Here is a 230686-nt window from a genome sequence, read left to right on the forward strand (position 1 = left end):
AGCCTGCCGCAACCTTTACCATGGCATCAGGCATAGCGTAGCCGATGCCCAACGACATATCGTCGATACGGTTTATGAAAAATTTGCGATTCAGTTAGCGCGTGAGCCAGTTTGGGTAAATACTGACGGCTCTATTGGGTATGATGAGCATGTGGTCTAAGCGGCTATTATCTAAGCGACTATGGCGTTATTACCTGCGTTCAGCTGAGCGTATGATAAAGCTATTTCGCATTATTAATATTACCTTTTTACTTGGTTCAACGACTGTTATTTTAGTACTCATCAGCCTATTCACGCCGCTGTTCTCCCAAGCGATTGTTTATCTATTTACGCTTTTGCCATTGCCCAGTTTACCCTCTGCTGCCTTGAGTTCACCGCCTACCGCTTATGTGGTGTTAGGCGGCGGACTAACCAACGATCATGACAATCAGATTATTCTTAATAGCTACAGCCTCAACCGTGCCCGTACCGCTGCCAGCGCTTATCACGACTTACCCCTACCTATTGTACTAAGCGGTGCTGAAGCGCCGTGGCTTGGTCAATGGCTCATTGAGCATGGTATTGATGGGCTGATAAGTGAAAATGCCAGTATGAATACCTGCGAAAATGCGCGTTTTACCGCCAAACGTATTCCACTGCATCATGTGTATCTCATTACTGACAGCTACCATATGGCACGTGCTCGTAGACAGTTTGCCTTAAACGGTATCAATAGCACACCACTTAGCGCCCCTTTACCAGTGAGCCGTGACTGGATGAAACCTGCGCAAAACTTAAGTCATTCTCGACGCGCTGTTTATGAGGTTGCTGCTTATTTACGCGATGTGATACGTCCTCAAATGAATTGTCGTCATGCCAACGACGTGACCTCACAGCAGCTGTTAACCCCTAGAGGTAACGCAGCAAAAAAACCTGACGAATAAAGTTCAATACCAGCAGGTAGCCAGTTCAATATCTTTTGAGAACTTACCCTAATCACTACCGGTCATCCACTATACTTGTGATGAGTGTATAATAATAAAAGAAAATGCTATTTAAGAGAGTTACCATGCTCAGTATATTTTTGTTAATTCCATTAAGTCTCATGCTGTTTGTGGTTGCCATTTGGGCGGTACGCTATGCGGTCAAATCATACCAGTTTGAAGATTTGGACAATGCATCACAGCGCATCATATTGGATGATCGCCAAGAGCGACGGCAGACCATACAGGCTCATGATTACTCAGCGCCTATTTCGCAGAATGACGATACCACAGTGACTGATATAGTCGCTGATGATAAGGTGAGCCATATTGATATAGAGTCAATTGATCATGCTGACCTTGATAAACAGCCAAAAAGCTAGCATTGAGCCACCTTATCTATAGTAGAAGCTATTTAAAGTGTAATATATGGCAACCGAGCGCAAATAGTACGACTTAGTACATTGAACGAGGTGGATGCCGTAACCACTTATCAAGGCTTGGACTATCTGCGCAGCCTACTGTTAAGTGTTGGTTAAATGCCGATTGTATGCGTAGGTTTGCTTTTCATTTTTTAGGAGAATCGCCCCATGACCACCGCTTTACTTGTTGCGGCACTACTGATGGGATTTTTTGGTTCACCGCATTGCTTAGGCATGTGTGGCGGTCTGGTGACAGCATTTGGGCTATCGATGAAAGACGTCAGCCCTACCAAGCGCCGTGCTCTTGTGGCAACTTACCATTTAGGTCGTTTAACCAGTTACGCATTTTTGGGTTTGATGGCAGGCCTGATTGGCACCACTGTGCTAGAACCCTTAATGAAAGGTAATAGTACGCCACGTATCTTGCTAGGCTTGGTGTTAGTGTTCGTCGGCGTGACCATGCTTGGCGCACCATTTTTAAAAAATCTTGAGCGTTTTGGTATGCGATTTTGGCAATATCTCAGCCCACTTCGTCAAAAAGTATTTCCACTCAATACCTTTCCGCGAGCATTAACGGCTGGACTGCTTTGGGGATTTTTGCCTTGCGGATTGGTTTATGGTGCATTATTACTTGCAGTGGTCGCTCACAATCCACTAAGCGGTGCAGCACTCATGTTTGTGTTTGGCTTAGGAACCGTACCGATGCTAGTCGCCACGCACGAAACCGTTGGCTGGTTACGTGACAAGATTGGACGTTTTCGCTTGAGACAGCTTAATGGTGCTGTCACGGTATTATCTGGCTTAGCCGTTGTGTTTGTCCCTATAGCAATGTCTAGCATGCATGGTGGGCATGATATGTCCACCATGCAAGGCGATCATATGCAAATGAGCGATTCACAAATGATGGATATGCCGATGGATACAAATATGGATCACAGCAGCCATCATATGATGCCAACTGATAACAGCACAACTCCCCAAGGTATGGATCATAGTATGCATGATATGAGTGATGGCGCGATCAACATGAACCACGATGAACATTCTGAAATGATGGAACAGGCTCAATAGAATCATCGATAATAGATATTATTAAAATCTAAAATCATTTAAAATCAAAATCTGCCATATAAAAAAGCCCTTAACATCAATCATGACGTTGAGGGCTTTTATGATTCCGACAGCTTTACACTATAGTAGAACTGACGGCTTATAAATCACTATTCTTGCCACTGCTCAAGGGTAAACTTAGTATCTAAGTGCTTCTCTAGCGCGGGAATATTAAAAGCATCATCTTCACTCACAAAACTAATGCTGATGCCTGTCTGTCCAGCACGACCCGTACGACCAATACGATGCACGTAATCATCTGGCTGATCAGGCAAAGTATAATTAACCACGTGGCTAACATCATCGACATGGATACCGCGTCCTGCGACATCAGTTGCCACCAAGATAGAAGCATGACCATCTTTAAAACGCTGTAAATACTTTTCGCGTTTTTGTTGAATGACATCGCCTGACAACATCACAATTTTATGCGCTTGACGCAGCTTATGATAGAGACGCTTGACTTGGTCTTTACGATTGGCAAAGACAATTACTTTATCCACTGCCGTATCACTGATGATACGCTGCAACGCTTCTAATTTTTGATCTTCTGTCAGTAAGTAAAAGTGCTGATCGACTAACTCACTGGTTTCATGTTCTGGCTCGATTTCAACAAACTGCGGCTCATGCAACCAGCGATAGGCTAGATTCATCACATCTTGGTTAAAGGTGGCAGAAAACAGTAAGCTTTGACGGTCTGTATTGGCTGGCATCCGACCGACCAAACGCTTGATGTCAGGGATAAAACCCATATCCAGCATGCGATCTGCTTCATCTAACACCAGTACTTCCACTCGATCTAAATAGACCATGCCTTTATTGGCAAGATCAATTAGACGACCAGGTGTCGCGACCAAAATATCAACGTATTGACGCTCAAGCTCATGCTGCTGAGTCTCATAATTGGTGCCACCCATGATACAAACACTGTGTAGCGAAGTATATTTGGTCAAAGCGATACAATCATCAAATATCTGCTGAGCAAGCTCGCGAGTGGGCGCCATAACAACGGCACGTGGCTCACCCAAATAACGCTCTTCATCATTAGTAAAAGGACGCTTGAGTAATGCCTCCATAATAGTCAATAGAAAGGTTGCCGTCTTACCAGTACCCGTCTGCGCCTGTCCAATAGCATCTTGATTTGCCAACGTATGCGGTAATATTTGTGCTTGAATGGGCGTTAATGCCGTAAAACCTAGATCGCTTACGGCACGTAAGGTCGGTGCTGAAAGTGGCAAATCAGTAAACGTGGTAAAATTACTCAAAAAAATATCCTTTTAAATTAATCACTTGTTCATTACTAATAATAAGTAGACTCATGATAAATAGGCTCATGATAACCCGTTATATTGCTATCTAAATTAAGCAGCAACAATATGAAATCTATATATAGCTGACTGAGATACGGGCATAAAAAAAGCCAAGCCTAACGCCTAATCCCACCAAACATGCTGATTTTGACTCAACATGGGTAAGATAAAACGGGCTTGACTCAGTAGTATATCAGTAGTGTCTACAGACATTATAGCTAAACCGCTCTAATGACTGGATAGATTACTCTTCTACTTTTCTGACTTCTTCAGCTTGAAGGCCTTTATCACCTTCTACCACGCTGAATTCGACCTTTTCGCCATCTTTTAGAGAACGATAGCCATCACCTTGAATCGCGCGGAAATGGACAAAAATATCTTCTCCGCTGTCACGTTGAATGAAGCCAAAGCCTTTTGAGTCATTAAACCACTTAACGATACCTTGCTCACGAGCTGACATAATATTGCTTCCTAAAAAAGTCCGCTTAGCCCCAAATTCCTTTGCAACATTGCATATAAACGGGATCTAAGATGATGAAATCAAAGACTTAAGAGTACTATCCTCACTACTATCACCTACATACCGCATCTATAGCAAATAATGGTATGTAGCAACACAGTGAGTATTTACAAACATAACGACTGCCTTACTGATTGCTCTACTTCGGCAGTAGCAACAAAATTGCAATAATTATTGCATAAAAAATATCATAGCACGGGTTTTTAGCAACATAAAGACTTTTAACATGATTTTTTGGCTTTAGCTTTATTTTTCATGTAATTTTTTTATAACCTCGTCATCAAGCTGTTATCATAAAGAGAAAGGTTTGATTAAACTGTGCAATTTTACGCTTATGCCATTTCATGCTTATACAGTATCTAAACCTTATAACAAATAATAAATCCTCAACCTCGTTTCATCGTTATAGAGACCATTATGACCTCTCCTTCTCAGTCTATACCAACCGTCACGCCTTCAAAGAAAAATGCCGATAAAACACTCACTCATAAGTTATTGCTCGTCAATGGGGTCAATTTGAATTTATTGGGTAAGCGCGAACCTGAAATTTATGGTCATACGACACTAGCAGATATCGAGGAACGTCTGATCGCACGCGCAGCTCAGCACGGTATTGAATTGATATGTATACAATCCAATCATGAAGGTAAACTGATAGATGACATTCAATATCATGGACTTTTGGCGGATACCGCCCTCCAAGTAGATGCCATTATCATTAACCCCGCCGCCTTTACTCATACCTCGGTTGCATTACGTGATGCGCTCTTGGCCACACAAAAACCGTTTATCGAGGTGCACTTATCCAATGTGCACGCGCGCGAACCTTTTCGCCATCATTCTTATATAAGCGATGTCGCCGTCGGTGTTATTTGTGGTTTGGGGCATCTGGGTTATCAAATGGCATTGTCCTACTGGCTTGATAGCCTCTACTCTGTCACAATCAGCGACTAATGGTTAATCCTGATAACCGAAAATCATGAATTGTATAACTATGCTTTATCAATAGCACACGAGTTAAACAGCAATTGTTTGACTAAAATACTAAAATTATGGCTGAGCAAACAACCCACTATATGGTGATATGAATGGCAAAATCGTCTGGAAAGCGCTTTATGAAATTGGCTGGCATGACAGCAAGCATTGCCGGCAAAGCAGCTAAAAACTCATTTAAGCACCTCTCAAGTGACGAAGAAAAACGTTTGCAAGCACGCTCAGAGCTGATGCAAGATGTGGGCATTCAGATAGCCGAAACGTTGGGTGAAATGAAAGGCGCGGTGATGAAAGTCGGGCAAATTGCCTCGCAATATAAAGACGTGTTCCCACCAGAAGTGGCGACAGCATTAGAAAAGCTGCAAAAAGATGCGCCGCCCATGCCGTATGCACAGATACGTGCACAAATTGAGCGCGAGCTTAAAGCGCCTGTTACAGAATTATTTAGCGAATTTGAAGAAACACCGTTTGCGGCGGCTTCCATCGGTCAAGTGCATAAAGCCGTTTTGCCATCTGGTCAAAAAGTGGTGGTTAAAGTTCAATATCCTGATGTCGATGAAAACTGTGATAGTGATCTCAAACAAGTACGCATGGCACTGAAAATCGCGGGTGTGCTCAATATGAGCAAACAGTTGCAAGAGCAACTGTTCAACGAGATTCGCCAAAGTTTACATGATGAATTGGACTATATTAAAGAAGCGCATAACTTGCGAGTGTTTGGCGCATTTCATGCAGAAGACAAAGGTCTTATTATTCCTAAAGTCATTAGCAGCCACTCTTCTAAACGGATTTTAACCTTAACAGAAGAGATGGGAGAAACCCTAACCGTCGCGGCGACTTGGGACAATGACATCAAACAACACATAGCCAAGCGCCTGTTCCACTTTACCGCAGGACAACTATTTGGCTTATACCGTATGCACTGTGACCCACATCCCGGCAACTTTGCCTTTCGCAAAGATGGCAGTGTGGTGGCTTATGATTTTGGCGGCATTCGTAGCTATAGTGACAGCGAAGTTCAATTGTTCCGCCGTTTTGCCAAGCATGCCATTAAAGGAGATGTGACTGCCCTTGAGCAGGACCTCATCGCTCTTGATATTCGCCGTGATGACGATAAAAATATCCCTGGAGAGTTTTATGAAAAATGGCTATCCATTGGGCTAAAGCCTCTGTCTATTCAACCTTATCAACAAGGCGCTTTTGATTTTGGTCAAAGTCAGGTTCATCACGAAGTCATTGCTCAAATGCGGACGTCGTTGAAGTACTTTGGTCAATTCCAACCTTCTGCAACCACCATGATGCTAGATCGCACAGTGTCAGGACAATACTGGAACTTGGTCAACCTCGGTGTTGAGATTGACTTATCACCACTCGTTAGTGAATACATTGATATATAACGATATAAAATATAAACATTTACGAAAGCAGACAACGCACAAACACGGCTAAATATGCAAAGCGTGTCCACAACGATCACAGAATTCTGCTGCAATGGCATGACCGAACTTGCCACAATTAGGACAGGTGACGGGATTGAGTTGCGGACGCATATTACGTGCCAGCTCAGAAGTAAAAATCCCCGTTGGCACTGCAATTATCGAATAACCCGTAATCATGACCATGCTCGCAATCGCTTGACCTAGCGGTGTTTTGGGTGACATATCACCGTAACCGACCGTGGTCATGGTGACGACTGCCCAGTAGATAGACAGTGGAATACTGGTAAAGCCATTTTCAGGACCTTCTACCACGTAAATAATCGAGCCGAAAATCGTGACCAATAATACCAGCGACAAAAAGAATACCGTGATTTTTTGCTGACTGGTTTTAAGCGCCGAGGCCAAAAATCCCGCTTGTTGCATATAGGCTTCGAGCTTGAGAACGCGAAACACACGTAAAATACGCAAAACCCGTATCACTAATAGATACTGTACCCCCACAAACATAAGGCTTAGGTAACTTGGTAGCACAGACAATAAATCAACTACCCCAAAAAAACTAAAGACGTAACGCACGCGGTTGGGTGCTGAAAACAACCTGAGCGCATACTCTATCGTGAATAAAATGGTAAAAAACCATTCAGCATAAAAGAATATAGTGCCATATTGCAGGCGCATGTATAGCACACTGTCAAGCATGACCACAGCCACACTGGTCAAAATCGCAATCAATAATACAATATCAAAAAGTTTACCCAAACGGGTATCTGTGCCTTCAATAATAATATGAATGCGGTTGCGCAGGTGGGTAATGGCTTCAGCCGTCGGTTGCTTCATATAGTCAGTAGTATCGAGTCAGTAGCGATATAAAATCAATGGCTTGATGGCAACCAATGATTTAAAATACGCTGGATAAGGCCAAGTTAGTCAAAATAGATAAAATTGGTTTATAATATTGCTCACAGGTCACATGTGAATACAATCACTAAGTTGCCACAGTGTAGCAAAAAAGCACTCTCAACAAAATACAAATCGTTAACGTGTCGGTAGCTCTGTTACTTCAAAGAGATAGTGCAAGCTATATCATAGAAACAGGTGATCTGAGGTGTGTCATCATGCAGATTGAAAAATCTTAAAATGTATAAATACGCTCATTCATGACACACTCATAGTAAAAGATTGTTACTAAACATTTGTTTTAAGCACAATAAATAATACGCAAAACTTAAGGATGTTATATGGCAGGCCATTCAAAATGGGCAAATATTAAACACCGTAAAGCCCGTCAGGATGCGGTAAAAGGTAAAGTATTCACTAAAATTATTCGTGAAATTGTCTCTGCTGCCAAGCAAGGTGATCCTGACCCTAACAAGAATCCGCGCCTACGTGCTGTCATTGAAAAAGCCCTATCTGTCAATATGACGCGAGACACCATCAACCGTGCAGTAGCTCGTGGTACAGGCGGTGATGACAATGACAATATGGACGAAGTAAGCTATGAAGGCTATGGCATCGGCGGCGTTGCAGTACTTGTCGAAACCTTGACTGACGATCTTAACCGAACAGTCAGTGAAGTACGCCACGCCTTTACCAAAAATGAAGGCAATCTAGGTACTACTGGCTCGGTCGCTTATCTATTTAATAAGCGCGGTGAAATCATCTTTAATGATACAAGCCTAGAAGATGAAGTCATGCTAGTGGCATTAGATGCAGGCGCGCTTGATATCGAGAATGATGGTGAAAGCTTGCTCGTCATCACTGAATGGGAAAATTTCGGTCACGTCAAAGATGCGCTTAATGCTGCAGGTTTGGTCTCTGACAATGCTGAAGTGACCATGGCACCGTCTACCAGTGCTGAAATAGACAATGTCGATGATGCGCTAAAAGTCATGAAGATGATTGATATGTTAGAAGATATCGATGATGTGCAAGAAGTTTATAGCAATGTAAACTTCTCAGATGCGGTAATGACCCAACTTGAGCAATAGTTTTATCCCGCAACCCTTTATGTCTCACACATCAAAAAGCCAAACGTTTAAAACGTTTGGCCTTTTTTTGTTTAGCAATATGTGACGAATGCTTCGCTCCTACTAGGTTTTGCAAGTGACACCTTCAAGCGCTAGCAAGTATGTTTTCTTATCTAGTCCGCCTGTATAACCACCAAGCTTGCCATCGCTAGCAATGACACGATGACACGGAACGATAATGCTAAAAGGGTTTTTACTATTAGCATTAGCAACCGCGCGAAACCCCTTGGGACTAGCGACATTTTGTGCTAGTGTCGCATAGCTTATTGTTTCGCCATAGCCAATATCTTGTAACGCTTGCCAAACTCGTTGCTGAAACTTGGTTCCTAAGCTTATATCTAATGGCAAATCGAATGCCTGACGATCACCTTTAAAATACGATTTTAATTGCGCTATAGTCTCTATGAGTAGCGCTTGGGCAGGCTTATTTTCGCTTAGGCTGTCCTCATTGATAAACGTAAAGCTCTGATCGTCAATACCATAATGCTTTTTAAGTTTAGGAATAGATTTTGAGCTGCGCCAAGAGTCACCCGCTTGCAGCCAGTTGACTTCAACCAGCTGAGGACGACTATGCTCATTGACACTCGCAATTAACGTTAGCTGGTGTGCTCCAAAAGCGGCTGTGGTGACTATCATGATGCTTCCTTTCAAATGATGATATTTTCAAAAATCGTTCATCGACTAAGACAACCTATCGAGCGCTACTCTTTATCATCGGTCTCAAATAAGGCGGCGACAAATTGTTTTGGACTAAAGGCACGCAAATCATCAATCGACTCACCAACACCAATATAGCGAATCGGCACATCCGTCGTTTCGGCAATATTGAACACCACACCACCTTTTGCAGTGCCATCTAGTTTGGTAATGGTAATACCGGTTAATGGTACAACTTTGTTAAAGAGTTCTACTTGATTAATCGCATTTTGACCAGTACCTGCATCGAGTACAATCATGCCTTCGTGCGGTGCACTTGGATCCGCTTTACGCATGACGCGTACCACTTTTTCAAGCTCAGCCATCAGATGGGTTTTATTCTGCAAGCGTCCAGCAGTATCAGCGATTAATACATCGATATTTTTTGCTTTGGCAGACTGCATGGCATCAAAGATAACAGAGGCGCTGTCAGAGCCATGACCTTGAGCGACGACTGGAATGTTATTACGCTCACCCCAAATTTGCAGCTGTTCAGTGGCAGCAGCGCGGAAGGTATCGCCAGCCGCCAACATGACGGATTTGCCTTCGCTTTGTAAGCGCTTGGCAAGTTTACCAATTGTCGTGGTTTTACCGACACCGTTGACACCCACAACTAAAATCACAAAAGGTTGTTTACTCGTATCAATAATGAGTGGTGCAACTTTTGGCGTTAAAATATCAACCAGTTCAGTTTGCAACGCTTTATATAATGAATGCGCATAAATCAAATCGCCACGGTCTGTCTGCTCGGTCAGACTTTTGATAATACGATTGGTCGCATTGACACCGATATCGGCAACCAATAACTGATCTTCAACTTCTTCTAATAGCTCATCATCAATCTCTTTGCCACCGATCAAAATACTGACCATACCTTCGGCAAGATTTTTACGCGACTTACTTAGCCCCGTTTTCATGCGGTTAAACCAGCTGCCTTTTTTCTTGTTTTCTTGCAGCTCTGTAGATTCGATTTCTGGTTGAGTGGTCGCTTTTACCGCACTACTCGCAGGACTGACATTTGGGCTATCCCCAAGCTGCTCTTGTAATGGCATGGTTGGGGCAGTAGAAATAGTGCTAAGCTTAGTATCAATATTTTTATTATTATCGTTATCAGCTGAAGAAGCGCTTATAAAGCTTTCAGAGACGTTTTTAGACGTGCTTTGCTCTTCTGTCCTCACAATTGGCGCACCCAAAGCAATGTTTTGTGCCGCATCAGCACTTGAGACATCTTTGTTTATTGTGCTGTCTTTTGCTGATCTTCGATGCTTTTATCGTTGGGCGCTTGGATAGAGCCTGCATCTTCTTTCTCATCGATAATGGGCACAGATTGCGAAGGCAGACTGGGTAAGGTAATATCATCGTCATCTAGGTCATCAAGATTGCCATCGAGATTAATGATTACACGACTGCTATTATTGGAGTTATTCATAAGCTTGCCCTAAAAGTTATCACGGTCAGTTATTTGATTATTTTAAATGGGTCGGTATATCGTCATGTTTTTGCCATGGGTCATGACCCACGACAGTCAATTTTTAGCCTAGTTTATCATAATTCGAGTTGTGCTCAGACCTTACCATCATAGCCTATCGTCAATTTTTGCAAATCTGGCAAGTCACACCATCCCTTTAGAAAGTTTCGCTTAAGATTTGGCAACAAAAATCTGACCTTGCACATGCTAAACTTCGCCTACTCTACCAGAGTTTATTGTAGAGCAAGCCTTATTCCAAAGCTTACCAATTACTTCACTATCGATTACTCAACCCTCATTTTTAGGAATTATCTATGCCTTTACTATCTAATACTGACAAAACGTACGGTAAAAAAGCAATCAGCATCAGCGCAGCTTTATTAGTAGCGACACTGGTGCTATCTGCGACAGGATGCAATACCACCCAAGAATTTAAGCCAACAGCCAGTGTGATGGTTGGGGCACATAAATCTTTATAAAACCTGCTATCTATCGCTAGTATTGAGAGTGATCTAACCACTGATCAATTTACAAGTTGCCATTTTATATAAGTAGAATATACCATGCCACTGCCTTTATCACCGTTGCCCTTACCTACCGCCTCTCTACGTCTTGCCTGTGCCTTAGCAATAGCAACGACTCTTGCTGCTTGCCAAACCAGTACTATCAGCGCCAACACCTTGTCGGCTGCTCAGAAGCCCGTCATTCAAAATACCTTGGGTAAAGATGGGCTAAATACCGCGAAATCAGGTCAAGACTTTCAGCCCTCATCAGCATTGACCATGGACATGTCAGGTCGACACGAATATCAATTAGAAAACGGTCTAAAGGTAGTGGTAAAAGAAGACCATCGCGCACCTGTGGTAATGACTCAAATCTGGTATCGAGTTGGGTCAGCAGATGAGCCACTGGATAAAGGGGGCATCTCGCATTTGCTTGAGCATATGATGTTTAAAGGCACTACTAACGTTTCGAGCGACGACTATGAGCGCTTGATTGCTAAATTTGGCGGCGTCAATAATGCGTTTACCAGCTACGACTATACGGGCTATTACGAGCTATTCCCTGCCAACCGTTTTCCTTTGGCATTAGAGCTAGAAGCGGATCGTATGAAAAACCTACTGTTCAATGAGCAGGAATTTACCAAAGAGCACCAAGTGGTCATGGAAGAGCGCCGCCAACGCACTGATGATAATCCACTTGCCAAGGCTTATGAGTCATTTCGCTTATTGGCGCTCCCGAATAGTCCAAAAGGCGAATCCGTCATTGGTCCGATGGATGAGCTTGAATCCATTACCCTTACAGATTTAAAAGACTGGTATAAAACATGGTACGCACCAAACAATGCAACGTTAGTCGTCGTTGGCGACGTTAAACCGCAAGAAGTGTTGGCTCAAGTCAAACGTTACTTTGGTGAGCTAACACCAAGCGATCTACCTAAACGTCCTGCCGTCAGTCAAAAAGGCTTCCGTGGCTATCAGAAAGTCGACTCCGAGCAAGCCGTACAAGTACCAGTATTATTAATGGGTTATAACGTACCCAGTCTCGTCACCGCCGGCGCAGCTAATGAAAAACAAGCTTATGCGCTCTCACTTGCTCAAGATGTATTAGACGGTGGTCTCTCTGCCCGCCTTGAAAGTCGATTGATACGCGAGCAAGGTCTACTGACCACGGTGGGCACTTCATATGACTTGCTAGATCGTGGCGATGGACTGTTTTTAATACAAGCGACTCCACGTGAAGGTGTCAGCTTAGAGCAAGCACAACAAGCCATTATGGCTGAAATAGAAAAGCTCAAAACCGATCCCATCGCCGCCGATGAAATCGAGCGTGCCAAAACCAATACGGTCACAGGGCTCGTCTATGCGCAAGACAGTATGGAAGGTCAGGCGCAGATGATTGGCTCATTACAGTCTATCGGTCTTGACGATACGCTGCTTGCTGAATTGCCCACCAAACTCGATAGCGTGACGATTACTGACATACAAGCTGCTAGCAAAAAGTATTTGGTAAAGGATAATTTAACAGTGATGCATGTCATCCCACCTAAAAGCCAAGCAGCGACAGAGAAATAATCGTGTCGTGTTAGCTCTTTATTCGATACAAGTGCCAATCATAAAGACCTTATTTATAAGAAGAAAACCATGACTCAAAATAGTGATTTGTTGCAAAATAGAAAAAAATCTTACAGCTCAATACCATCAGCAACCGCCACCATGCAAAAACTGTCGCATCTTAGTGTTGGCATCTTGCTAGGTCTAACAACGTTGACGATGACAGCACAAGCAAACACAACAGGTGCTGAAGAATATCGTGGCTCTGCGACAGTGGATACCAGCGCACCGATTGCCGCATTATCAAAGCTAACCAGCCTTGACGATGATAAACCGTTAACCGTTACCATCCCAACGATTCAGCAGTTCAAAACCAAGGTAGGCGTTCCCGTACGTTTTGTACAAACAACAGCCTTACCGATTGTCGATATCGACTTGCGTTTTAACGCTGGTAGCGCCCGTGATGGCAGTATTAGTAATACAGGCTTTGGTATTGCTAATATGACTGCCACTATGTTGACACAAGGCTCTAAACGCTTAGACGAAAATGAATTTACTCGCGCTGTTGAAACCTTGGGCATCAATCTAAATAGTAGTGCTTATAAAGACATGTTTATTGTGTCGCTACGTAGCTTATCTGATGATAAGCATCTACTTCCAGCCGTTGATTTAATGACTCAGATGCTCAGCGAACCCGCTTTTGACGACAGCATCCTAGCACGTAATAAAGCACGATTATTGGTTGGCTTGCAGCAGCAAAAACAAGATCCCAACAGCCTTGCTAGCATCGCATTTAGCGAAGCATTGTATGGCGAGCATCCTTACGCCCATCCATCAGCGGGTACGCTTGAAAGCGTTCCTACTATCGAAAAGCAACAGCTGATAGATTTCAAAAACCGCTACTTAGTCGCAGCTAATGCCTCTGTTGCCATCACTGGTAATCTAACCTTAGGACAGGCAAAAAAACTTGCGGAAGATATCACTAGCAAATTACCGAAGGGTCAGCCTGCAACTGAGCTGCCTGAACCAAAACCACTGAGCCAAGCCAAGCACATTCATATCCCCTTTCCAAGTACTCAAACCACCGTACTCATGGGACAATTGGGAGATAAGCGCGCCACCGATCCCCAGTCTCAGCAGAAGCAAACCAACTTTGCGGTTGGTAATGAGGTACTTGCAGGCGGTGATTTTAATGCGCGACTCATGACTGAGATTAGACAAAACTTGGGCTACACTTATGGCATATCAGGCTCTATGAATCCCATGCTGGCACGAGGACCGTACCAAATCGGTTTTTCAACGCGTAATGACAAGGCGCGCGCGGCCATTGATGCCAGCTTAGCCGTTATCAATGACACTTTAGAAAAAGGTATTACCAGCACTGAGATGCGCTTAACGACGGACAATCTTAAAAATAGCTTTCCGATGGGTTTTGCGAGCAATGCGGGAATTAATGGCCTACTTGGGATGATGAATTTTTATCAATTACCAAACAGCTATCTGACTGATTATGTCAAACGTGTTGATCAAGTAAAGCTATCAGAAGTCAATCAAACCATGCAAGATACCCTTAAGCCTGATGATTTCCTGATTGTCACCGTTGGACAAGAGGATCCTTGGAAAGATAAAAAGACCAATAAATAGCCGCACAAAGAAATGCTGGGCAACACTATTTAGTATTGCCCAGCATTTCTTTATAGGTTGGCACTCTTTATGAGTCTTAATAAATTATGAGTAGCACTGTTTATGAGTGGTACTAAAAGTCGATAATGGGTTATCCATACAAAAAATAATGCTCTTAACCAGAAATAGTCACTGCCACGTCATACATGAAATTTTCAGGCTTATAAGTTGCACCATTATAGGTCAATCGAATCACGTGCTTGTCATAAGAGTCTACTTTATAATCACCATTGGCGAAATCATGCAGGGCTGGCACTATCAGTAGCGCTTCAATTTGACTGTCGTTAATGCTAACCGAGATCTGCTGACCACTCCGTGGGTATAAGAAATAATCACAATGATTATTCACCATCACTTCTGCAGTACGCTCAACGACCTGACTACCTACTTCTTCTTGTATGAGTTTTGGACAGATATCTGAGCGCTTTGAAGCCAGACGAGCATAAGAGTTCTTAATATTATCTTCAATATCTTCAACGTCCTGTAAGTTTCTGTCAGGATCAGTAGCAGAATCTTCGGCTGTTAGAGAGCCTTGTTCAGAAAACGTTTCTGGGCTACAAGCACTGACCAATAAAAGAGATAGCAAGACTGAACCAAACAAAGCCATATATGTGTTATTTGATTGCAAAAACGCTTTTTTTTGGCTTATCAGACTTATGTGTTTTCACCATCGTTGAATACCGCTTCTTCATAAATCCTACTTACAATAGACGCTATGTGATTTCATAAACTAAATGATCATTAGCCATAGTTTTTTAATGCTAAACTATTTATCATTTAGCGCTGCCTTTCATCAGTATTATTATAGCGCTTTTACTCTAACTTAATTACCTCTGGCTCATATTTATTTGATTTTTTAATAGATCATAAATGACTTAATAACGGCACGAAGATGAGCTACTGGCATGATTAAAGCCCCATTTACGATAACCATCCGTGTCTAGATGTATCGCACCCGTAGCATATAGCCCTAAACCGAAATTATGAGATTGACCCTGATATTGCCAGAACTGGCATAGGCCATCTTGCATCGTACTGAGCCGCCATAAGTTATCTTCATACTCTGGTACCCAGATGTCGATAGCACTGGCATTCATATGCTTGCTACTATCGGCGCCACCTGCACAGCCATTAAGACCAGGACTACGATATACCGAGCGTATCTCACTACTGATAGGTAGAATTCCTTGATGCTTCAATTCGCCGTACAAGCGTAATGTTGGGACGATATTTGCCCATAACTCTTGCGGTGGTAACTGATAAGGCTCATAACCACATTTGCTCCAGCTTCGCGCTGTTGTGAGCAACTGCGACATAGGCGGTACATTTTGTGCGCCTACCCGCGAATTTAGGTAGCGTTGAAAATCTGCTACTTGCCTAGCACGGTAGCTATTGCTATTCAACCACGCGTTAAAATCCATACTAATAGAATCAGTATAAGTACTATTGTAAGTATTATTCGCAGTGCTGTAGCTGTTATTACTGTAAGTTGTATTATAAGCAGGCGCGCGCCGATTGACATTCATGCGCTTATTTTCTCCAATAGACAGACTGTCATCGAAATCAAAATCACGCTGCTTTTGAGCAATCAATCCTTGCATGCTATCGCCACTCAGCATGGTAACGCCAGAATTATAGCTTGTAGTATTCGTTGAAGGTCTGATGTGAGCGTTACTGCTACTACCCTGACGTACTTGGATACGGCGTTCACTATTGTCGCTGATAATAGCGGCATGAATAGAGATGCTACTGGCACACATGAGTAGTGCAAGCATAGGCTTGTGAATCTGCCTATAAGGATATTTTTTTGTATTGGTCATTGCAACAAGCTACCGCTAAAAACGTTTTATCGATACTATCAAATTTTCAGCAAGCAAGCTAAACTATCGCCTCTAATCAGAGGCGTGTTATTGGTAATTAACACTTATCCTTATAATTTTTATAATTATGTGACTTTATTTCTTATGTGTTACTTTATCTACGATATTTTACTTGCATAGATATAGATATGGTGCGATTACCTTTAAATGTTGATTTGATTTGAAACTTCCCTCTTACCTCAATTGCCAGACACACTTTGCCTATGTCTTCTAATCCGCAATACCGTTTTTCACGTCAGAGCCATCATTTAGGCCAAGGCCATGCACCATCGTTATGGCAGCGTATACATATCGATCCATGGTTGACCCTTCTCTTATTGACGGTTTGCTGCATTGGTTTGACAATTTTATATAGTGCTGCCGGTCAAGATGTCGGTATGGTATTACGTCAAATGGTCAGCTATGGTGTGGCCTTTACGGTTATGTTTATCATGGCACAGATACCGCCTAGCCTTTATCGCACTTTTACACCTATCTTTTATGTAATGGGATTAATTTTATTGGTATTGGTCGATATCATCGGTGAAGTACGTATGGGTGCTCAGCGCTGGATTAATTTACCAGGGTTTGGCAGCGTGCAACCCTCAGAATTTATGAAACTTGGGATGCCAATGATGTGTGCTTGGTTTTTATCCAAGCGTGATCTACCGCCCTCTCTATCTAGCATTGTCATTACCTTAGCCTTAATCATCGTCCCTGTATTATTAATTGCAAAAGAACCTGATCTTGGGACGTCGCTATTGGTGGCAGCCAGTGGTATTTTTGTGCTTTTTTTGGCAGGGTTGTCTTGGCGATTGATTTCAGCTGCCGCCATATTAGCGATACCGCTTATTGCGATTGCTTGGAATTTTCTATTACATGATTATCAGCGTACACGTGTCTTAACACTGCTCAATCCTGAAGCCGATGTACAAGGGGCTGGGTGGAATATCATTCAGTCAAAAACCGCCATCGGTGCGGGTGGACTCACTGGTAAGGGCTATTTAGAAGGCACGCAGTCGCATTTGCATTTTTTACCAGAAGGTCATACTGATTTTATTATCGCGGCTTTTTCAGAAGAGTTTGGCTTGTTGGGCGTGATTTTATTAATGTTCATTTATTCCTGTTTGCTCCTGCGCGCCTTATACATCGCTTTCACCCACCCTGATGTATACAGTAGATTACTAGCGGGTGCAATTGCCATGTCTTTCTTTGTTTATGTGTTCGTTAATGTGGGTATGGTTGGTGGTATTTTACCCGTCGTCGGCGTTCCTCCGCCCTTCATTAGCTATGGCGGTACTGCGATCGTTACTTTGATGGCAGGATTTGGACTACTTATGTCGATTCACACTCACAAGCCCAATTGATGCAAAGTTACTAGTGATTCTCTAATGAACACTCAAACTTTACTTAATGCTATTCATATTAAAAATCAAAAAAACATACGCTATATAAAAGTCATAAGGCGGATAAATCAGCCAATTAAAGCCTTCATTTAGAATGTTGTTACATGCAAAATGGTTGAAAATAAATGTAAATCAACAACAAATTAAGGGTTTCTAACAAATTTTATTGTTTCATCATTTTATGGCAAGTCCTATAACTTGCCATAAAAACCCTCCTATCTACTTTTGATAATAAATACAAGCCATTGATTTAATTGAAATAATTAAAAACACCCTTATATTTCCTCTCATTAAAACACTTCGTTGCCAATTGGTACTGATAGATTTTAATCCTTGTTTTTTACAAATAATTGCGTTAACCTCGTTTAACTGTACTTTGATACATAACCCGTACATAGCTACTAATAAACTTTGCATTTAATTATATTTTGGTTGTAGCTCGTACGTATAGTTAGCGAATTGTAGATTCCAAGCTTTCAAATACACTACTTAATTAACGGTTTAATAACAAAGACACACGCAATGCCTTCTAAAACCTTTATTAATTTAGCAATGTTAGAAAGTTTGTAAATAGCACATATAGCGGACTCTATACTCAACCTTTGTATTCGGATTGGGTATTCTACTAATATCGTTAGCTGTCATTTGAGCGTTTCATAAGTATCTTTGGTCGTATTATCCTGACCCGCTTATGATAATAAAATGAAAAATTACCATACCTTAAAATCTATAAAAGCCCCGTTTAGTATCAATAATTATATGAAAAAAATATTGATGATGCGGCTTTAGAGTTTGTGACGCTGTTAGATTGGTCTAACATTGCCACGCTCAGTCTAGAACTATTAGAGTTAGATTTTAAAGTATAAGTTATAGAGGTATCTATGAATAAGCGTTTATCTGGTTTACTTACCATGTCAGCAGTATTGTTTGCGGGCTCCGCAGTTGCTACTAATGCAAATGCTGTAGAAGCCAAAACCTCTCTTGCGATGATTTCACAAGATAACGCCTCCCATATCGATCGTGTACTTGGTGAGCTTAGCCGTCAGCATGATGGCGCATCAAGTTTGGTGAAGTCAGCACGCCAACCAACCTCGTTGGCACTTAGCAGCTCGCTGTTAGCCAGTGACACCTCTCAACTGACCAATGATGAAGATGTATTAGAGCGTCTGACAGCTGTAGCGTCTAATTCGGTCAGTAAATTTAAGCAAACAGGCCTAGCCTCTTGGTATGGTCGTAAATTCCATGGTCGTAAAACAGCCAGTGGTGAAACATTCGATATGAATGGTTTGACAGCGGCGCATCGTTCACTGCCATTGAATTGCTATGTTAGAGTCACGAATAAGACCAATGGTAAAAGCGTCGTGGTAAAAGTGAATGATCGTGGTCCATTCCATGGTAACCGTGTGTTAGATTTGTCTTATGGTGCTGCCAAAAAACTCGGTATTACGGGTAAAGGTGTGGGTAATGTTGCTATTGAGCGCGTTTCAGGACCATAATTCTAAAAAAACAGTCTATTTGTATTAGAGCATAAAAAGCGCCTAACACATCAGTGTTAGGCGCTTTTTTATAGTTTCAGTTTATTGTATCCATTAGGCTACAAATAAAGCTGTAGCGCTTAGCAATAACTTATAAAACAAGGTGTAATCAAAATGATTAACCCTTACACCTTACAGTTCAAATGCACTTTCAATAGCATCATCGAGACGTTCAACGGCAATCACATTGATGCCTTTAAATTGAGGAGCATCCTTAGCAGGCGCATTGGCTTTTGGAATAATGGCGTGCTTAAATCCATGTTTCATCGCTTCCTTTAAACGTTCTTGACCGTTCGGTACAGGACGGATTTCACCCGACAATCCCACTTCACCAAATACAGCCAATGACGATGGCAACGCTTTTTCTTTAATGCTTGAAGCACAAGCCAACAATACTGCTAAGTCAGATCCCGTCTCTATAACCTTGACACCACCGACGACGTTGACATACACATCTTGTCCGCTGGTATGAATGCCGCCATGACGATGCATGACGGCCAGCAGCATGGACAGACGCTGAAAATCCAATCCTAATGCCATTCGTCTAGGTGAGCCTTGCGAATCATCGACTAACGCTTGTACCTCCACCAACAAGGGTCGTGTGCCTTCGCGGCTGACCATGACGACAGATCCAGCAACGGGTTTGTCATAGCGGCTCAAAAATATCGCTGACGGATTGGCGACCTCTTTCAGCCCCATATCTGTCATACCGAAAATACCTAATTCATTGACGGCACCAAAGCGGTTTTTAACGGCACGAATCATCCGAAAACGTGAGTCTGATTGACCTTCAAAATATAAGACCGTATCAACCATGTGTTCAAGAACGCGCGGCCCTGCGAGCGTGCCTTCCTTGGTCACGTGACCCACTAAGAATAGCGCGGTGCCAGTCTGTTTGGCGTAGCGAGTCAAGATCGCCGCAGACTCTCGAATTTGACTGACGCCGCCAGGTGCAGAATTGATTGCATCCGTATAAATGGTTTGAATAGAGTCAATAATAGCGATGGCGGGCTGCTCTTGAGTCAAGGCGGCACAAATAGTTTCTACATTGGTTTCGGCCAGTACGCGTAATCTATCAGCCGGTAAATCTAAGCGCCTAGCGCGCATAGCAACCTGTGCCAATGATTCTTCACCAGTCACATACAAGGCGCTACCTGCCAACGAGTCGGCACGTGCCATATTAGTCGCAGTTTGCAGCAAAATCGTCGATTTACCGATACCAGGATCACCGCCGATTAAAACGACTGAACCAGCAACCAATCCTCCACCAAGTACACGATCAAACTCACTAATACCAGTTGGTAAGCGTGTGTCTAGCGTTACGCTCACAGCATTAAGCGGCATGACCGCACTATGCGTACCCGAATAATTTCCTGATGGTGCACCACCTAATTCACGAGAGGCTGATCGATTTGCTGCTGGTTTAGAAACGTTTTTATTGTGATGCGGCATGCTCACATTTGGTGCTTCGACCAAGCTATTCCATTCACCGCAATCGGTACATTGCCCTGCCCACTTGCCAAAATGCGCGCCGCAATGCTGACAGACATAACTGCTCTTATTTTTTGCCATAACGTATGAACCTTATTCAAGTGTCCAATCAAGATTAATTGATAAAATATCGTGACGCTCTGATAAGCGTTAATTTGAGAATAATTTTTGAGATAAATTAGCCATCAGTATGATGGACTAGATCTTATAGAAGAGGTGATGCTAAATGTGATGAATAGCTAGATATAGGAAAATTAGCAAGCGCTGTCTTGAGCACTTAATGGAAATTATAAATCTAACAGACAGCGTAAATAGTAGCGCAAAAAACACGTTGAGATATTAAGTGTGTATTGAACATTTAAAAATACGCAGAGCTAATCGATGCGCATTTAGCAAAAATGTATTCGAGACAAGTCCAATGTTCAACACATCCTCATTTATACGTGAAAGTCTTTACCCAGATAAACGGCTTTCACCAATTCATTTTCTAACACTTCACTAGAAGTACCCTCAGCGATAATAGCACCTTCTGAAACGATATAAGCTTTCTCACAAATAGCCAAGGTATCGCGAACATTATGATCGGTAATCAAAACACCAATACCACGATTTTTGAGGGTCAAAATAACGTCTTTGATATCACCAACAGAGATAGGATCCACGCCTGCAAATGGCTCATCTAATAAAATGAACTTTGGGTCAGCCGCCAATGCACGGGCAATTTCACAGCGACGACGCTCACCACCTGATACGCTCATGCCTAATGATTTTCGTACATGCTCTAGATGGAATTCACCGATTAGTTTTTCCAGCTCTTGCTTTTGCTCGCTTTTATTTAATTCTTTACGAGTTTCTAAAATAGCTAAGGTGTTGTCTTCGATAGACAATTTTCGAAAAATAGACGCCTCTTGTGGTAAGTAACCAATACCCGCACGCGCACGCTCATGCATGGCATATTTAGACAGATCCATTTTTCCTAAAGTGACACGGCCTTTATCCATATTGACCAACCCAACTACCATATAAAAGCTGGTTGTCTTCCCTGCACCATTTGGACCTAATAAACCAACGACTTGCCCTTGTTCTACGGAGAAAGAGACATCTTTCACAACCCAGCGCTTACCATAGCGTTTGCCTAAATTCTGCATTGATAGTCGCGTCGCAGGTGCTGCGTTATTGTTGGTTGCCAAAGGGTTTGTATTCTTATTATCACTCATAACTTACTCATACGGTTGCAGAATTCAAGCACTGATACACTAAGGGGTGTTGATACAGTTACATTAACCATTCAGCTTTTTAGCGGATGCTACTTTGGCTACCATTACTACTGGGAGGAAACACCAACTCTACGCGCTGATTACCGCCAGCAGTTGCTTCAACATCACCAGCTTTTAGGCTATAACGAATGACATTACCCGCAAAGCTTGCGCCATTTTGAACCAACTTGGCATTACCCGTCAAAGTAACAATACCCGTGACCGCATTATAATCAATCTTATTGGCTTGACCTTTTGCCAGCCCTTTTTCTTGTGTGACCACCTGTTGCATGGTTGCAGGGCGTCCGGTCGCTACTGCCGAGTTGATACTGCGACCCTGTGATAGATTAACCGTAACGTTATCAGCGGTCATTTTAAACGTACCTTGAGTGATAATGACACTACCCGAATAGCTGGTAACGCCTGTACGCTCACTATAGGTCGCTTTATCAGCCAATAGTTTGATTTCTTGATTAGCATCTGATGGCAGCGCATGACTGTAAAGTGGCAGTGCCAGCAGTATAACCGTTGGCAGCACATGTAATTGACGCAAGCGGCACGATGTTAGATTGAAGCGTGCTAATGATGAGCGCAAAGTAGGCAAAAATTTAGATGTCATAAAAATCACTCGTTTTATAATGGGTAGTAGGATTTGCAAACTTTATGCTAGCTGCTATTTTTATTACATAGTCAATAAGAGTTATTGCGATCAAAACAATGCTTTATCTTGGCGTTCAGCTGGAGTAAAAGCGACGGCAACTTGACCAAACTCATATTCACCGGTCTCAAGGTTGGCAGTCATGCTAGAAGCTTCAAACCGATTCATGCCTTGTTCAATCTTAACAGGCGCGTCACTATATACTTGCCCTGATTTAGTATTGCCTTTAAGGATACTACCTGTCACCTTTATCGGTTCAATATCTGGCGTGTCTTTATTGCCTTCACTGACCAGTGAAAAGCCCCCTGACAAGCTGAGTTCACCCGTCTGCTGACTGATAGCAGCACTACCCGCTTCAATACGATAACGCTGCTCTGCCGATGGCTCCCAATTCATAGTGATGCCTGACATCTCGTCTAAATTGGTCTCTGGATTGTGCGTCAATGTTTTGGCAGTCAGCTCATACTCAGTTTCGCCTTTCTCATTAGTTTGTACCGCTTTGATATCTGTTGCTTCATAATCAACATCGGTCGCTTCCATACTAACTGGCGGCGCTATCTCTCCTTGCTGTTGAAAAAACCAACCTGCAATACCAGCAATAATCAAGGCAAGAACTATTAAAACACGAGTATTCACGACAAATTATCCTGAGTTTTTGCTGCATCAAGCGTATAGTGCGCGATGAAGTCTTGATAGTGTCCATGACCTTTCAAAATGAGGTCACATACTTCACGTACAGCGCCAGTGCCACCTGCTCGGGTGGTGACCATGTCACTGCGATTGATGACTTCAGCATGCGCATTGGGTACTGTTGCAGCAAATCCAACGGTCTGCATTGCTTTAATGTCTGGTAAATCATCGCCCATATAAGCGCAATCAGCAGCCGTGATATTGAGCGCTGGATCAAGTATGGTTAGCAGCTCATTTAAAGCAACCAGCTTATCATCACGACCTTGCACCACATAATTAACGCCCATTTCCGCGGCGCGCTTATCTACCATGGCACTGCTACGACCTGTAATAATAGCCGTCAAAATGCCATAACGTGCTAACGACTTAACGCCTACGCCATCATGGACAGAAAAGGCCTTGGTCTCGATACCATTGGCATCATAGATAATTTGACCGTTTGATAAAATACCATCGACATCCATTATCAACAGCTTTACTTGTCCGGCTTTTTTGATTAAGTCTTGCATCATATCCCTCTTTCTTAAGGCTATTTTTTACATTTTATTGTTATAAATCTATACTGTACAAACCGATATCTTTATTAATGCTATTTATTTTACACCAGCTTGTAGCAAATCATGTACCGTAATAATTGCTTCTAAACGATCTTGGTCGTCAATAATTAGCAACTGGCTAATACCATTTTCATTCATCACACTGAGCGCGTCTGATGCGCGCATGGTCTTGCTAATGCGCCGTGGATTACTAACCATTACTTCACTCATCGGCGTTTGCAAATCGATGCCTTTTTCTAGACCACGGCGTAGGTCACCATCTGTGAATACCCCAACCACCTTATCATTATCATCGGTCACCACCGTCATTCCTAAGCGCCCAGCAGACATAGTAAAAAGCGCTTCTTGCAGTGGCGCTTGCTGATGAATGAGCGGCAAATCTTCTGACTTAGTATGCATTAAATCTTCAACTCGCGTTAGCAGCTGACGACCTAATGCGCCTGCTGGATGCGATAATGCGAAATCCTCTGAGGTAAAGTTGCGCGCATGGACTAAGGCAACGGCCAATGCATCGCCAAGCGCTAAGGTCGCCGTGGTACTGGAAGTAGGAGCAAGATTAAGTGGACAAGCCTCTTGCGATTTACCGAGCGTCAATACAATGTTCGCGGCACGAGGCAACATACCGCGCTTATCACGGCTAATACTAATCAGTGGAATATTTAGGTATTTGACCACTGGCAGCAGCATCTTAATCTCATCGGACTCACCAGAATTAGAGATAGCAAGCAATACATCACCTTTTACCAACATGCCTAAATCGCCATGCCCAGCTTCACCAGGATGCATAAAAAAGGCTGGCGTGCCAGTAGAGGCAAACGTCGCCGCTATTTTACGCCCAATCAATCCTGACTTACCCATACCAGTGACCACGACTCGACCCTTACAAGCCAAAATAATATCGCATGCTTGTGCAAACCTATCGTCTATCTGCTCTGTTAGTAAAGCCAATGCCGATATCTCAGTGTTAATCGCTTCGATAGCCTTACTAATAAACTGCTCATGGGTTAGATTGATTTGGGTATTACTCATGGATTCGCTCTATTTTATAATGAATCAATACTGTATTTTACTATACTATGCCCAATATTAATAATAATCTACGAAACCAATCGCTAACAATTCGGCACGTCATTTTAGACCATTATTATACGTTTATTTATACAAAAAAACCCACTATAAAAAGCAGGTTTTGATCGGATAAATCACGTATTAGTAATGCGCCTTCGATAATGAATCTTGCTCTCTAACCATTGTTATCATTAGATCCATCATTTGGTTTTTCCTCAAAACCCGTATTTTCTGCTGGGTTTTCGAAACCACGGTCTTGACCAAAACCGCCACGCTCAAAGCCACGCTCCTGATTCTGACCAAAGCTACCACGCTCAAAACCACGATCTTGACCTTGGCTAAAGCCGCCACGATTAAAACCACTGCGATTAGACGCAAAACCGCGCTCTTCAAAGCCACCTGTGCTAGCAGGATTACTACCGCGTTCAAATCCGCCGCCTTGATAACCTGCTGGAGCAGCGCTTTGCGATTGAGTACTCGTACCTGTCGTTGTCGTACTGCTACGTGGATTACGTGCCGGCACGACGGTTGAGATAGCGTGTTTGTATACCATTTGACTGACAGTGTTTTTGAGCAATACCACGTACTGATCAAATGATTCAATCTGACCTTGCAGCTTGATACCATTGACCAAAAAAATAGAGACAGGAATGCGATCTTTGCGCAGCGAGTTCAAAAACGGATCTTGTAAAGTTTGTCCTTTTGACATGAGAGCTCTCCTAAATATTATTAATTATGTTTTAGTGCCAATTATTTTAAGTGTTAATTTAATTATAATGGCTAACGGCAGATACAATAATAAATTTTCTTTATAAAACGTATCTAAATAAACGCTACTTGTTCTTAAGTGATTCCACTTTATCGCGAATACATTATTATTGTAAATAATTAAGTAACTAGTTGTTTCATTAGTTATTTTTATCAACAAACGTCAATTAATATTGATTAAAAAAACAGTTAGGCTAATACTACACCTACTATTTTGATGAATTTAAATTATAACAGCTATCTACGATATATTTTGATACTAATTGTCATTACTTTCTAATAGTTGCATAGAGCTTTTTGCAATACTATATTTTTAGTATAGTCAGTTCAAAATAAAAATGTTATGCCTTGGACAAATATCATAAAACAATTTGGATAAGTCATTTTGCATCCAACCTTGGCGTAGAAACTTCACTTGAGCCCATTTCTTTTCGATAGGGTTTAGGTCTGGGCTGTACGGCGGCAACCAAAGAATACGATGCCCGTGCCTGTTTAGTAGCTTTTGAATGCGTTTGCTCTTATGAAATCTGGCGTTATCCATCACAATCACGCATTTGGTTTTAAGACTTGGGATTAGCTTGTGTTTGCACCAGTGATAGAAGACGATGCTGTTGATGTTTGTCTCAAAGTAATCAAGCGCAAACAGCATCTTTTCATACAGAGCACCAATAACGTTGGTTCGCTTTTTACCTTGCCAGTTGTAGCTATCGATACAAGGCTTACCGATCAGCGCATAGCCATGAGAGCGGATGGTCTCGTGCTCAAAGCCGCTTTCATCCATATAGACAATGGGATAGCCTTGCTGCGTAAAGCTATCAAGCTTTCCCTGATACGCCGCTCTTTTTATTGGGCAAGCTTTTGGATGCTCTAAGGTCTTTTTTTTGACTGATACCTAGGCGCTTTAGGGCATGATAAATGCCTGTTTTACTACAGTTTAGACGACGAGCTCGCTCATACTGGTAATCATCGGGATGTTCTTGAACATCATTAAGTAGCACGTCATCTGGTATTTTATAGGGTTTGGTTTGCCTGGTTGTTTTACTATGAACACGTCTCTTCCAGTTCTGTATAGTGGTTGGGCTCAGATTGTAAAACTCAGCTGCCTCGGCAAAGGTCATACCCTCGTCTAAGCTTTTAAGAACTTGCATACGAAAATCTAGTGAGTAAGTCATGGTCTTTATAATAACAATTGGGTTTGATAATTAGTTTATAACATTTTTATGTGGGCTTGACTATACACCATATTGTATTTATAAGGTATTAACTCATACCATATTTTGGGGCGATAGTGGTTTTGCTATAACTGATGGCTTTAGTATCATTGATAGATTTAATATAAATAGTCTCTTGCCTGCGCCATCGTCGTGAATGCTTTTACCACCATATTGCGGTCTATAGAATAGCCTTCCTCGCTAAAGGTATCGGCTGCTATCGCCCCATTCATGGAAGTACTAGGCAATTGCATAACTTTGCGTAACCATGTGTACTGACGTTTTGCCAATTGTCTTGTCGCATATAATGCCTTATTTTGCATTTGCTGACAAGCAAGTGCCTCGGTCGCACCATCAGACAAGCTTGATTGAGCTGAAGACTGGAGCACTTCAAAAGTACTGTAAAATTGCGCTTTGTCTAGATGAGGCTGTTCAAATACTGGGTGATCGATATGTACTAGGTATTCTAGTACTTGTCGATAACCAACGCAGCGCATAGATGGTAGATTTGGTGTTAAAGGATAGCGCTCCAGCAGACCAATGACCTCAGTCACCAACCCGTCATTCCACATGATATCTAAACGTTGCTCGATACGTGTATGCAACCATGGACGATCAGGCATGACTGTCAATGCATGCCATTGCTGATTGGGATTATTTGCCAATGCCTGCTTGGGCTTTCGCTGCCATTCACTTATAGGGATATCAGTTTGCAGATAAACTTCAACTGCTCGGGTGATACGCTGAGTATCCGTCGCATTAAGACGCTCATGGCTAATCGGATCTATCTCACCCAAATAGTCATATAGTGCACTAATGCCTTCATCTTGCCGCCACTGCTCCACACGTGCGCGAACACTATCATCACTGTCAGGTACTGGAGATAGCCCGTCTAGCAGTGCCATGTAATACATCATAGTACCGCCAACCAGCAACGGTATTTTGCCATTCTCGTGACAGCTATCAATCAAACCGGCAACGTCATTCACAAATTCGGCGACGCTATAGCTCTGCATAGGATCGATAATATCAACCAAATGATGTGGATAACGCGCCAACTCAATAGCGGTTGGTTTTGCCGTACCGATATTCATATCACGATAAATCAGCGCTGAATCTACTGAAATTAGCTCATAACGCCCTGTATCATATAACTCATAAGCCAGTGCAGTCTTGCCACTTGCTGTCGGCGCCATCAAACACACCACGCTATTATCTGCTAAATTGGCGTTTAGGCGATAAGATGAGCTGTCAGATGAAAGTTGCATAGGCTTGCCTTTATTAATGATATTAGTAGCAATAAACTTGAGCGTTGTCATTGCTAAAATTTGCTTATTATATTTTTTTGTCGTTATAGCTATCTTGACTCAGGCGCAGATAATAGCATCAATGTTGCTAGTTGATTACCATCTATCGCTTTAATCGCATGCTGAGTCAGTAACGCGTCGATATCCGCCAAGAACACCATCAAATCTTGCTTTGACATCTGCATGCTCACGGTGGCAAGTTGTTGATTAATGTCATTTGCACTGTGCAACCATTGATCTTTTTTATATTCCCTATTGCTAAGTAAACTTGACTCAAATAATGAACGCATCTTTGATTGCCAATTCTCTGCACCGATCAATACACATTGGCTTTGATGATAAAACAATAGCCAAGGCAGTGCTTTATTCTCACTATATGTTGTGCCAACAGATTCGGTTAATGCTTCATTTAAATGAGTAACAACGTCTAGGCAATAAGGCAAAGATATCGAATGTATTGCGACATCGTTAGCGATACCTCTGGTGTTTTGACTTATTTTCTCAGAAACACTTGGTACGTTTAAGGTTTGAGGCGAATACCTATCTTCTGACAACTGATAGGATTGTTTGGGCGCTTTTACCTGATGGCTTTTGCTTGAATGAATGGTCGTTGATGTGTTTGGCATTATGGTCGTTGATGTGTTTGGCATTACAGTAGCGAATGCATTATCGATAGACAGATTACTATCTACTATCTGACTATTACCTAGTATTTGAATAGCATCATTAGCATTAGTAGAACTGATCGTCTCTGTAGTCACTACTGTCTTAAGTTTTGTCCGAATCGCATGGCTTACATGCGCCATAATATTATTGAGCGGACTTATTTTGATACGCTGTTTAGAGGGATGCACATTGATATTGAGCCACTGAGTGGGCAAATCAAAATAAAGCGCATAGCCAATTCCTACCAACTGAGCAGTTTGGGCAAGTTGGCGTAGCTGATTGCTTATCAATGCTTCTTTTACCAGTCTGCCATTCACATAGATTAACTTTGGTAAGGTATCCTGCGAATCAGTGATAGGCCATAACCAACCCTTAATGCTTGCTTGATCGGCAAAACCATTATTAGCATACTCTCTAGATGGCTGTATTAAACTGGTGAGGTCTATCGCTATTTCTAACGCCTTTTTGGTTAACGACAACCCAGTCGCTTGCTCAAGACGTGCCAATGGCAAAGGATTGACATTATTATTGCCATTAGCATTTGTAGAAACGGCACTTAAAGACTTTGAATTTGAAAGCCTTGTAGTTGAAGACATCGCACTTGAAGAAAGTGACAACCGTTTTTTATGGTCATGAAAGAGCGCCAATGCCACATCTGCTCGCGCCAAAGCTACTTCGCGCACAATCGTTTCGATATAACCGAACTCCGTCGCAATAGATTTCAAATTGCCACGGCGTGCTGGTACATTAAAATATAAATCCTTAACCGTAATGGTCGTACCACGATGATGCACAACTGGCATAAGCTTTGGCGCATCATCTAACACACCCGCGACTTGCAACTGGCGACCGATGCCACTGTCATCATGGCTACTGGTTAAAGTCAGCCGAGATACTGCCGCCGTCGCCGCCAACGCCTCCCCGCGAAAACCCAACGTCGTAATACCTTGTAAGTTAGCGACATCCGCGACTTTACTGGTTGCATGACGGGTAATTGCCATGACCATATCATCGGGATGAATACCCACGCCATTGTCGACCACTTCAATCATACCCATGCCGCCTTGAGTAATATGTATCTCAATATTAGTCGCACCAGCGTCAATGGCATTTTCTAGCAGCTCTTTAACTACGGCTGCTGGGCGTGTCACTACCTCACCCGCTGCCAATTGATTGATGAGCAGCGGCGATAGTTTTTTGATGCGAGTATAAGAATGATTGTCTGGCATTTGCGGCATTAAGAGGTATCGTTGTTTTACGTGATGATAAGTAGTACTGGCAGATATTGATGATTTATATTAGGGTCTATTGAACATTCAAATGTATAATTAAACCTTAATAAAGGATAAATCCAAGCCTTGCGCTTGTCCAGCCTTCGATAGCCGCAGCTCAACTTGACGAGACTCATTATCCTTATCAGTGCTAGTAGCTTGCGTCATATTAATAAACAAGGTGGGCGGCGGTAAATAGCTGTCCGCACGGCTTGCCCATTCGATGACAACCAACGCATTGGGCTCATCCAGATATTCATCAAAACCGATAAAAGACAGCTCTTCTGGGTCTTGCAGACGATACAAATCCGCGTGGTAAACTGGCTTGATCGAGCCGTCTGTTTGCTCGATGCTATAAGGCTCAACCAAGGTATAAGTCGGGCTTGTAACGGCACCTGCATGCCCGAGCGCCTGCAACCAATGGCGAGTCAGAGTCTTTTTACCTGCCCCGAAATCACCTGCCAACCAGACACTACCTGTCAAAGGTAAAGCTGCCAATTGTGCAGCCAAACGCTGAGTATCGGCTTCTGTATACAGTGTCAGCGTCTTAGCATTTTTGTCCTCTGTTGTACTATTAGGCATCGGGCTTACCTGCCTGCACTTGCGTCTGTACCTGCATAGTCACCGTTGGGTTGATAAAGCTTTCACCGCGGATCAATTTGGCATATAGCTCAGGGTCGTGCCACTCGGCACTGACTTGATCGCTAAACTCAAACGCTTCTAGATGAAGCTTACCCATTTGCTCGTTCGCCACATCATCAGCAAAGCACTGCGCGTAACCAGTAGCGGTTTCGTGTGCAATCACCGAGTAAACGCTGACATCAGATTCACCGTTTTGCATTTGGGTTTGTTTTAGAATTTCTTGCGCCCAAAAGAATATCACGCGTGAAAACTGCTCTGCCGATGGCGATACTGGCAAGCTTATCCAGCGCGCACTGAATTTTTTACAGGCAGCGACATATTCAGGGTCGTCTTTATTCCAAAAACAAATCGCGTGATCAAAGCTATCGATAATGTCCTTGATAGACGATTTTAATAAGCCAAAATCATAGACCATTTGCCCATGATCTAAGCGCTTAGCCTCAAGAATCAGCTCAATCTGATAACTATGACCATGGATAGAGTGTTTGCAGCGCTCAGAGCTACAATTACGCACAATATGTGCATTTTCAAATTTAAAAAGTTTACGGATACGCATAACAATCAACCAAAACAGTAAGCATTTTTATGCTAAATATGAATATTATAAAAGTTTGCCGCGACGACTTATCGGCTTGTGGCTTATTATAGCAAATCATGATGACTCCGTAAGTAAGCACTTATTAATAGCAGTATTGACTAAATAAATTCATGGCATCGAAAATCTACTTATAAAATTTATTTATCAGACAAATTTTTGAAAAGTAGTATTAAACAAGGGATGGATACAGGATTGACTCAAATCGTAGGTGAATTGTGCTAGCGCTATCTATTGCGACCCCTTAAGCATATACTCATTGCAGTACGCACTATTTGCGTCATCAGCGTTAATCTAACCTTTCAGCTATTTACATTGGCTTAAAAGGTATTACGGCTTATCTCAAGAGGAAAAAACCATGAGTAAAGGTCAAGACAGTAAAAAGAACGTAAAAAAGAAACCGCTATTAACGGCAAAAGAGAAAAAAGCCGCCAAACAATCTAAGAAAGACGACAACGGCAGTATCTTAGGTAAACATTAATATTTAGTGTATCATTGTGCCATTTAAAAAATGCCAATCGAACCTCACGGTTTGATTGGCATTTTTTATGCTAGGTGCGGTCTTTATGCTAAGCACCGCGCGGCGCAAACATAATAATTGCCATGCCTAATAACGCAACCGCAGAACCTACTATATCCCACGTGGTCGGCCTGATACCGTTCACCGCCCACAACCATAAAATAGCCATCGAAATATACACGCCGCCATAAGCCGCGTAGACTCTACCAGCTGCGGTAGGATGTAAAGACAACAGCCAAACGAAAGCGACCAGACTTAGTACGCCAGGGACAAGCAGCCAAATAGATTTACCTTCTCGCAGCCAAAGATAAGGCAAATAGCAGCCCGCAATCTCTGCTAATGCGGTCAGTGCGAACAATCCAACGGTTTTTAATTCAGTCAAAACCATCTACTCCTAAACGGTGATAAATCCTGTCATATACTGTACGGCATGACCAGAGATAATGACTCTATCGCCAGCGACCACACAGTCTAGAACCCCGCCGCGACGTGATGCTTGATAAGCGACCAAGTTATTTTTAGCCAAACGCTCAGCCCATAAAGGTGCAAGCCCTGTATGAGCTGAACCCGTCACTGGGTCTTCATCGCCACCATTGGCTGGCCAAAAATAACGTGAAATAAAATCATAGTTTTCGTAGTCAGCAGACTTAGCCTGACAAGTCACCACCACATCTAAAGGCGCAAGCTGTTTTAGCTGCTCGTTATCACGTGCTACTGTTAAGACGTCGGACTCAGCATTATAAATCACAAAATAGGCTTGAGTATTTTTATAGACTTCAACGGGTGCAATAGATAGTCCTGCAAGCAAGCTATCAGGGATATTGTCAACTTTCTCAGGCTTAGTATTAGGAAAGTCCATTTGTATCTTGCCATCGTCTGTTTGCACAATGGTCAAAACACCAACCGCTTTGGCTGAAAATTTAATGTTTTCTACATTGGGGTTTTTGTTAAATAACACAAAGGCTGACGCTAGCGTTGCATGTCCACAAAATGCAATCTCAGTGAATGGTGAAAACCAGCGGATATGACAAATGTCTTTGTCATCAACCACAATAAAAGCTGTCTCAGATAAATTATTCTCAAAAGCGATAGACTGCATCAAATCATCACTTAACCAATTATCTGTAATGATAACCGCCGCTGAATTGCCTTTAAAAACGGTATCCGTAAAAGCATCAACGACATTTATTTCTAGTTGCATTTTATGTTCTCGCTTTATTTTTATAGATCTATGGTTTTATAGCTTTATGAATTTTATGGTGTTACTGGCAATATCAATCAACAATAAATAGCTTAGCGCCTATCTTCGTTGACGAACGATGGGCAATCGTATTGTCCGCCACTTGATAAGTCATGCCCGCTGTTAAGGTGAAAGTGCGCCCATCTTTTAGTTCGGTGTTCAGCTCGCCCTCAACACAGAATAAAATATGTCCTTTATCGCACCAGTGATCGGCAAGGTAGCCTGCGGAGTACTCAACCATATGCACATTGATATTGTTAAATTCGCAAGTCTTCCAATACCCCGTGCCCGTTTCACCTCTGTTTTCTACCGCTTCTACTGTCGTCCAATCGGTAATAGCAAAAGGTATATTTTTCATTTCCATAACGTCATCTCCCTGATTTTATTGTTCATTCATTTATCATAAAATCTTTACTTACTATACCTCAAATCCAGCGCCGCACTTTATTGAGATAATCCTGATAAGTTTTGCCAAATTTCTGTGCCATCATTCGCTCTTCTGGCTGGATTTGAAAGCGCGTTATATAAAGTATAAAAATGGGCAACAGTACAAACGCCAGAAAGTGAGAAAGATAGAACGCCCAGCCTAATAATATAAGCACCAAACCCACATACATCGGATTGCGGCTATACTGATATACGCCGCTGGTCACTAAACTAGAGACCTGCTCTAACGCTTGCGGATTGGGCGTGGTCTGAGCGATTCTAAATTGAGTCACACCCATGATACCTAAGCTCAGACCCATCACACCCAAACCCACTGCCAGTGCAGTTGAGCCGTTGAGTGAGAACGTCAAAGCAGGAACCATTTTAGAGACACCATACATAGCAGCGGCGGTAATAATCACTTGGGCGACTGGAGGGACTTTAAGTGCTAGAGCGTTCATGATTAGACCTCATAGAGCGTCAAATCATGAACCTCAACAGTGAGTGCTCATGATACCTGCTCACTATTTTCGTTTTAATTTTTACTTTTAGCCCTTGACTATTTAAACCATCAAAAAATAATTATTTTTACCTTTTAGATGTCGCTATCCTTTATTTTTATTCTTTGCTCGCTAACCATATCACTGTATTTATACGGTTAACTGGGATTGTTATTTATCAAAATAACGCCATTTATGTAAAGTAAAAACATATATAAAAATATAATACCTCATAGAGTATTATGTCTTAAAGTTCTATTTAAATTTAAATGAGGAAACTGGCATCATGATGCGTATCGGATTGTTCTTATTAACCAACTTAGCGGTGATCGTGGTATTTAGCATCGTGTTTGGTATTTTATCCAGATTTTTTGGAATTGGCGGCGTACATGGTGCGGGCGGGTTAAATTACACCAGTCTTGCCATTATGTGCGGCGTATACGGCATGGTTGGTTCGATGGTATCACTATTTATCTCGAAGTGGATGGCCAAAAGATCAACGGGAACGGTGGTTATTGAAACGCCAAGCAATGCCACTGAAAAATGGCTTGTAGATACGGTCGCTAGACAAGCGCGAGCGGTAAATATTGGCATGCCAGAAGTAGGAATTTTTAATAATTCTCAGCCAAATGCGTTTGCCACAGGCTGGAATAAAAACAAAGCGTTGGTCGCTGTTTCATCTGGCTTATTGCAAAGCATGACGCCTGATGAAGTAGAAGCGGTATTGGCGCATGAAATTGGTCACGTGGCAAACGGTGATATGGTCACGCTGGCGCTCATCCAAGGGGTGGTAAACGCCTTTGTGATGTTCTTTGCGCGTATCATTGGTAGCTTCGTCGATCGGACGGTGTTTAAAAACACCAGTGATAGCCCAGGTATTGGTTACTTCATCACGAGTATTGTGATGGATATTTTGCTTGGATTTTTGGCTTCTGCCATCGTTATGTGGTTCTCGCGTCTACGCGAATTCCGTGCCGATCAGATGGGAGCAAAACTTGCTAGCAAAGACAAAATGATTAGTGCGCTTGATGCCTTGCGTCCTTCTGAGCAGCGTCCAGATCAAATGCCTGAGAGTATGAAGGCATTTGCTATCTCATCAGGACAATCTACGGGCTTTAGTATCGCGAACCTCTTCCGCTCACATCCAACGCTGGATGACCGTATTGCGGCGTTGAGAAATTATAATCCTAGTGAGGAGTAATGACAGGATCAGCTCCCCTACCTGCTCGTAAAATTAACGTAAAAACCCAGACATAAAAAAAGCCTATCTATAAAAGATAGGCTTTTCTAAATCAAACTCGTTATTTAAATATCAAACGCTAATGCTCTGTCGCCTTCGCTATCTTTGATACGCGTTGGCAAACCAATCTTATTCAATAGATTGATAAATGGCTTGGCATCCAACTCTTCGACGTTGACCATCTTGCCAGCATCCCACTCACCAGTTGCGACCAGTATGGCAGCAGCGACGGGTGGCACGCCTGCGGTATAAGAAATACCTTGGCTACCAACTTCGTTATAAGCGTCTTTATGATCTGAGATATTGTAAATAAATACCTCGCTATCAACGCCGTTGATTTTGCCTTTGACTTTGTCACCGATGCAGGTCTTGCCCGTATAGTTCGGTGCAAGAGAGCTTGGGTCTGGCAGTACCGCTTTGACCACTTTTAACGGAATTACTTCTTGCCCTTCAGCAGTCATCACCGGCTGCTCAGAGAGTAGACCCAAACTTTGTAGCACAGTGAATACATTAATATAATGCTCACCAAAGCCCATCCAAAAACGAATATTTGGTACGTCTAAATTGGCGGATAACGAATGCACTTCATCATGGCCACTTAAGTAACTGTTTTGCACGCCAACCACTGGTAAATCGTCAGTACGCTTCACTTCGAACATTTTATTAGACTGCCACTTGCTGTCCTGCCAAGAGTAGACCGTACCAGTAAATTCACGGAAGTTAATCTCAGGATCGAAGTTAGTAGCGAAGTATTTGCCGTGGCTGCCAGCATTGATATCAATGATATCAATATCCGTCACCGAACCTGCATCCATCATGTCATAGCCAAGACGCGCATAGGCGTTGACCATACCGGGGTCAAATCCTGCCCCTAAAATCGCCGTGACATTATTGTCCGCACAGCGCTGTTTGCGCTGCCATTCATAGTTGTCATACCATGGCGGCGTCTCGCAAATCTTGCGTGGATCTTCGTGAATGGCAGTATCGATATAAGCAACACCTGTCTCGATACAAGCTTCCAATACCGTCATATTGATAAATGCCGAACCGACATTGATGACGATTTGGATACCCGACTCTTGAATCAGCTGTATCAGCGCCTGAGTATCCATAGCATCCACTTGATGCGTATGCAATACTGCAGGCTGCTTGAAGCTATTCTTATCTTTCACGCTTTGGGCGATAGCATCACATTTATCTTTCGTGCGCGAGGCAATATGAATCTCGCCAAGGATATCGTTATGCATCGCACATTTATGCGCGACCACTTGAGCGACACCGCCGGCTCCGATGATGAGTACGTCTTTTTTGCTAGATTTGGCTTGTTGGTTTGTGTTCAATGAACAATCCTCCTTTGTGTCTCTGTCGATACCATCGATAGTGGCGAGTCAAAACAGAAACGAGTGAATGATATGCGTGAATTAAAAAGGAAGACCGAGGAAAACCCACGCACCCGTCGGGCAAAGCACCATTTGATTGTTGGCTTTTGCCCGTGGCGATTATAACAATTTTTATGAAGACATCGGTAAAAATAATGTATAAAAAACAGACGAATTGAAGCCATCTAAAAACGAACTCAAGTCTTTGTTTTGTAAAATTTAAATTAATTTATCGACACAACTAAACTAAGACAAGCTGACTTTGTAATCTTGATAATCAAATTCGCGCTGCACATCTATACTGCCATCTAGACGACGAATCACAATCGCGGGCATATTAACACCATTGAACCAGTTCTTTTTCACCATGGTATAACCTGCGGCATTACCAAAGGTTACGGTATCACCTATTTTTAGGTTATTTGGCAAGGCATACTCACCAAAGATATCGCCCGCCAAACAAGAACGACCATAAATAATGGTATTATCAGCTGACTTAACGTTCTGGCTGATGGGTGCGATATTGGTAGGGTCGATATCAAGAGAGGCAATATTCATTAAATCACTATTAACAGCCGCTATCGGCGCTGACTCACGGTAAATTAACAAATCAAGCATGTGCGCTTCAATGGATGAATCTACTACAGCGAGATTTTTTTCATTGTGCATAGTATCTAAGACGGTCGTGACCAATGACCCAGCACCATGGATACTTGCCTCACCCGGTTCAAGATAAACTTGCACCCCATATTTTTCACTAAAGCCTTTTAACCTGTCTGCCAGTTTTTCTAGTGGATAATCAGGCGCGATAAAATGAATGCCACCGCCCAAACTCACCCACTCAAGCTGCGCTAAAACATCACCAAATCTGTCTTCGATATCTGCCAAGCTGGCACTAAAGGTTTCAAAGCTGTCATTTTCACAGTTGTTATGAATCATTACCCCAGTAATGTCATCAAGTACCGCTGTAATCTTGTTTTTATCATGTTCACCCAAACGACTAAAAGGACGCGCAGGATCAGCGATGATAAACGATGAATTACTGGTCTTAGGGTTCAATCGTAGACCAACAGGGATGTTTTTCGAACGCGCTTGTGACCCAAATGCATTGAGTTGCGAGATAGAGTTAAAGATAATCTTGTCAGCGTATTTTAGTACTTCAGGAATCTCATCTGCACTATAGGCAACGCTGTAAGCATGAGTTTCTTTTTTATTATCACTGTCTTTACCTTTACCAAAAGTCTCGTAGCCAAGTCTAACTTCATTGAGTGACGATGACGTTGTGCCGTGCAAATAAGGCTGCATCACATCAAACACGCCCCAAGTGGCAAAGCATTTGAGCGCCAATAATGCTTTAGCGCCTGATAGCTCACACAGCCGTGAGATAATCTGCATATTGGCAACGATTGCCGCTTCATCGAGCAAATAATAAGGCGTGGGCGGTAGAGATGATTGGGTAATGTTTAGCGAAGTTTTTGCATTCATAAGAGGTTACCTAATAGCTGCTGTTGGCATCATGACAGACATAAATATTTGCCCTATAGTAGACTAAATTCATCATAATTAGAATATCTTATGTCACTATCAACCGATTATTCCACTGCTACTAGCCAAGCTTATTCATCGCAGCTCGACCCAAAAAATATTCATTTAGAACATCTTGATGCTAATGCGCGTGCAGTACTGGAGTTTTGGTTCGACAAAGACAATGAGCAATATTGGTTTGCGCAAAATGATACTTTTGATAAGCAAATAAAAGATAAATTCGGTGACATCTGGCAAGCTGCCAAGCAAGGTGAATGCGTGACATGGCGTATCGCAAACGCGCCAACCGATAGCAACAGCTCTATCACGGCGTTGGCAGGCAGACTAGCAGAAATTATTGTCTTAGATCAGTTTTCGCGTAATTTATGTCGCGGGCAAGCAGATGCTTTTGCACAAGATAGTATGGCTATCGCATTGGCACAAGAGGCTATTGGACAACCACACTTTGATACATTACCGACAGAATGGCGCAAGTTTACCATCATGCCATTTATGCATGCTGAATCATTGATGATCCATAAGCGCTACTTACCATTGTTTGAGAAATTACATGATGACAATACGCTGGATTTCGAAAGTCGTCACAAAGATATTATTGAGCAACTCGGTCGCTATCCGCATCGCAATGACATCTTAGATCGCGAGTCAACGGATGAAGAAGAAGCCTTCTTGCAACAACCGAACTCGTCGTTTTAGCGCTTATATATTTATATGATTGATTGCAATATGATTTATTCCAATATAGTTACTTCAACTCAAAAGAAGTGCGAAGTACAAGGCAACCAAGTATAGGCATATATATATATTTCAAGCGAGATGAACGCCGAACTTTTTATAGTGCAATGGATTGACTATGATAATAAAGCAAGGGCTGAATCAGATAACTGGTTCAGCCCTTGCTTTATTCTACTTACTTTTTAGGTACATTCGTTCAGATTGGTGTTTTTATTCAGATTAAGAACACGTCTTAGTTCACCTAATTATTAGTTCACTATCCCTGTCGTAAAGGTAAAGCTTTCACGCTCGATAGTTTTATTATCCACTAAAATATCAAAGCTGACACGGTAGTCACTGTTGCCATGTAAACCGCAGTTTTTGCCTTTTTTACTGGCAATCTGGCAGCTTTTTAAATTATCAGTGATTGGTAATATAAAAGCTTCGTTTGCTGGTAATGCATTTGCCGTATTTTTATGGGGATCTTGGCGATAGTCTAGCAGCTCAATCGGTACATTGATATTTCGCTGGATATCATGGAATGTCACATTGCTGATATCAATCGTTTGAGCAGATGGCATATTGATATAAATAGGTTGTCCGATAGGATCCACTCGCAAGTCACGCCCTGTATGCTTGACAGGATCTGGCGTCTCATTATATAGCGCGGTTACTGTATCCGTTACGCCTTCACATGGATAAGTAAATACGCCTTTAACCGTATTATCTTTAGTCGCTTGGGTCGCTGCTGCATGGTTGACCAAGACATAACCTTGGTTATTCGCCGCCTCTTTATTGTATGGCTTATAGATAACCACTCCAGTACCTGTCACGCTTGCACTAGGCATCATTAATGAACGCAAATGGTAAGGTGCTGCCAGCAAGGACTTTGCCATCGAGCCTGCCACAACATCTGAGCGAATAAGATTGCTTGCTGAACTATAGTGAATAGATTGGGCGATATTCTCAGTCACACCATATCGTACATTTGGGTAATTTGCATTTGATAAGCGATCGGTAAAACTGAGCCCACCAAAAAATGGATTATTGTTACTGGTAACGCCCGAAATATCTGCAATATTATTTTCGTAATGCGCGCTGAATGCGGTCGGTGAGCTATTGGCAAAGACGTATTTAATATAATTTGCATGTTTAATGGCAACATCATCAAGCGCGGTATCAACAGATAAGCCGCTCAGACCACAGCTAGCACGCGCCAAACTGAACTTATTGTTGGCAATTAATGCAGCCTTTACCTCATTAGTAGCAGTAGTGCTATCAGGTTGATCGTCAACATTATCGCTTGAATTGTCACTTGTATTATCATTGGGCTGAGCATTTGGCTCGATAGCAGGTGGGTTCGGACTTGGCGCATTGGTATTAGAGCTGCTATCAGAGCCACCACCGCCCCCACCACAAGCCGTTAGAAACACTGTCAAAAAAAGCACTGCAGCAAGATTTTTCTGTGGCGTACTGATGGGTAGTGTACTGAGCGTCATTTTTTATCCTATAGAATAGTAGCGCGTATATAAGTCAATAAATGCCAGCGTTAAGTATGGGTACATAAGCTAAGTAGACTTAAGCTGCTAGGGCGTGTTGAACATTCACAAATAGGCACTGCTGATGGTTAAAATTGTTCCAGACAAGGCGCAAGTCGATGATGATGTTAATACCTTAGCTAGAATTGCAATGCCCTGCTTGTAAATAGCTGGGGGCAATTTTAGTATCAGCCCCAATATTAATAGAAGGGGACAGAACTCTTTTTTGCCGCTTCATTGTTAAAAATATACGCTTAGAATGACTAAACTTACTATTTTTAACGTCGAATCGCCTGCAAAATAGTCCCTGTCAGTGCCATAGTCGAATGTTCAACACGCCCTAACATCACAGTATTGAATTTATTTGTAATGGCATTGTAATACAGTCCAAAAATTTTTACTTGGTGTTTGTTGAAGACTGATACGTTCATTATAGACTGTCTTATTTTTAGCCATGACTATTTTTGCTTAGGCTATTTTAAAACAGCACGCTCAGCTTAACGTGTATTGTTAAGTGGCTTTCTCTAATGACTTTCTGACTGGTGCAAAACTACGTCTATGCGCAGATAATACGCCGTATTTTTCGATTGCCTCTACGTGTGCGCGTGTTGGATAGCCTTTATGTTTGGCGATACCGTATTCTGGATGCTCAGCATCAAGCGCATACATGGCTTTGTCACGGCTGACTTTTGCCAATATACTGGCGGCAGCAATGCTGGTATGACGCGCATCGCCCTTTACCCATGCTTGACAATCGATAATCGATTTTTCTATACCCAGTTCAGCGAGCATTGACTCATTTAATTCAGGGCAGCGATTACCATCGAATAAAACTTCAACCTGCCTCATAGAGTTGACAAGATGATGAGCAATGTCTTTTAACAATACTTCGGTACATAAGCGCATACCGAGCATCGTCGCTTGCAAGATATTGACTTGATCGATGACCGCTGCTGGGATCTCGGCGACAACATAACCAATAGCATGCTGCTGAACCAATGGATAAAGGCGGTCACGCTTCTTTTCACTCAGCTGCTTGGAGTCGGTCAAGATAGATAATGGCGTGTCCTTTAATGGCTGCATCTCAATCAATCCTGACCAAGTTTTAGGCAATATCGCAGCAGCCACATTGACGCTACCGAGCAACGGCCCACGTCCTGCCTCATCAACGCCCATTTGTAGCGTTGACTGCTGTAAGCCTTGATCCACCTTGATCGGATACTGAGCAAGTAGCGCATCAATATCTACCTGACCCGATAAACGGATAGGCTCAACCAGCTGTAGATATTGACCTTTGATATCAATTTGCTCAATACTTATTTCAATTGGGGTGACAGAGTTGTCGGTTTGGTACTGGTTACTCATAGGGGCGCGGTATCTTTATTATTAGGTATCATTGTGATTAATAGAAGAAGAAATGATCGCAATCAATAATGGCTTAAATCCGATGTTTCGCTTGGATAAACCATTGCTCAATCACACTATTAGCAGGATCATGATTACTCTGCTGTTGTAATAAATGCTTGGTGGCGATGAGATCTTTTAATTGCTCAGCATAGGCACGCGGTTGCAGTAGCCTCATGACCGTACGACAGATATTGTCACCACTCGCCTGCTCTTGAATCAGCTCAGGAACGATTGCAGTATCAGCCAAAATGTTGGGCAGCGCCACATAAGGCACTTTGACCAAGCGTTTGGCAATCTGATAGGTGAGCTTATTTAATTGATAAACCACCACCATCGGTCGCTCTAACAGCATCGCCTCTAGGGTTGCAGTGCCAGATGCTAGCATTACAATATCTGAGGCTGCCATCGCTTGTTGACTAAAGGCTGGCTGGCTAACATCATAAACCACCACAATCGCAGCACGCAGTTGCTCTGAGCGCTGATCAATAACATCTTGGACGATGTATTGGTGATTCTGGTCGACGGTCGGAATGATAAAGCACAGCTTGGGGTCGAGCAATATCAACTTTTGAATACCATCCAGCATCAATGGCAAAATAGCCGTGATTTCACCGCGCCGAGAGCCTGGCATTACACAAATAAGCTGGCTGACATCGTCAAATCGTTCAATAAAAAACTGCTGCAAGCCATCGTTGTGCCAAACCAGCTCACTACGGCGCTGATTGATCGGTGCCTCTAATAATGTTTGATCGATCGTACGCAACAGCGGATGACCAACGCATATTGCTGGATGATTATGACGCTCATAAACGGATAGCTCAAAGGGGAACAAACACAACACAAGGTCGGTCGCCTCTTTAATATTATGAATACGTGACTCACGCCATGCCCAAATAGAAGGGCTCACATACTGCACGCAGAATACGCCTTGCGGTTTTAACTTTTTAGCCACTCTAAGATTAAAATCAGGCGCATCAATGCCAATAAACCAATCAATATCAGCGGCTTTAAATGCGCTCAGTAATTCACGGCGAGCTTTAAGCAGGTCAGGCAATTGCGCCATAACTTCTACCAAACCCATCACCGCCAAACGCTCTAACGGAAAAATGCTGTGTAGCCCTTGCGCTTGCATTTTTGTACCACCGACGCCGACCCACACAATATCACCACGTAGATTATTCATCTGCTGCATGAAGTCTGCGCCCAAGCTATCCCCTGACACTTCACCTGCGACGATACCGATGACCAATGGCACAGTCTGTAATTCAGCACTTCGAATTTCAGTCTCTGTTTGGTCTATAAAGTTATGATATTGATCAGGCGTAGCAGAATCTGTCATGACAAGCTCTCGATATTAAAAAATACAATAAATGCATATAAAATAAATGAATGATTATTATAAAATACGACGCATAAAATCTGCGCGAAAGCTCTGTGATACCTAAGCATTCGCCATACTCACTATTTTATCGTCATACCTTTTATATTGTCATCATACGTGACGATGATACAAATAGCTAAATTAGCTGATAAAAGCTAGAAATGACCACTTAACGGGTTAATTCGTTTTTCTATACGGATAGATAAATGGAGTAACAATCTTGCTTGTTGAAGCGCTCATATACGATTGGCGCTGAACAAGTATAACTAAGTTTTGGTTTCCTCATTCCAGTTATCAGTCAATTAACTGCGCGACTGCCCTTGTCAACCAACACTTTTGTCCGCATAATGAAACTCCCTATAAATCAGCTAGACGATATATAACCATGACAACATCAGTTACCCATAATGCAGATATTGACGACGTGAATATTGAAAAGTTCATTCCTTTGATCACTCCCGCTGAGCTAAAAACTGAGCTACCTTTATCAGATGCAGCCTATAAAACCGTATTAAACGGTCGTAATACTATCCAAAACATCTTGGACGGTAAAGACAAGCGCCTCTTTGTAGTCATCGGCCCCTGCTCTATTCATGATATCAAAGCCGCTCACGAATATGCCGATCGGTTGGCCATATTAGCAAAAGAAATCGAAGATAGCGTGTTCGTTGTGATGCGCGTATATTTTGAAAAGCCGCGCACAACCGTTGGCTGGAAAGGCATGATTAATGACCCTGATATGAACGACAGCTTCGATATTGAAAAAGGTCTGCGTACTGCCCGTAAGCTACTGCTCGATTTGAATGAAAAAGGTCAGCCTTGCGCCACCGAAGCATTAGACCCGAATACCCCGCAGTACATGCAGGATTTGATCAGCTGGTCAGCGATTGGCGCACGTACCACTGAGAGCCAAACGCATCGTGAAATGAGTTCAGGCTTATCGTGCCCTGTAGGCTTCAAGAATGGAACAGACGGCGGCATGACGGTCGCTGTTAACGCAATGCAAGCCGTAAAAGAAGGTCATAGCTTCTTGGGTTTATCAGCAGATGGCAAAGTCTCAATCATCAAGTCTAAAGGCAACCCTTACGCGCACGTGGTACTTCGCGGTGGTAACGGCAAGCCCAACTATGACGAGACTGCGGTTGCACAAGTGGAAAACGAGCTGGCAAAAGGCAAAACCAATAGTAAGATTATGATTGACTCAAGCCATGCCAACTCAGGTAAAGACCCATATCTACAGCCGATGGTTATCCAAAACGTTGCGGAACAAATTCAAAACGGCAATAAATCGATCATCGGTATGATGATTGAGAGTCATCTAAAGGGCGGCAATCAGAAACTGACCGCTGACTTAAGTCAGCTCGAATATGGCAAGTCTATCACTGACGGTTGCTTAGATTGGGATAGTACAGTCACTGCCCTGTATAATCTACGTGATATGGTCAAAGACGTTTTGCCGAATCGTTAATCTTTAATAACGATTGCCCATAAGCACAGGTTATTAAGTTTTTTAAGCATTATTAAGCGTTTCATAAAAAAGCCCGTCCGATATTATTATCGGACGGGCTTTTTCTTATAAAATAATTTAGTTTATTGTTATAGAGTCATTTAATTTACCCTACTCGCTCGCTGATCCTAAAACACTGTTTAGACTTTCAAGTACATGCTTAGAAGAAGCCCGCTTTTGCAACTCAATCAACCCCTCATGCGCCATTTGACGACGTGGCTCAGCCAAGGTATTCCAACGCGCTAGCACTTGTAATAAGCGCGACGCCAAAACAGGATTAGCATCATCCAACTTTTTAATCACACCAATATAAAGCTCTAACCCTTCTGCCGTCCATAAAGCCGTTGGCTGCGAGGTGAAGGCGCTGACCACTGAGCGTACACGATTGGGTGTATTCCAGTCAAAATCTGCGTGAGCGATCAAGGATTGGATAGTATCAGCGGTGACAGTATCAGCAGACGCTTGCACACTAAACCATAAATCAATGACCAAATCATTATTTTGGAAGCGATTATAAAAGTCTGCTAAATACTTATCAGCATTTAGCAGTTGATGATTGACCATCGCTTTCAACGCACCGAAACGCTCCGTCATACAGCTTGCATCATCATACTGCTGCTGCGCCCATTCATCTGCGCCATCGACATTCGCGGTCAGCGCCATATCGAGCACCACATTACGCAAGGCACGGATGCCACGAGCCTCGGCACTATCTTCATAAGACTGCATAGGTAACTGCTCATAAAGCTCAGCCCATTGATCTTTTAGCGCCTCTGCAAGCTGCTGATACAAGTCGTCGCGCTGCGCTTTCACCAATGCTGGATCGTAATCTTTATGAATAGCAGACGCCAGCTCTTGCGCTGATGGAATATCAAGCAAGCGGGCAGCCAACATCGCATCCTCAGCCGCGAGCACAGGCAATGTCTGCGCTAGTGCTTGCAGATAGATATCAGGACTGCTCTTCTCGCCTTGGCCTTGTAGCAAGATGCGATTGACCAGCATCTGCGTCACTTGCCAGCGGTTAAAACCATTGATTTCATGTTTGAGCAAAAATGCCAAATCTGCATCTTGATAATCATAATTGAGCTGTACTGGCGCACTAAAATCACGTAGCAAGGATACAACAGGCTCACGCGCTATATTTTTGAAGGTAAAGGTTTGCGTGGCTTGATCGAGTAGCAGCATACGCTCAGCCACAATGTCACCAGTGTCTTTATCAAATAGCGCAGTCGCGACCGGAATAGGCAAAGGTTTTGGCGCAGCAAAGCCACTGACATGACGGGTTTGCTGATTTAACGTAATCGTCAGTGTCTGCGCTGCATGGTCATAATATTGATGACCAGACACCATTGGTGTGCCCGGCTGACGATACCAGTCGATAAAGCTTTCAATCTTACTATCAGTGATGCTAAGCGCAGATAAAAAGTCCTCAACCGTGACTGCTTGCCCATCATAACGACGGAAATACTCATCCGTGCCTTTACGAAAATTCTCGGCTCCTAACGTATTAGCAATCATGCGCACGATTTCAGCGCCTTTCTCATAAACAGTCGTCGTATAAAAATTATTAATCTCGACAAAACTCTCAGGGCGTACCGGGTGTGCCAGTGGGCCTGCATCCTCCGCAAACTGATGAGCACGCAAGGTCGCCACATCATCGATACGCTGTACGGCACTCGACTGCTGATCCGCTGAGAATGATTGATCGCGGTAAACAGTAAAACCTTCTTTTAAGCACAATTGAAACCAATCACGGCAAGTGATGCGATTGCCTGTCCAGTTATGAAAATACTCATGGGCAATGATGGCTTTCACACTAAAGCTACGTGCATCCGTTGTCGTCTCAGGACTGGATAACACACAAGCGGTATTAAAAATATTCAGACCTTTGTTTTCCATTGCGCCCATATTAAATTGACTCACGGCAACAATCATATAGCGATCTAAATCGTAGGCGCGACCATAATTGACCTCATCCCATTTCATCGAATCCTTCAACGCTTGCATACCGACATCACATTTATCAATGTCAGCAGACTTTGCGTATATTTCTAGCAACACCTCACGACCTTCGCTGGTGGTATAAGAATCCGTCAATACGTCTAAATCAGCGACAACACAGGCAAATAGATAGCTTGGCTTATTGGTTGGATCATGCCATATCGCATAGTGACGGTCTGGGGCATCTGCCACCTCACCCGCTTCAACTAAGTTACCATTAGCCAATAGTCTTGGATAACGCTTATCTGCCTCAAGACGCGTGGTAAATATCGCCAATACATCGGGGCGGTCTGGATAAAAGGTGATTTTACGAAAACCTTCAGGCTCGCACTGGGTTACAAACATCGTCTCATCACCACTTCCCGCCATATAGAACCCTTCAAGTGCGGTATTGGTCTGCGGACAGATGCGTACTTGAATCTCTAAAACAACCTCATCAGGTGCATTAGCAATCGTCAACGTGCCTGCTTGTTGTTGATAATCCTCAGCCGTCAATGGCTTACCATTCATCGTAATGGCGATCAGCTCCAACTCTTCACCGAACAATACGAGATCTCCTGCTGTTTGACGTACCATCTTCAGAGTGCTGTCTACCTGTGCATGATTTTCGAACAGTTTAATATCTAAATCAACCGTTTCCACATCAAAGCTAGGTTTCTGGTAATCTTTTAAATTAATTTTACTTGGTGCATGCAGTGGCACATCTGGCATATCAGGATTAATGATTTGAGCATCAGTTTCAGCAATAGACATGGGTATTCCTATTATTATTTATGGCAAAAAATATATACGGTAAAAAGCGGGATAATTTAGGTTAAGGCAGGTCATCAGTTAGCATAATTTTATGATCATTAACATGATAATGTTATCTTGCTACATTGACCTAAACTGCCAAATTTCAAGAGCAGGTCGCAATTTTATTATGTCCATCGTCCATGACACTTATCAAAATGCGATGGCAATGAGAGAGTCGGTATATCAAAAGAATGAGAGAGTCGATATATTAAAAGAGTGGCATAATCAGCATCAATCACCCATTGGATAATCACGATTAAAATGATTTAATAGGGTCACTGATGACCAACACTCGATAAACGGCCTATTATATGATAAAGCAAACTGACAGTCGCTCAGACATTACGTTACCATTAATGATAGATTACGTTGAGGCTCTTTTGCCCTCACTAACCATACAAGCGAACGCATCCACAACGACTGAATCTACTGATAATGACACTGAGTTGCTATGGGTCGTCCCAGACCAAAATGCGCGGTTAGCATTAAAGACACTGCTAAAAAATACCCGCTCACCACAAATATCGACATTATTAGAGCTCAATCAACGACAATTGCCTGAACGTTATGAGCTCGCCTGTTTTTGGTTGCCCACACTCTCACCAGAGTTGCTGCAGCAGTATATTCCGCTGCTCATGCGCTATCGAGATCTTTATGCGGCACACCTGCTCATCGCCCTTGATGACACCTTAGATCTAAAAGCTTATGGCTTTACCCCATTTGATATCTTGAATGAGCCATCTTTAGAGATGAATAACACTGACCAAACAGAGCAGCCTTCATCTGTAAAGTCATCAGCGTCCGCCAGACTTTGGCAGTTCAATTTATATGATTATAAACAGCTGCCAAATTGGTTAAATGCGGATTATTGGGCCAATCCTGAAAATTGGGGCAAGCACCGCTGGTAGTGGATCTCATATCTATCTGGAAATTCTAGCATTATTTACAGTAATACTACTTACATAAAGTAACATTTAGTATATGATAGATAGCAATTGCCTAAGTTTTATCGTAAGCAGTTCAAAAAAAACAATTTTAATTAATTAAAATTTTAGGAGCTCATTATGTCAACCAGTTTTTCTAAGATCGCAGCCCTCGCTGTATTATCAAGCGCTGTGGCACTAACCACAGGTTGTGCGACCAAACGTGCTACTTCTGAAGTCGTGGTTGCCCCACTAGGTATCCCAGGTGGTCAAGTTGGATACACTGGCGCAGTCATCGTAGATAACTCAAGCGCGGTTATTATGGGCGCAGAAAACCTACAGGCGGTTGTTTACTTTGCTTTTGATAGCAGTGAAATTACTTCACAAGCAGCGAGCATTCTTAATCAACATGCCAGCTTGCTCAACTCAAATCCAGCAGCCAGCGTTGTTATCGCAGGTAATACTGATGATCGCGGTAGCCGTGAATACAACATGGCACTAGGTGAGCGCCGTGCTGCAGCAGCACGTGATTACCTTGCTACTCAAGGCGTCGCAGTAAACAATATCCGCGTCATCAGCTATGGTGAAGAGCGCCCTGCTGCCGCTGGTAATACTGAAGAAGCTTACGCACTAAATCGCCGTGCTGAACTGTCTTACTAGAACCAGTCACAGTCGATAAAGCACAACGTATTTTATAATTGAAAGCCCAGCAATAATATATCGCTGGGCTTTTTGCATGTTACTAAGCGAACGAATCCAATAGATGTAATCAATGATGCCAAGCTCTATCTTAAACCTGACCCATGTCCAATATACCCAGCTCGATCCTGCAACGTGGTGCGCCACGGCACAAGTGAGCGAACGTTCATCCCTCAACCTTAAAAGACTGTGGGATGAATTACTGTGGTCATCCGCGAACAATATATCACAGGTAGATTTTCAGAAACTTTACAAGCTTAATTGGCATTACTGCCTGTCACCAGTAAGTTTATCAATGCGTGAAATGGCGCAGCATCAACGTCAGCTACAACGTAAAGGCGTTCGATTATTGCTACAACAATTACTGGATCAGCTAAAGTTGCGCGATACTCTGGATGAGTCAAACTTCCCATATCGGCTTAGCAGTAGTGAATATTACGTATGCTTTAGTCATACAGGCAGCAAGAATCATCATGATATTAGTCAAAATACTGTTCAGACAATCGATACATCATTAAACAGTAAAGTAACAGTGGTCATTAGTCGTCACCGTCCCATTGGTATTGATATTGAAACCAATCATGTAGCATGGCGAGTGGCACAGCGGTTTTATTCTGAACATGAAATGGCTGCTTTACAAGCATTATCCCCACTTCAGCCTAGGATTATCGCTAAATTACTGTGGCAAATAAAAGAAAGTTTTATCAAAATTCATCAATACAAACTGGCACAAGGGTTAGGAGTAGATTATTCCTACCTGATTGCTGATTTGATTCATGCTATTAGAGAACCGTCATCTTTAATGGTCATAGCAGACATTAAGTCCGATTACCATATCGCGGTATTGTCAGCGCAACAAACCATTGTTATTTTCTAGATTATTTGTACATATGATTTATTCTAACAACTACCCTTTCACAGACAAAAAAAACGACCCTAAAAAGGGTCGTTTTTTCTTGCTCTTCTTCTAATAACAGTACTTAAACTGTGATTAGATTAGAAACGGTAAGTTGCACCAAGCTTAACAATTGGCATCCACTCAAGATAGTCTTTACGTTCTAATTCTTTTTGTGCTGCAGCGGCAACTTCCTCACGTGTGGTAGTACCTGTAACAGTACCATTTTCAGCTGTAAAATCAACGGAGTTATCAACATCTGAGCCAACTGCGCGTACTGTTGCATTTGTTTTACCCATGTAAGCTGCACCAATCTCACCAAACAAACCGAAGTTGTTAGTGATGTTAGGACGGAAACCAATAGTACCATAAGGAGCTATCTTGTTACGATGCTCAATAGTACCTGATAAGGTACCCGTTTGAGCTGCATTATAACTGATATCATTAATCTCGAAAAAATTACCTTTTGCATTAGCGGTTACGTCGATATCGTTGTCAGGTACGATGATACCAGCACCCATCGTGAACCAGTTACCAGTAGGGCGCAATTGTACACCTAGATACGGGTTACTGAAGTCTGCATCTTTAATATCATATTCAATATCGTTTACATCAATGTCGCCGAATAGATCAGAAACATCACCACCAGCCCAACCAGCTTGTAATTCAGTTTTCTCATTTAGTGACCAACCGATGTTAGCACCGTAACCTAGTGTACCAACTTCAGCGCTAACAGAAGCTGGGTTGATAGCAGTTTGGAAGAAAGTCTTAGTACCACCAACAACAGCACCAGTAGTATTGCGAACGATACCAGCATCAGCATTGTATGCATAAGCAACAGGCTCAGCTTCATATGCAACAGCAACAGGCTCAGCTTCATATACAACTGCATCGTTACCATCAACAACGATAACAGGTTCAGCAGCTAGTGCAGCAGTTGACGCTAAAACGGCAGCAGAAATTGCTGTTAATTTAATAAGTCTCATAAATACTCTCCTAAAGTGTGGAATAAGTCGCCCATAAAAAATGACAATTTAGCTTTTTTTAAATCGATCATTTTGTTGAGCAGATTAAAACAATTTTGGCCGGAAAAGTCACCCCTCTAGGAGCGCTTTTTATTTGCCGTTATGTAAAGATTGCATAGATATTGTAATAATTACTACACCAATCCGCAAAACTTCGACTTTCTGTTACACAATGCTCTTAAAGTAACTCAGCAGCGCAAACATGAATATTGGTTAGCTTAATCTTCATGTAAGGATATTACAAAATATGTCATTATAATGACCTACCTCTTTATTTAACTCAATGACAGTTATATAGCTTATTACTACAGTTTGTTGTATTTTGTGAGATGGTGTAGTAATTATTGCTTTTAGAAAACTTTTCAGAAAAATAAAGCATTAGTATAAATTTCAATGTCGTATGACTGTGTGACGTTAGTATTGATGCATTTAGTATTGGCATATAAAGTAACTAGATCTTGTCTAAGCTTGATATTATGCTAAATTAGAGAATAGGAAAATTTGTCGCAAGGCTGCGTATTTACTTTTATCTGTTAATGCCTTGTTGTATTTCCTACTATATTCTTTTTATTCTTATTGAGCCACTCATATGCCTAAAGTATCGTCGATTACCCGTGTGTTAGAGATTATCGAGGCGGTGTCTTATGCCTCAAAACCGCTCTCGCCACTTGAGCTATCGCAAGAGCTTGATATTCCAAAGCCGACCATTCATCGATTGATTCAAAATTTGCTCGATGAAGGATTCGTGACTGTGGATATTGGCGGCGATATTATAACGGGCAAGCGGGTACGCAAATTGGGTGTTGAGATTTGGCAGCAGCGATTGTTCTTTAATGAGCGACAAATGATTTTGCAAAAGCTGGTTGATGAGCTAAAAGAGACTGCGGGATCGGTGTGCCTTATCAGATGAACATGATCTACACCAACCGTGCAAATACGACCTTGCCGATACAGATTTATTTGCCAGTGGGCGCAAAATCACCAATGTGGTGTACTGCGACTGGCAAGCTGTATTTAAGCCAGTTACCGCGCACAAGCCGCGAAAAAATACTACAAAACCTGTCATTGGATAAGTTTACCAAAAATACGATCACCGATATCGATGCGCTAAACGCTGAGCTTGATCGTATCGCTGAAACAGGTATCGGTATCGATAATGAAGAGTTTATCTCTGAGATGGTGGCAATCGCCGTACCGATACGGGATAGAAAGTCGCGCTACCTTGCTTCGCTATATCTGCATGCACCGACCATACGAGTGTCTTTAGATGATCTCTTAACCCATGTCCCACGACTGCAAAAAGCAGCGAAAGATATTCAGTCTCTCGTCTATGACCTACCCAGCTAGATGATGCAATATAAGCAAAAAAAAGGTCTGCATTAAGATACTAATGCAGACCTTTTTCATAGGTACTTTGATAATTTAAGTCAATACAGAGCTGTCGTGTCGCGCCATAATGCTTGAGAAATCTCTATCACCATTCTCGACAGTATGTGCAGCATAAAGCTCAGTCGCTTTAGCGCCCATTGGCGTCTCTACATTGGTATCTTCAGCGGTCTGCATGGCAAGGTTAAGATCCTTTTGCATGAGCTTACTCATAAACCCGCCTTGATAGCCATTGCTCGATGGGACATTCTCCATCACTTGCGGATAAGGGTTGTATACCTCTAGCGTCCAGTTACGACCTGAGCTTTGCAGCATAATATCTGATAGTACTTTAGGGTCCAGACCGTTTTTGACGCCTAAGTTAATCGCCTCTGCTGTTCCTGCCATCAGAATACCTAACAGCATATTATTACAAATTTTTGCCACTTGTCCTGCGCCATGCTCGCCTGCATGAAAGATATTTTTGCCCATCACAGCCAGTATCGGCTCAGCTTTGGCAAAGGCATCAGTGCTGCCACCGACGATAAAGGTTAACGTACCAGCGATAGCACCGCCCGTACCACCAGAGACTGGGGCATCTAAGAAGTCTATACCAAGCTTACTTGCAGCCTCTGCGACCTTCCTTGCATCAGCGGCTGCAATGGTACTGCTATCAATGACTAAAGTACCTTTCGGTAACTCTGCAAGTAGGCCGTCAGCGCCATTATCTCCTAAATAGACAGAATGGACGTGCTTGCCAGCAGGCAACATACTGATAACGACCTGTGCATGACGTGCAGCATCTTTAGGACTGTCTGCTACACTGGCACCTGCTTGCTGCAAGCGCGTGGTCGCCTCTGCGGATAAATCATAAACCGATAACGTATAACCTGCTTTTAACAAGTTCTCTGCCATCGGTGCGCCCATATTACCAAGCCCAATAAAAGCAATATTTGGCTTAGTAGTATCGTTATCGGTGGCATTTACATCCTTTGTATTCATCTCATCATTCCTTGATGGTTAGTATTAATCATGCGCGCAGGCGTTGCTACACATATAGCTGTAAACTATTTAATTGAGTGTAATTTTAATTTGATGTCTATATTGAATTGATAAATTCAATTTTTAACGCACAGACTGACTGCCTAAAGCCTCATCACCCAACCAATCGCCTAACGGATGCTCACCTTTAGCATAAGGATTCACAAAGTGCTGCTGTATGTACGCCTGCCCTTCGCTACTTAGGCAGTCTGCTAGTGAACGCGACCATTGTGGATTACGATCTTTATCAATGAGCAGCGCACGTACCCCTTCTTTAAAGTCAGGATTGGCGGCACAATGTACGGCTACATTGGCTTCTAAATACAGAACTTGCTCTAGTGATAAGTCAGTGACTTTATAATAAAGCGCATAAGTTAAAGCAGCGGTAACTGGACAGCCATGGCGATAAGTATCTACTGCTCGCTGCGTCCAGCTATCATTGGCAAACTCTGTATCTATTTTTGCGAGTGCCGCATCACTTTGTAATAAAGCATCGATATCACCCAGTCCGCCGCTGTTCATCAACTGCTGAATAGATTGCCAATGGATTGCCAATTTACTAGCAGGCAACTCGGCAATTGGTTGCGCTGCAAGCACACGGCTAACGATACTATGAGCACTATTGTTATCGCATTTATCGGTACGACTAGCGGCAACCTGCCAATCACTCTGTTTTAAACTTTGTATGACGGCATCATAGTCACTACTGGCGACGGGATACTCTGCAAGATTGGCTAATAGCGCATCATTGCCATTACACATCGCACCCGTTAATCCTAAGAATAAACCAGTTTTGGCCGGCATACGCTGCAAGAACCAACTGCCGGAAGCATCGGGGAATAAGCCAATGGTAATTTCAGGCATGGCAAAACGGGTACGCTCAGTGACTAGACGATGGCTACAGCCTGCCATCAAACCCATACCGCCGCCCATAATGATGCCGTCACCCCATAAGATTAATGGCTTAGGGTAAAAATGCATTTGGCGATAAAGACTATATTCATGACCAAAAAAATCTGTCGCATAAGGATTTGGCATAGGCGCTGTTGCTGACATACTGTCATATAACCTACGAATATCACCGCCTGCACAAAACGCTTTGTCGCCTGCGCCTTTTAATAGCAATGCCACCACTTGCTCATCACCTTCCCACTGCTCTAGTTGTTGCGATAACAACTGACACATCTCAACGCTCAAGGCATTAAGAGACTTTGGCATATTTAACGTCATTATCCCAATAAGGTGACCACAATCTGTCGGTTCAGTGCGGAATAATACCGATGCGTCTGCTGTGCTTTTTTCTACTGCGCCTTCTATAGCTGTTGTCATAAAAGTGACCTACAAAATGAAAAAGTGAAATAATATTATTATATTTACGCTAAGGTTATTTATTTTGCCAAACGGGCTTACGCTTCTCTAAAAATGCTTGTACACCTTCGCGCTGATCTTCAGTATCGAACAATTTAACAAAGGCTTCACGCTCATGGATAAGGTTTTGCGCAGGTGGCGTCTCTCTTGCCGCTTGAATAAGCGTTTTAGAGTAACTGACCGCAACCGGTGATTGTTTAGCAACTTTTTGCGCTAGTGCTTGTGCTGCTAATAAACCGTCACCTTTTGCAGTGACTTCTTCGACTAAGCCAATGCGTAGTGCAGTCTGGGCATCGACGCGCTCGCCGCACAATATCATGCGCTTTGCCCAACCCTCGCCTACCAAAGCCGTTAGATTTTGCGTACCACCGGCACACGGCAACAATCCCACACCCGTCTCGGGTAATGCCATCTGCGCATGTGCTTCTGCGATACGGATATCACAAGCAAGTGCGCACTCAAGACCACCGCCCATCGCATAGCCATTGATAACCGCGATGCTCACGCCGCGATAGGCTGACAACGCTTCAAATGCTTCACCAAAGGCTATCGCCATACTAATCGCACGACCTTTATCGCCATCTGCAAAATTATTTAAATCGGCGCCTGCTGAAAAGAACTTCTCGCCATCACCATGAACGATTAACGCATACACCTCATCATTGGTATTGAGATCAGAGACCAATTGCTTAAGCGCATTGAGACTGTCCATCGTCCACGTATGAGCAGGTGGGTTATTTAAGGTTAGCGTTGCAGTATGACCATCAATCGATAGTTTTAAGTTGGTATAATCCGTCATGATCAAACATCCTTATCATAAAATCATTTTATTCATATAAATAGGTTAGCGCAGTTGGCTCAATGCATCGTCTTGTAAGAGCTGACGCGAGACAATCACGCGCATAATCTCATTGGTGCCTTCCAAAATCTGATGTACGCGCAAATCTCGCACATGACGCTCAAGCGGATACTCATTGAGATAGCCATAGCCACCATGTAATTGTAGAGCTTCGTTGGCGACATCAAAACAAAGATCAGTCGATAAACGCTTTGCCATTGCGCAATAAGTAGAGGCCTGCGCATCGTTATTATCGACTTTATTCGCCGCTAAATAGAGCATTTGCCGTGCGGTAATGGTTTGAGTCAACATATCAGCAAGCTTAAACTGTACTGACTGTAAGCTGGCAATCGGGCTACCAAACTGACTACGCTCTTGCACGTAATTGGTCGCTGTCTCAAGCGCCGCTTGCGCTGTCCCTACTGCACAGATACCAATATTAATCCGGCCACCATCAAGCCCCTTCATCGCGATACGAAAGCCTTGACCTTCCTCGCCAATGAGATTCTCTACTGGAACTTTGACATCTTTAAAGCTAATCGTCCGTGTTGGCTGTGCTTTCCAGCCCATTTTATGCTCGTTTTTGCCGTATTCAATACCAGCACTATCGGCATCGACAACGAATGCTGAGATACCTTTGGGTCCTGCAGCGCCCGTACGAGCCATAACCACTAACACATCGGTTGAGCCTGCGCCTGAAATAAAGGTTTTTTCGCCGGTCAGTATATAATACTCACCTTGCTTATCGGCTTTGGTACGCAGTGATGCGGCATCAGAACCGGCATTAGGTTCCGTTAGACAATAGCTGCCCAGCCATTCACCACTAACCATATTTGGCAAATATTTTTTGCACAGCGCATCGCTACCAAATTCGCCAATCATCCAGCCTGCCATATTATGAATACTCATATAAGCCGCCACAGAGGTATCACCCCATGCTAGCTCTTCAAAAACCATGGCAGAATCTAAACGCGGTAGGCCTAAGCCATCATATTCTGGATTGGTATATAACCCTAAAAACCCAAGCTCGCCTGATTTTTTAATCACATCGACTGGGAAGTGCGAGGTGCGATCCCATTCAGCGGCATTAGGCTTTAGCTCTTTTTGGGCAAACTGTCTGGCAGTTTGGCGAAAGGCAATTTGGTCATCGGTCAATGAAAAATCCATGGGGTCATCCTTGTGCTGAATAGGGTGTATTAAAGCGTCAATGCAAATATAGGTGATTCAGCGTTAAATTGAAATAGTCGTATTGACGCCGCGACTTGCTTCATCATCAAACCAGCGCGCCGTAACCGTCTTGGTTTGGGTATAAAATTGCACCGCCTGCTTACCATAAGGACCCAAATCACCAAGCTTACTAGCGCGTGAGCCTGAAAACGAGAACATTGGTAGTGGCACAGGAATCGGCAAGTTAATACCAATTTGACCGACTTGGATATCTTGTTGGAATTTATGCGCCGCAGCCCCTGATTGAGTAAAGATAGCCGTACCATTACCATGCGGATTGGCATTGAGTAGCTCAATCGCTTCATCTAAGCTGTTGGCACGCATGATACACAGGACTGGTCCAAAGATTTCTTCTTTATAGATTTGCATATCCGCAGTAACATTATCAAAGATAGTCGGTCCTACGAAGTTACCCTTTTCATAACCTTCGACCATAATGCCACGACCATCAAGTATCAAGCTCGCCCCTTCTTCTACCCCTGTGCCAATCAAATGCTCAACACGCGCTTTTGCGGCAGGAGAAATCAGCGGACCTAAATCTTTATCATGCTTACCAGCTGAGACGATTAAACCCTCAGCTTTGGCTTTGATATCATCAATCCACTCACCGGCAGCACCGACAAGGACAACGACAGACAGCGCCATACAACGTTGACCAGCAGCACCAAAGGCAGCACCTGCTAGCTGATTAAGCGTCTGCTCTTTATTAGCATCCGGCAAGATAACGCCATGGTTTTTCGCGCCCATCATACACTGTGCGCGTTTGCCTGATTGACTGGCACGCTCATAAACGTGTTTGCCGACGTTGGTCGAACCCACAAAAGAAACTGCTTTGATATCAGGATGATCACAAATAGCATCGACAGTAGCTTTGCCGCCATGTACGACATTTAGCACGCCTTCAGGTACGCCCGCTTCAACAGCAAGCTCTACCAGACGCATCGTGACCATTGGGTCTTGTTCAGATGGTTTTAGGATAAAAGTGTTGCCCGTGGCAATCGCCATTGGGAACATCCACAGAGGAATCATCGCTGGGAAGTTAAATGGCGTGATACCCGCACAGACGCCTAATGGCTGCCAAATACTATAAGTATCCACGCCTGATGCAACGTTTTCAACAAAGTCACCAATTTGCAAATTGGCAATGCCTGCCGCATGCTCAACCACTTCTAAACCACGGAATACATCACCACGTGCGTCAGCAATAGTCTTGCCCTGCTCTGCCGTCAGTATTTCTGCTAGCTCATCCATGTGGTCGCGTATCAATGCTTGATACTTTAAAAAGATACGGGCACGTGTGGTAATGGGCGTTTTTCGCCACGTTTGAAACGCTGCTTGAGCAGCAGCGACCGCTTGATCTATTTCATCGTCAGTAGTTTGCGGTACTTTAGCGATGACTTCTTGCGTGGCAGGATCGGTGATATCAATCCATTCACTGGTATTAGAATCAACAAATTGACCATTGATGAGCTGCTTGACGTGGTGCATAAGATATCCTTATCTTGTTTGCGAGACTACCCTTTAACGGTGTCTTAATATTCAAAAATAGAGAAAAAATGATGAGCTTTTATCGATCAAACGTAATTTATAAAATGATTTATTTCGTATCGTTATTGACTATACCAATAAACCATTTTTAGGGTCAAGCGCTTTGTCAAAATTTTATCTGAGTTTATGTTAACGAGAAAAACTTTATGTAAGGTATGTTTTCAGTTTGAGCGAAAGCGACTAAGTAGTGCTAAAAATGAGGAGACGCCTTAAATTAAAAACAAAAAAGCCCATGATTGTGCATGAGCTTTTTTCAATATTAACGTCAGATGGCTTTTTTCAATTAATACGCCATCGTATTAGTAGTCTTTCATAGATTGCTTAATCGCGTCAATCGCTGTTGGATTATCAAGCGTTGACATATCTCCTGTTTCGTTGCCTTCTGCTAAAGCACGAATGGCTCGACGTAAGATTTTGCCAGAGCGCGTCTTTGGCAATGCTTGCGGGAAATAAATTGCCGCTGGCCTTGCGATACCGCCAAGGGATTTGACCACAGCACCGATAACCTGCTGCTCAATACGGAAACGATTTTCGGTGGTCGTGACTTGTTCATGATCTCTCAGCACACAAAGGCTATTGGCAACTCCCCTTTTAATTCATCATGAATACCCACAACCGCACATTCTGCCATCTCTGGATGCGTACTAATCGCTTCTTCAATTTCTTGCGTGCCAATACGATGACCGGCGACATTAATCACATCGTCAGTGCGTCCTAAGATATAAAAATAACCCTCCTCATCAGTCACGGCATAGTCTGAGGTTGAGTATTGCTTACCATCAAACATACCAAAATAGCTACTGACAAAGCGTTCGTCATTTCGCCATACCGTGGTCAGACAACCGGGCGGCAATGGTGCACGAATCGCGAGCAGTCCTTTTTCGCCAGCCTTACAAGGTTCGCCTGTTTCTTCATTAATGACATGTGCATCATAACCATACATGGGATAACCGGGTGAGCCTTGCTTGTGCGGCTTATGATTAAATTTGGGCGTGTTACTTAGAATGGGCCAGCCAGACTCTGTTTGCCAATAATGATCTAAAATTGGCACACCTAAATGCTTAGTCAGCCAATTGGCTGCCGATTCATCCAGTGGTTCACCTGCCAAAAAGAAGGATTTGACGCTGGAGACATCGTCGCGTGTCATCCATGTCTCATCTTGTTTTTTCAGCATACGGACACCCGTCGGTGCCGTGAATAAGATATTGACCTTGTTTGCTTCGACAATTCGCCACCAAATACCGGGATTTGGGCGATGCGGCAGACCTTCATACATCACACTCGTCATGCCCGCCAGCAATGGCGCATAAATGGTGTAAGAATGCCCAACCGCCCAGCCGATATCTGATATCGCCCAAAATGTCTCGCCCGCCTTGCCATCGTAGATATAGTCCATCGACGTCGTTAACGCAACCGCGTGACCACCGGTATCACGTTGCACGCCTTTTGGCGTACCCGTCGTACCAGAAGTATAAAGCAGATACGATGGCGTATTTGACTCAAGCCAAACTGGCTCGACAATCGCATTGGCTTCACAGCTGATACGGCGCTGGGTTGCATAATCAACATCAATATTTTTTGGCTCAAATGGTAAAATGCCACGATTGATAACCAATACATGTTCGGGCTTAACTGTTGCTTGCTCGACCCCTTGATTGACAAGGTTTTTATAATTAATAACTTTACCACCGCGCAAACCTGCATCCACCGTGATGACCATTTTTGCTTCGGCATCATCCATACGAATGGCTAAGTTATGAGCCGCAAAACCACCAAATACCACCGAATGTACCGCACCGATACGAGCGCAAGCCAACATGGCATAAGCGGCTTCTAGAATCATCGGCATGTAAATGACAACGCGATCGCCCTTGCCAATACCATGACGCTGTAGCACATCAGCAAAATAATTGACTTCTTTATATAGGTCATTATAGGTCAGACGACGTTTGGTATAGTCCGTATAAAGCTCAACGTTATTACCCAAATCTTTAAACGCATCGACGACTGCAGGAAAGGTTTCGATTAACTCTTGGTTAATCTCAGAGGATAACCAGATAAAAGCATCCTGCTCTGCGCGCTCTGCAAGATGGCGATCCACACAGTTATAGCAAAGATTGGTCTCGCCACCGACATACCACTGCGCAAATGGCAGATTGCTGTCATCAAGGATTTGTTCAGGCTCTTTATGCCAATAGATACGCTTTGCTTGCTCTGCCCAAAACTGCTCTTTATTTTCAATAGAAGAGTGATAAATTTCAGCAAAAGTTTGAGTGGTATTAGATAACGCTTGAGAAGTCTGAGCTTGGTCTGACGATTGGTTGGTCACTGAAGTGGCGGTTTGCTCGCTCATAATAGCTGTCCTTAGCATAAATGATGGGTAATACGATGTAATAATGTCATAGTAAAGATTGGCTATCCCTGCCAGCTATCTCTAATAGAACAAAAAATCGATACACTACGTATCGATTTAGTAGGTATCGGTTTAAAATGTAGCAGAGCTAACAATAAAGGTCAACTATTAAGCCAGTTATCTGCTCAATAGTTAAGCCACTTTAAGCCTATACCTCAGTTTGATCAGCATACATCTCACGCATCACTTTTTTGTCATGTTTACCAACAGAAGTCTTTGGTAGCTCATTGACGAACTTAAACTGACTTGGCACACCATATTTCGGGATAATACCCCGCTCTACGGCTTTCTCGGCAATGGCTTTGATATCATCAACGCTCGTGTCTTGAGCATTAGGTTTTAACACAATCAAGGCCAATGGACGCTCGCCCCACTGTTTGTCACGTATTCCAATCACAGATACGTCAGCGACCGCTGGATGTAACGACAAAATCGTCTCAATCTCTAATGACGATATCCACTCGCCGCCTGACTTAATGACATCTTTTAAGCGATCAGTAATTCTAATATAACCATCAGGACGTATATAAGCAATGTCTTGGGTGTGCATATAGCCGTTTTCCCACAGCTCTTTGCCCGCATCGTCATTTTTTAGATAGCTTTGCGTTAGCCAAGGTGCGCGTAATACCAGCTCGCCAGTATTGTCTTGACCGGTACCAACCGACTCATTATTGGTACTCCATATTTGAGCGTCCACCATCAGTACGGGCTTACCAGTCATACAACGGCGAGTGATATCTTCATCTTCACTCATTTCAGGCTCGTCGAGACTAAATTCTGTCAAGCTAATAGGGGCGCTGTCTCTGACATACCATAACCAGTATATACTTCGATGCCTTGTGCCATGGCGGTTTTTGCCAGACCTTCAGTCAATCTTGAACCACCGATGATCATTTTTAAACCATTAAAGCTAGCACCGCGATCTTGCGCTTCTTTGAGCACCATTTGCAAAATCGTTGGGACACAATGGGTAATACTGACTTTTTCATTAATAATCAAATCCATTAACACATCTGGTGCATAGCGTCCTGGATACACTTGCTTCAGACCAGCCATGGTCGCGGTAAATGGAAAGCCCCATGCATGAACGTGGAACATCGGCGTCATCGGCATATAGACATCACCGTAACTGACGCCTTGCTTGTCGGGCAGCATACCTAGTGTCGCAGCTTCGGTGAGGGTATGCAATACTAACTGGCGGTGGCTAAAGAATACGCCTTTTGGATCGCCCGTCGTGCCTGAGGTATAAAACGTCGTGGCAATGGTGTTTTCATCAAAATCTGGGAAGTCAAACTCACTATCGGCAGCTTGTAATAACGCTTCATATTCACCTACTACGCGGTTTTGATTACCACCGAAGACTCCTTCAGATGTCACACCATCATCATCTAGCCAAATAATGTGCTCAATACTAGAGTTTTCAAACTGATAGCTTTTGACCAATGGCGCAAACTCAGAGTTGAGCAGCAGCACTTTTGGCTTAGCGTGATTGATGGTATAAAGAATTTTTTCTGGCGATAGGCGGATATTAACGGTTTGTAAAATATACTCTGACATCGGTACCGCGAAATACGACTCAAGATAACGATGGCTGTCCCAATCCATCACCGCCACTATATCACCTGCATCTAGATTTAAACCTGCTAAGACATTGGCCAAGCGATTGATACGATTGAATAAATCTTTATAAGTGAGGCGTTTTTTGTCAGCATAAACGATTTCTTGCTCAAGCGACACCGTTTTGGCACGGTTCAATAGTTGCTTAACTAATAAAGGATAATCGTAAGCAGAAGGGGCGCTGTGGTAAATATTTGACATAGATGTGACGTCCTTGTTGGTCATGCGGATAAGTTATTATGCGGGTGAATCATGGATAATTGATGGCGTATTGAGCAGGCTATATCGATAGTAAGAAAAAATAGGTGCTATGTAAAGCGACCTTACGTAAACATCCTAAGCTGCAATAGCTTGATGAAAATTGCTCAAAAACAGCCATCAAGCCGCGCGTGATTTTGTTTTTATCATGCCAAAACTGGCAACCAGTAATGCCAAAATCTGTACAAATAAGAGCAGCCATACTGTGAGCGACCACTGCCCGCGCGCATAAGCCATGCCGCCTAACCACGCACCCATCGTACCGCCAGCATAATACCCCATGTAATATAAACCAGACGCCAATGAGCGCCCTTTTTTAACATTGACGGCGATATAACTGATGGTAGCAGCTTGGGTGATAAAGACACCTGAGGACATAATAGCAAGACCAATAATAATGCCCCATAACGGCGTCACTAGTGTTAACAGCACCCCAATCATAGAAACGAAAACAGCCACACGTACTGTGCGCGCTGAACCAAAGCGACGTAGCAAGGTCGTCGACAATGGCGTGATGACAACGCCTATTAAATAAACGGCAAAAATATTGGCAAGCGCACCCGTACTCAACTCATATGGCGTCTTAGCAAGATGTAGATTGATAAAGGTAAAACAACCCACGAGTGAAAATAAAACACACGCCCCTAACAGACAAGCCGTCACCACATAACGATTGGTTAAATGCTCACCGAGCGTCTGCATCGCGGAACGAAAATTCGGATTGGCCACAAACTGCTGTGACGATGGTAGCATCTTGCCGACCCACAGCGCACCGATAAGGGTCATCGCTGCCATCACATAATAGCCTGCACGCCAGCCGATAAGCTCGTGCAAGTGCCCAAGTAAAAATCGCCCCATGAAGCCGCCAAGTACCGAGCCTGAGACATAGAACGACATCAGTTCTGTGACAGCGCGTCCCTCAAACTCTTCACCGATATAAGCAATCGTCACCACTGTAATGCCGGGTACAGACAACCCTTGCATAAACCGCCACATGCCCATCCAACCAATACTCGGACTTTGGGCAATTAAAGCAGTTGGTATCGCTAAAAATAATAACGCGCCAACGATAAAGGATTTACGCCCGACAGCGTCAGATAGCATGCCCAAGAATGGCGACATAATAGCAATCGCCATCACCGTTGCACCGACGATCATGCCAGCTTGCACCTCAGTTGCAGACAGGTCTACCATTAATACGGGCAAAATGGCCTGAATAGAATACACTTGCAAAAAAGCAAACATCCCAATCAAGCCAATGGTGAGTTTTAAGACCCACGATGTTGCATGATTGATTGGCGCAGATAGAGATTTTGGCATATTATTTTGGGGTTTACTGATGGTATTTTTCACAGGGATACAGGCTATGTTGGACGCGGATGATCTGGCGTGAGTAATAGAAATAGGACGATAATAGCTGAAATAATGACAAAAACAATAATGAAAATAATGGCTGATGCTAGGGATAGCCGTCATGCATGATTTTAGCACACCAAATACCAGACTCTGGTTTCGGTGTGTTATCGGTATTGCTTTATTTATGCTTAGGGTCTGTTGAACACTAAAAACTGCTGCTTTATATACTGGGTAGGTGACGTATATTTTTGACAGCAAGCAGATTACTGTCTACTATTATTTTGACCTATTATATATAAATGCGATTCACAAAAACTTATATCCACAAAATATAACCTGCGACAAAATCCAACTCACCTATAACAGACTCTCTATCATGCCCAAATACCCTTTTTATTCGCAATGGATTGTCGCTATAGGTGCACTGATTTTTTCTATAAATGCATCGGCAGTTACGTTAGACGAAGTAGCCGCAACGAACAAGCTCACAATTAAAGAGCAATCGACCAAAATAGTATCAACCCCAATAGCGTCAGCGGTTGCAATAACATCGCCTGTATCAACACCAGCCGTGCCGTCAAACTGTATCGCCGACAGTGTTATTACAGCGGCTAATCTGTCAGATACGCGTGATAAGGGGCCTTTTTCGGTGGCTAAGAAAGCTGTTCCTCGTCAGTTAGCCAACGGCTTTGGTGGCGGAACCATTTATTATCCAACCAACGCAGGCGGCTGTGGTCTGTTAGGCGGAATCGCAGTGATACCCGGTTATGTGTCCTACGAATCTTCTATTAAATGGTGGGGGCCACGTTTGGCATCTTGGGGATTTGTGGTTATTACCATCGATACCAACTCCATTTATGATGACCCAGATAGCCGTGCGGCGCAGTTAAGTGCGGCGCTTGATCATATGCTTCGTGACAATACGGTAGGCGCTCAGATAGATAGTACGCGCTTGGGCGCTATTGGCTGGTCAATGGGCGGCGGCGGCGCTCTCCAGCTAGCGACAAAACGTCAGACGGTTCGAGCGATTATTCCGCAAACGCCCTATCATGATAAAGAGTATGGCGAAATGAACACGCCTGCTTTATTTATTACTTGCCAAAATGACCGTATTGCCTCAAATAAAAAATACAGCAGCCCTTTTTATGATAATGCTACAGGCGCAAAAATGAAGATTGAGATAAAGAACGGTAGCCATTTTTGTCCAAGTTATCGTTTTAATGAGATATTGCTGAGCAAGCCAGGTATTGCTTGGATGCATCGCTATATTAATGGCGATACCCGCTTCGATCAGTTTTTATGTCGTAACGACAATTATGGTAACAATCCTCGTATATCCGCTTACTACTATAAAAACTGCTAATAAACAAAGCACTCATGAGAAAAACACTTATAAACTATGTACTGATAAACTAGACACTTATAAACGATCCGCTGGTCAACGTCTGACTTAGGAGCGCTGAGCATAGAAAAAGGCTACCGAAATGGCAGCCTTTTTTGTAAAGTCATTAACACAATTATTCACAGCTCGCTTTGCCAGTGCGATGATTCACAGCACCATTGACGGCTAATAGCTTTTGCATATCAACCAAATCTCGCGAACACGCATATGAATAGGCACCTTGATTATACGAGCCCATTTTCTTGTCTTTGGTCGTTGCCACTAGATTTGGATTAGCGCCTTGCGCCAATAAATATTTGACAGTTTCAAGGCGATTATTACTAGCTGCAACCATAATCAAGGTTTCACCATCACTTTCTACCGTCTGATCATTTAAGTCCACAGGCGCTTTTTCATTCAATAACGTATGTACTTTTTTGACAATATTGGTATTTTTTCCCAGTACAGCAGATTTCATGACGTTATACACATCACCGTCATCTTTAGCATAGATATCAGCGCCTTTACTGACTAAGTAATCGACCATATCTTCATAGCCGATAAAGGCAGCCCAGCCTAACGCCGTTTGGTTAAGGCTACCTGTGTCCTTAACTTCTAAGTCTTGACCATTGTTAACCATGTATTTGACCGTGGCTAGATCACCATGTTTTACGGCGTCAAACCAAGTAGCATCTGCACCTATAGAGGGTTTGTCATAAAACACACGCCAAGAAAGTTTGTTTTGATTGGCAAGATCAACATTCTCAGTAGTGCTGAAACGAAAACCCACTTGTGGGACTGGTGCGGTTTGAGCAGCTTGGATAGTGTCAATTTTAGTGACGCTGTTATCATTGTTTAGGCTTGAGCAACCTGCTAATAACATCGTTACCATAACCGCTGATGCGCTCATTTTTCCAAAAAATCTCATGACTCAACCTTCAAATACAAATTAAATAGTGAGAGATATTATACAGATTCATTAAATAATAAGGGGCTGTCCTAGATAACTAGTTCAGTTCCTGTTTAACCCATTGTTTTAGCTGGTGTAATTGACGTTTTGGATCACTGTAGTTAAAACGCCACTCACATTCCTTCAAAAACAGATGGAAATGCTCTTTTGGGATGCCATTATATTTGCGCATATGACGCTTGGCTTGGCTCCAAAAGTTCTCTATTCCGTTGATATGGTTTCTGTCTTGTGCAAACTCTTTTGAATGATTGATACGGTAATGGGTAAACTCACTGACATCAAGGGCATTGTAACTTCTGAATGAGTCAGTATAAACGATGCTATCAGGCTTTACTTTTTCTCTTATAATAGGGATTAAGGTATCGGCTCTGGCATTAGGGATGAGACAAGCATAGACGCTGCCATTGCGCTTAAGCAGTCCAAACACAGGCACTTTATTACCAGCACCGCGACCACGTTTGCCTTTGCGTCTACCGCCAAAGTAGCTCTCATCAACTTCTATTTCGCCTTCTAGAAGACCAGGTTCCTGACTATTTTCATAAATCAGTAGTCTTAGCCTGTGAAAGTAATAGCTAGCTGTTGTTTTATTAACACCCACTAAGCTTGCTGCTGTTCTTGCGGTAGAACCGGCAATAAATAGTTCAATGAGTCTGGTTTGTTTGTACCAACTTAATCTGCTCTTTCTCATATGACTATCCTAGATTATTTTACTTATCTAGGACAGCCCCAATAATAATCTATAAATTATAAGCTATGAATTATAAGCTATGAATGACAATGATCCTCGGTTAATATAGGCTTATATCCGACTTTAACGCTATACACTGAACCTAACAATCAACATCTTTTTTATAACAGACTTTAGATACATGACTCACCATAATAAGAGGTCATTTATAATAAATTGTCATCTATTGATAAGAAATATTCATTATTAAGATTGCTAAGACATCAAGAAACTCGAATAAAAACACTAAGGAATAATTTCAATGACCGATAAAATTCATGATTTAGGGGCAGGATTTTGGAATATACGCGGATCTTTTCGCATTGGCGGTGTTCTAAACATTGGCACTCAGTGCTCACTTATACAGTTAAACTCAGGAAAGTTTATATTTTTGGATAGCTATTCATTGACTGGTGACGTACGCGATGAGGTGATGGCATTAACCAATAATGGTCAAGATGTCGAAGCAGTACTGAACGTCCACCCATTCCATACGGTGCACTGTGCACAAATGGCAAAAGACTTCCCGCAGGCGACCTTTTATGGCAGTAGCCGCCACCATAAAAAAATACATGAAGTGCAATGGGCAGATGACTTGGTTGAAAGCGATGCGGTCGCCAAGCGTTACCCTGAGCTTAAGTTCTCTATGTCACAAGGTATTCACTATATCTCACCCAATGAGATGATTCACGCAGGCTCACTATTAGCCTATCATCCTGCCAGTCAAAGCTTGCACGTCGATGATACCTTTATGAGTCCACCGATGAAGGTATTAGAGGCGATATTACCTGAGGTCATACTGCACCCAACGACCAAAAAAGCGCTAAAAAACGAACCCGATGCTGGCAAGCGATATTGCGATTGGGCAAGCAATCTGGCACATGAATGGCGCGATGTGCGTAATTTCTGCGCCGCACATTCTTATTTAGTGACATTTAATGACGGTGAGTTTGAAGTGGCGCTATTAAAAGCCATTGATAAAGCCCGTCCAAAATTAGAAAAAGCTTAATTGACCGTATAATCTCACATTAGAAGCATAACAAAGGGAGTGACCAAGATGGTCGCTCCCTTTCTTGCAATGACTCCATCAACATTAAAAATCACTAACGGAACAATAAAGACGCTAGCTCATCTTGGTTATTGATAATATCTGCCAAGGTATAGCGCTCAAGGACGTTAATAAATGCCGTCAGCGCTTCAAAGAACACACTTTTTAGTTGGCATGCTGGGCTAATGACACAGCCTCTAGCGTTATTTGTCGTTTCATCAATAAGCGTAATAGGCAAACCAGTCGAACCAGTCTGGCGACCATCACTACTCTTATCATTCGCGGGGGTCGCAAAGCATTCGACCAAATCAAAGTCTGGCTCTATTTGTTTAATTAATACACCCAAATTGATGTCTTTTGGCGCACGAGCCAAACGTATACCGCCATTTTTACCACGCACACTTTCTATATAACCAAGCTGACCCAACTGATGAATAATCTTGGTCAAATGACTTTTAGAAATGCCATAACTGTCGGCAATACCACTGATATTTGCGAGCAATGGCGGCTCTGGTCTCACCGCCAAGTAAATCAATGAGCGCAGTGCATAATCGCTATAATTGGTCAATCGCATTTATTTGCGCTCCTATTTTATATAAATCTCTCAAGTATGTATCAGCTTAAATTTTAGTAATGTAACTATATGAGTTTGAAAATGAGGGTCTTGAAAAATCAGTGTCTCAGATAAACGGTATTTCGGATAAACGGTATTTTGAACAAACTGTATTTTAAACAAACAGTGTCTGGAAAACAAAGGTCTCAAAACCTTATAACATTTGCAAAATAACCTACTTAAAAACGTCAACAATCAGTCGATAGACTTGGATAAATCCCCTATTCTTTTGGCGATAGTATTATAACGGCTCTACAGACTCTAACCAAACAGACCATCAGGTCTATGACGTGCCAGCATCGGCAAATAACTGATACAAAATAGCACGAAGCAAGCAATCCACGCCCCTTGGGCAATCATGATCCATAGTAGATAGTGACTCATATCGGCAAGCGGCAACAGCACGCGACTGACAAATGCCAATACCATCAGACCATACATGATATTCACCGTCTTGGGCGGCTGATGAATGCTGCGTCCCGTATGGCCAAGCGATACCCGCGTCATCATCGCCACGGTCATCATACCAATGCCTGCAATGGCAAGCCCATGCATCGCAATACTATGAGTATAGCCCAACCATGGTTGCAGCACATACAGCAGAAAACTCAAACACATGCCCAAAAATGCAACATATAATGACCAAAGCAATGGTTTTTGCCAGATACCGCGATGATACCAACCTACCAAACGGACGATATTAACCACTGCTACGCCAAGTGCTGTAATAGTCAGCAGATACTTATTAGGATAAAACAAGTCACTGATAAAAAACGCTAAGAAAAACAATAAACTCGCAATATCCTGTACTTTACTATTGCGCAACTTGATGACTTCCGTCGTTCCAACACTCAGACCACGTTCAATAAAGAATGGCACCACGCGGCGACCAATGGTCAGCACCAAACCGATAATCAAATAAAACCCTAGATAAATACCTATTTTAGTCATACTCATATCGGCATTGATAATACCCCAGTAGCAGATTCCATTGCCAACGGTCAATAAGGCCAATTTCGCTAAAATACCCATCTGCTTATACTGTTTGACCTGCAATACCGCTCGACATATCACAAATGCCATCGAGGCGATAAACAATAAGTCAAATACTGCGGCGACATATAACAACGATATACTGCTACCCACAACCGTCATACCAAGTCCAAAACCTGCCCAGCTCAAACGTGCCAGCAGCCAACAACCAAATATAGCCAGCAGCTTATAACCATGCGGCATCATTACCCCTGTCCACGTCTTCACTGCCGTGAGGAGAAATCCTGCAATGACCGCCAAGGCATAACCATAGACCATCTCATGACCGTGCCAATACAATGGGTTCAGTGCTTGTGCGTCAATATCTGTATGACCAGTAAATACAAAAGACCATAGCAGCATCGTTATCACGGCAAATAGCGCGGCAGCACTAAAAAATATTCGAAAGCTCAAATTCAAAATGGGATGCGGAGAGCTGGGTGGCTTGCTGGGTAAGTTGATCGATTGCATGGCACTCTTCTTAGAAGCATGTGAATAGAGTTTAATATAAAGATTCATTTTAAATGAATGTTATAAGTTATACAATAGTGATAATTTTATAACTCATTATAACGGTTTGCTATTAGCATAAAAAACAACCGCTAATAAGACTATTAAGCGGTTTAGCACGTGCTATTTAGTATTTGTGCTCTAAAATCCATAAACCGCTTTAACTTACATGACCGCCTTGCCATTTATCAATGAACTCACCATTGGGATCGTATTGCTGGGTTTGCTTGCGAAGATTAAATTGCCGACATCCTCTTGGATCAGCGCCTACGCCCGCTAGATATTGCCAATTCCCCCAATTACTCGCGACATCATAATCGATAAGATGCTGCTCAAAATAGGTTGCACCGTAACGCCAGTCTAAACCCAGCTCATGAATAAAGCAGCTAGCAACGATTTGTCTGCCTCGATTGGACATATACCCTGTTTGCTTTAGCTGATTCATGCAGGCATTGACGATAGGATATGGCGTGCTGCCATTCTGCCATTGCTGCAAACGCCGATCGTCAAAACGAGTGTCTGGTAATTGATGACCAATGCCCTTAAACAAAAATAGATTGCTACCATGCTCAATCGCATACCAATAAAAATACTCGCGCCACAGCAGCTCAAACCATATCCAATACGTTGACTCATTGGCGATAATCTCACGCTCATAATGACGTAAGCGATTCAACAGTATTTTCACAGACAAGCAACCATTTGCCAGCCAAGGCGAGAATTTAGTGGAATGCGTCCAGTCATCCAGTGCATTACGTGTGGTTTTATAAGTGCGCGGCGCAGCAGAATCAAAATAGTGAGTTAAATGAAGCATTGCATTTGTTTCACCACCTTTAAAGCTAAGCGCTTGCTGTGCTTGCTCATCAGATGGTTTTGTTTTAAAAAGATATTTACTATGAGCTATCAACGCATCAGGCATTGGCGGCAGCGACTTTGGTGTAGGAGAAACAGCCACCTCATCGTCAGCATTCAATAAATCATGGCTTGCTTCAACCTTTTTACGAAACTGGGTAAAGCTTTTGGGCAGGTCTTGTGTCGTTAAATCAGCGAATAGCGTATGGGTTGATTGCCTGTGCCATATTATCTGCGGATATTTGCTCTGCAAGGCAGCATAGCCTTTATTTTGATTATAATCTGCCGTGTGGCTGACACAGATATCGGTGACTTGTTGCTGCTCAATGAGCTGGCATAACTGAGTAAAGGTGTTTAAGGCAGACTCCACCTTATCTGGTGACAACTGACTCTTTGATAAATAGCTTGGCGACAGATACAGCAATCGATTACCAAGGCGCTGAAGCGATCGATCCAAATCAGCCAAGCTCTCAGACAAGAACTGCTGACGAGCAGCGCCCCTCTCATTAAAGTGGTAAGCTTGACGGCTCTCTTTCGGTTCAATGCAATCAGCCAAAAAATCAGCATAGATGAGCATCAGGTTGCCTTGATTACTTTTAGCCAATGTCGCCGCTTTGACTAACGTTTCATTGTCCTTTATGCGCAAATCGTTATGAAATAAGACCAATACCGCTTTGTTGACTGACTTATTTGATGCGTTGTCTGATTGGTGATTTGACATACTCTCGATTCCCAAGTAGTTAAACGTGCTCACTTGAAGCTGAGTCTAAACTTTGACTTCCTCCCCGCCCTCAAAGGAAGGGGATTCCTACTAAAGACGGCCAAGCCCGACCGCAAGAATGTTTTTTGCTCCATTAACGTCTCTGTTATGGGTCGTTTTACAAGAACGACAAAACTATACTCTTATACCAAGCGCTGATCTACCTTTCGGACTGTCTTGACGAGAGCCGCAACACGAGCAGGTTTGGGTGGTGTACGCTTCATTCACTTCGATATAGTGGCAACCTGCGTTCGCGCATTTATAATCCAGTTGCCGCTTAATTTCAAACCAACCTGCGTCATAGACGGATTTGGCAAGTTTGCCCTTAGTGAATGATGTTGATTTTATTTTACCAACAACAATTAGGCTGTTGGCTTTGACAAGCTTTGATGTGAATTTATGAATGAGGTCTTGACGAGTATTTTTAATCTTGGCATGAATGGCCTTGACCCGCTTTTTATTCTTAGCTCTTTGAGCAATGGCCAGTTTTTCAGCGTATTGATGAGTGATTTTGGTTTGTAGTTTGTCGCCATCACTATTGACTGCTGAATCTTTGCAGCCTAAATCAATACCGACCTGACCAGTGCCACACGCTGTTTTTGAAATTCTTTAACCGTCACACAGACGTACCAGTGACCGCGATTGTCCTGTACCAATTCGCAAGTATTGATGGTGTAGAGCGCTAAGTTATAGCTGTCCCATAGGTCAATAGTGAGTTTTTTACCTTTAGCTAAGCTGAATTGCAGGGTGCTTTTTAGACACTTTTTACCACTTTGGCGGGTGCTGATATGCTTAATAGCGGTCTTTTTAAACGGAATCCAACCAAGAGAACTACGTTTGGCTTTAGGATTATTGGTGCGCCAGTTGAGTTTGGTTTTTTAAACTGTTTACGAGCCTTGGCATGGGTTTCGGTCACTGCTTGTAAGGTTTGGCTGTGTAGGTTTAGATATTCACCCGCACCTTTGGTGTAAGTAGCCAAATCATAAGCCGAAAAGAATTGACCAGTACGCTTGAGGTGTTTAAAACTTAGCTCATTGACGTAATTCCAGACAAAGTTAACCGACCCCGCTAAGATATTTAGCTGAGTGGCATGTTTGTCTTTGATGCGTAGTTTGAGCGTTTTCATGGGGTAATTATGATCTCAATGTATTTGGTTATCAAGGTATGTTCAATCTTAGGTGACAACGGTTGACGCCTGATATCCACGCCCTAGAAGGACGTGGTTTTACGGCGCTAGATGATAATATTTTAGAATGTGACACACAGTATAGAGCGTGTTACCCGTTCAACTTAAGTCGCTATCCTCGTTGTTATCTGCGTTATACTAGCCATAAGCATTGACTATCACTGAGCTGACTGCTTAGATGGTTTATAACTAGGAGAATGTCATGACTCAAGAACACGCTTCCCATGAAAAGCGCAAAATCATCGATAAGTTTTTGATGAAACTCACCAAAGAGGAGCCGCAAATGTATTATGCTAGCACCTCTGAGGTCGCTCGTAGTATCCATACTATGATAAAAGAACACACCAATCGCCTGTCGGTAGAAGATCAGGCGCTCGTTAGACATATGACCGTCGAGGAGATACAAGACTTGCTAGGCTTTCACCTTAAATAATCACACTTTCAACGTTCCCATAAAAAAAGCCCGCTTATTTGCAGGCTTTTTTATTATTGAAACTTTAATTTAGAGCATTGAAAATATACATCGCTTAAAACGGATACTCACGTGGCTCATGCTGCATAGATATCCAGTGAGTTCTAGTGAACTCTTCTAGCACCCACTCACCGTTAAAACGACCAATACCTGAGTTTTTCTCGCCACCGAATGGTAAGTTACTTTCATCATTGACTGAAATATCATTAATATGGGTCATGCCCGCTCTGATACCGCGAGCAAAGCGCATGCCTTTTGCCATATCTTTTGTAAATACCGCACTCGACAAACCAAACATTGAGTCATTGGCGATCGATAATGCATCATCTTCATCTTTGGCACGGATGATACCGACCAATGGTCCAAACACCTCATTACGTGACAAATCCATCTCGCGCGTCACTTCAGTAAAGATGTGCGGCGGTACGATTTGCCCTTTAATCTCACCACTTAATATCATTTTTGCACCTTCTTGCTGCGCGTTGGCGATTTTCTCTTTCAACGATTCGACTTGTTTTTTGTTAATAATCGGACCAACCGCCGTGTCTTGTTTGCTCGGATCGCCGACATTTAACGTTTTAACGTGTGCCAAGAAACGCTCAACAAAGTCATCATAAATCTCGTCTTCAACGATAATACGATTGATAGCAATACAGATTTGACCTTGATGTAAGAACTTCCCAAAGGCGGCTGCTTTGACCGCTTGCTCAATATCAGCGTCTTTTAGTACCACAAATGGACTGTTACCACCCAACTCAAGCGCTACTTGTTTAATGTAGTCGCCGCCATTAGCCAACTCGCCAATGCGCTTACCGACTGAAGTAGAGCCAGTAAATGATACAAAGCTTGGGGTTTTGTGCTCAACGATCGCATCTCCTATCTCTTTGCCTGAGCCAACAACCACATTGAGCAAGCCTTTTGGTAAACCTGCTTCTTCAAATACTTTTGCTAGCAGCAAACCACCAGTCACTGGAGTATCACTCGCAGGCTTGATTACCACAGCGTTACCAAGTGCTAAGGCTGGTGCAATAGAACGTTGGGTCAAATGTAATGGAAAATTCCACGGACTAATGACAGCAACGACACCGATGGGCTCACGGTAAACAAAGTTTTCTTTGCCAGGGGTGTTAGATGGACGAATCTCGCCATGTACACGACTGGGGAATGTCGCAGCCTCAAGGGTAATGGCGCGGGTAGCAGCAAACTCAACCATGGCTTTAACACGGGTACTGCCCGACTCTTTAATGAGCCAATCGACGATTTCATCTTGGCGCTGATCTAAAATCTCAACCACTTTATATAGTACACCTGCTCGTGTCGCTGGCGTCTGCTGTGCCCACTCTTTTTGTGCCGCACTTGCTGCTTGATACGCTTCATTAAGCTGTGCTTCTGTCGCCTGCTGAATCTTTACAAGTGTATCGCCATTGTAGGGGTTGGTATTGGTATTGACGCTATCATCTTGACCGCTTTGCCATTCCCCTGCAATGTACTGAAGATGGAAATCATTATAGGCATTGGCTTTTGTATTATCGGTATCAGTTGACATAATTTTTCTCATTTATTTTATGGATGTTATGTTGGTTGTCAATAAAACAGTATGGCTAGCAAATTGAGGCAGATAAAAAATAACCCTTAACACAGTTATTTATATTAAATAGCCTGCGCTCGCTGCATTTGATTAAGCACATCAAAACGAAACTTGCTAGACGACTGGTCTAATGCTACCATAGACCTCATACAAATAAGCGTATTTTGTCAGCAAGTATTGTTGAAAAAACGTAACGTGACCATAATCAGCCCTTACAATAAGCACTCATTATAAGCAACAATTATAAACAACGATAAAAATCTGCATCGACCCATAGAAAGTATCATGAATAATTGTTAATAGCGCGCTAAGTAGCATTATTCGCCATACCTTATCTCTGAAATACATTCATAAAAAATATAGGAGGACATTACCATTATGTCTGCGGCCTCAACCACAATCCCACCAGATACCAAAACGCATCTGTTAGAAACAGGCTATCAACTGATTTCTAAAAAAGGTTTTACTGCCGTCGGTATCAAACAAATACTAGACACAGCCGGTATTCCTAAAGGCTCTTTTTACCATTATTTTGCCTCAAAGGAAGCGTTCGGTGAAGCTATCATCAGTCATTATTTCACTGATTATAAGATACGCTTAGACACCATTGGTCGTCAAAAAGTTAATGCTCAGCAAAAGATTTATGATTACTTTCAAAGCTGGTATGACACCCAGCAAAATGGCTGTGATCATGAAAAGTGCTTGGTGGTTAAGCTCAGCGCTGAGGTTGCAGATCTGTCTGAACCTATGCGCATCGCACTGAATGCTGGTTATCAGCAGACCATCAGCTGGCTTGCCGAACAAATCAAAGCAGGCTGGGCGGATGACTCTGTACCACAACCTGACAATATCGCGGCCGAGAGCATGGCAAAACGCTGGTATTTTGCTTGGCTTGGTGCCAGTTTAATCGCCAAGATTAGCCAAACCAATACACCGCTTGCAGAAGTATGGCAGATGACTACTTCTCAATTGGGACGCTAATTTCGTGTGTTAAACGCTTTTTAGCTATTTATACTTCCCTATATCTAAAGCAAAAAATTGAGTTATAAGAGAGTTTTGTAAAAATTACTAGACGACTGGTCTATTTAATGTACAATGCCCACAGTTGCAAAAACGAATGGCTAATTTGCCACTGAGATTTTTGCACCCCATACGCCCAACACAAATATTTAATAATTTTAGGAATACTATGAATAACTTCCAATATTACAATCCAGTACGTATCGTCTTTGGTGAAGGTCAAATCAAACAACTATCGGAATTGGTCCCGACTGATGCCCGTGTGCTTATCACTTATGGTGGCGGTTCGGCACAGCGCACAGGTACGCTAGACGAAGTAAAAGAAGCCTTGGCTGCAAGCGGTAAACGTACCGTATTCGAATTTGGTGGTATTGAAGCCAATCCAGAATTCACGACTCTTTTAAAAGCAGCAGACATGGTCAATGAACACAATATTGACTTTTTGCTAGCGGTCGGTGGTGGCTCAGTCATTGATGGTAGTAAATTTGTGGCATTGGTATCGTCCCTCACTGAAGAAGATGGCACGACTGTCTCACGCGAACAAGCATGGAATGCACTAACCAGCTATTGCAGAGACATTGATTCTGCCATCGATTTGGGTGCTGTTTTGACCATTCCAGCCACTGGCTCTGAGATGAACTCAGGCGGCGTCATCAATTATAGTGAACGTCAAGCTAAGCTCCCATTTGGCAACGCACTTGCCTTCCCTAAGTTCTCAATATTAGATCCAATCAAAACACTGACATTACCTGAGCGTCAAGTGATGAATGGTGTGGCTGATGCCTTTGTCCATGTCATGGAACAGTATCTAACGTATCCAGTCAATGCAAAAGTGCAAGATGCCTTTGCTGAGAGCTTGCTGAAAATCCTCATTGATGAAGGTCGTATCGTTAAACAAGATCCAGAGAACTTAGAAACTCGTAAGAATATCATGTGGACAGCGACAATGGCACTCAATGGTCTAATCGGTGCAGGCGTACCGCAAGACTGGACGACACATATGATCGGTCATGAGCTAACCTCGTTACACAGCATCGATCATGCTCGCACCCTAACCATTTTATTACCCTCAGTAATGCGCGAGTTGAAAGACAGCAAAAAAGAGAAATTACTTCAATATGCACATAATGTCTGGAATATTACGCTCGATGATACTCATCAAGACGAAGACGCTGTCATTGAAGCCGCTATTGTCCGTACAGAAAACTTCTTCCGCGACCTTGGCTTGCCCGTCAGCTTAGAAGATGCAGAACTTGATGCGTCAGCTATTGACCCGATTATCAAGCAGCTTGAAGCGCACAACATGGTTCAGTTAGGCGAGCACAGTAACAATGATTTAGAAGTGTCACGCCGTATTCTACAACGTGCTATTAGTAGTAAAGCTGCTTAATAAAAACACCACCGTAATAAGAAACACATATTGTTATGCTATTTATAGTAGTTGCTCAGCACTGAGTAACTACTCCATTCACTATTAAATATCAAAACCAGTAAATATTAAAATCAATAGAATCTTAAAATCAATAAATAGAAAAGGAATCTGATAATGAGCTTTGATAAACAACAAAATCAAAAAACAAACCGTCAAATCAATTTGGCAAGCCGTCCAACAGGTGAGCCAAAGGCTGAAAACTTTGATATGGTAACCAGCGATACCCCATCGCCAAATAACAATGAAATGCTGCTGCGTACCGTTTACTTATCCTTAGATCCATACATGCGTGGACGTATGAGCGATGCGAAAAGCTATGCTGATCCGCTAGAAGTGGGTGACGTCATGATGGGTGGCACGGTTGCCCAAGTCGTGAATCCAATATCGACAAATTTGCTGTGGGTGACTTGGTGGTCTCAAACTCAGGCTGGCAAGACTATAGCGTCAGTGATGGCGAAGGCGTCTTAAAGCTTGACAAAAACATGTCAAATCCCTCTTATGGTTTAGGCGTACTAGGTATGCCAGGCTTTACCGGTTACATGGGTTTGACCGACATCGGTAAGCCGCAAAAAGGGGAAACTTTGGTCGTCGCTGCTGCAACGGGTCCCGTTGGTGCAACAGTAGGTCAAGTTGGCAACCAATATGGCTTACGTACCGTTGGTGTGGCTGGTGGCAAAGAAAAATGTGACTTTGCTGTCAATGAGCTAGGCTTTGATGTCTGTATTGACCATAAAGCTGATGACTTTGCCGAGCAATTAGAAGCGGCGTGTCCAGATGGCATCGATATCTATTACGAAAACGTCGGTGGCAAAGTATTTGATGCCGTTATGCCATTATTAAATGCGCATGCACGTATCCCAGTCTGTGGTCTGGTCTCGCAATACAACGCTACCGAGCTGCCTGATGGTAAAGATCGTCTAGGCGTATTAATGGGCAACATTCTAAGCCGTCGTCTCACCATCAAAGGTTTTATTATTTTTGAAGAATATGGCGATCACTTCCCAGAATTCTTAAAAACCATGAGTAAATGGGTCGAGTCAGGCGATGTTAAAACCAAAGAATATATCACTGAAGGCTTAGACGATGCACCAAATGCCTTTGTTCGCATGCTAAATGGCGATAACTTCGGTAAAACAGTGGTTAAAGTTTCTGAGGTTGAATAACAGAACCAATGGTTATCAGTTGGTTGAATCGCAAATAACGACTTAACAACATAACTTGCTAAGACAACCACTGAAAATGACCTCTCAACCATGAATACTGTTCTATGAATACCGCTAGCAGTCATTGCAAATACTCATATTGATTACAGATGATTAATTAAGCATGACTGCTAACAACCCATGATTTAAGAACAACATCAATAATAAATAAGGAAGACTATGAATATTTTAATGGTACTAACCTCACATGATGAGTTGGGCGATACTGGCAAAAAAACGGGCTTTTGGCTAGAAGAATTTGCCGCGCCTTATTATGCTTTTATCGATGCGGGCGTCAATGTGACACTTGCTTCTCCTGCTGGCGGGCAGCCACCGCTTGATCCGAGCAGTGACACTGAAGACACGCAAACGAAAGATACCAAGCGTTTTAAAGAAGACAGCGACGCTCAAAAGCATCTTGCCAATACTGAAAAACTCGCTGATATGAACGCTGAAGATTTTGATTCAGTCTTTTATCCAGGCGGTCATGGTCCACTATGGGACTTGGCAGTTGATAAAAATTCGATCAATTTGATTGAGACGTTTGTCAAACAAGACAAACCTGTCGCCTTTGTTTGTCATTCTCCAGCCGCTCTTAAAAATGTCAAAATTGACGGTGAGTATTTAGTCAAAGGCAAAACAGTGACTGGCTTTACCAATTCAGAAGAAGACGCTGTTGGTCTAACAGATGTCGTGCCATTCTTAGTAGAAGATGCACTAAAAGCCAATGGTGGTAACTATGAAAAAGCCGCTGATTGGGAATCATTTGTGGTCGAAGATGGCTTGCTGATTACTGGACAAAACCCAGCGTCATCAGAGGAAGCTGCCAAGCGCTTAATCACTAAGCTGAAAGGTTAATATCTTTTTAACGTTAATACAATAGACCATGCAAAAAGGCCACTATCATGATTCGCTTACATCATCTCAACCAGTCTCGCTCATTACGTATTTTATGGCTTTTAGAAGAGCTGGGCGTGCCTTATGAGATCATTAGTCATCAACGCGATCCTAATACTCATTTGGCACCAGATAGTTTAAAGGCGGTACATCCACTCGGTAAATCTCCGGTTATCGAGATGGATGGTCAACTTTATGCCGAGTCGGGTGCAATCACTGAGTTCTTGATTGAGCGATTTGCGCCAGAGCGCTTACGTCCTACGACTGATAGCGTAGACTATGGACATTATCTGCAATGGATTAACTTTGCTGAAAGCTCGCTCATGTTGCCGTTATTACTGGAGCTATTTACCAAAAAAGCCGGTATCATCGATAACGAGTTTTTAGATGGTTATATCAGTCAAGAAAAACACAGACTGTTGAGCTATCTAAACGAGGAAGTTGCAGATAAGTCATTTATCGTTGGTCATAAGCTAAGCGGCGCTGACTTTATGCTGTCTTTTGACTTAATCATGCTGGCTAAGCGCGAAGCGTTAGATGATTATCCGCATATCAAGCAGTATGCTTTACAACTCGCCAGTCTTGATAGCTATCAGCGCAGCATGCGTTTAGAGGCGAATTATGATCACTCTATTTAGTACCATGGTCTAACTGTTTATCGACTATTTAATGTATAAAAAAACAGCTCTTTATAGAGCTGTTTTTTATGGGCAAAAATGATCTGAGTCGTAGCTATGTGACATGACATATAGTCAAGGAATTTTAGAATCGCTACAAGGCGACCGACCGCAGATAGTACACTGAGTACATCTAGGGCGGGTAACACCGTAGCGGTTTAAAAGTGCTCTAACTATAGCACTGTGTTTCTTATCGTCTATCATTGACAGACAGCTGCATCTATCTTTTAACTTGATTTTCAATGTGTTAGTTATGCGTGATAAATGCTCAACAAAAATTATGATAAAATATTCAAAACAGGGTTTAGAATACTTTTTTGGTTTTATCAGCCTACTAAATGACTTTCTGTTAAATGGCTTTTTATTAAATGACTTTTTATTAAATGACTTTGAACGTCTTGATCTTCATGACTATCCGACGAGCGTGATGCTTGTTTAACAACGGCTATATACCATTTTATCCCTCTACGCAGATTATCCACCCATGAGTACTGAATACCAGTTTAAGCCCCATGAACGACCATTCATGCTTGGCTCGCCTGCCACCCCTGATCACCCTGTGCGCCGTAAAGTATTTTATTTACTGATTGGTATTTTTATCGGCTTAACTGCCAGCTTTCAGAACGGTCTATTGGTCGCGAATCTCACTCAAATCCAAGGCGAAATGGGTTTAACGCCCGTAGAAGGTGGCTGGATATCAGTCGCCTACAATATGACCAATGCTTGTGTCACGGTGCTGCTGTACAAAATTCGCCAGCAATTTGGCATGTCGTTATTTAGCAAAATCACTTTGTTCTTTTTATTGGCAGCCACCAGTATGCAGTGGTTGGTCAGTAGCAATCTACTCAGTACGACGATTGGGGTTAGCATTGAGCCTTATTATTTAGAACTGCTCGCCCGTGGCTTTAGTGGTGTGGTGGCTAGTGCGATGACGGTATTGTCTATTTTTTATTGTCTACAAGGCATGCCAACTGCTCGGCGTATCAGCGGACTGATATTAGGGTTCGGCTTGGTGCAGTTTGGCATTCCACTGTCACGGATTATCTCGCCTTATTTAGCCGTTGATGGTCAGCTTGAAGGTTTATTTTTATTCCAAGTGGGATTATCGCTGATTTGCTTTGGGCTTATTAACATTCTTGAGCTACCACCGGGCAACACGGAAAAGGTCTTTGAAAAACTTGATTTGGTGAGTTTTGGCTTTTTTGCCAGTGGTCTTGCCGCCCTATCGGTATTTTTAGTACAAGGTAGAATTCAATGGTGGACAATGCCTTGGCTTAGCTATCCATTGATCATTGCCGTCGTGACTATCTCGATTGCTTTATGGATTGAGACGCACCGCAAAAACCCTATGTTACAAGTGCGCTGGATGCGTAGCCGCACCATTATTGCCTTTATGATTACTGGTGCCGTTATGCGTATTTTGCTGTCTGAGCAAAGTGTGGGCGCCGCAGGATTATTAGCAAACCTTGGTTATGGTAATGACCAGCTGATTGTTTTTTATGCCATCATCTTGGTGGCTAGTATACTGGCATTAGTGATTAGCATTTTTACCACCAAAGCGACGGATCTGCGCCGACCCGTGATTTTTGCGGTTGCCTCGATTGCGATTGGTGCATGGATAGATACGGGCGTGTCGCTAAACTCTGCCCCTTATATGTTCTATTTCAGTCAGTTTATAATCGCTTTTGCTGCCGTTTACTTTATGGGACCAATGGTATTTGAAGGTATGTTTCGCGCCATTGCTAACGGACCTGCCTATATTATTAGCTTTTCGGTGATTTTTGGTATCTCACAAACGATCGGCGGTTTAGCAGGCGCGGCAGGTATTCAAGCTTTTACCACCATTCGTACTCAGATGCATTATGCCGATATGGTCAGTTCAATGAATACCACTGATCCTGCTACGATGACCCAAATGCTACAGAGTGTGCAACGTCAAGCAACGGTCGCCGCTTATGACGATTTATTCTTTTTGATGGCCGTGAGCGCCACCATCACCGCGCTATATTTATTGATGGTTTATTTTTATTACCTTTATCATAAACGCAATCCACTTGGTAAAGAACTTGCCGCATTGGCAGAAATGATGGGCAAAAAATAACAGGTGACAATCATATCGATTTTTTGCTGTTACCTTTTCTTCTTATGCTAATTACTATATTTTAAAAAGTTATCCACTATGTTTACTAATCTCATTAGGAGCGCATCATGAGCGAAGACAAATTAAATGATCTTGATGACCATAATCAAGACACTGCTCAAGATGCCACCCAAAATACTGCTGAAAACAATCAGACATCATCCAATGCAGCAGCAATAGAGATGCCTCTAAGCCAATCGAAAAATGATGATACTGTGACTATACCGAAAACAGAGGACTCAATAATAACGTCCGTTGCTGATGCTGATGAAACGCCAATGCCGCCAAAAGAGCCTATTCCTGACGCTACGGGTTGGTCGCCTAAAAAGAAATCTTACTTTAACTTAGGCTTATTAATTGCACTAATCATTATTGGCGTCCTTTTGATTCTTTATGCGTGGAAGCTACCGCCCTTTACGCCTACGGTTCAGCAGACTAATAATGCCTTTGTAAAAGGTCAAACAACGATTATCAGCCCGCAAGTTTCTGGCTATGTCACAGAAGTGGCAGTGCAAGATTTTGAAAATGTACAAGCAGGTGATTTATTGGTCAAGATAGACGACCGTGCCTTTTTGCAGCAGCTCGAACAAGCACAAGCCAATATCGAAGTCGCTATGACCGACCGCTCAAGCAATGCGCAAGATACGGGCACCAGTCAGGCGCAAATCGAAGCACGTAAAGCGGACTTATATAGTGCCAAAGTTAGCGTTGATAGTGCACGCGAAGATGTAAAGCGCTATCAAGGGCTTGATGCGATTGGCGCAGTATCCAAAGCAGAAGTTGCTCATGCCCAAGCTCAGCTCGCTCAAGCACAAGCTGGCGTTCAGCAAGCAGAAGCCAATTTACAAGTCGCCCTTGAAGCCAGCAAAAAAACCAATGGTAGCCGCTCATCACTCGATGCCAATATTAAAAATGCAGAAGCAGTTGCTAAGCAAGCACAGCTTAATTTAGATAATACTATTATCAGAGCACCGGGATCAGGACAACTGAGTCAAGTCAGCGTCAAAGCGGGGCAATATGTCAGCGCGGGCACACAGCTCATGTATGTGGTGCCGAAAGGCGTGTGGATTATCGCCAACTTTAAAGAAACCCAAGTGGCAAATATGGCTGTCGGTGAGCCTGCAACTATTCATGTGGATGCGCTAGGCGGCGCTACGTTTCGAGGTCATGTCAGCAATATCTCGCCAGCGACTGGCAGTGAATTTAGCGCAGGCGCGGCAAACCCTGCGACTGGCAACTATATTAAAATCGCTCAGCGCATTCCAGTACGAATAGATTTAGAGCAAGGACAACCTGAGCTTGCGCAATTGCGCCCCGGTATGTCGGTGTCGGTCGATGTCGATACTCAAAGAAACGAAAGGTAAAAGGATATTTGCTTGCTACTATTCATCATTTTTGATGCTGCGTATGTTTATAGTCAGTTTATGATAAATTGACTATATGAAAGGAATGATAATGCGGAATAAGATAATAGGGTTAAGTGCTTTACTCATTTTGTCAGGGTGCATAAAAAATCATAAAAATACGGAAGTTCAATTGGTCGAGTTTAAACGGACATCATCATATTATGAAATAACTTTTTTATCAGAAGCTAATTTTTCAATACGTGAATCAACTAGAAATACAGGGAGTTATATACATTGTATCAACGATAAACGAATCTATGATGATAAATACATTCCTGACTACTCTTCGAATAATTATTTGAGCGGCAATATTCCTAAAAACACCAAACCTACTGCTGACACACTTTCAGATCAATACATCTATAGCATCAAACTTGATTCTTCAACATACTTAGAGAACGACAAAACTTTATATTGCCGTATATTTACAGGAAACTTCCCAGGAAAGCTAAAAAAGTCGCAAGTACTCGAGCTTATACCATAAAGCTTTTAATAAAATTAGGTGCTGTTGCTGCTCTAAACAGCAACAGCACCTAAGAAATCACTCTCTGCTTATATCTAAATAATAAATAGCAAATATGCTTAAGGCAAAAGGCGCTTGGTAGTCCAGCTTTCACCATTGTCTTTAGTATAGACAATACGGTCATGCATACGATTGGCACGACCTTGCCAAAACTCAATCTCATGAATGCTAATCTCGTAACCACCCCAAAACGCTGGTGTTGGCACTTGGCTACCTTCTGGATACTGGTTTTGCAGCTCATCAAACTTGGCTTGCATCACTTCACGATCAGCAACCTCGCCACTTTGCGGTTGACTGACCCATGCACCCACTTGACTGTCGTGAGGGCGCTTTTGAAAGTAAGCAGCTGACTTATTAGCATCGATTTTAGTAATGCTGCCACTAATACGTACTTGACGCTCCAGCTCGTGCCAAAAGAATAGCGCTTCGACATTCGGGTTTTCGGCAATATCTTGACCTTTAGCGCTTTCATAGTTGGTATAAAACACCACACCACTTTCAGTAATCTCACGCATAAGTACGATGCGCACGCTGGGTTTATTATCAGCACCGCACGTCGCCAGACTCATCGCATAAGGCTCTTGCACCTTTTGTGCTATTGCCTCATTCATCCATTCTTTTAGTAGCTCAAATGGAGAGTCTGGGACGGACTGTTGATCAAGCTCACCTTTTTCGTATGACAAACGCTGATCGGTAAAATCCATGCTCATAAAATATTCCTTATTTTAATATAACTATATTATGACTTTAACCCAATACTGCTTTGATATGATCAGCTAAATCATTTGCCAATACATCACATTCTATTTCATCATCCGACTCAACCATCACACGTATCATAGGTTCTGTACCTGATTGGCGAATGAGCAGACGACCGCGACCCTCTAAAGTGGCCTGTGCTTTTGCAAAAGCAGCAACCAGCTCTTCATGTTCAAACGGATCTTGCATTTTACTTAAGCGCACATTCACCAGTTTTTGTGGCAATTTTTCAAAGCCTTCGGTCAAATCACTGAGCGCTTTACCACGTGCTTCCATCACCGCAAGCACTTGCAAGCCGGCGATAATGGCATCGCCCGTACGACTCTTATCTAAACATAGAATATGACCCGATGGTTCGCCGCCCAGTATCCAGCCATTTGCTTCAAGCTCATGCATCACATAACGATCGCCTACTTTCGCACGCGTAAACTTAATATCTGCTGCTTTGAGTGCCAGCTCTAAGCCCATGTTACTCATCAGCGTACCAACCACACCTTTCGCCTTAGTCTGACCTTGGGTAGCAAGTACGTATAAAATGCCATCGCCGTCGACCAGATTACCAGCCTCATCAACCATCACAATACGATCGCCATCACCGTCTAGTGCGATACCAACATCTGCCTCGTGCTCAATCACTGCTTTCTGTAAGCCTTCAGGATGGGTAGAGCCGCAGTCGGCATTGATATTGACGCCATCAGGCGTATTGTTAATAGCAATCACATTGGCACCCAACTCACGCATGACTCTCGGTGCCACGCTATAGCCTGCACCATTGGCACAATCTACAACGACAGTAAGATGACTCAAGTCGTACTGATAGGGAAAACTGCCTTTACAGAATTCGATATAGCGACCTTTGGCATCATTGATTCGATTATTTTTCCCCAATTGTGCTGGATCAAGAATAGGCATGATCACATTATTGTCCGCCTCAGAGGCACTCATAATCGCTTTTAGCTTGTCATTAATAGAGTTTTGCATCTCATCAGTCAGCTTTTTGCCATCTCCTGAAAACAGCTTGATACCGTTATCATAGTAAGGGTTGTGCGACGCTGAAATAACTACCCCAGCATCTGCATTGAAACTACGGGTCAAATGCGCAATCGCTGGTGTGGGTAATGGTCCAAGCATATGCACATCAACACCAGCGGCATTAAACCCCGCTTGCAATGCGCCTTCAATCACATAACCTGACAGCCGTGTATCCTTACCGATGACCACGCTTGGCTTGCGCGCAGGATTGTCATTATTCTCTATCAGCACACGTCCCGTCACATAGCCCAATTTTAAAATAAAGTCTGGTGTGATCGGCGACTCACCGAATTTTCCGCGAATACCATCGGTGCCAAAGTAGCTCATTATGTATGCTCCCAAATCTAAGAGTGAAAACCAGACGAATACGCAAACAATAACGTATAAACAGTCTAAGTAGTTATTATTATAATCCGCTTGTGTATTTTACAAAAAAAACAGCCAACAATAACAAGGCATTGTTGGCTGTTTGTATCTTAAGGTCACTGCAGCCCTGCAAAATAGCTATCGTTGACATAATGCAGGATTATAAAACAGCTTTTAATTCACACGATAGTTCGGTGCTTCTTTGGTGATTTGTACATCATGGACATGCGACTCTTTCATGCCCGCCGATGTCACCTTAATGAATTGCGGATTAGTACGCATATCTTCGATGGTCGCAGAGCCAGTATAACCCATTGATGAGCGCAAACCGCCAACCAACTGATTAACAATACCAGCAACTGGACCTTTATAAGGAACTCGGCCTTCGATACCTTCTGGGACTAATTTTTCTACGCCATCTTTAGCATCTTGGAAGTAACGATCTGATGAGCCATTTGAGCCTGACATCGCACCAAGGCTACCCATACCGCGGTAAGCTTTGTAGTAACGACCTTGGAATAGCTCAACTTCACCCGGCGCTTCTTCTGTACCCGCCATCAATGAGCCTACCATAATGCAAGAAGCACCAGCGGCAATGGCTTTTGCCATATCACCTGAATAGCGAATACCACCATCAGCAATCAGTGGAATACTGTCTTTCAATGCGCTAGCGACGTTATCGATAGCTGAGATTTGCGGCACACCGATACCAGCGATGATACGCGTAGTACAGATAGAACCAGGGCCAATACCGACTTTTACCGCATCAGCGCCTGCATCACGTAGTGCAAGTGCAGCATCCCCTGTTGCGATATTGCCACCGATGACTTGTACGTGTGGATAGTGCTTTTTAATCCAAGATACCTTATCAATCACGCCTTTTGAATGACCATGTGCGGTATCAACCACAATGATATCGACGTCAGCAGCGATTAACGCTTCAACACGCGCTTGGGTATCTGCACCAGTACCAACAGCAGCACCAACACGCAGACGACCTTGCTCATCTTTACAAGCATTTGGATTGTTTTCAGCTTTTGCAAAATCATTAACCGTAATCAAACCACGTAAACGGAAATGATCGTCGATAACGATGACTTTTTCAATACGGTGTTCATGTAGCAGACGCTTGATGTTTTCGTTGCTTTCACCTTCATGTACTGTCACCAACTGATCTTTTGGCGTCATGATTTTACTAACTGGCAAAGACAGATTGGTTTCAAAGCGCCAATCTCTGTGAGTCACAATACCCACGACATTATCAGTGCCTCTTTCTACCACAGGTACGCCTGAGATATTATTGTCTTGCGTCAGCTGTAGCAGATCGCCAATCGTCATCTCTGGATGCACAGTAATCGGATCTACAACCGTACCTGCTTCAAATTTTTTGACGCGGCGTACTTGTGTGGCTTGCTTGGCGATATCCATGCTCTTGTGCAAGATACCCATACCGCCTAGCTGTGCCATCGTAATGGCCATTTCAGATTCGGTCACGGTATCCATCGCGGCAGAAATCAGCGGTAGATTCAGCGTGATATTTTTGGTTAAACGGGTAGTCAGATCGGCAGTTTTTGGCAAGACTTCAGAATAAGCTGGCAACAATAAAACGTCATCAAAGGTTAAGGCTTCATCGACAATTCGCAACATACAGACCCCTAGTGGTGGTTATTTTGATGGGTGGGATATTTTTGGCATTAAGACAATCAACCAAAATCACCGATATGACTTTATGAAGCTAAAGTCTTAAAATTAAAGACCTCGTATCACAAAGTTTTAGATAATCAGCAATGAGCCAGCCGGTGTTTGTGATTAAACAAACAGAGACACTCGAAAATTGCAATTGATTGATACTAATAAGTTTGCACAAATATAGTGCGCCCCTACTCTTAATCGCTCATTTATCCCTTAAAAATAACGCCATATTATAACAAATAATCAGACAAATCGCATGCTATATTTGTCAGCTTATTTTGCTAGCGCTTATCTATCGATATCGACGTCTGTAGAGCCCAGCTATTTAAAAACATAGAAAACATACTCAATCGTCGGTTACTGGTTTTGACCCTTCAATATTAAACGTTCAGCAGGCAGATAAGCTTTTTGTTTGCTATATAAATAATTCAGCATCTGCTCACGTATCTCACAGGCCAGTGTCCATGCTTCTATGGGACCTACCCCTGAAACAGCGCCGCGCAGGTGAATAATGTTGGCAGTCACCTCAACGACAAACATTTCAGGCTCAGTTTTATTGTCCCAAAGCTTATTGTCTTTAACCGCCGATATAAATTGCTGGCGAATGGTGTCAATATCTGCGCCATAATCGACATATAAAAACACAGGGCAAGTCTGATGTACTTCGGTATGTGACCAGTTTTCTACCATTTCGGTGATCAGTTCGCGCATCGGCACGATCAATCGACGTTCATCCCATGTTTTGAGTACCGCATACGTATAACGCAGGTCTTCAACGGTACTAAAGTTGCCATCCATTATCACACTATCGCCAATCCGTACCGGCTGGGTCACGGCCACCTGTACCCCAGCAATGATGTTACCCAGTATCGGCTGCGCGGCAATTCCAATGACCACGCCTGCAATACCAGCCGAGGTCAATAGCGTCTTACCAAGGCCTTCCATGTTGGCAAATTCACTGAGACCAATCCAAATACTGCCCAAAATCATGACAAAAATAAAGACGCGGCGAAATATCGATACATAAGTACGGCGACGGCGCTCTTTATCAAAGTGCTCTTCAGCCAGATTTTCAATTTGTAGGCTTTGATAGCGATTAGCAAAAAAGTTAATAATGCGAATGCCAAGCCATAAGGTACTAAATACTAGCCCAATCCAGATAAGCGGACGAGTCGATGAAGCTACCGCATCCAAATAAGGAAAGCCCCCTGACACCAAAGTAAAGACGAGCAAAAAACTGATGGTAAAAGTCAACGGCACGGTCAGCTTATTAACCAAATCTGCCACGCCATTAGTACTACCAACATAATTGCTGTATTTTTCATCGTCGATATAACGACTGATGATTTTTTCCGTGCCTTTACTGAGTAACCATCCTACTCCCATGGTCACTAAGAAAAACAGTGCTAATGCCAAAAACTCCCATAGTGCGATACTAAAAATCTTAAGTTTTAACCACCCAGGTAAATAACGCTCAAATTCCGCTGGATGATATTGCTCATAGAGATTGTCAATATTATCAACGGTCTGTGCAGAAAACACCCAAATAGGCGCAGCTTCACCAACCCGTACTCGTTGCAAATAGATGGGAACACGGCGCTCACGATAGTCGATATAGCCTAGCTGAATCGAACGTCTAGGGATACCCATGATACTACTGGTATTGCCAAGTGGCGGCTCGATTAAACCATCTGGGCGATCTGGCAGATCATCAAAGACGTAAAGCTCTTTTTCCGTTAACAAAAATCCAACCGTTTTGATAACTCAAGCGCGTGGTTACGCTGAATTTTCTGATCGATTAAATTCATGTTGAGTGCATAAGCAGCCAAGTCGTATTGTTGCTTCATGACCGCTGACTGAAAAAACTCTAAAGTCGCTAGTGGCGTGGTTAAATTTGGCAGTTCAGACAATGGCGGCAAGCCTACATTGAGCTTGTCTAGCAAATAATAACTTTCATTGTATTCACCCGTCAGTCCAGAATCGCCCTGCAAATTACCCGCTTGCTCTACTGCATTACGCTCGGTAGGATCAAATATTTCTTCTGCAACGCCAGAGATACTGAGGCTTTCGTCTTTAATTGTATTGATTTTCTGAGTGGCATATTCAGCCAGATTATCGGGCTTGCTGACTGAAGTCGATGACGAGCTGGACTGCTCATCATCAACTTGTTCGCTATCGCTTTGCATATCACTAGTGCTTGCGGCATTAGCGGATGCAAACACAGCACTCATGCTGACTATAAAAAAAACTAATAGTAATGACAAAGTACTGGCGCGCACATTCCAACGTTGGCCGTTAGGATAGTAGTCACCGTCGGTATCAGTTGCTATACAATGACCGCCAACAATGCTCTTTTTGAGAATATTCATATTTTAAAAGCCATTAATTCACTTGATGTTTGCATCTCTTAAAGTTTGCCTACAAAGCTTATTCTTACATATATTGCATAGCCAATTTAGCTTCATCTTTCTTGTTTGACAGCAATTTGTCTTGTTCTTAGCACCATTTTTAGAATGATGATATACCCTAGTTTAGCCTATAAAAAAAGCCAGCTCAAAGCTGACTTAGTTTATGACTATCTATATAGGTGTTCTGTAACGTGATTGCCTTAAGCGCGGCGCCATGTCGTGCCAGCACGGCTGTCTTCAAGCTCAATACCAGCATCTTTTAGCTGCTCACGTATCTCATCAGCACGCGCAAAGTTTTTATTGGTTTTGGCATCCGCACGCTCAATGATTAAACCATCGATAGTGTCATCGGTTAAACCATCATCTGCCTTGTCACCAATCACTGCTTGCAAAAACTGTTGAACTGGCTGCTGTAAAATATTGAGTACCTGTGCCAACGCTTTGAGCTGCTCTGCTAATTGCCATGCAGTGTCTACATCTTCGGCTTTAATGGCTTTATTAATATCACGCGCCAGCCCAAACAGTACACTGATCGCCGTTGAACTATTAAAATCATCGTTCATGGCTTTGATGAAATCTTGTCCAGCACTGCTGCTATAAGCATCATTTATCAGCGTATCACTGACGACGAGCACCTGCCCTTTTTGTTGTTCGGCCAATTTTAACGCATTATATAATCTGCTTAGGCTATTATGTGCTTCGTCCAATGCGTTATCAGAAAAATTGACTTGGCTGCGATAATGGCTTGATAATAAGAAAAAGCGCACCGTCTCAGGCAGATATTTTGCCATCACGTCACGAATGGTAAAAAAGTTACCCAACGACTTGGACATTTTTTCGCCATCGACATTAATGAAACCGACATGCATCCAGTTACGCGCGTATTCACAGCCAGTCGCGGCTTCAGACTGCGCTATCTCGTTTTCGTGATGCGGAAATTGCAAGTCATGACCACCGCCATGAATATCAAAGGTATTACCTAAGCACTTAGTCGACATCGCTGAGCATTCGATATGCCAACCTGGACGCCCTTGTCCCCATGGTGATGCCCATTGCGGCTCATTAGGTTTCGCGGCTTTCCACAGCACAAAGTCAAACGGATTGCGTTTGTCATTTTCGACATCGACACGTGAACCTGCTTGCATCTCATCGAGATTACGCTTAGATAATTTACCATAATCTGCAAAATTATCGACGGCATAGTAGACATCACCATTGTCGCCTGCGTACGCATAATTACCTGTGACCAAGGTCTCAATCATTTGCTGCATATCATCGATATGATCAGTCGCGCGCGGCTCAGCGTCTGGCATCTCGCAGCCAAGAGCGGTTGCATCCTCGTGCATGGCTTCAATAAAACGCTGCGTTAACGTACCAATCTCTTCGCCGTTTTCGGTGGCACGAGCGATGATCTTGTCATCAATATCGGTGATATTGCGCACATAATTAACGTCATAGCCTAACTGAGCCAACCAGCGCACTACCATGTCAAAACCAACCATCACCCGCGCATGCCCAATATGACAATAATCATAAACGGTCATACCGCACACATACATGCCTACTTGCCCTGATTTGAGTGGTACAAACTGACGTTTTCCGCCAGTCAGTGAGTCATGAATAGCAAGCTGAGACATCGCATCGGCAAGTGGTGTGGTCATGGTTAAAAAGCCTTTTAATATAAATAAAATAGATAAAATAAAAACAAAAATATAATCAATGTTTGGATATTAAACAGCACTGACTATGGTCGTTATAACTGTAAAAACAACGGCAACATAAAACCTAACCCATTATCTTAGCGAAAACAGCCATAAAATACTACAATGAGCCCGCAACTAACATCATTCAATCATAAAAACTGTTAAGGATTTAGATATGGGCAATCGTTTAAGCAAAATATATACGCGTACTGGAGATGACGGTAGCACTGGCATGGCAGACGGCAGCCGCGTCAGCAAAGCAGACAATCTATTTAGCGTAATGGGTGATATCGACGAGCTTAACTCACACATTGGTCTGGTACGTGCTCAGTTACAGCATAATAAAGGGCAATCTATAGAAAAAGAATTTTCTCAAGCGTTAGTCATCATTCAGCATTTATTGTTTAATATCGGTGGTGAGCTGGCTATGCCAGAATATGAAGGCGTCAATGCCACTCACATTACATGGTTAGAACAGCAAATTGATGCGATGAATACCACCTTGCCGCCGCTAAAAGATTTTATCTTGCCCACAGGTTCGGTATTGGTCAGCCAACTGCACGTTGCGCGTACGGTCTGTCGCCGTGCTGAGCGCCAAGCAGTGCTATTACAGCAAGAGCGACCACAAGCGATTCGCAGTACGGCCGTGAGCTTTATCAATCGCTTATCGGATTGGTTGTTTGTCGCTGCTCGCTTTTGTACAGATCCAAACAAAGTCTCTGAAGTCTTATGGGACAGTCAGGTATTACAAAAATTCGCTGATAAAAAATAATTGCGCATGACTACTTCAGTGGACTAAAACGCTAGAATCAAGCCCTAGAATCAAGCCCTAGAATAAAATATAAAAAAGCCCGCAACCTTAACACTGCGGGCTTTTTATTGACTAATCGATACTATTCAATCACGACAATATTATTCGAAAACAGCTTAAATATTACTAATTAGTAAGTAGCGCTGTCATCTTCAATAATGACCATATCGATACTTTCATCTTTAGGTACTGATTTCGGTACAGCGGGTGTGGCTGGGGTTTTAACCTCAGGAGTGGCTGACGCGCTGCTATCCGTATTACTACTGCTTGGATTGTTAATAGTCGGCGGCGTGGCAGGCTGAGTAGGACGAATCGGCTCAACTGGCTTGACTACTTGAGGCTGACGAACAGGTGCTGACTGACTGTCATCGTTTTGTGCTGCACGGCGCTCAGTGCTGCGCTGGGCGCGCTGCTCATCCATCGCTGATTTAAATACAGAACCTGCCATCACATCGGCGACCACAGTAATCAATGCTGGCTGCCCAGCAATACGTGTGCGTACTTGACCGCCTTGAGTACCAACGACATAGGTAAAGGCATCATCAACCAACATGTTATTATTGATACGAATGTTATTTTGCGCTAAACGTGATTGTAGGCTCGGCAGATTGTTGGCTGCTTGTACTTGACTGGCTTGATACAAATCTTCGCTTGGCAACGTCATGCTCACACTTGCCTGACAAGTCGTCATACCATTGTCATTGGCTGCTTGTAAAACTGCAGCATTTTGTACATCAATCACAATGCCGTTGGTTTTATTAGTGATAGCGCCGCTAGCGAGACTGATCTCTGCATCATTTGCGTAGTTGGCAGCCAGCGTTTGTGCTTGTTGATTGAGCGTGTTTTTTAGAGCCGTTTTGAGACGATCTTGTACCATTGGGTCATCACAGCTCACCGCAGTAGCTGCGGTGTTTTCAGTAGACGCAGACTCTTGCTCTGTGAGCTCTGCCGTCTCTGTGGTATCTTCCTTCTCTGAGCGATCACAGCCAGCAAGCGCTAAACCACATACCATGCCAATACCAGCCACTTTATACCACTTGCTCACGTTTTTATTTGCTACGCTCATATTTCTTTTGCTCCCAATTTACTAATACGTACCGCCACTGATGGACAGTGATTGATGTTCAAACCGCAACCCTAGCTGCCCTAGGTTTGAAAACCAGATTATTATACGGTGTTTAAATAAAATGTTCATTAGTGTAGCCCATGGATATACAAATAACGCCCCTCATTATAGGTAAAACCTGTATTTAGTTGCAAAAACATAACAAATACATACTTATGAATTCGCTATAAATACGCTTTTAGACTACCGCGATCAACTAGGGTCTGTTGAATGTTTGACAGACAGTAAACCTATCCTAAGATTTCGCTCAGCTCATCTCTATAAAGTTTTTGGATAAAAAGAACCACATAGTAATATTGCTTTATCGAGCAAATTTTATTAGACGCTGTTGTTTTAGCACTATATGATTGCGCGTATCACTAACCAACCATATAAATTATGATAAATTTCGAAAACACGCTTTTATTGGGTCATCGCGGTGCGCGCGGCGAAGCATTAGAAAATACCTTTTCAGGCTTTGAGTACGCTCAACGTCTCAACACTCAGGGTCTAGTAGGGGTTGAGTTTGATGTACAACTGAGTGCGGATGGTCATTTAATCGTGTTTCATGATGACACGCTGCAACGCATGTGTGGTCAGCAAGCACGTGTTGATCAGTTAAATCTTACTGAAATTCAACGCCATTCGCAGTTTGGTCATCAGATTATGACATTAGGGCAGGTATCGCCGTTGCTAAAGGGCTTTACTGATATTGAACTGGAGATTAAAACGCATGACCGTACTGATTATGCTAAATTGGTACAAGCATTGGCACGCAACCTCATCGATAGCCCACTTGCCAAACTACCCATTGTGCTGACCAGCTTTGATGTAGAGCTACATGTTCGCTTGCAACGTCATCCATTACTAAAGCATATCTCTCGTGGCTTGCTCATTCGCACACCTGAAGTCTTAATGACTGCGCCGAATACCGCCTTGCAACTTGGCTGTATTCAGCTAGGTATCCACTATCCGCTGATTAGTCGAGAAGTCATTGAACATAGCCACCGTTATGGCTTGCCAGTGAGTGCGTGGACGGTCAATGATATTGACACGATTAAACAGCTGATCGCGTGGCAAGCTGACGTCATCATCACTGATTATCCAAGTCATTTACTGCTGGGTTAATAAGCATCGCCTTTATTTGATTTATTTAAAATCATCTACATATCTACGGTGTTATAGTCAAGCCCACATAAAAATGTTATAAACTAATTATCAAACCCAATTGTTATTATAAAGACCATGACTTACTCACTAGATTTTCGTATGCAAGTTCTTAAAAGCTTAGACGAGGGTATGACCTTTGCCGAGGCAGCTGAGTTTTACAATCTGAGCCCAACCACTATACAGAACTGGAAGAGACGTGTTCATAGTAAAACAACCAGGCAAACCAAACCCTATAAAATACCAGATGACGTGCTACTTAATGATGTTCAAGAACATCCCGATGATTACCAGTATGAGCGAGCTCGTCGTCTAAACTGTAGTAAAACAGGCATTTATCATGCCCTAAAGCGCCTAGGTATCAGTCAAAAAAGACCTTAGAGCATCCAAAAGCTTGCCCAATAAAAAGAGCGGCGTATCAGGGAAAGCTTGATAGCTTTACGCAGCAAGGCTATCCCATTGTCTATATGGATGAAAGCGGCTTTGAGCACGAGACCATCCGCTCTCATGGCTATGCGCTGATCGGTAAGCCTTGTATCGATAGCTACAACTGGCAAGGTAAAAAGCGAACCAACGTTATTGGTGCTCTGTATGAAAAGATGCTGTTTGCGCTTGATTACTTTGAGACAAACATCAACAGCATCGTCTTCTATCACTGGTGCAAACACAAGCTAATCCCAAGTCTTAAAACCAAATGCGTGATTGTGATGGATAACGCCAGATTTCATAAGAGCAAACGCATTCAAAAGCTACTAAACAGGCACGGGCATCGTATTCTTTGGTTGCCGCCGTACAGCCCAGACCTAAACCCTATCGAAAAGAAATGGGCTCAAGTGAAGTTTCTACGCCAAGGTTGGATGCAAAATGACTTATCCAAATTGTTTTATGATATTTGTCCAAGGCATAACATTTTTATTTTGAACTGACTATACTTACACTTCTCCTCAATGCCTGATAAGTCATCCATTATTTTCGTTAATACATTCCATAATCAATACAAGTTATTGTTATTTAGCAATATTTCTACAGTGTATAACTGTTCACTTTATTGATTTTTTAAGGTATCATATAGGCTTAAATTAATACCGTTAGGGATATTATATGATTGCAAAAAAAGCACTTGGCTTACCGCTTAAAGGCTTACGTTTCGCTATCAAATCTGGTGATACGCTTATCAAAGCCGCCAGCACTCAAGCCACACGTTTTAAGACACGTTTTGACGAGAGTAAAACTGCAAGCTCGCTTAATGAGCAGCCTGTTGCCAAACGCAACTACGCTCATGCTGCGGGAGAGCAAGATGTCTCTACTAAAGAAGACAGCATTGATATGCGTGAGTTCGAGTTTACAAAAGCGCCGATCAACTGGATTCCAGCGACTATCTTGGTAGCCACACCTATTGCTGCTGCGATCATTACACCATGGTATTTGTTTACTCATGATGTTAGCGCGCCAGTTTGGGGCGTATTTGGTGCCTTTATGGTATGGACAGGTATCAGTATTACCGCTGGTTATCATCGCCTGCTATCGCATCGTGCTTATAAAGCGCACCCGATCGTCAAAAACTTTTTATTGCTAGGTTCCACCTTTGCCGTACAAGGTTCAGCGTTTGATTGGGTTTCTGGTCACCGTACGCATCATCGTCATGTCGATGACCGCTTAGAAGACCCGTACTCAGCAAAGCGTGGCTTTTTCTTTAGTCACATGGGCTGGATGCTACGCAATTATCCTAGTGGTAAATTTGACTATAAAAATATCCCTGACCTAACCAAAGAAGGAACGCTGCAAATTCAGCATAAATATTATGGTCTCTGGGTTGCGGCATTGAATATCGGTGTGGTCGCTGCGATCGGTTGGTTATTGGGTGATGTTTGGGGTACTTTGGTCATCGTAGGCTTACTACGTCTAGTACTGACGCACCACTTTACCTTCTTTATTAATTCGCTATGTCATATGTTTGGCACGCGTCCTTATACGGATACCAATACTGCCCGTGATAACTTCTTCTTAGCTATCTTTACATGGGGTGAGGGTTATCATAACTACCATCACTTCTTCCAATACGACTATCGTAACGGGGTAAAATGGTGGCAGTATGATCCCACTAAATGGCTGATTGCTGGCCTATCGAAGCTGGGCTTAACCAGTGAGCTACGTACCGTTGATGACACCACTATCAAGCATGCAGAAGTACAAATGCAATTTAAAGCGGCTCAGCAGCAAATCGATACAGCAGCAGTGGGCGGTCTTGATCTTCCTCATGCCATGAGAAGCTTCCAAGATCGTATTAAGTTTGAATATGATGCCTTTATGCAGACTGTTGAAGAATGGCAAGCACTCAAAGCCAAAACGATTGAGCTGAAAAAGACAGAATATGCCGATCGCTTGCATGAAGTGGAAGATGAGCTAAAGCATGACTATGCCAAAATTGAACAAAAAATTCTTGAGCATAATAGCAATTTAAAAACCGCGTTTCGCTCGATTGGTATCAGTAAAAAGGCAGCATAATCGCTGATTATTAAACTGTATTTTATTACTTTTGTGATGAACGATAATTGTAAAGCTTCTCCTTCCCTCTATCTGCTACAGATAGAGGGTTTTTTTTGCTCATCCTTTATAGATCGTGTCGAACATTGATTTATAAAAATAAAAAGGACAAGTGGAAGCAATATCTTTGTTTGATAGGCTAAATGCATTCAATATTACTCATGGTTTTTGGGTGCGCTATTACAAGAGATGGACAGAGTGAAACGATGTAATATCAAGGCTATGCTATAGTGCTTTTATCGCCCCTACACTTTACTTATACTTCAAAAGCAGGAACGGCTTGTATGCGCTATCAAAATACCTATATCAATCTAGACACACGCCTTTATCATGAGCAACCGCCAACGCCGCTGGACAATCCACGTGCTGGACACTTCAATATGAAAGTTGCGCAGCAGTTAGGCTGGACAGATGATGAAAATCTGATGACCAACTGGGTTGAGATATTGGGCGGTCAATACATGCCAGCGGATTTTAAGCCATTGGCCATGGTTTATGCGGGTCACCAATTTGGGCAATGGGCAGGTCAATTGGGTGATGGGCGCGGCTTGCTGATGGCACAAGTGCTCGATAACAATAATCAATTGCAAGACTTGCACCTTAAGGGTATTGGTCTGACGCCTTATTCGCGGATGGGTGATGGGCGTGCTGTCTTGCGCAGCACTATTCGCGAGTATTTATGTGGTCATGCTCTTACACAATTAGGTGTTCCTTCCTCTAATGCTTTGGGATTTGTTGTCTCCGATACCAGAGTGCGCCGTGAGCGCATGGAAGCAGGTGCGGCATTGATGCGCGTGGCTGATAGTCACGTTCGCTTAGGTCATATCGAGTGGATTGCCAGCTTTGCTCCTGATCTACTCACTGAGTTCACCGATTATATGATCGACACTTATTATCCAGAGTGCCGTGATAGTGACGCTCCCATACTGACATTTTTAACCACGGTGGTTGAGCGAACCGCACGAATGATTGCTGACTGGCAACTGATTGGCTTTGCTCATGGCGTGATGAATACTGACAACCTCTCTATCACTGGTAGCACCTTAGACTTTGGTCCATTTGGTTTTATGGAGCGTTTTAATCCTGCTTGGATCAACAACCACTCTGATCATACTGGTCGCTACGCTTATCAGAATCAACCTGCTATTGGTCACTGGAATCTCAATGCTTGGCTGCCACATTTTATGCGCTTAGAGGGCGTAACGCGTGAGGCGTTAGCAGACTGTCTAGCGCCTTATGAGGCTACCTTTATGCAGCACTATCAGCAAGGGCTTTGTCGTAAGCTTGGGCTGCCGCATGCAAAAGAGAGTCTAACCTTAGCTTTCGAATGGCTAACCTTACTAGAAGACAACTTGCTGGACTATACCAATAGCTTCCGTGCGCTACTCGGTTTAGTCGCGCCGAATGAGCACCATTATGAAGAGCAGCTATTGTCAACCATGACGAATGAGCTTAGCGATCATGCCCAACAAGTCTGGCAAGATTGGTCGACTCGTTATATGGCTCAAATACAGCAGCTGCCACTTGAGCAAGTTATCGATGATATGCAGCACAATAATCCTGTTTATGTACTGCGTAATAGTATGGCGCAGCGTGCCATTACGGCAGCAGAACAAGGACAGTTCGAAGAAGTGAGTCGAGTATTCGATTTACTGGCTAACCCTTATCAGGTACAAGCAATCGCTACCCTTCTCGATACGATGCCGCCTACCCCACATGCGCCGCAAATGCCGATTAGTTGCTCGTCTTAATGATATGTTATTAAACTACTATTCTGTAATATTTTGAAACATTATAAGATTAAGGTTGATATTTGACCCTAATTTTTGGCATTATTAATTGGCTAAATAATGAATATCATTTTACTATATTATTCTTGCCGTTCACGGCAGCTGACTAGGCAGTGAATTGGCAATAGTGCTAGAATAACTATTCCACTAGATTACTTTTTTGGCTCAATGCTTAATCGCTAATCCTGACACTTTGAATTATTAACTGTTTAGCGTCACGTTACCCTTAGATTATTATTCCATGATTTTTTGAGGGTAAAACGTTATTTTTATCTCCATTTACCTTATTCCAATTTATTCTAACCATGGCAATTATTATGAATGACGATACCACTTTGAATACGGATAACCTTAGTACAGACAAAGAGCAGTTTGAACAAGCTGCCTTACATTATCATGAGTTCCCACGTCCAGGCAAAATCTCTGTCACCCCTATTAAGCAGTTGGCAAACCAACGTGACTTAGCACTTGCCTATTCACCAGGTGTGGCAGTTCCTTGTCTTGAGATTCAAAGAGATCCGACGTTAGCGGCTAAATATACCGCCCGTAGCAACTTGGTTGGTGTTATCACCAACGGTACAGCGGTACTGGGTCTAGGTAATATCGGGCCATTGGCATCGAAGCCTGTAATGGAAGGTAAAGGGGTTTTATTCAAAAAATTCGCAGGTATCGATGTTTTTGATATTGAAATTGCACAAAATGATCCAGACAAATTCATCGAAGCTGTTGCCTCTCTTGAGCCTACTTTCGGTGGCATCAATCTAGAAGACATCAAAGCACCAGAATGTTTCAAAATTGAGCGTGAATTACGTAAGCGCATGAACATTCCAGTATTTCATGATGACCAACATGGTACGTCAATCATCGTTGCTGCAGCAATGCTTAACGCGCTATTGATTACTGGCAAAAAAATCGAAGAGATTAAAATCGTCTGTTCAGGTGCTGGTGCTGCTGCCATTTCTTGTTTAGATATTATTTGCGCACTTGGTGTAAACAAAAACAATATCTTTGTTTCAGATTCACGCGGTATCATTACGACTATCCGTGAAAATCTTGACGAAACCAAACAGCGCTATGCGCGTGAGACGACTGCGACCACTATCGACGAAGTGATGGATGATGTCGATATGTTCCTTGGTCTATCGATGCCTGGTACGTTATCTGAAGATATGGTTCGCCGTATGGCAAAAGACCCTATCGTCTTTGCACTTGCTAACCCAACGCCTGAGATCATGCCAGAATTGGCGCACGCCGTACGTCCAGATGTCATCATGGCAACGGGTCGCTCAGACTATCCAAACCAAGTAAACAACGCTTTATGCTTCCCTTATATCTTCCGCGGCGCATTAGATGTTGGTGCCACGACTGTTAACGAAGAGATGAAAGTTGCTTGTGTAAGAGCTATCGCTGCGATGGCACACGTTGAAGCAACGCCGACCACCAGCGCTAGAAACATTGAAAAAATGCAAAGTTTCGGTCGTGATTACTTGATTCCAGGACCTTTAGAGCCAAACCTAATCATCGAGATCGCGTCTGCGGTCGCTCAAGCTGCGATGGACTCAGGCGTTGCAACCTTACCTATCGCTGATATGCAAGCTTATCGTCAGCGTCTGTCTGAGTTTGTCTATAACTCTGCATTCGTGATGAAACCAATCTTTGCTCGCGCTAAAGCCGATCCAAAACGTATCGTTTACTGTGAAGGTGAAGACAATAATATCTTACTTGCTGTGCAAGTGGTCGTTGATGAAAAGCTAGCACAACCTATTTTAATTGGTCGTCCTTCAGTCATCGAAGCCAATATCGAAAAACTAGGGTTACGTCTAAAAGATGGTGTGAACATCTCTATCGTCAATATCGATGACGATCCTCGTTATAAAGACTACTGGCAGGGTTACTACGAGAAGAACAAACGTCTTGGTGTGAGTATTGAACTTGCTCGTCGTGATGTTCGTCGTAAGACCACATTGATCGGCTCACTATTGGTCGAAAATGGCGCTGCAGATGGTATGGTATGTGGTACGTTTAGCCATTATCAGTTGCACTTAAAATATGTACAAAGCGTTATTGGCAAAAAAGAAGGTGTGAACGACTTCTATGCTATGAATGCGGTACTCATGCAAGATCGTAATATTTTCATCGCCGATACTTATATCCACGAAGATCCAACGGCTGAACAATTGGCTGAAATGACTGTCTTAGCGGTTGATCAATTACGTCGCTTTGGTATTACACCACGTGTCGCACTAGTTTCTCATTCTAACTTTGGCGCTTCAAATCGCACCAGTGCTGTCAAGATGCGCAAGGTCTATGAACTGCTAACAGACATGAATGTAGACTTTGAATTCGACGGCGAGATGCAAGGTGACGCCGCGTTGAATGAACATATTCGTTTAAACAATATGCCATCAAGTCCATTAAAAGGTGCTGCAAATCTGCTCATCTTGCCAACACTTGACGCCTCAAATATTGCCTTTAACCTACTCAAGACAGCAACTGGTAGCGCCTCTATTGGTCCTATTTTATTAGGTACTAGCAAACCGGTACATATTCTCACACCATCAGCAACTGCACGTGGTATCGTCAATATGACTGCTCTTTCCGTTACTGAAGCTCAAGATTGGCGAGCGAAAATCAGTAATTCATCCTGCGCTACCTAGTAGTATGTGTTATCAAGATGGTCTCTATTATTCATTTATAGAGACCGTCTGCTATACTAAAACCAGTCAATGCTATTAAATAGCGTTGGCTGGTTTTTTTTGCTTGTTATACATTGGCTAAGACGCAACGTAGCCTTATTCAATATCAGTCATCACTTGCTCAATAAAAATAAAAAATAGAGGAATTCATGCAAATTTACCTTGTCGGCGGCGCGGTACGCGATCAACTGTTAGCACGTCCTATTAAAGATAAAGATTTTGTCGTCGTTGGTGCAACTGTTGCAGAAATGCTTGATGCAGGGTTCCAACAAGTGGGTGCAGATTTCCCTGTATTTTTGCATCCTAGTAGCCATGAAGAATACGCACTGGCACGCACTGAACGCAAAGAAGGCTTGGGGTATAAAGGCTTTAGCGTACATGCCAGTCCTAACGTCAGCTTAAAAGAGGATCTACAACGTCGAGACTTGACGATTAATGCCATGGCGATAGAAGTCACCAGCTTAACTGATGATACGCCTATCAACGGTGACGTCATTGACTATTATGGTGGCATGGCTGATATAGAAAGCAAGACCTTGCGTCATGTATCAGGTGCATTTAGCGAAGACCCTCTACGAGTGCTTCGAACCGCTCGCTTCTATAGCCGTTATTATGACCTAGGTTTTGTCATTGCTGATGAAACTTTGACGTTGATGCGCCAATTGGTTGACTCTGGAGAGCTTGCGCATTTAAGTGCAGAGCGCATTTGGCAAGAATCTAGCCGTGCAACCATGCAGCTATCGCCGCAGGTATACTGGCAACAACTGTTTGAGATTGGTGCGCTGACAGAGTACTTTGCACCACTGCATCACGCTTGGGCTAATACTCAAATACGAGAGACCGTACAGACGGCGCTATATTTCGCAGGGCAAATGCAATTGAGTCTATCACAGCGCTGGGCGCTATTAATGGTAAGTCTTAACGCATATTTATTTACCTCAGAACATACAAATGAAAACGTGAATAAAGCAGCCAATATAAAGGGTATCAATGATATAGGCAACGACGCTAAGGTACCAAAGGCACACACTCAATTTTCGACTCTCTTCGCTCAGCAAGCCACAAAGCTAAGCACAATAAATCATTTAAGCGTGGCTGAAAAAATTGACCTCATACAAACTTGCGGCGCTCATAAAGAGCCTGATAAGTTATCGCAGCTATTAGTGACCAGCCACGTGTTGCAATTGGCAACACAGCACCGTCAGATGATGCTAGCGCTGAATAGCTTTCATGCCATTCGTATGCAGGATATTGACTCAGCGCTAACAGGCCCTGCGATTGGCGTAGCACTCAGACAAGCCAGAATTGAGCACCTGCAAGTACGAAACCAATGTTAAGAAAATTCAACAAGATGCAGCAGCGCGATATCATTGACTCAATTCCTATGCAGCGTATAGGTCGACCTGACGAGATTGTCCATAGTGTGTTGTACCTAGTACAGGTCAATTATGTTACTGCGGAGATTATTACTGTTGATGGTGGTCGCAGCCTGACATTGGCTGATGGTCATATTTGATAGAAAAGCAGAGCATCATAAAAAATATCTTGATTACTACCTATCTTTTACTTGAAAAATTAAAAAATTCAGGTATCATTGTCCGTCTAGCGTTAGGGCCCATAGCTCAGTTGGTTAGAGCAGAGGACTCATAATCCTTTGGTCGTAGGTTCAAGTCCTACTGGGCCCACCAAATTCAAACCCTTACAGTCACTGCTGACTTGTAAGGGTTTTTTATTGTCTAGAATTTAATAGAAAACAATCATTGAACTGTGCTGAAGAATCGGTAAAAATAAACTTGGTAAACTAATGGATTGGATAGCAGTAAAAAAGGTTGCCAATACTATATGTAATATAGCGTTAGCAACCTTTTTTCATTTAATATTTTACTTAGATAATGTGCCTAATATTAGAATTTGTTATATCTAATTTCTAACATTAGAAAGAAGTACGGCGATAATTACGATATTCAGGTAACCAAAAATTCGCTTTTAATCGACGTTGTAAATTCTCCGCTGTGATAGGTAGTGCTAGCTTATCTTGAGCCGCTTGCAATGCCACTGCATACGCTATTTTTTCACTGATCTCTCTGATAACTTTAATCGGCGGTAGGATGGCACCAGGTGCTTTTTCGTATTCCATTGATATATCTGCAAGGGCTTGGCTTGCCGCCATGAGCATATTATCGCTGATACCCGTCGCCCGTGCTGCTAAAACACCCAGACCAATACCGGGGAAAATATAGCTGTTATTACACTGAGAAACCTCGAAAGACTGACCTTCAAAAGTGGTATGAGGAAAAGGGCTACCCGTTGCAACAATTGCCTTACCCTTGCTCCAATTAGTCACTTCTTGCGGTGTTGCTTCCACACGAGACGTGGGGTTTGAAAGTGGTAATACAATAGGATGTTCAGTATTAACACACAAGGATTCGATCACCTCTTGGGTGAACAGACCTTTTTGTCCACTGACACCAAACAATACAGTTATTTTTGCTTGTTTAACCACTTGCGCTAAACCGAGCTTTTTACTTTTATCCCAGCTTTCAATAGCAGATTCTTTTTGTACTAATGGTTCTTGGAATTTTTGTAGCTCTGTCATGTTATCCGTAAGCAGACCATAACGGTCAACCATAAAGACTTGGCGGCGAGCCTGCGCCTCTGTTAACCCTTCACGCTGCATTTGGCGAATAATATGCTCGGCAATACCGCAACCAGCAGACCCTGCGCCTAAAAATGCTATTTTTTGTTGGCTAAGCTTCTGACCTTTATTTAAGCACGCGGCAATCAAGGTACCGACTGAAACAGCAGCAGTACCCTGAATGTCATCATTGAAGCAGCATAATTGGTCACGATATTTATTCAATAATGGTGTCGCATTGTCTTGGGCAAAATCTTCAAACTGTAATAATGCTTCAGGCCAACGACGTTTAACGGCTTGAATAAATAAGTCGACAAACTCATTATACTCATCACCAGAAATGCGTGGGTTTCTCCAGCCCATGTACATAGGGTCATCAAGTAGCTGTTGATTATTGGTACCAACATCCAACAAAATTGGTAGGCAATAAGCTGGGCTAATACCACCACAAGCGGTGTACAAAGCCAATTTACCAATAGGAATACCCATACCACCAATGCCTTGATCCCCTAAGCCTAATATACGTTCGCCGTCAGTGACAACGATCACTTTAACGTTTTGCTTGGTGGCATTTTGCAGCATGTCATCAATTTTATGGCGCTCAGGATATGAGATAAACAAACCGCGTTTACGGCGATAAATTTGCGAGAATTTTTCACATGCTTGCCCCACGGTTGGGGTATAAATGAGCGGCATGACTTCCTCAATGTGCTGCTCAATTAGATGGTGAAATAAGGTTTCATTGGTATCTTGTATGTTACGCAAGTAAATATGCTTATCCATATCATTAGTGAATGAGCGTAGTTGATGATAAGCGCGTAGTGATTGCTCTTCAATTGTCTCAATGTTATGAGGTAATAGCCCAGTTAAATTAAAGCTATCACGCTCTTCTGATGAAAAAGCACTGCCTTTATTGAGTAAAGGAGTCTCTAAAAGAGCGGGGCCTGCCACGGGAATATATAAAGGACGCTTGTTTGACATAATGTAATCTTCTTATTAAAGGCATATGAGTGAAAGCCATACTGAGTGAAAGCTATGCTAGTGCTGCATTATACATAGCATCTACTGGTATTTAACAATAGATAACAAAATCATTTTGAATGAACATGGCTCTAAAGGTGATGGCACGGATACATTGACCTAGAAATATAGAGGTATTTAGCTTTTACCTTAAATTTTTATAAAAAAGGGTTTGTGATTATCGGTTGTTTTACATGAGATTTCATAAAATCAAAGCCGCTACCTTTATTGATGTCAGTATTGACGGTGGGATTTATAGGAATCCTTGTTAAGCAGATAAGTAATCTGCCAATATGACTTTTATTATCACTACGATATTTTTCAATTATTCAACGTATCACTATCAATACGACCATCAACCAAATTAATCGTTCGATCGCAAGATGCTGACAAGCGTGGATCATGGGTAACCAACAATACCGCGCAATCACGTTCCTGATTCACTTTGCGGAACAGCTCAAACACTTCTCCAGCCGTCACGGTATCCAGATTACCTGTAGGTTCATCAGCCAATAGCAATGCCGGTTCGGTTATCAAGGCACGTGCAATGGCGACACGCTGTTGCTGACCACCTGATAGCTCGTTAGGTTTACTGTCAGCAAAGCGCTCTAACCCAACCGCTGCCAGTCGCTCGCGCGCTTTTTGAATAGCAAGCTTATTTGGACGACCCCTTGTCAATGTTAGCGGCATTAAGATATTGTCTAATGCGCTAAACGCTTGAATCAGATGATGAAATTGAAAGACAAAGCCAATACTACTGCCCCGTAAAGCGGTGCGACCAGCATCATTCATAGCACTGGTCGCTTGACCCAATAGATATAGCTCACCGCTTGTTGGCTGATCTAGTAACCCTAGTACATTTAGCAAAGTGCTTTTACCTGAACCAGAAGGACCAATCAGGGCGGCAAAGTCGTTAGTGCTGATGGTTAAGTCAATACCGTGCAGCACCTCAATCTCATTAGGTTGACCGATGTTATAAGACTTTTTTAGTGCCTCTAAACGCAGAACTTCGTGAGATTGATTGGACATAGGAGTTGACGTCTTATTAAAAGGATTGGCAGAAACATTGTTAAAGTCACTGTTAAAGTCATTATTAAAAGTGTCGCTAGAATCATGATTAGACATAACGAATAGCCACCACTGGATCAAGTGCTGCTGCGCGCCGCGCCGGAATAGCGGCTGCTATAACACCAGTTAGCGTGGCTAACGACATAGTCACTAAGATCAGGTTTATCGATATGGGAATTGTAAATATGTCGGGCCCAAAAGTATTAAAAGACCAGACCAATATATAGCTGACACCACTACCGACAATAGAGCCTAACAAGCCAAATATAGCCCCTTGAATTAAAAATATTCGTAGGATTTGCTGACGAGTTGCACCCATGGCTCGTAAGATACCAATCTCGCGCGTACGCTGAACCACACTGACCGATAGTACACTGGCAATACCAAAAGCCACCGAGATCGCCACAAAAACAACAATCATATTGCTAGATAAACTTTGAGCGGTGAGACCACTCAGCAGTTGGGCATTGGTTTCAATCCAGCTTTCTGCTTGCAATGAGGTCAAACGACCCACTTGTGCAGCGATTTCCTCCGCCTCAAAGATATCTTCAACCGTCAAATCAATGACTGTGATACCGCCCGGTAGGTTGAGTAATGACTGCGCTTGTTTTAGGTCTAGATAGACGTAGCGTGCATCAAGCTCTCGTACGCCGAGCTCGAATATACCAGCGATATTGACTACAGCACTGTTGTTACTAAGGTTGCTACCAAGGTTGTTGCTCAGATTATTATTGCTGCTACTGTCTTGACCCGTATCCAAACGTAATTTGCTGCCGACCTCAACACCCAAATCTTTAGCCAGTTCACTACCAATCAATACATTATCTGCGCCCACTCGCAGCTCACCACTGATTAAGTATTCATCAAGTGGGATTATATTCTGATAGCGCGCCAAGTCAGTACCTACTAGTATCACCGACTCTAATGCCTCACCACGCCGGACAAACCCAGGCCCAGACACGTTTGGCGATACGGCAGTTAACAAGGGCAGTTGATCCAGCGTATCAGTGATTTGCTGCCAATTATTAATAGAACGCAGACGTTGTGGACGCTTGTCTTCTTGTATCAGTTGCAGCGTATCATCAGCATACGGCGCTATTAGGTTGACTTCATCTGGCGCTACTAAGCGAATATGTGCCTGACTGCCAAGGGTGCTTTCAATAAGGTTAGTCTGTAATCCTTGGATGAGTGCGGTGATAAATATAATAACGGCAACACCTATCGCTACTCCCAGAGTAATCATCAACGACTGTATGCGTCCCTCGCGTAAAAAACTGATGGCAATAGTGGCATCAATCCATAGTCTACCGAAAAAAGCCGTCAATTGACTGTCTCCGCTGCTTGGCTCTTATCACTTACCGTCGTTATTTTGTCAGCATCAGCATCAGCATCAGCATCAGCATCAGCATCAGCATCAGGAGCGGCAAAAGGTGCTGCTTGAAGCGCGGTTCTCACTCTTTTTCCATCAGCCAGTGAGACTGTCGCATCAACCAATATCTCATCACCTGCGCTCAGTCCTGAGAGCACCTCTGAAGCTGATAGCCCCCGCAATCCCAATCTTACTCGCTGGCGCTGGACTTGACCATCACGCAATAATAATACTTCGGCGCTGTCTTCTTTAACATTGGCTAGTGCATCATTAGGAATGACTAAGGCTTTTGCGCGTTGATCCGTTTCGATATTCACTGATACTGTCATGTCTTGACGCAAAAAATCAGGTACAGGATCGACGGACAATCTCACTTCTACCGTACCGCGTTGCGGATCTATACTTGGTGCAATGAAACTAATACGTACGGGGAACGGTTTATCTGGATAGGCATCGGCAATAGCGACAGCTGGTTGCTGCAAAGCCAACCGAGATAAATTACGTTCATCAAGCGGTACTCTTATTTCAGTCTTACCATCGAGGGCAATAGTAAACAAGCTCTGACCTGGTTGCACCAAATCGCCTATTTCTACATTACGGGTCAGAATAGTACCTGATACTTTGCTACGTACTTGCGCTTTATTGAGCTGAGCCTGCAATGCGGCAATACGAGCACGTAATAAATCTTCTTCAACACCACCAGAGGAGAGTGCATTCGCTCTCAGTCGTGCATTTTCAAGGTTATTGCGTGCTTGAGCTTGGGATTGAATCGCCTGCTCCATTTCCTCATCAGAGATGGCCGAGATAGCAGCCAATTCGCGCCTACGCTCGACATTACGATCAGCTTGCGCCAACGCTACTTCGGCATTTGCCAAATCTACTGCTGCCTGTGGACGAGTGCTACTAATCAATTCCGCCAACTCGGCTTCTGCTTGCCGCACTTGGGCTGCAACGTCATCGGAGCTTAGTACCAATAATAAATCTCCTGCAGCGACTTGTTCGCCTTCTGCTACCCGTCGCTCTAATACGACACCTGATATCTCGCTACCAATGTCAGTATTTGATACGGCAACGACCCGTCCAGTCGCTATGACCGTCTGCACCAAAGGCATCGAAGATATTCTATAGCTTGGTAATAGTGGTCCTTGCCACCAGCGAAAGGCAAAAAAGCCCGCAATAATGATGAGCAGTAGTGCGCTAACGATCAGTTTATAAGGAATAGCGCGCAATGAGTTTCTCCCGTTCAGAACAAGTACCTAGTAGTTTACAGTTTCTACTAAATCCGATCGTTATGCGAGTTTACTGCAAAATTTTTTAGGTTTAAAATCATTTATTAACTGAAAATCATCCTGTTGGTATGGTTATATTTTGCATGGTTATATTAAGAGTATTTGATTCACTACAATAGTTAAGATGTAAAAAAACCCTTCAGGCTATTATTTATATAGCATGAAGGGGTTTTTACTGCCGAATAAATCAGTGCGATATATACAGATTAAAAAGCCAAGTTGATCATCAAATGCCTATCGTAAAGTCAGAATAATGGCTCAAGTGCTCAGAATCATATAAACACCAAACCATCTTCAGTTTGATGCACCTTAATATCGACATCATAAACATCGCTTAATTGCGAGCGTGTCATCACTTCACTAGGCGTTCCTTGTGCAACAACTTGTCCACCGCTTAATAGCACCACTTCATCAGTATAGCGATGCGCATGGGTCAAATCATGCAACACAACCAAGATACTTTTGCGTTGCTGTCGCACCAAATTATGTAAATAATGAAGTAAAAAACGCTGATGGCGAATATCGAGATGATTGGTCGGCTCATCAAACATCATGATTTTAGTGTCTTGCATTAGCGCCCTTACGATAGCCAAGCGCTGCTTTTCACCGCCTGATAAGGTTTGCACGCGGGCACTGACCAAACTTGATAACTCAAAGTCTTGGAGTAAACGTTGCGCGCGCTCAACATGATGGCTATTTGGGCGCTGATACCATGCAAGATTTGGCGAGACTCCTAACAGCGCATAATCCAATACCGTTAACGGCAGCTCAAAACGCTCATGTTGTCCAACCCAAGCGATATGACCATCATTCATGACCTCGTTGATCGGCTGACCGTAAATCGTAATGTGACCATCCGTTTTAAGCGCGGTTCCTGTGTGTTGACCTAAAACCGTGTGCAGCAACGTACTTTTACCCGCGCCATTTGGTCCGATAAAGGCGACCAGCTTTTGGCTTGGCACGGTTAGTTTATCTATCTTTAACAATGTTTTATGGCCATGCGAGATATGAATATCTTGCATCGACAACAACTCGCCTGCATCACTACTCTTGATATTACTACTATCTATATTGCTTTCTCGATTTGCTAGCGATGTCTTTGATGTAGCCGTAAAATACGAATGAAACATAAATACTCTCTCCAATTAACGGCGGCTACTACGCACAAACAGCCAAATAAAGAATGGACCGCCAAGCAACGCTAAAACGATGCCAACGGGCACATCCACTGGATAAGCAACATGCCGCGCCGCGCCATCAATGACGAGTAATAATATCGCCCCAAGCCAACCAGACCAAATCATGAGACGCATACGTCTGCCACCAAACAGAATAGCTAATAGGTTGGGCACCATCATGCCAATAAAACCAATGACGCCTGCTAAAGACACCGCTGCCCCTGTCAGTAATGCCGAGGCAATCACAACCAAACAACGAACCACACCCACTTTGATGCCCAAGGACTTAGCGGCTGCCTCACCAAGCATCAGTCCATCCAACTGACGACCTAACGGTAATAAAATCGCTAAGCCTAAAACCATAGAAATAATTGAATATCGCAGCGGCACAAAACCCGCTTCCGCCATACTGCCTGACAGCCAATTGGTCGCGGAGCGCAGCACCATATCATCAGACATGAATAAAATCAGGCTGACCACCGCAGCACAAAAAGCACTGATGACAAATCCCAATATCAGCAAGCCCATCTGCCCACCACCCAAAAACCGATGACAAGCGAGAATAAACAAGCACACCAATACGCTTCCAGTAAACGCCGCAAGCGGTATCCCAATGCCGCCAAACCCCAATGCCAGAACCAAAACAACACCAAGCGCTGCGCCACCTGATGTACCGATTAAGCTAGGGTCCGCTAAAGGATTTTCAAATAAAGCCTGTAATGCTGCACCACTAACTGACAACGCCATACCAACCAGTAATGCCGTCACCACACGCGGATAACGCAGCTGCCAAATAGTATCGTCAAGATGGCTAGGGCTTGACCATTCGCCAAAGCCAATACCAAGCGCCAACCAAATTAGTAGCACAGATATGACAGCGGCAGTAATATAGTAGAGGCTAGGTTTATGTTTTCCAGTTTGTGTAGAGATAGAAGCAGAAATCGTATTTGCCATGTGAGATGTCATTTTGTTGAATATGAGATAAAGGATTTTTGCTTAGGCTATTTTGCTACAGCGTTCAGCTTTTTTAAGACGTCAGGCGAATGCAAGCCATAACGCAGAAAGTCATCTGCTGGCCAAAAATGTACGCCGCCCTTCTTGCCTGCGGCACTTGCTGCAACCTCAGGACGTTTACTAAATTTACTGACCCCGCCAACCACTGCCTGATTATGATCGGCAATAATAATCACATCGGGCTTGGCGGCCAGCCAGCCTTCACGGGACATAGGTTTTAGCCCTGATACGTTTGCAGCGTTAATCCCACCAGCTCGGCGAATCAACTCATCCCCTACCGTGCCTTTACCTGCAACGATACGACCATCGTAACTTAATAAATAACGCTTACCCGTCTTTGCCATTGGACTCATCCCTGTATTCCAACGCTTCGCAAGCTGCGATCCTTCGGATTTTTTATCAACATAACTGCCGATAGATTTAATACTATTGGCAAAGGTGCTTACCTCTTCTTTGGGCGCGACATTGACTGCTTTAACTTTTAGACCATTTAAGCGCTGATAAATACTCGCAGGTTGCACCATATAACTACCGAGCACCAAATCAGGCTTGACCGCCAATACTGACTCGGCAGTGATATTACGGTGCATACCCACGGCTGGTACATTCTTTAACGCTGGATTATGATTGGTTGCATCTTTACCAACCAACTTATTGGTCGCTCCTAGTGCCACCACGACGTCTGCAACATCGGGGCTCATCGCGACAATACGCTCATAAGCTTGGGCAGAAAGTGAGGGCACGGCAAATGCGCCAATAATGGCAGCAGTGCTGATAGCCCGACTCATCAATTTTTTATTTATCACTGCGTGAGTGATTACTGTTTTTGATAATGCAGAAGACATAAGCATTCCTAATTTGCTAACGTAAAAAATGACACTATTAACAGAAACATTAACGTGTATGAAGCATCCCAAATAACTCACACAACAGCTATGACTTATCCGTTATGTGAGTGTCAATATCGCAAAATTTGCTGATTTTTATGACGGGTTTACACGCTCTCTTCTTCAGCCATAACCACTGGTGCTAAGGCTTCTGCATATGAATGCGCTTCGATGACCGTCGAGACAATTTGCTGCCATGCTTCAAGCTCAGGCGTGCCTTCAATACGCTGACCGAACACACTAAAGATACTGACGCCGTGATCATCAAAACCTTCGATACAAGTCACGATACCGTCTTTGGTTGGACGCTTAACGCTCCATACTTGCGCCAATGCTTTGTCTTTTAAATGCAGCGTAAAGTCATTATGGTCTTTATCTAAAATATTGAACCAATCGCCCATGCGTTTGAGTGTCTGCACGGTGCCAGTCTGAATCTGCACCAGACCACTATTACCGACAAATATCATAATCGGACATTTGGCATCACGCGCTTGCTCGAAAACCGCTTCGACCGCGCTAATATCAAGCTGCTGCGTCATCTGCTCTGGTGCTTGACAGTAGCTACTAGCACGATCTATATCGAGGTTTTTTAATAATGAATGAAACTGATGCACGTCTGTCATTGCTTGCCAGCCTTGTTGTAACTGCGCGCGCGCATCTTCACTTAATGCCTTGTAACGCCAGTCATTTAGCGGTTCTTGTGCTTCTAACGTCAGCGTCTCATTATTCACCGTTTGCTGCTGCTCCTGAATCATCGCTTGCCAGCGTGCAATAGTCTCAGCGCTTAACTCTCGTAGATACACTTTGTCGATAGCAGCACCTTGGGCGTTATAGAACTGAATACTATAAGAGGGCTTATCCGCGCGGCTAGTATCCGCTACCGCCAGCATATGCTGCCATTGCCACATAAAGAATCGCAAATCTAGACCACCCACATTGAGTGCCAATCCCATCTTTTCGCCAAGCTTAAGATTATGATATGGCGCTGTTTTTTCATGCACGGCCAGCTCGTTTCTGACAATGCTTTCCATTTCACCAAATTTTTCAAATTGCTTTAATACAGCTTTGCACTGATCACCCATATACTGGCTATAAGGGGAGGCTAACATCAGCTCAAATTCGCTGACACCTAGCGCAGCCGCTCCTTCTGTAGGAAATAACATCGGTGTCTTTGCTTTTAATGCTTGGTACTGTTGCCACAGCTCAGTATTTTTTTTGGTTAACGATAACGGTTGACTCATGATGGTCTCCATAAAATGAATAGCAGTAAAAAAGCCAATGATCTTGGCTATGTAGTATTGAGATATGAATATCTTCAGAAAATAGCAGCGACGATGCCTATGATTGATATTTGATAAAACCAATGCCTGCTGTACTACAGGTCTTGCAATGATGCAGCAAGGGTGTATTTATCAAGCAGACTTTTATCAATTATCGCTGCTAGTTCATCATTTATAATTTTGTCTCTAAGCTTCGGACGAAATCATTATGGCAACATTTTTTCACTTTGTAAATAATAATAATTATCATTTACATCTTGATAATTATTATCGTTTCAAATACTATGTCTGGGCTTTGTTACTTAATCTAGTGAATCAAGTAACCAAACCTTTAATAATTAATACTATGAAAAGGTCGCTTTAGATCGCTCTTTTTGTAGCAAAAGGTCTTTAAGCAACGCGACTTTCTTACTTTCTCTTTTTACGATGGCTGTTTTATTTATGTCAATTTTAGCGTTTGATTTATCGTTGATTCATACGGGACTAAACACCCATCCCTCACTGCTGCGTCGTAGCCCATTAGCCATAAGTGTGGCATTAGCATTGTTTGCATTTACGTCAGTTTCAGCCCAAGCAGCGCCAATTTTCGCAGAGACGAATGGTGATATGACCGACGATGCAGCCATGCCGAGCACGCGTTTAGACCCTATCGTGGTAACGGCGACTCGCTCTGAGCGCGCTTTAAGTGATGCGCCAGTTGCCCTGCAAGTACTCAGTCGCCAGCAGCTCGATGACAACCATGCGCATACTTTAAAAGAAGCGCTGGCCTTGTTGCCCAATGTCTACTTACGTGAAGTCCACGGCAAGACAGGTTACGAAGTCAGCATGCAAGGCTTCACGGGTGATCAAGTATTGGTATTGATTGACGGTTTACCGATTACGGCAAGCACTGGCTCGACAGTAAACTTGAATCAATATATGAATATGGATATCGAACAGATAGAGGTGGTGCAAGGAGCGGCATCAGCGCAGTTTGGTAGCGCGGCGATGGGCGGCGTCATTAATATCATCACCAAACCCATTGGCGCGGCAACAGGACATATCACCACCGAGATTGCCAGCAATGGGCAGCAAAATCCATCTGGTAAAAAGCTAGATGCCAATAAGCGCTATGTAGAAGCCAGCGTGGAAGGGGCATTGGATAAAAACCAGCGCTTTCACGCGCGTCTATCAGGCTCGTATCTGGATAATGATGGCTTAAGCTTAGACCATGAAGCATGGCCCAGATTAAAAGATGCCAGCGAGCAATCACAAGTCAGTGCTCGCCTCAGCTACCGCCCTGACGGTAACGACACATCAGGTAATAACAATGACCGCAACGATAGCCGACTGGTCAAAAATTCTCAATATTGGCTAGAAGCCAGCCACTATAAAGAAGATGATATTAGTCGCTTTAATTATTATGTCGCGCCGCGCTATTTGGCACAGCAAAGAGATGAGCACATCACCAAGCAGCGCTTTAGTGTCGGTGCACGCGCTGATATCGCGCCGCATGTCGATGATCGCAGCAAGACTTATCGATTGTCCGCTCAAGCGCTGCATGAGGAATATCAAAGCGAATCCAATACTAAAACACAGCAAGCCATCACTAGTGCCCGTGATACAGAAATTAGTACGACGTTGGCGCAAGCCCAGCTCGATCTACCTGAGCTATTGCTATCCGATAAGCACCTTCATCTTATCCAAGTCGGCGGTCAGGTTCAGCAAGACAAGTTAAGCCAAACGAAAAACCAAGTCAGCGAGCTTATCAGCGATGACGTCAGCCGTGATGTCGGTGAGCTATATCTACAAGATGATTGGCTGATTGGCGATAACTGGGAAGTGTTGAGCGGTGTTCGCTATCAAAACGATGAAGACTTTGGTGGTCATACAGCGCCGAAAGTATCACTCAAATACAACCATTTGGATGCCAGCGGTCGTGACCATGTCTTTCGTAGCAGTATTGGCGGTGGTTATCGCGTGCCCAACCTGAAAGAACGCTACTACGTCTTTGACCATAGCAATTTGGGTTATAAAGTCATGGGCAACCCCGACTTGCAGCCTGAAACCTCAACCAGTTACCAGATCGGCTATCAAGGTCAACTGAGCGACACCATGAATTTGACGGTCAATGGTTTTTATAACGAGATAGATGACCTGATTCAGACCGACGAGGACAACGCTACCTTCGACGGTAACATCGCCATTTATAAATATATGAACGTCGATAGCGCCAAAACCTATGGCGGCGATATTGGCCTTGACTGGCAAGTGGACGAGCGCGCCAAACTGCAAGCCAGCTATGCTTATTTAAAAACGCATAACAATGTGACGGATACCGAGCTGACTTATAAGCCCAATCACAAAGCGATGCTAGCACTAGATTATCAGCTTAATGACAAATTACAGCTGATCCCGCGCCTCAATTATGAATCCAAACAGCTAATTAGTACCAGCGAGCAAGCGTATTCACCGTCTTGGTGGACGCTCGATAGCAAGCTCAATTATGACGCAACTGCAAACTTGAGCTTGTATGCAGCGATTAATAATATCTTTGATGTGCAGCGTGATATCACCGATACCAGTGACTACCGTCCCATTGATAATCGCGAGTGGTTACTTGGCGCCAGCTACCATTGGTAAGCCTTTGATTCACAATCATTCTAAAGCAAGTGTATTTGTACCGCTATTTTTACCCTTATTTTGTACCCTCTATCTGAAACCACAACCTTCAAGGAAGCTGATATGACCCCCATTCTCCCAGCAGTTCACACCAAGCCGACCAAATTGGCATTACTGTTTAGTGGCAGTATTTTAGCACTCAGCATGACTGCTGCGGTGGCGGCAGTGATGGCTCGAATAGTGGCAATACCGAAAATGTCGGCACTACCCCGCCTGTGAGCAGTGCCAGCTTTAGCGAAACGGCTACTTGGCAAGTCACCAATCTAGCGCCTGATACTGCTACCTGTTATGACTTTGATGCCAAAGCTGAAAGCTCGTGTGCTGAGGATAAGTGGGATATCAAGTTAGATAACCAAGCGCGTTCGGTCAAGCTTTGGTCAAATAGCGGTGATTCTGGCGCGGGTTTGGGCGGCGTTTTTGGTTTAATCGATTGGTCAGATCTGAGTCGTTATAGCAATGCAACTCAAGATCCTGATACCAGTCGTGATATTACCATGCACTACAATGAAGACCGTAGTGGCGGTATTTTTGATGCACAGCCTTGGTTTGAATACAGTTTAAAAGACAACCATCAGCTCTACCCGAACAATCGTGTCTATCTTGTCACCACAGATAATAGCAGCGCCATGACAGACAGCAGCGTCCAGCAGCCTATTTATGCCATGCAGATTACCAACTATTATAATAATGCTGGAACCTCGGGCTACCCTACTCTGCGCTGGATTGATACGGCGCTACCGAACAAGGTACAGACGAAAACTATCGATGCCTCAAACAATGATAACTGGGTCTATTTTGATCTAACCACAGGACAAAGTAGCGCCGATAAAAACAGCTCTTGGCAGATTGGCTTTAAGCGTAATAGCGTCATTTTAAATGGTGGCGATTCTGCGATTGGCACTAATAAAGGCATAGTTGGTGGCTTCTTATCAAAAACACCAATAGGGTATTATGATGATAAAGGTGAGCCCATTGTCAGCAAGTTTATGACCGATGGTAGTGCGGCGACTTTAACCGACCTTACCAACACCGCTGTGTACGATAAACCGATGAGTGCCAGAAGCTGGGTCATTGATAGTAAAGGCTCGGATCTCAATCCTGCTTATACAGGTAATTTCCCGAACCTAGACTTTGGCTGGTATACCTACAATGGCATGACCCATCAACTAAATGCCAAAGCGGTTGACAGCGCTCAAGGCGCGCTCATTAGATCCGCTGAAGGCAATAGCTATGCCCGCGTGCGTTTGGATAAAATCAATTACCCTGATAGCTCAGCGACGACTGCGACCTCATGGGAATTTAAAATAGACATTCAGCCTGCTCCTTAACACTCTACTGTTCGACTTTAGCTCGCCCAACCCATTTTTGTAAGCTATCAAACCTTACAAAAATAGGTTGGGCGATAACGTTTATACACAGTCTAAGAGTCACCACTGCCAATTATTACAAGAAAAATATTAATCACTCGATAACACCAGTCCTTTTATGATTGTAAATAAATTAACCTATGGTATATTATCGTAATAAAAATCTAGGTGATATTAATAATCATTAACATTTGCATTTTTTATGCTTATTAATTATTACATTTCCATCTTGCCCTTAATCAGCAGCCAATCATTTATTAATAAAAATTTTGCTGAACAATTATTTGAATTTTGGCTTGGATGACATTTTATGGCTCAACCACTTACTCAGTACGATTTCGATAAAACACCGCTCGACATGGCTGACAAAGCCCAGTTTATGAGTCATGTCAATGAAGAGCATCAAGATGAACTCGCGATGTTTATCAATGCCTTTACTACCACGGCAGTGAATGAGCACGAGATCGCCTCGATAACAGAGCTGTATACTGATGGGATACTAATGGATGTCACAACCGCCCATCATGACAACGATACCTTGACAAACAGCAGCAAGCTCAGCCGTCAATATTTTATCGATTTTATAGTTCCTATTAGTGACTCTATGACGCTACAAGAGCAATATATAACGCTATTGCAAACCTCTGCCAATAAGCTTGGCAAGCGCACGATCAAGCTTCAAGAACAGCGTTTTACGGTCATTAATGGCTATTACGCCAGCCCCAATATGTATCGACTGCTAGTAACCGCACCCGATAGTACGCCACTCTCTCATCCGGGCTACGCGTATTTGTTTGAGCTGGATGCGGACGGTCTATCTGCTACAAAACACCAGCCCAAAGATAGCGACAAACCTTTGCAGCGCTACTATACCTTGCGAAAAGCATGGCGAGATTCGAGCAGCTCGTCTGTCCAAGCGTGGATAGACGTTTATACTCATGGCGACACGGCAGGAGGCAATTGGGCGCGTGCACTTGACTGTGGCAGTCAAATCAAAACAGTACGTGAATATCCAGAGAAAATAGAACATCTCAGCACTGGTCAGTGCTTACTCATCTGTGATGAAACCTCCTTACCTACGGTGGCCAATCTATTGGAAAACTGGCAGAATCCATTGCCGCCCCTCGTCATTGCCATCACTAATGATCCAGACGATATCCGTTACTTACACACCCTCACACTCAGTAATCAACTACGCCATAATGCGCATTTTTTGCAAGATAATGTGTGCCAGCTGGTTAATACCCCAACAACTGATATTACTGAACAAATAATGGCATTGTTAAATACACAATTTGCGCGACTGCCTGTCAATATTGACAAAGTATGGGGCGCGCTGGAAGCAGCGAATATCAAATCATTACGACAGCAACTAAAAGCAACCCTTGGGCTATCACGTCAGGATATGGTCATTAAAGTCTATTGGCGTGCGCAATAATCATTACATTTTTTGTAAATGGTATTTTCTACAAACAGCAAGCATTTAATAAGTAGCAAACATTTAGTCATAAACAGAAAGCATTTAGCCACTTACCAACCACTTGTGCTGACTGCTAAATTGAGCGATTAGCAATCGTTGCTGCTGGTATAACGCGACTAATCAACATAGTGTAATTAATCAACTTTATACGACTTACTACTTTGCCTAACGAAAACGTACACTTAATACGATAAAAATATATTGAGATTTAATCCAGTAATATATTGTAATGAAAATGATTATCATTATAATAAGCATTTAATCTATGTGCTGGAAATATTCATGCAACTGTCTCGCTTATACTCTGCTTTATTTCGCCCTACTCTATTGAATATGTCTCGCCATCCCTTGTCATTAAAATCACTGTGCTCATCTTGTCTGTCCACATCGGTAATACTACTGGGTGCAAGCCAAGCCGCATGGGCACAAACAGATTTAAGTGCTGACACTCAAACCGATACCCCAAGCGTGGTACTCGATGAGATTGTCGTGACCAGTAGTGCTGATGCATCAGCCAATGGGTTGCCAAATGCCTATGCAGGCGGTCAAGTAGCGACAGGAAGCCGTGTCGGAATCTTGGGCAATCAAGACATCATGGACACGCCGTTCTCCACTACCTCATATACCAATGAGTATATCGGCAATCAACAAGCCCAAAGTGTGGGCGACCTGCTCAAAAAAGACCCGACTGTTCGTGTCGCTAGAGGCTTTGGCAACTTTCAAGAAGCGTACTTTATGCGCGGCTTTGTCACAACCTCTGATGACACCATGTATAACGGTCTATATGGCATATTGCCAAGGCAGTATATCGCAACGGAATTGTTCGAGCGTGTTGAGGTTCAGCGCGGGGCATCCGCCATGCTTAATGGCGCAGCACCCAGTGGTGGTAACGCCGGTGGTACGATTAACCTGCTGCCCAAACGAGCTGGCAATGACCCGCTACGTAAGGTGACACTCGGTTATGGTCAGGGCGATCAAGGCAAAGTTGCCGTAGACGTCAGTGATCGCTTTGGTACTGATGATGCGTTTGGCATTCGCTTTAATGCCGCTTATCAAGATGGTGACAGCGCGATTGATGATGAATCTTCAACACTGGGTCTGGCAGCGTTAGGATTAGATTATAGAGGCGATCAGTATCGACTATCAGCTGATTTGGGCTGGCAAGACAATAAGCTTAAAGAGACCCGTCCTAGTGTCACACTTGCTGGTGTTTCTAGAGTACCAAAAGCACCAGACGGCTCAAAAAATTGGGCGCAGCCTTGGACGTATTCAGATGAAGAAGATGTCTTTGGTACCATTCGAGGAGAATATGATTTTACTGATAATATTACCGCTTATGGTGCTTACGGTGTGCGAAGTGGTGAGGAAGAAAACTCACTGGCCAATCTAACCGTCAACAACGTCGATGGTGCGGGTACGTTTTATCGCTTTGATAATTCTAGAAAAGATTTGGTACAAAGTGCCGAGCTCGGTCTGCGTGGTAAATGGCAAACAGGTGACGTGGCTCATAATTGGGTACTAGCAGCGGATCTCTATGACCAAGAAGAAAAAGGGGCGTTCGCCTATGATTTTGGTAATCAACCCGCAACCAATTTATATCGCCCTATTGACTACGCTGAGGTACCTTTCACAAGCACAGCAATCTTCGGTAGTAACTTAGATGATCCAAAACTAACCAACGAGAAGCAATTCCAAAGCTTTGCGCTAGCCGATACCATATCATTGTTCGATGACAAACTAAAAACCACTTTAGGCGTGCGTCATCAGAATTTAAAAACCACCAGCTATGATCCTAACACTCAGGCTAAAACGGCTGGTTACGATGAAAGCGAGTGGACACCAAGCGTTGGAATTGTCTATCAACCGAGCATGGACTGGTCTGTTTATGGCAACTATATCGAAAGCCTAGCGCCAGGCGCAAGAGCACCTCTGACTAATAATAGTGGTGCTGTCACCAATGGTGGTCAAAATTTAGATCCTTATGTGAGTGAGCAGACTGAGGTTGGCGTTAAGTATGACAATGGTTTGATTGGCAGTAGTTTGGCGATATTCCGCACTAATGAGCCACGTGCTTATGTCAATGACGCCAACACCTTTGTGGCTGCAGGCGAAAACCGTCACCAAGGGGTGGAATTGACTGTATTTGGTAGCCCAAGCGAAAACATGCGCTTCAATGCTGGTGTTACTTACTTAAATGCTGAGCAAAAAGATACGGGCGATGTGACGTTTGACGGCAACCGAGTCATCGGACTGCCCACGCTACAAAGCAACGTCAACCTAGAATATGATTTAGCAGCAGTTGAAGGATTGACGGTGACCGGCGATATCATTCACACAGGCGCACGTTATGCCGATGCCGCCAACAGCTTAAAAGTTGACGGTTATACCACATTAGATCTAGGTGCTCGCTATCGCACTGTGTTAGCAGGACAAGACGTGACGCTAAAAGGAGTAGTTACTAATATTACTGGTGAAGACTATTGGCAATCAGTGGGTGGTTATGCGGGTGCTGGATACTTAAATGCCAGTGAGCCTACTGCCCTAAAAGTGTCAGCGACTTTCGACTTTTAAGACATGCAGATTAAACCACGTTTATAAGACTTAGATAAAAGGGATTAGGCACCACCTACTCCCTTTTATGCCATCAAAAATACGCAAAAAACCATTCTATTATTGAGCCATTATGTCCTCTCACGCCACCGTTTCTTTATATCAGATGATTTGGGCACACTATCGCCTGCCCTTTCTTAAAGTTATTTTCCTTAATTTGGTGAATGCGGCGGTCAGTGTGGGCATCATTGCCTATATCAATCACACCTTTATCAGTCAGCCTGTTTTTAATACCTTATCGTGGGCGAGCTTGGGTCTATTTTCAGCTTTGGTTGTCCTACTATTGGTCACTACTTTTTTATCACAATATGCACTGACTCGTTTGGGGCATCAGTTCGTCTACGAGCTTAGAACCAAGCTGGTCAAACAAATCATCGACACCAAAGTTCCACAAATAGACCATTTGGGTAGCGCACGGTTACTCGCCAGCTTATCCTCAGATATTCAATCAATTACCGTCGCCTTTGTGCGTATGCCAGAGCTTGTGCAAGGCGTTATTTTATCGGTTGGTGTCGCCCTTTATTTAGGCTGGTTGTCGCTGCCATTATTATTGATTGTCATGTTTTGGATTGCGATGACGATTTGGATAAGCACCATTTTAGTAAAGCATGTCTATACTCATTTAAGGGAGCTCAGAGTGATCAATGATCTTTTATATGAGGACTATCAATCCATTATAGATGGTCGCAAAGAGCTGGCGCTTAATCAACACCGCGCTGAAAAACTCTATAAAAATGATTTCTTAAATCATGCCAAGTCTTATCAAAATCGAGTGATTAAATCGGATACATATCATTTATCCGCCGTGAATTGGTCGAATATTATGATGTTCGCAGCCATTGGTGTGGTGTTTGCCGTGTCAAATTATCTTGCTATTCCAATGGGTATTGCCACCACTTTCTCTTTAACCATTCTATTCATGCAATCACCCATCCTCCATGCCGTCGGCGCGTATCCGACCTTACAAACGGCACAAGTGGCGCTGGATAAAATACAATCGTTGGAATTGGCGGAGTACCAATCAACCTTTACGACGGATATTGTGGTCAACAACTGGCAGTCCATATCATTCAATGATATTGGCTATCGTTATGCAAGCATTGATATTGATACCGATGCAAACGAGGTAGTGGTCAAAGAAAATGAAAATTCTACCGATATCCTAAAATCGGTTAATCTGACTTTGAAACGTGGCGATGTGGTGTTTTTAATCGGGGCAAATGGTAGCGGCAAGTCTACGCTTGCCAAGATTATTACAGGCATTTTCACCCCTAGCATCGGTGCTGTAAAAATAGACAGTCAGCTCGTTGATTCACAGAATAATGCTGATTATCGACAGCTTTTTTCTGCTATTTTTAGCGATCAGCATCTTTTTAAACAGCTGATTGGTAGAGAGGGACAGCAACCCGATGAAGCGCTCGTAAATACATGGCTGCATAAATTGAACTTACAAGATAAAGTCAGCGTGACTGACAACCAATTATCGACAGACAAGCTATCACAAGGACAACGCAAGCGCTTGGCCATGCTCATTGCCGTGGCTGAACAAAAAGACATACTGCTACTCGATGAATGGGCGGCTGACCAAGATCCTGCCTTTCGCCGCGTGTTTTATCAAACACTGATACCTGAACTCAAAGCCTTGGGTAAAACGCTGTTTATCATCAGTCATGATGACGGCTATTTTGAACATGCAGATCGATTATTACTGATGAAAGAAGGAAGACTCATTGAGTTAAATGCTGAAGAACGGCAACGTGCTAGTGCCGATGCCATTGCTATGTTGGCGTAAATACTGGCTTAGTAAAAAGTTAATGGCGAACAATAAAAAATCGGGGCATCTTTTAGAAAGCTGCCCCGATTTTATTTAGATAAGAATAACTTTTTGAATGGCTCTTTTATTTAATTTTAAAATAATAGTTTCTGTAAAAATCCAACCCGTGAAATGACTAAGAAATCTAGTAATCCGATAGCGACAATCGCGATGATGGCGGTTGGGAATATAATCGCCACTACTAACAAAGGAATGGCAAACGGCCACCAGATAGAAAAACTGAGACCACGCGCTGGTGGATTCAGTCCAAGCTTTTCACTGGCATGACGTGGACGGCGCTGCCACCACATGATGTAACCGCTCACACAAATAGCAATAACCGATAAGCAAAATAGGACATTGACCAATACGCTCCACCATCCAAGCGTCCCCATATGAATAGCAATGCCTGCCGCCATGAATTTACCAAAAGCATTGTAATCATCAAAGCGGATATCTGCCAAAATATTGCCCGAATAACGATCGATATGTACCGTACGATCAGCCATTGGATTTTTCATATCATAGCTCATTGAGTCTTGGCTAATCGTCCAGACGCCCGTACTACCCTGTGGCAGATTTAATTGGTAACGTCCGACAATACCAATCTCACGGGCAAATCGATCTACAGTATCAATCATAATCGGTATATTGGACGCGATACCATCCTTGCCAGCGACAGTGCCAGATGCTGGCATTGGTGTCAACTCAAGCACCCAAGGCACATCTTTGGTACTACCCGTATTTAGTGCATCACCATGCGTGGGTGCTGTGACTGGTGTTGCTCCATGAACGTGCGGCGTGGCTTCAGCGTTATTCATATCCATACCAGCATGATGTTGACTCTGATCAATGGAAAGCGGCATTGGCGCAACGCCCCATTTGCCCGCAGGAAACTGACTCCATGCCTGTACCATACGCTCGCCCCAGATGCCTGCCCATGCCATTCCTGAAATACAGAAAAACAGTAGCAACACAGATACCCAACTGCCCAATGTCGCATGAATAATACGAATGAATGAGCGTTTTTTCTTATTATTTACAGCATCAATGGGTATAAGCATGGCTTTGAGTGATTTGCGTTTTTGCCACCACAGATACCAACCCGTTAGAATCATTAAGATGGTTAATGACGCAGTGGTTTCTTGGATATAGTCACCGACTTTGCCCAATAGTAAATCAGCATGAATATCATTAAAGGTATAGTACAGACCACTATTAGTCGGCGTGCTTTTAACGATATCAGCCGTATAAGGATTCACCGCCACCATATTCTCATGATTGGCTGACTTAACTTGAAACAAGGCAACGGTGTCCGTATCACGAGGCGCGATATATTTCACCAGCGTGCTGTTAGGTAAAGTGTTCAACGCGTTTTTAGCTTGCGTAGAAATAGGTTCGGTAATTAGTGCTGTCATCGCTGAATCTGGGGTGGTAATGGTGAGACGATCATCATCACGACCTGCTATGTTAGACATCAACAGCATGCCAAGTGCGCTGCAAGCTAGGATAATTAAAAAAGGTGCTATAAACATTCCTGCATAAAAATGCCAACGCCATACCGTAAAATAGCGTTGAGTATTGGTTGATTGACTTGTATGTCTGTTCATAAATATGACCTTTAACAATCTTTGGTTGCTCAATGAACGACCTAGACCTATTAATAGTAGTAATAAATCCTGTCTGCCGGTTGATCTAAAAGTTGATTCCAAATAGACGGCTGCATCATACGAGGAAACCGATTTAAACACCATCGTTTATAGCCAAAAATTATCGTCATATTAGGGTGTTTCTTCAATTTTCATGTTTGCATCATAGTCATCTTAATGGCTAAAAATGAGGCTACTTCACTCGACATCTTACTAAGAACGCTTTGTTTGTAAATTTTTAATGATAACGATAATCATTAATGTTATTATTCCTTTTCTTTCGCTTTCGGCATTTGATAACTTACAAGGAAATATGATGCGTTTTATCTCAACGTCTACATCCATTCGTCAAAAACGTTTAACTCTTGCTGTGCAACTGGGATTGGTAATGGGTTTGAGCCATGCAGCTTATGCTGAGACAATGCCGAATAACATCGAAAACAGTGTTGAGAACGACTTCGATAATGATGTTAATAATGATGAGACTGTGACACCATCGACCACCTTGGATACCATTACTGTCTATGCCGACAACTACCGTAGTACGGGCACCAAAACAGCATTAGATCCCAATGACGCGCCCATGAGCTATACGAGAATCGATCAAGCACTATTGCAAAAACGTCAAGCAGACAGTGTCAATGCAGCGTTACGTTATGAGCCAGGGGTGAGTACTGAGAGTCGCGGTACCGTGTCCATCTTTGATGAATACAATATTCGCGGTTTTAAAACTTACTCCAATTTTTACGATGGATTAAGACTGCCCTACGATGGGGCTTGGAATCTGACGCCGCAAGTCGATATCTACGCAACAGAAGCAGTCGAAGTGGTCAAAGGGCCCGCATCCTCACTCTATGGCTATGCATCTCCAGGTGGCATGGTTAATCAAGTCGCCAAAACCCCAAAAAGCACTCAAGCATCTGAGGTACAGTTGCGAGTGGGTAATCAAAACCTAAAAGAAGTGGCGGTCGATACGACAGGACCTATCTCAGACACGCTCAATTATCGTTTGGTGGCGTTAAAACGACAAAAAGACGGGCAGATGCAGATCACAGAAGAAGAGCGCACCCTGATCAATCCATCACTGGAATGGCAACCGACAGAAGATGTGTCCGTTCTTGCCAATCTGTTTTATCAAGATGATCCAGAAATGGTGCCTTCCACCCCACTGCCTGCCGTTGGCACTGTCTACCATGCCAGCTATGGCAAATTGGGCAGTGATGCCTATGCAGGCGATGAATGGAATCACTTCAGCAAAGAAGTATTTATGCCAAGTGTTACCATAAACTGGGACATCAATGATACGCTCACCTTTAAACATATCACGCGCTATACCGACGCCGACGCGCAGCAGCGTAATATGTACAACAGCGGGTTTGTAAGCGGTAGTGATAAGATACTAAATCGGGTGGCCTACACCACCGATGAGAGCATGAGCAACTGGACCACGGACAACCAGCTTTCTTATCAGCTAGATACTACCAATACCTCGCACAATTTATTATTTGGTATTGAGTATCAAGAGACAGACAGTACCGCCACTTATTATGATGCTGGCGCAAATGGCACGCCAAATCTTGACTTATCCAATCCAGATTTTTCGCAAATCAATGCCGATACCTTGCCTTTAGAGGCTTATCGTCAAAATGAAAATATCGAGCAAAGCCAGCTTGGTTTTTATGTACAAGATGAGATGAAATGGCAAGATTTGATAGTAGTAGCAGGCTTACGTCATGATAACTTTGATAGTATCACTAAGCAGACAAAGGCTTCTGAAGGTGCCATCTATAGTGATCAAACCATTGACAATGATGCCTCAAAAACCAGTAGTCGTCTCGCAGCCATTTATGACTTTGATAATGGGCTATCTCCTTATGCAAGCTACTCGCAGTCGTTTCAGCCAGTGGTCGGTAGTAACTTTATTACCAATGCGCCATTTAAGCCAACGACTGCCGATCAGCTAGAGGCTGGTGTCAAATATCTCTCTGCCAATCGCGCCACACAAGGAACATTAGCAGTATTTGATATCACTCAAAAAAATGTCATAGTGACGAACCCATCTAATTATCAACAAAAAGTTCAAACTGGTGAAATTGAATCAAAAGGCTTTGAGATATCAGGCAGTCATATGCTCAACGACTGGGTAGATGTCGCAGCAAGCTACAGCTATACCGATGCTGAGATTACAGAAGATGAATTCAACCCTGATGTTGTCGGCAATACCCCTGCGCAAACGGCTAAGCACAAGGCAACATTGTGGGCAGATTATTATGCTACTGACAAGCTCAGTCTCAATGCTGGCGTGCGCTATGAAGGCGGTATGCAACTTGATAAGCAAAACTCAGACGAATTACCAAGCGTGACTTTGGTAGACATTGGCGGCAATTATCAAATCAATCCGATGCTCACTGTCGGCGCGAGTGTCAACAATCTCTTTGATAAAACCTACGCCGGCGCTTGCTATGATATTAACAATTGCTGGATGGGACCTGAGCGCCAAATGTCCGTCAGCCTAAAAGCCAATTTTTAGGCAATGTAGAACTTACCATTACTAGAAAATATCAATCTTATAGAGTGGTCTCATCTCAAATGATGACCTAAACTATCAAATAGTTAAATGAAGGAAAGTATTAATATGGCAAAACCTACCCCAAGAATGCTAGATGTGATTGGCAGTAAATACCTCACGCCACATATGTGCCGTGTCACGCTTGGCGGTGCTGGACTGACTAATTTTCCGGCAGATCAAGAAAGCGCGTACATTAAGCTGATATTCCCTCAAGGCGATGAGGCTCGACCATTGATGCGCACCTATACCGTCAGCATTCGACGAGATGACGAAATAGATGTCGATTTTGCGTTGCATGAGACAGAAGGCCCTGCTTCAGCATGGGCACGTAACGCCCAAGTGGGAGAGCAAATATTGGTAGGCGGCCCTGGACCAAAGAAGCTGATTAACAATGAGGCTGATTGGTTTTTATTGATCGGTGATATGACAGCGCTGCCGGCGATTACCGTCAATCTTGCCCAGCTACCTGCTGACGCACACGGCTATGCAGTCCTTGAGATTACCACTGAAGCAGATAAGCAACTACTCGAAAAGCCAGACAACGTTGACATTCATTGGGTGATAAATGCACATCCAAATGCAGAAAGCAGCCCGTTACTTGACTGCGTCAAATCATTGACTTGGCTTGAGGAACAACCTGCTGTTTGGGTAGCTTGCGAGTTCCATAGTATGCGCGCCCTACGCCATTATTTTAAGGTAGATCGCCCAATACCCAAAACGCATTTGTACATATCTAGCTATTGGAAAGTCGATAGTACAGAAGACCAGCATAAAATTGTCAAACGAGAGGATGCGCAAAGTATAGAATGATAAGCAATGACGGTTTGTATTTTTGAACTGTTTTAAAAGCGGTTTGAGTAATGATTGATAAATTTTGCGTTACTAATCATTACCCCACTGCTTATATACTTTTGTTGGCTAATAAAAGTATAGTGACAAAATATAGTGACATTGTAGAATATGAGCAGCTGGTGAGCTGCTCATAAAATGTGATCACTACCCTTACAACCCTATCACTTGCATTAAATGCCCTGTCTTGAGATACACTGTAGCTCCCTCAGATCCTGCCTGTATTTGCGCATGCTCACCTGCTGGCAGACGTATCCAACCGCCGCGCTGATAAACTTGACCCTCATCTATCAACTCACCTGCTAATACCAGTATTTCTGCACCGCCACAGACTGCCTCATTAAACAGTAACTCGCCTGCCTTGATACGCTGCAAACTCACTTGCTCATTATCACCTGAGAATAGAGGACAAACATCACGGCTGCCCTGCTGTTGCCAATGAGCCTTATCTTTAGTATCGATAGCCACATAATGAGGTTCATCAGCTGGCATTTGACGTAGCTTGACGAAAATCACTGCGCCTTCATCACTATAGGGCTTGTGTCCTGAGGTCGGTGGATTGCGCAAATACCAACCTGCTGGGTAATGTTTGTCATCTGCAGAAAAAGTACCTGACAATACTAAAATCTCTTCACCACCCGGATGTAGATGATGCGGAAAATAAGAATTGGGCGCATAGCGTACAAGGCTAGTGGCACGCGCTTTTTCTGCACCCACACGGTCAAGCATCACGCGCTCTACCCCATTTTGTGGTGACTTAATCCACTGGTGTTGTTCAGGTGTAAGAGCAGCGCGGCGAGTAAAGTCTACATGAATAAGCATAAACCATGTCCAAAAATAGTATGATGAGATGATCCTTTAGCAAACGTCAGATATGCTCATTGAACGTTATCGACAGCTGAAGGCGCAATGATTGCACCTCGCTAATATAAACCTTACCGAGTTTTCAACGTACTAAAATCACAGGAGATAGCGTGCTGGCGATAATTTCTGTCGTGGTACTACCAAGGAATAATTGTTGCAATTTCGAATGCCCGTAAGCACCCACCACCATCATATCAATGTGGTTGTCTACCTGAAACCTTAACAAGCCATCAACGGCATCGGAGGCAGATAAATGATGTGCCGCGACGCTAAAACCTGCGTCCTCCAATTGTGCCGCTGCGGCGCTTAAGCTTTGTTTTGACGCGTCGTTATGATTGCCTATCATGACGATATGACCTTGCAATCCTTTTAGCACAGGACTCCTCGCAACCATCCATGCTGCTTTAATAGCCGTTTTGCTACCATCAAAAGCTATCATATATGAGTTGGGTTCTTTGAACGTCTCTGAGCAAATCAATATAGGAACGTCAGATGCGCGGGCAACGGTTTCGATTTGGCTACCGATATTAATACGGCTGCTTTTGTGATCTTCACCTCGGCGTCCCATGACGATGGCACGATTTTCTGCTTTAAAATGCTCAATGGCAGGTAACAGCTTGCCGCGACGTTGATAGATACGAATATCGACTTGAGTAAAGTTACCTTGGATATGGCTTTTTGCGTCTTGTACCAAAGCATTGCTATAACTGTTCACCACCTTCGCTCTTTGCTCGTCTAACTGTGTCAATTCCTCCAATAAAAACTGGCGGCTATTGACTCCTATTGCGCCTGACAAATCGCGTCTGGTCGAGGCTGGAACCTCACTCACATGCAACAACGCTACGGGTAAATTTAACTTACTGGCATACCATGCTGCATAGTCACAAACCGATTCAGTCACTGCCGAGCCGTCTATACAGGCTAAAATGTGCTGTGATGTTGTCATATTCCATCCTTAAATTTAACGATTTAATCCTATACAGCTTTCTATAACCACTATAAATATGATCACCGAAAAACAAATTTACCAAAGTACATGGTTACCAAAAAATATAACGGCAAAAAAAGCATATCCACTGCCTTGATAATAACCAATTTAAATGGCTTCAGCCAGCGATGTGTGCCCACTTCTGCCATAATTAAAAAAAGTCTTGTCATCGTCTAACAACATGCCGTAGCGAATTTTGCTACAATGGTTTTTTAGCATTTATGATTTAAGTATCCTTATCTAGGTGATGGAATTATGGCAAAAAATGCCCTACAGGCTCAGTTATTAAAAGCGGGATTGGTGGATAGCAAAAAAGCCAAGAAAATCAGCAAGCAGACTCAGCATGCCAAGCGTACTGGTGACTCAGAAAGCATGGAAGCGAAAAAAGCGTTGGCAGAAGCCCAAGCGAAAAAATTAGAGAAAGATCAAAAGCTCAATCAAGAAAAGCAACGTATTTTAGAAGAGAAGATGCTCAAGGCTAATATCGTACAGATGATTAAGCAGCATCAGATTGCCGATACCAATGGCGATGTCAATTATCAATTTGTCGATAATGCTAAGGTTAAAAAAATCTTTGTCACTCAAAAACTATATGACCAAATCGTCGCCGGTCATGTGGTGATTGCACGCTTAGAAGAAGGCTATGCACTCCTTCCTCGCCCGTTGGCAGATCGCATCGATGCAAAAATGGAAGGCTTCATGGTCGTGTCTAACGATACATCAGAAGAAGTACTGGCAGAAGATGATCCTTATGCCGCCTATGTGATTCCAGATGATTTGATGTGGTAACCGCTTAATTTCATCATAATTATGATGTCAGCCAAAAGCCTTTCATGGACCATATCAGTCTATGAAGGGCTTTTTATTGTACGAAAATCGACCACCTTTAACCAAGCATTGCTGCTTTGGTTGAAAAACGTAACGATGCTCTGGAACAGTAGCATGCTTGAGGCTACGAACTTGAACAACCATTCAATAACAACTACAATGCGTTTTATTGACCTACTGAGCGTTAGTATTTTGTCTAATTTTGAGTAATCACTCAAAATAAACACTTTATTAACGCTTACTGCCTGACAATAGTAGTCATTGCCATATATTTTATTGATTAGACTTACCAAGCTCTTTTGCACTCACTTTTAACGCTTATTAAGAAGAAATAACTTATGCCAAAACATCTTCCTCTTTCACTGTTATTGCTTCGACTGGGTATTTTTATTGTTTTTTTAGTCTGGACTTTAGATAAGCTTATTAATCCTGATCATGCCGCCGGCGTCTTTTCTAGTTTTTATGGTTTTGAAAGTATAGGCGACACTGTTTTCTATGTCATTGGCGCGGCTCAATTCATCCTCATTCTGTTGTTTGTCACAGGATTATTCAAAACTTGGACTTACGGCATTATCTTGCTACTTCATGCGATTTCGACGTTCTCAACCTTCGGCTTATACCTCAAGCCTTTTGATAACTTGTTGTTCTTTGCAGCATGGCCGATGTTGGCTGCGTGTTTGGCGCTTTTCTTAATGAGAGACTGGGATACCTTAACCTTGGGCAAAAAAGTTTCTTTAGCCTAAACATCAGTCATATTTATCGTTAGATTGGGCCGGGTTGAACATGCAAAAATATAAATACTAGCCTCCGAAACTCAAGCCCTATACTATGAAGACTACTAATTTAGCTGTTTTATTGTATATAAATGCAAAAACCATGCAAAAAACTTAACGCAATTATCTTACCACTAACTTGTTATTACCACTAACATGGTCAAGGTTCTTAATCATAAAAGAATGACGATGACTTTAGCCTTCGCTCTACTACTTAGCCGGATATTTTATGATTAAAAGAATATTGTTAATACTGTTAATATTAATATTAGCAGCAAGCTTTTTCTACTTTGACCTCAATCAATTACTGACGCTTGACGGCTTAAAAGGGTCGATGGCACAATTTAACGACTATAAAACGCAATCACCACTATTGATTATCGGTGGATTCTTTTTACTTTATATCGTTGTCACCGCCCTATCCTTACCTGGCGCTGCTATTTTAACCTTGGCAGCTGGCGCATTATTTGGTTTATGGCAAGGCTTATTGGTCGCCTCATTTGCCTCCAGTATTGGTGCGACACTCGCCTTTTTAACCTCACGTTATTTACTACGTGATACGATTAAACAGCGCTTTCCTGAGCGCTTAGCAGCCATTGATGCTGGCGTTGAAAAAGAAGGCGGATTTTACTTATTTACCCTACGCTTAGTGCCGATATTTCCTTTCTCTTTGATCAACCTATTGATGGGTGTCACCGCGATTAAAGCGAGGACATTCTATAGGGTAAGCCAAATCGGTATGCTCGCTGGCACCTTCGTATATGTCAATGCTGGTACGCAATTGGCGCAAATTGACAGCTTGTCAGGGATTTTATCGTTTAATTTAATTGTCTCATTTGCGTTGTTAGGTTTTTTCCCATTAATAGCAAAAGGCATATTAAATATGCTAAAAAAACGCCGCGTCTATAAAAACTATAGCAAACCTAAAAAATTCGACCGAAACATGCTCGTGATTGGCGCAGGTGCTGGCGGGCTAGTCACTAGCTATATCGCGGCGACCGTCCGAGCAAAAGTGACCTTAATCGAAGCGGGTGAGATGGGCGGTGACTGCTTAAACTATGGCTGTGTACCCAGTAAAGCCCTCATTAAAAGCGCGAAAGTCGCCGAACAGATGTGCAATGCTGAGCGTTACGGCTTAGAAAATACACCACCAGAGTTCTCATTCAAAAATGTCATGAGCCGTATCCATAAAGTCATCGCTGATATCGCGCCAAACGATAGCGTCGAGCGTTACACGGACTTGGGTGTTGAAGTATTAAAAGGCTATGCCAAATTCATCGACCCGTGGACGGTAGAAATTGCACTAAACGATGGCGGCACACAAAGACTAACCGCACGTTCCATCGTTATCGCTACTGGCGCGCGCCCATTTATTCCAGATTTGCCAGGCTTGGAAGAAACGGGCTACGTGACCAGCGATACTATATGGAATAAATTTGCCGAATTAGAAGCAGCACCGAAAAAGCTGGTCGTCCTTGGCGGCGGACCGATCGGCTCTGAGCTGGCGCAAGCCTTTGCCCGCTTAGGCTCCGATGTGACCCAGATCGAAAGAGGCGCGCGTCTTATGAAAAAAGAAGACGTGGAAGTCTCTGAATTTGCACAGAAAGTCCTCGTTGAGAGCAGCGTAAACGTTTTAACCTCGCATCAAGCGATTCGCTGTGAAGCTCGCGATGGTAAAAAGTTCATTATCGTTGAAGCGCAAGGCGGCAGCACCGTTAAGCAAGACCGTCAAAACAAGCAAGAAATCGCGATTGAATATGACGAATTGCTTTGTGCCGTTGGACGTAGTGCTCGCTTAGAAGGTTATGGTCTTGAAGATTTGGGCATCGAAACGGAACGTACCATCGAGACGGATGACTATTTAGAAACTCTCTACCCCAATATATACGCCGCAGGTGATGTCGTCGGCCCTTATCAATTTACTCATGTGGCTTCCCATCAGGCATGGTACGCTGCCGTAAACGGTTTATTTGGACATCTAAAGAAGTTTAAAGTAGATTATCGCGTGATTCCTTGGACAACCTTTATCGATCCAGAAGTCGCACGCGTGGGCTTAAATGAGCAAGAAGCTATTGAAAAAGGTATCGATTTTGAGATTACCCGCTACGACTTTAAAGATTTAGATCGCGCGGTGACGGAAAGTGCCAATCATGGTTTTATCAAAGTCATTACCCCTAAAGGCAAAGATAAAATACTTGGCGTGACCATCGTCGCTGAGCATGCTGGGGATTTAATGCCAGAATTTATACTGGCGATGAAGCATGGCTTAGGGCTGAATAAAATACTTGGCACTATCCATATGTATCCAACATGGGCAGAGGCTAATAAATACGCGGCTGGTGAATGGAAACGTAATCATGCGCCCGAAACGGTATTAAGCTGGCTTGAGAAATACCATACATGGCGTCGAGGTTAGCTGGTTTTTTATTCACTGCGCTAAAAATATATCATAATAACGGAAACTTAAATGTACGTTATTAAATCTCTACCCGCTTTGACCACGTTAAAAAATCTAAGCCGCTATAGCACCTATGCTATGGTGCTTAGCATTTGTGTTGGTATATCAGCAAGCACTGCCTCACCCACTACTGGTAACCTTAATCAAAATTTATCATCTTGGCAACAAATAGAGGCGCAAGGGGAAAACCAAGACGTCTACTTTTATGCATGGGGCGGTGATCCACAGATCAACGCCTATCTACAGTGGGCTGCCAAGCAAGTCGATGACAAATTTAATATTAATTTAGTCCATGTTAAATTGAGCGACACCAGTGAAGCCGTCAGTCGTGTACTTGCAGAAAAGTCCGCCAACAACAATGATAAAGGCAGCGTGGATCTCATCTGGATAAATGGTGCCAACTTTGCCACCATGAGTGAGAACTCATTATTACTGAAACAATGGGCGAACAAGCTCCCTAACTTTGCCTTGACCGATCCAGAGAACAATCCTGCGGTTAACTTTGATTTTGGTGTGCCGACCAACGGCATGGAAGCGCCATGGGGTCAAGCCTCACTAACCTTTTATTACGACATTTTATCAACTGACAAGCCACCAACCACCTTAAATGAGCTGATTAATTGGACCACGCAAAACCCTGGACGTTTTAGCTATCCAAAGCCGCCTGACTTTTTAGGCATGAGCTTTTTAAAATACGCCTTAGTCATGCTGCACGAAAATCAGGATGCGAAAACAGGCGAAAACACCAAAGCACAGCTCAACCTGCCAGCCACTAAGCAAAATACAGATATGGTATTAGCCCCTTTATGGGCATTTTTAGATGACTTACATCCCACTCTATGGCGTAAGGGTGAGCAATTTGTGCAAACGGGCGCGCACATGCGGCGTTTGGTCGACGATACCGAACTGAGCTTGGCCTTTACTTTTTCTGCACCTGAAGTACCCGCGGCCGTGCAACGTTATGATTTACCCGAGAGCATTCGTAGCTATGCAATGAGTGATGGCAGCTTAAGTAACACCCATTTTGTGGCCATTCCTTATAACGCCAGCCATCCGCAAGCCGCACAGCTGGTCGCCAACTTTTTGCTGAGCCCAGAAGCACAGGCCAAAAAGCAAACCCCAGATATATGGGGTGATAAAACCGTACTTGTTCTCTCTACGCTCAGCCCTGAGCAACAAGCGCTATTTAAAGACAATAAACCACACACTAGCGCCCTGCCCTTTGATAGCATCAAACGTACCGTGAGTGAACCACATCCAAGCTGGGTTGATGCCATTATGCAAGGCTGGCAGACACGTTATGGGGTCAGCCCATGAGTAAAAATACTAATAATAAAACGGCAAAAGAAAAAGTTCATTCTGCAACAATTACTGGCATAAACGCGCCTTATAAAACAGACCTATTTACGCGTATAGTCTCCTTGAGTCCGACATTTTTACTGCTGCTACTGATATTACCGGTACTCGGAGGTTGGGTTTGCGTGCTGTTGCCTGCCTTTAGCTGGGTGCCTGCACTTGAGAAAACGACTGTTAGTCTACAAGGTTTCCATGATCTCTGGCAGACGCCCGGTCTTATCCAAATGATCGCTTTAAGCATCGCTACTGGATTAATCAGCACGCTATTCGCTTTTTTCATGACCTTGATGATATTGGCAGCATTTTTTAATAGCGTTTGGCTGACCCGTATTGAGCATTTACTTAGTCCAATCTTGGTCATTCCTCATGCAGCAGCAGCCATTGCGGTTGGTTTTTTAATTGCGCCTTCTGGTATGTTTTCACGCCTTATATCACCATGGCTAAGTGGCTGGGAATTGGCTCCAGACGGTATATTTCCACATGACCCCTACGGCATCAGCATTATCTTGGGTTTGACGTTGAAAGAGCTGCCATTTTTATTACTCATGGCACTAGGCGCTTTGGCGCAACCAGAGCTTGGTAAAAAGCTACGTCAGCAGTATAAAGTCGCGCTAAATCTCGGCTATTACCCCATCACGGCCTTTTTTAAAGCGGTACTTCCTGTCCTCTATCCTTTTTTACGTCTGCCTATCTTAGCCGTGCTTGCCTATGCCAGTGCCAGCGTAGAGATGCCATTGATATTGGGTCCAAACACGCCGCCAACGCTGGCGGTTACTATTATGCAATGGTTTAACGATGTGGATTTAAACTTACGTATAAAAGCCTCGGCAGGCGCGTTGTTACAGCTGGCGTTGACGGGTAGTTTAATCGCCTTGTGGCTTGGTAGCGAGAGAGCGATAAAAAATTGCTTTAATCGCACGTTGGTCAATGGCAAGCGCCACTATGCCGATGCATTATGGCAAAAAATTACCGCAGCATTGACCACTGTGGTGATTGGCTTTATTTTGCTGGCGCTCATTGGTCTGGTCATGTGGTCAGTAGCTGGTTTTTGGCGCTTTCCCGCCGTATTGCCAGAACAGTTGGTGTTATTACATTTTCAAAGTGCCTTTACGCAAATGAGCACGCCATTATTTAATACCATTACGATTGGTATCGTGAGTACCGTATTTGCCATTGTGCTGACATTATTATGTTTGGAAGCTGAGCAATTAAGTCAAAAACCACTTTCAACATTTACCAGTTTAATTATCTATTTGCCGCTGTTAGTGCCGAGCATTGCTTTTTTATTTGGCTTAGTATGGCTACAGCAACTGGTGAATAACCAAACAGCGTTTTTTAATGTGGCATTTACCCATCTGCTCTTTGTGCTGCCCTATGTGTTTTTATCGCTTGCCAGCAGTTATCGACGTCTAGACCCTCGTTTTGCTCATGTAGCGGCAAGCCTTGGTGCGACGCCAGCCAAAGTATTTTTGCAGGTGAAATTACCACAACTGTTTGCGCCATTATTAATAGCCATTGCTCTTGGTTTAGCGATTAGCTTTGGTCAATACTTACCGACATTATTGGCAGGTGGCGGACGAATCGCCACCATCACCACAGAAGCCGTAACCCTCGCTAATGGTGCCAGTAGACGCACCAGTGCAGTGTATGCCATCATCCAAATGGCGCTACCCTTAGTTGGTTTTATATTGGCTTGGATATTGCCAAAGTACTTCTTTAAAAGTGATAAAAATAGCAGCCGTTAAAACGTTTTTTAAAATATATTCGTTTTGAAGAGCACTGATTCTAAATAGCACTGATTTTGAAAAACAACTCACTATAAAAACGCAGATAAAGGGCTCTTGATGCAATCCTCTTTACAGATAAAAAACTTGCAGTTATATCGACAAGGCGAGCTATTACTGAGCTTAGATGAGCAGATTGCTGGTGGTGAAATACTAACCGTCATGGGCCCATCTGGCAGTGGTAAATCTAGTTTATTGAATTGGCTCACAGGTATATTGCCAAATGGTTTCACCGCTACTGGTGACGTCTGGTTAAATGATAAAAATGTAAGTCATTTGCCGACGCACTTGCGTCATATTGGGGTACTGTATCAAGATGCTCTGCTATTTTCGCATTTATCGGTCGCAGGTAATATTGCGTTTGCGATGCCTAAAAGTAATAAAAACAGCAATAAAAAACAGCGCTTTGAAAAAATAGAGCAGGCGCTTGAACAAGTTGGTTTAGCAGGCATGGGAAATCGCCATCCTGACAATTTATCAGGCGGACAACAAGCACGCGTGGCGCTACTGCGAACTTTGCTCAGCGCACCAAAAGCGATACTACTCGATGAGCCTTTTAGCAAGCTTGATACCCAACTTCGAGTAGATACGCGGCAACTGGTGTTTGAGCAAATCCTCACTCATAAACTTCCCGCCATCATGGTCACGCACGATTATAGCGATGCCGAGGCCGCAAACGGTAAAGTTATTCATTTAGACCTGTAGTTTTAAAGTTATCGTTTTATACATAAAGTCTTAAACGTCAAAGCGAAATACAAAAGGCAAGCGCATGCTAGATAAATTTCTTACGCCCATGATTAAACCGATACTAAGCCCTGTCGTCGTTGTATTGCATAAACGCGGAATTACGGCTGATCAACTCACGGTGGCAGGCTTTTTAATCGGTATGTTAGCCTTGCCGTTACTCGCATTTGAGCTTTGGTATGGCGCACTGGCAGTCATTGCATTGAATCGTATTTTTGATGGTCTTGATGGCGCTTTAGCCCGCCATGCGCAGCAAAGCTCTAGCGCAGGCGGCTATTTAGATATTACGCTCGACTTTTTATTTTATGCCGCCATCCCGCTGGGTTTTATATTGGCAAATCCTGAACAGAATGCCATTGCTGGCGCTTTATTACTCGCGACCTTTATTGGCACAGGCTCTAGCTTCTTAGCGTTTGCCATTGCTGCGGAAAAGTTTACACTGAATAAACCGCAGTTTAAATATAAGAGTTTTTATTATTTAAACGGTTTGACTGAGGGCACCGAAACTATAGCACTGTTTGTCGCTTTTTGCCTGTGGCCACAGCACTTTGTATTACTCGCCAGCATTTTTGCCACTGCTTGCGCAATTACGATTTTTACCCGTATCCATGGCGGCTATCATACCCTTAAACAGCTAGAAATAGATAAAAACAGTATATAAATAGGATAAGTTAAGAGGCAGCTAATGACTAACGAAGTATGGTGGCGGCTTGGGTCCTTTTTAAGCATTTTAGTGATTATGATGCTGATAGAATGGCTCATGCCTGCACGTCAAGCACCGATCAAAAGCGGCAAACGCTGGTTCGCTAACTTTGGCTTGGTTTTTATCTCGTCAGTTATTGCTCGTCTAGCGGTGCCTGTCGGTCTAACGGCTGTGGCGCTGTATAATCAGCAGCATGGGATTGGTCTATTTAATATTATCGATTTGCCAAGTATTGTCGTCGTCATACTAAGCTTGATATTGCTCGACATCATCATTTACTGGCAGCATCGATTATTTCACCGCGTACCTATGCTATGGCGTTTGCATAAAGTCCATCACGCTGATGCACATGTCGACGCCAGTACAGGGCTTAGATTTCATCCCATTGAAATCGTTTTAAGCATTCTAGTGAAGCTCATTGCCGTCAGCTTATTGGGTATTCCTGCCATCGCCGTATTGATATTTGAGATTGCGTTAAATGGCCTAGCAATATTTAACCATGCCAATATTCGCCTGCCACCTGCGCTTGAAAAACCGCTGCGCTTAATATTGATGACGCAGATTTTGCACCGTATTCATCACAGCCAACGCGTTAGTGAGACCAACTCAAACTATGGCTTTAGTGTCATCTGGTGGGATTGGATTTTTGGTAGTTATAAGGGTAAAGCAAAGCAGTCTGATAATGAGCTAGATATTGGGCTAAAAGAATACCCAGCAGCCAAACAAAATGCCTCGCTATGGGGATTGTTAACCATGCCATTTAGCAATAATTTGGTTAAGAAAAACAAATAACTGTCGTGATGCCGCCTAGCTTTGAATGTAAGTCAAAGTTACAAACAACTTGAGCATTCACTCAAATATAATTTGAACGATTGCTCAAAATGAATTATAGTAGCTGCAGTTGTTGAGCGACTGACAAAAATCTCACTTATTAAATTGAGCAATCACTCAACTATATAATAGGTTCTCAAGTCGCTTCTACACACTTACTTTTACAACCATTCACTAATAATGATTAAAAGGTTTTAATATGACTGAATTTACCCTACACGACAAAAATACAGCCCCAGCAGAAAGTAAAGATTTGCTTGATGTATCTATCAAAGCATTTGGCAGAGTCCCAGGTCTACATGCCGTCATGGCTGAAGCACCTGGGCTATTAGAAGGCTATCAACGCCTGCATCAGTTATTTTTAGACAGCAGTTTCGATGATGAGGAAGTCACGGTCGTATGGCAAACCATCAACGTCGAACATGAGTGTCATTACTGTGTACCCGCTCACACTGGTATCGCAAAAAGCATGAAAGTGGATGACGCAATCACTGATGCATTACGTAATGAGACACCTCTGCCAACTGAAAAACTAGAAGCATTACGCGACTTTACGCTATCGGTCGTTCGTGATCGTGGTAATGTAAATGATGACGCAGTGCAAGCGTTCTTAGATGCAGGCTTTACTAAACGTCAGATTTTGGAAGTGGTTCTTGCAGCGGCTCAAAAAGTGATGAGTAACTACACCAACCATTTGGCCAACACGCCAATCGACAAGCCTTTCCAAAAGTTTGAATGGCATAAAGCTGTCTAATTATATAAGAACCAAATAAGGAGCCACTATGAGTGATTTAAAAAAGCCATTACGAATAGATATCGTGTCGGACGTGGTCTGCCCTTGGTGCGCTATCGGCTATAGTCAACTAGCCGAGGCATTAAAACAAACCAACACTCCGCACGAGATTCACTGGCATCCATTTGAGTTAAATCCTAATACGCCGCACGAAGGACGAAACTATCGTGAGCATATTATGGAGAAGTACGGTACGACTGCTGAAGACATTCAAGAGAACCGAGCTAGAATGACAGAAGTAGGTGCTGAAGCTGGATTTGATTTTCAGTTTACCGATGACTTTCGTACTTACAATACTTTTAATGCGCATCAGTTGCTGCATTGGGCTGATCAGAAAGGACGTATACACGACCTAAAACAAGCATTGTTCGTCGCACATTTCGTCGATAATAAAAGTGTGGCTGACAGTGCTGTACTTGCAGATGTTGCGGCCGATGTTGGACTGGATCGTAGCGAAGCACTAGCGGTCTTAAAAGATCAGCGATTTGCTGCAGCGGTAGAAAAAGAAAAGCAGCATTGGCAGCAACAAGGCATTCAAAGTGTGCCATCTATGGTTTTCAATGAGCGTCATTTAATTAGCGGCGCACAAGGTATTGAAAATTATAAAAGCATTTTGCAGCAGTTAGCTGACATGCCAGACTAAACCATGAAGTCATGGTTTAGTCTTCAAAACTAAGAGTTTTAGAAAAGCTAAGGGTTTTAGAGCTACTGTATAGTCTCGGGCTATACAGTAGCTCTAAAACCCTTTTTTCATACCAAAAATATCTTAGCAATCAGCCTTACTTAATCGGCAATAACCCTTTAGCAGTGCTTATTTGCAAATAGTCAACATGAACTACACGCCAACAGGCTTATCAATACGCAGCGCTTCTATAGAGAGCGCCATATCTTCAGCCAACGCTTGCACCGCTGCACTCTCGACATCACGCTGCGCAAAAGCACGTAGCCCCATGATTTCCGCCTGTAGTCGTCGTCCAAGTCTAGTCGGATTCAACTTACTATCCAATTCACCCAGCCGCTGTGCTTCGGTAAAGTAATTTATAAAGCGCAGCTCCATACCTGCCAGCAGCATTTCAACTTTTTGTAGCGCTGTCTGCTCACGAGCACCAAGCTCCAGTAAGCTTTTGACCAGCATGCAAGCCTGACTCGGCAGCCCTTTATCACGAATACCGCCCAGCTGACGCACGAAAGCGGCTAACCCCAACAGCGGCGATTGATAAGCGCTCATTACCCGCTCAAGCTCACTCAAACCTAGGCGAGCATAGTAGTCTAACGCTTCTTGAAATAATCCATCTTTACTGCCAAACGCAGCATAAATGCTTCCTGGACGCATATCGAGCGCCTCTTCTATGTCTTTTAACGAAGTAGCATGAAAGCCTTTTTGCCAAAAAAGCTGTAACGCGCGTTCTAAGGCATCCTGACGGTTATAAAGTGCGGTACGTGACATAGTTTTTCCATCTCAAAAGCTGTAATCTCATATAAAAACAAGCACAGCGATAAAATTTGAATGATTGCTCAATTTTATATCGAATGGCATTCTTAGTCCAGTAAAGTTAATTTACAAAGCAAATATCTTATTTAGCCATTGGTAGCAATTTCAATGGCTAAATAAGATATGAAAGCGCCCAACGTTTAATGACTCAATAGCACATGCTTGCTTTTTTGATACGCAGACAAGCCATCTACGCCCAGCTCTCGACCGATACCGCTTTGCTTAAAGCCGCCCCACCCTGACTCTGGCAGTACAATTTGTTGCTCATTGATCCAGATATGACCTGCTTGAATCTGTAGCGCCATCTCTACGGCCGCCGTTTCATCAGCGCTGACAATGCTCGCGGCCAAAGCAAACTGGCTATCATTGGCTAAAGCAATCGCCTCGGCATGGTCGGTAAACGTTTGACTCACTAGTACTGGCCCAAAAACCTCCTCTGTCCATAATCGACTGGTCACTGGAACATTGGTATAAATGGTCGGCATCGCAAAATACCCTTGCCGATTTAAGATCTCACCACCTGTGAGACAAATCAGGTTTTCGGCAGTAGCAAGGTCGAAATATTTTTTTACTTGGTTGAGTTGCTGCACGCTCACCAGTGGACCCATTTGCGTGTCAGTGTCAAAGCCATCACCAATTTGCAAACTTTCTGCCTTAACTTTTAATGTATCGAACAACGACTGAGCAATGCTTTCATGAACGAGCAGTCTTGAGGTGGCTGAACAGATCTGACCGGCATTGGTAAATATGCCACCGATGATTAAATCACAAGCGTGGTCGATATCAGCATCTGCACATACGACGATGGCTGACTTACCGCCCAGCTCTAGACTGATATCCTTGATACCTTTTGCCGCTTGGCTCATTACCTTTTCACCAACGGCGTTGCTACCAGTAAAAGAAATTTTGTCGATTAATGGATGGCAGGTCATGCCAGCGCCCACTTCAGCTGCACCCGGTAAAATATTAACGACTCCTTTCGGTAGTTTAATATAAGACAATATATTGCCCAGCATCAACTCTGGCAATAATGTCACCTCGGAAGGCTTTAATAGCACCGTACAGCCTGCAGCCAATGCAGGGGCTAACTTCCAAGCAGTAGTGACCATTGGAAAATTCCACGGGACAATAAGGGCGCAAATACCAACAGGCGCATACGTTTTTAGCAAGCGTATGCCTGACTCGCTGGTGGATACCTCCGACCAAGTCGCTTGTTCTGTGATGAGATTGGCATAATAGCGATAGCAGGCAATGGCATCGCTCACGTCTATTTTTGCCTCTTCAATGGGCTTACCATTATTTAATACAGACAATCCCACCAATTTGTCAAACTGCTGCTCCATCTTCTCGGCAATGGCATTGAGATACGATGCGCGCTCGCTTACGGTGGTTTGCGACCAAGATGGATACGCCGCAGAAGCCGCATTGACTGCCATTTCTACCTGTACCTTGGTACACAATCGAGTGGTAGCGATGATTGTTCCCGAATTTGAATCATATAAGTCATAATTGGAATCATAGCCATCAGCGTCAGCAGTATCGGTAGCAGGCGCTTCAATAGTCATCCATTTGCCATCTATATAAGCTGCATTTAACATCACTTCATCTTGAACCGTTTGTATGGCGCTTTCTCTCGTTAAGCTGTTAGCATTCGTCATTTCCATGATGGTCAATCACCTTTTATGGTTTGATATAATTGTTGTTATACCTATTGTTGTTATACCTATTGTCTTTAATTGCATTTATAAGTGTCTCTGTCAATCATTGGCTAAATAATCAGTTTATTCTTTAGTTAGATAAACCGATTATTTAGCACATTATCGTTATGCTAGAGGCTGGGTTGATATTGGCTACATGGCTAATAAAGTAAATGCGCCACTGAAGTAATCACCACCAAACTGATCAGAGTACGAAGAATAAAAATCATGAACAGCTCTAACACATTAAGCTTAATGTTTGATTTCAAAATCAGCGCGCCCACTTCAGACATATAAATAATCTGAGTAATAGAACATGCACCAACGATGAATCTTGTCATCTCACTCTCAATACTTTTGCCGACCAAGGCTGGCAAATACATATCCGCAAAGCCCATAATCATCGCTGGAGCCGCCTCTGCTGCCTCTGGAATCTGTAACAAATCAAGCAGCGGTACCAACGGTGTAGACAACCATTTAAACACAGGCGTATATTCGGCTAAGCCCAGACCAATCGTACCAATTGCGAAAATCACGGGGATTAGCCCAAAATAGATATCGAATAGATTTTTTACACTACGTTTGAACACTTGACCCAGACTTGGCATTGAGTGCGCGCGCGTCACAGCACGATTGACCGCCCATTGGTAAGTGGTGTACTGAGCAGGAATCCCTTCATCAAGCATACTTTTGCCAGAATGATAGGTGTCAGGCTTTAAGGAAAGTGGCGGTATACGCGGCATAATAATCGCAGCGATAAAGCCTGTTAAAGCAATGGTCAGATAAAAATAAACAAAGTTATCGTCCACGCCGATGGTTTTGGCGACGACATAAGTAAAAGCGATCGAAGTCACCGAAAAAGTCGTCGCGATAATCGCCGCTTCACGCTGGCTATAGTAGCTTTTATCATACTCCTGCATGGTGACTAGCAAGCCGATAGAAGCCGCGCCAAACCAAGAGGACATGGCATCTACCGCTGAGCGTCCTGGCAACTTAAACAGCTTGACAAATATTTTGCTCGCCAGTGTACCCAAAAACTCCATCAAACCAAAATCCGTCAAAAACGGTAACGATAAAATGGCGAAGAAAAACAAAGGAATCAAAATTGGAATCAAATCTTCGAAAATGACGCCGCCGGTATTACGATTAATAATAAACTCAGGGCCGACTTGCAGATAAATCATCCAGACAAACACCATCCCTAGCAATCGGGCAGTGAGCCAAAACCAATCAACATCGAAGAGTTTTTTGACCATAGCGTCTTCATGCAGGTTGGGTTTTAACACCTTCACAGCCAACGCCCCAAGAAAGGATGTCGTCACGATTGCCATTGCCACATAAACGACAGAACCGCCCAGCAAAGCTTGCAAAGCGTCCGTTAACACACCCAATAAAATCGTAACCTTTCCGTCCCATTGAAACGGAATAATAAATAGTGCAATGCCCAATGCTGAAAACAATAAAAACTTCCACATTGACGCACGCCACTGCTCTCCTTGCGGCGTTTCTGAATCGACAACATCGTTTCCTAATATTGGTTGCTGCGACTTATCGAGATAATTCGTCATTTAATTCCTCCTTGATGGGCGACGATCGCCAATTTTTCCATTTTGCTGTCTGACCAATGCCTGGGTTCAGTGAATTGGTCGGATCTAGTTTTTTATAAAAAGTATGTAGTGCAGGCTTTGCGGTATAGACATGACCCACATTGTGTTCAGCAGGATACTCGATACGACGGCGATCATAAAACGCCAATAGCTCATCCTTGAATTTTTTTGCATCCACCTCGGGGTGTAGCAGATAATCTTGATGCATGACATGACAGAAAAAATGCCCTAAATAAAAGGTTTTACTGACCCGCTTTTGTAAGTTAATAGGTAGCACTTCATCCCAATCTACGGCATTCCTTGGTAAGGCAATGTCGGTAGATAATAGCTCGCCAAACCTTGTGTGGTTAAGATTGTGATAACGAAACATGGCAGCGGTTGCTGCACTACGAAACACCAATAATGCTTGGGATTCTGCTGCTGTACAGAGATGCATGACGCCTTGATGCTGCTGTACATGGGACTGTAGAAATGCTTGGGCGGCGGCAATATGACCATGACTGTCGTTATCATCGCTATTATCATCGTCCGTATTATTGCCATCCGCGACTTTAATGATTAAATGATAACGATAGGAGCACGCCTGCTCAGCCAAAGAATTGGGTAATGACGGCGGCATGAAAACACCAGTCATTTGTAGCAGCCGATCTGGTAAAGTCTGAGGCAGTCGCCATTTATCCAAATAGTAGCCAATCTTGGCTTGTAACCGATACAACGCTCCTATCTTACTGGCTGGCAGTTTTCGCATAATCAAACAAGTATCGCGACCATAGCGCATGGTAATATCGTTGTAATTTTTGTGCATATATTCTGCCAAAATAGGCAGGTTTAGCTCGCTTTTTAACCACTGTTGCCTGAGTGTGGTCAAAGTATTGGCGTCATTGGTCGAGATATAAAACGTTTGCTCTTGCGTCGGTTTGGCAAATGTCGCGACTCGAACTGCGAAGACGATGACTTTGCCTGCTGAACCAGAGGCTTCATATAATCCGTTAGGGTCATTATTAAATCTAGCAGGCGTGTCTGCCTCGCAATCGCGCACTTTGTGTTGATAATGATGGTTTGTACAGGACTTGCTGTTGGCACTCTCTGGATTTTTATTGAACGTGCCAGCTTGTAGGTTTCCAAGCATCTCTTCTGGATCGACACCTAAATCAATGCCCAAGTGATTGATTAATTCAAACTCTCCCATGGCATTACGTTTGGCAAATAGCGACATCTCGGTATACGCCGGACCACGCTGCACCAACATACCGCCAGAGCTGTTGCAAATACCGCCAATCACCGAAGCACCAACACAACTAGAGCCCAGCACTGAATGCGGCTCACGCCCTAACGGCGCAAGCTGAGACTCCAACTGCTGGAGGCTAGCCGCTGGCAAAGCAACCAGCTCTGCTGCATCATTGAGCAGATGAACACCGCCCAATCGTTGCATAGAAATCACGACGACTGCTCGATCGTACTCTCCGTACGGTGTCGAGCCTCCGGTCAATCCTGTGTTAGCAGCCTGAGCAACAATAATCACATCAGCCGCCGCACAGAGATTAATGACGCGCCATAGTGCCACAAGAGAGTCTGGTATCACAACTGCCGCGACAGCATCGGTGATAGAAGCAATCGCCCCTTGTGTATACGACTGCTGCTGGCTGGGTTTGGTTAATACATTGGTCGCGCCAACAACGGCGGATAAATCCGTTAATAAGCTTGCCAGCAAGGTGCTCAAGCGACCAGACGAGCGGTTAGCATGTGGCATCATAGACGTTCTTCCTTGAGCGACCAGCCTTTATTATGCTTAGTGTTGGTATAGTTGGTTCAATATAATTTAGATACAAGGAAGGCGAGTGAAAGTACTACAAATAGTAGACTAAGCGAGCCTGACACCGTATCTGATTTATATAGAATTAACTATATTGTTAGCTAAAGCAGGTAAACGTCATACCCATTTCAATCAAAAAGTCGTCGGCTTCATCAACTTCATAAATGATGGGTTGCTTACCCTTGATGTCTTCTTTTAAAGCGTCGAGCAATTGCTGTTTGGCTGTGATTCTGCGATAACCTGCACCAAGTCCTGCTGCCAGCGGCTCAAAGTTCGGCGTCTTAATATTAACCCCGATTAGTGGCAATCCACCCTCTTCCATATAACGACGAATCTCGCCATAGCCTTGGTTGTTCCACAGCAGCACAATCAATGGCAGCTCAAGCTCGGCGGCACAGATGAGTTCTGCAATCGTAAACTGAATACCGCCGTCGCCAATCAAGCTGACCACTGGACTGTTGGAACCAATCATGGCGCCAATAGCAGCAGGCAAACCATAACCTAACGTGCCAAACCCTGTTGACGAGTTAAACCATCGACGCGTCGCCAATGCCTCAAAACCAAGATTGCCGCTATAAACAGGCTGCGTTGAATCACCAACGAAGATGACGTCTTTCACTTCATCTCGAATCAATTGAAGTAGCGCATTTTGCCCAGCAAAGTCTGGTGTCATTCCTGCTAATAGTGCTTGTTTTGCCTCGTTTACTCGTGATGCCGCTTGATGATTTAACGTCTGACCCTTTAAACGACTACATAGACCACTTACCGCCATTTGCGCATCGGACAATACTGCGATATCGGCTCTAAAAGGACGCTGTAATTGCTGGGCATCGCAATCGATACGAATCAACATACCGTTGATTTTGAATCCACCATTAAAGAACACATCATAATCAGTCTCACCCAGCTCAGTACCAATCGCCAACACCCAATCAGCCTCAGCAATAACGGCGCGACCTGCCTCTAATGACTGATTGCTACCCAAACTTAATGGGTGGCTAGGTGGCAGCAAACCTTTGGCATTGATGGTTAAAAACGTCGGTGCATCGATAAGCTCTGCTAGGGTTTGCGCGTCATGATCGACATCGACGCAGCCACCACCATAAAGTATCACTGGATTTTTTGCCGCTTTTAGAGATTCAACGATAAAATCTAATTGCGTAGGATTGGGCAGCGGTCTCATTACTTGAGGTAACGTTAAACCATGTGCATCAGTTGAATTTTTTACAAAGTTATTTAAATAAGGAGTTAAATCAGAAGGCTTTGCGACATGGCTGGCATCGGCGGTAATCACATCAATGGGCAACTGGATATGTACTGGCCCCGGACGTGCGCCATTAAATAATGCAAACGCTTCAGCGATGACCTTGGGTAACGATTCAGGATGCCAAATAGTTTTGCTCATGAGTGTAACCTTACTGACCATACCTTGCTGATCGTGCAATTCATGCAAGTGCCCTTCACCGCTGCCCGTATCTGCCACTTTATTAACACTAGAAATCACTAGCATCGGTATAGAGTCTGCCAACGCCTGCGCCATGGCTGTCATGATATTGGTCATACCGGGGCCTGTGATAATAAAGCATACCCCGACTTTGCCAGACGCGCGGTAATAGCCATCAGCCATAAACCCCGCGCCTTGTTCATGACGCGGCGTCACGTGGCGGATGTTCGTGTTTGGTAGACCACGATATAGCTCGACCGTATGCACACCCGGAATACCAAATACGGTCTCTACCCCATAATACTCTAGCCACTGTACAAGCAACTCACCACATGTCAGAGACGGCTTGGCGGGCGCTGAAGAAGATGTTTGAAGCGTTTGCGTCATGAGTTAATCATCCTAAAAAGTTCAATCGCGTTTAAATAAGTTGTTCAGTGTTAAACCCAAACTGCCCTTTAATCCCTTATAAAAAGCAGATTGATAAAAAGCAGTTTGCGATTATAAATTATTCTTAATACACCGCCTTTACCTTATCGTCATAGCGCACACCCGGTAAGATACATAGCATCTCAAACAGTAAGTTTGCCGCCAATACAGAGGTGTTACCAAAGGGGTCGTAAGGAGGAGACACTTCTACTAAATCGCCACCCACCACATCAAGTCCGCGCATACCGCGAATGATTTCTATTGCTTGCGTTGAGGTCAAGCCACCGATTTCAGCAGTGCCCGTACCCGGTGCAAACGCAGGATCAATACCATCGATATCGAAACTTAAATAGACGGGGCCATCACCGAGCTTTTCGCGTACTTCTGCCATCAATGGTGTCAGCGACTTGTACCAGCATTCCTCGGCAGGCACCACACGAAAGCCTTGCTGGGTTGACCAATCAAACTCTTCGGCGCTATAGCCTGTACCACGTAAGCCAATCTGTACCACACGGTTGCCATCGATTAAGTTCTCTTCGACAGCACGGCGGAACGGTGTACCATGAGCGATTTTTTCGCCAAACATCTCATCGTTGATATCTGCATGCGCATCGATATGCACCATGCCGACAGGGCCGTGTTTTTTAGCAAGCGCACGCAAGATAGGCAAGGCAATGGTATGATCGCCGCCCAAAGTCAATGGGATAGCCCCATAATTCACGATTTTATCAGTATAGAATTTTTCGATGATATCAATGCTTTTTAGCAAGTTGAAAGTATTGATAGGCACGTCGCCGATATCAGCAACTTGTAAAGATTCAAAAGGCGCTGCACGAGTGGCGACATTATAGGGACGAATCATGCGTGATTCATCACGAATTTGTCGTGGACCCAATCGCGCACCGCTACGGTTTGACGCACCGATATCTAAAGGCACACCCACAAACGCCACATCTAACCCTTCTGCATCAGCTTGAGTTGGCAAGCGCATCATAGAAGCAAAGCCGCCAAATCTTGGCATATCGTTGCCGCTTAATGGTTGATTGAATTTCATAAAATCACATCCTTGTTTCAGTTTGTTTAAAATAGGCAATTTTTTATATGCTTTGACAATACCTAAATATTTGAAGTCAGACCATGGTAAAATTTAGAAGTAAACTTCTGGTTTTTCGTAGTAATTTAGATTTAACCGTTATTATCAGAAGTTTGGTATAAATTTGATGTTAGAAAAGTGATAAATAGAAGATTTATTTTGATAGACATCGTAGCTACTGAGGAATAATGACCGATGCTAGATGAATTGATAAAAATAGACATCAAAACCTTGCGTAGCTTTATGGCGATTGTAGAGTGTCAGGGCGTGACAGCCGCACAGTCTCGATTAAATGTGACGACCTCTGTCATTAGTGGTCATTTGACCCATTTAGAAGATCGCTTAGGCATGACGCTTTGTCATCGTGGGCGCGCAGGTTTTAAGCTGACAGAAGATGGCGCAGCGGTTTATGAAGCCTGTTTGAGTTTTACCGAAGCGGTTGCCAGCTTTCAACATCAACTGCACTATATTCGCCAATTGGATTCGGTGCTCGGCGGTCATATCCGACTGTGTCTCATTGACCAGATGCCGACATTTTTTTATGATGCCTTGCGCCAATGCTTGGCTGCTAGCTATCGTGACAACCCCCTTATTCACTTTTCTATTGATGTGCAAAGCCCTGAAAGCATGCTAGAGAAGCTGCTAAGCAACGAGAGTGATATTGGTGTGGGATATTTTGGCAGTTTTCCACCACTACTCACTTTTCAGCCAGCATTTATTGAAAAGCAGGTGGTCTGCTGTGGACGCGAGCATCGATTGTTTTATGAATCAGAAGGGTTAACTTTTGAGGATTTGGAACAAGACTATCCATGGATAAAACGAGGCTATATTACCGATTTGAGTATCAATCATGTCCGCCCACAAACCTTGAGTGCCACCACTTATCATATGGAGGCAACTGCGCAGCTCATTCTGGCGGGTCATCATATTGGTTACTTGCCTAATGATTTAGCCAAGCGTTATGAAGAAATGGGGCTGATGAAAGTACTACTGCCCAATGAGGCCAGTTACGAGGTCAAGCATCATTGGGCTTATCGAGAAAACTTACACAAACAAGTCGCCGAGTTTTTAAGTCAAATGAAGCGTCTTTTATGAATAATGACGGCAAATAGCTACATAGCTACCCTGCTTTTAATCGCTCTATATGCTTTAAACCAATGGTTCTAAGCTTCCCTTTATCATCCACTTCTTTTATGACCAACGACCATTCGTCATTGATGTCGACCGTATCACCCGATACTGGCTTTATCTCTAAGCTATCATTGATATATTCAGCGACCGTTTGATCCCACATGTTTTTGGCGCTGTCCTCAGATTTGGATTTGAGTTTATCGACAAGCGACTCAGACGCCATAATACTGGTAAAAAACGGCAAATCTCCAAGCTTCACACTTGGGGATAGCAGCCAATCGCCATAGAAGTCATCCATGGCTTTATGATCAAGGGTCGTATCATTGAAAATCTTAGCAATTTGGGTGGCGTGGTTCCCTGTCATCGCATACCACACCCTATCACCGCATTTGAGCTTGGTGTTTTCATCAACAATGATAATATGCTGCCTGCGTACCAAGGCAAAGACACTGATTTCATCAGGGCTTATGCGCTTAGAGATGGCCATTGGATGACGATCAATCGCAAATGCCCCTGACTTTACTTCAAACTCCTATAAAGTAATGCTTGCTTTGTCAGATACCCAGACCTCATGCTCTTCTTCTGGATCTTTATTACTAGGAATACGCACTTTGAATAAATTTGCCATAAAAGGAATGGTTGTGCCTTGTAAAATCAAAGACAAAACCACCACGCCAAAAGCAATATCAAACAACATAAAAGCGCCATCTATCCCTGCCATCACCGGTAATATGGCAAGTGTAATAGGAACCGCGCCGCGCAGACCTACCCAAGAAATAAAGCCGATTTCTCTGTCTTTAAATTTAAAGGGTTTCACACTGGTATAGACCGCAATAGGACGGGCAATAAAGATCATAAAAGCAGCAATCGCGACGGAGTAATACCAAACATCGATCACATGCGATGGCGTCACCAATAACCCTAGTACCACAAACAATACCGCTTGTGACAACCACGCAAAGCTATCCATCACCCGCATCACATGCTCAGTTGAGCGCACTTTATGGTTGCCAATTAGCACACCAGTGAGATAAATTGCCAGAAATCCACTGCCGCCAATCAGATTAGTCGCGGCAAAGACTGCCAAGCCCGCAGACATGATCAAAATGGCAGACATACCCTCTGCCAAGTGTATTTTTGGTAATAGCCTCGCCAATAAATAACCGAACAGTAATCCCATGCCCAAACCAAAGCCTAGCTGCTGTAATAACAGCCCTAAAAAGCCCAGTACCGTCTGTCCAGCGGGATCAACATTTAAAGCGATTAATCCTGTCACCAGCAAAATAGCCAAAGGATCGTTCGCGCCCGATTCTAGCTCCAGTGTGGCTTGCACACGATCGTTGAGTTTGACGCCACCATTACGCAATAGCGAAAACACCGCTGCTGCATCGGTTGAACCAACAATGGCCGCCATCAATAAACCAAGACGCCAATCGACATCGAGTAGCCAAGTGACGAATATACCCAGTATCATTACCGTCGCAAGTACGCCCCAAGTGGCTAAGGTAATAGCAGGCTTTAGACCCACTCGAAATGACTTAAAAGACGTGCGTAGCCCACCATCCAACAAGATACAAGCAAGAGCCGCCTGCCCAACGAAATTAGCAAGCCCGTATTGGGCGAACTCGATACCTAAAATACCATCTTCGCCTGCCAACATCCCTACGATCAAAAACAACAGCAATAGCGGAACGCCTAAGCGCGCCGATAACGTACTTGCCATAATACTGGCGAAAATTAACAATGCCCCTACGAGATAGATGATATTTAAGGTATCCATCTTTTTTTAAGCCCTATTTTTATAAATTGTAATGAATGGAGTTATCGCGATAATTTTAGTTTTAGTTTGCTACAGGTCACACCATAAAATCGCTCTTAAGAATAACATCTACGACCGAATCTATAAAAATTATCTGTAGAAATATGTACCGAATTTTATATATACCTTTGATATATTGCCCTTTGACAGAGTTTACGTTTTTTTCTAACCACAACTAAGCCTGAATGTACTGCCATGTAAGGACCAAAATCGCTGCGGCTATTGTCCAAGCGACAACGCCGAACAGTAATGCTTTATATAAGCTGACGTAACCGATGCTAAAAAACACCACAAAGGTATAAATAAGGTGCGGTATGACACCGAGCATACTAAATATTAATGCGACTTTTAAATCAGCGGGGCTACGCTCAGTACCCACAATAAAGTGACTGATTAACGTAAATGTGGGGAACAGTGGCACGAGTGCTGCCAAATAAAAAAATCTGGTTTGCGCGAATAATTGAATCGCCAATACCATTAGAGCACCAATAAGCATTTTTAACCAAATCACGACGGGGTCATCTCCTATGGAATGATAAGGGCTGGAAATAGCCCAATCCACCATGATACTAAAGTCTGCAAACCGACATAAGAGCAATAGCTGATTAATTAATCTATATGATAAAAAAGTGCAAAAAGCCCCATCTAGCAATGGTGCTAAATGGGGCTATTCATTTTTATGAAGCGAGTTTTTTATTAATCACTCAATCGTTTTTTGGCTTCAGTGCGGCACTGATATCGGCGAGTAGTGGCGGGATATCATGCTTATCAGCGATGACCTCCAACATAACCAACTTGTCTTTTACAGCCGCTGCTTGCGTAAGAGCCGCTTTTAACTCGCCTGCTGTTTCTGCTTTTAGCAGCAGACTATTATCATCGGTGGCACCAAAAGCTTTTGGCATCATCTGCCAGTTACACTTAGGAATGTCATTATAGCGCTGGTTTTCACCATGAATCGCCCGCTCCACGGTATAGCCATCATTATTAATCAGTACAATCACTGGATTGATATGCTCTTGAATCATCACCGCGATTTCTTGAATGGTCAATAATGCTGAGCCATCACCAATCAATAAGACACTGCGCTTATTTGGCGATGCAATAGCCGCACCCAAACTTGCCGGTAGCGTATAACCAATCGAACCCCACATTGGTTGTCCATAACAAGTCACGCCTTCTGGTAAACGCACATCACTGATGCCAAAATACGCCGTTCCCTGTTCTGCAAACACCAAATTATTATGGTCTAGATGATCGGCAATGATATGCCATAGATCCTCTTGAAGAATAGCCTCATCATCTTTACCCTGCTGCCCATGCGGCTTGACTTCTTTACAGAACGGCTTTGGCACAATATTAATATCTGAGATCAAGACTTCATGTAGCGTTTTTAGGGCGTCTTTTAGAGCAATGGGCGCAAAATTTTTGCCAGCAATGCTCGCGCGCTCATAATGCAAATCAACCACTGTATTTTCATCAATATCTTGGCTAAAACCTGCCGTCGTAGTATCGGTATATTGCACACCTATTTTTATTAAGCACTCACAGTTTTCGACTGCATCCTTGACCACGGGACGTGATGCCACGCCAGCATAAGTCCCTGCCCAGCGCTCACTATTTTCGTCAAGCAAAGTTTTGCCCCATGACAACGTCGTATAAGGAATATCCGTATCGGCAATCAATGCCTTAAGCTGATTTTGCAGCCCTAAACGATGCACCATCAAATCTGCCATCAGCGTCGTGGTTTTGTTTGGCAGAAACTCTATGAGCGCTTGTTTAAAATCTGCCAATGCTGCTTGACTGGTGATGTCTTCTTGGCTATCAACAAGCTTTGTAGTCGGCGGATAAATAGGTTGACGAGCAACGTCAGGCGATAGTAACAGATAGCCTGGGCGATGTTTTTTAAGAATTAAGCGAATCACACGGTCGATTTCTGAGGCAGCATTTTCAGGGGTAAGCTGCGCTCGTGCTACCGTGACCGGCTCTACCATTTTGATAAAATGATTGAACACGCCATCACCAAGTGAGTGATGGATGCGGCGCTTCGAATCTTGTAGAGCCGTACTTGGCGCGCCCACGATATGAAGCACTGGTGCATACTCAGCAAAAGAGCCTGCGGTCGCGTTAATCGCTGACAATTCTCCCACTCCAAAGGTCGTCACCATCGCCGCAAAGCCGCGCTCACGTGCATAGCCGTCAGCTGCGTAACCTGCATTTAACTCATTGGTGTTACCCACCCAGCGCAGCTTATCAGAGGCGATAATATTGTCTAAAAAAGTTAAGTTGAAATCACCAGGTACGCCAAATATCTCTGACGCGCCTGCTTCTGCGACACGATCAAACAAATAATCAGCGATGGTATATTGTTGACTCATAGTACTTATCCCTAAGTGTTATCTTTATAACTCATGAAAATGATTAATATGATTAAAGTCATTATAAAACTGTATTCCAGCCTATTTATAGAAAGCAAAGCTTTTGGAATACAGATTACAACAGTCTGTTATATCACAGATGAAGGCTAGGATAATATGCCAATTTACTATCTTTTACTTTTTTTCATACTAACTGTTGACACGTTCAAAAAACTGCGTATAATACGCCTTCATCAACTGACGATAGTTAATTGATAATTAGCGGGAATAGCTCAGTGGTAGAGCATAACCTTGCCAAGGTTGGGGTCGAGAGTTCGAATCTCTTTTCCCGCTCCAAATACTTAAAAAGCCTCACTTAACAGTGAGGCTTTTTTTTGTCTAATTTTCGGGGGTTGTAGCGATTTTTAATACTAGCTATTCTGCCCAACTATTAACTTTATCTAATATATTAAAAGACCAAAAAACAGTACCGTGACCAAAACGTGACCATTTCGTGCCCACGCTATAAATACTGATTCTATAATTGACCCCAACTTATTATTCTTATCTTTATAAAAAAGCATGCTAAGAAATATTTTCTTAGCGTCGTTTTTACTTTTACACTGCTTTTGTAAATTAAGCTCATAGCGTGACCAAAACGTGACCAAAACGTGAAAAATCAATTATTAATAATAACCCCAACCTTAATTTTATACTTTGAAACGCCTTGTATATAGGGCTCTGCCACTTATTTCTCTGTACATCTATTTTCAGTTTTATAGATTTTCAAGATTCTTAATCATCTTTAGTATTTGGCTTATAAATAAATAAGTCACCCACCTGTACGTCTAAAAACTCACATAACTGGTCGATAGTATTGAAATCAATTCTTGAGGACTCTTCATTATATAGTTTATGAAGCGTTGATTTACTCATGCCTGTTGCTCTTACAACATCTGCTACGCGCAGTTTTTTCTCTGCCAAAATAACAGGGAGTTTAGACACGATCATAATTATTACCTCTTTTCGGGTAAAAATGCGTTACATTGAGGTAAAAAGATAATATAGTACACAAATCGGTTATTAATTACCTCTAAGCGGGTAAATATTAACTGGTTCCTTCAAGATGCATTTTTACAGGTTGATAAAATAATTTTATTCTATCACTTAATGCGATGACTTAATAACTGAAAAGAGGTAAATATCATGAGCAATACTTATTTAACGACTGATGAACTGGCCGAACGTATTAAATACGATCCACGTACTATCCGCAATCAAATGAAAGACACTGTTTTGATTGAGAATATTCATTACATACGCCCTTTTGGTGGTCGTAAGATTTTATATGTATGGGAGCGTATCGAAGAAGATATGTGTAAGCCGGCGATGAGTGCTATTAACGGTATGGCACTTCAGTAATAGAAGGAGGTTTATCATGGCTACTATACAAGGACGGTTTGGCAAACTAATTGCCGACTTCTACTACCTAGGTATACGTTGTCGAGAAAAGACTAGCTTAGAAGATAACCCAGCTAACAGAAGAAAATTAGCGACTGTTTTGAAAAAAATGGAAGCAGAAATCACCCTAGGCATCTTCGACTATGGCGCCTACTTTCCGAAGAGCACGCGTTTAAAAGAGATGACGGCACTGGCTGATAGAGCCGAGGCTTGTATCAGTCGTAATCCAACCTTTAGGCAGTTTGTCGATATTTGGTATGAGGAGAAGAAGATTGAATGGCGACCGAGCTATCGGCAAAAGATAAAGATTATTCTTGATAAGTACTTGTTACCTGAGTTTGGTGGTAAAGCAGTACATGCCATAAAAAAACCAGACTTGCTGACCTTCCGTAGCTCCCTCGCCAAAGTTCGTTACGGTAAAGAGGGTCAGTCAAGTCTGTCAGTAGCACGAATCAATCAGATTATGATACTTCTTCGTATGATACTAGAAGAAGCATCAGATCGCCATGAGTTTGAGATGCCTTATAAAAATATTAAGAATCTCAAACAAGCTCGTCCGGATGTAAATCCTTTTACCTTGAGTGAGGTATGGCTGATTTTAAAGCATGTTCGTGCGGATTATAAGCCCTACTACACCATTCGCTTCTTTACCGGGATGCGTACCAGTGAGATAGACGGGCTTAAATGGGACTGCATTAATTTTGATCGGCGTGAGATCAGTATTAGAGGGGCATTAGTAAACGGTGAGATGGGTCCAACGAAGACGTTAGGCTCACAGCGTGATATTGCGATGTCGCAACTGGTCTATGACGCCCTACTAGAGCAGAAAACGCGCACCTATGGTAAGTCAGAGTTTGTGTTTTGCAATTCACAGGGCAATCCGATGGAGTACCGTAATGTGAACCGGCGGGTATGGAAACCTACGCTTGCCCTACTTGGTTTGAAACACCGCCGAGCTTATCAGACTCGGCACACGGCAGCGACGCTTTGGCTCGCTGCTGGTGAAAATCCTGAATGGATAGCACGGCAGATGGGTCACAGTAGTACGGAGATGCTGTTTCGGGTGTATAGCCGTTATGTGCCTGATATCACCCGTCAAGATGGCTCAGCGATGGATAACTTGCTACTGGCAAGCAAGGAGAAACTAACAGGTACATCGAATAGCTCTGAAAGTGAAGCACTCATCAGGAATAAACAGACTGACAAGGAGACGTCACAATGAAGGTCATCAATTATGAAGAGCTGTTTAGTGAGTTTAAACGGGATGGTGCAATCAGTGAAGATGCGAACCTTATTGCTAATACATTGATGCGTGAGCTGTATGTTTCATCGGGTCATAACCTCGCACGCTTCTTAGGAGTGAAGCGCTGCTTTGATAACGATATGGCACTGCGGGTATGGGTGCAGAAGCGCTTGGATACGAATCCTGACTATGTGATTGAGGATATGCGTTGTCAGCTTCAGAGCGAGCTTTATGAGCTATTACCGCACGTTGGCTATGACGGCTACTGAGGAGAATGTGATGAGTGTAAAGCTTCAGCCGAATATGACGCAGAATGCACGAGATCTAAGAATCTGTGAGGATTACTGGTCATATGATAATAAAGGTGATTATATCGCACATGTAGAAAACATCTGTGAGAAGTATGAGATTAGCGCACAAGTACTGTTCGAGACAGTCGGTGAATGTTTTGCTTATTTAGATGATGTGCGATGCGAGTACTGTGGTTATGTGTGCCCTTTACAGATACCGGCAGACATCCCTTTTATGCGGGCAAAAGACAGTTGGTGCTGTGAGGTATGTGAGCATGCTGTATGGCGGGAGCATAATCATAGATAAGTCTTTCAAATTTTAAAGCCAGGCAGCTTCGGTTGCCTGGCTTTTTTGTGTGTAGTATATCTTCTCTTAAACACAGTTTAAGCTTAGTGTGCCATTACAAGATTGAGGTGGTTAAATTTTTTCGTCAAGGTAGCCCAAGCTAAGCCATCTAAAAAAGATAGAGAGTGGTATGAGTCAAGTTTAGGCTAAAAACTTGGCTTTAAAAGGTAAATGCAGGAAAAAAGTTAGTTTAAAATTGACTGTAATCCACTTTAACGAGTTTAGATTGCTGAACCTTTTTTAGTTTAAATGTCTTGGTCTTTTCATCCCAAATGTTGACATAATAGGTGATCAGTTGTCTGCCGGTGGTTTCGTTGACTTTCTCGCCTTCACAATTGCGGCTGATAAATAAGCGGCTATTTGGATAGAAAGCCAAACGCTCGTTGTCATCGAGTTCCGCGCCGTCTGCGAAGCATTCTGCGCCACTTTCATAAGGGGTGACACTATCCTCAGTTTCACCCAGTGGGATATCGTATACTTTGCCAGTACGTTTATCAATCATAGCCCCTGACACACAGCTTGTACCACAGCCCCAGGTTGTTACGATATAGTTACCCGCAAAGTTAACCTCACCATCTTTATGAGCTGCTTTCAGACGAGTACGAAAAGAGCTCCAGTCACCTAATTTTAAGGGTGCTTGTTTACCGTTATAAATTTTAGCAGGGTATTTTTCAAAGCTGTAACCAGCGATGGTTTCAGCATGAGAAATAGAGATACAAGCAATGGCAAAACAAAGACAAGCGGCAAGCTTTTTCATAAGAATTCCTTTTTTAATAGGGATCAGTACAGAAAACGGAAATTATAGTATGGTAAGCACATTTGTTTAACTATACATAAACTCAATTAAATAATTTTTCTGAAATTACTTATTAAAATAATAATCTGATAAGGTTTAGTAAAGTCTTACAAGCTGTATGTTGAGCTTAAATACAATCAAACTAGAATTCAAAAGGGTTTGGGGATGAAACCACCTAGACAGGTTTGTCATAAGTTTTATTGCAATGCCGCTTGATTAAAATCTCCCAGGCTTGATTTTAGGAGTTTAACAGCATACCCCATGCTGATCCCTGCTATCAAATCTGTAGATACTAACTGAGGAGCTTTTAGTTACACAGCTTGACGGTAATAAAAAAACTTCATATATCTTAGCGATTTATAGCCCAAATACTTCTTAATCCTACTTTTATCGCTCTCAATCTATTTACCATAATGAGCTATGCTGAAGAAACCGTAGAGGTGAACTTGGTAAACTAAGCGTATTAATCGGAGTTTATCATGACCAAGAAAACCAGAACCTATAGCACAGAATTTAAAGCCGAAGCCGTTAAGAAGATAGCAGACAATAATGGCAATATCTCAGCGACCGCAAAGCAGCTTGGTATCGCCATGCAGACCTTATCCAATTGGCACAATAAAGCTAATCAAGGCAAACTTGCAGGAACTGAGCAGTATGACCCTGAACTCATAGCAGTGATTGAAGAAAACAAGCGCCTCAAACGACAGCTTAAAGTAGCTGAAGAGGAACGAGAGATCCTAAAAAAGGCCACGGCGTACTTTGCAAAGCACAGTTAGTCAGGTACGCCTTTATCAAAGATAACCAGCACTTCTTTAGCATCACCACTATGTGCCGCGTACTAAAGGTTAGGCCATCAAGCTATTACGACTGGATAAATCGCGATATTAGTGAGCAACAGATACATAGTAACCAGTCTGAGCTACTGGTTAGAGCCGCTCACCGTGAAACTCGTGAGCGCTATGGTGCTGATCGACTGCACGCAAAGCTGATAGAGCAAGGGCACGATATTAGCCTATACATGGTTAGAAGCATTAAAGAAGAACATAGCATCAAATGCCGTCGTCACAAACGCTTTAAAGTCACCACGGACCCCAACCACAACAAGCTTGTCTATCCAAACATACTAAATCAGCAATTTGATGCCAATCGTCCCAATGAGTCTTGGGTCAGTGATATCACCTATATCTGGACAACAAAAGGCTGGTTGTATTTAGCTGGAGTCAAAGATTTATACACTAAAGAGCTGGTCGGCTACGCCATTAATAAGCGAATGACCGCAGATCTAGTATGTAAAGCATTGAATATGGCCATCAAGAATAAACGTCCAAGCCAAGGATTGATTGTGCACTCTGACAGAGGCAGCCAGCATTGTAGTCATGCCTACCACAAGATCATCAAGCAGCATCAGTTTACAGTCTCGATGAGTGGTAAGGGTAACTGCTTTGATAACGCTCCAATAGAAAGCTTCTGGGGCGTATTAAAGAATGAGCTGATATATCACCAAGACTATAAAACAAGATTTACAGCCATCAGCGATATCATTGGTTATATTGAGCTTTACTACAACCAAACGAGGATTCAAAAGGGCTTGGGCTATAAATCGCCAAGACAGGTGTGGTTTGACTATTATCGTCAGGCTGCGTAATTAAAATCTCCCAAGTTTAGTTGTACGGATTTGACGGCAGGGGTCAGTACGGATTTGACGGCAGGGGTCAAACTTCATAGGCTTCTAACTGGTTATTAGGTTTATCAAAAAAAATAATGCCTGTGTAAAGCTTACCTTGCTGATACCATTTACCATTATTTTTATTTAACAATGTTGATTTCAATCGTTGCATATTACTCATGTTAATCTTCTCTAAAAGAGGAGCTATTAATCGTGCCAGTAGAAGCGGTAATGCTAGAATTATTCATTTTAAGATATACCTACACCGAACCAATCAGGTTCGGTACCCTAGTGAGGACTTGAATCTTTGGCTGTAGGCTAATGGTATCAACGTTTTAACTCGCTGAAATAGTCACAGTGTACTTCATAGTGTACTTCATAGTGTACTTCATAGTGTACTTACCATACATATTCTATTCGTGATCGGTGCGCTATAGATGCACCGATCAAACGTTATCTTAAATGAAATTGAGCATAAGAAAGACAATTTATAAAGGGTTCATTGAGGTATATATTAATATCAATGATCCAAACTCAGGAATTAAGTCATGTTATTTTTTCATTTAAAATCATCATTTCCTATATTCAAAACGGCAATGGCTTCTGCTTTATTAATGGGTACTGTACAACTGATGACAGGCTGTGACTCACAGCCCTCATCTTCAAATAATGACGGCACTGCGCAAACGAATAATATAGATAAAGACATGGCTAAGAATGATGAGATATCTGTCAATTCGGGGCCTACAAATACGAGGGCTATGGATAAAGCACAAGCTAACGAAGCAGATATAGCTAATGAGCAAATCGTCAGCCCATCAGGGTATCAAAAACTAAGCTTCGGTCAGATGATTACTCCTGAATTGCTAAGTAGCCTAGGAATGACCAAAGCCAAGAGCGATAACGAACAATGCTATTACGTCAGTAATTCAGAACTGAGCTATGTCGATAAAGAGTACGGTGAACGCGCTTCTGTGTTATATCAAATCATAGATGGTAAAGTTGCTCTGATCAGTATTCAGGATCCAAGCATCCCGTTTTATAAAGACATCAACGTTGGTAATTTAGCCTCAGACGTTATGAAAGCACATAATGACGAGCTTAGCTACGAGGTCGATAAATATGCAGTTGATGGTGACTACTATAGCCTGATTGCTAACGTCAATTTTAAGGTGATAAAAGAAAGCTCACTTGGAGAATTCTTAAAAGACGACAATATTGAGCTTAATAATAAACAGGATAATCTGCCGCTACAAATTGAATATCATATCAAGGGTGGTCAAAAGCTGAGTGATTCTATGATTAAGGCGACTGAGTGGACAGCAGACAATAAAAACCTATTAAAAGGGGAGGTAGAAAGCATCGATATTGGTATACCAGAAGCGATTTATTTGGTGGAAGGCTGCTCTTAAAAGTTGAATATAATAACCCAGTATCTAGCTGGGTTATTAGTGAAGGGTCGCTTTGTGACTCATGCTCAATCAATGAGTTATCGCACTCTCTAAAATCGTATACGCTGCTTTGACCCTATCTGCATTGGGATAGTTTTTATTTGCCAGAATGACAATCCCTAATTTTTCGGCAGGAATATAAGCGATATAGCCACCAAACCCATTAGTAGCACCTGTTTTGTTGACCCAGACGTTGTTTAAAATAGGCGTTGGATGATTATCTGTTGTAATGGCTTGAGGCTTTAGAACCACGTCCATTGAGTTGCCTTCGAGTAAGGTATTTAGCTTAGTCGGATAAGGGTACATCTCCCATCCTAACCCTTGGGTAAAAGTGCTCGCCTGATAGTAACCCTTTCTATTATTATCTAACGCTTGCTGAATATCTTTATCCAGCGGCACCAACCCCATATTAGCCGCCATAAACTGCGTCATATCTTTAATGGTAGATTTAATGCCATAGGCTTCAGCGTCTAACATACCAGGATTGACTCGGATAGCATCGCCAGCAGTATTATAACCAAATGCATAGTCTGCCATTTTGTCATTAGGCACATTGATAAAGGTGTTGGGCATATTGAGCGACGGCAGTATTTTTTCTTCCATAAGCTGTGTGTAGTCAGTGTCCATGCTCAATGCCGATATATAACCAAACAATCCTATGCTGGCATTGGAATACAAACGCTTTGAGTTGACAGGAAAGACGGGCTGCCAAGATTTATAATAACGGAGTAACTGTTTATTATTTTTAACGTCATCAGGTACTTGTAGCGGCAGACCACCAGCTGAATAGGTGGCTAGGTTTATAAGCTTAGTATTGCCAATGGTGCTGTTTTTTAGGTAGGGAATATATTTGTCAGCGGTATCTTCTAATGTAAGTGTGCCCTTTAATTCTGAATAACTGGCTAAGGTAGCCGCAAACGTCTTACTGATTGAGCCTAGCTCAAAAATAGTGTCCTCTGACACAGGTTTGCCAGCTTTTTTATCAGCCAAACCATAATGATAGAAGTGTGATTTACCATCAATAATAATACCAAAAGCCATCCCTGAAATATCATGTTCGTTCATTAACGATCTGGCTTGCTGATCAACGGCATTTTTCAGAAGATCACCACTGTCAGCTGCATGTACGGATCCAGACAGTAATGCTGCTGTTAATAAAGCGGTAAGTCCTACTTGATTTAAAAGGATTTGAACGGATTTTTTCATTATAGGGCTTCTTGTTTATTCTGATAGATGGGCTAAGAATTTAATGCGTATGCAAATAGCTTTTCGCTTTCAATTCGGGTATGACTTTTTACATTATCTCAGAATGCTGAATCCCCGACAATCTCAGCGACTTGTTATCATGGGTTGGATGCTTTAGGGCATGCCCTATAGTTACAGATACTAAGCCATTCTAAGAAGGAAGTTTCATATATGATAGAACTTCATGGTTGGATTGTAATTAGAGAAAGTTATTGTGAAGAAAATGATTCTGAAAGTCACTTAAAAGAAATATTAGAAGAGTTGAGTAAGAAAATTTTTTTACTAAAGAATGAAGTATCAGATATAGATATTAATCTACAATCGAAAAATTCAATATATCAAGTTTCAATGTTTAGTGCTGCAAACCATAAAGGATAGAGACCATCCCAGATTCTGTGTAACTGCCATTTAGATTAAATGCCTGCTGATACGATCATCAAACATAATCATAAAACGATTCAGAGCAGACGTCCAGTTACGGATTGGCATCGACCACTTTTTGGATGCCTGCTGGGTGGCTAAGTACACCACTTTGAATGCTGCCTGATCAGAGGGGAACACCTTACGCTTATTCACCGCTGTCCGAATCACGCTGTTTAAAGACTCAATAGCATTGGTGGTATAAATGGCTTTTCTGATGTCTTTAGGGTAATTAAAGAACACCGTTAAGCCCTCCCAGTTATTGCGCCAAGACTTGACCACGTGCGGGTACTCTGTGCCCCAAGTCTCATCAAAGTGTTCAAGATTGGCCTCGGCTATCTCAAGCGTATCAGCTCCGTAGATGGCTTTTAAATCAGCCGCTACTTTCTTCTTATCCGTCCATGGCACAAACTTCATTGAATAGCGCAGCATATGCACGATACACAGCTGAACCTGAGCGTTTGGATAAACGGTGTTGATAGCATCAGGGAAGCCCTTTAAACCATCGACACAGGCAATGAGGATATCTTGTACCCCGCGGTTTTGTAGTTCAGTGAGAACGCCTAGCCAGAACTTAGCGCCTTCATTCTCTGAGAGCCACATACCAAGCAGCTCTTTTCTGCCGTCGAGTCCCACGCCTAAGGCCAGATAGATCGCCTTGTTGATGATCTGCTTGTCTTGACGTATCTTCACGACGATGCAGTCCAAATAGACGATAGGATAAACACTGCTCAGCGGCCGGTTCTGCCAAGCGGTGATGTCCTCTAATATGTTATCGGTGACTCTTGAGACAAGAGAGCTTGAGATGTCGACATCGTAGAGCTCTTTAATGCTCTCTACGATCTCGGTGGTGGTTTGACCCTTGGCGTAAAGGAATATGATCTTGTCATCAAGGCCACTAATACGGGTTTGATGCTTGCGCACGAGTGTAGGTTCAAAGTCACCATGACGGTCTCTTGGGGTGGAGATCTCAAGATCGCCTGTGTCACTGCGGACGGTCTTTTTAGTGTGACCGTTACGCTTATTAGGTTTATCCGCCTTTTCATGCTTGGGATAGCCGAGATGGTCTTCCATCTCAGCCTCTAAGGCAGTATCGATAAAGGATTGCATGAGCTGCTTTTGGAAGTCTTTGATGTCATCAAAGCTTTTCATGCTACCAGCCATTTGCTCGGCCAGTTTTTTAATGTCAGATTGAGTAGTCATTGCTTATTCTCCGGTTAGTGGATTATAAGCAGTTACACAGTTTTTAGGAAAGGCTCAAAGGATATACATGGGATCAGGCATATATTTTAACAAAGTGGATAGCAGAAAATGCTGTTGGATTGAACCGCCCCGACTTTATCGGAGAGTGATTTACTTGAGTCAGGCAGCGATGCCTGACAGGGTTAAATTATCATAATACCGCTTTTCAAAATCAAAAGGTGACACATAACCAATCGTACTATGCAGTCGTGTTTTATTAAACCAGTCCACCCACTCAAGGGTTGCCAGTTCAACATCGTTCACACCAGTCCAGTTTTGCTTTAAATAATGAATCACCTCAGACTTATAAAGCCCATTGACCGTTTCAGCCAATGCGTTGTCATAAGAGTCGCCTGTTGTACCAACAGAGGCAATCACGCCAGAATCCGTCATTTTATCAGTATAGCGAATGGATAAGTACTGAACCCCTCGATCACTGTGATGAATGACATCTTTGGGATGGTTTCTATCTGCTATTGCTTGATTTAAAGCCGCCATCACCATATCGGTGTTCATACGATTAGATACCTTCCAACCAACGATAGCACGGGCAAACACATCAATAATAAAAGCGGTATAGACCCAGCCGCTTGTCGTCTTGATATAGGTAAAATCTGCAACCCACAGCTGGTTAGGACGATAAGCGCTAAAGTTACGATTGACTAAGTCATCAGCGCGCTTTTGGTCGTCACGGCTGTTGGTGGTAATCTTGCCTTTGCCACGCCAGACGCCTTGTAGGCCATACTGCTTCATTAATCGCTCTACGGTACACCGAGCAACCTTTAACCCGTCAGCTTTCATCTGCTGCCATACTTTACGCGCACCGTAACGGCATTTGCTGTCCTGCCAGATGCGTTTAATCTCGCTGAGATAGTAGTCGTTATGCTGACTGCGCAGTGAGCGTTTTTCAGGGTAGCTCTCCAAGTCTTTAGCACGGTGATAGGTTGATGGGGCAATCGGTAATACTCTACAGATCAGCTCGACCCCATAATTATTCTTATGATCGTCGATGAATTGAATCATGATTTTAGTCAGCGGTCGAGCTCCGCCTGGGCGAAAAAAGCGGCAGCCTTACGTATGATCTCATTGGCTTGCTTGAGCTCTCTGCATTCGCGTTCAAGCTCCTTGATGCGCTCTTTATCACTTTGCGCTTGCACCGATGCAGGAATAGTTTGATCGATGTGTTTTTTATGCCACGACCGCAGGGTTTCAGGCGTACAGCCAATCTTAGGGGCAATGGCTTGAATCGCTGACCATGTGGAGGGATAGTCGCCCAACGCTTCTATCAGCATGCGAACGGCGCGTTCTTTAATCTCAGGAGTGTAGGTTTGTTTTTTCATTGTCGTATTCTCTCAGAATGTTGAGTCTCCGACAATCCCGGGGCGGTTCAGATCTTATGGTCTTATTTATATGCTTGACGATGAAGATATAATAAATGGAAACGAAGATAAATTCATTGTCTATTGTATTAAGAAAGGAGAAATACATGTTTTAGAAGACAAGTGCTTCTCTCCTTTAGTGCCTGAAATTGAAGATTAAAAAAGATGGGACTTTTCCTAAAAACTGTGTAAGTGTTGAAGTGGGGCAAACGGCAGTTACACAGAATCTGGGATGGGCTCGCTGCTAGACATGCTAGATATACACTGCAGCAGATGTATATTAGTCATTTTGAACGGAGCATGTCTCTATTAATTCAAAAACCTTAATGACGTCTCAATTCTTTTGCATTTAACCTATCATAGGCTTTGCAGCCTTTTGCATAATCGTTATTACAAGCGATTTGATACCACTCTTGTGCTTCAACTTTATCCTTAGGCACGCCTTTTCCCGCTTCATACATCACCCCAAGGCGATATTGAGAATTTGCATCATCTTGATCAGCAGCGTCTTGGTACCACTTCAGCGCCATATTATAATCTTGACTAACCCCTTCTCCTTCCTCAAACATAAGACCTAGATTATATTGTGCGTCTGACAGACCTTGATCCGCAGCTTTTTGATACCATTCGACAGCCTTCTCAAAGTCTTGAGGTAAGGCGACTCCTTGGTAATAGCTTATTCCCATATTATATTGACCGACTGCTTCTCCTTGGTTCGCAGCCCTCGAATACCACTCAAGGGCTTTGGCATAACTTTGAGTAACCCCTTTACCACTGTAGTACATCGATCCAACGCTAGCTTGAGCCGACGCATAACCTTGGTTAGCGGCTTTTAGATACCACTCAACCGCCTTTGCATTATCCTCTGCCATACCATGAGCATTTTTATACATCCAACCAAGATTATATTGCGCTTTTGCATATCCTTGATTAGCAGACTTTTGGTACCACTTAAAGGCTTGGGTATAATCTTGCTCTATGTCTTCGCCATAGTCGTACATTAGGGCAAGGCGGTACTGGGCATCAGCATGTCCTTGCTCTGCCTTCAACTTAGTGGTTGCAAAGTCTGCAGCTAACACTGTCACGCTTAGCCCAAGCGATAAAGCTAAAATCATCATTGTATGGACAAAGATCGTTTTCATTATAGAGTGAGCCATGGCTTATCCTTAATAATAAAGATACTTATAATGACAAATATTTTGCCTACATACAGCAGATATGCCGAACGCCTTATCAACTATTCTCGACAAGACAGCGGTTACTGATCGCAGCTCATTTCTACTCCATTCCCACAAGCTTTATCTAACCATATGTTAGCTTGAGATTTATCTTGCTGCACTCCTCTGCCATGGTTGTACATCGTGCCGATGACATATGCTGCCATGGCATCACCTTGCTTAGCCGCTTTGAGATACCAATTAAACGCTTGCTTATAATCTCGGCTTACACCATAGCCATTTTCAAACATCCATGCCAGATTATATTGGGATTCGGTTAAGCCTTGAGCCGCAGACTTTTGATACCACGTCACTGCTTTGGCATAATCCTTGGCAATGCCGCTGCCATTTTCATACATGACCCCAAGATTATTTTGCGCATCGACCTGCCCTTGTTTAGCCGCTTTTTGATACCAATTAAACGCTTGGTTATGGCTTTGAGCAACGCCTTCGCCATGACTGTACATGACACCAAGATTGTACTGAGCTTCGTCATAGCCTTGATCGGCTGATTGCTGCCACCACTGCCTAGCCTTGATATAATCTTGCTCAACCCCTCTGCCAAAGTAGTGCATAGCGCCGAGAACATACTGGGCCTTTACTTGTCCGTGATCAGCGGCTTTGGTGAGCCATTCGACAGCTTTGCTATAATCTTGTGTTATTCCATCGCCTTCGTGATAGAGAACGCCAAGCTCAAACTGGGCGTCTGCATTACCTTCGTTGGCGGCTTTGATAAGCCATTCAATCGTTTTAGCTTGGTTTTGAGGTCTGTTTTCTTTATGAATGTTTAGGAGCTGCAAGTTATTCTTAGCACCAGCATTCCCTTGAGAGGCAGATTTTAAGTACCATTCTATGGCTTTGCTGCCACTCTGCTCGATGCCCTCACCTTTGTGATAAAGAGCACCAACATTGAACTGCCCCTTAGCATCGCCTTGCTCTGCGGCTTTCAGGTACCATTCAAAAGCTTTAGCCGAATCCTGCTCAACACCTTTGCCTTTATCGTATAGTTCGCCAAGATTATTTTGAGCCTCAGCATTACCTTGGGTAGCAGATTTTAAATACCATTCGAATGCCTTGGCATAATCCTGCTCAACGCCTTTACCGATATAATATTTAAAACCAAGCCTATATTGAGCATCCGCATCATCTTGCTCTGCCATGGCTTGAGTCGTTGCAAAGTCTGCTGCAATCGCTGGAAATGTTAGCCCGAGCGATAAGCTGAACACTAGTATTTTATGAATGACAGAAGTTTTAAATGTAGGCATGACTAACACTCCCATTACAAAAAAGAAAATATCTAAGCAATTAAAAGTAATAGCGACTTCTTAATTCTAACTATATTTAGCTTTGTTGGATATCGATATTAGATCTCTTGTAAAAGTACCATTCTATTGAATGCTACTAGCAATAGCTTGAAAGGCTAGCAGCAACTTAGGCAAGAGTTCTGAACCACTCCGGTATTGTCGTAATCTCTCAAAATGGTCAATCTCTGCCAATACATGAGTGGTTCAGTTGTTCGATTTTTTTGTAGTGGGCAGCCAATAGCAGTAGCATTATTTCTCACTATTTAAAGGTACAAGTAACCTCATCATAATTCGCATCCATATTTTGTAGCTCTAGGCTCAGATGCTCATATTCAGGCTTAAAAAACTCTTCTAAACTTTTTGCAATGCCAAATTCTGCACTGGTACCAGAATTACCAGGCATTATCGCATCATAAATATACAAGGGTTGAAACCCTTTCTTTTCCCATTTATAAAACTTTTGGACAAAGCCTGAATCAACATCACAATTAGAAGGAATACGGGTCAAGTCTTTTTGATTAAAGAAATCATTAAGCTCATAAACGCCCCTAAGAAGCTCATCGTCCATTATGCCCTGACCTGAACCTAGAGTAATAATATTTGGCTGGCTCTTGGTACCATATGCTGACATCGAACTGGTTTCATTCAATCTGGCATTTATAAAATAGTTTGGGTCTTCAGGCTCATACTCATTTTTAATTGGTGTTTTCTCAAGCCATTCTTCTGCATAGGGTATTGCCGCTAGTTTATCCCACGTCCAATTCTCATTAGGCTTTAAAGCGAGATAATCGGTTATCGCGACAAATTGTGGGGCATCAGTACTCTTCGCTTCTAGAGTTCCCTCATCTAAGTCGTCAGCATCATCCGTGGATTGATTATCAGCATCACCTCTACCATCTGGGCATTGAGTTTCACTACCTTTTTTATCAATGCAGAAGGTACGACCTTCTTTATCATTAACGACAGCAATGCCGTTATTAAAGTCTATTAGGCCTTCAGTATCATCCCAATAAACTTTAGTGAACTGCATTGGAATTACAAGCTTACCTGTCTTATCAATGTATCCGTATTCAAGATTGTCACTGTTCTCTTCATAATTAAAGACAGCAGCCAACCCATCTGAGAAATCACTGACCGTTTCATATGCTAAGTTTATCGGAATAATCGCTTTATTTTTTGTATCAACATAACCCCATTTACCCTCCTTCTTAACGGCGATGAGCGACTCGCTTAAGTTGCCCATACTTTCATACATAAATGGTATGACCACCTCATTTTGTTTATTAATCAGTCCATATTTACTTTCATAATCTTCTGGGTCCTTAGGTGGACGAGCAGCTGTGGCAAAGCCCTCTTGGAAATCAGCTAAAGCTTGGTATTCAAACGGGATAACGGTTTTACCCCGTTTATCAATAGCACCATAGAGACCTTCAGCACTCACAATAGCGAGTCCATCTGAGAAACTGCTTGCCCACTCGTACTTTGGCTCTATAACAACTTTGCCCTTGGTGTCAATAAAACCATACTGATCGTTTTTACTGACAGCGGCCAAGCCTTCTGAAAAGTCATTAAACTCTAACGATTCTCCACTCTCTCCTGCCACGATCGCATCAAACTCAAACGGAACAATTAATTGTCCGTCTTTATCGATATAGCCTACTCTATTGGTTTTATCATATTCATCATTACTCTGCTTAATGACCCCTGCAAGCCCGTCTCTTAAACAACCGACTTGGTCATAGCCCTCTACATCAGGTATAACGCACTTTTCTTCTTTTTTATCACTTTCGACTTCAGCGGTACTGACTGCCTTTTTTTCACTTACTGACGATGGCGTCACTTCAGCATTATTTTTGTCACTACATCCTGATATGGCAAGAAGGCTAAAAACTAAAGGTAAATAAATAGGTTTCAATGCAACAGTCCTTGTTAAGTGGGGATACTTAGAAATTTAAGGTTTATATGGATATTTAATAATCATTTCTGAGAGTGTGATTAGAACTCTTGCAAAAGTACCAGCTCATTGACTTCCACTGACAGAGTTAAAAGGTTTAGCGATGACTTATACAAAAGGTCTATTTTGATACTTGATTACGCAACCATTGAATGATTAGCCGTACAAGAAAGGAATTTACAGTGTGATAACAATTTTAGCGAGATTGTGCTTTTAAGCAAGCTTATATATCAACTAATTTTTGGAATAGCTTATTACTTGATAATTGTTATAGGTTGAAAGTGGTGATTAAAACTTACTCTACATGGGGTTATAGACAACTATAAAGATGCTTATAGAAATGAGAGATAGCATATTCAAATAAAGCTTTTATAAATAACTTTAGCCAATAAAAGTTTATCGAATTGTTTTAGATATTTACTAATGTTAATATTCATTACTAATTATTACTGTAATGTAAACGTATGCATATACAGAAAACTGTTAAAAAAAAGTCCATATTTATGCTTATCCAAGAATAGTAGCTAATGATTTTAAGCTCAGTGTCGTCCCGTATCGTTTTATTAAGCCCTAACATTATTAGGGATTCAGGAGAGATTTTTTGAAAAAGTTTTTACCTTGGTTAGTTGGGTTATTGGTTATATTTGCAATTTATCTTTATGCATCACCCTATCTCGTTCTAAATAATATTAAAAATGCCGCTGAACAAGGAGATGCAGATAAGCTTTCAGGTTACATTGACTTCCCTAGCGTTAAGCAGAGTATGAAAGATCAAGCCAAAGCCGTTATGGTTAAAGAGCTTGCTTCCAGTAAGGAGCAAGATGGCTTTGAAGCTTTAGGCACCATGTTAGGCGCTGCAATGATAGATCCACTCATTGATGGTTTAGTGACGCCAGATGGTGTTGCATTAATGCTCCAAGGGCAAAAACTAGATTTTGATTTAAATAATGACACGCCTGAAGATAAGCCTAAAGGCAAAAATGAAGATATCGATTATAAAGCCGGCTACCTTTCATTTAATCGATTCAAAGTTCAAATAATTGATGCAGATAATTCGGATGAGTCCATAGATGTGATCATGCATAGAGACTGGCTTAGCTGGAAAGTCACAAGGATTAATTTTTCTTTAGATTCAAAAGATAAGAAAGTCAAAGAATCCTCTGTCGCTGACTTAGACTGGGCTAATGAAGATGATGCAAGTGAAGCCTATGCTGATGTATTCCAAAATCTAGATGAACAGCAAGATACTGATACTACATCAGACGTAAGTGAGAGTGCTTATGATTCGTTGAGTGACGACGACTACAATAACGGAACAGGTGCTAACGCTGTAGAAATAACCGGACCACTAACACCAGCGCAAGCAGCACACATTGATTATCTCGTTGACAATGATATTGAGGTATCACAAGACATAATAGAGTTATTAAACGATTTTACACTTGGTGGCGGTACAGAATCTGATTTACGTAAATTCATTATCGAACGTTCAGGTTATGACGATGGCTATGATGGATTGGAAGATTGTCGTAACCCAGATTTAACCGAGGCGCAGTATATGAACAACTGTACTTAATACATATTAAAGGCTGCACTAGTAATCACCGTTCGTCGGATCGATATTCTAACGTTAAATTAATCGATATAATCTCAAATATAAATTGAGTTCAAATAAACACCTTCATTCAATAACAAGGAATACAAATTATGACTTCATCCCCTAGCCGTTTACTTCCCATAATTGCTGCACTCAGCCTCTGCTCTTTTACACTGTCTGCGGCAGCCTATGAAGGCGAATGCAAGCCACCAAAATCTAATTATAAAGAAGTTTCCTGTACTTCAGATGATAATTATTTTGTTGCAAATGATAATAACTATAAGCCACAAGCTTTATTAAACAAACAGGGCAAAGTGGTAGTGAGTCTAAAAGGCTATGACGCTATCGATCAATGGCATGTTAATGATGGCATCTTTGCGGTCTTAAAGAATGATAAAGTCGGCTACATGAATACCCAAGGAAAGCTCGTAGTACCAGCCATTTACGACAGCATGCAAGATCCTGATGATAAATACGATGAGACATGGGCTGAATCGCCATCGCAAGGCCGTATTATAGTTGCCAAAGGCGGGAAATTAGGCATTATCGATACTTCTAACAAGGTCATTATGCCTTTTAATAATAAATACAGTTCTATCGAATCCTTTAGCGAAGGCGCAGCACCTGTGATGTCAAAAGCAGGTAAATGGGGCTTTATTGATAAAGAAGGAAAAGAAATTATTGCTCCGCAGTATGATGGCATAGATGGTAACTTTGGGGGTGCATATGGTTTCTCTGAAGGTCTGGCTGGTATGACAAAGGCGGGTAAATGGGGCTATATCACTAAGACAGGTAAAGTCGCTATACCCTTTGTTTATGATGAAATACGTCCATTTAAAGAAGGAATCGCTGGCGTCCTAAAAGGTAATAAATGGGGCTTCATCAATGGCACGAATAAAACCATCATTCCTTTTAAATATGCTGATAGTAATGTCGAACGTTATAGTTCTAACTTTATGGCTGCCAATTATTTTATATTTTGGGATGGTGTGGCAGAAGTTGCAACTATCAATCAGCAAACGGTTTGTATTAATAAGTCAGATAAAAAAGTCGCATGTCCACAATAAGTGCGTTTTGCTATTCATGAATAGTTATTAATTACTTTTACATTTTATTAAACACGTAAAGGTGCTTTGCGAGAAGTATGCGATTAGCGCGCAAGTAGTATTCGAGACAATCGATGAGTGTTTTGCTTATTTAGACGATGTTGTATGCGAGTACTGTGGTTATGTGTGCCCTTTACAGATACCAGCAGATATTCCATATATGCGCTTTCTCCATCATATAACACCATGGATGACACCATTATGAAACACAGCACTCAAGAGCCTTTAGAAAACCAGAAGTTGCTGGATAAGCAGAATGTAAAATCGGACAGTGTGTCTCACCACGAGCTGCTTCAAGGTAATAGAGACGTCTGTAATGGAGAGTCAGATTGGAGAGAGGTATCTGTTGCGGCCTTATACCGACCAAACATCGATCATTTTTCGCCCTCTATTATCGGCTACTTTATGACCAGGGATGATTGGAATGAGCAAACACTATTGGCGCTTAAAGAAAAGGCAAGGGCTGATTTTTTAGTAGGCATACAAACAGATGAAAGTGAATGTAAATACTTATTTAAACATTTAGATGTCATCAAAGGTATTATCAGATGTCAGCCGGACGACGTAGAAGATGTCATCAAGCTGCTAGATGTCTACTCTCCACGTTATCACATTTGTTTGAATGCTTATGATATTAAAAGTCTATTTGAGTGCAGCCATTCATTTAGATTTATTCAAACGATCGCAACCGGTGATTGTGCATCAGGTTTGATTGAAAAAGCCACACAGCAGTTAGTATGCAAGCTGCCTAGTGCCGCTAACATTAAAGGAATATTCGTCAATCCAGAATGCAGTCAAAGCCTTTCATTAGATGAGTTATCTCATATATCAGACGCTATTGAATCGTCTTATCATGGTACAGAGCTCTATTACAGTCAAAGCTTCACTGATGAGTCTATGTCTTTTCGATTGAGGGCGATGTATGCTGAATAATAGATACCAATTTTTAAAAGGCCCATTATGACCACACTCATATTCGACATCGAAACAAAGAGACACTTAGACATAGTCTTTTTTTAATCGAACATAAAAATCCAGTTACTTCACTTTTGACAAATGCTAAACCGCTTGCTATCATAAAAAAACATCGTGGGTTTACCGCTACTTCCAGCGCGATGAAAAACAAAGACTGGTAAAACGCACAACTCCTTTTCGCTCTGTAAGGTGACTGTGTCGTTTCAATTTGACACAGACAGAGCAACAGGAGATTTCTTTATGACTACTTCTAGTCGATTGCTTCCAAACTTTACCCTTATCAATCATTCTCCTCATACTCAGCTATTGAGTCTTATGAGCGCTTTCTGTTATTCCGTTTTTTTAAGCAAACCCTCCAAACAGCTTCATAGACCTTTATCAGTCTCCGTCACTGGTATACCAAGCTAAGTCAAAAATATGGCCTACCTTGGTTTTATTACTGTGCCCAACTGTCCAGCAGTTTGACACATAACAATAAAACCAGATAAAAATTTGAATGCATTCACCTCATTTAACCATCATTATTTAACAGGTATTAAAAGGTAACCTTATGAAAGCATATAGCGATAAAACCAATCAAGATAACAATACTACTCGCAACCAAGATACTCACGTTGAAGACTGGATGACAGAGATATGGGATTGGATTGATAACCATAATATAGAAGGCAGTTCTGACAGCAGCGTCCCTCGTGAGCCTGAAGCATTACGTCAATTAGAGCGACTTGATTTGGGATATGGAAAGTCTACGAGTTATAGCTATATTGATAATAAACCAGTACTACAAAGCGAAAGTGAGTCCACTGAGCCATTACCTGGCGCTATAGGCCATTTAAAAAATCTAAAGTATCTTAGACTCAGAGGTTTTAATAAGTTGCCAGAGGAGATTGCTCAATTAGAGAACTTAGAGACACTGGTTTATATGGACTGCGCTTTCACTAAATTCCCAAAGGTGCTTTGTAAACTGAAAAATCTTAAAGCGCTTAATATTTTTTCAAAAAGCTTAGAGAGGTTTCCTGATGAGCTCGGGAATCTATCATCACTTACCCATTTTGATATGAGAGGATCAAAAGTTCAGCACTTACCAGATTCTATTGGCAATCTAAGCAAGCTTACTAGTATTGAGTTGTATGCCAATGAATATTTGAAGGCTTTGCCTGAGAGTATCGGAAATCTAACAAACCTTGAAAAATTAGAAGTACGTGCTTCTGATTTTGAAGTCCTGCCAAGTTCTATAGGCAATCTAAGTCAATTAAAAAGTCTTGGGCTTTATCACAATGGTCTACAAAGTCTGCCTGATAGTATTACTGCCCTAAAAGCCTTAGAACAAATCGACGTTAGTGAAAACCCTCTCTCGGATGTATCAGAAACTGTCACTCAATTTTTGGATGGTGTTGGTGACAACTAGTTTAAAAAGCTAGGGTAGCGCTTTAACCTAGCATAGACATAATATCAATCCATATCTCTTAAAGGAATTAATAAAAATGAGTAGCAATAAGTTAATTAGCGAAAAAATTGAATTTCCTATACATGGAGATACTATTCGTGGGACTTTATATTTGCCTTCAAACCACACAACTAACGAATTACCAGGTGTGGTATTGGCTCATGGGTGGGCAATGACTGCAGGTGGCGATTTAGAGGATTATGCTCAAACCATTACTCGGCATGATATCATTTGTCTGACCATAGACTTTCGCAACCTAGGCGCTAGTACCGGTCAACCTAGGCAACATCTAGATCCTCATCAACAAATTGAAGACCTTAGAAGCGCTATCGATTATTTACAACAACGTCCAGAAGTAGACAGTGAAAGAATTGGGCTTTGGGGATCCAGTTACGCGGGTGGTCACGTCATCTCAGTATCGGGAATAGATCCTCGTGTCAAAGTAGCCGTTTCGCAAGTACCAACCATTTCAGGTTATAAAGCTAAACAGGAGACACTCACTAAAGATGATTTGGTTGAAAGAGCTCAAAGATTCACGCAAGCTCGATTAAGCAGAGAGCATGGAATAGATACTGAGATTATAAAAACCGTTAGTAATGATGGTCAGTCTTGCGCCTACTCTGATTTTGCTTCATACAGCTATATGAGTAAACAGGCAGAAAGATGTCCTAATTGGCAAAACTTTACCACTGTCGCCTCTTTAGATTTGGCACAAACTTATGAGCCTGAGTCTTATATTTATCGTATAGAAGATACTGCTTTTATGATGATTATCGCTAGTGATGACACAACCACACCCACTAACTTACAACAAGAAGCTTTTGAAAAAATTCCTAGCACAAATAAAGAATTAGTCACTGTATCTGGTGGTCATTACTCTGTTTACGAAGAACATTTTGACGAAACAAGTCAAAAAGCAGCTGAATGGTTTATAAAGCACTTATAATAAGCTTAAGCTTGTAATAACTAGACTCATGGCAATCATCTGAATTCTTAAGGATCAATTAGCTTACATTAGATCTCTTGAAAAACTACCATTCCTATTGACTTCCACTCATAGAGTTGCAAGCGCTAGCGATGACTTATGCAAGAGATCTAGTATAGATAAGCTTAAAGATTTGCTTATGGCCTGCTATAACTATTAGTATATAAATGAATCATTTCGAAAACAAAAAGACAATAACCTAAATCGGAGTAAATAATGATTACCCATGTACCTGATGTGACTTTCAAGACTCGTGTTCGTGATGAATCTATCGGAGGAGACAATCCATTCAAATGGCAAGACTTAAGCACAGATGAGTTATTTGCCAATAAAAAAGTGGTTGTGTTCTCACTACCAGGTGCCTTTACGCCAACTTGTTCGACCAGTCATCTACCTCGTTATGAAGCGCTTTATGATAAGTTTAAGGCGTTAGGCGTAGATGAAATCGTTTGCATTTCTGTCAATGATGCCTTCGTCATGTACCAATGGGGTCTCAAGCAAAACCGTGAAAACGTTTTCTTGCTTCCTGATGGCAATGGTGAATTCACTCGTAAAATGGGCATGCTGGTTGATAAGAGTAATCTTGGCTTTGGTATGCGCTCATGGCGTTATTCAATGTATGTCGATAATAAAGCAATCAAAAAAGTGTTTAAGGAAGCTGATTTTGGCGACAACTGCCCAACAGACCCCTTTGAAGTATCAGATGCAGACACCATGTTAGAGTATTTGAAAAACAATGCTTAACCACATTACCTCGTAACTGTTGTTTTATCAGATAACAGGTATCAGGCATCGATAGAGGCTCAAATACTGGTATTCAAAAACTGTAGAACAGCTTAGTCCTTAAAGTTAAGAGCTAAGCAGTTTTTTTATGATTTTTACAAGAGTTTCTATCGCTGAGCGTTGTCATTGTTGGGGGTAATTACAATGACAATTCATAAAGATGTGGATTATGGCGGATTTGTCCCTTTGCTTCCTGAAGGAAGCATTAAACTAAAAGTCTAAGATATAGTTGGGTATGGTGTTTTTAAGCATGTATTTACGACATACATAGGATGTTATTCACGATTAGGGCGTGTCCTCATTTTGCATGGAGTTTTTAATCAATTGATAGGCTGATATAATAGAACTACCTATAGCAGACTGCTAAGCTCCTCATAATATTTATCAAGGCCAATTATGACCACATATATACTCGACACTGAAACTACAGGGCTTGTTGAACCGCACATGACTGAGGCCGCCTACTCTATTGTTGATGTCATTAATGGTAAGGTAAATGTATTGCAGGCGCCGAGAGCCAAGCGCTTCAACCCTCTAAAAGAAATCAGCTTAGGCTCTATGGCAATATCACATATCTGTGATGAGGATGTAGCAGATGAGCCACCTCACACAGATTTTAGACTACCTAACAGTGTTGATTACTTGATTGGTCATAATATTGATTTTGATATGGCCGTTCTTAAAAATGCTGGCGTTACTCATACTCCTAATCTGATATGCACCAATGCGATGGCTAACTTCCTGCTTCCTACGCTTGAGAGTCATAAGCTAGTATCTCTCCTCTATCACTTTCACCGTGATATAGCGCGCGCTCAAGCAAGAGATGCTCATGCTGCTATTGCTGACATCTACTTCACTGAACTAGTGCTTGGTAGTCTGATTGATTTGGCTAATAGCCAAGGTCATGAGATAAGTGATGTGGAAAGCTTATATGAGTTTAGTGAAATGGCGCGTATACCCACGCACTTAAGTTTTGGTAAGCATAAGGGTGAGGCCATTGCAGGTTTAGCAGCTAGTTCTGAAGGTGCTGGCTATCTAAAATGGCTGCTGAAACAAGATACGGTTGATCCTTATTTAGCTCAAGCTTGCCAGCAAGTATTAGAGTCGGTATAAATACTAATGCATTCTTTATCACTAAAAAAATCTAGTCTGATAAGCTTATTATAGAATTGGCTTATCAGGTTAGAATAACTATTCAAAACCATCAAGCGATAACACTCAATTTTTCTACCCATCAATTAGGTACTTATAGATATCACTTCGAACCTCTGTATGCATATCAAACTCGACTTTCACAACAGAAACGCCAGAAATAGTAGTTTGCTCAAAGCTTTCAGCTCTTGGTGACATGTTACCCATATAATAAAAATCATTACCTTCATCGTTGTGTTTCTTAATGAACAAAGGAATACGAAATTCACTATGATACGCTTTGAATAACTGTACTTCTGGACTGTTTAACGTTCGTCTCGACTTAAACATCCAACTAAATACAGACTCGTTAATGAAATCATCTTCATATTTTATAGTGTCAGCAATGTCCTCAGATTTATGATAGTTCACAAAGATAGGACAATTAGTTTTATCTTGGCTAACCATATACCCACCAACGTTCTGAGCGAGAGGATTAACTGACTTATTTAAAATCCTGAAAACATCTTTACGTGAATACTTGCGATATAACTGAAACCCATCGACAAAGTCAGACAGCTTAAACTGCTCACTGTACTGATGAATAGCGTAATCTGTATTATCTATTAGAAAATGCACAAAGGTATCGTTGGCTAAATAAACTAAGAAGTCAGGATGCCAACAGAACGTACCCTCTTTTAATTCAACCACATTAAAACCATAAATCTCACCTACAGGCTTTAATTCCTTTTCATATTTTTCTGTCACAAAACCTAAGTTAAGGTTGTTAATTACTGACGGTACGACATTAGTGTTCATCTTATAACCGTATCGCTCTTTTATAGTCAACGCCAAAGCATTAACCGTAATAACTTCGTCTACAAGAAGAGCTTTTAGCACCAAGCTCTCTTCAATACGCTTACTGTTATTAATATCTTTTGAGAAGGCGCTAATCAATTTCAGTTCATTATCATTTAGAGCCAGTAGGGCATCTTTTTCCTGCTGCTTTGCAAAATGATAAAAAGATTTAGCATATTCCACATACGAGAGAGGATCGCGGGAGCCATGACGAATAAAGTCCATCATCATAGGTGCATAACCTAACTTGTATTTAAGTAAGTTATAGTCTTTCAATAGATCTTTTTTGGTTTGTAGATTAGCAGTATCAATCGCTTGATAAATGCGCTCTTTTGCTACTCTGTCAAAACTTACCGTCGATGAACCAGGAATAAAACAACTTTCTCTAGATAATAAACGACGCAATGTATCCTTATTATATGATTCGTCACCGTATAGGGCGATGGGTACCATGAAGTTATTTTTATAGTTACCAATAAAATCAATGACGGTGAGATAATCTTTATCTTGTGCTTTTCTTAGACCGCGACCTAGCTGCTGAACAAAAATGATTGCCGACTCTGTTGGGCGCAGCATAACAATCTGGTTAATGCAGGGAATATCAATACCTTCATTAAAAATGCCAACAGAAAAAATGTAATCAAGCTTATCTACTGAATTACAGGATTCTAAACGTTCTATTGCACGATCACGTTGTTCTTCTGAGTTTTCCCCAGTCAATGCAATGGATGGTAAACCGTGCATATTAAAGATATCAGCCAAAGCCTTACATTCTTGAATATTAGAGCAGAACACAAGGCCGCGAACATCACCATTGTCACAGCCATAGCGATCAATATAATGAAGGATATGCTTAACACGATCTTCTCTGATAAGTAGATTGAGCATTGAGGTGTCATCTATAGACTCGCCATCAACACTCAAATCCGTCACACCGTAATAATGGAATGGTACTAAAACATCCATTTCCAGCGCTTTCTGTAAACGAATCTCATAGGCAATGTTATGATCAAAAATCTCAAACACATCGCTGTCATCGGTCCGCTCTGGGGTTGCCGTCATACCCAAAAGAAACTTAGGGGTAAAGTGATCTAATATTTTTTGGTACGATGAGGCGCTAGCACGATGAGTTTCATCAATGACAATGTAATCAAATGCATCAGGAGCAAATTTTGCCAAATGATTTTCTCTAGAAAGAGTTTGTATGGTTGAGAATATATAATCGCTCTCAAAGTCCCTTGATTGACCACTATACAAACCAAATGTTTTATCATTTTTAAAAATGGTTTGATAGGTCTTTAAAGCTTTTTTAGCTATATTGGCGCGATGAACGATAAACAGTAAGCGTTTAGGATTAACATTCAGTGCATCAAAGGTAGAAAGGTACGTTTTCCCGGTCCCAGTAGCAGAAATTAACAATGCTTTATTCTTACCCTCTGCCCGCAACGCTATCAGGTTTCCCAGTGCTTCTTGCTGCATCTTATTCGGTTCAATAGAGTTTTCAGACTCCTGACTACACTCTTGTTTTATTTGCTGAGAGAGTGCTTTGGCTTGCTGGTATATTAGTTCGTAACGCTCAATAAAATCCGATGTTACAGGCAATGCAGAGTCAAACTCTTGCGTAAATTCACGTATAGCTTGTTGAGAAAGAGAACCAGTATTGCTAGAGCTTACCTTCAAATTCCACTCTTTGTTTGACGTTAGGGCATTAGCTGTTAAGTTGCTACTGCCAATAATTAAATGATGGATGTCAGATGAACTAAATAGATATCCTTTCGCATGGAAATTAGAATTTGTTGCAATTCGAACATCTAAATTTTTAAACTTCAGTAGTTCACGTAATGCTTCTGGTTGGGTAAAATTGAGGTACTGCGAAACAAGTATACGTCCAGGAATCTCTTTTCTTTCAAGTTCCATCAATTCTTGCTTTAGACAAGCGATACCGCTGGTGGTGACAAATGCAACAGAGAACCAAAACTTATCGCAGAACTGCAAATGCGAATTAATTGAAGTTAGAACCTTTCTACCTTGTCCATCATTAACGATTAATTCCGGTTTAAAAGCATGTTTCGAAGCTTGGGTATGATCTATGAAACCAGAGATCAGCGCACTTTGTAACTCTTGAAGTTTATTATTCATTACATAGTGGCCTTGAGCTGCTCTACGATTGGAATATCGGCAGCAGCCCAATCCAGCGCATCAAGCTCTGCTATAGTTAACCAAAGAGCTTGTAAGTGTTCATTCAATACCAAAGCACGGCTTTGCGTATAACAAATAAAGCTATGCATAATAATCTTGAAGTCTGGATAAGTATGCTCAACCGTTAGTAAGAGACGATCAACGCTAATTGGCATATTAAGCTCTTCTCTGATCTCACGAGCTAATGCTTGTTCTAGCGTTTCATTATTTTCTAGCTTTCCTCCTGGGAACTCAAACTTCTCAGAAAGATAATCTAGCTTATTTTTGCCACGTTGAGCGCAAAGTATTTTCCCATCATCAACAATAATAGCTGCAACAACTTCGATAGTCTTCATTTTAATCCAGTAGATAATAACGGGTTTACTTATTAGTACCTAAGCATAGGTAGCAAGTCAGGGTTAATAGTTCTTAATTTTATACTTTGTTTTGGCGACCAGACCAAATCATCATGTTCTACCGCTATTTGATAAGCCCACTGGCTAATCGTCTCTGAGCGTTGCTGGTTGGTTATAAAGCCTATGGTTTTTGCTTGCTGTTCAATCGTATGGCCGTGTCGTTGATTGCGTTCTAACCACTTCTCATAAAATAGCTCTTCAGCAAGATAATCACGTTTACTGTTGTTGCAGCTATGATCAGTGAGTACAAAGTTATGAGTGGTATCAATGGGGTATTTCGACCAGGGAATGAAATGATCGACTTCAATATTGTTTTTTAAATTTTTATGACAATAGAAGCACTGCCCTTGTTGAGTATCAATTAATATAGACTCCAAGACTTTTAAGTTTTGTCTTGATTGATGAAATAGAAATTTTTGCAGGTCAACATCATCGCTAAAGTAAGGTTGATTGTGACGGTTCTTACGCACGAACTCTGTCCAATATTGTTGGCAGAGCTTGTTAACTATCTTACTAAAACGTGTAAAGCAGTATGCAATGCCAGGCTTTAAAGTTATTATTTTTTCTTTGGCGTCATAAATATATAAGAACTCACGGCTAACTTTATCTTCTGCACTTTGCAGATATTTTGCAGGATATTTTTTGATAGTTGAGGCAATATCTTTGATAGTTGATTGCCAGAGTCCAGTATTTTGTATACGGGCTATGGTTAGACTGGTGGTCTTAGTATTATTCTGCAAGCTTAGAATGCCATTAATGACACTAGCCTGACCTTTTGTACTGCTTTGTCTGAGTACAGAATCACTACTTTGATCTGAGTATGGTAATGCTTGTGTCCAGTAAAGCTGTATAAATTGCTCTGCAAACTGATGATAAGAAATACTGCACTCTCTGTCGTCACTAACCCCAGACTCTATAGTTAGGTTAACCATTGCCATTAATAAGGCAAATTTATAGGTCGAGGTATAAGAGCCAGACTCCAGCAGCCACTGAATACGTCTTAAGAAGTTGAGCTGAAATTCTGCAGTGGGCACTATAACAATCCTCTAAAAGCACAGTAGCTTATTCTAATAATAATTAGTACTTGCACTGTCAAAATTTCTATATCAAATTGATAGAACCTTATCAAGCAAGAGTTTTGGGGCTGTCTATCCTAGATTATTCTTCCTATATACAATAGTATTTATAGTAATATTTAATTATCGCAGTTGTTATAGTGTCTGGTCTACACGCAGAATGTCGGTGGTTCGAAGTCAGTCATCATTTACCATTCTTTTAGCAAAGTGAGAAAAGATGCTAAGAACGACCTAAGCAGATTTATTAATGAAATCTGTATGAACTACAATTTCAAACTTGAGTTAAAGATGGAAACCCTTCTACCCATTCACCGATAACCATTTTCTCAGTTTCAATACAAAATGGTATGGCCCACAATATCAATTCTTCTGCTAAATAAAAACACTCCAAAGGTGTTTCGAACTGATGATGTTTAGGATAAATAAGCATCATGTCTCCACAACCATCCAAATACTTATGACCATAAGCAAATAATTGATAAATATCCGACTGACTGATATTAGAGTTGTTATCACTGTCACTGAAGCTTATTAACTTCCATTTGGTATCAAGTACATGGTAATTTTTTCTTTCTTTACTGATTAATAGATCAGGCTTCAATCGAAAGCGCGGTTTTAAACCTTCTCGGTCATTCACCATGTACTTACTAGAAGCTTGTGTTGTTAGTTGCCAGGGAGCTTTGATATCTCGTCGTAGGCAGCTTGCTACATACTTCTCGAACAAAATTTCCATTGGGAATAACAATGCAATACCCCGGTGCTCTCCCTTTTGAAAGTTTGGATTAAGCTTTTCAAGTATTAGTTGGCACCATGGCTTTATCGCTCGGTAGGATTGCAATATTTTGATGTCTGACCATTTAGGCATTGATTTTAAAGGCTCTCTAAGACTCGTTATAGGCTCTAAGATGTGTGAGAGCTCATTAGCCAGTCGCCAGTTCTCAGAACTTCTACAGTGCTGCTGTACGTAATCCAATGCCGTTTTAATTAATTGATTCTCAAGTCGATTTGGATGATAGACATCATGACGAATATGAAAAAGATGAGCTCGACCAACCGTTTGCCTTTGTTGAACTGTAATATCAAGCTGGCCACGAATAAATCTACTTTCTTCTTCGATTCTTTGATAGTCAAATCTGAGCCCAGACGCTACCAACTCCTTTAACAGATATAAAAACTGGGAGTATATCCACTCATGAATAGGTAGGTCCATTCGATTAAGACTGGCAGATTGAGCTTCTTTATGAGATAAATTTAATACAGAGCTTAGCATTTTGCATAAGACAGCTCTGCTCTTGTCTGGCTCCTGTAAACCTAACCCTGTCTTTGGCAGTATCTCAACACCTTCGCCACAAGAACTTTCTAAATAACCTACATAAGAATCTAGCTGCAAGTATTGTGGACGCTTATAAGTAATAAAACGTCCATAGCTCTCTTTTTCACTTAACTCTACTAGCCAATCAAATGTTTCTTGCTTGATAATAGCTAAATCTAAACTAGGACATGCTGTCTTATCTGTAGTCAGCTGAGCATATTCTCTGACTTGAATCATCCTTCGCCATCCAAAGATTCAGGCTGAGTCTGATTTAGAATTTTCCTATAGGATTCAGGGTTGTTAAAAGCAGTCTCATTGATAATGTAACGACGATCGTTTAGACCTTTAATACTACTATGGAATAACTCGCTAATGGTCGGAGTTATCTTCCCAGTTTGAACAAACTGCTCTGATGTATGCTTACTAGGATCATTCAGCACCCAACCAATACGCTCCCAGTCCGAGAAGAAATATTCTTGCAGTAAAGGGATAATCCGTCTCTTAAAAATATTACCTAGTTCAATTTCTTTTTCGGCATCTGAATCCAAGTCTTTCAAAGACCAAAAATACGAGTGACCTATAGTGTGTTCGCGATCTAATAGCACTTCAATACGCTGATTCATTACTGTTAATATTTCAGATACAGCAATGCCATGAACTGTTATGCCATCTAAAAGTTCAGGCTTAGGTAATAGCTCAATAAAATCAAATCGTCGGCGTAATGCTAAATCTAGCTGTGCAAGAGATTTATCAGCGGTATTCATAGTGCCTAGCACGTAAAGATTTGAGGGGACTGAGAACGGTAATTTTGAATAAGGCAGTATAACTTCGCGCGCATCTGTACCACCTTTACGCTTATCAGGCTCAAGTAATGTAATAAGCTCACCGAAAATACGAGATATATTTCCGCGGTTGATCTCATCGATAATTAGTACGTGATTGTTTGAAGCTTTTGGCAAGTTACTTATAGACTGGCTATCTAGCGAGTAATCTTGATGCTCCAAACTTTTAGCTAAATCATCCCACGTAAATCTATTAATTTTATAACAAGTTTTCTGAGTTAAGTTTGTATTGTTATTTAAGGTATATATATCAAAATTAATATCTCGCAGAATCCAGTTTACCTTACGAGTATGGTGAAACTCTGCGAGCCCCTTGAAGCTTGTATCAAATATATAGTCTGACGTGACAATACCAACAGCTCGTACAGTTTTTTGATCCTTAAGGCAAAGTAACACATCTCCAATATTAATGTCTTCGGAAAAATCTTTAATAGAAGACCTATCATTACTACCCATACCATTTAAATATTCTCTTTCCTGTTGACTACGCTCTGATAAATTAGCCTTTAAGTTACCCGTATATCCCCAACCTATACGAGCCTCATTATTATCAAAGCAATACTTACGTAGCTCTTTCTGATCTGAATCACCTAATGATATCTTCCAAAATTTTGGTTTTTCTGCTAATCCTTCTATTTTATTTCTAGTAACTATGTTGGCCGCACGGTCTGCAATCTGTTTGAATATCCCGTCTTCTATATCGTAGGAAATTTGCTTTGTGTCATCATCGGTTTTTGCTCTAATTCCCTCAACGAAGTCCTCGTAAGCAAAGCTTTGATGAAAGGTAGTAAAAGCTATACGCTGTTCTGATACGAGCTCATCGTACCTTTCTTTAATAACATTCCTCTGATCATCAGGATCTAAATCTTGTTCTTCCAGCTCAAAATACCATTCGGGATCTGCTAAGCTGACAGCTCGCCATGTGGTTGAGTAGGTTTTACCTGTACCTGGTGGTCCATATAGAATCTGATTAAGAGAACTATAATTAGAAACATTTGTGATTAACCTCTCATTTAATTCATCGTTGGAACTAGCCTCAATTGTCACTTTCTTTGGTTTAATGCCCAACTTATCACTATACAGAACTGACATAAACTGATGCGGGGTTATCTCTAAATCATGGTGTTTTTTGATAGATTGATATATATCAGTGAGCATTAATAAGCGTTGGATCACATTCTTATAAGGAGGTATTTCCGATTCTGGGAGACCGAACGCTTTCAGAAAATGTTTGATATGAACAGTAGAGGAAATAGGTAGGATAATGTTTGGATTGTATATAGATACTAAGCGAGCACGACGTCCCGCTCCCATAACACATCTAGGCTCCACACCTGCGCGATCATATACCTCATTATCTTCATCAATCCAAGTGATATCAGTGTTCACGTCAGCATCGATTATCACTTGATGTATATTAAGAACATAACTCAATGCATCATCGTCACTTAGGTCGCTCAAGCTTTGATGTTTATATAGTGTTCCATCTTTTTGTAGATAAAGTAGATGCCCTTTTGCCGTGCCCGGCATATAACGACCAAATATAGGCTGTAGACCGCGCTCTATCCATCGACAATAATTATCTGTGATAGATCCATGACCTAAGCAGTATTGCTCCTGAGTTAATTCCGTTATTTTCTTTTTTGGAAACTTGCTTAAAAACTCTTCATAAAGCTCTTCAACACCTTTTGGTCTACTTGTAATCGCATCATCTTGGCTTAGCTCAATAATCCTCGATACTAAATCACTATCTATTTTTATTGTATCCATACTGCCATTCCCTCAAATGATTTGATTAGTTGTTGAAATTATTTACAATTCTTTTAAATAGATTTAACAATCGTAGTATTACCGTCATTATATATTTTGAGTTTAGTTTCCATAATCATAGATAATAAAATCAGGTAGTAATTTATCTATATATTGACCAATCTACACATGCACGTGTCAATTAATTTAAGACAACTGCTAAAATATTTTGATTAAAGTAGCTTTTCTCTTTTCTACTAGTGGTAATTAACCATTAAAATATTACAGTCTCGCTATTTGATAATAGCCCCAGATATAATCATCAATAGCAGCTTTGCACAAATACAGAAACTAAACCACGCAGCTTAACTCTATTTGTTAGGTGTCTTAGGTTTGGGAGGGTTACCGGATGACTGCCTTACAAGCTCATTAACATCCTGCGATATTATTGTCATCATTTTTTCATCAGTTATACTTTCTAAATCTAATTTTGATAATCGTCTGTTTAGAATCATCTTCAAGCTATTCCATATATTCCTAACTACCCTTGCATTGCCAAACTGACCTTGAGGTATACTCATTTTTAGGTTCTGGATATAATCTTTTAATAAACCTGACGCATCAGATTCAATAATATAGCCTTCTTTTTCTCCATATAAGTGAAGTATCTGCAAGAGCTCTTCAACGCTATAATCATTAAAGGTTACATGGTTAGTAAATCTACTTGGGAACCCAGGATTAGTAGTTAACAGCTCTTCAAGCTGCTCCTCATAACCTGCTGCTATGACAACTAATTTATCGCTGTGGTCCTCCATATATTTCAAAAGCTTATTTTGGGCCGTTTTAAAAAAGTCACCACCTTGATTATTATTACCAACCAAACCATAAGCTTCGTCGATAAATAGAACTCCTCCAAATGCTGACTCTATTAACTCTTGAGCATGACTAGAAGTTTGTCCTATAAACCCTGCAACTAAATCTTCACCTTGTATTTCTATAACATGGTTGTTTTTTTTAGTTAGCCCTAAAGCATACAAAATCTTAGAAAATTCTCTAGCAACAACTGTTTTTCCAGTACCAGGACTTCCAGCAAATAAGAAATGTCCAATATTTTGCGCACCTGCAGTAGCCAAGCCTTTACTTCCTCTGACTTTTTCTAAATTTAAACTATCTACAAGACCGTTTATATATCTCTTAACCTCATATAAACCTATCATTTCATTAATATTTCTCATTGAAACTTCTAAAGCATTCTCGAGATGGTTTGGATTATTTATTTGTCTATATAAGTCAGGCATAGGTAGCTTTGCCGTTTCCAATGTAGTGATTGTCATTACAATTTCTTTAGATAACTCTTCTTGTGTTTCATATATACGGTCATCTAAAAAGCTTCGTAACGTATTCCAGACTTTTAGAGCCTCTCCGGCATTACCAAATTGGCTATCTTTACTTTGTCGCTTAATGTACTCAAGGTAACCCGAAATTTCTGGTAGAGCATCTTCGTTTATAGTAAATTCTAACTTCTCTGCCTTAGATTGGATTATTTGTAAAAGTTCATCAGCATTATAATCTTCAAAAATAATTTCATTACTAAAACGCCTCTTAAAACCAGCGTTACTATCAATAAACCTATCTAAATCTTTAGGGTAGCCAGCCGCTATGACTACTAGTCTATGGTTATAGTCTTCCATAAGCTTTAGCAATTTATTTTGAGCAGATGCAAAAAAATCTGAATTGTCATTTGGATTTCCAGCTAACCCATAGGCCTCATCGATAAACAGAACTCCATCTAGAGCAGACTTTATAACTGCTTCAGCATGGTCACTAGTCTGACCAACATAGCTACCAACTAAGTCCTCTCCCTGTATTTCGACTACATGACCTTTTTTCAACATCCCTAAAGCTTTTAATATAAGACCAAACTCTCTAGCAACCGTCGTTTTACCTGTACCGGGATTTCCTTTAAACAAGAAATGCCCGGCATATAAATGCTCATTATTATTCATATCAGCGCGGATACGATTAACCTGAACAGACTTCACCATACTATTAACGCTATGCTTTACAGACTGCAATCCAATCATTTGATTAAGGTTTTGCATTGACTGCTTAAGTAGGTTTTCTGAATACTCAGGATTAGCAAAGTCGACATACTTTTCAGGTAAACAAGAGCTTTGAACGGAAGTATTAGCTATATCTTTAACTAAAATATTATTTTTTTGGCAATATGTATTATGGTTAGAGATAGTATCTTGAATTATATTTTCAACCATTCTTGCATTACTAAACCCTTTCTCACGACTGTCATATAAATATTTAAAAACATTTCTTAGACCTACTATAAGTTCTTCGCTGAAATCCAAAGCTGACGGCTTAATGGAGAACTTGTTGGCAATTTCAAATAACTGTTCTGGTGTATAGTCTTTAAAATCAACAGTGTAGCCAATACGGCTACTAAAGCCCTCGTTCATCTTTAACAAGTTATCCATATCATCTGAATACCCTGCCAAAATAACTATTAAATCATCTCTATCGTCTTCCATGCGCTTAAGCAACGTATCAACAGCTTCTTGAGAGAAACTACTGCCACCAGATTCAGCTCCCTTAGCAATAGAGTATGCCTCATCAATAAATAGAACTCCTCACAACGCATTATCACAAAGCTCATTAACTTTTGCCCGAGTATGACCTACATATTGAGCAATAAGACCTGAGCCATCCGTCTCTATTAGATGACCAGAGCTTAAAACGCCTTCTTGCTGCAAAATCCTAGCAATAATTCTCGCGCTTATAGTCTTTCCTGTGCCAGGATTACCTCTAAATACGATATGGCGTCGTGTTTTATTTACTGGAGAGGGGTTATTATTGTCAGCAACTATTTTATCAATAGTATCTTTTAATTCCTGCATACCAATTAGGCTACTCAACTCTTCTTGAGGAGTTTTGCTGTTTACATTAAACGCTTTAGGGTTCAAACTATTTTTCTTACCTGCAAGCCTCTGTATTGAAGAAAAGCTAATATCTAAGAGATCATCATCTTCAAAGCAGCTAATCCAATCTCGAACTCTTAACTGCTGTGACCTCATTACCATTAATAATGACTTTAGATCGCGCCAATCAATATCTTTATTACGTCTTAAATGATAGTACTGTATTAACCTTTTTAACTCGTCGTCTTTAGGTTTATTAATCTGCTTAAGACAATTACCTTTTGTTAGTAAGCTCTGAATTATTGGGTAATCCGTATAGTGAGTATTACGTCCTAAGTCTTCTAGTCTTGATTCAGGGATAATCACTAGGCATTTATTAATATTTTTAGACTGATCAATTTCAGACCATTGTTTAAAGAAATTATTCAATTGAGCAGTTTGAGCAGTATATCTATCAAAATTATCAATTACCAAAACTGTCCTTATATTTTGATCCTGAATAGCTGTATCCATTATTCGAACTGCTTCTGCGTCATCGATAGTATTATAATGATACTTACCAGAGACTTCCTCTCCACCTCGAAACAACCTATCATTAGCTGGTATCTCAGGCTGGTTCTCTTCAACTGAAAACAAGTCTACATTCTGTAAATCATCCAATGGCCCTGTGCCAAAAATATCATCGAAACTATTATTCTGTGAAGTTTGGTTTTTTAATAATATTTTCTTTTCAGTAGCTACTTTATTTTTATTAACTATAGATACGTGTGCTTTTGGATTATTCAGTAAGTCACGTGACTGCTGATCGATAAAATAAATATTATCAATATTATTATAAAATATTACTCGCTCATAGCCGATTGAAAAACAATGAGCATGAAGAGCTTCTATAAAACTGACAAACTTTAAAGACTTATCAACAAATTGATCATTAGTATCACCATAAAAAACAAATAAAGGTTCAACATTCTTTAAGTGTAGTCCGTCTACTAGTCTATCCATTAATAATAAAACTCCAGAATTTTACAAACATAATCTAAGTCTTGGCAAGCTACTATCAGCTATCCTAATAAGAACAAATGCTAATAACTTTACTTACCTGGATATACTCTTGACTCTCTCCAAGACGGCTTTGGGTATACCTTTACCCTCAATACTGTCATAACAATTCATCATGGCTGCTTCATGCGCAGGAAGACTTTGCTTATTACTGACGTCAATATTTGCTTCTTGCAAAGAATTAATAATTGCATTAGTCCTATGATCAGCATCTAAAGTTCTTAAATAGTTAGGTTGATCAGTGTTAATAGCAATGGTATTTTCAAATGTTGTCTCATTAGGTATTATAGTTACCGTGACTTTTGTATCGTCTGCAGTGCGAGCAGTACCAACCATATAAGACTCTTTTTCATCTTTTTTATCGTACCCTGCAATTTTTGGCTCAAAATGATATGCTTGTAAAACTCGTGCTATTCTTACTGCCATATCCTTTCTTTGTTGTGACGAAAGCACTCTATTAATACCTTCATTGATCACTTCTTTCAATTCATCGCTTAGTCCATCTTTATCTTTTTGCAGGCTTTCTAAATCTTTAAAAGTTAACTCTCTATAACCTTCTTCAACCTTCAACTTTATATTATTAATTTTATCGAATATCGCTTTGTATTTACCATTGGTCCACTCATCGAGCTTTAAGTCTGCATCACCTTTAAGTGCTATGATTTCGTTTTGTCTCGCTGATTCCATCAAGTATTCATAGGCAAGTATGGTTAAAGCATACTCATTATCAAACTTACTTTTCTCTTGCATCACATCAAACTCTAAATCAATTAAACTATTATGAATTACTTCTATATTAGCAATTGCTGCCTGAGTGTTACTTGATTCTAGCATTCTTCTAGCTGATTCTATACGTGAGGTTATATTACCAAGCCTCCCAGGCTTAAACCTCTCATAATCTGACTTAACTAGCCTACCTTGGTCACTCAATAAACTATGGATATATGCTTCCAAATCCTTCAAGCTATCTATAGCTAACTCTGCGCTCTTATGCTGCTGCTCAAACATCCTATGAATATCACTTTTAACTTCATTAATCTGAAATTGCTGACGCTGCGCGATTTCAGTATATTCTGTACGCATCTGTGATAAATGGTTATCTGTATAATTACTCAGCTCATATATCATATTTTGGCGCTGCTCAGCTTCAGCCTCCATATAACGGTTTAGACCATCATTCTGATTATCTAAAGACAACTTGAAACTTTCTTCTTGAATTGCTAAATTTCTAGTGAAATTTTCACTTTGTTTTTTTAGCCTTTCATTAAAATCATCTTGTTGTTTTTGGTATTGCTTTTGCAGATTATCTTGTGTAGTTCTAATAGAGGTTTTTAGCTGACTAATACTTTCCTTCGATTTGACGTTTTGCTGCTTCATTGCAGCATTGATTTTAGCATTATGACTTTGTTGTGCTTTCAGCGAGCTTTCAAGCGCATGCTTTTCTCTACGAAATTGAACAGCTTCATTTGTTACTTTTCTTTGGATTTTTCTCATGTCAGCTTGTAAACGATTATTAGTTGCTTGTAGCGTATGTAAAGCACTCATATTAAATCTCCTTTAAGTCAATACCTTTAGCAGGCATTCCTGTAATGAATATATCTCTATTAGCTACTATCACTTCTAACTGCCGCGGCCCTGAGTTAAAGGCTTTTTTATGCTCTATGAGTTTGTCTGTTAGAAAAACAACTTCTTGATTTGATGACCCTCTCAAACCCTTATTGTCATTCAATGAATCAACATATAGACCCGATATCAAAACATCAAGCTGTGAGAGCAGTTGCTTAGCTGCATTCCACTCTAACTGTTTCAGCTTGAAACCAGTGAAACAAATCACAGTTAATGTGGGCCTATGACGCTTAACTGCTGATAAGAACAGTGTCAACATAGCAGCCTGCATCATAGGCTCTCCTCCTGAGAGGGTTATACCTTCTATATCTTTAGTTTGAATCACCGCATTAATTAAATCATCGACTCTAATGAGATTAGCGGCTTCAAAAGGAATCCAGTCTTGAGACATGCAGTTTTTACAGTCGAAAGGACAACCTTGTAGCCAAATGACAAACCTTTTTCCTGGGCCAAGATTTGTGACATGTGGTTGATAGCTTGCAATATTAAGCAAATCATCCATCATTTTTAGCAACGATATGTTTTCTTATTTCATCGTCTATTTTATCTAACGCATGAGTAATATCGTCAAGCTTATCTAAAGAGTACTTAGTTAATTGCAATCCTGAAACTGACTTTGTAAAATCAATACGATCTCGCAAAGCTTCAACATTAGCAACTTGCTGCTTATCATACCCACTTTCAAACTCAGAAATAACTTTATTCAAATCTTTCTCTAGCTGTCTTACACCATCTAAGTCGCTAAACTCTTGGCTCTTATTATGAATCGAGTCTACCAAGTTTCTTATTTGCTCATCACACTCTATAATATTGTTCTCAGTCTCTTTAAGTTTTAATTTTTTGCTAGAAAGACTGGTTTTAAGTGTTAATAAATTATTCTCTAATAGAGTTAGCTCTCCCATATCGCATCGTTTCTCGATATCCCTATACTCTTCTATTTCGGACTTTAATTCTCTAATTTTTTGATTCCATTCTTCTGTATGTGCCTGTTGCTGCTTCTTAAGCGCTATACTACGCTCTAATTCTTCTACTTCCTGTTTTCTAATATTTATTAGGTCATTTTCATTTTCTAGATCAGACTTATTACTGGTAGCCGATTTCTGTTGTTTCAGGAGTTGCCTTCCTATCCCTGGAGAAAGATACTGTTTAATATGGCTATTATTCTGTAATTCATTTATGAAGCTCTGTTGCCATGTTACCAGTTTTTGGTTTTCAGCAATCAGCCTACCAATTAGAGTGCTTATTTTCGTTACATCATCCTCAGCTGAGGTATCTGCTAGGACTTTTATACTATCTACTTCACTATCAAACTTTTCGATAACCTTGTTAACAAGGACACTAAGATCATTTGGCATAAGATACTCCTAAGTTATGGAACGATAGTTTAGGCTAGTAAGTCGCCTAAGCTAACTTCCATCGTCTTGCTACTGTCCTCTGAATTTTTCAATACTAAGCAAGCTACATTAGCTCTGTTTAACTTAACACCAATATTGCAATAACCTTCTGCCAGCTCAGGAACCACATCAAACCTTTTTTCAAATTTTTTCTTATGTCTTCCGTTTAATAAGATATAGCCTTTAAGTGTAGTGCTTCTATTAGAGACAAAACACTTCACCTCGTCATTCCAAGTAACTTGATTAGGCACAATAATATCATTAGCCTTAATCATATTTTTTTCTATTATTTCTTTGGTACGTGTATTAATGAGCTGAAATACGATCGTATGATCATAATATTCTTTTATACTCAGCTGATCTGCTGCTATCAAAGCCGCTCCGTAAGATACTGCCCTTCGGGTATCAACTTTTGAAATAATATTAATTTTCGGGTCATCCTCTTTCATATTAAAATAACTAAGAATGCTATTTCTAACTAAAAAGTAGTGACTGAAACCACCAATAAAAAGTAAATGGTCAAAATTCAAATCCTCACCATAGTTGGATCTTATTTTATCTAATAACTTCGTAATCTCAATTTCTATAGATGGAAAAGCACCGTACACATCTGATGAAAAGACATTTTCATTTTGGAACTTGAATAATGCTAAATCATTGACATCTGGGTTTTCTAAATAATCAGGGTAATTCTCTTCAATCTTTTTACATACGTTATCTTTTTGGATGGCATCGTCAAGCTCCCAAACACCTTTTCGAAAATCATCACTAGCAAGTAGCGCCTCTTTTCCTTGCCTTTTATATATGTTAGTTAAGATTTGCTCAAGATCATAAACGCCTGCTTTATCTTCACTACCATCAAATGATAAGACTTTAATTAGGGTATCTTTAACTGTGCAATAGGCTACATCACAAGTACCTCCACCCATATCACAGACCAAAATTTTCTTTTCTTCACGAACAATTTCTCTATTTTTCCAAATAAAATAAGCTAAAGCTGATAAAGGCTCACTAACAAGTTGTTTAATGGGTAGACCTATCTGGTTAATCGCTGCTAATAGATTATTAGCACCATTATTGTTAGCCTGTTTTTGCCATTGCTCAGGAACAGAGACAACTAAATTATTAATTTCACCTACATTTTTTTCAAAGCTATCGGAAGAGTCTCTCAATAAATCACGAATAAAATCAGCTGTATATTCAATTGATTTGTTACTATCATTTTTGTTTAAATTGTTTTTGAAAAAACGGATTAGATTGACATTGTAATCATTAACCCAAGAAGAAATCGCATCTCTGCCTATGCCTATAAACTCATTATTACTTGGCTCGTAAGCGACAACCGTAGGCGTGCTTACCGCATCTTTATACTGGAACAAGACCACATTTTTACTATTGTCATCCCAATAACTAATCAGACTATTAGTAGTACCAAAGTCTAGGCCTACATTCATTGTAATTCCTTAGTAATCTAGAACATGTCTAAAGATGACACTTATCATTAAATAATATATCTATAAACACTATTTATAAAGCCTAAAAAATATCATTAGAAATCAGAAAAATTGATATACCTTACTTTACTCCCAGAACGGATGTTAAAAAAATAAGTTTTTTCTTGATTAACAGAGGTATATTTTAAGTTATCATTACAATCTATTAAAATTTTCTTGAACTTTTCTTTTTCTTCGTTAGACATATTAATACTATCCCCATTAATGGATAAAATACTCTGTGTAATTTGCGCTATGATATCTGCATCATCACGTTGTTCATCAAACACATCTATTTTTCTTACATCTGTAGTACTCACAATATAAGTTTTTAACAAGCTTTGATTGAATTTACAATTACTTGAAAAATCTGTTATATCACTTTGAATGTTTTGAGAAAAACGATCTGACTGATTCTCAGCTTCCATGCTATCATTAGTAATTTCAACTGTACCAACCTCCTCAGGAAAAACAATATTACTTTCAGGTTTGGTAGGCTCTAATTTCTTATCAGAAAACATAGGTTGTATTACGAATACAGTTACTAAAAAAATAAGCGCTATAACTACGATCCCAATGAGTACCATCACTCCTAAACTAATGCCATTATTATCGTGATTCGAGTTATTATTGTAATTCGAGTTATTATTGTAATTCGAGTTATTATTGCGATTCGAGTTATTATTGCGATTCGAGTTATTATTGCGATTCGAGTTATTATTACCAGACCCTGTACGCCCAACTACTTCACTTGTTTGTCCGGGATTATTATGATTGCTATCACTCTTTACAGGGCTTATAGTTGGTTCAGGAATTTTATAACGCTCATTAGATGCACCATCATTAGATGCACCATCATTAGCTGATATAAGTTCGTTATTTAGTTTATAACTATTCCCTTCTATCCTTTTTATTTCCTCATCTAGTTTTAGTTTACCAATTTCAAGACTATTAATAATTTTTTTAGCAAAACTAATAGATTCATTAGCATCATCATATAAATTCTTAAAGGCTTGAGAAGGATAATTAGAACCAGCTTGTAGTTTTTTTACTTCTAAACATGTACCTTCGTAGTCAACTACTATATAGTTATAAATTAGCTTCAGATTATCGAGATTACTTTCTTCTTTTGCTCTTGCTTCTTCTTTTACTCTCGCCTCTTCTTTAACTCTCGCTTCTTCTTTTACTCTCGCCTCCTCTTTCACTCTCGCTTCTTCTTTAACTCTCGCTTCTTCTTTAACTCTCGCTTCTTCTTTAACTCTCGCTTCTTCTTTTTCTCTTGCTTTTATAATATATACTGACTCTTTTTTTAAGTCTTCGTATACTTTAGACGAAATATCTTTCGTTGATTTTGAAACTATAGTCTCACAATACCCTTCATTACCTGAAGTATAAATTATAGAATAACTATCATATAACTCTATGCTATTAAAAAAAACCTCTTCACTGTTAAGATTATATACTATAATACTTTTTTATTATCAATTTTCTTAGTAGGTATTTTTGCCTTATTTAAGAGGCTATTAATTAAATCAATACCTTCTTTAAAAATACTACTATTTAAATCATAATCTTTACTGCTATCGGTATATTCTTTTTTAAACTTCTTATCATCTGATATAAAAAACCCTTTGTTATATTCTGAAAGTTCTTTTAATAATTTAACAATAACTTTACAGCATTCAACGCTGTCTGGTACTACTCCAGATAGTGAAATATAACTACCATAAAAACTGCCTGGGCGCTCTTTTTCTAACTCTTTAGCAAATCTATACTCGACAAAATAGGTCATTAATTGCCTAGTGTTAGTGCCTTCAACAATAGCAGTATCATATATGACAGCAGATACAGTATTTTCTGCATACTCTTCGCTACAGACACGATTATCTACTGTATTTATATTTTTGTTAGCAGTAATACCCTGACTAATATGCTGAAACCCATCTGGAACACCTATTATTCCCCAACCTATATTACTCATGTATGCTCCCATAAAACAACCTAAATACTCAATTTTGTATTTTCAAATCAACTCTAATGGACTACTTAAGCTTTCAACATCTATATACGTTTATAAATAAATAAAATTTATGATGTTTACAGTTTAAGTAGTTAAGGTAATAAGCTAGCTACCCATAAGATATCTATAGAATTTTTTAAATTGCGATTCAGGTTTTCTGAGAGGTTGTCCAGAAATACTCTCATACAAGAATTCAAATAATACTCTTGGTCGTTCCTCGTTGAATTTTATTAAACGATCACCTCTAAAGTCACCCACTGAATAGGAAGTAACAGCGTTAAGGATTTCATTATCATGATTTTCAGCTAAAAAATTACTCATTGTGACTGGTAAATGTTCTTGTATATACTGAACTACATCAGTCTCCTCCCTTTCATTCTTAGGAAGATTGTCCCATTTAGACATTAGTAATATCTTCTTATACTTCCTACTTTCTCTTACTTGCGTTTCTAAAATCTTATCATAAAAAGCCTTAATAATTCGGTCTTGCGGCACCTCATTATCGTCAGACTGCCCTTTTTGACACTCGCTTATTAACAGAAACGTACTATTTATATCAGACTCTAGAACCACTCTTAAAAAATCTGGTAAGTCACCTGTATATTTTGAAGAGTCACCTTGGTAGATAGCTTGGCACGCCTCTCCAGAGATATCTAAGAAAGTTATTGTCTTTTCAGGTTTATTACCTTTAGGGGTAAATATAATATTAAATCTATTAAAGTCTAGAGTTGCATTACTTTCAATTCTATATTTCTTAGGGTCAGTAAATGACATTATCATACGATTATATAATCGTTTCTCTAGATCATTACTTTTGTCTAAATCTAAACGACTTTGTCCCAAATCGCTCTGTTCCATATACTTTAACAGACTGGCTATTATGTATGATTTACCGCTTCCTGGTATACCAAACAAAAATACATAATTTTTGTTTTCAGCATCTTCATTAAGATCTGCTAAAATATCAAGATATTCATCATCAGTTAGCGTTCTTGAGAGATCTATCCTGGGTAATTCTTGAATATTTTCAGTTTCATTTGGTATATCAAAATCGGGTAAATTATCAATTTCTATACTTTCTTGTGTTGGATACTCTCTTTCTAGTCCTTCTTTTTCGTCACGCTCTCTTTCCCATGTTCTAAATCGCTTCAATTTTTCTTCTTGTGTTTCTAAATCTTGTACTTGTGCCTTTTCATTCAATTCTTGCTTCAAGTCACTTAAGTCGTTTTTGGCCAAATCTACGCTGTTGCTAACATTAGTATTCGGTAAATTTCTACCACGTTCTAATATTTTTTGGAGTGGACTTAGCTCTACTATTTCTGGAGTATTAACGCTATTTTCATCATAAGATTTATTCACTTCAAGCTCATTTTTGTCTTTTGGTAAATCATTTACATCAAATACATATTCTTGACTTTTATTATCAGACATTGGTACCACCTAAAATATAGTTAATTAATACAGATTTATAAAACTTTTACATTCTGTTGTTTTATCGGTTTTCTTCTCTGCATTTCATGACCGCTGATATTTAATGATGCATACATTAGAATCAACAGTAAGCCAACCCAATCAATAAAGAAGCTAAAAAATCCAATAATTATCATATTCAGCGGATGCTCTATGCTTGATTTAAATGAGAATACAATATTACCTATTTCTGAGTTTTCAAATTTAGATTGGGTGAAGTCAAAAACCGACTCATCATTGATAAACTCTTTGGTTTCTGTACCTATTAAATTAATACTCTCTACTGTTCTCATAATTGCTTTGTCACCCTCATTAACTATCAACTTAGGCTCTTCTAAAACATTACTAATCGAGTTGTTTACAGTATCCAATCTAAGTTGTTCGTTTCTTCTAATCAGGTTTTGCTGTTCTGCTGAATCACCTGATTGAAACTTTTGCTTCAAAATCTGATCAATATTTTCACTATATTTTTTTGCCATTTGCTCAGGCGAACCACTAAATGGTGTCAAATTCTCGCCAAGAAGACCCTCAATCTCTACAATAATACTTCTTGCACGTTCACCTATTCCAGAGTTAGTGGGATCTGTTATTTGATTAGTTAGCTGGTTCTTCAGAGTTGTTATTTTATTTATTTTATTTGTAGTATCAGGATCATAGTTTCTTAATGCCTTATCCGCTGCTGAGGTCACTCTATTAATTTCTGTTTTCTTTTCAAGTAGTTCTGTCTTATATAATTCACTCTTCATATAATTAGTATAGATAGCATTAAAATTACCTGCGAATGAAATTAAAGAGCAAACAAGGAACGCTATCATAGGGAATACATAAGAACGATTGTTTACTTTCATAAGACCAATAAAATAAGCAATGAAAAACAATATGGAACCAATACCTAGCGAGAACATCCATGCGAATACAGGGCCTAACATATTAGTAAATCCGACTGCTGTCTGGTAGACACTAATCATTAAAAATACTAAAAGAGGTATGAACAGAAAACCAGGTAACTTTTGCATGCGAAAAAACCTACAGTTGAAAAGAAAATTTTATGACAATATTTTCAGGAAGAATATTCCATTCCCATAAAGTGTTTCTAAAATCCTTAACTCTAGGACCACTCAATAGCTAGGGCATTTTGAATATCTGATACTCGTTCTGACAAGAACTGCTTTTTAAAGCACAAAAAATAAGATTGATATATAACCTTACTCTGTATTTATTTCTGCTATTAAAACGCACATTAATTGGGCTTCCAAGATACACTAATTAACATTTTTTATCAACAGAGTATACAATTATACAAATCGTAACATGCCGTTAACTACAGTATTTTTTGTAAAAGTTTCGACAGAAATAGCATATAAACATCCTTATGAGGCTGCTTATATTCACATTTTTCAAAAAGCTAAAAGGCGGTAATTTATTAGAAATATAATACTAAGTATTTAGTATAAATTTACACTATAGTCAAGCCCACCTAAAAGTGTTATAAACTAATTATCAAACCCAATTGTTATTATAAAGACCATGACTTACTCGCTAGATTTTCGCAAACAAGTACTAAAAAGCTTAGATGATGGTATGACCTTTGCCGAGGCGGCTGAATTCTATAATCTCAGCCCAACCACCATACAAAACTGGAAGAGACGTGTTCATAGCAAAACAACCAGGCAAACCAAACCCTATAAAATACCAGATGACGTGCTACTTAATGATGTTAAAGAGCATCCCGATGATTACCAGTATGAGCGAGCTCGTCGTCTAAACTGTAGTAAAACAGGCATTTATCATGCCCTAAAGCGACTTGGCATCAGTCAAAAAAAAGACCTTAGAACACCCAAAAGCCTGTCCGATCAAAAGAGCGATATACCACAGTAAGCTTGATAACTTTAAACAACAAGGCTATCCCATCGTCTATATGGATGAAAGCGGCTTTGAGCACGAGACCATTCGCTCTCATGGTTATGCACCGATTGGTAAACCCTGTATCGATAGTTACAACTGGCAAGGTAAAAAGCGAACCAACGTTATCGGTGCTCTATATGAAAAGATGCTGTTTGCACTAGATTACTTTAAGCACAACATTAACAGCAGCATATTCTACGACTGGTGCAAACACAAGCTAATCCCAAGTCTTAAAACCAAATGCGTGATTGTGATGGATAATGCCAGATTTCATAAGAATAAACGCATTCAAAAGCTACTGAACAGGCATGGTCATCGTATTCTTTGGCTACCGCCGTACAGCCCTGATCTGAACCCTATCGAGAAAAATGGGCTCAGGTAAAGTTTCTACGCCAAGGCTGGATGGAAAACGACTTATCCAAATTGTTTTATGATCTTTGTCCAAGGCATAACACTTTTATTTTGAACTGACTATATAGCTAAGTAGAAAATAGATATGATTAAGTATTTTAAAATCGTGGCTCAATGATACTGCAACCGTTGTCAGCGTTATGATTTAAGAATGATGATATTCGCAGGGTTAGTTCGTTTCCAGCTTAAACTATAATTTTTGTAAGAGTCCTACTACTAAATATTGGATATTAGTCGAAAAAAAGGTTTAATTTGTAGGAGTAGAGAGGCTATACTTTGAAAGTATGAAAAAGCAGTCAAATGGTATTAAAATCCTGATATTCATGGTTGTTACGTTGTCCAAAACAATATTGATGATATATATTCTGAAGTTTGAGCTATGCTGAAAAAACTGTAGAACCAAACTTGGTAAACTAACGACTCAATGAGTAGTTTATCATGACTAACAAAATCAGAACCTATAGTGCAGCTTTCAAAGCTGAAGCCGTTGAAAAGATAGCAGATAATAATGGCAATGTTTCAGCGACTGCAAAGCAGCTAGGCGTAGCCATGCAGACCTTATCTAACTGGCAAAACAAAGCTAATGAAGGCAAACTTATCGGCAATAAGCAGTATGACCCTGAACTCATGGCTATACTAGAAGAGAACAAACGTCTTAAACGTGATCTCAAAGTTGCTCAGGAGGAGCGAGACATTCTAAAAAAGGCCACGGCGTACTTCGCGAAACACAGTTGATGAAGTACGTCTTTATCAAAGATAACCAGAAGATATTTAGTATTACCCGCATGTGTCACGTATTAAATGTTAAGTCATCAAGCTATTACAACTGGATAAATCGTGGTGTCAGTAATCAGCAGATTCATCGCAATCAGTGTGAGTTGCTAGTTCGCGTGGCTCATGATGAGACTAAGCAGCGCTATGGCTGTGAGCGATTGCATGCTCATCTTGCAGGGCAAGGCCATCATATCAGTCAATACATGGTCAGACGTATTAAAGAAGAATACGGTATTGTTTGCCCTCGCCATAAGCGTTTTAAAATTACCACCAACTCAAACCCAAGCTTAGTTAGGACGACTGGTATCAAATTTTTGATCGAGCAGGTTTGGATAGATAAGCTTGTTATGGTTTGAGTTGGTGGTAATTTTAAAACGCTTATGGCGAGGGCAAACAATACCATATTCTTCTTTAATACGTCTGACCATGTATTGACTGATATGATGGCCTTGCCCTGCAAGATGACCATCAAGAGCAAACGAACCCAGCCAAGCGCTGATTGTTCACTCTGACAGAGGAAGCCAGTACTGTAGTTACGAGTATCATAAGGTCATTAAGAAGCATAGATATAAGGGCTCAATGTCCAGACGTGGTAATTGCTTTGATAATGCTCCGATAGAGAGTTTCTGGGGCATATTAAAGAATGAGTTGGTGTATCCCGAAGACTATAAAACAAGATTCGAAGCCATCAGTGATATCACTAAATATATCGAACTAGACTACAATCAGACTAGGATTTAAAAGGGTTTGGGCTATAAAACGCCAAGACAGATGTGGTTTGACTTTTATCGTCAGGCTGCGTAAATAAAATCTCCCAAGTCGATGTCTACAGATTTGACAGCATAGGTCAACGCAGCAGGCGTCCAAAAAGTGGTCGATGCCCATTCGTAACTGGGCGTCTGCCCTAAATCGCTTTATGATTATGTTCGATGACCGTATCACCAGGCATTTAATCTAAAGGGCTGTTACACAGGATGCGGGATGGTCTAGAACCGTCAGCACTTATTAACTTCAATAAAATATAACTACTTATCCATCAACCTCAAGAACTGTGGATTGGTCACCTGCATTTGCATGTTATTTTTATATTCCTCAATCTTCCCTCTGGCACAAAAACGTCTACCAACGAAACCATCTATCTTACCAAAACGATCTTCAAACCAGCGGTAGTCTTTATTCCACACAAGCACTGTTAGCGATTGATTAGGATATTTTTTATCCAAGTTAAGATAGTGTCTATTAGAGAAATGCTTAGTCTCAGCTAGTGTGCCACAAGCCATTACTGTTTTCCCAACATGAAACGGTGCTTTAAAAGCTTCAATCTTGGGTTCAGCAGCATATGACAATGTAGAACCGAATAAAACAACACTCATAATGACGGTAAGTTTTTTAAACATAGTGACCTCAATAATAATCAGGTTGAACTGATATTTTTAAAAAATAGAATAATGGCGATAGCAATAGCCATAAATACAAATGAGTAGATAATAAGCTGGCTCACTGTGAGATGGTTTTGATTTGCTTTTTCTCTTGCTTCAATTTTTCTCTTTTCATCAGCAAGCTTTGCTTTCTCAGTTGCAAGTCTACGATCTTCAGCATCATTTAGTGCCTTTTTAGTAGCTAACGCTGCATCAGTTTCATCATTTAGTCTTTCTCTCTCTTTCTGCCTCTTTCCTTGTTCACTGTACTCTTGATCATACATTGAAGATAAGGCTGGCAGTATCAGTAAAAAAACGAAAATGAGTATAGCTATAAAAAAAGTCCACATAGCTCTATTGCAACTGATTCATAGAAGACAGTTTAATTTGCGGCGTGCCTTTATAGGAGCTGACAGTACCTTGTACACATATATCTCTACCTTCATACTGATCTAGATTATCAAAGTTACCCATATCAGAATTCCATACTACTACGGTGACATCTTGATTGGGGTATGAGGTACCAAGATTGAGATACTTACCTTTGCTAAAGCCTTTGACCTGAGCAACATAGCCACATACGACGCGGTAATCACCAATATGCTTGTAGGCTTGTGCAGCTGGTACTGTGTTAGAGACCGCAGCTTCGTAGCTTTGGCTGTTCTGCGCCTGATTAGAAGGTGGTTGATAGACATCAACTTTCTCAGGCTCTCTTTTGACGGTAGCAGCAGGTGGTGGTATATCTTGAAATACAGGTTCAGTAGGCGTGTCTTCAAACGATGGTGTGTTAGTGTTGCTATTTTGAGCAGCAATGACTGCCCCGCTTGTATCAACAGCATCAGAGCTCATTGACGCCTGATTATTACCAGTTATGACGTTACTACTATTGCTATTACTTTGCTCATCATCTGGATCGTAAACCAAAGATGACGACTCATCGACTAACGCCATTGGCGCATTATCATTGCTTTTATTAAAGAAGGCATTGGCACCTAGCGCCACAATCACTAATCCAGCAGAACCTGCTATCAGCATCTGATTGGCTGTGACTTTTGTTTTAGCTGGCTTTTTAGGTTTACTTACAATGATTGGTTCGCTTCGAATATGCTGTACTTTAGGAGCGTTGTTTTGATTGATATTGGCTTGTAGCTCTGCAATTGCTGCTTGAATGCTAGCAATTTCGCTACCAGTAATCGTAGAAGAGGATTGGTTGTGGGTGGCTTTCTGCTCGGTAAGTTCATTCTTTAGCTGATTGAGCTCTTGTTGGTACTCATCAACGCGCTGCTGATTTTGCTTTTCAACTATTTTTTGACTCAGCTGATTTTTGCTTTGCAGCTCTAGTGTTTTACGAATCTCAATAACAACTTTATCTGGCTCTTGATTCATCTTATTATTGGTGTACCTAAGCAGTACACCATAGATGGCCATTAAATCATTCTGTCTTTCTAACATATCGTTAAAGTCACGATAGTTATTTACTTTCCAATAGCCATCTAACTCGATGGGTAATTGATAGCCTTTTGATTCGTTTGAGATCATGAAGTCAATGTATCTATTACCGCCATTTGAATCTCGAAAATGGTATTGAGCGGTTACGTCTTCTGGTCGTATCTCAGGTATTTTGGCCAAAATAGTTCTGACAAAGTTTTCTTCATAACCAGCAATATGTTCAATTTGCTTGCGATTCTCTGCTATCCATTCGTCCCAATTCATTACTACGCTCTACCTTGTCACTGACATTTTTTGCTATAACTGAGTTATCGCTGATTGATATATAGATACTACTGATAATTAAGCAGCCAGAGTTTACATGATTTTTCTATAGACTGCTAAACTGTTGTTGATATTATCATAGGATACTTTGTGCCCAAGCCATAATGTTAGGCAAAAGCATTAATTTACGAAATGCTGAAATGTGATGAACCAACTATCAGTTTTTTAACTGAAATATAAAGAGTACTTACTAGAGCTTTAATAGTTGGAAAAATTAGATTCTTGTAGTAAGACATAAGTAGATCAGCCTCCGACATAATTGGAGCAGTTCACTTTGATACTCTAGCAAGGTGTTAACCCTCCCCGACTATTTTGGAAGCAGATGGACTTGGGTCAGTCAGAGATGCTTTACCGACTCAATTTTTCATGATGCCATTTTTTTGAATTTAAAAACTGATAAATAACCAACCTTTCTGTGCAGTCATTTTCTATTAAAATATTAACTTATTTAAAGGTTGCCAGTCCAACATCAGCCCGTATTTTAGGCTATATTGAATAAACCTTATAGATAAACTTGAGCTACTTTAGTAAACCAACCCATTAGCGACTAATAAAGGATGCAATACATACCTCATTAGTGCTGAAGAAGAGTTTCAAATTGCTTATTCGGCTGCTTTATCAGACTGATGAAAGACAAATATTAACCATAATAAGTATCTGAACTTGTAACGTGTCCATTAAAATTAGAATTATGTCTTTAAAAAAACCTTAACTTCTCTAGCCTTATATTTCACATCTACAAAAGACTTAATTATCTATGCTGGAAAAAATATACAAATAAACTTAGAAGATATTAATCAGACAAACCATCAATAATCAGCAAAAAATGCAAAACATAACTCATCAAAGCCGAAGATAATTTCGATTTACCATTTTTCTTAAGCGGACTAATAACCGTTAGTGCATAACCGTTATATGTACCTAGGCTAGTAACCTCACCTTCAAAGCTGGGAAATTTTTTTTCGAACTCTTCTATGCGTCTAAGCTGAGCAGTTTTATTGATAACAGGGCGAGACGTTTTTTTATTCTTCTCGTTGATGTAGGACTCGGATTCAATACAGCTGATATTTACCCGCCAATACTTGCTTGGTAGAATCTGGCACATGGTATCTAAGTATTTATAAAAATCCTTTTTTTGTTTAAAGGTAAAACGAATATCACTTTTTGAGGTATTGGTTTTTTTGTAGAATACGTCAAGCATCTGCTTTATCTCAAGCCTACTCGCTTTGGACTTGTAAAGCGTCTCAAGATTGTCAAAACATTGATACACAAGCGCTTGCTCTTCATGATAATGCAGCGGTGTTGGTGCAATTAATATATGATCGGAGCGTTGTTTACGTCTTTTAGATATGAGCTTATGATTAAGCGTTCCATCGTCATTTTTTACCAAGCTTAATGCGCGCTCATAAATCATCAACGCATCATCGTATATAAAGTTTAAACTGCTGGCTGCACCCAGCGCTTGACCATCCTCAATATCCAATAGAAGCTTTTCTATCATTTCACGGCTATATCTACCAAACACGACTGAATACTGCTTTTTATCAATAACAATAGGACCACTACTTAACAGAGATGTCTTCACCTTATCAGCAAACATTAACTTTTCACAATCAACCTTACGATTCACATATTGTCTAATGTTACTGAGATTGACAGCGTCATCTCTACTCTCTAAGGCATATTTATTGTGCTGCTTTAGGTCCATACGACTAGTACCAATTAACTTATTCACAACATCCAAAGGCAGGGTCAATTTAGCCTGCTGCAATTGATGACTTGCGATAATATCCGCGGTATGAATATATGAGCTAAAAGTCGTGATGAGGTTGGCGTGACCTGCAAACTCCATTAGCGCATCCCAGTAATTTGTCGAAACGCTGCGCACTTTACCTAAAAAATGAGTTTTAATATCATGGATTTTTATCTCATTATAATCTGTGAATTGCATGACAAGCATTGGGTTACACCTGATTATAAGCGCCATATTCGATATCGCATTATGACGAAAGCTATGTAGGATAAGATCGTGATAAGCCGTATTTTCTAATATGCGTTTTAGTGGCTGCTCAATACTATAACGAGACAATGGAGTGGACTGATACGCTAAAGTAAATAAATAGCGAGAAGACTGACCCTCTTTTAGATGAAAGAACCTTTTAAAATCTTCTAGCTCTTCTGGCAAGAGCAATACTGATAAATAAATTCGCCGCGTACCGTCATCTGATTTCAAATCACGATGAGCGTTAGGGCGAACAATGAGGTTGTATTCCATAAAACCTTGATTGTCATATTCGATATCTTTAACCTGCAACCCTAATATTTCACTGATACGCATGCCGGTACGGTATAGCAGTATTGTTACGATGCTAAGCGCTTGTTTATAGTACTCACTCAGCGTCTCTTGCTCATCGATACAACTAAGTATAGCGTGATAAACCTGATTCGGTATGAGATAACTAGACACTATTTGCGGATCTCCGCCGCCTCTGATGTCGATATCAGGCGCTTGGTAATGTTTCTTTAAAGAATGATGTAGTGAGCAAATAACCGTCTTGGTAAACCCTAGTTTATTTGGATTCTTCTCGGCGACAATTTCATTGTATATATAGTGATAATCATGTTTTGACGAGTGTGAAAAATCAGCTGTACGAGTCCCTGCGATAAAGCCATTACCGATCTCAGACAAATACCGCTTTAAGGTATTGATTTTATTACCGCTGGTGAGCAAATCAAGCATCCATCTCACCAGTCGTTCTTGGTTAGGATATAGATTTTGAGTCAATAAGTTTATTAGCTGTGGTTGCGCCTGCTTTTTATCGCCATTGAGTATGGTTCGTATTTCTTTAACTGCATCAGACCTAAAGGGTGCGACTTTGATAGCATCAAGTGAGTCCTCAGTGCTATTGCTAGATTCAATCACCAATTTACTAACGTGTTCATCTGATAGAACCGCACTGGGTGTTTTAATACCCTGAAAATATCTAAGCCATTGCGATGTTGATATTGAGGTTTGTTTTTGCTGACCTGTTAGCACCTGGACCAATTGAACGTCTAAATATACCTCTGGTAGCGTTTGCCAATAGATTGCAATATGCTGTAAATAGTTAGACTTATGGATGGACTTAACCGTGAAGTTCTCTCCAACAAGCTCCCCTAACCTTTTTATTACTTGATGATATTTAGGAAACTCGTTTTGCGCTTGATGCTGGCGTTGTAGTTTGAGCAGCCATAAGCGACTGATATCATCTATGATGATCAGGCGTGTGTGAGACACTTCATCTAAATCATTTTCTATAGTAACAAGCTCATTGCCATAGTCGGATGATAGCAGCCTAATCGGCATGACCAGCATGTCATCAGACATCTGATAAATAGGCTTTTTTTGTTCTAGATAGTCATAAATCTCTTTGAGTATCTTCTCATCATTATAGCCTGCAAAACTAATGAGCGAGAATAAAAACCAGCTGACGCTCTCAAGTAATGAAAAGGTATTTTTCTGCTGCCATCTATCAAACGCTTGTGCGACGACACTCTGGGCTTTGGATAAATATAAAAACGTATCAAAATCATTGATGTTTTTTGGGCGCTGTGGACGTACAGCAATGATGGGCTTTGGTAATAACGGCAGGTGTCTTTTTTTACGCGCTTCATTAATGTTATCGAAAAAACGCTTGCGCTCGAATAGTGCAAACGGGATAAGATGCGCTGAAACGCTCTTTTCGATGTCATCATAAAGTGCTTCATATAAACCGTTTATCTGCTCGTCTGTGATTACCTCTGGCGACTGATGCTCTTTAATAAAAGCATTCCAAGCGTGTTGGCACATCTCTTTTGTATGCTGTAATGCCTGCTTACGCTTATCCTGTGCTTTTCCTGAGCGCCTCAAATGACCATGTAAAGTCTCTAACTGTGTCATAAAGTCACCTGCTGTAATTCCAGTTCTTCTGCCAGCTGCTGATAAGGTTTTTTAGCGGCTACTATATGCCCTATCGCCAGTGCTGAATTTTTTCTCCACGCTTCTTGCCCCATCATTTCATGACCAAAAATCGCCAAAATGACTGCTTCAGCTACTCCCTGCTCATGTAAAAACCTTTGTCCCACATGACGTGTCCAATCTGGTTTAAAGCGAAAATTACTATCTAATTCTTTGATAATAATAGCCGGCCTAAGCGCATGAAACTCGCCTTTTTTATCTAAAAAATTTAGTAGCGGTCGCTGGTAATCAAAGATTTTATTCACTGCAGTGCTAATATTAAAATCTAAGCGTCCATAGCGCTGAGCAAAGCTTTTCAAGTAACTTAAAAAATTCTGGATAGCCTCATAAAGAAATGAACAAATAGGCACTAAGCGCTGACTGTTAGCGGTCGCCCGCTCCTCCTTATCAGAAATCCAAATGATGCCTGCCTCAAGGTTGATCTGGTTGAGATAACCTGGTGCGCCTTCTACCGCTCTTATTGAAGTTAGTAAAAAAGAGATATGCCATAACCATAAATTATAAAAATTGAATTTCTCTCTATAGTCATGAGCAGTTACTACTTTTTGCTGTAAGTAGCTCATGAATAGACTTACTATCGGATAGTCAGGGCTGTTTTGGCTACCTATAGCATCATCACTGAGCACTACCTCGGACAAATAATCGACAATGCTGGATTTGTTTTTATGACAGCGAGCGGTGAGGATCTTAATTGCATCGTGGTAGATTTCTTTTATCGCCTTAATCTCATGAGAGCTATACCAAGTATCTGCTCTCTTTCTACTATTGCGTGAGGTGATGATAGTGGCCAACTGCGTGCTGCTGACCTCGTAGATAAGGATGGTGTATAGTGATTTTTCAATCCTGCCCAAGCTAATTAACGGTAGCTGTAGCGTTGCTCGTAGATCAACAATGACTTCGTTGATTAACACTGAATCCGGGTATCCTTTATAGGTTAAAAACACTCCCAATGGCTCAGGTAATGGTAGTTTGAACTGCGTCAATCGGTTAGCAATAACTGACTCTATCCCTTCTGTTCTAATACGTAGCGGCGTAATATCTAAGTTAATAATAAATTCATACTTTGCTTTACGAGCACCAATATCAGTAATTTTTTTATAATTATTATTGATATCTTCAGCCAATCTTGCAACTGAATGACCGGTGTATAAAGAAAGCAATAAATAGACGATCGCTCGTTTCTTGTCCCTATCGCCTTCACCGTCACTATAATCATCAAACCATTGCCACAGCTTAGAGGCTATATTTTGAATAGCAATGAGCGATAACTGACGAATATTGTTGCCTACAAACCGCTCATTTTTATTAGCATGAGAATATTTTGCCTGTGTTCTTCGATAAATCTGAGCGTATGAGAACTTTTCAGTATCTTTTAACTTTGTTTGCTCGAGATGAAAGAAATCTGGTACGGGATTATCTAACCGCTCACGATAAATATCGTTATCATTTTTTGCTTGCTCAAAACTTGTGACTGATATCAACTCATCAGTATCATCATCCACGTCTGTGTGCCTGACATATTGAATACTTGGCTCATCAATTTTGCCCTTTTTGGTGTGTTTTCTACTGGAAGAAGTGCGCGTTATGCTATCTCTATCATTAAACGCAAAATCAATAGTTCGATACATCTTGATAAATGATCTGAGATTAGGATCATTCTTACTTTCAAGTTCTACTCGATAACGTTCAAACCTCTCATAGGTAGTCTGTAAGCTATCAGCTTGTAGCGTCGAGTAACAGTACCGCCAAATACTGTGATTATTACTTACCGGATTCATCCATTTTCTAGCTTCAGCGGTAGTCTCACTAATACGTCTAGGTAGTTCATTTTGAGAAAAATAGAGGAGCAGATGGCATAGCTTTGCAACCCACAGCCATTCTTTACTTGGATTGCTGATATCAAGGTTTGGTAGATGATAGGTACTGGCGATAAATGCTCGAGTTAGATTTTCGGGCTTAGTCAGCTTACCTCTATAGGAATCATATATTTTTTTTAGATATGATGAAGTTAAGGGTTTTGGCTGTTCCGCCTCTACGCTAATGTCCATAAAATCATTTGGGACTAAACTGGCTACGGTTATAAAGAAATAACGAATATCTGCAGTATAGATATCTTCAGTATCTGGTATCAGCGTTTGCACGTTATTTTTTATTGACATAGAGAACCTTATCAATTAGTTCAGAGAAAGATGGTATCTTAGTGGGCTGCTGATTGGGGTATAGACTTAACTGGTAGTCATAGTGATAACGCTTGAATTCTGTAATATCTAAAATGTGCTGTATGGTCAGAGGTTTATTAAATAGTGCTTGTTGTACCCGAGCAGGCATACTACTTTTTATAGCCGTAAAAAATTTTGGGTTAATAGGAACTAAATTAGTAAACTCCTTCATAAGGCAAACCCAAGCGCGCCTCTCAATCTCAGATCTAGAAATATCAACTCTTCTAATAGAGATTTCAGCACCGTCCATCAGCAATCCCATCTCTTTAAAACCCTCAAAAAAACAATACTGACCATCGATTTCAACAACTTCAAATAATAGTGGTTCACTCAAAGAAAACTTATTAGCCTCATCATCGATCCATTCGCAAAATATCTGATACGGTTTTATAGCACATTCATGCACTATCAAATTATCCTTTACGTTAATACTTTTGACATTTTTTCTTATTGCCTTCTTAGTGCGCTTCGACATAATCAATGACCTTTATTTCAGAGGTATGTACCACAAAAACTAATTACCTTTGATTGGGTAGGCATGCTAAAATACATTTTGGTTGGTATCATATTACCACAATATACTGGTGTCCATAAATATATCTATTCTATTATTGTACCTATTATTCATAAATATTTACACGCATAAAAAAACCTGAAACCCTTTATAATAAAAGGGTTCAGGTTTATAATCATTAATGCAATTTTGGTCGGCGTCCTTGCCAAGGTTGGGGTTTCCCGCTCCAAATATGGCTTATAAAAGCACTAAAATCCCCACTCCTTAAATAAGAAGTGGGGATTTTTTTTGTTTAATTTTCTAGAATTATAGTCATACTTAGGGCGTGTCCTCAATTCAATCGATAGTTATCTAAATGGGTTAAAAATGGCCAAACGGCGTCAAATAGCTGACTAATATCTCGATATTATCCTTGTTTGACTGCAATTTATCTCATTTTTATCGCCATTTTTAAAATGAGGACATGCCCTAGTATTTGTAAGTTTATATCACATCTACATAATTAAGAGTAATAAGCGTTCTGTTGAAATATATAACGCTAAAATCAACCAGACTAAGGTGCTTGATTTTTTAGGCATGAAAAAGCCAAGACAAGCTTGGCTATTCTCATATATCATAAAGTCACTTGATTAGCATATCATAAGTTTATCTTGATAATTTTTACTACATAAATTACCGCTCTAACGATCAAACCCAACCCGCTTCCAAAAGCTGCTCAGTATTACTTATTTTGAACTCATGATATAGATTAAAAAATACTGCGGGGTCTTCAATGTTATCGAGCAACTCGCGTTTATTGAGCGCCACAAACATCGCCAGTGCATAAGCCGCACAATGGATAGACTTTTTAGGATTAAACTCACGATCCGTAAAGGCTTGATATTGCATAACTTCTTCATGCAAATGCGGATTTTGCTTTAGGGCATTCACATAGAGCCAATCATAAAATGTGGTCAATGGCTCTACGCTCCACTCCATGCCAAAATAATTATAACCAATCAGTTCACCCGAGGTCATTAAGCGCTCGTCCTTTCTGGCTTGTCTTGGCGGCGCACTTAACAAGTCAGTATAGGGGCCACCATCCTCAAAAATCATACTGCTTTGAAAGGCATTTTCGACACTGTACTGCTGCCCATCTTGTTCATTTGTTAGCTTCAAGCTCAATGGACTCAGCGGAAAACTCAATTTATTGCCAGACTTGCTCGATAGCTCAAGGACATGACTAAAGCCATACTTTTTGCGAATGACTTGATGCATATCATTGATGGATTTTTTCTTTTGGCGACTGGCAAACCCCACATGCCGCTCAAACCTAACCATGTCTGTTTTTACCAGATTGTCACTGTTGGTTCTCGGCATAAATACGGGTCTGTGTTCTACAGCATCTTGTCTTTGATCCACAGAATTCTGTGTTTGTTGCATAGCAATGCGCCTTATATCAATAGTCTTTTATAACTGGTATAAATGTTCTTATATAACTGCTCTCATAAAAACTGACATTAAAACGTATTGTTTTGACATCAATTTTACGGATAGCTGCCTACTCAGCAGCATCTAATAACTTGTTAAGCGCCTCTACCATGGCATCATCTATGATACTGTCTTCCACATAGCTTATTATCTCGTCTATCGTGGTCAAATCCATTTCCCGAATACCCAAACTGGCTAGCTGCTCATTGATCGAGTCTAAACTGTCATTATCTTCAGTATCGTCTAATAGATTTTCTTCAAATCTTCCTCTAACGAACCAATACATTTTTTCTAGCACGGTTTCTTTTTTGGTTAAAGTAGAATAGCCATCACCATAAATAAACAAGTTGAAATGATAAGGTATCTCTACCTCATTAATGAAAAAAGTACGCTTACATTCTAGTGTATAGGCTTGTATGTCTTTGTCTTCAACGGATAGGTCTTCAGTGGCTTGGTCATCTTTATTGTTTTCATCACTGTCTTCATCATATTCAATCGCTTCCTCTATCAATCCACCTAGTATTTGATAGTCGCCTACTTTAACCTTATGATTGTAAATGATAGAGGCGTCTGCGATTGCGTCAAAAATAATGGCACTCACATCTAACGTATGATCGTCAATATCATAGAAACTTTTTAGCGCGGGTAAAAACTCGGTCAGCTTTTCTTCAGGTACTGGAATAAGAAACTGCTGCTCATATATTTTAATCATGTCTTCAGGCGCATAGGTATTGGCAGTATTGGTCTCGTTTCTACCAGTTGGTTGCAAAGGTGCAAAATTATACGGATTAGTATCGGTCATTTGGGACGGCCTTTTTATTTGGGTATGCTGTGTTAAATGTTAATGCTACCAATTGATGAGTGATGTATCACATCCTACTCACACTGCGGCAGATCATACTCGATGCTATCAACCATCTCATGACTCTGTTCAATGATAAGTTGATAACCGTTAATCATGCCATTATACGGCAAGTGACCGTTATATTCTGCATAATGCGCAGCCAGACATTGTTGAATCACCAACTTACGCTTTGCCGCATTCATTTTGGCAATATTTTGCGGTAAATACGCAACAGCTTTACTGCTAGCCACGCCGCGCGACATCCAGTTAGCGCCCTCACTCCATGTAAAGTCGATGACCGCTCGCAAGTGATATTGCGGTAGCGGATAAGGATAATGCGCCAAGTCATATTGGATTTGCGCAATATCCTCTGCAAAGGTGTCGTACCTTATTTCGAGCACTGGCAATAGTGTTTTTAAGAATTCATGAGCAGTAAAGTAACTATCAATATCTGTCGCATTAAGTCCTAGTATGTCGCTAGACAATACATGACGCAGACGACCACAGGCGGATATGATGTGTTTTGGCGGATAACCCATGGCTTGGACAATATCTTGCGAACGTCGTTCACATTTCTCTATTTGGCTAACCGCCTCTTTTGCCAAAGGATGCCGCGGCATATAACGATGAGTATATTTAGAAGGCGTGAGATTTTGGCTATTGATATGAGACATCAGTGACTCCTGAACTCCGACAATAAGAATAAGCCCAAATAGGCTCATCGAATCAGGCATGAATAGCCTTGTCGGACTACAGGCTCATGCGCTTTACCAGAGTGGTTTTATATCGTGCTGGAAGTTGCAATGTTTGCTAAGTGATGATTGAAAAACTTGGCAAACCGTTAAACCCACGATAGTTTTTTAGTTCTTTATAATAGTAATTAATAAGGCCTTACTGCAAGGCTGATGGTATTTAATCTTCACCATGATATGTCGCGTCATCCATCCAGATAATGGGGTCTTCGCACAGATGAACCAAGTGATACCAAATATCTTCGCTACGGGCGATACGGTGATGACCACACTCAAAGTAATCTACTTCCCAGCTCTCAGGCAAGTTCACCAGCGTTCGTCTAGCGACGGCCACATCTAAGCATTCATCATCAACCTCAACCATGACTCTTACCATCTCAGTATTCGAGGTCGGAAATGACAGTTTCATATTAGCCACGTCTGGTATGCGATCGGCTAAAACCTCACTGGGATAAATGCAAGGCGCTATTAATAGCGCACGTAAATTGTATTTGTGGGCAAAATAATTGGCAAACCAGCCACCCAGTGAATGCCCTGCCAAGACGACTCGCGGATACTGCTTCATTTTTTCTAAAATTAACGCCTCATAAATATCGAAAATCTCGTTGAAATTCTCTCGATAATTAACGGTTTGGCAGGTTTTGGGCTCACGGCTAATACAAGTATATTTAGTGGTTTCATTACTCGAATCAAGACCGTGAAAGAACAGTAAAAACGTGTCATTATTTTCAATAGGAAACATCATAGTGCTCTCCTTTTAAGGATTTTTTTATTTATTAGCATTACTTTTATGCTTCAACCATAGATCATAAATGCGCTCAGCGACATCCATAGGAATCCTCGTATATCCAGCACCAAATGACACGTCATAGACAGCTGTCATCATCGCGAGAACCTCATCGGCGCTATCAGCATCACCTTGAATCAGTATTTTAGCGATTTGCTCTGCCTCACTGCTGTACTCATCCCAAGTATCATTGTAATAACATCCCACAATACCAAAGTCATAGCGATAGATCATATCTGTGATAGACCTCATCAAGCTTGCACTCGCGTGGTCATAATGTTTCGCCCATTGCTGGTATAACTGCTGACGTATGGGCAATACACAAGGTAAAATAGGACGATCTTTAGGATCATTTCGTTTTTCTGCACTCACAACAGATAAGGGTTTGGCGCCACCTTCCCATAGCAAGGGACAAGACGAAAACATGCCTTTTTCGCACACATTCAAACGCCATATTCCCCACATCTCCTTGCTAGCACGACTCATGGTATAGACAATAATCTGATTGAGATAATCACTATCATAGATGATATGTTGACGATCAATTCTCACGCCTTGCTTGGGCAATACATCAGTATAAGTGAGGGATATGTCACGTTCACTTGGTTCGGCAGCAACCACCACCTCAGGACAATCTAAATCTCTCTTCATCAGCTCATAGGGAGCAACAAAGCTCAATGTCTCATCGCAATTATTCACAAAGTAGATATCATCTTCATAGTTATTGATAGACTCGTTATGCAGATAAAACAACGGTATCTTTGGTTTAGTTTGTACCTTATCTTGAATGGATTTAGGCAGTTTTGATCCACTTGACCAATTTAAATTATCGATACGTTTTTGCTCAAAAGTGTTAGTTGTGTTCGTCATAGTATGGTCCTTATTTTTTAATTTATTTTGAATATCAGTAGCTTGTAGTATTTTTAATTTTTTTTAATTCTCAGATCAAATTTAAGTCAGACGAGCTTGTCCGCCGCTTTTAGAGCAACGTTAAAAAGTAAAATGAGTGTTTCAATGATTATTTTAGAAGTTATTTAAACTTATTTTTAACAATATGAAATCTGTGCCATCATCGATATGACAGCTATAATTTATGAGTAGCTTGGGTTTAGTTGATTAGAAAAATAATGATTAATGCCAGTCAGAGTGTTGATAGTTAACAGCAATAGCGAAGTTATAGGGTGAAGCGTTGCGCCTCGAGGGTTAACTCTATGTTGCTGTTTTCCTGACTGAATTACGTCCTAACTCAGTAACTATAATATAAAAGTCGAGAAAAATAAAGCGTCTAATTAAAGCGGGCGACAACTGCTGTCGCTCAGCTGTATCGCATATTTAAGTTAAAAACATAATTTGGTTTGAAGCAGAGTATAGCTTGACCACTAATTAAAACTCGCTATTATTGACCGCTTAATATCACTTATTTAGCGCAATCGCAGCCGACTTCAACCAAGCAGCTGCTTTACCTAGAGGACGCTGCTTGTGCCATACAATTTCTAAAGCCACTGGCCAATCAAGATCGTTAAAGTCCAATATTGGCTCGACTAGGAAACCATTATCTAAGGCACTGGCTACCACATGTTCAGGCACGAATGCCCAGCCTAGATTGCGCTGTACCAGCTCAACGATAACCCATTGGCTCTCAACCCACCAGACATCAGATGCTATTCGCAATCGCGCTTTTTCTTCGCTATGGTTACGTGTTGCCACCATCAATTGCCGATAGCGTTTCAACTCCTCCCACCCCACTGGCTGACGAGCTAGCTCATGGTTCGGCGCGCACACCATTTTCATCGACACCCAACCAAGCCCATGAAAATTCAGCGCTGAAGGCAGTATCTCTTGACGCCACATAATACCCAAATCGGCGCGATCTTCTAACACCAAGCGGCTGACATCTTCCATCAGCGGAAACAATAGTTCCAGCTCCACACTAGGAAATCGGCGCGAAAACTCTTCCATCAAGCCGCCCAACGTTGCTTCGGGGTACAGCTCATCAACCGCCAGTACCAATCGACTCTCTACTCCTTCGCCCAGACTTTTAGCCACCCCGCGAAAATGCTCACAACGCTCTAGTATCACTCGCGCCTCTACCAGTAAGCGCTCTCCAGCTGGCGTCAGGACTGGATAGCGTCCACTGCGGACAAATAAGCTGTTGTCCAAATCAATTTCTAAATTTGACACCGCCGTGCTAATAGCAGATTGCGCCTTGCCTAGATAACGGGCGGCGGCTGAGAAAGAACCGGTCTCTACCGTGGCGACAAAGGCTTGCAGTTGCTCTAATGAAAGGCTCATCTATCTAAAAATCCTATAGGTTCTAACTTGGTTATAATAGTTTAACAGATACAATAGGCGCGAAAATAACTAATTCAACTAGGAAGCTTCATGCGCACCGTGAAAGATCGTATTCGTCATACTTTGGGTTTTGAGATAATAGGTTTAATTATATTTGTACCGTTGGCAAGCTGGTTATTTAGCTTTGATATTCAGTCGATAGGTCTTATCGCCGTGGCTGCTTCGATTATCGCGACGTTGTGGAACTATTTTTATAACCTGTTATTTGACCACAGCATGCTGAAGCTACGCGGCAATGTACATAAGACGGTTCCAATACGAATGTTGCACGCGTTTTTATTTGAAGGTGGTCTGCTATTATTGTTCCTACCAATAATTGCGTGGCACTTAGGCATCAGCCTCTGGCAAGCCTTTATCATGGATATTACAATGGCTACTTTCTATTTAGTACATGCTTTTGTTTATAACTGGATTTATGACAATGTGTTTCCTATTCCAGCAAACCATCTGCTATCTCAACGTAATGATGTGGTCGCCTAATAGCAATGAGCCATGCTAAAGATTTATAGTCAATCCTATATAAATCAGATACGGTGTCAGGCTCGCTTAGTCTACTATTTGTAGTACTTTCGCTTGCCTTCCTTGTATCCAAATTATATTGAACCGACTATATCAACATAAAAACAACTTGGTATTTGAATGGTTACTGGCGCTTGTATCGCTATCATTGCTTTGTAATAATGCCTGCATCTGCTAGCGTCTCATGTCAGTTATTGGGGCAGCAAGCACAATAATTTTGAGATAAATGTCTCTATATAATAATTGAAGCAATAAAGGACTTTATATGAAAAATATGACCAAGGTAATGATGGTAAGCGTTTTAGCAGTGGGAACATTGGCAGCAGGTTGTCAAACCACATCTACGCCAAGTGCACCCGTTACCCAGCCTATTACCTCGGATGCCTTACAAGCCTATCATTGGCAACTCGTGGATGCCAAAAACACCAAGGGCGAGACCATTACTCCATTATTCTTTAATCCAGGCGAACCATTAACCCTCGATTTTGTGACGGCGAATGGGAGCAATATCGTTACTTTGATGAATACTTGTAACAATAAGAGTGCTGAATATAAGGTAGCAAATGGCGAGGTAACATTGGGTCCAGTAAGAAGCACAAGAATGGCTTGCCCTGCCCCACAAGCCAGCTTTGATAGCGCCGTACTAGCAACCGTAAATGGTAAATATAGCATGAGCAAAAATGCCAATAACGTGCCTGTATTGACCATTAGCAATGCGAACCAAGTAGCGAATTTTAAAGCGGTTGCTAAATAATCATTGTCGTATAGAGTGCTAAACTAGCCACTCAATAAAAAAGCCTCACTTATTAATAGTGAGGCTTTTTTTGTCTATATTTATTGTCTGAATACGGAATTTAGGCTTAGCGCAGAACTAAATCCTCAGTAAATAATCCGATTATTTAGAAAATATAGTGTGCCCATAATAAATACGGAATTAATGAACATACGATGAAAAGTTAAAAATACTACTTAAACCTATTTGCTAGCCATATGACCAGCTCACGAGCTGGCGCATTATCCAACGCTTGAGGGAATTGGGCATACGTCATAACACAGTCATTCAGATCCGTCAGCATATGCAACAGCAAGCCCAAACCTATGACTCTATATGGCTTAGGCAGCACTAACATAGTCACATATACTGCCATTGCATAATAACTGTGCAGCGGGTGAAAGTTAATACTACAGCGATTGGGCGAGAAAATAGGCGTTGCTAGCAGATGATCCAAATCAACCAACATAGTGGCGAGCAGTATCAGATAAACCCTTTTGTAATCATTGCGGAAAAACACATAAGCCAAGATTAAAGGCATGCCGAAGTGAAAAAAGTAGTGAATTAAGGTTTGCGTCATTGACCTTTTGCCTATCTCATCGTGACCGTTCGTTTTCTAAGTTTATTCTATTTGAAAAACAGTGCCTTGGATTCAACCGTGTTCGAACAAACCTCATGTGCCAACGCAACAAATGCCTTGGTAGCAGCGCTCTGATACGCACCTTTTCGTTGTAGTAATACCGCTGTACGCTGGAGCAAAGACGGCGCTAAGGTAATCGCCACCAGCTCATCATAATTATGAGCGATGTTGGAAGGTAATAAGGTGGTCAGTTGGGTATGGCGCACCATTTCGATCACTGCGCTGAGCGAGTTTGCCTCCATCAGTACGTTTGGAGCAATGTCATGTTGGCGACAATAATGCTCAATCTGTTCGCGCGTGGCAAATTCGCGGCTCAGCAATACCAGTGACTGTGCGTTGAGCGTTGGCAAATCAATCGCCGCTTGCTTAGCAAGAGGGTTATGTTTACTAACAACCAGTGCAAGCGTCTCTATCAGCAAGGTTTGTGTATCGATATCGGCAGACTGCACATCTTCAAAAGCAATACCCACATCAAACTCATCATCGAGTATTTGCTTTTCCATCTGCTCCTGTGACATCTCCTGCACGCTTAGCGTGAGGCTCGGATAACGAGTATGAAACGCTTTGATTAAAGGTCCAAGCAAATACGTGGTAAAAGTAGGCGTAATCGCAATCCGCAACGCACCGCGACTGAGATCCTGCACATCGTGAATGGCGCGCCGTCCTTCCTCCAAATCCTGCAAGGCTCTATGGGCATAGCGCGCATAGACGTCACCGGAATCGGTCAATGTGACACGGCGACCAGAGCGATCAAATAAAGTCGCGCCTAGACCTTCTTCCAACTGTTTAATCTGCTGCGATAACGCCGGCTGTGAGACGTACAAAGACGCTGCTGCTTGGGTAAAGCTTTGGTGCTCTGCCACTGCCAAGAAATACTTAATGTGCCGAAGAATCATGGGTCATCTCGTGTGGATTAGGGATTGATCAAGGTTTTCTCATAAGTAATTATTATAGATACCATAACATACTAGTATTTTACCTTATAACGATAGCGGCGTATCATTCCTTTCATCAACTACACAGAGACCACCGCGATGAAAGATATTATTGAAGGTTTTCTAAAATTTCACAGTGACGCCTATCCTAAGCGCGCCGATTTATTCAAAAATTTGGCGACCAAACAAAACCCGCGCACGCTGTTTATTTCTTGTTCGGACAGCCGCTTAGTACCCGAGCTCGTTACTCAACACGAACCCGGTGGTCTGTTTGTGATTCGAAATGCAGGCAACATTGTGCCATCTTATGGTCCTGAGCCTGGCGGGGTATCGGCGTCAGTTGAGTATGCCGTTACCGCTTTGAAAGTCACGGATGTAGTCATTTGCGGACACTCTGACTGCGGTGCGATGACTGCAATTGCTAACTGCAGCTGTATGGATCATATGCCAGCGGTGGGCAGCTGGCTTCGCTACGCCGACTCAGCACGAGTGGTCAATGAAGCCCGTGACCACGGCAGTGATAGCGAGCGAGTCGCCTCTATGGTTCGTGAAAATGTCATCGCCCAAATCGAAAATATCAAAACCCATCCGTCTATACGTTTGGCGCTAAGAGAAAATCGTTTGGCACTACATGGCTGGGTTTACGATATCGAGTCCGGTGACATCGATACCTTAGATGGCGTGACCAATGAATTTGTCTCATTGGCCACGCACACTGAGGTTCGCGCTTATCCGATATCGCCACTGGCAGTCGCCGTTTAGTGTTACATAACTGTCATTATCAATGACTATGCATAATCAGAAAATCAATTGGCCCAATAACCACCACCAACCTCAAAAGGTATTATTATGATTCAGTCTCAAGTAAGCAACACCGCACGTCAAACATTAACTGACACCATCATTGCTGCCAAAGCGGCAAAGAATCTGTCATTTGAGCAAATCGCTTCAGGAACTAATCTGAGTGATGTCTTTGTCACTGCCGCTTTACTAGGTCAGCATCCGCTACCTGCTGATGCCGCCCAAAAAGTTGGTGAAACTTTAGGACTTGATGAGGATGCCATCGCGTTACTACAATGCATTCCATCACGAGGCAGCGTTGGTAGTGAGATTCCTACTGATCCGACAATCTACCGTTTTTATGAGATGATGCAGGTATATGGCACCACGTTAAAAGCCTTGGTTCATGAGCAATTTGGTGATGGTATCATCAGTGCCATTAATTTCAAAATGGATATCAAAAAAGTAGCTGACCCAGAAGGTGGTGACCGCGCAGTGATCACTCTAGATGGTAAATTCCTACCGTTCAAACCTTTTTAAATGACGCTTTAAATAGCAGTTTTTAAAAGTAGCACTTATTGAAAAAGTCGGCGTTCGGCATATAGTGACGTTGGCTTTTTTGGCGACTCAGGCGGTGATTTTTTGGTACTGCCTTTCTTAATACGGATTTTATATTATTCATGAGTACTGATCATATCTCCTCCAAGGCGCGTTCGTCGATACTGACCTTGTTGTTTCCTATGCTGGTGATTGCTGGATTGGCGATGACGCTGCGACCAACGATCACTTCTACTGGTCCGTTGCTGACAGAAATTCGCCTAAGTACAGCGATGGGTTTACAAGCCGCCTCTTTATTGGTAGTGCTGCCGATGCTGTGTATGGGTATATTTCCGCTACTGTTGCCTTGGCTTGGGCGACGATTTAGTGAAAGTGCATGGATCACAGGCGGTCTGTTGGCGATTGCCTTAGCGGGTTTATGGCGCTTGTGGTTAGACGCGAGAGGGATGCTGATTGTCAACACCTTGATAGGTGGTACAGGTATCGCCATCGTGCAAGCAATGGCGCCTGGCGTGGTCAAACGCTGGTATCCTGCGCGCGTGCCACTTGCTATGGGCGTTTACTCTGCTGCACTGATGACTGATGGCGGGGTTGCCGCTATCTTGAGTCCCGTGGTCGCTCAACATTACGGCAGTTGGCAATCTGGTTTGGGTATTTGGCTGATAGTGCCAGTTTTTGCCCTCGTGCTGTGGTGGCGACGCCCCTCTGAGCAGATGGAAAATCGAGACGACGGGGTAAAAATCAACTTTTTTGGCAATCGCCGTGCTTGGCTGGTGGCAAGTTATTTTGGTGTGGCAAACGCTGGATATGCTTGTATGATTGCATGGTTGCCAAGCTATGCGCAGACTTTGGGCTGGAGCGCGCAAAGTAGTGGCGAGCTGATCGGTATCATGACGATTTTTCAGGTCATTGGTGCGCTGGTTATTCCAATGTTATCCGCCCATCGTCTCGACCGCCGACCTTGGTTGTTTTTTGCCGTAGGGATACAAATTGCTGGATTTATAGGTTTGATTACCATGCCGACAGCTTTACTCATCTTGTGGATTGCCTTGATTGGCTGTGGTCTTGGTGCTTGCTTTTCATTGACATTGACCGTCGCGTTAGATCATTTGTCAAAACCCAAACTCGCTGGGGCACTGGCAGCATTTGTCCAAGGCATTGGCTTTATTATTACCGCCATCGCGCCTTATGTCGCAGGTGTGCTACGCGAGTCGACTGGCAGTTTTCAAGCGGTTTGGTGGATGCTATTGATCAGCCTTATCGGCATGCTGTTTGTCACCATCAAGTTTGCCCCAGCAAGTTATCATCAGGCAATTGACTTGTCTAAGCTTTGATTCAGGCGTATTGAGTCACGTCATGCGATATTCAAAACAACCTCAAGGATTAACTATGAAAGGATTGATTATGAAAAAACTCGTTATCTATGTCACGATTGCAACTTCACTATTGTCCATCTCCGCGTGTGCCAACACTTCGCACTCACAGTATCAAGTGCAAGCGATCAAACCAAACGTAATAACCCAAGGAGCAGAGATGGCAACCATTCCATTATTGACTGGCGAGATGGCACAAAACATGGTGAATGCCGCCGCATTAGAAGCCAAAAACAACAATTTGATGGTATCTGTCACCGTCGTTGACGCCTCTGGACAAACCTTAGCAGTGCTCAGAGATCACCGCGCTGGCGTGCATACCGTGCGTGCCAGTTATAAAAAAGCCTATACCGCAAACTCACAAAAAAGAGAAACGGCGGTCATCGCCAAAGGCATCAAAGACGGCACGATTCCTGAAGACCTACGCTATCTGGATGAAAACATCCTTATCTTAGATGGCGGCGTACCCATTTATATCGATGGTATCGTAGTTGGTGGTATCGGGGTGGGCGGCGCACATGGCAGCGAAGATGTACACATCGCCAAAGCAGGTCTAAAAGCATTAGAGCAGCATTAGAGTGGGCTAAAATTTCAAGACAAATATTCCACACATTATGCTGTTCGAAAATTGATAAACCTGTCTGTCCTTATATTTATCGTTACTTCTATGAAAGAAGAAGGAGAGAAACCATGTAATGATTCCTCTCCTTCTAAAATGCGCCATTAAAGCACCCCATGTCTTAATCTAGCCATTTTTAGCCCATATAGATGCCTCAATTAAATTGAGGACATACTCTAGATTAATGACGCCAGATCCGTGAGCTTCTCAAGCACGATATCTGGTGAATATTTCTCCAGTTGCACATGGGTTTGAGCACCAGTGAGCACCCCAATACATAGACCACAATGGGCATTTTTGCCTTCTTCGATATCGATGCCGCTGTCCCCTGCTTTCAATACCTGTTGCGAATGCTCAATCCCAAACTTGTCCATAGCAAGGGTAATCATATCTGGTGCAGGACGACCATTGTGCACATCATCTGCTGTAATCAAAGCATCAATATCACGACCCACTGACCATCCTAAAAGGGTCAATATTTTATTGGCAGTCTGAATATCGTAGCCCGTATTTAGCACGACTTTTCTACCCGACTGCTTTAACTGATTGAAAAAATCTAGCATGCCATCGAAGGTTGCTACCGTGTCCTTGGTATAGGCTGATGCCAACGCTGATTTAAAGGTATTAAAGGCAGCATCCGTCCATTTTTCACTATCAGCGGTCGCGGTATTGTCATGTTTGCATACTTCATTGAGTATATCGCTAATGGCTTGTCGCTTTTCTTTGCCAGCCCCAAACTCTAAACATACCTCTAGATTAACCTGAATGTCTGTTTGACCAACCTGTTGTAGGGTGTGATTGATCGCATCACATACGGTCTTATAAACCAAATTGTTTTCATTGACGGTCGTGCCTGCCATATCAAAGACACACAGTTTGATCGCGTCGAATGGCGCTTTGATACGATGAATATCTGTATTCATTATTTTGACTCCAATACTAAATTAATTAACTCTTCACCAAAGGCAAATCCCGTTGATGCGCCTGTGCCGCTTGTGATGGTACCGATGGCAACACCTGATTCTGGTGATGCTTTAAACACGACATTGTCGGCACTTGGATAGACCCCTAACCAGTGCTGAGTGATGTCTACCTCACCGATGTCCATGACTTTTTTGAACTCGTTGATGATTAAGTTATCTGAATAAGTGTCTCTAAAGGGTAGCTCTTTATCACAGTAATCATGACTGTCACCAATGATAAGTGAGCCATCCGCTGATTGAACAACGATTAAATGTACGCCAGCCTTGCGCTCAGCAGCTTGGGTGGTATCAAGTAAACTGATAAGCGCACGGGCTTCTGGTAGCTGGGCAAACCCATCATAACGAGCAAAACTCAGATCTGACATGACAGCAGCATTTAGTTTGAATGCTTGCCTTGGCATCACGCGCATCATATTGAGGGTACAGAGTTTGGCATCAGACTGCGCTAAGGTATCAGGATATAAGCCATGTAAATCTGCCCCAGGACAGATCACACAATGCGCTGTCTGTAGCGCCCCTCGACTGGTATGAACAGTGGGCAAGTCAACCGCCTGAACCGTGGTTTTGTTATAAAAATCCACGCCATGCACCTGTGCTAACCAGTCCGCCAATTTGCCAATCGTGGTATTTGACTCGACTCTCAGCTCGTGCGGGCTATATAAAACGCCCAAACCTGTTTTAAGATAAGGCGTCTGCTCCTGTATTTCTGATTGGCTCAATAAGCGACAGGACTCGCCCATTTCAGTCTTCAAAAACGCGTCGGCAACGCTCATCGCTTCAGGGCGCTGAACCAGCATGTGCAGACCAGTATGCTCAACCTTGATACCGGCTTTTGGCGCGATGTCTGCCCAGATATTGCGTGAGTGCATGGCACGTTGCCAATGCTCACCGCTACGCTGACCACTAACCGTCACAAAGCCAAAGTTACGAATCGAGGCATCTTTATTCTGTGCTTCACGCTCTACCAACGCCACTTTCAGCCCTTTTTTTACGGCAGCATAAGCGCTGGCAAGACCAACGATACCTCCCCCAACGACGACCACATCATACTGTTTATCTGATAATTTACTTGTCCCTGTCATAGCTTTTTTCTTCTTTATGATTGATTACAAATGATACTCAATTTATGTTTTAGCGGCTTAATCCTTGTTTTAAGGATTTCACTAGCCGATGAAATAATGCATTTGAACAATGACTACTCATCACGGCTTTTATGGATTCATTTACGATTCAGTTTGTCCATGGAAAAACGCTCTGTGCTTATCTAGCAGCTCAGCCGTCAATGGCTCGCCGTACGTTTTGCTGTTTTTTATTTGATTGTCAGGAGCGACTGTTTCACCGTCATAAATCACATTTGGGTATATCGTTAATAATTTTGGACGCGCATTTTTAACAATGATTTCAGCCATTTTCATCGCATTTGGATTGATGTTCTCGCCTTTATCAATAACGGCTACCGATTCCGTTAGCGTATAATTTCCCTCGCTTGGGTCAACATAATCAATGGGCAAGCCTTGTGCTTTGTTTGCGATTGCTTGATGACGCAAGCCAAAACCAATCGGTACCTCACCTGCCATCACTTTTTTGATCGGACCTGAGCCTGACAACTCCAAGTTTGGACCCGCATTGGTGCGGATATCGTTCATAATTTTCTGCCCTTCAGCGCCCATTCCATAAGTAGCGGTGACGTCTTGAATAAAGAGCCAACCTGTCGATGAGCCATTAGGATCCACCATCGCAATTTTATTTTTGTAGATCGGGTTTGCCAAATCCTTGGCACTGGTTGGTCTGGGCAGATTTTGCGCCGCCATCTCTTTTGTGTTTAAAATAATAGCGCCCGTAAAACCCAGTATTGGTGCATAGTAATTTGGGACCGCCACTTGCGGGTCAACGTCAAAGGTCAATTCTTTAAACATAGGATGCTTGGCTTGGGCACTTTCTAAGTAGAACGAGCTCATCGTCACCATATCCGCCTCTGTATTATCGCCTTCTGCCAGCAAACGCCCACCCAACTCCCCTGTCCCAAAAGACTGAAAGACATACTGACCCTCATAGCCTGCTTCGTCTAAAACCTCTTGGATGACCTCGACCGCTTCTTCGTCGGCATTGCTATAAATGACCACTTCTTCGATAGTACTAGAAGCACCTCCTTCCGACTCAGGCGAACTACAACCTGCCAAGACAATCCCGCACGCGAAACTTGCCACTAACGTTTTAAATAAAAACATTATTTGTCCTATTATTTGTTGATGTTTTAATAATGAAAAAGTTGTTGCTTAAAATATAAAACGAAAATAAATCTTATCAATGCGCTTGACCGATGAGTAAGACTAAGAAGACGTTGATATCACCATTGACTTAGGTTTTTTCTTGGTTTTTATTGCCGCTCTACCAGAGAGCCGTTTGCTATAAATATGACGGACAATAGCAAACAACATCAGTGCGCCAATATTGGTCAGCAATATCATCAGCGACAAGATAAAAATCTCATCGAAGCGCGCAAAGTGCTGTAGCTCGACTATCTTGGTGGTGAGTACCATGGTTTTGGCACCTGAAATAAAGATAACCGCGCTAATCGTCACCATGGCACTGATAAAATAGAATGAAGCGACTTCAATCAGCGTAAAAAACGAATTGGGCACGACGATGCGGCGTAACGATGCAAACCATGAGTCACCCAACAGACCAGCCGTCGTCTCCCAGCCCAAATTCATTTTAGACAGTGCGTTTTTACTCATCAAATAAGGCGTGGCAAAGTAATGAATGATGTTGCTAATCACGATGATAAAAATAGTATTGGCGACCGCCGACCCCGAAAACACCATCAAATAGGCAATACCAACGACCATTCCAGGCACCGTATTGGTCACCAATGCTGAGCTTTCAATACTGAATTTTCCCAGTTTAAACAGGCTTGAGCGCTCGTATAGCAAGGCTGAAAAATACGTAATCAAGGTGCCAAACACCGCCGTTAATACCGCCACAAGTAATGAGTTTTTATAGACCCGCATCAGATTGGCAGACTCTAAAGCCTCGCTGACAATCTCGGTGGTGAAGACCATCTGATAAGGCCATGATTTAATCCATGGGATGATGAATATCACGGCGAATACCAGTAACAGTGAGGCTAAAATCACACTCGATAACACCGCCAA

At 41.9% G+C, this 230686-nt stretch carries 192 protein-coding genes, 2 tRNA genes, 9 pseudogenes and 1 other annotated feature (1 of these 204 cut by a window edge); of the genes and pseudogenes, 85 read left to right on the plus strand and 118 right to left on the minus strand.

The annotated features are described in order from the left end of the window. The 4 genes and pseudogenes from JMV76_RS06745 to JMV76_RS06760 form a co-directional block, all read left to right on the plus strand. A pseudogene (locus tag JMV76_RS06745) lies at positions 1-160 on the plus strand (UDP-N-acetylmuramate dehydrogenase); the annotation flags it as partial. Further along, the gene (locus tag JMV76_RS06750) at positions 150-923 is read left to right on the plus strand and encodes a YdcF family protein (protein WP_201502096.1); all 774 of its coding nucleotides are present in this window, start codon (positions 150-152) and stop codon (positions 921-923) included. The pseudogene JMV76_RS06745 and the gene JMV76_RS06750, both read left to right, overlap by 11 nt. A gap of 125 nt (positions 924-1048) precedes the next feature. Then, entirely contained in the window at positions 1049-1345 is a 297-nt protein-coding gene (gene ccoS, locus JMV76_RS06755; protein WP_201502097.1) for a cbb3-type cytochrome oxidase assembly protein CcoS, read from the plus strand. 207 nt (positions 1346-1552) lie between these two features. Next, positions 1553-2455: a sulfite exporter TauE/SafE family protein gene (locus JMV76_RS06760; protein WP_201502098.1), complete on the plus strand. Its 903-nt coding sequence runs from the start codon at positions 1553-1555 to the stop codon at positions 2453-2455. A 149-nt stretch (positions 2456-2604) separates the two neighbouring features. Here the strand turns inward: JMV76_RS06760 and JMV76_RS06765 are convergent, their stop codons facing one another. Both JMV76_RS06765 and JMV76_RS06770 read right to left on the minus strand, forming a co-directional pair. Then, on the minus strand, positions 2605-3759 hold the full coding sequence (locus tag JMV76_RS06765) for a DEAD/DEAH box helicase (protein ID WP_201502099.1): 1155 nt from the start codon (positions 3757-3759) through the stop codon (positions 2605-2607). A 289-nt stretch (positions 3760-4048) separates the two neighbouring features. Continuing rightward, positions 4049-4264 (minus strand): cold-shock protein, encoded by a 216-nt coding sequence (locus JMV76_RS06770; RefSeq protein WP_011513806.1) that lies wholly within the window; start codon positions 4262-4264, stop codon positions 4049-4051. A gap of 477 nt (positions 4265-4741) precedes the next feature. Here JMV76_RS06770 and aroQ point away from each other — a divergent pair, with 477 nt between their 5' ends. Then, a complete protein-coding gene (aroQ, locus tag JMV76_RS06775; protein WP_201502100.1) occupies positions 4742-5278 on the plus strand; it encodes a type II 3-dehydroquinate dehydratase in 537 nt (178 codons plus the stop codon). 134 nt (positions 5279-5412) lie between these two features. Then, on the plus strand, positions 5413-6714 hold the full coding sequence (locus JMV76_RS06780; RefSeq protein ID WP_087815946.1) for an ABC1 kinase family protein: 1302 nt from the start codon (positions 5413-5415) through the stop codon (positions 6712-6714). A gap of 48 nt (positions 6715-6762) precedes the next feature. On the opposite strand, the gene JMV76_RS06785 is transcribed toward JMV76_RS06780, so the two are convergent. After that, positions 6763-7593, minus strand: a complete 831-nt coding sequence (locus JMV76_RS06785; RefSeq protein WP_201502101.1) for an ion transporter — start codon at positions 7591-7593, stop codon at positions 6763-6765. A 401-nt stretch (positions 7594-7994) separates the two neighbouring features. On the opposite strand from JMV76_RS06785, the gene JMV76_RS06790 reads away from it, so the two are divergent. Beyond that, entirely contained in the window at positions 7995-8744 is a 750-nt protein-coding gene (locus JMV76_RS06790; RefSeq protein ID WP_201502102.1) for a YebC/PmpR family DNA-binding transcriptional regulator, read from the plus strand. A 102-nt stretch (positions 8745-8846) separates the two neighbouring features. Here the strand turns inward: JMV76_RS06790 and JMV76_RS06795 are convergent, their stop codons facing one another. The 3 genes from JMV76_RS06795 to JMV76_RS06805 all read right to left on the minus strand — a co-directional run bounded on the left by JMV76_RS06795 (position 8847) and on the right by JMV76_RS06805 (position 10908). Continuing rightward, entirely contained in the window at positions 8847-9419 is a 573-nt protein-coding gene (locus tag JMV76_RS06795; RefSeq protein WP_201502103.1) for a methylated-DNA--[protein]-cysteine S-methyltransferase, read from the minus strand. Positions 9420-9484: 65 nt separating this feature from the next. Then, complete coding sequence (gene ftsY, locus JMV76_RS06800; RefSeq protein ID WP_227690243.1) at positions 9485-10396, minus strand: signal recognition particle-docking protein FtsY; 912 nt, start codon at positions 10394-10396, stop codon at positions 9485-9487. 317 nt (positions 10397-10713) lie between these two features. Continuing rightward, entirely contained in the window at positions 10714-10908 is a 195-nt protein-coding gene (locus JMV76_RS06805; protein ID WP_201502105.1) for a hypothetical protein, read from the minus strand. A gap of 353 nt (positions 10909-11261) precedes the next feature. Here JMV76_RS06805 and JMV76_RS06810 point away from each other — a divergent pair, with 353 nt between their 5' ends. The 3 genes from JMV76_RS06810 (at position 11262) to JMV76_RS06820 (ending at position 14645) form a co-directional block, all read left to right on the plus strand. Next, positions 11262-11426 carry a hypothetical protein gene (locus JMV76_RS06810; RefSeq protein WP_201502106.1) on the plus strand — a complete coding sequence of 55 codons (165 nt, stop codon included), beginning with the start codon at positions 11262-11264 and terminating at the stop codon, positions 11424-11426. 84 nt (positions 11427-11510) lie between these two features. Continuing rightward, the gene (locus JMV76_RS06815; RefSeq protein WP_201502107.1) at positions 11511-13022 is read left to right on the plus strand and encodes a M16 family metallopeptidase; all 1512 of its coding nucleotides are present in this window, start codon (positions 11511-11513) and stop codon (positions 13020-13022) included. 69 nt (positions 13023-13091) lie between these two features. Continuing rightward, complete coding sequence (locus tag JMV76_RS06820; RefSeq protein WP_201502108.1) at positions 13092-14645, plus strand: M16 family metallopeptidase; 1554 nt, start codon at positions 13092-13094, stop codon at positions 14643-14645. A 154-nt stretch (positions 14646-14799) separates the two neighbouring features. On the opposite strand, the gene JMV76_RS06825 is transcribed toward JMV76_RS06820, so the two are convergent. After that, on the minus strand, positions 14800-15270 hold the full coding sequence (locus JMV76_RS06825; RefSeq protein WP_201502109.1) for a hypothetical protein: 471 nt from the start codon (positions 15268-15270) through the stop codon (positions 14800-14802). A gap of 289 nt (positions 15271-15559) precedes the next feature. Then, entirely contained in the window at positions 15560-16504 is a 945-nt protein-coding gene (locus JMV76_RS06830) for a D-Ala-D-Ala carboxypeptidase family metallohydrolase (RefSeq protein WP_201502110.1), read from the minus strand. Between the two features lie 263 nt (positions 16505-16767). Here JMV76_RS06830 and rodA point away from each other — a divergent pair, with 263 nt between their 5' ends. Together rodA and JMV76_RS15245 are read left to right on the plus strand one after the other, a co-directional pair. Next, the gene (gene rodA / locus JMV76_RS06835) at positions 16768-17910 is read left to right on the plus strand and encodes a rod shape-determining protein RodA (protein ID WP_201502111.1); all 1143 of its coding nucleotides are present in this window, start codon (positions 16768-16770) and stop codon (positions 17908-17910) included. Positions 17911-19103: 1193 nt separating this feature from the next. Beyond that, positions 19104-19445, plus strand: a pseudogene (locus JMV76_RS15245) (septal ring lytic transglycosylase RlpA family protein); the annotation flags it as partial. Positions 19446-19616: 171 nt separating this feature from the next. Here JMV76_RS15245 and radA read toward each other — a convergent pair. The 13 genes from radA to JMV76_RS06905 form a co-directional block, all read right to left on the minus strand. Further along, complete coding sequence (radA, locus tag JMV76_RS06845) at positions 19617-21056, minus strand: DNA repair protein RadA (protein ID WP_201502113.1); 1440 nt, start codon at positions 21054-21056, stop codon at positions 19617-19619. Between the two features lie 356 nt (positions 21057-21412). Continuing rightward, positions 21413-22192, minus strand: a complete 780-nt coding sequence (gene lptB, locus JMV76_RS06850; RefSeq protein WP_201502114.1) for an LPS export ABC transporter ATP-binding protein — start codon at positions 22190-22192, stop codon at positions 21413-21415. A 79-nt stretch (positions 22193-22271) separates the two neighbouring features. Then, on the minus strand, positions 22272-22850 hold the full coding sequence (gene lptA, locus JMV76_RS06855) for a lipopolysaccharide transport periplasmic protein LptA (RefSeq protein WP_227690177.1): 579 nt from the start codon (positions 22848-22850) through the stop codon (positions 22272-22274). A gap of 90 nt (positions 22851-22940) precedes the next feature. Next, on the minus strand, positions 22941-23525 hold the full coding sequence (gene lptC / locus JMV76_RS06860; RefSeq protein WP_201502115.1) for an LPS export ABC transporter periplasmic protein LptC: 585 nt from the start codon (positions 23523-23525) through the stop codon (positions 22941-22943). Further along, positions 23522-24088, minus strand: coding sequence for a KdsC family phosphatase (locus tag JMV76_RS06865; RefSeq protein WP_060491184.1), 567 nt, complete (start codon positions 24086-24088; stop codon positions 23522-23524). Before JMV76_RS06865 ends, lptC begins: the two co-directional genes overlap by 4 nt. Positions 24089-24172: 84 nt before the next feature. Continuing rightward, complete coding sequence (locus tag JMV76_RS06870; RefSeq protein WP_201502116.1) at positions 24173-25165, minus strand: KpsF/GutQ family sugar-phosphate isomerase; 993 nt, start codon at positions 25163-25165, stop codon at positions 24173-24175. Between the two features lie 214 nt (positions 25166-25379). Beyond that, entirely contained in the window at positions 25380-25913 is a 534-nt protein-coding gene (gene hfq / locus JMV76_RS06875; protein ID WP_201502117.1) for an RNA chaperone Hfq, read from the minus strand. A gap of 381 nt (positions 25914-26294) precedes the next feature. Further along, complete coding sequence (locus JMV76_RS06880) at positions 26295-26819, minus strand: IS630 family transposase (protein ID WP_201502402.1); 525 nt, start codon at positions 26817-26819, stop codon at positions 26295-26297. Beyond that, complete coding sequence (locus JMV76_RS06885; RefSeq protein ID WP_201502118.1) at positions 26788-27144, minus strand: IS630 transposase-related protein; 357 nt, start codon at positions 27142-27144, stop codon at positions 26788-26790. Before JMV76_RS06885 ends, JMV76_RS06880 begins: the two co-directional genes overlap by 32 nt. Positions 27145-27302: 158 nt before the next feature. Further along, the gene (gene miaA, locus JMV76_RS06890; RefSeq protein WP_045453054.1) at positions 27303-28451 is read right to left on the minus strand and encodes a tRNA (adenosine(37)-N6)-dimethylallyltransferase MiaA; all 1149 of its coding nucleotides are present in this window, start codon (positions 28449-28451) and stop codon (positions 27303-27305) included. An 89-nt stretch (positions 28452-28540) separates the two neighbouring features. After that, entirely contained in the window at positions 28541-30394 is a 1854-nt protein-coding gene (mutL, locus tag JMV76_RS06895) for a DNA mismatch repair endonuclease MutL (protein ID WP_227690180.1), read from the minus strand. Positions 30395-30484: 90 nt separating this feature from the next. Further along, positions 30485-31009, minus strand: a complete 525-nt coding sequence (gene tsaE / locus JMV76_RS06900; RefSeq protein WP_201502119.1) for a tRNA (adenosine(37)-N6)-threonylcarbamoyltransferase complex ATPase subunit type 1 TsaE — start codon at positions 31007-31009, stop codon at positions 30485-30487. Further along, positions 31002-31625: a 6-pyruvoyl trahydropterin synthase family protein gene (locus tag JMV76_RS06905; RefSeq protein WP_055124932.1), complete on the minus strand. Its 624-nt coding sequence runs from the start codon at positions 31623-31625 to the stop codon at positions 31002-31004. Before JMV76_RS06905 ends, tsaE begins: the two co-directional genes overlap by 8 nt. 397 nt (positions 31626-32022) lie before the next feature. Between JMV76_RS06905 and JMV76_RS15065 the strand changes: the two genes are divergently transcribed. Then, on the plus strand, positions 32023-32145 hold the full coding sequence (locus tag JMV76_RS15065) for a hypothetical protein (RefSeq protein ID WP_020443648.1): 123 nt from the start codon (positions 32023-32025) through the stop codon (positions 32143-32145). An 88-nt stretch (positions 32146-32233) separates the two neighbouring features. Here the strand turns inward: JMV76_RS15065 and JMV76_RS06910 are convergent, their stop codons facing one another. The 4 genes from JMV76_RS06910 to JMV76_RS06925 form a co-directional block, all read right to left on the minus strand. Next, on the minus strand, positions 32234-32566 hold the full coding sequence (locus JMV76_RS06910) for a YnfA family protein (protein ID WP_201502120.1): 333 nt from the start codon (positions 32564-32566) through the stop codon (positions 32234-32236). Between the two features lie 12 nt (positions 32567-32578). Beyond that, positions 32579-33385 (minus strand): PhzF family phenazine biosynthesis protein, encoded by an 807-nt coding sequence (locus JMV76_RS06915; RefSeq protein WP_201502121.1) that lies wholly within the window; start codon positions 33383-33385, stop codon positions 32579-32581. A gap of 73 nt (positions 33386-33458) precedes the next feature. Further along, on the minus strand, positions 33459-33788 hold the full coding sequence (locus JMV76_RS06920; RefSeq protein ID WP_045446391.1) for a DHCW motif cupin fold protein: 330 nt from the start codon (positions 33786-33788) through the stop codon (positions 33459-33461). 61 nt (positions 33789-33849) lie between these two features. Further along, positions 33850-34311: a methyltransferase family protein gene (locus JMV76_RS06925; RefSeq protein ID WP_201502122.1), complete on the minus strand. Its 462-nt coding sequence runs from the start codon at positions 34309-34311 to the stop codon at positions 33850-33852. Between the two features lie 325 nt (positions 34312-34636). Between JMV76_RS06925 and htpX the strand changes: the two genes are divergently transcribed. After that, complete coding sequence (gene htpX / locus JMV76_RS06930) at positions 34637-35551, plus strand: protease HtpX (RefSeq protein WP_201502123.1); 915 nt, start codon at positions 34637-34639, stop codon at positions 35549-35551. A gap of 104 nt (positions 35552-35655) precedes the next feature. Here htpX and JMV76_RS06935 read toward each other — a convergent pair whose 3' ends face one another. Next, positions 35656-36930 carry a saccharopine dehydrogenase family protein gene (locus tag JMV76_RS06935; RefSeq protein WP_201502124.1) on the minus strand — a complete coding sequence of 425 codons (1275 nt, stop codon included), beginning with the start codon at positions 36928-36930 and terminating at the stop codon, positions 35656-35658. A gap of 285 nt (positions 36931-37215) precedes the next feature. Beyond that, positions 37216-38454: a carboxynorspermidine decarboxylase gene (locus JMV76_RS06940; RefSeq protein WP_201502125.1), complete on the minus strand. Its 1239-nt coding sequence runs from the start codon at positions 38452-38454 to the stop codon at positions 37216-37218. A gap of 90 nt (positions 38455-38544) precedes the next feature. On the opposite strand from JMV76_RS06940, the gene JMV76_RS06945 reads away from it, so the two are divergent. Then, the gene (locus JMV76_RS06945; RefSeq protein ID WP_201502126.1) at positions 38545-39210 is read left to right on the plus strand and encodes a DUF924 family protein; all 666 of its coding nucleotides are present in this window, start codon (positions 38545-38547) and stop codon (positions 39208-39210) included. Between the two features lie 287 nt (positions 39211-39497). Here the strand turns inward: JMV76_RS06945 and JMV76_RS06950 are convergent, their stop codons facing one another. The 4 genes from JMV76_RS06950 to lpxB form a co-directional block, all read right to left on the minus strand. Beyond that, positions 39498-40727 carry a CAP domain-containing protein gene (locus tag JMV76_RS06950; protein ID WP_201502127.1) on the minus strand — a complete coding sequence of 410 codons (1230 nt, stop codon included), beginning with the start codon at positions 40725-40727 and terminating at the stop codon, positions 39498-39500. Between the two features lie 317 nt (positions 40728-41044). Next, positions 41045-41197, minus strand: a complete 153-nt coding sequence (locus JMV76_RS06955; protein ID WP_201502128.1) for a hypothetical protein — start codon at positions 41195-41197, stop codon at positions 41045-41047. A gap of 79 nt (positions 41198-41276) precedes the next feature. Continuing rightward, positions 41277-42131, minus strand: coding sequence for a ribonuclease HII (locus JMV76_RS06960; RefSeq protein WP_201502129.1), 855 nt, complete (start codon positions 42129-42131; stop codon positions 41277-41279). Between the two features lie 73 nt (positions 42132-42204). Further along, positions 42205-43512 (minus strand): lipid-A-disaccharide synthase, encoded by a 1308-nt coding sequence (gene lpxB, locus JMV76_RS06965; protein WP_227690182.1) that lies wholly within the window; start codon positions 43510-43512, stop codon positions 42205-42207. A 427-nt stretch (positions 43513-43939) separates the two neighbouring features. Between lpxB and JMV76_RS06970 the strand changes: the two genes are divergently transcribed. After that, the gene (locus JMV76_RS06970) at positions 43940-45022 is read left to right on the plus strand and encodes a 3-deoxy-7-phosphoheptulonate synthase (protein ID WP_201502130.1); all 1083 of its coding nucleotides are present in this window, start codon (positions 43940-43942) and stop codon (positions 45020-45022) included. Positions 45023-45172: 150 nt separating this feature from the next. Here JMV76_RS06970 and pepN read toward each other — a convergent pair whose 3' ends face one another. Beyond that, positions 45173-47773, minus strand: a complete 2601-nt coding sequence (pepN, locus tag JMV76_RS06975) for an aminopeptidase N (RefSeq protein WP_201502405.1) — start codon at positions 47771-47773, stop codon at positions 45173-45175. A 395-nt stretch (positions 47774-48168) separates the two neighbouring features. Between pepN and JMV76_RS06980 the strand changes: the two genes are divergently transcribed. The 3 genes from JMV76_RS06980 to JMV76_RS06990 all read left to right on the plus strand — a co-directional run bounded on the left by JMV76_RS06980 (position 48169) and on the right by JMV76_RS06990 (position 50356). Further along, on the plus strand, positions 48169-48765 hold the full coding sequence (locus tag JMV76_RS06980; RefSeq protein WP_201502131.1) for a DUF6231 family protein: 597 nt from the start codon (positions 48169-48171) through the stop codon (positions 48763-48765). Positions 48766-48921: 156 nt separating this feature from the next. Further along, a complete protein-coding gene (gene pal, locus JMV76_RS06985) occupies positions 48922-49440 on the plus strand; it encodes a peptidoglycan-associated lipoprotein Pal (protein WP_045452798.1) in 519 nt (172 codons plus the stop codon). Between the two features lie 112 nt (positions 49441-49552). Next, complete coding sequence (locus JMV76_RS06990) at positions 49553-50356, plus strand: 4'-phosphopantetheinyl transferase superfamily protein (RefSeq protein WP_201502132.1); 804 nt, start codon at positions 49553-49555, stop codon at positions 50354-50356. A gap of 119 nt (positions 50357-50475) precedes the next feature. Here the strand turns inward: JMV76_RS06990 and JMV76_RS06995 are convergent, their stop codons facing one another. Then, entirely contained in the window at positions 50476-51360 is an 885-nt protein-coding gene (locus JMV76_RS06995) for a hypothetical protein (RefSeq protein ID WP_109590039.1), read from the minus strand. 628 nt (positions 51361-51988) lie between these two features. On the opposite strand from JMV76_RS06995, the pseudogene JMV76_RS07000 reads away from it, so the two are divergent. Then, positions 51989-52746, plus strand: a pseudogene (locus tag JMV76_RS07000) (IclR family transcriptional regulator). A gap of 75 nt (positions 52747-52821) precedes the next feature. On the opposite strand, the gene mmsB reads toward JMV76_RS07000, so the two are convergent. From mmsB to JMV76_RS07040, 9 genes and pseudogenes are all read right to left on the minus strand, one after another. After that, positions 52822-53766 (minus strand): 3-hydroxyisobutyrate dehydrogenase, encoded by a 945-nt coding sequence (gene mmsB, locus JMV76_RS07005; protein WP_201502133.1) that lies wholly within the window; start codon positions 53764-53766, stop codon positions 52822-52824. 123 nt (positions 53767-53889) lie between these two features. Continuing rightward, positions 53890-55134: an enoyl-CoA hydratase/isomerase family protein gene (locus tag JMV76_RS07010; RefSeq protein WP_201502134.1), complete on the minus strand. Its 1245-nt coding sequence runs from the start codon at positions 55132-55134 to the stop codon at positions 53890-53892. Positions 55135-55189: 55 nt separating this feature from the next. Beyond that, positions 55190-55972 carry an enoyl-CoA hydratase gene (locus JMV76_RS07015; RefSeq protein WP_201502135.1) on the minus strand — a complete coding sequence of 261 codons (783 nt, stop codon included), beginning with the start codon at positions 55970-55972 and terminating at the stop codon, positions 55190-55192. Positions 55973-56017: 45 nt separating this feature from the next. Beyond that, complete coding sequence (locus JMV76_RS07020) at positions 56018-57178, minus strand: acyl-CoA dehydrogenase family protein (protein WP_201502136.1); 1161 nt, start codon at positions 57176-57178, stop codon at positions 56018-56020. A gap of 63 nt (positions 57179-57241) precedes the next feature. Further along, the gene (locus tag JMV76_RS07025) at positions 57242-58726 is read right to left on the minus strand and encodes a CoA-acylating methylmalonate-semialdehyde dehydrogenase (RefSeq protein WP_201502137.1); all 1485 of its coding nucleotides are present in this window, start codon (positions 58724-58726) and stop codon (positions 57242-57244) included. Positions 58727-59085: 359 nt separating this feature from the next. Beyond that, positions 59086-59352 (minus strand): AMP-binding enzyme, encoded by a 267-nt coding sequence (locus JMV76_RS15070; protein ID WP_265090279.1) that lies wholly within the window; start codon positions 59350-59352, stop codon positions 59086-59088. Further along, positions 59346-61139 carry an AMP-binding protein gene (locus JMV76_RS07030; RefSeq protein WP_265090280.1) on the minus strand — a complete coding sequence of 598 codons (1794 nt, stop codon included), beginning with the start codon at positions 61137-61139 and terminating at the stop codon, positions 59346-59348. Before JMV76_RS07030 ends, JMV76_RS15070 begins: the two co-directional genes overlap by 7 nt. Positions 61140-61347: 208 nt before the next feature. Then, positions 61348-63017, minus strand: a pseudogene (locus JMV76_RS07035) (fatty acid--CoA ligase). 177 nt (positions 63018-63194) lie between these two features. After that, positions 63195-64394 carry an MFS transporter gene (locus tag JMV76_RS07040; protein ID WP_201502138.1) on the minus strand — a complete coding sequence of 400 codons (1200 nt, stop codon included), beginning with the start codon at positions 64392-64394 and terminating at the stop codon, positions 63195-63197. 412 nt (positions 64395-64806) lie between these two features. Between JMV76_RS07040 and JMV76_RS07045 the strand changes: the two genes are divergently transcribed. Then, complete coding sequence (locus JMV76_RS07045) at positions 64807-65793, plus strand: dienelactone hydrolase family protein (protein WP_201502139.1); 987 nt, start codon at positions 64807-64809, stop codon at positions 65791-65793. Positions 65794-65947: 154 nt separating this feature from the next. Here JMV76_RS07045 and JMV76_RS07050 read toward each other — a convergent pair whose 3' ends face one another. Both JMV76_RS07050 and JMV76_RS07055 read right to left on the minus strand, forming a co-directional pair. Beyond that, positions 65948-66739 (minus strand): ankyrin repeat domain-containing protein, encoded by a 792-nt coding sequence (locus tag JMV76_RS07050; protein WP_227690186.1) that lies wholly within the window; start codon positions 66737-66739, stop codon positions 65948-65950. A gap of 79 nt (positions 66740-66818) precedes the next feature. Continuing rightward, a complete protein-coding gene (locus JMV76_RS07055) occupies positions 66819-67469 on the minus strand; it encodes an IS1595 family transposase (RefSeq protein WP_045455364.1) in 651 nt (216 codons plus the stop codon). Between the two features lie 301 nt (positions 67470-67770). Here JMV76_RS07055 and JMV76_RS07060 point away from each other — a divergent pair, with 301 nt between their 5' ends. Beyond that, a complete protein-coding gene (locus JMV76_RS07060) occupies positions 67771-68517 on the plus strand; it encodes a hypothetical protein (protein ID WP_201502140.1) in 747 nt (248 codons plus the stop codon). 94 nt (positions 68518-68611) lie between these two features. Here the strand turns inward: JMV76_RS07060 and JMV76_RS07065 are convergent, their stop codons facing one another. From JMV76_RS07065 to JMV76_RS07080, 4 genes and pseudogenes are all read right to left on the minus strand, one after another. Then, entirely contained in the window at positions 68612-69130 is a 519-nt protein-coding gene (locus tag JMV76_RS07065; protein ID WP_045454273.1) for an Rrf2 family transcriptional regulator, read from the minus strand. Between the two features lie 300 nt (positions 69131-69430). Then, the gene (locus JMV76_RS07070; RefSeq protein ID WP_201502141.1) at positions 69431-70672 is read right to left on the minus strand and encodes an NnrS family protein; all 1242 of its coding nucleotides are present in this window, start codon (positions 70670-70672) and stop codon (positions 69431-69433) included. 199 nt (positions 70673-70871) lie between these two features. Further along, complete coding sequence (locus JMV76_RS07075) at positions 70872-72284, minus strand: DASH family cryptochrome (RefSeq protein ID WP_201502142.1); 1413 nt, start codon at positions 72282-72284, stop codon at positions 70872-70874. 70 nt (positions 72285-72354) lie between these two features. Next, positions 72355-73449: pseudogene (locus JMV76_RS07080) on the minus strand (RNA-guided endonuclease InsQ/TnpB family protein). Positions 73450-73711: 262 nt separating this feature from the next. Between JMV76_RS07080 and JMV76_RS07085 the strand changes: the two are divergent. Beyond that, complete coding sequence (locus JMV76_RS07085; protein ID WP_045454282.1) at positions 73712-73942, plus strand: hypothetical protein; 231 nt, start codon at positions 73712-73714, stop codon at positions 73940-73942. Positions 73943-74036: 94 nt separating this feature from the next. Here JMV76_RS07085 and JMV76_RS07090 read toward each other — a convergent pair whose 3' ends face one another. After that, the gene (locus JMV76_RS07090; RefSeq protein WP_201502143.1) at positions 74037-75527 is read right to left on the minus strand and encodes an aldehyde dehydrogenase family protein; all 1491 of its coding nucleotides are present in this window, start codon (positions 75525-75527) and stop codon (positions 74037-74039) included. A gap of 420 nt (positions 75528-75947) precedes the next feature. Here JMV76_RS07090 and JMV76_RS07095 point away from each other — a divergent pair, with 420 nt between their 5' ends. From JMV76_RS07095 to JMV76_RS07130, 8 genes and pseudogenes are all read left to right on the plus strand, one after another. After that, a complete protein-coding gene (locus JMV76_RS07095; RefSeq protein ID WP_055124963.1) occupies positions 75948-76550 on the plus strand; it encodes a TetR/AcrR family transcriptional regulator in 603 nt (200 codons plus the stop codon). A gap of 208 nt (positions 76551-76758) precedes the next feature. Further along, positions 76759-77979, plus strand: a complete 1221-nt coding sequence (locus JMV76_RS07100) for an iron-containing alcohol dehydrogenase (RefSeq protein ID WP_201502144.1) — start codon at positions 76759-76761, stop codon at positions 77977-77979. A gap of 156 nt (positions 77980-78135) precedes the next feature. Beyond that, positions 78136-79184 (plus strand): annotated as a pseudogene (locus JMV76_RS07105) (NADP-dependent oxidoreductase). A 219-nt stretch (positions 79185-79403) separates the two neighbouring features. After that, on the plus strand, positions 79404-80081 hold the full coding sequence (locus tag JMV76_RS07110; protein WP_201502145.1) for a type 1 glutamine amidotransferase domain-containing protein: 678 nt from the start codon (positions 79404-79406) through the stop codon (positions 80079-80081). Positions 80082-80128: 47 nt separating this feature from the next. Further along, complete coding sequence (locus JMV76_RS07115) at positions 80129-80758, plus strand: glutathione S-transferase family protein (RefSeq protein WP_201502146.1); 630 nt, start codon at positions 80129-80131, stop codon at positions 80756-80758. 523 nt (positions 80759-81281) lie between these two features. Further along, positions 81282-82898 (plus strand): MFS transporter, encoded by a 1617-nt coding sequence (locus tag JMV76_RS07120; protein WP_201502147.1) that lies wholly within the window; start codon positions 81282-81284, stop codon positions 82896-82898. Between the two features lie 107 nt (positions 82899-83005). Then, positions 83006-84301, plus strand: a complete 1296-nt coding sequence (locus tag JMV76_RS07125; RefSeq protein WP_201502148.1) for an HlyD family secretion protein — start codon at positions 83006-83008, stop codon at positions 84299-84301. Between the two features lie 91 nt (positions 84302-84392). Continuing rightward, positions 84393-84827: a hypothetical protein gene (locus JMV76_RS07130; protein WP_045446328.1), complete on the plus strand. Its 435-nt coding sequence runs from the start codon at positions 84393-84395 to the stop codon at positions 84825-84827. A 98-nt stretch (positions 84828-84925) separates the two neighbouring features. Here JMV76_RS07130 and pdxH read toward each other — a convergent pair whose 3' ends face one another. The 6 genes from pdxH to cysS all read right to left on the minus strand — a co-directional run bounded on the left by pdxH (position 84926) and on the right by cysS (position 92784). Continuing rightward, the gene (pdxH, locus tag JMV76_RS07135) at positions 84926-85570 is read right to left on the minus strand and encodes a pyridoxamine 5'-phosphate oxidase (RefSeq protein ID WP_201502407.1); all 645 of its coding nucleotides are present in this window, start codon (positions 85568-85570) and stop codon (positions 84926-84928) included. 43 nt (positions 85571-85613) lie between these two features. Next, on the minus strand, positions 85614-86984 hold the full coding sequence (gene glmM / locus JMV76_RS07140; RefSeq protein WP_201502149.1) for a phosphoglucosamine mutase: 1371 nt from the start codon (positions 86982-86984) through the stop codon (positions 85614-85616). A 213-nt stretch (positions 86985-87197) separates the two neighbouring features. Continuing rightward, positions 87198-88670, minus strand: coding sequence for an IMP dehydrogenase (gene guaB / locus JMV76_RS07145; protein WP_045454296.1), 1473 nt, complete (start codon positions 88668-88670; stop codon positions 87198-87200). Positions 88671-89072: 402 nt separating this feature from the next. Beyond that, complete coding sequence (locus JMV76_RS07150) at positions 89073-90458, minus strand: mechanosensitive ion channel family protein (RefSeq protein ID WP_227690188.1); 1386 nt, start codon at positions 90456-90458, stop codon at positions 89073-89075. Beyond that, positions 90452-91084, minus strand: a complete 633-nt coding sequence (locus JMV76_RS14820; RefSeq protein ID WP_227690190.1) for a hypothetical protein — start codon at positions 91082-91084, stop codon at positions 90452-90454. The genes JMV76_RS07150 and JMV76_RS14820 overlap by 7 nt, the downstream gene beginning before the upstream one ends. 239 nt (positions 91085-91323) lie before the next feature. Continuing rightward, a complete protein-coding gene (gene cysS / locus JMV76_RS07155; RefSeq protein WP_201502150.1) occupies positions 91324-92784 on the minus strand; it encodes a cysteine--tRNA ligase in 1461 nt (486 codons plus the stop codon). Positions 92785-93001: 217 nt separating this feature from the next. Between cysS and JMV76_RS07160 the strand changes: the two genes are divergently transcribed. Then, positions 93002-93598, plus strand: coding sequence for a cob(I)yrinic acid a,c-diamide adenosyltransferase (locus tag JMV76_RS07160; RefSeq protein ID WP_045446323.1), 597 nt, complete (start codon positions 93002-93004; stop codon positions 93596-93598). 169 nt (positions 93599-93767) lie between these two features. Here the strand turns inward: JMV76_RS07160 and JMV76_RS07165 are convergent, their stop codons facing one another. After that, positions 93768-94703, minus strand: coding sequence for a hypothetical protein (locus JMV76_RS07165; RefSeq protein WP_201502151.1), 936 nt, complete (start codon positions 94701-94703; stop codon positions 93768-93770). Positions 94704-95141: 438 nt separating this feature from the next. Between JMV76_RS07165 and JMV76_RS07170 the strand changes: the two genes are divergently transcribed. The 9 genes from JMV76_RS07170 to JMV76_RS07210 all read left to right on the plus strand — a co-directional run bounded on the left by JMV76_RS07170 (position 95142) and on the right by JMV76_RS07210 (position 104627). Beyond that, entirely contained in the window at positions 95142-95870 is a 729-nt protein-coding gene (locus tag JMV76_RS07170; protein ID WP_201502152.1) for a glycerophosphodiester phosphodiesterase, read from the plus strand. Positions 95871-95987: 117 nt separating this feature from the next. Further along, complete coding sequence (locus tag JMV76_RS07175; protein ID WP_201502153.1) at positions 95988-96290, plus strand: IS630 transposase-related protein; 303 nt, start codon at positions 95988-95990, stop codon at positions 96288-96290. A 20-nt stretch (positions 96291-96310) separates the two neighbouring features. After that, positions 96311-96835 carry an IS630 family transposase gene (locus tag JMV76_RS07180; protein ID WP_201502402.1) on the plus strand — a complete coding sequence of 175 codons (525 nt, stop codon included), beginning with the start codon at positions 96311-96313 and terminating at the stop codon, positions 96833-96835. A gap of 400 nt (positions 96836-97235) precedes the next feature. Further along, positions 97236-98414, plus strand: a complete 1179-nt coding sequence (locus JMV76_RS07185; protein WP_201502408.1) for an acyl-CoA desaturase — start codon at positions 97236-97238, stop codon at positions 98412-98414. A 323-nt stretch (positions 98415-98737) separates the two neighbouring features. Then, a complete protein-coding gene (locus JMV76_RS07190; protein ID WP_201502154.1) occupies positions 98738-100204 on the plus strand; it encodes a protein adenylyltransferase SelO in 1467 nt (488 codons plus the stop codon). Between the two features lie 356 nt (positions 100205-100560). Beyond that, complete coding sequence (locus tag JMV76_RS07195; protein ID WP_201502155.1) at positions 100561-102900, plus strand: NADP-dependent malic enzyme; 2340 nt, start codon at positions 100561-100563, stop codon at positions 102898-102900. 188 nt (positions 102901-103088) lie between these two features. Next, positions 103089-104276, plus strand: a complete 1188-nt coding sequence (locus JMV76_RS07200; protein ID WP_201502156.1) for a tRNA nucleotidyltransferase — start codon at positions 103089-103091, stop codon at positions 104274-104276. Next, positions 104270-104455 (plus strand): SDR family oxidoreductase, encoded by a 186-nt coding sequence (locus JMV76_RS07205; protein WP_201502157.1) that lies wholly within the window; start codon positions 104270-104272, stop codon positions 104453-104455. Before JMV76_RS07200 ends, JMV76_RS07205 begins: the two co-directional genes overlap by 7 nt. 95 nt (positions 104456-104550) lie before the next feature. Continuing rightward, positions 104551-104627: transfer RNA gene (locus JMV76_RS07210), tRNA-Ile, on the plus strand. 245 nt (positions 104628-104872) lie between these two features. Here JMV76_RS07210 and JMV76_RS07215 read toward each other — a convergent pair. The 8 genes from JMV76_RS07215 to JMV76_RS07250 form a co-directional block, all read right to left on the minus strand. Continuing rightward, entirely contained in the window at positions 104873-106555 is a 1683-nt protein-coding gene (locus JMV76_RS07215; RefSeq protein WP_201502158.1) for an NAD-dependent malic enzyme, read from the minus strand. A gap of 360 nt (positions 106556-106915) precedes the next feature. Continuing rightward, complete coding sequence (locus JMV76_RS07220) at positions 106916-107623, minus strand: ABC transporter ATP-binding protein (protein ID WP_201502409.1); 708 nt, start codon at positions 107621-107623, stop codon at positions 106916-106918. 88 nt (positions 107624-107711) lie between these two features. After that, entirely contained in the window at positions 107712-108986 is a 1275-nt protein-coding gene (locus JMV76_RS07225) for an ABC transporter permease (protein WP_227690192.1), read from the minus strand. Then, positions 108983-110260, minus strand: coding sequence for an efflux RND transporter periplasmic adaptor subunit (locus tag JMV76_RS07230; protein ID WP_201502159.1), 1278 nt, complete (start codon positions 110258-110260; stop codon positions 108983-108985). The genes JMV76_RS07225 and JMV76_RS07230 overlap by 4 nt, the downstream gene beginning before the upstream one ends. Positions 110261-110592: 332 nt before the next feature. Further along, positions 110593-111450, minus strand: coding sequence for an ABC transporter ATP-binding protein (locus JMV76_RS07235; RefSeq protein ID WP_198330707.1), 858 nt, complete (start codon positions 111448-111450; stop codon positions 110593-110595). A gap of 15 nt (positions 111451-111465) precedes the next feature. Continuing rightward, a complete protein-coding gene (locus JMV76_RS07240; RefSeq protein WP_201502160.1) occupies positions 111466-112452 on the minus strand; it encodes a FecCD family ABC transporter permease in 987 nt (328 codons plus the stop codon). 47 nt (positions 112453-112499) lie between these two features. Next, positions 112500-113357: a heme/hemin ABC transporter substrate-binding protein gene (locus JMV76_RS07245; RefSeq protein ID WP_265090281.1), complete on the minus strand. Its 858-nt coding sequence runs from the start codon at positions 113355-113357 to the stop codon at positions 112500-112502. A gap of 149 nt (positions 113358-113506) precedes the next feature. Beyond that, the gene (locus JMV76_RS07250) at positions 113507-114640 is read right to left on the minus strand and encodes a ChuX/HutX family heme-like substrate-binding protein (protein ID WP_201502161.1); all 1134 of its coding nucleotides are present in this window, start codon (positions 114638-114640) and stop codon (positions 113507-113509) included. Between the two features lie 480 nt (positions 114641-115120). On the opposite strand from JMV76_RS07250, the gene JMV76_RS07255 reads away from it, so the two are divergent. The 6 genes from JMV76_RS07255 to JMV76_RS07280 all read left to right on the plus strand — a co-directional run bounded on the left by JMV76_RS07255 (position 115121) and on the right by JMV76_RS07280 (position 124589). Continuing rightward, the gene (locus JMV76_RS07255) at positions 115121-117301 is read left to right on the plus strand and encodes a TonB-dependent receptor plug domain-containing protein (protein WP_201502162.1); all 2181 of its coding nucleotides are present in this window, start codon (positions 115121-115123) and stop codon (positions 117299-117301) included. A 102-nt stretch (positions 117302-117403) separates the two neighbouring features. Beyond that, positions 117404-117559, plus strand: coding sequence for a hypothetical protein (locus JMV76_RS07260; RefSeq protein ID WP_201502163.1), 156 nt, complete (start codon positions 117404-117406; stop codon positions 117557-117559). After that, positions 117556-118668: an HmuY family protein gene (locus tag JMV76_RS07265; RefSeq protein WP_201502164.1), complete on the plus strand. Its 1113-nt coding sequence runs from the start codon at positions 117556-117558 to the stop codon at positions 118666-118668. Before JMV76_RS07260 ends, JMV76_RS07265 begins: the two co-directional genes overlap by 4 nt. A gap of 349 nt (positions 118669-119017) precedes the next feature. Further along, positions 119018-120145 (plus strand): siderophore-interacting protein, encoded by a 1128-nt coding sequence (locus tag JMV76_RS07270; RefSeq protein ID WP_201502165.1) that lies wholly within the window; start codon positions 119018-119020, stop codon positions 120143-120145. Between the two features lie 324 nt (positions 120146-120469). Then, a complete protein-coding gene (locus JMV76_RS07275) occupies positions 120470-122758 on the plus strand; it encodes a TonB-dependent receptor (RefSeq protein ID WP_201502166.1) in 2289 nt (762 codons plus the stop codon). A 112-nt stretch (positions 122759-122870) separates the two neighbouring features. Next, positions 122871-124589, plus strand: coding sequence for a multidrug ABC transporter permease/ATP-binding protein (locus tag JMV76_RS07280; protein ID WP_201502167.1), 1719 nt, complete (start codon positions 122871-122873; stop codon positions 124587-124589). A 116-nt stretch (positions 124590-124705) separates the two neighbouring features. Here the strand turns inward: JMV76_RS07280 and JMV76_RS07285 are convergent, their stop codons facing one another. Then, positions 124706-126220 carry a PepSY-associated TM helix domain-containing protein gene (locus JMV76_RS07285; RefSeq protein WP_201502168.1) on the minus strand — a complete coding sequence of 505 codons (1515 nt, stop codon included), beginning with the start codon at positions 126218-126220 and terminating at the stop codon, positions 124706-124708. A 355-nt stretch (positions 126221-126575) separates the two neighbouring features. Here JMV76_RS07285 and JMV76_RS07290 point away from each other — a divergent pair, with 355 nt between their 5' ends. Beyond that, positions 126576-128789: a TonB-dependent siderophore receptor gene (locus tag JMV76_RS07290; protein ID WP_201502412.1), complete on the plus strand. Its 2214-nt coding sequence runs from the start codon at positions 126576-126578 to the stop codon at positions 128787-128789. Between the two features lie 105 nt (positions 128790-128894). Beyond that, positions 128895-129638 carry a siderophore-interacting protein gene (locus JMV76_RS07295; RefSeq protein ID WP_201502169.1) on the plus strand — a complete coding sequence of 248 codons (744 nt, stop codon included), beginning with the start codon at positions 128895-128897 and terminating at the stop codon, positions 129636-129638. Between the two features lie 192 nt (positions 129639-129830). Here the strand turns inward: JMV76_RS07295 and JMV76_RS07300 are convergent, their stop codons facing one another. Continuing rightward, positions 129831-130499, minus strand: a complete 669-nt coding sequence (locus JMV76_RS07300; protein WP_201502170.1) for a cupin domain-containing protein — start codon at positions 130497-130499, stop codon at positions 129831-129833. Between the two features lie 124 nt (positions 130500-130623). Next, positions 130624-131487 (minus strand): universal stress protein, encoded by an 864-nt coding sequence (locus tag JMV76_RS07305; protein ID WP_201502171.1) that lies wholly within the window; start codon positions 131485-131487, stop codon positions 130624-130626. A 297-nt stretch (positions 131488-131784) separates the two neighbouring features. Here JMV76_RS07305 and JMV76_RS07310 point away from each other — a divergent pair, with 297 nt between their 5' ends. The 10 genes from JMV76_RS07310 to JMV76_RS07355 all read left to right on the plus strand — a co-directional run bounded on the left by JMV76_RS07310 (position 131785) and on the right by JMV76_RS07355 (position 142442). After that, complete coding sequence (locus JMV76_RS07310; RefSeq protein WP_087814189.1) at positions 131785-132318, plus strand: DUF2058 domain-containing protein; 534 nt, start codon at positions 131785-131787, stop codon at positions 132316-132318. A gap of 377 nt (positions 132319-132695) precedes the next feature. Further along, positions 132696-133100, plus strand: coding sequence for a hypothetical protein (locus tag JMV76_RS07315; protein WP_055125000.1), 405 nt, complete (start codon positions 132696-132698; stop codon positions 133098-133100). Positions 133101-133359: 259 nt separating this feature from the next. Next, complete coding sequence (locus JMV76_RS07320; protein ID WP_201502172.1) at positions 133360-135546, plus strand: FAD-dependent oxidoreductase; 2187 nt, start codon at positions 133360-133362, stop codon at positions 135544-135546. Between the two features lie 51 nt (positions 135547-135597). Then, positions 135598-136905: an ABC transporter substrate-binding protein gene (locus JMV76_RS07325; RefSeq protein WP_201502173.1), complete on the plus strand. Its 1308-nt coding sequence runs from the start codon at positions 135598-135600 to the stop codon at positions 136903-136905. Then, on the plus strand, positions 136902-138689 hold the full coding sequence (locus JMV76_RS07330) for an ABC transporter permease (RefSeq protein WP_227690194.1): 1788 nt from the start codon (positions 136902-136904) through the stop codon (positions 138687-138689). The genes JMV76_RS07325 and JMV76_RS07330 overlap by 4 nt, the downstream gene beginning before the upstream one ends. 99 nt (positions 138690-138788) lie before the next feature. Next, the gene (locus JMV76_RS07335; protein WP_201502174.1) at positions 138789-139433 is read left to right on the plus strand and encodes an ATP-binding cassette domain-containing protein; all 645 of its coding nucleotides are present in this window, start codon (positions 138789-138791) and stop codon (positions 139431-139433) included. A gap of 64 nt (positions 139434-139497) precedes the next feature. Further along, complete coding sequence (locus JMV76_RS07340; protein ID WP_201502175.1) at positions 139498-140133, plus strand: CDP-alcohol phosphatidyltransferase family protein; 636 nt, start codon at positions 139498-139500, stop codon at positions 140131-140133. 24 nt (positions 140134-140157) lie between these two features. Continuing rightward, on the plus strand, positions 140158-140967 hold the full coding sequence (locus tag JMV76_RS07345) for a sterol desaturase family protein (protein ID WP_201502176.1): 810 nt from the start codon (positions 140158-140160) through the stop codon (positions 140965-140967). A gap of 238 nt (positions 140968-141205) precedes the next feature. Beyond that, entirely contained in the window at positions 141206-141760 is a 555-nt protein-coding gene (locus JMV76_RS07350; protein WP_060491310.1) for a carboxymuconolactone decarboxylase family protein, read from the plus strand. Positions 141761-141788: 28 nt separating this feature from the next. Then, positions 141789-142442, plus strand: a complete 654-nt coding sequence (locus JMV76_RS07355) for a DsbA family oxidoreductase (RefSeq protein ID WP_060491311.1) — start codon at positions 141789-141791, stop codon at positions 142440-142442. 192 nt (positions 142443-142634) lie between these two features. Here the strand turns inward: JMV76_RS07355 and JMV76_RS07360 are convergent, their stop codons facing one another. From JMV76_RS07360 to speB, 6 genes are all read right to left on the minus strand, one after another. Continuing rightward, complete coding sequence (locus JMV76_RS07360) at positions 142635-143246, minus strand: TetR/AcrR family transcriptional regulator (RefSeq protein WP_201502177.1); 612 nt, start codon at positions 143244-143246, stop codon at positions 142635-142637. A gap of 185 nt (positions 143247-143431) precedes the next feature. Then, complete coding sequence (locus JMV76_RS07365) at positions 143432-144955, minus strand: aldehyde dehydrogenase family protein (RefSeq protein ID WP_227690196.1); 1524 nt, start codon at positions 144953-144955, stop codon at positions 143432-143434. Between the two features lie 194 nt (positions 144956-145149). Beyond that, a complete protein-coding gene (locus JMV76_RS07370; RefSeq protein WP_201502178.1) occupies positions 145150-146556 on the minus strand; it encodes a YjiH family protein in 1407 nt (468 codons plus the stop codon). Continuing rightward, positions 146537-148348: a D-lactate dehydrogenase gene (gene dld, locus JMV76_RS07375; protein ID WP_201502179.1), complete on the minus strand. Its 1812-nt coding sequence runs from the start codon at positions 148346-148348 to the stop codon at positions 146537-146539. The genes JMV76_RS07370 and dld overlap by 20 nt, the downstream gene beginning before the upstream one ends. A gap of 157 nt (positions 148349-148505) precedes the next feature. Continuing rightward, entirely contained in the window at positions 148506-150239 is a 1734-nt protein-coding gene (locus tag JMV76_RS07380; protein ID WP_201502180.1) for a 5-guanidino-2-oxopentanoate decarboxylase, read from the minus strand. Positions 150240-150363: 124 nt separating this feature from the next. Next, the gene (gene speB, locus JMV76_RS07385) at positions 150364-151332 is read right to left on the minus strand and encodes an agmatinase (protein ID WP_045454362.1); all 969 of its coding nucleotides are present in this window, start codon (positions 151330-151332) and stop codon (positions 150364-150366) included. Between the two features lie 234 nt (positions 151333-151566). Between speB and JMV76_RS07390 the strand changes: the two genes are divergently transcribed. Then, a complete protein-coding gene (locus JMV76_RS07390; RefSeq protein WP_201502181.1) occupies positions 151567-152466 on the plus strand; it encodes a LysR family transcriptional regulator in 900 nt (299 codons plus the stop codon). 25 nt (positions 152467-152491) lie between these two features. Here the strand turns inward: JMV76_RS07390 and JMV76_RS07395 are convergent. The 3 genes and pseudogenes from JMV76_RS07395 to JMV76_RS07405 form a co-directional block, all read right to left on the minus strand. Then, positions 152492-154282 (minus strand): annotated as a pseudogene (locus JMV76_RS07395) (potassium/proton antiporter). A 214-nt stretch (positions 154283-154496) separates the two neighbouring features. Continuing rightward, positions 154497-154832, minus strand: a complete 336-nt coding sequence (locus tag JMV76_RS07400; RefSeq protein WP_227690198.1) for a GlpM family protein — start codon at positions 154830-154832, stop codon at positions 154497-154499. A gap of 193 nt (positions 154833-155025) precedes the next feature. Next, positions 155026-156696 carry an alpha-keto acid decarboxylase family protein gene (locus JMV76_RS07405; protein WP_201502182.1) on the minus strand — a complete coding sequence of 557 codons (1671 nt, stop codon included), beginning with the start codon at positions 156694-156696 and terminating at the stop codon, positions 155026-155028. Positions 156697-156957: 261 nt separating this feature from the next. On the opposite strand from JMV76_RS07405, the gene JMV76_RS07410 reads away from it, so the two are divergent. Beyond that, positions 156958-157032 (plus strand) — tRNA-Gly (locus JMV76_RS07410). A 438-nt stretch (positions 157033-157470) separates the two neighbouring features. Here JMV76_RS07410 and JMV76_RS07415 read toward each other — a convergent pair. Beyond that, the gene (locus JMV76_RS07415; protein ID WP_201502183.1) at positions 157471-157686 is read right to left on the minus strand and encodes a helix-turn-helix domain-containing protein; all 216 of its coding nucleotides are present in this window, start codon (positions 157684-157686) and stop codon (positions 157471-157473) included. Between the two features lie 195 nt (positions 157687-157881). On the opposite strand from JMV76_RS07415, the gene JMV76_RS07420 reads away from it, so the two are divergent. From JMV76_RS07420 to JMV76_RS07435, 4 genes are read left to right on the plus strand one after another with little or no spacing between them, the layout of a single operon-like run. After that, on the plus strand, positions 157882-158097 hold the full coding sequence (locus tag JMV76_RS07420) for a hypothetical protein (RefSeq protein WP_133104084.1): 216 nt from the start codon (positions 157882-157884) through the stop codon (positions 158095-158097). 16 nt (positions 158098-158113) lie between these two features. Further along, entirely contained in the window at positions 158114-159358 is a 1245-nt protein-coding gene (locus tag JMV76_RS07425; RefSeq protein WP_201502184.1) for a site-specific integrase, read from the plus strand. Further along, positions 159355-159648, plus strand: coding sequence for a hypothetical protein (locus tag JMV76_RS07430; RefSeq protein ID WP_201502185.1), 294 nt, complete (start codon positions 159355-159357; stop codon positions 159646-159648). Before JMV76_RS07425 ends, JMV76_RS07430 begins: the two co-directional genes overlap by 4 nt. A 10-nt stretch (positions 159649-159658) precedes the next feature. After that, positions 159659-159976 carry a hypothetical protein gene (locus JMV76_RS07435; protein ID WP_227690200.1) on the plus strand — a complete coding sequence of 106 codons (318 nt, stop codon included), beginning with the start codon at positions 159659-159661 and terminating at the stop codon, positions 159974-159976. Between the two features lie 229 nt (positions 159977-160205). Here JMV76_RS07435 and JMV76_RS07440 read toward each other — a convergent pair whose 3' ends face one another. Then, entirely contained in the window at positions 160206-160772 is a 567-nt protein-coding gene (locus tag JMV76_RS07440) for a hypothetical protein (protein WP_201502186.1), read from the minus strand. Between the two features lie 518 nt (positions 160773-161290). On the opposite strand from JMV76_RS07440, the gene JMV76_RS07445 reads away from it, so the two are divergent. Beyond that, a protein-coding gene (locus tag JMV76_RS07445; RefSeq protein ID WP_201502187.1) for an IS3 family transposase occupies positions 161291-162456 on the plus strand; the annotation gives its coding sequence in 2 pieces (ribosomal slippage) (positions 161291-161549 and positions 161549-162456; 1167 coding nt in all). A 67-nt stretch (positions 162457-162523) separates the two neighbouring features. On the opposite strand, the gene JMV76_RS15075 is transcribed toward JMV76_RS07445, so the two are convergent. Next, positions 162524-162658 carry a hypothetical protein gene (locus JMV76_RS15075; protein WP_265090282.1) on the minus strand — a complete coding sequence of 45 codons (135 nt, stop codon included), beginning with the start codon at positions 162656-162658 and terminating at the stop codon, positions 162524-162526. Positions 162659-163025: 367 nt separating this feature from the next. Here JMV76_RS15075 and JMV76_RS07450 point away from each other — a divergent pair, with 367 nt between their 5' ends. Continuing rightward, entirely contained in the window at positions 163026-163889 is an 864-nt protein-coding gene (locus tag JMV76_RS07450) for a hypothetical protein (RefSeq protein ID WP_201502188.1), read from the plus strand. A gap of 69 nt (positions 163890-163958) precedes the next feature. Here JMV76_RS07450 and ampC read toward each other — a convergent pair whose 3' ends face one another. Then, positions 163959-165134: a class C beta-lactamase gene (gene ampC, locus JMV76_RS07455; protein WP_201502189.1), complete on the minus strand. Its 1176-nt coding sequence runs from the start codon at positions 165132-165134 to the stop codon at positions 163959-163961. Positions 165135-165344: 210 nt separating this feature from the next. Between ampC and JMV76_RS07460 the strand changes: the two genes are divergently transcribed. After that, positions 165345-165551, plus strand: a complete 207-nt coding sequence (locus JMV76_RS07460; protein ID WP_201502190.1) for an Imm7 family immunity protein — start codon at positions 165345-165347, stop codon at positions 165549-165551. 30 nt (positions 165552-165581) lie between these two features. Here the strand turns inward: JMV76_RS07460 and JMV76_RS07465 are convergent, their stop codons facing one another. Together JMV76_RS07465 and JMV76_RS07470 are read right to left on the minus strand one after the other, a co-directional pair. Beyond that, positions 165582-166796, minus strand: coding sequence for an IS256 family transposase (locus JMV76_RS07465; protein WP_201501528.1), 1215 nt, complete (start codon positions 166794-166796; stop codon positions 165582-165584). A 159-nt stretch (positions 166797-166955) separates the two neighbouring features. Next, positions 166956-168175 (minus strand): IS3 family transposase gene (locus JMV76_RS07470; protein ID WP_374190050.1). Its coding sequence is split into 2 segments (ribosomal slippage): positions 166956-167899 and positions 167899-168175, totalling 1221 coding nucleotides; the frame shifts between segments, so codons are not numbered across the junction. Next, positions 167784-167900 (minus strand) — a sequence feature (AL1L pseudoknot). It overlaps the preceding gene by 117 nt. A gap of 64 nt (positions 168176-168239) precedes the next feature. Between JMV76_RS07470 and JMV76_RS07475 the strand changes: the two genes are divergently transcribed. Next, the gene (locus tag JMV76_RS07475; RefSeq protein ID WP_227690245.1) at positions 168240-168374 is read left to right on the plus strand and encodes an Imm7 family immunity protein; all 135 of its coding nucleotides are present in this window, start codon (positions 168240-168242) and stop codon (positions 168372-168374) included. A gap of 163 nt (positions 168375-168537) precedes the next feature. Here JMV76_RS07475 and JMV76_RS07480 read toward each other — a convergent pair whose 3' ends face one another. From JMV76_RS07480 to JMV76_RS07490, 3 genes are all read right to left on the minus strand, one after another. Continuing rightward, complete coding sequence (locus JMV76_RS07480; protein WP_227690202.1) at positions 168538-169371, minus strand: tetratricopeptide repeat protein; 834 nt, start codon at positions 169369-169371, stop codon at positions 168538-168540. 101 nt (positions 169372-169472) lie between these two features. After that, on the minus strand, positions 169473-170696 hold the full coding sequence (locus JMV76_RS07485) for an SEL1-like repeat protein (protein ID WP_201502193.1): 1224 nt from the start codon (positions 170694-170696) through the stop codon (positions 169473-169475). Between the two features lie 298 nt (positions 170697-170994). Beyond that, positions 170995-172650 carry a WG repeat-containing protein gene (locus tag JMV76_RS07490; protein WP_201502194.1) on the minus strand — a complete coding sequence of 552 codons (1656 nt, stop codon included), beginning with the start codon at positions 172648-172650 and terminating at the stop codon, positions 170995-170997. Between the two features lie 640 nt (positions 172651-173290). On the opposite strand from JMV76_RS07490, the gene JMV76_RS07495 reads away from it, so the two are divergent. From JMV76_RS07495 to JMV76_RS07525, 7 genes are all read left to right on the plus strand, one after another. Then, on the plus strand, positions 173291-174265 hold the full coding sequence (locus tag JMV76_RS07495; protein WP_201502195.1) for a DUF2939 domain-containing protein: 975 nt from the start codon (positions 173291-173293) through the stop codon (positions 174263-174265). Positions 174266-174396: 131 nt separating this feature from the next. Next, positions 174397-175353 carry a WG repeat-containing protein gene (locus JMV76_RS07500; RefSeq protein ID WP_201502196.1) on the plus strand — a complete coding sequence of 319 codons (957 nt, stop codon included), beginning with the start codon at positions 174397-174399 and terminating at the stop codon, positions 175351-175353. A gap of 240 nt (positions 175354-175593) precedes the next feature. After that, positions 175594-176325, plus strand: a complete 732-nt coding sequence (locus JMV76_RS07505) for a hypothetical protein (RefSeq protein WP_201502197.1) — start codon at positions 175594-175596, stop codon at positions 176323-176325. A gap of 592 nt (positions 176326-176917) precedes the next feature. Next, positions 176918-177775, plus strand: a complete 858-nt coding sequence (locus JMV76_RS07510) for a leucine-rich repeat domain-containing protein (protein ID WP_201502198.1) — start codon at positions 176918-176920, stop codon at positions 177773-177775. Between the two features lie 76 nt (positions 177776-177851). Beyond that, a complete protein-coding gene (locus tag JMV76_RS07515) occupies positions 177852-178760 on the plus strand; it encodes an alpha/beta hydrolase (RefSeq protein ID WP_201502199.1) in 909 nt (302 codons plus the stop codon). Positions 178761-179015: 255 nt separating this feature from the next. Continuing rightward, the gene (locus tag JMV76_RS07520; RefSeq protein ID WP_201502200.1) at positions 179016-179543 is read left to right on the plus strand and encodes a peroxiredoxin; all 528 of its coding nucleotides are present in this window, start codon (positions 179016-179018) and stop codon (positions 179541-179543) included. Positions 179544-179978: 435 nt separating this feature from the next. After that, entirely contained in the window at positions 179979-180695 is a 717-nt protein-coding gene (locus JMV76_RS07525; protein ID WP_201502201.1) for a 3'-5' exonuclease, read from the plus strand. Between the two features lie 114 nt (positions 180696-180809). On the opposite strand, the gene JMV76_RS07530 is transcribed toward JMV76_RS07525, so the two are convergent. From JMV76_RS07530 to JMV76_RS07600, 15 genes and pseudogenes are all read right to left on the minus strand, one after another. Then, positions 180810-183710 carry a DUF3427 domain-containing protein gene (locus JMV76_RS07530; protein WP_201502202.1) on the minus strand — a complete coding sequence of 967 codons (2901 nt, stop codon included), beginning with the start codon at positions 183708-183710 and terminating at the stop codon, positions 180810-180812. After that, positions 183710-184105, minus strand: coding sequence for a (deoxy)nucleoside triphosphate pyrophosphohydrolase (locus JMV76_RS07535; RefSeq protein ID WP_201502203.1), 396 nt, complete (start codon positions 184103-184105; stop codon positions 183710-183712). Before JMV76_RS07535 ends, JMV76_RS07530 begins: the two co-directional genes overlap by 1 nt. Positions 184106-184137: 32 nt before the next feature. Further along, entirely contained in the window at positions 184138-185199 is a 1062-nt protein-coding gene (locus JMV76_RS07540; protein WP_201502204.1) for an HNH endonuclease, read from the minus strand. A 313-nt stretch (positions 185200-185512) separates the two neighbouring features. Next, entirely contained in the window at positions 185513-186790 is a 1278-nt protein-coding gene (locus tag JMV76_RS07545; RefSeq protein WP_201502205.1) for an McrC family protein, read from the minus strand. After that, a complete protein-coding gene (locus JMV76_RS07550) occupies positions 186787-189165 on the minus strand; it encodes an AAA family ATPase (RefSeq protein ID WP_227690205.1) in 2379 nt (792 codons plus the stop codon). The genes JMV76_RS07545 and JMV76_RS07550 overlap by 4 nt, the downstream gene beginning before the upstream one ends. Before the next feature lie 350 nt (positions 189166-189515). Further along, positions 189516-191633, minus strand: a complete 2118-nt coding sequence (locus tag JMV76_RS07555; RefSeq protein WP_307783650.1) for an AAA family ATPase — start codon at positions 191631-191633, stop codon at positions 189516-189518. After that, positions 191631-193076 (minus strand): annotated as a pseudogene (locus JMV76_RS15170) (ATP-binding protein); the annotation flags it as partial. The pseudogene JMV76_RS15170 and the gene JMV76_RS07555, both read right to left, overlap by 3 nt. Positions 193077-193169: 93 nt before the next feature. Continuing rightward, complete coding sequence (locus JMV76_RS07565; protein ID WP_201502208.1) at positions 193170-194678, minus strand: hypothetical protein; 1509 nt, start codon at positions 194676-194678, stop codon at positions 193170-193172. Between the two features lies 1 nt (position 194679). Then, positions 194680-195264 carry a 4Fe-4S single cluster domain-containing protein gene (locus JMV76_RS07570; protein ID WP_201502209.1) on the minus strand — a complete coding sequence of 195 codons (585 nt, stop codon included), beginning with the start codon at positions 195262-195264 and terminating at the stop codon, positions 194680-194682. Further along, positions 195254-196114, minus strand: coding sequence for a hypothetical protein (locus JMV76_RS07575; RefSeq protein WP_201502210.1), 861 nt, complete (start codon positions 196112-196114; stop codon positions 195254-195256). The genes JMV76_RS07570 and JMV76_RS07575 overlap by 11 nt, the downstream gene beginning before the upstream one ends. 29 nt (positions 196115-196143) lie before the next feature. Further along, the gene (locus JMV76_RS07580) at positions 196144-197607 is read right to left on the minus strand and encodes an Hsp70 family protein (RefSeq protein ID WP_201502211.1); all 1464 of its coding nucleotides are present in this window, start codon (positions 197605-197607) and stop codon (positions 196144-196146) included. 95 nt (positions 197608-197702) lie between these two features. Then, positions 197703-198851: a hypothetical protein gene (locus JMV76_RS07585; protein WP_201502212.1), complete on the minus strand. Its 1149-nt coding sequence runs from the start codon at positions 198849-198851 to the stop codon at positions 197703-197705. A gap of 257 nt (positions 198852-199108) precedes the next feature. Further along, the gene (locus JMV76_RS07590) at positions 199109-199627 is read right to left on the minus strand and encodes a hypothetical protein (RefSeq protein ID WP_201502213.1); all 519 of its coding nucleotides are present in this window, start codon (positions 199625-199627) and stop codon (positions 199109-199111) included. Positions 199628-199771: 144 nt separating this feature from the next. Beyond that, the gene (locus JMV76_RS07595; RefSeq protein WP_201502214.1) at positions 199772-201097 is read right to left on the minus strand and encodes a hypothetical protein; all 1326 of its coding nucleotides are present in this window, start codon (positions 201095-201097) and stop codon (positions 199772-199774) included. A 35-nt stretch (positions 201098-201132) separates the two neighbouring features. Then, the gene (locus JMV76_RS07600; RefSeq protein ID WP_201502215.1) at positions 201133-202152 is read right to left on the minus strand and encodes a hypothetical protein; all 1020 of its coding nucleotides are present in this window, start codon (positions 202150-202152) and stop codon (positions 201133-201135) included. Between the two features lie 511 nt (positions 202153-202663). Here JMV76_RS07600 and JMV76_RS07605 point away from each other — a divergent pair. The 3 genes and pseudogenes from JMV76_RS07605 to JMV76_RS07615 all read left to right on the plus strand — a co-directional run bounded on the left by JMV76_RS07605 (position 202664) and on the right by JMV76_RS07615 (position 205030). Then, positions 202664-203014, plus strand: coding sequence for an IS630 transposase-related protein (locus JMV76_RS07605; protein ID WP_201502216.1), 351 nt, complete (start codon positions 202664-202666; stop codon positions 203012-203014). After that, positions 202941-203423 (plus strand): IS630 family transposase, encoded by a 483-nt coding sequence (locus tag JMV76_RS07610; RefSeq protein ID WP_201502217.1) that lies wholly within the window; start codon positions 202941-202943, stop codon positions 203421-203423. The genes JMV76_RS07605 and JMV76_RS07610 overlap by 74 nt, the downstream gene beginning before the upstream one ends. 467 nt (positions 203424-203890) lie before the next feature. Further along, positions 203891-205030 (plus strand): annotated as a pseudogene (locus JMV76_RS07615) (IS3 family transposase). A gap of 221 nt (positions 205031-205251) precedes the next feature. Here JMV76_RS07615 and JMV76_RS07620 read toward each other — a convergent pair. From JMV76_RS07620 to JMV76_RS07675, 12 genes are all read right to left on the minus strand, one after another. Then, positions 205252-205623, minus strand: a complete 372-nt coding sequence (locus JMV76_RS07620) for a hypothetical protein (RefSeq protein ID WP_201502218.1) — start codon at positions 205621-205623, stop codon at positions 205252-205254. 17 nt (positions 205624-205640) lie between these two features. Next, a complete protein-coding gene (locus JMV76_RS07625) occupies positions 205641-205994 on the minus strand; it encodes a hypothetical protein (RefSeq protein ID WP_201502219.1) in 354 nt (117 codons plus the stop codon). Between the two features lie 4 nt (positions 205995-205998). Beyond that, complete coding sequence (locus tag JMV76_RS07630; RefSeq protein WP_201502220.1) at positions 205999-207357, minus strand: hypothetical protein; 1359 nt, start codon at positions 207355-207357, stop codon at positions 205999-206001. Positions 207358-208210: 853 nt separating this feature from the next. Further along, positions 208211-211336 (minus strand): site-specific integrase, encoded by a 3126-nt coding sequence (locus tag JMV76_RS07635; protein WP_201502221.1) that lies wholly within the window; start codon positions 211334-211336, stop codon positions 208211-208213. Further along, entirely contained in the window at positions 211333-213573 is a 2241-nt protein-coding gene (locus tag JMV76_RS07640) for a hypothetical protein (protein WP_201502222.1), read from the minus strand. Before JMV76_RS07640 ends, JMV76_RS07635 begins: the two co-directional genes overlap by 4 nt. Beyond that, a complete protein-coding gene (locus JMV76_RS07645; protein ID WP_201502223.1) occupies positions 213557-214108 on the minus strand; it encodes a hypothetical protein in 552 nt (183 codons plus the stop codon). The genes JMV76_RS07640 and JMV76_RS07645 overlap by 17 nt, the downstream gene beginning before the upstream one ends. A 726-nt stretch (positions 214109-214834) precedes the next feature. Next, positions 214835-215548, minus strand: a complete 714-nt coding sequence (locus JMV76_RS07650; protein WP_045445699.1) for a DarT1-associated NADAR antitoxin family protein — start codon at positions 215546-215548, stop codon at positions 214835-214837. A gap of 139 nt (positions 215549-215687) precedes the next feature. Then, entirely contained in the window at positions 215688-216419 is a 732-nt protein-coding gene (locus JMV76_RS07655) for a hypothetical protein (protein ID WP_201502224.1), read from the minus strand. 74 nt (positions 216420-216493) lie between these two features. Then, positions 216494-217135 (minus strand): hypothetical protein, encoded by a 642-nt coding sequence (locus JMV76_RS07660; protein ID WP_201502225.1) that lies wholly within the window; start codon positions 217133-217135, stop codon positions 216494-216496. Between the two features lie 238 nt (positions 217136-217373). Then, positions 217374-217958 (minus strand): alpha/beta hydrolase, encoded by a 585-nt coding sequence (locus JMV76_RS07665; protein WP_201502226.1) that lies wholly within the window; start codon positions 217956-217958, stop codon positions 217374-217376. A gap of 24 nt (positions 217959-217982) precedes the next feature. Then, the gene (locus tag JMV76_RS07670; RefSeq protein ID WP_201502227.1) at positions 217983-218870 is read right to left on the minus strand and encodes a hypothetical protein; all 888 of its coding nucleotides are present in this window, start codon (positions 218868-218870) and stop codon (positions 217983-217985) included. Positions 218871-219413: 543 nt separating this feature from the next. After that, entirely contained in the window at positions 219414-220292 is an 879-nt protein-coding gene (locus tag JMV76_RS07675; RefSeq protein WP_201502228.1) for a LysR family transcriptional regulator, read from the minus strand. 90 nt (positions 220293-220382) lie between these two features. Between JMV76_RS07675 and JMV76_RS07680 the strand changes: the two genes are divergently transcribed. Both JMV76_RS07680 and JMV76_RS07685 read left to right on the plus strand, forming a co-directional pair. After that, positions 220383-220832, plus strand: a complete 450-nt coding sequence (locus JMV76_RS07680) for a PACE efflux transporter (RefSeq protein WP_201502229.1) — start codon at positions 220383-220385, stop codon at positions 220830-220832. A 304-nt stretch (positions 220833-221136) separates the two neighbouring features. Then, positions 221137-221625, plus strand: a complete 489-nt coding sequence (locus tag JMV76_RS07685) for an META domain-containing protein (RefSeq protein ID WP_201502230.1) — start codon at positions 221137-221139, stop codon at positions 221623-221625. A gap of 211 nt (positions 221626-221836) precedes the next feature. On the opposite strand, the gene JMV76_RS07690 is transcribed toward JMV76_RS07685, so the two are convergent. Both JMV76_RS07690 and cynR read right to left on the minus strand, forming a co-directional pair. Continuing rightward, complete coding sequence (locus JMV76_RS07690; RefSeq protein WP_201502231.1) at positions 221837-222223, minus strand: DUF6122 family protein; 387 nt, start codon at positions 222221-222223, stop codon at positions 221837-221839. Between the two features lie 47 nt (positions 222224-222270). Beyond that, entirely contained in the window at positions 222271-223179 is a 909-nt protein-coding gene (gene cynR / locus JMV76_RS07695; RefSeq protein ID WP_201502232.1) for a transcriptional regulator CynR, read from the minus strand. Between the two features lie 138 nt (positions 223180-223317). Here cynR and JMV76_RS07700 point away from each other — a divergent pair, with 138 nt between their 5' ends. The 4 genes from JMV76_RS07700 (at position 223318) to JMV76_RS07715 (ending at position 226506) form a co-directional block, all read left to right on the plus strand. Continuing rightward, entirely contained in the window at positions 223318-223980 is a 663-nt protein-coding gene (locus JMV76_RS07700; protein WP_201502233.1) for a carbonic anhydrase, read from the plus strand. 87 nt (positions 223981-224067) lie between these two features. Continuing rightward, entirely contained in the window at positions 224068-224538 is a 471-nt protein-coding gene (cynS, locus tag JMV76_RS07705; protein WP_055123970.1) for a cyanase, read from the plus strand. Between the two features lie 140 nt (positions 224539-224678). Beyond that, a complete protein-coding gene (locus tag JMV76_RS07710) occupies positions 224679-225890 on the plus strand; it encodes a CynX/NimT family MFS transporter (RefSeq protein WP_201502234.1) in 1212 nt (403 codons plus the stop codon). 70 nt (positions 225891-225960) lie between these two features. After that, positions 225961-226506, plus strand: a complete 546-nt coding sequence (locus tag JMV76_RS07715; RefSeq protein ID WP_201502235.1) for a GlcG/HbpS family heme-binding protein — start codon at positions 225961-225963, stop codon at positions 226504-226506. 218 nt (positions 226507-226724) lie between these two features. On the opposite strand, the gene JMV76_RS07720 is transcribed toward JMV76_RS07715, so the two are convergent. The 4 genes from JMV76_RS07720 to JMV76_RS07735 form a co-directional block, all read right to left on the minus strand. After that, entirely contained in the window at positions 226725-227471 is a 747-nt protein-coding gene (locus tag JMV76_RS07720; RefSeq protein WP_201502236.1) for an HAD family hydrolase, read from the minus strand. After that, on the minus strand, positions 227471-228613 hold the full coding sequence (locus JMV76_RS07725) for a TIGR03364 family FAD-dependent oxidoreductase (protein ID WP_201502237.1): 1143 nt from the start codon (positions 228611-228613) through the stop codon (positions 227471-227473). Before JMV76_RS07725 ends, JMV76_RS07720 begins: the two co-directional genes overlap by 1 nt. Before the next feature lie 141 nt (positions 228614-228754). Next, positions 228755-229759 (minus strand): ABC transporter substrate-binding protein, encoded by a 1005-nt coding sequence (locus JMV76_RS07730; protein WP_201502238.1) that lies wholly within the window; start codon positions 229757-229759, stop codon positions 228755-228757. A 102-nt stretch (positions 229760-229861) separates the two neighbouring features. Continuing rightward, on the minus strand, positions 229862-230686 hold the final stretch of the coding sequence (locus JMV76_RS07735) for an iron ABC transporter permease (protein ID WP_201502239.1). 870 nt of this gene lie beyond the right edge of the window; the window shows 825 of its 1695 coding nt (coding positions 871-1695); the start codon falls outside the window, past its right edge; it ends in the stop codon at positions 229862-229864.

Origin of the sequence: Psychrobacter cibarius (genome assembly GCF_904845955.1) — a bacterium.
Classification (GTDB): domain Bacteria; phylum Pseudomonadota; class Gammaproteobacteria; order Pseudomonadales; family Moraxellaceae; genus Psychrobacter; species Psychrobacter cibarius_B.

Bases quoted from the DNA above. Each gene is read 5' to 3' on its own strand.
- JMV76_RS06750 (WP_201502096.1), top strand. From the start codon at position 150: ATGTGGTCTAAGCGGCTATTATCTAAGCGACTATGGCGTTATTACCTG.
- ccoS (WP_201502097.1), top strand. From the start codon at position 1,049: ATGCTCAGTATATTTTTGTTAATTCCATTAAGTCTCATGCTGTTTGTG.
- JMV76_RS06760 (WP_201502098.1), top strand. From the start codon at position 1,553: ATGACCACCGCTTTACTTGTTGCGGCACTACTGATGGGATTTTTTGGT.
- JMV76_RS06770 (WP_011513806.1), bottom strand. From the start codon at position 4,264: ATGTCAGCTCGTGAGCAAGGTATCGTTAAGTGGTTTAATGACTCAAAA.
- aroQ (WP_201502100.1), top strand. From the start codon at position 4,742: ATGACCTCTCCTTCTCAGTCTATACCAACCGTCACGCCTTCAAAGAAA.
- JMV76_RS06780 (WP_087815946.1), top strand. From the start codon at position 5,413: ATGGCAAAATCGTCTGGAAAGCGCTTTATGAAATTGGCTGGCATGACA.
- JMV76_RS06785 (WP_201502101.1), bottom strand. From the start codon at position 7,593: ATGAAGCAACCGACGGCTGAAGCCATTACCCACCTGCGCAACCGCATT.
- JMV76_RS06790 (WP_201502102.1), top strand. From the start codon at position 7,995: ATGGCAGGCCATTCAAAATGGGCAAATATTAAACACCGTAAAGCCCGT.
- JMV76_RS06795 (WP_201502103.1), bottom strand. From the start codon at position 9,419: ATGATAGTCACCACAGCCGCTTTTGGAGCACACCAGCTAACGTTAATT.
- ftsY (WP_227690243.1), bottom strand. From the start codon at position 10,396: ATGAAAACGGGGCTAAGTAAGTCGCGTAAAAATCTTGCCGAAGGTATG.
- JMV76_RS06805 (WP_201502105.1), bottom strand. From the start codon at position 10,908: ATGAATAACTCCAATAATAGCAGTCGTGTAATCATTAATCTCGATGGC.
- JMV76_RS06810 (WP_201502106.1), top strand. From the start codon at position 11,262: ATGCCTTTACTATCTAATACTGACAAAACGTACGGTAAAAAAGCAATC.
- JMV76_RS06815 (WP_201502107.1), top strand. From the start codon at position 11,511: ATGCCACTGCCTTTATCACCGTTGCCCTTACCTACCGCCTCTCTACGT.
- JMV76_RS06820 (WP_201502108.1), top strand. From the start codon at position 13,092: ATGACTCAAAATAGTGATTTGTTGCAAAATAGAAAAAAATCTTACAGC.
- JMV76_RS06830 (WP_201502110.1), bottom strand. From the start codon at position 16,504: ATGACCAATACAAAAAAATATCCTTATAGGCAGATTCACAAGCCTATG.
- rodA (WP_201502111.1), top strand. From the start codon at position 16,768: ATGTCTTCTAATCCGCAATACCGTTTTTCACGTCAGAGCCATCATTTA.
- radA (WP_201502113.1), bottom strand. From the start codon at position 21,056: ATGGCAAAAAATAAGAGCAGTTATGTCTGTCAGCATTGCGGCGCGCAT.
- lptB (WP_201502114.1), bottom strand. From the start codon at position 22,192: ATGAGTGATAATAAGAATACAAACCCTTTGGCAACCAACAATAACGCA.
- lptA (WP_227690177.1), bottom strand. From the start codon at position 22,850: ATGACATCTAAATTTTTGCCTACTTTGCGCTCATCATTAGCACGCTTC.
- JMV76_RS06865 (WP_060491184.1), bottom strand. From the start codon at position 24,088: ATGCAAGACTTAATCAAAAAAGCCGGACAAGTAAAGCTGTTGATAATG.
- JMV76_RS06870 (WP_201502116.1), bottom strand. From the start codon at position 25,165: ATGAGTAATACCCAAATCAATCTAACCCATGAGCAGTTTATTAGTAAG.
- hfq (WP_201502117.1), bottom strand. From the start codon at position 25,913: ATGTCAAAAGGACAAACTTTACAAGATCCGTTTTTGAACTCGCTGCGC.
- JMV76_RS06885 (WP_201502118.1), bottom strand. From the start codon at position 27,144: ATGACTTACTCACTAGATTTTCGTATGCAAGTTCTTAAAAGCTTAGAC.
- miaA (WP_045453054.1), bottom strand. From the start codon at position 28,451: ATGCAACTTTCATCTGACAGCTCATCTTATCGCCTAAACGCCAATTTA.
- mutL (WP_227690180.1), bottom strand. From the start codon at position 30,394: ATGCCGCAAATGCCAGACAATCATTCTTATACTCGCATCAAAAAACTA.
- tsaE (WP_201502119.1), bottom strand. From the start codon at position 31,009: ATGCCTAATAGTACAACAGAGGACAAAAATGCTAAGACGCTGACACTG.
- JMV76_RS06905 (WP_055124932.1), bottom strand. From the start codon at position 31,625: ATGCGTATCCGTAAACTTTTTAAATTTGAAAATGCACATATTGTGCGT.
- JMV76_RS15065 (WP_020443648.1), top strand. From the start codon at position 32,023: ATGAGTAAAGGTCAAGACAGTAAAAAGAACGTAAAAAAGAAACCGCTA.
- JMV76_RS06915 (WP_201502121.1), bottom strand. From the start codon at position 33,385: ATGCAACTAGAAATAAATGTCGTTGATGCTTTTACGGATACCGTTTTT.
- JMV76_RS06920 (WP_045446391.1), bottom strand. From the start codon at position 33,788: ATGGAAATGAAAAATATACCTTTTGCTATTACCGATTGGACGACAGTA.
- JMV76_RS06925 (WP_201502122.1), bottom strand. From the start codon at position 34,311: ATGAACGCTCTAGCACTTAAAGTCCCTCCAGTCGCCCAAGTGATTATT.
- htpX (WP_201502123.1), top strand. From the start codon at position 34,637: ATGATGCGTATCGGATTGTTCTTATTAACCAACTTAGCGGTGATCGTG.
- JMV76_RS06940 (WP_201502125.1), bottom strand. From the start codon at position 38,454: ATGAATGCAAAAACTTCGCTAAACATTACCCAATCATCTCTACCGCCC.
- JMV76_RS06945 (WP_201502126.1), top strand. From the start codon at position 38,545: ATGTCACTATCAACCGATTATTCCACTGCTACTAGCCAAGCTTATTCA.
- JMV76_RS06950 (WP_201502127.1), bottom strand. From the start codon at position 40,727: ATGACGCTCAGTACACTACCCATCAGTACGCCACAGAAAAATCTTGCT.
- JMV76_RS06955 (WP_201502128.1), bottom strand. From the start codon at position 41,197: ATGAACGTATCAGTCTTCAACAAACACCAAGTAAAAATTTTTGGACTG.
- JMV76_RS06960 (WP_201502129.1), bottom strand. From the start codon at position 42,131: ATGAGTAACCAGTACCAAACCGACAACTCTGTCACCCCAATTGAAATA.
- lpxB (WP_227690182.1), bottom strand. From the start codon at position 43,512: ATGACAGATTCTGCTACGCCTGATCAATATCATAACTTTATAGACCAA.
- JMV76_RS06970 (WP_201502130.1), top strand. From the start codon at position 43,940: ATGACAACATCAGTTACCCATAATGCAGATATTGACGACGTGAATATT.
- pepN (WP_201502405.1), bottom strand. From the start codon at position 47,773: ATGCCAGATGTGCCACTGCATGCACCAAGTAAAATTAATTTAAAAGAT.
- JMV76_RS06980 (WP_201502131.1), top strand. From the start codon at position 48,169: ATGATAAAGCAAACTGACAGTCGCTCAGACATTACGTTACCATTAATG.
- pal (WP_045452798.1), top strand. From the start codon at position 48,922: ATGTCAACCAGTTTTTCTAAGATCGCAGCCCTCGCTGTATTATCAAGC.
- JMV76_RS06990 (WP_201502132.1), top strand. From the start codon at position 49,553: ATGATGCCAAGCTCTATCTTAAACCTGACCCATGTCCAATATACCCAG.
- JMV76_RS06995 (WP_109590039.1), bottom strand. From the start codon at position 51,360: ATGAGACTTATTAAATTAACAGCAATTTCTGCTGCCGTTTTAGCGTCA.
- mmsB (WP_201502133.1), bottom strand. From the start codon at position 53,766: ATGAATACAAAGGATGTAAATGCCACCGATAACGATACTACTAAGCCA.
- JMV76_RS07010 (WP_201502134.1), bottom strand. From the start codon at position 55,134: ATGACAACAGCTATAGAAGGCGCAGTAGAAAAAAGCACAGCAGACGCA.
- JMV76_RS07015 (WP_201502135.1), bottom strand. From the start codon at position 55,972: ATGACGGATTATACCAACTTAAAACTATCGATTGATGGTCATACTGCA.
- JMV76_RS07020 (WP_201502136.1), bottom strand. From the start codon at position 57,178: ATGGATTTTTCATTGACCGATGACCAAATTGCCTTTCGCCAAACTGCC.
- JMV76_RS07025 (WP_201502137.1), bottom strand. From the start codon at position 58,726: ATGCACCACGTCAAGCAGCTCATCAATGGTCAATTTGTTGATTCTAAT.
- JMV76_RS07030 (WP_265090280.1), bottom strand. From the start codon at position 61,139: ATGAGCGAGCAAACCGCCACTTCAGTGACCAACCAATCGTCAGACCAA.
- JMV76_RS07040 (WP_201502138.1), bottom strand. From the start codon at position 64,394: ATGCCAAAATCTCTATCTGCGCCAATCAATCATGCAACATCGTGGGTC.
- JMV76_RS07045 (WP_201502139.1), top strand. From the start codon at position 64,807: ATGCCCAAATACCCTTTTTATTCGCAATGGATTGTCGCTATAGGTGCA.
- JMV76_RS07050 (WP_227690186.1), bottom strand. From the start codon at position 66,739: ATGAGATTTTTTGGAAAAATGAGCGCATCAGCGGTTATGGTAACGATG.
- JMV76_RS07055 (WP_045455364.1), bottom strand. From the start codon at position 67,469: ATGAGAAAGAGCAGATTAAGTTGGTACAAACAAACCAGACTCATTGAA.
- JMV76_RS07060 (WP_201502140.1), top strand. From the start codon at position 67,771: ATGACCGATAAAATTCATGATTTAGGGGCAGGATTTTGGAATATACGC.
- JMV76_RS07065 (WP_045454273.1), bottom strand. From the start codon at position 69,130: ATGCGATTGACCAATTATAGCGATTATGCACTGCGCTCATTGATTTAC.
- JMV76_RS07070 (WP_201502141.1), bottom strand. From the start codon at position 70,672: ATGCAATCGATCAACTTACCCAGCAAGCCACCCAGCTCTCCGCATCCC.
- JMV76_RS07075 (WP_201502142.1), bottom strand. From the start codon at position 72,284: ATGTCAAATCACCAATCAGACAACGCATCAAATAAGTCAGTCAACAAA.
- JMV76_RS07085 (WP_045454282.1), top strand. From the start codon at position 73,712: ATGACTCAAGAACACGCTTCCCATGAAAAGCGCAAAATCATCGATAAG.
- JMV76_RS07090 (WP_201502143.1), bottom strand. From the start codon at position 75,527: ATGTCAACTGATACCGATAATACAAAAGCCAATGCCTATAATGATTTC.
- JMV76_RS07095 (WP_055124963.1), top strand. From the start codon at position 75,948: ATGTCTGCGGCCTCAACCACAATCCCACCAGATACCAAAACGCATCTG.
- JMV76_RS07100 (WP_201502144.1), top strand. From the start codon at position 76,759: ATGAATAACTTCCAATATTACAATCCAGTACGTATCGTCTTTGGTGAA.
- JMV76_RS07110 (WP_201502145.1), top strand. From the start codon at position 79,404: ATGAATATTTTAATGGTACTAACCTCACATGATGAGTTGGGCGATACT.
- JMV76_RS07115 (WP_201502146.1), top strand. From the start codon at position 80,129: ATGATTCGCTTACATCATCTCAACCAGTCTCGCTCATTACGTATTTTA.
- JMV76_RS07120 (WP_201502147.1), top strand. From the start codon at position 81,282: ATGAGTACTGAATACCAGTTTAAGCCCCATGAACGACCATTCATGCTT.
- JMV76_RS07125 (WP_201502148.1), top strand. From the start codon at position 83,006: ATGAGCGAAGACAAATTAAATGATCTTGATGACCATAATCAAGACACT.
- JMV76_RS07130 (WP_045446328.1), top strand. From the start codon at position 84,393: ATGCGGAATAAGATAATAGGGTTAAGTGCTTTACTCATTTTGTCAGGG.
- pdxH (WP_201502407.1), bottom strand. From the start codon at position 85,570: ATGGATTTTACCGATCAGCGTTTGTCATACGAAAAAGGTGAGCTTGAT.
- glmM (WP_201502149.1), bottom strand. From the start codon at position 86,984: ATGAGCTACTTTGGCACCGATGGTATTCGCGGAAAATTCGGTGAGTCG.
- guaB (WP_045454296.1), bottom strand. From the start codon at position 88,670: ATGTTGCGAATTGTCGATGAAGCCTTAACCTTTGATGACGTTTTATTG.
- JMV76_RS14820 (WP_227690190.1), bottom strand. From the start codon at position 91,084: ATGAATATTCTCAAAAAGAGCATTGTTGGCGGTCATTGTATAGCAACT.
- cysS (WP_201502150.1), bottom strand. From the start codon at position 92,784: ATGACCACACCACTTGCCGATGCGATGTCTCAGCTTGCTATTCATGAC.
- JMV76_RS07160 (WP_045446323.1), top strand. From the start codon at position 93,002: ATGGGCAATCGTTTAAGCAAAATATATACGCGTACTGGAGATGACGGT.
- JMV76_RS07165 (WP_201502151.1), bottom strand. From the start codon at position 94,703: ATGAGCGTAGCAAATAAAAACGTGAGCAAGTGGTATAAAGTGGCTGGT.
- JMV76_RS07170 (WP_201502152.1), top strand. From the start codon at position 95,142: ATGATAAATTTCGAAAACACGCTTTTATTGGGTCATCGCGGTGCGCGC.
- JMV76_RS07175 (WP_201502153.1), top strand. From the start codon at position 95,988: ATGACTTACTCACTAGATTTTCGTATGCAAGTTCTTAAAAGCTTAGAC.
- JMV76_RS07185 (WP_201502408.1), top strand. From the start codon at position 97,236: ATGCGTGAGTTCGAGTTTACAAAAGCGCCGATCAACTGGATTCCAGCG.
- JMV76_RS07190 (WP_201502154.1), top strand. From the start codon at position 98,738: ATGCGCTATCAAAATACCTATATCAATCTAGACACACGCCTTTATCAT.
- JMV76_RS07195 (WP_201502155.1), top strand. From the start codon at position 100,561: ATGAATGACGATACCACTTTGAATACGGATAACCTTAGTACAGACAAA.
- JMV76_RS07200 (WP_201502156.1), top strand. From the start codon at position 103,089: ATGCAAATTTACCTTGTCGGCGGCGCGGTACGCGATCAACTGTTAGCA.
- JMV76_RS07205 (WP_201502157.1), top strand. From the start codon at position 104,270: ATGTTAAGAAAATTCAACAAGATGCAGCAGCGCGATATCATTGACTCA.
- JMV76_RS07215 (WP_201502158.1), bottom strand. From the start codon at position 106,555: ATGTCAAACAAGCGTCCTTTATATATTCCCGTGGCAGGCCCCGCTCTT.
- JMV76_RS07220 (WP_201502409.1), bottom strand. From the start codon at position 107,623: ATGTCCAATCAATCTCACGAAGTTCTGCGTTTAGAGGCACTAAAAAAG.
- JMV76_RS07235 (WP_198330707.1), bottom strand. From the start codon at position 111,450: ATGTTTCATTCGTATTTTACGGCTACATCAAAGACATCGCTAGCAAAT.
- JMV76_RS07240 (WP_201502160.1), bottom strand. From the start codon at position 112,452: ATGGCAAATACGATTTCTGCTTCTATCTCTACACAAACTGGAAAACAT.
- JMV76_RS07245 (WP_265090281.1), bottom strand. From the start codon at position 113,357: ATGTCTTCTGCATTATCAAAAACAGTAATCACTCACGCAGTGATAAAT.
- JMV76_RS07250 (WP_201502161.1), bottom strand. From the start codon at position 114,640: ATGAGTCAACCGTTATCGTTAACCAAAAAAAATACTGAGCTGTGGCAA.
- JMV76_RS07255 (WP_201502162.1), top strand. From the start codon at position 115,121: ATGTCAATTTTAGCGTTTGATTTATCGTTGATTCATACGGGACTAAAC.
- JMV76_RS07260 (WP_201502163.1), top strand. From the start codon at position 117,404: ATGACCCCCATTCTCCCAGCAGTTCACACCAAGCCGACCAAATTGGCA.
- JMV76_RS07270 (WP_201502165.1), top strand. From the start codon at position 119,018: ATGGCTCAACCACTTACTCAGTACGATTTCGATAAAACACCGCTCGAC.
- JMV76_RS07275 (WP_201502166.1), top strand. From the start codon at position 120,470: ATGCAACTGTCTCGCTTATACTCTGCTTTATTTCGCCCTACTCTATTG.
- JMV76_RS07280 (WP_201502167.1), top strand. From the start codon at position 122,871: ATGTCCTCTCACGCCACCGTTTCTTTATATCAGATGATTTGGGCACAC.
- JMV76_RS07285 (WP_201502168.1), bottom strand. From the start codon at position 126,220: ATGAACAGACATACAAGTCAATCAACCAATACTCAACGCTATTTTACG.
- JMV76_RS07290 (WP_201502412.1), top strand. From the start codon at position 126,576: ATGCGTTTTATCTCAACGTCTACATCCATTCGTCAAAAACGTTTAACT.
- JMV76_RS07295 (WP_201502169.1), top strand. From the start codon at position 128,895: ATGGCAAAACCTACCCCAAGAATGCTAGATGTGATTGGCAGTAAATAC.
- JMV76_RS07300 (WP_201502170.1), bottom strand. From the start codon at position 130,499: ATGCTTATTCATGTAGACTTTACTCGCCGCGCTGCTCTTACACCTGAA.
- JMV76_RS07305 (WP_201502171.1), bottom strand. From the start codon at position 131,487: ATGACAACATCACAGCACATTTTAGCCTGTATAGACGGCTCGGCAGTG.
- JMV76_RS07310 (WP_087814189.1), top strand. From the start codon at position 131,785: ATGGCAAAAAATGCCCTACAGGCTCAGTTATTAAAAGCGGGATTGGTG.
- JMV76_RS07315 (WP_055125000.1), top strand. From the start codon at position 132,696: ATGCCAAAACATCTTCCTCTTTCACTGTTATTGCTTCGACTGGGTATT.
- JMV76_RS07320 (WP_201502172.1), top strand. From the start codon at position 133,360: ATGATTAAAAGAATATTGTTAATACTGTTAATATTAATATTAGCAGCA.
- JMV76_RS07325 (WP_201502173.1), top strand. From the start codon at position 135,598: ATGTACGTTATTAAATCTCTACCCGCTTTGACCACGTTAAAAAATCTA.
- JMV76_RS07330 (WP_227690194.1), top strand. From the start codon at position 136,902: ATGAGTAAAAATACTAATAATAAAACGGCAAAAGAAAAAGTTCATTCT.
- JMV76_RS07335 (WP_201502174.1), top strand. From the start codon at position 138,789: ATGCAATCCTCTTTACAGATAAAAAACTTGCAGTTATATCGACAAGGC.
- JMV76_RS07340 (WP_201502175.1), top strand. From the start codon at position 139,498: ATGCTAGATAAATTTCTTACGCCCATGATTAAACCGATACTAAGCCCT.
- JMV76_RS07345 (WP_201502176.1), top strand. From the start codon at position 140,158: ATGACTAACGAAGTATGGTGGCGGCTTGGGTCCTTTTTAAGCATTTTA.
- JMV76_RS07350 (WP_060491310.1), top strand. From the start codon at position 141,206: ATGACTGAATTTACCCTACACGACAAAAATACAGCCCCAGCAGAAAGT.
- JMV76_RS07355 (WP_060491311.1), top strand. From the start codon at position 141,789: ATGAGTGATTTAAAAAAGCCATTACGAATAGATATCGTGTCGGACGTG.
- JMV76_RS07360 (WP_201502177.1), bottom strand. From the start codon at position 143,246: ATGTCACGTACCGCACTTTATAACCGTCAGGATGCCTTAGAACGCGCG.
- JMV76_RS07365 (WP_227690196.1), bottom strand. From the start codon at position 144,955: ATGGAAATGACGAATGCTAACAGCTTAACGAGAGAAAGCGCCATACAA.
- JMV76_RS07370 (WP_201502178.1), bottom strand. From the start codon at position 146,556: ATGACGAATTATCTCGATAAGTCGCAGCAACCAATATTAGGAAACGAT.
- dld (WP_201502179.1), bottom strand. From the start codon at position 148,348: ATGATGCCACATGCTAACCGCTCGTCTGGTCGCTTGAGCACCTTGCTG.
- JMV76_RS07380 (WP_201502180.1), bottom strand. From the start codon at position 150,239: ATGACGCAAACGCTTCAAACATCTTCTTCAGCGCCCGCCAAGCCGTCT.
- speB (WP_045454362.1), bottom strand. From the start codon at position 151,332: ATGAAATTCAATCAACCATTAAGCGGCAACGATATGCCAAGATTTGGC.
- JMV76_RS07390 (WP_201502181.1), top strand. From the start codon at position 151,567: ATGCTAGATGAATTGATAAAAATAGACATCAAAACCTTGCGTAGCTTT.
- JMV76_RS07405 (WP_201502182.1), bottom strand. From the start codon at position 156,696: ATGAGTCAACAATATACCATCGCTGATTATTTGTTTGATCGTGTCGCA.
- JMV76_RS07415 (WP_201502183.1), bottom strand. From the start codon at position 157,686: ATGATCGTGTCTAAACTCCCTGTTATTTTGGCAGAGAAAAAACTGCGC.
- JMV76_RS07420 (WP_133104084.1), top strand. From the start codon at position 157,882: ATGAGCAATACTTATTTAACGACTGATGAACTGGCCGAACGTATTAAA.
- JMV76_RS07425 (WP_201502184.1), top strand. From the start codon at position 158,114: ATGGCTACTATACAAGGACGGTTTGGCAAACTAATTGCCGACTTCTAC.
- JMV76_RS07430 (WP_201502185.1), top strand. From the start codon at position 159,355: ATGAAGGTCATCAATTATGAAGAGCTGTTTAGTGAGTTTAAACGGGAT.
- JMV76_RS07435 (WP_227690200.1), top strand. From the start codon at position 159,659: ATGAGTGTAAAGCTTCAGCCGAATATGACGCAGAATGCACGAGATCTA.
- JMV76_RS07440 (WP_201502186.1), bottom strand. From the start codon at position 160,772: ATGAAAAAGCTTGCCGCTTGTCTTTGTTTTGCCATTGCTTGTATCTCT.
- JMV76_RS15075 (WP_265090282.1), bottom strand. From the start codon at position 162,658: ATGAGTAATATGCAACGATTGAAATCAACATTGTTAAATAAAAATAAT.
- JMV76_RS07450 (WP_201502188.1), top strand. From the start codon at position 163,026: ATGTTATTTTTTCATTTAAAATCATCATTTCCTATATTCAAAACGGCA.
- ampC (WP_201502189.1), bottom strand. From the start codon at position 165,134: ATGAAAAAATCCGTTCAAATCCTTTTAAATCAAGTAGGACTTACCGCT.
- JMV76_RS07460 (WP_201502190.1), top strand. From the start codon at position 165,345: ATGATAGAACTTCATGGTTGGATTGTAATTAGAGAAAGTTATTGTGAA.
- JMV76_RS07465 (WP_201501528.1), bottom strand. From the start codon at position 166,796: ATGACTACTCAATCTGACATTAAAAAACTGGCCGAGCAAATGGCTGGT.
- JMV76_RS07480 (WP_227690202.1), bottom strand. From the start codon at position 169,371: ATGGCTCACTCTATAATGAAAACGATCTTTGTCCATACAATGATGATT.
- JMV76_RS07485 (WP_201502193.1), bottom strand. From the start codon at position 170,696: ATGCCTACATTTAAAACTTCTGTCATTCATAAAATACTAGTGTTCAGC.
- JMV76_RS07500 (WP_201502196.1), top strand. From the start codon at position 174,397: ATGACTTCATCCCCTAGCCGTTTACTTCCCATAATTGCTGCACTCAGC.
- JMV76_RS07505 (WP_201502197.1), top strand. From the start codon at position 175,594: ATGAAACACAGCACTCAAGAGCCTTTAGAAAACCAGAAGTTGCTGGAT.
- JMV76_RS07510 (WP_201502198.1), top strand. From the start codon at position 176,918: ATGAAAGCATATAGCGATAAAACCAATCAAGATAACAATACTACTCGC.
- JMV76_RS07515 (WP_201502199.1), top strand. From the start codon at position 177,852: ATGAGTAGCAATAAGTTAATTAGCGAAAAAATTGAATTTCCTATACAT.
- JMV76_RS07520 (WP_201502200.1), top strand. From the start codon at position 179,016: ATGATTACCCATGTACCTGATGTGACTTTCAAGACTCGTGTTCGTGAT.
- JMV76_RS07525 (WP_201502201.1), top strand. From the start codon at position 179,979: ATGACCACATATATACTCGACACTGAAACTACAGGGCTTGTTGAACCG.
- JMV76_RS07530 (WP_201502202.1), bottom strand. From the start codon at position 183,710: ATGAATAATAAACTTCAAGAGTTACAAAGTGCGCTGATCTCTGGTTTC.
- JMV76_RS07535 (WP_201502203.1), bottom strand. From the start codon at position 184,105: ATGAAGACTATCGAAGTTGTTGCAGCTATTATTGTTGATGATGGGAAA.
- JMV76_RS07545 (WP_201502205.1), bottom strand. From the start codon at position 186,790: ATGATTCAAGTCAGAGAATATGCTCAGCTGACTACAGATAAGACAGCA.
- JMV76_RS07550 (WP_227690205.1), bottom strand. From the start codon at position 189,165: ATGGATACAATAAAAATAGATAGTGATTTAGTATCGAGGATTATTGAG.
- JMV76_RS07555 (WP_307783650.1), bottom strand. From the start codon at position 191,633: ATGGATAACTTGTTAAAGATGAACGAGGGCTTTAGTAGCCGTATTGGC.
- JMV76_RS07565 (WP_201502208.1), bottom strand. From the start codon at position 194,678: ATGAGTGCTTTACATACGCTACAAGCAACTAATAATCGTTTACAAGCT.
- JMV76_RS07570 (WP_201502209.1), bottom strand. From the start codon at position 195,264: ATGATGGATGATTTGCTTAATATTGCAAGCTATCAACCACATGTCACA.
- JMV76_RS07575 (WP_201502210.1), bottom strand. From the start codon at position 196,114: ATGCCAAATGATCTTAGTGTCCTTGTTAACAAGGTTATCGAAAAGTTT.
- JMV76_RS07580 (WP_201502211.1), bottom strand. From the start codon at position 197,607: ATGAATGTAGGCCTAGACTTTGGTACTACTAATAGTCTGATTAGTTAT.
- JMV76_RS07590 (WP_201502213.1), bottom strand. From the start codon at position 199,627: ATGAGTAATATAGGTTGGGGAATAATAGGTGTTCCAGATGGGTTTCAG.
- JMV76_RS07595 (WP_201502214.1), bottom strand. From the start codon at position 201,097: ATGTCTGATAATAAAAGTCAAGAATATGTATTTGATGTAAATGATTTA.
- JMV76_RS07600 (WP_201502215.1), bottom strand. From the start codon at position 202,152: ATGCAAAAGTTACCTGGTTTTCTGTTCATACCTCTTTTAGTATTTTTA.
- JMV76_RS07605 (WP_201502216.1), top strand. From the start codon at position 202,664: ATGACTTACTCGCTAGATTTTCGCAAACAAGTACTAAAAAGCTTAGAT.
- JMV76_RS07620 (WP_201502218.1), bottom strand. From the start codon at position 205,623: ATGTTTAAAAAACTTACCGTCATTATGAGTGTTGTTTTATTCGGTTCT.
- JMV76_RS07625 (WP_201502219.1), bottom strand. From the start codon at position 205,994: ATGTGGACTTTTTTTATAGCTATACTCATTTTCGTTTTTTTACTGATA.
- JMV76_RS07630 (WP_201502220.1), bottom strand. From the start codon at position 207,357: ATGAATTGGGACGAATGGATAGCAGAGAATCGCAAGCAAATTGAACAT.
- JMV76_RS07635 (WP_201502221.1), bottom strand. From the start codon at position 211,336: ATGACACAGTTAGAGACTTTACATGGTCATTTGAGGCGCTCAGGAAAA.
- JMV76_RS07640 (WP_201502222.1), bottom strand. From the start codon at position 213,573: ATGTCAATAAAAAATAACGTGCAAACGCTGATACCAGATACTGAAGAT.
- JMV76_RS07645 (WP_201502223.1), bottom strand. From the start codon at position 214,108: ATGTCGAAGCGCACTAAGAAGGCAATAAGAAAAAATGTCAAAAGTATT.
- JMV76_RS07655 (WP_201502224.1), bottom strand. From the start codon at position 216,419: ATGACCGATACTAATCCGTATAATTTTGCACCTTTGCAACCAACTGGT.
- JMV76_RS07660 (WP_201502225.1), bottom strand. From the start codon at position 217,135: ATGTCTCATATCAATAGCCAAAATCTCACGCCTTCTAAATATACTCAT.
- JMV76_RS07665 (WP_201502226.1), bottom strand. From the start codon at position 217,958: ATGATGTTTCCTATTGAAAATAATGACACGTTTTTACTGTTCTTTCAC.
- JMV76_RS07670 (WP_201502227.1), bottom strand. From the start codon at position 218,870: ATGACGAACACAACTAACACTTTTGAGCAAAAACGTATCGATAATTTA.
- JMV76_RS07675 (WP_201502228.1), bottom strand. From the start codon at position 220,292: ATGAGCCTTTCATTAGAGCAACTGCAAGCCTTTGTCGCCACGGTAGAG.
- JMV76_RS07680 (WP_201502229.1), top strand. From the start codon at position 220,383: ATGCGCACCGTGAAAGATCGTATTCGTCATACTTTGGGTTTTGAGATA.
- JMV76_RS07685 (WP_201502230.1), top strand. From the start codon at position 221,137: ATGAAAAATATGACCAAGGTAATGATGGTAAGCGTTTTAGCAGTGGGA.
- JMV76_RS07690 (WP_201502231.1), bottom strand. From the start codon at position 222,223: ATGACGCAAACCTTAATTCACTACTTTTTTCACTTCGGCATGCCTTTA.
- cynR (WP_201502232.1), bottom strand. From the start codon at position 223,179: ATGATTCTTCGGCACATTAAGTATTTCTTGGCAGTGGCAGAGCACCAA.
- JMV76_RS07700 (WP_201502233.1), top strand. From the start codon at position 223,318: ATGAAAGATATTATTGAAGGTTTTCTAAAATTTCACAGTGACGCCTAT.
- cynS (WP_055123970.1), top strand. From the start codon at position 224,068: ATGATTCAGTCTCAAGTAAGCAACACCGCACGTCAAACATTAACTGAC.
- JMV76_RS07710 (WP_201502234.1), top strand. From the start codon at position 224,679: ATGAGTACTGATCATATCTCCTCCAAGGCGCGTTCGTCGATACTGACC.
- JMV76_RS07715 (WP_201502235.1), top strand. From the start codon at position 225,961: ATGAAAAAACTCGTTATCTATGTCACGATTGCAACTTCACTATTGTCC.
- JMV76_RS07720 (WP_201502236.1), bottom strand. From the start codon at position 227,471: ATGAATACAGATATTCATCGTATCAAAGCGCCATTCGACGCGATCAAA.
- JMV76_RS07725 (WP_201502237.1), bottom strand. From the start codon at position 228,613: ATGACAGGGACAAGTAAATTATCAGATAAACAGTATGATGTGGTCGTC.
- JMV76_RS07730 (WP_201502238.1), bottom strand. From the start codon at position 229,759: ATGTTTTTATTTAAAACGTTAGTGGCAAGTTTCGCGTGCGGGATTGTC.